The sequence below is a fragment of the Arcobacter sp. F155 genome, from assembly GCF_004116455.1.
Taxonomy (GTDB): Bacteria; Campylobacterota; Campylobacteria; order Campylobacterales; family Arcobacteraceae; genus Halarcobacter.
The window spans coordinates 1-186,221 of record NZ_PDJU01000004.1; the positions used below are offsets into that span (position 1 = coordinate 1).

Consider the following 186,221-nt stretch of genomic DNA (forward strand, 5'->3'; position numbering starts at 1 on the left):
TTTGGCTTTTTTTAAACTATTTCTTGGTTTACTATCTTATTAAGTACTTGTACTTAATATGTTGTATATCTACTATAAGATATAAGACTTTTAACATTATAATTTTTAATACTCATCAATGTGAGTACAGAGCATACTTATAAAGTATGTTTGATACTCATATTGCTGGTGGTTTTAGCGAAGTGGTAATACCCAGCTCCATTCCGAACCTGGAAGTCAAGCACTTCTGCGCTGATAATACTGCAGGGCCCCCCTGTGGAAACGTAGGTCGCTGCCAGCTCTTGAGTATATTTCTACTAAAGCTTACCTTTACCAACTTATCTTAGTTGCTAATGGTAAGCTTTTTTTTTAGCCTACATTTTCGGGCTTACTCGTTTAATTATCAAAAGAAGGGATTCCTCTCCTCCTTTATTTTTTATATTTTTTCTTTTAAATCAACTACATTCAAATAGTTTTTAAATGAACTTTGTTCTAGATTATTTTCAGTATATGATTCAATTAATCTTCCAATAAAGTTTGGTAACTCTTTTGCTGTAATTTTAACTCCAGTTTTATGTGCAAATTTACTTTCCTTAACTCCATGAAGTTGTCCACCTAGAATTACTTCATATCCTTCAACTCTATTTTTATCTTCATCTCTTACTTTTGTTCCTACAAAACCTATATCTGATATTTGTGGATGTGAACATGCATTTCCACAACCTGAAATAGCAATAGTTATATTTTCTTTAAAATTTGGATGATTTTTCTCTAATTGTGCTACAACACCTTTTGCAAACTCTTTAGTTTCTGTTATTCCAAATTTACAAAATTGTTTACCTGTACAAGCTTGTAATCTTGCTCTAAAAGGTGTTGGATTATATGGATAACCTAAGGCGTCAATTTCATCAGCTAATGCTTGTGCATTCTCATTCTTAACACCATATACTATAAAGTTTTGTGTTGCTGTAAGTGCAACACCCTTTGCTGAGTACTTATTACAAATTGTACTGATATCTTCAAGGTCTTCCCCCGCAATTCTTCCTGAATTTGTTGCAAAGCCAATAAATGATTCATTTTCTTGTTTTGCTTTATGAATACCAAAATGATTTCTATTTTCAGAAGATGTGATTTCTGGTTCATCAAATCCATTTTGAAGGTTGTATCCTAGTTTTGATTCTAATTCATCAATGAACTTTTTAAGACCCCATTCATTAAAGAGATGTCTTACTCTTGCTTTATTTCTATTTTGTCTATTTCCATTATCTCTAAAGATTTCAGCACAAGCAACTGCTACATCTCTAACTTGTTCTGGTTTTACATATTTATTGGCTCTAGTTGCAATTTGCTTTGATTTTGATAATCCACCAGCAATAGTTAAATCAAATAAGACTTCATTATTTTTATCTATAAAAGCAGTAAATCCCAAATCTTGTATTTCATGGGATGCAGTGTGTTTTGCACAACCAGAGATTGAAAGTTTATATTTTCTAGAAAAGTTACAAAACCTATCATCATTTTCATCAAAATATGCATCTACTTCTTTTACTAGATTTGTTGTGTCATAAATTTCATTGGGGTCAATTCCTGCAATTGGAGAAGTAACAATTGGTCTAGGACCATCACCTGACGCCATTCTTGATGTTAGTCCAACAGACTCAAGTAGTTTAAATATAGTTGGTAAATCTTTTATTTCAATATAGTGAAACTGTACATTTTGTCTTGTTGTAAAGTCAATTAAACCTTTTGCATACTCTTTACCTATTTGTGAAAGAACTTCCAATTGTGCTAAGTTTATTTTTGCATCAATAATTTTAATTCTTTTCATAAAGTATTTTTTATCTTCAGTTTTTTCTGAATTAATATGTGGGTACATTCCATACCACTTTAGTAAACCTATATATTCTTCACTTAAAGGGATTCCTTCTTCCGCTTCTTTATATATATCTTCAATAACATGAAGAGGATTTCTAGAGGCTTTAAGTTGCTCTAATAGAGACAAATCTTTAGTAGTCAATGTATTCCTTTTATTTTAAATAGTTATTTGTATATATATTTTATTTGTTTTTAGTGTCTAGTTAGTGGTATGAAGATTATTTGTGAAGTTTGTAAATGAGTATAATTGAATAAAATAAAAAAAAGCCCCGATAAAATCGAGGCTTTGGTATAGAAAACGAATTACTACAGTCTAGATTCGTATCTTCTAAGCATGTATAATCTCTTAAGCATTTTCTTTCTAGCGTTAATTTTTTGTTTTTTTCTGATCTCTGTCATTGGCTCAAAAAATCTTCTAGCTCTAGTTTCAGTTACAATAAGATTTCTATCACATTGCTTCTTAAACCTTCTATATGCTTCGTCAAAAGATTCGTTATCTTTAACTTTAATGCCTGGCACTAAAATCACCCACTTTCTTTTTAAATTTAGGGTTGCATTATATTTAAAGTTTACTTAATTTCTATTTAACTAATAAAAAGATATAATAAAGTCATTAAGTATAAAGGTTTTAAATTGGAATTAACACACCTAGATGAAAATGACAGACCTAAAATGGTTGATGTTTCATCAAAGAATGAAACAAAAAGAGTTGCCGTTGCTTCTGGTATGATAACTATGAGCCAAGATGCATATGATGTAATTATTAATAATACTGGTAAAAAAGGACCTGTTTTACAAACAGCAGTTATTGCTGCAATTATGGGGACAAAGAAAACTAGTGATTTAATACCAATGTGTCATCCTTTATTATTAACTGGAATAAATTGTGATATTGATGAACTTCCTGAACTTCCAGGATTTAAACTAACAGTTAGTGCAAAACTAAATGGACAAACTGGTGTAGAAATGGAAGCTTTAACAGGTGTTTCTATTGGTTTATTAACTATTTATGATATGGTTAAAGCTATAGATAAATCAATGGTAATATCAAATGTACAGTTAGAATCTAAAAGTGGTGGTAAAAGTGGAGATTTTACAAGATGATTGATTTAAGTAAAGAAAAACTTCAATTAGACTATCCTTGTTCATGGAAATACAAAATTGTAATTCATGAGAAGTCTAATGCAAATAAAATTACTGAAGAAATTTTTATAAAAAGAGAGTTTTCTCTTGAAAAATCTAAAGTAAGTAAAAAAGGTAAATTTAAAAGCTATTCATTGGAATTATTAGTTCATAATGAAGATGATAGAAAAGAGATTTACAAAATGTTAGGTGATCATAAAGATATTAAGATGGTACTTTAGGACATAAGATATGAGAAGAAGAGATTTTCTAAAATCAACAGCTTTAGCTTCATTATTTGGTACATCAAATCTATTTGCAAAAACAGAAACTTTTGATAATAATTTCGAGAGATTAATTAGTGATATCTTTGGAAATAATGATAGTGAAGTAGAAAAAATAAATAGAATTAAAGATGATTATGTATTGAGTGAAGAAGAGTATATTGGTGAAGTAAAAGACTCTTTAGAAATCAATGTTAAAGATAATGAGAACTCTTCTATTGCTAGAAAAGGTAAAACTATTATTGATGATGTTTTTATCGAAGAGAAGTTTTTAAAAGAGTTCCAAAGTGTTAGAAATAAAATTGACCTTGTACAAAGACATGTTGGTTATGGAAACTTTAATATCATAGACTTTGATTATATGCTAAAAGTTGCAAAATATTCTAATAAAATCTCTTCTTTTACTAAAAAAGAGTTAGAGTTCTTAGAGTCTATTTTTTATTATGATCCAACAGTTCATGGTTTTTATGGAAAAAGAATTTCCCAAAATATTACTGACTCAATAAATAAAAAAGAAGTTAGAAAAATACCATATACTGGACACTATTTATTTAAAGGTGAGCCAGAAAAAACATATTATCAAATGGTTGATGATATAGGTGAAAGTTTAACATTAACTTCTGGTGTGAGAAGTATTGTAAAACAAACGAAACTTTTTTTAGATAAGGTACATAGTGTAGATGGAAATCTTACAGATGCATCTAAGTCTTTAGCACCTCCTGCATATACTTATCATAGTATTGCAGATTTTGATGTTGGTAAAAAAGGTTTTGGAAAAGCAAACTTTTCATCTAGATTTGCATTGACAGATGAATTTTTAAAAATGAGAAAATTAAAATATATAGACATGAGATATACAGTTAACAATAAGGATGGGGTAAGGTATGAGCCTTGGCATATTAAGATTATTTAAATTACTATTTGTTTTTCTACTTTTACAAAATCTATATGCTGATGACCATAATTTTGATTTTGATTTTATCAAAAAAGGGAAAGAAGATAAAAATACTTTACTAATAATTGGTGGTATTCAAGGTGATGAGCCAGGTGGTTTTATGGCAGCATCATTAATTACTACTCATTATAAGATTAAAAAAGGTTCTGTTTGGATTGTTCCAAATCTAAATTTCTATTCAATTATTAAAAGAAATAGAGGTCCTTTTGGAGATATGAATAGGAAGTTTGCAAAAATTTCTTCTACTGATCCAGATTATGATTCTATTCAAAGAATAAAAGAGTATATCACTTCAGATGAAGTTAAGTTAGTACTTAATTTACATGATGGTAGTGGATTTTATAGAGAAAAACATATTGATAGACTACACTCTCCATTAAGATGGGGACAAAGTGCTATTGTAGACCAAGAATCAATTGATACAAAATATTATGGGAATTTAAGTGAAATTGCAGAGCAGGTTTGTGCTTCTATAAACAAGAATTTAATAACTTCACATCATCACTATAAAGTGAAAAACACAAATACAAGACTTGGTGATAAAGAAATGGAAAAGACATTAACTTACTTTTCTATCAACAATAAAAAAGCTGCATTTGCAAATGAAGCGAGTAAATCTTTACCACTACATGAAAGAACATATTATCATCTATTAGCAATTGAAAAATATATGGATATTATGGGAATTGAGTATGAAAGATATTTTCCTTTAGAGCCAATGGCTGTAAGAAATGTTATTGACAACGATATTTATATCTCTTTTTATGATGAAAAAATCCAATTGCCTTTAAGTGAAATTAGAAGTAATCTAAGATACTTTCCTATTAAAAAAGATGGAAGTTTAGAGTTTAGTCCTTCAAATCCTTTATTAACAGTAATTAAAAAAGGTGATGGATATGCAATTCACTATGGAAATAGGAGACTTGCTGTATTAACTCCTGATTATTTAGAGCATGAAAGTATTGATGAAAATATTGACGTAACAATTGATGGAAAAGATTTTACTGTGCCATTAGGTTCAATTATCAATGTGGATAAAAATTTCAAAATTAAGCCAATAAAAGATTTAAGAGTAAATGTAATTGGTTTTGTACATAATAAAAATGATGAAGCTGGGGTAACAGTTAATAAAAATAGATTACAAAAAAGATTTTCTATTGATAAAAGTGGAAAAATATTCCGTGTAGAGTTCTACAAAAAAGATAAGTTTGCTGGAATGGTTTTAGTAAACTTTGATAAAAACTCTAATACAACTGCTAGAGTTTCTTCATTTAATAAAAACTATAAGAGTTCTACAAATTCTTTGTAGAAACTCTCATTTTATAAATCAACTAACTCTTTTTTGATTTTTTCTTGATTTACTTTTTTACAAGCTGCTTTGTAAAGTTCATTAACTCTTTCTTCATCGTCTTTGATTAATTCCATTGTTTCTTGAATAGATTTTCCCTCTTCAATAGCAACAAAAACTTTCAGCTCTTTTTTTGTAAGTTTTCTTTTTAAAACCTCTTTTAAATCTTCTTCAGATTTTAAAGTTCCTACTAACTTATCTATATGTTTTGTTAAAGATTCTGTAAAATTCAAAACTTTATTCCTTTATCCATGTATTTAATTTGTTTATATCATCATAAGAAGTTAAGTCTAGCATTATAGGAGTAATTGATATATAGTTTGCTTTAACGGCTTCAAAATCACAATCTTTATTTTCACTTTCTTGCCAAATTAATGGATGAAGTCCTATCCAATAATACTCTTCACCTCTTGGATTATGGTGTCTATGAGTATCATTGCCATACTCTCTGTATCCTGCTTTAGTTATTTTTATTCCCTTGCAATCTTCTTTTTTTATTGGAGGAATATTTACATTTAAAAATCTTCTTTCTCCTAAAGGGAATTGATTATCTAATATTTTTTTAGCTAGTTTAGAAATTGTATCCTTTGCAAGTGCAAAATCCCAGCCGTTTTTAATATCTTGACATCTATCTTTACAAACTTGAGAAATAGCAATAGCAGGGACACCTTGAAGTACTGCTTCCATAGCTCCTGCAGCAGTTCCACTATAAGTTACATCTTCTCCCATATTTGCACCAATATTTATACCACTAATTACTAAATCAGGTTTGTAACCTTCTTTGAATAGATTATTTAAAGAGATAAAAATACAATCTGTTGGAGTACCATCATCTATTTTGTAAAAGTCATCATCTACATGTACCATTCTTAGTGGTTTATCTAGGGTTAGTGAGTGTCCACATGCTGATTTGTTTTTAGCTGGGGCTACAACTACAATTTTTGCAATAGGAGATAAAGCTTCAACTAAAGCTTTAAGTCCAATTGCATCAAAGCCATCATCATTTGTAATTAGAATTTGTTTCATCATGCAACTACATAAGCTCCATTAATTTGTTTAATAAGATTCTCTACTTGTGAGCTAACAGCAAATCCTGTTTCTAGTTCTACATCAGCAAGTTTTGATTTTACAACAACTTTTAATTGCCTTTTACCTTGATTATTTGCAATTATTTCAAAGAGTTTATACATAGTTTCATCTGTATGATTAAATGGAAGTGCAACAGTTAAAGGTGGCTCTTCTTTCTCTCTATGTTTTGTTTTTACTTTCTCTTTTTTTGCATCATCTAAAGACTCAATTTTTAGAATATTCATTCTTGTAAAGTCACCATCTTTTGTAACTTTTACTTTAAATGCAATAGGTTCATTTAAATCAAACTTCTCTTCTAGTTCTTTTAGTCTATTTTCAAAAAGCATAATCTCAATATTTCCGTGAAGGTCAAGGATATTTGCAATACCGAATTTATTACCTTTTTTAGAGATTTTTTCAGTGATTTCCTCAATCTTTCCTACAAGTAAGGCTTGACTTCCATCAGCTACTTCATCAAGTTCTGAACTAAGTGTATAGTTGATTTTATCAAGGTCCTCTCTATAGCTATCTAATGGGTGACCAGATACATAAAAACCTAATGAAGCTTTCTCAAACTCTAATATCTCTTTAGCATCATATTCAGGTAAGTGTTCAAGCTCAAGCTCAATTCTTGTAAGCTCTTCACTGTCTCCAAAAAGTGACCCTGTAGCCATTTTTTTTGCTTGCATAGCTTTTCCAACAGTATCACCTATAACTTCAATTTGTTCTAGTAAAGATTTTCTAGAATACATAAAGCAGTCAAAGGCTCCTGATTTAGTAAGAGATTCGATTACTCTTTTATTTACTTTACTACCATCGATTCTTGAGATAAAATCAGACATATCTTTAAAGTCACCATTTTCTCGTCTCTCTTTTAAAATAGAGTTAATAGCAACATCTCCGGCACCTTTAATAGCCCCCATACCAAACATTACTACTTCTTCTTCTCCATCAATTTTCTTTGCAGAGAATACAAGGTCAGATTTATTAATATCTGGTGGGAAAAGGTCAAGACCTAATCTTTTAACTTCATCCACATATTTTACAACTTTGTCTGTGTTATCTTTTTCTAGTGTAAGCAGTGCTGCCATAAATTCAGCAGGGTAGTAGCATTTTAAATATGAAGTATAGAATGTAACTAAACCATAAGCTGCAGAGTGAGATTTATTAAAACCATATCCTGCGAATTTTACAATCAGGTCGAATAGCTCTTCACAATGCTCTTTTTTATAGCCTTTTTTTACTCCACCTTCGGCAAACTCACCTTTAAGTCTGTCCATCTCTTCTTTAATCTTTTTACCCATTGCCCGTCTAACTAAGTCCGCACCACCAAGTGAGAAACCACCGATTGTCTGTACAATCTGCATAACTTGCTCTTGGTAAACAATAACCCCGTAAGTTGGTTCAAGAATAGGTTGTAATGGTTCAATAAATTCATCATAGAAGTAAGAGATTTCTGCACGACCATGTTTTCTATCAATGAAGTCATCAAGCATCCCTGACTCCATTGGACCTGGTCTATATAGTGCAAGCATCGCAATGATATCTTCAAAACCAGAAGGTTTAAGTCTTTTTGCAAGGTCTTGCATACCAGCTGATTCTATCTGGAATAATCCAATTGTATTACCTGTTTGGATTAAGTCATAAACACCTTTGTCATTTACGTCTGTTGTTAAGAAGTCAACTCTTTTTCCATGTCTTTTTTCAATAAGTTTATTTGCTTCTTCAATAACTGTTAGGGTCTTAAGACCAAGGAAGTCGAATTTAATTAAGTCAACATCTTCTACATATTTACCATTATACTGTGTCGCAATTGTATCTAGTCCAGAAGGCTTAAATAGTGGTGTTTTTTTCCATAATGGTTCATTGGAAATAACAACACCCGCTGCGTGAGTACCGGCATTTCTATTTAGACCTTCTAAGGCTAATGCAAACTCCCAAACTCTTTTTGATAAAGGATCTGAGTCACAAAGCTCTTTAATCTTTGGCTCTTTTTCATATGAGTCTGTAAGATTAATTCCAAGTTCATCTGGAATAAGTTTTGCCATTGCATCTGCTTTTGAGTAAGGCATATCAAGAACTCTGGCAACATCTCTAATAACCCCTTTTGCAAGAAGTTTACCAAAAGTGATAATCTGAGCAACGTTTGACCTACCATATTGTTGAACAACATAGTCAATAATTTCACCCCTTCTACTTTGACAGAAGTCCATATCGATATCGGGCATCGATATCCTTTCTGGGTTTAGGAATCTCTCAAAAAGTAAACCATATGGCATAGGGTCAATATCGGTAATAAATAGACAATAAGCAACAAGTGAACCTGCTGCTGAACCCCGTCCTGGACCAACTGGGATTTTCATTTGTTTTGCAACAATAACGAAATCCCATACAATAAGCATATATCCGGGGAACTTCATATTATTGATAATATCTATTTCTACTTGCAGTCTGTCTCTGTACTCTTGATGTTTTTCCTCTGGAACAATCTCAAGTCTTGTTTCTAAACCTTTCCAGCACTCATGTATAAATAAAGCTTTATCATTTTCTAAAGAGTACTCTTCTTCTGGCTCTGGAATTTGAAGGTCTTGTTCTGTTAGTTTTTGTCTTGTAAATTTAAAGTTTGGTGGAGTAGGGTCTCCTAGTTTTATCTCTAAATTACATTTATCTGCAATCTCTTGAGTTGCTTCTATTGCTTCTGGAATATCAGCATAAAGCATTGCAATTTGTTCTGGTGATTTTAAATAGAATTCGTGTACTGAGTGTCTTAATCTATTTGGGTCATCATAAAGTTTATTCATTGCAATACACATGAAGGCTTCGTGAGCATCAGCATCTTTTTGTTTTAGATAGTGGGTATCATTTGTAGCAACTACTTTGATACCTGTCTCTTTAGCAATTTTTAAAATTTGGTCATCTACAAAATGCTGGTCACCAATACCATGTCTCATAATCTCTAAATAAAAGTCATCTCCAAAGATATCTTTGTATTCTAAAGCAATTCTTTTTGCTTCATCATAACCTTTAGCACCATTTTTTACGTTTCTTTCGTTTTGTAAGTTTAAGTGCCAGTTTACTTCTCCTTGAAGACAAGCAGCACTACAAACTAGCCCTTCAGAGTTTTCTCTTAACATCTTTTTATTGATTCTTGGGTAGTAATAAAAACCATGCATGTATGCTTGTGATGAAAGATACATAAGGTTTTTATATCCAGTATCATTTTTAGCATATAAACATAGGTGGAACCTTTGTTTTGTAGATTTATCACCTATCTCTTCTGAGTTGTGAATATATGCTTCCATTCCAATGATTGGCTTAACACCTTGAGCTCTCATTGCATTATAAAAGTCAATAGCTCCAAACATATTACCATGGTCTGTCATGGCAACACTGTCCATTCCTAACTCTTTTATTTTTTTTGCAAGGGGCTTAATCTTGTTTGCACCATCAAGTAATGAATATTCTGTATGTAAATGTAAATGGGTAAACTTTGGTATTTCTGACATGAATCTTAACTTTTTATTTTGGATTTATTATAGTAATGATTATATCTAAAAATGTTTTTGTGCTTCTTTATATCCTAAGTTAAAACAATTCTTTAGCTCTTTAAAAGTAAACATTTTAAAGTGTCGTATTTCTGGGGAAGTTATATAGTGATTTGTATGTTCAATACTATATTTTGCATTTTCAATTAGTTGTTTAAAGATTTTTCTTTTTAATCTCTTAATTGGATTATAGCTTACCTTTTGATTAAAAATATTTTTACTAGGCATTACATCTACAGTATAGATTTCATGTTTTAAATCAAGCATAGGTTTAATAGGCATATTATCAAATAAACCTCCATCGATTAGTTCCATGTTTTTATACTTTATTGGTCTAAAAAGAGGTGTTAACGCACTTGATGCCATACAAAGTTCATGGCTATTTCCTTTATCAAAATAGTAAAGTTTTTTTGATTTTAAATCATAGGCATTTACAAATACTTTTTTTGGTAAGTTTTCTAATTGCTTTATAGGAAGAAGCTCATTTAGTATTTGATGTTTTGTATCAATTTTTAATAAACCTTTGTTGAGGTAATTGAATTTCAAAACTTGTTTTATGTCATTTGATGAGAAAATTTTTAGTTGTTCTTTTGCACTTATTCCACTTGCATGGGAAACAGAGATTATAGCTCCAATTGAACTACCTGAATAAGCATCAATTTGAATATTTTGTTCTTCTAAGAACTGTAGTACTCCAAGATGAAAAGCTCCCCTTGCTGCACCACCACTTAATACTAATCCTAGTTTCATTTCTCTAACCAATTTATGATTTTAAATTCTCCCTCAAAAGTTTCAACAACTGCTGTACAAGACTCAACCCAGTCCCCGCAGTTTAGGTACTCTATTGTATCTATATTTCGTATCTCTGCTTTATGGATATGTCCACATATTATGCCATCATATTGTTTATGTTTTGCATGATTTGCTAGGGTGTCTTCAAAGTCAGTTATAAAAGAGACAGAGGATTTAACATTGTCTTTGACATATTTTGATAGTGACCACCTTGATTTTATTCCAAGTTTGTTTCTAAAGTAGTTTAAAACTTGATTTACATTTAGTAGCAAGTCATATCCATAGTCACCTAAGATAGCAAGCCATTTTTTAGTCATTGTTATTGAATCAAAGAAATCACCGTGTGTTACGAGGTATTTTTTGCCTTTGAGTGATTTATATTCTAGCTCATTTTTTATATCCAATGAGTCTCCTAAAATCAAAGGAACAAAGGGTCTTAAAAATTCATCATGGTTACCAGTTATAAATGTAACCTTACAACCTTTTCTTGCTTTTTTAAGTATTTTTTGGATGACATCTGAATGGGTTTGAGGCCAGATAAACTTTCTTTTTATTGCCCAACCGTCAATAATATCTCCAACTAAAAAAAGGTTTTCACTATCATTGTGCTTAAAAAAGTCAAGCAACATCTTCGTATTTGAGTGTTTTGTTCCTAAGTGAACATCTGAGATAAAGATACTTTTATATTTCATAAAAAGAAGTTTATGCCATCTTGGTTACAAGTTAATAACATGTAATATCTTTGTAATTAATAGGTAATAAAATTTCAAAATGAATGATATAAAAATATGTTTAGTAAGTGATACAGTATATGATTTAAATGGTGTATCAAGATTTATTCAAGACTATTGTAAGGAAGCTAGAAAACACAAGAAAAGTTTTTATGTGATAAGTTCAACTTCAAAAAAACATTATGAAGAAATAGAGAATATTTTTAATATAAAACCTATTTTTAAAATCAAAATGCCTTTTTATAACTCTTTAGATTTGGTTATTCCTAATTTTTTTAAAATAAAAAATAAAATCAAAGAGCTAAATCCTGATTTACTACATATCTCTACTCCTGGAACTGTTGGATTATCTGCTTTGATTAGTGCAAAAATTTTAAATATACCAGTTGTAGGAATATATCATACAGATTTTCCTTCGTATATGTATAAAAATACAAAAAGTAAACTTGTAAAGAAAATCACACTTATGTACTTGAAGTTTTTTTATAAAAGCTTTACTGCTTTATTTTCTAGATCTTGTAAATATATAGATATCATAGAAAAGCAGTTAGCTTTTAAAGAAGAAGATTTATATATTTTAAAAGCTGGAATAAATATTGAAAACTTTGATAAATCCTATAAAAATGAGAATATATGGGAAAAGTATGATATTAAGAAAAATGATTTTAAAGTTTTGTATGTAGGTAGATTATCAGTAGAAAAGAATGTTGATTTGTTAATAGAGCATTGGAAAAAGTTAAAACTAGAAAATGCAAAACTTATTTTAGTAGGGGATTTAGAGTTTGAGTTAGAAAAGAAAGAAGAGCTTAAAAATATAGTTTTTCTAGGAAGAAAACAAGAAAGTGAGTTATCACAAATATATGCTTCAAGTGATTGTTTTATTTTCCCTTCTACAACTGATACTTTAGGTCAAGTTGTATTAGAAGCTTTATCTTCTGCACTTCCTGTAATAGTTACAAATAGTGGTGGTCCAAGTAGTTTTGTAAAGAATGAGTTTGGATATGTCGTTGATATAAATTCATTTGATGAGGTGAAAAACTCTTTAGAAGAGTTATCAAAAAAAGATGATACTTACTTCAAAAAATCATCAAATGCCTATGAATATATGAGAGATAAATCTATCTCTCATAGTTTTTTAGACTTTTGGGAAGTAAATCAAAAGATAGTAAAAAGCTTATGTAAGAAGTAAACCTTGTCTTAGTTCTTCATATATTTCATCACCCTTTAGAAGTTTTACTATTTCAAGGGCAAACTCCATAGCTGTTGCTGGTCCCCTTGATGTGATTACATTTCCATCTTTTACAACATTTTGATTATTGATATAATTTTCAGGAACTATTTTTTGCTCAAAACTTGGATAACAAGTATAATCCTTATTTAAAACTTCTGCTTTATGTAAAGCATATGGTGCTGCACAAATAGCTGCAATGTATTTGTCACTTACTTTAAACTCTTTTAAAAGTTTTTGAATATGTTCATTATCTGCTAGAGTAAAGGCATTTGGTAAGCCACCTGGAAGAACAATCAAATCAAAATCATTTTCTTTTACGTCTTCAATTTTACAATCAGCTGTTACTTTTATGTTGTGAGCTCCTATAGTTTCTAAAGCTTCAACTCCTGCAATAACAACTTCAATATTTGCTCGTCTGCAAATATCTATGATTGAAATTGCTTCAATCTCTTCAAAACCATTTGAAATTGGAATTATTATTTTTGACATATAATCTCCTCATAGATTTTTTATATTCTAAAATAAAACAGATTAAATTACTAAATGCTGAAATAAGGAGCTTTCAAGAATTTATAAGCTGTTTTTAAATAAAATTTATGCAATTATAAAAAGGGGATTTTATGCTTAAGACTTTTGCTAAAGCTTGTCTTGCTGTAGCAGCACTTAGTTTATTTTCTGGATGTGTTTCTCATTCGTCTGTAAATGGTGCCACAGGACAAAAAGTACAATCAGTTGATGCTGAAAATGAATATACTGTAATCAAAGAAAACAACAAGGTTCAAGTTACTAAGGAGCATATGAAAATAGCTCAAGACTTACAATACAACGTAATCAATCAAAGAACACTAGAAGGTTCAATCAATTCTTTAGCAACTCAAATGATGAGAAATAAAAAGATGAACACTAGTAAGCCAGTTCTTATTACTTCTTTTGTTAGATTAGATAACTTTAAAAAGACTACTGAGTTTGGAAGAATTGTAAGTGAGAGTATGATTAATGAAATGTCAAATAGAGGCTTCAATGTAATTGAATATAGAGGTCAAATGGCAGTTTCTATTAATGAAAAAGGTGAGTATTTTATTACAAGAAATCCTTATAAATTAAAAGACCAAATTCCAAATACTTATGTTGTAGTTGGTACTTATTCAAGACAGTTTGGTAAAGTAATTTTAAATGCAAGAGTAATTGACAATATTACTGGAAGAATCATTTCAAGTGCAAGAGCAACTTATGTACACAATAAAAGAAATGACTGTATTCTTTTCAAAGATTGTAAACCAGCAAGAACAATTAAAATCATTCAAGAAAAATAGAGATTTATGACAAAAGCTTTTTTACAAATAAGTAAACTAATAGTATTAGTTTCTATTCCTCTTTTTTTATTCACTTCTTGTTCTTTAAAAAAGATGACAGGAAGTGAAGACCTTCCCTCTTTTATGGAAAATATGGCTAAAAAAGCTCCAAGTAATCATAAAAAAATAACTGGTTCAAATGATTTTAGTTCTTTAATAAATAATCTAATTTTAAAAACTTCTACAAGACTGGATAGATATCTTTTAGATGATGATGTTGTTTTAGTTTCTGATTTTGTAAATATTGATAAGTTAGAGAACAGATCAAAACTAGGGTTTTTATTATCTGAGCATTTAAAAGATGCTTTATTAAATAAAAATATTATTGTAAGACAAGTTGAATTAAGTGAAAACTTCTCTTATGGGCAAAATGGATTAAATCTTTTAACAAGAAAACAAAGAGATATTAGTAATAAATCTGTAGATGGTAAGTTTGCAGTTGTAGGAACATATACAATTACAACAGAGACATTGATTGTATTTATGAAACTAATTGATGTAACAAATGGAAATATTTTAGCTTCTGCAAACTCTAGTACGAGTGTAGATGATGAAATATTAGAGTTAGAAGGAATAAAGAAAGAAAGAGAACTTTCTTTACCTCCAAGAGTTATTTTATAAAATATCTTGTATTAAAAACTGAGGGTTTATTTGCCCTCTAAACTCATTTTTATTTACTGATACAACTAAATCAATAGTTGGTTTATCAAATATTTCATCACAATAAAACTTAATAGCTTCAAACAAAAAACCATCACTATTTAGTGTTAGTTTTGTGTGGTTTTTATCTTTACCAAAAAGTTCAGCTTTTATGATTTGTGAGTTTGTTATTTTAAATATTGGTCTATGATTTTTTAGTCCATATGGTTCAAACTGTTCAATGATATTTAAAAACTCAATATCTACATTTGACACATCAAGTTCACCTAAAACATCATGATCTATGTGAAGCTCTTCTTTGTGCTCTTCTAAAGACTTATTTATTCTATTTTTAAACTCTTCTAAGTTTTTTGCTTCCATAGATAAACCAGCTGCATTTTTGTGACCACCAAAACCAAGAAGCAAGTCAGAAGCTTCTGTAATAATAGTATGCAAGTTTATATTTGCATTTGCCCTTGCACTTCCTTTTGCAATACCATTGTTTATAGAGAAGATAAAAGCAGGCTTTTTAAAGGCATTAGATAGCTTTGAAGCAACAATTCCTATAACACCTTCATGCCAGTCTTCACCCCATACTATAACAGCATTTTCTTCAGGGTTTGTTGCATTTGTAGCTTTTTGAGAAATCTCTTCTTGCAAGTTTTTTCTAAATACATTTAACTCTTCTAACATTTGTAAAGCATCGTTTGCCTCATATTCAGTTGAGGCTAGTAAGAAGCTTAATGCAATTGAGGCATCTTCCATTCTTCCTGCACTATTTATTTTAGGAGCAATTGTAAATCCTACATCATCTGATACAAAAATCTCTTTTGAAATCATTTCATTGATTTTTTTAAATGCAGGTCTTGAAGATGTTTTGATTTTTTTAAGTCCATGTTTAACCATAGTATAGTTTAGACTTGTCATAGGCATGATATCAGCAATAATAGCCACACAAAGTAAATCAAAAAACTCTTGTAGGTTTACATCTGCATTTATCTCTTTTTTTATTGCTGCACAAAGGTACCATGCAACTTGGGCACCACATATTTCTTTAAAAGGAAAAGTACAATCCTCTTGCTTGGGGTTTATTATTGCCAAAGCTTCTGGAATTTGTTCTCCAACTGTATGGTGGTCAGTAATAATTAAATCAATACCTTTTTGCTTTAAAAGTTCTGCTGCATTACAAGCTGAGATTCCATTATCAACGGTGATAACTAGACCTTCATCAATCATATCAACGATTTTTGGGCTTAATCCATATCCATGTTCAAATCTGTTTGGAATGATGTGATTTACTTTTCTTCCAATTTTTTGGAAAAAATCAACGATAATAGTTGTAGATACTACTCCATCAACATCGTAGTCACCAACAATAGTTATTGTTTCATTATTAAGAAGGGCTTGTTTAATTCTTTGTGAGGCTTTCTTTATATCTTTGAAGCTATCTGGTGCAGGAATACTAGCAAGACGAGAATAGGGATTATTCTCATGTCTTGCACTTAATAGTTCAAAAAGTCTTTGTTTTGTAACCTTAGACATTAAGCTTTTTTATTTGCTTGTTTTACGAACTCTAAGATAATAGGGTTTGGTGTCTCTAAGTGAGAAGTAAATTCAGGGTGGAACTGAACACCAACAAACCAAGGGTGATCTTTAATTTCAACTGCTTCAATTAGACCATTTGATTGTCCAGAAATAATCATTCCTGCTTCTTCTAATCTCTCTTTATAAGCTGGATTTGCTTCATATCTATGTCTATGTCTTTCATAGTAGATTTCTTCATTTCCATATGCTTTTTGTAAGTTAGTACCTTTTAATGGCTCAAATGGATATTCTCCAAGTCTCATAGTTCCACCCATTGGTGATTTATGAGTTCTTAGTTGTTTTTCACCACTTTGGTCAATAAACTCATCAATTAAGTAGATTACTGGATCTTCTGCATTTTCATCAAATTCAACAGAGTTTGCATTTTCAATACCTAATACATTTCTTGCATATTCGATAATAGATAGTTGCATACCAAGACAGATACCTAAATAAGGAACTTTATTCTCTCTTGCATATTTAATTGCTTCAAGTTTTCCTTTTGCACCTCTGTGTCCAAATCCACCAGCAACTAAGATAGCATCAGAGTTTCCAATAACTTCATATGCTCCTGTATCTTCAATTCTTTCTGAATCACACCAGTGAATATTTACTTTTGTGTTTAGGTGTGCTCCTGCATGGATTAATGATTCGATTAATGATTTATATGACTCTTTTAAATCTAAATATTTACCAACAAATGCAATAGTTACTTCATCTTGTGGTACAAGAATATTTTTAACTAAAGTATCCCATTTTTCCATGTTTGGTTTGATTTTGATATTAAAGTGCTCTGATAAAGGAGTTAAAATTCCTTCTTTGATAAAGTGTAATGGAACTTGGTAAATTGACTGTGCATCACCTGCTTCAATTACTGCATTTCTATCAATATCACAAGATAATGCAAGTTTTTCTTTTAAATTCTTTGGAAGCTCTTTTTCTGTTCTACAAACTAGCATATGTGGAGTAATACCAATTCTTCTTAACTCTTGTACTGAGTGTTGAGTTGGTTTTGTTTTTAATTCACCTGCAGCTTTAATGTATGGGATTAAACTCACATGGATATTCATAGTATTTGTTTTAGGTTGTTCATGTCTAATAGCTCTAATTGCTTCCATGAATGGTAAACCTTCAATATCACCTACTGTTCCACCAAGTTCGATGATTAAGAAGTCATGCTCATCTGCTGCAGCGTAGATTCTATCTTTAATCTCGTCTACAACATGAGGGATTACTTGAATAGTTTTACCTAAGTAACCACCTTCTCTTTCTCTTTTAATTACACTTTGGTAAACTTGACCTGTTGTAAAAGAGTTTTTACCTGTAAGTGTTTTATCAATAAATCTTTCGTAGTTTCCTAAATCAAGGTCTGTTTCCGCACCGTCTGCTGTTACGAAAACTTCTCCATGCTCTAGTGGACTCATTGTTCCTGGGTCTACGTTTAAGTATGGGTCAATCTTTAGCATACTTACTTTGAACCCTGATTGTTTTAAAATTGTTGCAATAGATGCAGAAGTAATACCTTTACCAAGTGAACTTAGCACTCCACCAGTAACAAATATGAATTTAGTCATTAATAGCTCCATGAATTAAATAAATAGTAAAATATTCGCGATTATATCTAAAATGAGGTTAATAAGTATTTAAGAATAAAGAGGCAAGATGCCTCTTTATGATTATTTTAGTTTGTCAGCTCTTGGGTAGATAAATACAGCATCTCTAATTACAGATACTCTATCAGGCTCATCTACTGCATAAGCTCTAAGTTTTACAGAAATAGGAGTGTCTTTTGTATTATCATTTACAAGAACTTTATCTGTTTCAAGTACTACAACTTTTTTTCTAAGTTTTCCAGCAGCTAATTTAAATGGTTTAAATCTTTTAATTACAATATCATCTCTACCTATAATCTCTAAATTATATGTATGTGTTTTTGAATCAGTATTTTGGAATAGTAATAAGAAGTTATTAGAAACTACATTGTTTTCTTTAACTTTATATAACTGAGTAGTTTTATTTACATTTAAAAGCATATACTCTTTTTTTCCACCCATTACAAATAATAGACCAATAACTACAACTAATGCAACTGTATACATGATAGTAGATTTTCTTAGGAATTTAGTTGGTTGATTTTTTTCAATATCCCTTGTACTTGTCCATTGAACTAGTGACTCTTTACCAAGTTTTCCCATAACAGTAGTACAAGCATCAACACACTCTAAACAGTTGATACACTCTAATTGTAAACCTTTTCTAATATCAATATGAGTAGGACATACAGTTACACATGATTCACATGTTGTACATTCATTTTTCTCTTCTGGTAAGTCTTTTTGTTTGAAGATAATCTTCTCTTTAGAGTCATTGTAAATATTACCACCTCTATTTGTAGAGTAGATAGCTTGGTATGTATCATCATCATAAAGTACTGATTGTACTCTTGAATATGGACATACATAAACACAGAAATCTTCTTTTAACCAAACAACATCATAAACTAAGAAACCAGCGATTGCTAATACAAAACCAATTAAAAACCAGTGTTCTGTTGGATTTTGAATATAAGCAAAAAAGTCTTCAGGTGGAACAAAATACCACATAAAGTCAGCAGCAGCAAGTAAAGAAAGCATAGTCCATAAAATAACAGCTACAACTTTTTTAGAAGCATTTTCTGGCTTTGACCAGTTTGGCTCTTTTTGTTTGTTTTTGATTCTTCTTAAACCTAAAAGTTTTGATTCAATTAAGTCTCTGTAGATAACTCTAAAGATAGTTTGAGGACAGGCCCAACCACACCAAGCTCTCCCACCAATAGCAGTTACTGCAAATATTCCTAAGAATAGAAGCATCAGTAAAAACGGCATTAAGTATAATTCTTGCATATCAAATGCAATACCCATTAGATGAAGTTGTTTTTTATCAAATGATAATAAAAATATATGGTTACCATTAATTTTAATAAACGGAATAACCAGTGCAACTACAGTTGCAATGATATACGCATAATATCTTTTGATTCTGTACGGTGTTTTCTTTAAAACAGCAGCATTTCCTTCCATAATATATCCTAAACATTTTTTTTAATTGTATATAAACATCGCTTATAATAAGCATAAATTATTATAAGTTCTAATTATAATACTTCCTTGTGATACTTATGTTTTAATTAATGTATATGTTTAAATTGTTATTTAAGAGTATGAAAATAGCATTTATTTAAATACTATTTTCATATAAGATAAGTAGAAATTAGCTTAGATGTTTTTTCCAATAAACTCTTTAGAAAGAGCATTTTCAACAATAACTTTAGCTGTTTTATCTGTTTCCAGAGCTATTTTATTTGTTTGGTTTGCTATTCTTGCATTTTGATTTGTATGTTTATCAAGTTTATTAATAACATCATTTATAAGCTGGATATTTTTTTCTTGCTCTTTAGAAGAATTAGAAATTTCTTGAATAGTTTCTGTAGTATGATTAATATTTACTAAAAGTTCATCATAACCATTTGTCATATTTAATCCTATCTCTTTTCCTTCATTCGCTTTATTTGTCGCTTGTTCAACTAAAGATTTTATCTCTTTTGCAGCTTCTGCAGACCTATTTGCTAAGTTTCTAACTTCTTGTGCAACTACTGCAAAACCTTTTCCAGCTTCACCTGCTGTTGCTGCTTCAACTGCTGCATTTAGTGAAAGAATATTTGTTTGAAATGCAATTTGGTCAATAACTGTGATTGCTTCATTAATCTCTTTAACTTGCTCATCGATTTGTTCCATTGCTAAAGAAGTAGATTTTGCTAACTTTTGACCTGTATTTGCAGAGTTTGTTAAACTTTTTGAGTATTCTGTGATTCTTCTTACATTGTTTGAATTGCTCATTACACTTGATGTTATATCTTCAAGAAAAACAGATGTCTCTTTTAGACTTTCTGTTGCACTATGAGTACTTTGATTTAAAACTTTTACATTATCAATTAATTGAGTAGAAGATAGTTCTAAAGTTTTTCCAATATCTAAAGATTGAGTTAATAATTCAGAGATAACATCTCCTAATTCATTTATTATAACTGCAACTTTTGCAGATGGTTCTGGGAATCTTATTCTAAAGTCTTCACTTTTAAATTTTTCAAGAACAAAAATCAATTTATTTAAATCACTTGCAATAGTGTCTTCTAAATACTCTTGTAGTGAATCAAGTAGCTTTTTTAGTTCAATTAGATTTGGGTTGCTAGATTTTTTTCAATTTTAGCTAGCATATTTCCTTTATTTAGCTCATTTATTACTCTTGCTACATCTTTTACAAACTCATCATCTTCTAAAATATTTTTCTCTGTTAATTGAATATTTTTGTTTAGCATTTTTGCCATTAGTCCAAACTCATCATTTGAGTTTAGTTTTATTGGTTCTGATGAAGTTGTTTCTTTATTTATAAAGCTAAAAAAGTTAGATAAACCTTTTTGTATACTTTTAGCAGAGCTAGAAAGTTGTTGTGAAATAAAGAAAGAAATAGCAACTCCAAGTATAATTGAGATTAAAAGTATTATTATCATAGTAGTAGAAAAACTACTTGCTATCTGCCTTGCTTGAGGAGTTAAAATTTGATTTTTTTGTTCTTCATAGTCTATAAATTCATTGATTGTTTTTAGCCATATAGTAAAGTTTTCCCTTGCTTCATAAACAAGTATTTCTTTTGCTTTTAGGTCATTTCCATTTAGTTTTAATGTTATTATATTTTCTACAATAGGTAGAGTTTTAGCTTCAATCTCTTTTATTCTTTTTAATATAGTTTTCTCTTTTTCATCTACATCTTTATTTCGTGAGAATATTTTATCCATTGGTTTAGCTGACTCTTTATAAAAGTCTTCTAATTTTTTTATATCATTTAAAGAGTTTTTGAAAAGTTCACTTTCAGGGTTTGATGAAAGTACAATATCTCTAATTGCAATAGCTCTATCATGGACACTTCCTCTAAAGTTAATAGCATATCTTTGTTTTAAAGAGTTTACTTCTACAACTTCTTCAAGAGTTTTATCAATTTTATTTACTCTATTTATTCCAATGATAGTTACAATAACCATTAGTAAAATCATCAACCCAAAACTTAGGTATAGTTTTTGAGAAATTTTAAGATTTTTAAACATTTAATTTCCTTGTTGGTATATAATCTATTCTCTACACTCTAAACAAACTCCTAAAAAATTCATAGTAGTGTGAGTTATGTGATAGTTGGTTCTCTTTTCTAAATTATTTTTTACATTAGCTACATCAAAAGAGAGTTCTTCAATCTTTCCACACTTTTTACAGATAGCATGAAAATGATTAGCTTTTGTGATTTCAAATTTGGATTTCATTCCAGTGATTTTTAATTCAGTAAGAAGACCATTCTCTACCATGGCATTTATATTTTTATAAAGAGTAGATAGGGATATAGTAGGGAATAATATTTTTATATTTTCAAAAAGAGTATCTATATCAATATGTTGATATTTTTCTATAAGTTCTAGAAGAGAAAGTCTTTGTGGAGTTACCCTTAATTTATACTGTTTTAATAAATCTTGATAATCCATCTTTCTCTCCTATATCTATAGCTTAGATATATTTGTTAAGTTTTTCTTCTAGTGCAGCTTTAGTAGTTGCACCAATTAGTTGGTCTACAATTTCACCATCTTTAAAGAATAGAATTGTAGGAATAGATCTAATTCCATATTTTACTGTTAAGTCTTGTTCTTCTTCTGTATTAACTTTACAAATTTTTGCTTTACCATCATACTCAACTGCTAGTTGGTCAATAGTTGGAGCAATCATTCTACAAGGACCACACCATGGTGCCCAAAAGTCTACTAATGAAACACCTTCTTTAACTGTTTCTTCCATATTATTTTCATTTATTTCTATACATTTTGACATTTTATTTCCTTTCAAAAGGTCCCTATTTTAGAAGGGACCTATGATTTCATATTTCTACTTTATTTTATAAGTTATCAGAATTTTTACCTAAGTATTCAGCAACACCTTCAGTTGAAGCTTTCATACCTTCATCACCTTTGTTCCATCCTGCAGGACAAACTTCACCATGCTCATTTGTAAAAATCATAGTATCTACCATTCTAATCATCTCATCAATGTTTCTTCCTAATGGTAAGTCATTGATTACTGCATGTCTTACTGTTCCATCTTTGTCAATTAAGAATGAACCTCTAAGTGCAACTGAATCACCAAATAATACATCATAATCTTTAGAGATTTGTTTACTTAAGTCTGCAACCATTGGGAACTTAACTCTTCCAATTCCACCATTTTCTACTGGAGTCTCTCTCCACGCAAAGTGTGCAAATTCTGAGTCAACAGAACAACCAATTACTTGAATACCTCTTGCTTCAAAATCTTCAACTCTCTTAGAGAATGCGATAATCTCAGATGGGCAAACGAATGTAAAATCTAAAGGCCAGAAAAATAATACTGCACCTTTCTCACCAATATTTTTATATAAATTAAAATCCTCTACAATTTGTCCATCAGCTAATACTGCTGTTGAAGTGAAATCTGGAGCTTTTTTTGTTACTAACATTTTATTTCCTTTGATAATTTTTTTCTTTTATGGGTGAAAGTATAATCAATGTTTTATTAAAGTTTACTTAATAATAGTTATCTTTGGAAAAAAATTATCCTTTATGGGTATGAAAGTGTTGAGTGATTTATTTTAAAAGTGATTGTTTGGGGGTAGGGAAGGGGTGTTTAGAGAATATTTTATTATGAAAAGTATAAGTTTCCTGCAATTGCAAAGATTGTTAATACTTTTACAATTAGAATTTGTGCAATTTTGTTCTTTTTTATTTTTTCAATCAATTTGTGTCCTTTTTATATAATTTAAAAAAATGTCATATGAAAAATAAATTGATAATAAAAGAAAAATCTCCTTACTTCCTAAAGTTCATGCATTCTTTCACTCAGCTTATCAATGACTTTTTAAAACGATATCAAATAAATACTGATAACAAGCTAATAAATACTGATAATACAAATAAGGGATAATATTTAATTATGTATAAATTAAAAAAAGGCAAATACTTTAATATAGGTTATCTATTTGGATTTTGTGCCATATTTATTTGGAGCTTTACTGCTTATATAGTAAAATCTTATGCAGAGCCTAAAGATGGCTTATCTGTAGCTTTTTTTTCTATTCTATTTAGTATTCTTTTTTCAATAGGCTACTTCTTTTTAAAAGAGAAACATCATCTAAAATCAAATATGGAAATATTAAAAAATAATCACAAGTTGAAATTGTATATTTTCATCTCTGCCGTCTTTATTTGTCTCCATTACTTAAGTATATATTATATTTTTTCTACACCATATGTAGTACAAGGAAATATTATAAACTATATGTGGCCACTTCTCTTTTTTATTCTTAGCAGTTTTATATCAGGAAAAGAAGCTTTAAAAAAGACTAAGGTTACAAGCTTAATCTTTATTTTTACATCATTTATAGGTGCTGTATTAATTGCATCAGGAGATGAATTAACTTTAAATTTTATGTCTGATTATAAATATCTTGGAATATCTTTAGTCTCTGCAATAAGTGCAGCAATATACTTTTTTACCTTGAGCAAATTAAAAACAAGTCTCTATGGCAATTTAAATCACTTTATATATACATCCTTCTTTTTTATAATTGTTTTATTCATTGTATTTCTTATACACCCACAAATAATTGATACTAAAGTAGAAGTAATTATCTTAAGTTTTTTTCTTGGTCTATTTAGTATTTTTTTAGGTAATGTTTTTTGGACATTATCTTTAAATAAGATAGAAAATAAAGACTTTAGTTCAGTAGCATATTTCGTTCCAGTAATTAGTACCTTTATTCTTTTATTTATGACTGACGAAGAGTTTAACAATTATATATTTGTAGGTTTAATTTTAATAGTAATTTCAAATATCTTAATTCATTTTAATAAAGAAATCCTTCATACGGTTAATATATGCTTCTCTATTATTGTAATGTATTCAGGGATATGTTATCTAATTCCACCACTACATTCTTCCACTAATAACTCAATGGTAAATATGACTGCAACTGTATTTACTTTCTATACTGCTTTTTTATTAAATAGGATATGGAATCAAAGAAAAGATGAAGAAGCTATATTATTAAATATATTAGAAGCTGTATGTAAAAGACTAGATAAAGCAGAGGTTAGTGAAAAAGAAAAAATTCAAGTTATAAATACCATAAAGGTTAAAATGATAAATAGAGATAAAAATTTTAATATGATAAGCTATTTGTCTGATGCTTTTTATCATTATGAAATACAAATAACTAAAAAAATATTTGTACTAAATAAAGAGTTATTTTTACTTAAATCTAAATCAGTAACTTTTCCAGAACTCCTTGTTATATTTATGTTAGGAATTATTAGTTTAATATATGTAATAACCTATAGAGAAAGTACTTTAATTGGAGATTTAATAGCAATTGCTTTTGCTTCTTCTGTAACATATATAATATATATAGTTCATGATTTTAATAAATATGGATTTATGAATACAGACAAAATACTTAGAGTTTTTAATTATTTAAAGATACAAAAAGATAACCATAGTTACTATTTAATCAAACAATATCTATTAATAGTTTTATTAGTATTGGCAATATTGGTTATTGCATTCCTATTCTTCAACAAATATTTTACGAATACTGTTTAATACTAAAGATATCATATTCTTCTAGAACTTTTACTTCTTCTTCATCTACAGAGTTATTATTAATCCATTCTTCAATTATCATATCATTGAAGCTCCATAAACAAGACATTTGTTTTGAGGAAATTCCTTTTAAATAAATTTCTTTTGGAATACTAACATGTTGTCCAAATGTAAAATGTTCAACATCATATTTTTTACTTAGATTGCAAAGACCTTCTCTTGCTTTATATTGAGTCTTCCATAACTCCTTCGCTTCATCAAATAAGGGGAAGCTCTTTAATGATTTTTCGGTTCTTTCAATAATATATATAGTACCATTTTCATTTAATATTTTAAAACATTTATCTAAAAAACTTTTACTCTCAATTTCTAGTAGATGATAAACACTTTTAATAAAGATTGTATCAAATTTCTTTTCTAATGCATCAATTTTAATAGCATTGAATATTTTATAGTCAACATTAATAGGAATAAATGAAGCATTTGCTTTGTCAATTAATGACTCATTACTATCTACTCCAAGAATATGTGAATCATTAAATATTTTTGCAAGTGCTCTAGTTGATAACCCTGTTCCGCAACCTAGATCTAAAATTGTATTAGGCTTTATATATCTCTTTTTTACTTCATTAAATAATGAAATATTATAATTGTAAAAACTACTATAGAAGTTTTCAAAAATTTCTGGTCTATAAATTAAATTACTCATAATTAAATATTATCCTTTGTTAAATCTATTCTAGCAAAACTTTAATCTTTAAATCATAAAATATCACGATACAATAATTCCATACTGTGGTAATATATTATTTACTATATCAAACTTATGTGATTTTAAAGCAACGTGAAAATTTATCCAGTTACTATTTATATATTTAAATATATTATAATAGTATATTTATTTAATATATATTGTTAGATTATGAGATGTTTAAAAAGAAAGTGTTTATTAGTTTTGTAGTTATTAATTATATATATTGAATTATAAATAATATGAGGTTTTTAATAGAGAGTTTTATGTAATCTATTAAAACCTCTGACTATATATATTATGTATTTTCACATTTGTTAAGTTAAAAATAACTTAATAGGTTTTAGAAGCTATTATTAATTTTATATTTTATTTGATTTAGTTCTTCTTGTTTATTTACAACATATATAATGATTAATTTAAATAAATAGAATATCTAATACATATTTTAATGTATTTTATCGAATATAATAATTATAAGTGATTATACAATAGTGAAATAAGAAATTAGAATGGACTAGTTAATCTTATAAATAAACAGTAAAAAAATTATTTTAAGCATACCATAATTAATAATATTATAATATACTTTTCTAATTTTATTAAAGGAGAAACAATTGAGAAAAATAATTTTAGGATTAGGATTAGGGGCAAGTCTTTTATTTGCAGTGCCTTCATCAGAAGTTGATTTATTATCATCTGTTACAAATGGTGAAGTAAATGGTGTAAATTTAGAGTTAAATAAATCAGATATGGAAAAAGCAAATGGAGGATATACATGGAGACAACCTCAGGTAGGTAAGGTCTTTCATAATAAAACGCTAAATACTGTAAATAATGCATTAACTAATAAAAGAAGAGGAACTACAACTAGTGGAAAATCTATGGTTGATAGACTATATAGTAATAATACCAGTTCTTATAAGGTAATAAGTACACGAGAGTTTAATAGCTTTAGAAGAAGATAGACTATTGATTTAAACCTTTAGATTATTAAATTAATAATCTAAAGGTTACACTCTTATAAAATAAAATAATTTAATAGGAAATAATATGGAAATTAGTTTATCAGGAACAGTATTTAAATCATATGAAGTAGATACAAAAAATAGAACAAGAGAAGAACTTTCAGAAGAGAGTCTTTCTTTCGATAAGACTTTAACAAAAACAAATGAATCAGAAAATATTACTTATCAAACAACTAATGAAAATGAAAATACTACAAATATAGTATTTACTGACCCTACTAATGGAAAGCATGTTCAAGTTGCTTTAGATAATTCAACAATTGATAGACTTAAAAGAAATTTTTCTGAAGATGATTTTTTTCAAAGAGAAAATGGTGATATAAGACTTAATTCAAAAGCAGAAGCTTTTGTATCTGGTTGGTTTGCAGATATTGCATATAAAAGAGAATTCTTATCATCTGATGTAAATAATGATGGAAAACTTACCGAAGAAGAATATCTTAATACTAAGAATAATTTTGGAATTGAGGGTATTGATACTTTTTCAAAAAAAGGTATTTCAACACATGAATCAGTATATAGTGCATATGTTCAATCAAAAGACATTGATTCATTTATGTATAGAACAGGAACAGAAGTAAACTCTTTAGATGATGAATTAAATTATACTTTAAATATTGACAAAGATTTCGATGGAAAAATTTCTTTAGAAGAATCATATAAAGGAGAGGGAACTATTGAGGAAAAAGTAAAAAACAATATAAAAGAATATTATTCAAATCCAGAAAATATGATTAAAGGTGAGTTGTCAAATTTTTTTAATGATGCAATTAACTTTTTAATTGACACTTTAGAAAAAGAAAAAAAATATGATAAAAACGGCAATATTGAGATAGATAAAAAACAGTGGGAAGAAATACAGAAAAGGCATAATATCTTAATTACAGAGAGTTTAAAACAAGATTTTGAGAGAAAGAGAGAAAAAATTGAAGATATTTATGCATAGAAATATAATAAAACTATTATTACTTATAGGAATATTGAATATACAGATTTTTGCATCTGATGCAATAACAGTGGATAGTCTTTTTAAAAAAAAAGATGATTTTAGATTAATTACAAGTATTGATACTATTAATTCAGATGGTACAAGAAGGTTTTCTTCTTATCCTAATTTACTTAGTTACGATGATGGGACTATTATAACTGAATCAAAAAAAGTCTTTTTTGGTCAAACTCTTTTATATAGTTACAGTTCATCTCTTGATTTATTTTTATCTTATAATTTAAGTTATGAAAATTTAGATTTAATTGAATCCAATAAAATTAAAAATGAAACAGACTTTGATTTTGATAGTTTATGGATTGGAGGAAGTTATAATTTTGATAAAAAAATAGCAGGCTTTAGACAATCTTTATCTTTTCAAACATCTTTAACTCAAAAAACCAAATATCAAAATGAAGAAGATAATTATAGCTTAAAAAGTTACAATATAAAGTATAGTTTAAAAAGCTTTTCTGACCCCTTAATTTCAACATTTTATTTAGGTACCACTCAAAACTTGGATAGAAATATAAATGATATTGAATTAGAACTTCCTAATTCATATTCTGTTGGATTAGATTTATTCTTAATATTAAACCCTGACGTATCATTAAACCTTAATTTTGAACAAAACTATCAAACTGAAATGAAAGAAGATGGGATGAAAGTTAATAGTTCTACTATCTTATCCACTATGGGCTTTGGAATAACATATAATATAAATGAAGCAAATGCAATTACAATTAATGCAGGCATTGGTACTAGTACTAATGCTCCAGATAGTAGATTATCACTTTCATTATGGCACAAATTTTAGTACTACTTTGTTTTTTTAACTTATATTTATATGCAGATTTTAATGTTGAATCATTAATAGAATTAAAATATAAAGATGTGACAAAACAAACATTTGAAGAAAGTTGTGGAGCAAGTTCTCTTTCAACTTTATTCAATCTTTATGGTATTCAATTAAGTGAAAAGATTTTATTAGAACAATTAAAGACTACTAATGTCGTAAATTTTCTTGATTTACAAAAAATTGCATATAAGAATAGTTTTCATGCAAAAGGGTATAAAATAAATAAAAATGTTTTTGAAAAAATAAAAGTGCCAGTTATTGCACGAATTATAAGAAAAATGGGATATCCTCATTTTGTGGTTGTTCAAAACTTTAGTAAAAAGAGTGTACTTGTTTTAGATCCTAATGCAGGTAAATTCATAGTTTCAAAAGAATATTTTTATTCATTATGGATTGAGAAGGATTCAAATTATATACTACTAGTTTTACCAAAAGATAAAAACATTAAATTAAAAAAAATAAATAGCTTTAAGGAAAAATATTTATAATAAAATTTTATATAAAGACTAACTAAATTAGTTACTTTACACATTCGAAGATATAGTTTTTATCATTATTACAATAATAGCAGGCGAGAACACAATTGTCTTTAGTATTAAAAACCTTGCTCATTTAATATTTTATAATTCTTACAACCACTGCTGTTCCCCAAATTACACCCCCTTCCAAAATATTCTTTTGCTAAGTATATATCAGGCTTAGAAGCATCCCCATTGTTATAATACATAAACCCAACATCAATGCAAGACTGTTGAGCAATAGCTTTATCAAATTTATTATTAGTCTTCATATTACACATAGTGTTAAAAATTTGTGTTGCTAGTAGTTTATTTTGTTTGACAATATTACCATCTCTATAAGCATATCCAATAAATTGACAACCTGTATAGTCATTATGATCACATGCTTGTTTAGAAAATTGCATAAACTTTTGGTTGTCTTGTCTAACACCCTCACCCTTATAATACATCCAAGCTAAAGTATCGCATTTTTTATTTGTTCTTTGACAAACTTTTGAATAAAGCTCAGCAGCTTTTCTTTTATTAATTTTTATACCTTCACCATTTCTATTCATATATGCTAACCTAGTGCAGGCATCATAATTATTTTTATTGCACGCTTGTTCATAAATTTTAGCTGCTTGTAAAAAATTACCTTTTTTTTGCTCCCTATATCCTTCATCAATTAAACTAGCATTTATATTAGTACAAAATATATATAATATGAATATTAGTTTTATTCTAATAAATTTATTCAGTTTCTTCTTCATATAAGTTTTCCTTGACTTTATAATTATAATATTTATTTTAAGTTTTATAAGCTTTATATTGAGTATTAAGTTAATGTATTTAGATTCTAAAAATCACCTTTATTTTTAAATTAAGAAAAGCTATGCACAAATAGTTAAAAAAGTAAATGATATAAAATACACTAACAATGTTTTATTCCAATATTTAGAATATTGTTCAGTTTGTGTAGAAATGTATTTATTGTTTTTCTCTTTAAAGTTATCATACATTAGAAGTTCATTTAAATCACTCTTATCTAGTAAACTGATATACTGATTTTTTAGTTGTTCATACTGTTCAAATATTCTATCTTTTTTGTGAGATAATTCAAAAAGGATATATTTTTTATATAAATACATTGCAAATAAAACTGAAATTAAAAAAACATATACCTCAAAAGTAAAAATTGGAATAGTTGAAGTACTCCCTTTTATTAGTCTTAATAAAATCAAACTTAGAAATATAGTAGCTAGTGTGTAAAAGCTTGATTTAAAAGACTTTGAAAAATCATCTACTAAATTATCAAAACTATTTGAAATTGTAAATAATTTATCAGTAATTTTATTTTTTAAGTCTATATATTTTTTAATATTTTCTTTTAAATAAATATTATAATTTGATTTAATAGAAGAGTATATATCACCTTTAATATTCGTAAAGTCTTGATTTATTGTATGTAGAGATATAACGTTTCTAGCTAATCCTATTTTATCAATAAAGTTAGAGTTATCAAAAAATAAGTCATTATAACTTTGATAATAATCATTTAAGGATTTAGTATTTAATGACATAAAGTTATATTCATGCTTAATTGTTTTGTACCCAAACATTTTATAAGTTAGTTTATTTGAATCAAATTCACTTACATCAGAAAATACTCTTAAAATAAGAGCAAGTGATAATCTTTCAAATAAATTTTTAAAATTCTGATTTGGAAAAGAATTATTAAAATAATGATAAAAATCTTCAGGAAGAAACTTGATTGAGGCAGCATTCCCAAAATGACAGTTCTCATTGATTTTTTTTAGTTTATCAGCATTCTTCTTTTCAAAAACTACTAGCGGATCAAAATTTTGTGCACTTGCAAAATAAAAACTATTAGTTTTAACGAGAAAATTTTGTTCCGAAAAAATTTTGAATTTATTATTATGTTTTTCAAAAAGTTCAAATATAAAACTAATATTACTGGTGTTATTTAAAAACTCAATAAAATTATCTAAAAAGTAGATAGTTGTGTATTCATTAGAAACCTTACTTATAATTATTTCTAAATTTCCTTCTTTATCCGATCTATCAAATTGATAGTTGAATTTAGAAACTTCTTCTAATGTGTTAAAGGATTCTAGTGTCTCTACATTATCATTAATATTAATTTTAATAGTATCAATATGATCTTTTAAGCTAAATACCGCTGAAAATAAATGCTTATATATATCAGAATTAATATTTATTAAAAACTGTTCTATTGAGAGCAGTCTAATCTTAATTTTACACTCATCAAAGTCTTCTGAAATATTTAATTCTTTAAATAAATCTTTTTCTTTACAAGAATCAAGATAGTTCTTAAGAATTTGACTATCTATTGAATTCATTGTATCCATCTTCAGAATAAATCTTAATATGCTTACCTTTTGCATCTATATCTGAAACAATTTTATTTCTCAAGTTTTCAACTTCATCATCGATACTTAAACTAATAGCATTATCAAGCTTTATAATTTTTTTCATTCTACTTTTGATAGTTTTTTTATCAATTGCAAAACTTCCATCAAAAATTATATTATCTTTAATTTTATTTAACTTTTTAATTTCATCATTGATTTTTTTGATCTCATCAGACTTTTCTGTATCAGTTTTAAACTTATCAAAGTAATCTAGTGTTGAGCCATCTCCAACTATAGTATCTATTGCAGAATTAAATGTAAAAGAAGGAGAACTTTTCATATATGAGATCAAGCTATTTCTGCAACTATAGTAATCTAATTTATTATCTTTATAAAATTTATCTTTTAAATATGCATCAATTTTATTAAAAGCACGATCAGTATTTTCTTTATCAGTATTTTTTGCATCAAGCTCTAAGAATTCTTTCCACCAAAATGTTGCAGCTAGAGACATTTTTGATTTTGTACTATCTGTTATAAATGCTTTATTCTCTATAGTTTGATTTGATATTTTATTATCAATAATAGGAACTATAACTGTTTTTAGCATGTGCTCTTTTTCAGGAGTTGCTTTTTCTTTTTTAAAATTAGTTTCCATTAAAACGTCTATAAAATGTACTTTTGTTATAACAAAAAAGCTCTTAGCATCTTTTGTTGTAAAATAAGTAATAATTAAACCACCTTTTTGTACTTCTACATCCAAATGTTTTACTTTTTGTTGTGCTTCATATTCTTTGTTTACAAGTCGTTTAGCAATTTTTTCACAGTAGTCAAGCTTTATACTATCCTCTTCTTCTGATAATAAATTATTTGCACATGTTATTATTTCAGTAGATTGACCTTTTTTTATAATATATTCTCTGAAATCATCATCAGAATTAATATTTACTAGATGTTCTTCTATATATCTTTTTATATTGTTTTTTAAATCTTTAGAACTAGGTCTATCTATTAACTTATTCTCTGTATCTATACTAAAATAAGTTGAGAAATGAATATTTAACATTGGTTACCTTTTGGAATTAGTTTAAAATTATATTATTTTATTCCTCTATGTAAGATAAAAGGTAATATTGGTAGAAAGTGCTTAAAAGGATGACTAATGTTTAGTATAAAGAAGAGGAGTAATGTCTCTACTCTTCTTTATGATGATAAATTAGCTAGTGTGACATGTTGGGCAACAGTAATAACATCCATTAATCCTATTACTAGGCCATTTGCTTTTAGCATTAGTAACTGCTTCTTTGCAATTGTTATGATATCCAAGATCAATTTGATTTTCAGGATTTGGCATGAAAGAACAGCCTGTTGTTACATTATGAATTTCATGGTCACCATTATTTTGTTGGTTTTTATTGATTACAAATTTTGGCATACTTAACCTTTGATACTTCTAGGGTCATTCCCATAAGAGTTTTTTTCTCGGATTTGACCATTTCTACCATGCAATGTAAATTCAGCATTATTCTTTTTTGCTAATTCAATTCCATACTCTCTACATTCTGCTTGCGTAGAGCACACTTTTGATGCTCTTTCATTGCCCGCAACTTTTGCTTGCCATCCCTTTTCATGCTTTGAAACGGATACTCTACTCATTTATAATCCTTTATCAATGAGATGTTACTAATAGAGACGAAAGAAATATATATAAAGAGAAATAGCTTTCAAATTAATTTTATAAACTATTAACATTGTATACTTCTGAATAACTATCTATTTAGCACATTAAAAATTAAACGATGTGTCAACAATCTTAAATTTTATATATCAAATGCCAATTCTTATATAAAATTTAAGTACTGAGTAATTAGCACTATAAACTAATAACTGCCAATTTTGATTATATAGTTTTAGTTGTTTTATGTCAAGCTTTTTAACAAAGTTATGTATAAAATATGTAAGGTTTGTTTTGAAGTTCTAAAGATATATATTAACTCAAGCATAACAAGTATTTCAGTAAATATATAATTTGAAACATTTATTCTACAATTAACTTCTATTAAATACACGGATACTAAGATTATTAACAAAAATATCAATTTTAAAGCTAAAATATACAAACATTTTTGTTTAATCCTATTTTATACTATAGGAGAATATATGATAGTTAGTTCATTAATAGAAGAGTTTATATTTCATTGTAAATTTGAAAGAAATCTTACTGCTAAAACAATAAAAGCTTATGAAAATGATTTTAAACAATTTAAAGAGTTTAAAGATATTTCTAGTTTAAATGTTATAGAAGTTGATAAAGTTTTATTAAAAGAGTACATTAGACATTTATATACTTTAGGTTTAAAACCAAAATCCATAAAAAGAAAAGTAGTTGTATTAAAAGGTTTATTTAACTATTTAGAGTTTGAAGAAATTATTGAGATAAATCCTTTTCGAAAAATGAGGATATCTATAAAGCAAGAGAAAACTCTTCCAAAAACAATAGAAATGAAAAATATTAGAAAGTTATTAAAATATGTGTATGAAATAAAACATAATATTAAAGATAAAAATAGCTTTAAATATAAATCAGTAGTTAGAGATATAGCAGTGTTAGAACTACTCTTCTCAACTGGTCTTAGAGTGTCGGAAGTGAGTAATTTAAAGTCTAGTTCAATCAATATAGTTTCTGGATATATTAAAGTAATGGGTAAAGGGAATAAAGAAAGAACTATACATGTGTGTGAACAAGAGTCTAAAAACATTTTAAAAGAATATTTCTCTCTATTTAAAGAAGATATTCAGAATAAAGAATATTTTTTTATTAATAGGTTAAAAAAAAGGTTTTCTGAGCAGTCTATTTCTTTAATGATTAAAAAGTATCAAAATAAAGCAAAAATAGAACAACATCTGACTCCTCATATGTTTAGACATTCTTTTGCAACTATGCTCCTTGAAGAAGGAGTAGATATTAGATATATTCAAGGAATGTTAGGCCATTCATCTATTTCAACAACTCAAATATATACACATATAGATAATAAAAAACAGAAGAAAATCTTAGCAACAAAACATCCAAGAAGAAATCTTATATTTTCTTCATAGTTATATACTCTCATAGTACTAAGGTCTTAGTAGAGGCTTTAGTCTAAAAGAAGTAGGTCCATGCTCTTTGTCTTAAAGTAGTATCCTAAAATAGGAGAGATAACCTATATTGTCTTTTCTTTGTACAAGATAATAATATACTAAAAGAATATTATTATAAAAAAGTAGATATATTCAAAAAGAAATTAATCCTTTAAAGAGCCGTTATAAATATACTCTTTTTTCCCTTTTCTGTAATATCCTGTTTTAACTTCTGTTAATTTAAAACCAAAATGAATAAAAATCTTATGGAATTCATGAAATCTCTCTTCTGGTACCGTAACAAAAGGTTTATCTGTACTTAGTTTATTTAATGCTCGTTTAAAAAGCTTAACTCCAATACCTCTATTTTGATATTCAGGAATAATTTTTATAGTACAAATTTTTTGTTCTTGTTTTTCTTTTTTAATAATTGCAATTCCTACAAGTGTATCTTCTCTGTACTCAGTAAGTATTTCCCTCGTATCATTAATGATTCCTGGAATAACTTTTGTAGAGTACCAAGTTTTAAAGTTTGGATAAAAAGATTCTATATCAACTAATAATCTCTCGTAGTTCTTGATTTGTGTGTGTGATTTTAGTGTCATTTATTTTTCCTCTCTTATCAAGTTGCAAAAAAGTTTTAATTTTGTTTTAAAAGAATACCATATTTTAACAAAAAAAGGTTTAGTTTTGGTGAACATAAATTTACATAAAGCATAAATTAATAAAACAATAATAGAGCCAATAAAAGCGATGATGGGTAAATCAACTAATGCAATAGATGCACTTATCTCCCATATAGATGAGATATAATTTGCTGTTAATTCAATAGTAAAACTTATTAACAAAAATATTAAAATATAATATACAATAGTATCTGTACTTGTATAGGAGAACTTAGCAAATGTTCCATAATGTTCAATATACTTTATCCTTCCCTTATCTTTATTAGGTGGTTTTGCTTTTTCACACCAATGGTAAGAGAGAATACGTTTAATATTTTCTAAATCACAATTAACATCTTTTATGTAGGTCTCCCAAATATTAGTCTCAACACTTCTACATCTTTTAAAACGGTCATGACTTAACTCTAAGTGGGCATCATTCTCTCTAACCAAAAAGAAATGTATCTCTTTTAACTGAATTTGATTTGGAGAACTTTTTAATGTTGATTGTAAATCTTTAGGTAAGTTCCTTGTCTCATTAATTCTAAACTCTACAAGCTCTTCTTTTCTATAGTTACTTCTTAGTAAAGAGTCACCATCATTAACATATTCACTAAAATTAGTATCTTTATTTAGCATAATTCTAAATCGGATGTACATATTATTTGTTTTTAGTAAATAAGTGGGTATTAATATACTTAAGTATGTACCATCATTGCATTTATTAATATTTACTAGAGAAGGGTCCCCAATATTTAATATTAAAAATTCTATGGTTTTATCTTCATTCTCTACTGTATAACATAGAGATGTTGGCTCTGACTGGCAGGTTAAAGGTTTATTGAAGATTGCATCTAGTAAGTTGTCATTCGTTAAAACTTTAGACAAGTCTTTAAAACATTCTTCCTCAAATTTAAAGGGGATAAAAATATTTAATTTAATATTTTTTTTATTTATATTGTTCTTTTCTAAGAGTATCCCTACATCAAGAAAGTCTTTTAAAGAAGTGGTAGAAAATCTTGTCTTTTTTTGTGGCAATTGCCATAAATTAAAATGGAGATATGCTGTTACCTTTTGATCTGTCCAGAATGCTAAACTACTTGCCATATTAACTCTTGTAATCAATAATTGACTGGTTAAAATAGAAAAATGACTGAGGTGCCTTAAAGTTTTTATAATATTCATATGGAGATAAATAATTATCTAATTCTCTAAACTCACTAATTTCTATTGCATAGCCAATATCTCTATTTTTATAATATGTATCAAATTCTTTTCTATCTATACCTGAAAAGTTTTTTGTATCTTCCCATAATTGCTCAGGATGATTCTGTAGTATATTCTTAATTTTAAAGTAACCAACAATTTGTTTTTGTGGTGATGAAGAATAAATATAAACTTTTTCTACATCCTTTTTAAATATCTGTTTTCTAAATTCGAACTTTTTCTCACCAGAAATTATTCGTGACACATATTTAGGCTTAATTGATATTAATGCTGTCAAGAAATTCCTTTTAGCTATTTTTATAACTATTATTGTAATATAAACAATATTATTATTTACTAAAGGTTTATTTATGATTGAAAAAGTTCCATTCTCTGCAATTGATCTAAGTGATATATTTTTTAATTCATTAAAAATCGATTATATTGGTTTTAATGAATGGTTTAACAAAAAAGCCTTAGCTGGAGAATCTGCATATATAATGCATGAGAATAATTTAATACAAGCTTTTATCTATTTGAAGGTAGAAGATAGTGAATTAGATGATGTGATACCATCTCTGCCTAAAAAGAGACGAATAAAGATAGGTACTATGAAAATCAATCCTCATGGCACACGATTGGGGGAGAAGTTCTTAAAACTTTCATTTCAAGAAGCAATAAATGAATCAGTTGACGAAGTATATGTTACAGTATTTGAAAAGCATAAGGGATTAGTGTCTTTATTAAAGGAATTTGGATTTGAAGAAGAAGCTAAGAAATCTACTACAGATGGTATAGAATTAGTTTTAATCAAAGATTTATCAAGTAAAAAACATCAAATCTTAAATGACTATCCTTTCGTAGATACTAGTTATAGAAAATTTCTTTTAGGGATTTATCCTCAATTTCATACAATTTTATTTCCAGACTCTATTTTAAATAATGAGAATGCGGATGATATTATCATGGATATCTCTCATACAAACAGTATACATAAAATATATATATGTAAAATGAATGATGTAAATATGATGAATAGAGGCGATAATTTAATTATCTATAGAACAAAAAACCCTGGTAGCGATGAGCGTGCATGGTTTAAATCTGTAGCAACTACTCTTTGTGTTGTGGAAGAAGTAAAAAGTAAAAATAATTTTGATTCAATTGAAGAGTATTTAGAATATTGTAAAGACTATAGTATTTTTACTGAAAGGGAATTGCGTTCTTTTTATCGATGGCAAAATTTATATATAATTAAATTTTTATATAATGTCTCTTTTGACAAGCGAGTTACAATGCAGAAACTAGTTGAAGATGCAGGTCTAGATAGAAGGCGTTATTGGGGATTTAGTGAATTATCTGATGAAGAATATTTTAAGATATTAGACTTGGGAAAAGTTGATATGAAATATATAAGGTAGATGAATGAAAAAAACAATTTTTATTACTGGAATTCATGGTGTTGGAAAAAGTTATTATAGTTCAAGAGTAACTGGCGAATATGAACATTATACAGCTAGTACATTGATTAAAGAGGCCTCTCTTAATAATATAACTAATGACTCAAAAAGAGTAAATGATCTTGATGAGAATCAGAGAGTATTAATTTCCTCATTCAGACATTTAAGAAAAAAAAGTAATAAAACTTTTCTATTTGATGGCCATCTTGTTCTCTTAGATAATAATAATAAGTTTCAGAAGATAAGTCTTGATGTATTCAAAGCATTTGAGTTTACTGTAATATTACTATTGATTGATAATGAACAAGAAATATATAATCGAATTGTTAATAGAGATCAAAAGAATCACTTTACTGTTAACCAATTATACAAAATGCAAGAACTTGAAATAGAGCATGCAAATTATGTCTCAAAAGAATTAGGTATCCCTCTTGAGATATTAGATTTACGGAAGAGTCAAGCTGAACAACTATTTATAGATAGATTATCAATGTACATATAGGATTGAGGTGCAGTAAAATTTTTGTTCGTCTCATAAGGTGAGATAAAATTATCAAAAATTTTGAGGTTTTCTATTTGGAGAGCATAAGCTTTTTCTTTATCTTGATAATATTCCATAAAATATTCTTTAGTAACTCCAGCTCCATCTTTACAACTCTCCCAAATCTCTTCAGGAAGACCTTCTAAGACAATATTTAAATCAAATGAACCAATAATCTTTTTCATTGGAGATGAAGAGTATATGTATACTTTTTCAATGTTATGTGGTTGACAAATTTTTTTTCTGAATTCAAAGGTTTTTGTCCCAGCAATAATCTCTTTAACAAACCTTGGTTTAATTGACATTAAGATATTACGTTTCATTAATATTTTTCCTCCCTTGAATTTCATAAATTTTTTTGGTATTATTATATCAAAAAACAATTTAGTTGTCAAGGATTATTTATCTATAGTAATATCGATTTCAAGCATAATAGACACGCTTTTTTTAATATAAAAATAAATTTAGTTGTAAGAACTTTTAATCATGAAAAAATTATTACTAAATCTATTGAAAAGCGATTACAAGAAGTAATTACAAAGAATTTTAAACAACAGGATATTCAGCTAAAGGACTTAAATATTTATGATAAAAACACATTACATGTAGTATTTTTTATTAGTCCTCATACAATTTCATTGTCAAGAGTAGTAAATAGTCTAAAAACATCGACTAGCAGGTTGATTAAAAAAGAATTTTCTTATCAGTTATCCTCATTTAATAATTTAGGTAAAAGTTTTTGGGAGCATGAATATAAACTTTTTACCTAATAATTTGCATGGAAGCATTTGTAGCATTCTTCCTCATTAATGATTAATCGATATTGTTCATCAGTTATTTGATTAATTGTTTGTAATTTATTACCTGTCATTGAAAGCTCTGTTAATTTTTTAAAAGAAACTTTATTATGTAAATAGAATATAGGCATAAATATAACTAATGTAGAGTTTTTCGATTTTATATATTCTTGTAATTCTTTACGACTAAAGACTGTTTTATACTTAGAAAGTTCGTAAAAAATTCCTTTGTACTCTGAGTTAAATATTTGAACAGCAATTGAAAGATTAGTTAATTGCATAATGTCTTGAGATCTGTAAAAAAGAAGGATATCTCCAATTTTAATATCTCTTGAAAACTTACCAATATAAGCTTTTAAAATACTATTACTTTCTGGTTGAATACTAGTAGGATTATCAAATAATGATGATTCTCTCTTTGGGTAATCATAAAATATCATATCATGATAATGGGGACGTATAGGGACGATATACTTGTTAACCTCGTTAAAATTGTCATTGAAAAAAGGATAATTGGAAATTAATTTTTTTTGGTAGATAAATAAAGGTAGTGATTTTATCTCATGTTTATCTAATGTTTTATATAGATATAGTTCTCCATCAAGTCTTTTAATCTCATAAAAGCCAAACTTATTTAGCAGTTGGATAAGGTATATATGTTTAGGATATGCTGTAACATATATACCTTTAATATAATTAGTTAGAGCTACCTTAATTATCTTTTGGATAAATAGTTCTCCTATCTTTCTCCCAAATCTATTTTTTTCAACTTTAAAGGTGGAGATCTTGATAACCTTATCAATGTGGTTACAAGAGGAATAGAGATTATGTCCTGAACTTATATCTTCAATCTTATAAATCATAATTGCAACAAGTTCTTTTGTATCCTCATCTTCGATACAAAAACATTTTCTCCTCTCCTTTGAGATGTTCTGGAACCATTTTTCAAAACCACTATAATCCTTCTCAATTGATTTAAATATGTTTTCTTTTAAAGAATAATTATCAATAGTTGAATGAATAATATTTTTAGATAATAATTTTGAGAGTGAGTTACATGGCATTTAAAATCTTTCATGTGTAGAAGTTAAAATATATTACAATATTATTAATTAAATATTAATGTACTAAGGAGTTGTCCTTAAATTATTGAATTTAATTAAAAGTATATTTGACATATAATAACTAAAATTAAATATGGGGAATAAGTATGAAAGAAAACCATATAAGTTTTAATCAACGAAAGATCAAGAAAAACTATCGTTCAATCACTGGACACTTCCCTAGTATTAAAAACAACAAGTCAATTGCTTTTGAATCAAAACTTGAAAACTCACTATTTCTTACATTAGAGTTTGATAACTCTGTATTTTCTTATCAAGAACAACCACAAATCGAAATAAATATAAATAGAAAAACAAAAATTTATAGTGCTGATTGTTATATAAAAAGAACTAAAGATTCTTCTAAACGAGATGCCTTAGTGGAAGTGAAATACACCTCAGAAATAGAGAAAAATAAAGAGCATTTCAAAGAAAAGTTTGATGCGATAAATACAGCAGCTAATGATATGAATTTAGATTTCATTATTTTTACTGAAAAAAATTACTCAGAAATAGAATTATTTAATTTAGATTTTTTATATAGATATAGATGCAGTCCTTTGAATGATAGATATGAAGAAACTATTTTAAACAAAATGAAAACTCTTAAAAATATAAAAGCTAAAGATTTAGTAACTTACTTAAATAGTTCAATTCAAGAATATGCATTGATTTCAAATACTATTTGGAGTTTAGTTGCACATGATAAATTAAAATCAGATATTAGTACTAGTAAATTATCAATGGATTCTTACATAAAGGTTTTAGAATGGGAATAATAAGTTTTGAAAAAGATTCAAAAATAGTATTTGATGAAAAAGAGTATTTTATAAAAGGATATCCTTCTCATACAAAAGTTTTGATAAAGCAAGTTGAAAAGCCATATACTGAAATAATTGTAAATGTTAGTGAGTTGATTAAAAATTCAAATAATGAAAAAGAAAATAATAGGTCTTTAGTTGATATCGAGCAAAAGGACTTTGATAAAGCGTTAGAACGATATAAAATTATTGAACCTCTTTTAGAACTTGAAAATAGAACAGCAAAAGATGTACAAAAGATTGCAAATAAGAATAAAAAAGGAATTGCAACCATATACAGATGGTTGTCCTTATATGAAGAATTAGGGACAATAAGTTCTTTATCTACAAAAAGAGAAAACTGTGGTGCAAAAGGAAAGAGTAGATTAGCCTCTTCTGTTGACACAGTAATTGATTCTGTTATTGAAGAGGTTTACTTAACAAGACAGCAGTACTCTTTATCAACAATTTATAGAGAGATCGTAAAAGGTTGTAATTATTTAGGAGAAACTCCTCCCACAAAAAATACAATAAGAAATAGAATTAATAGTGTAAACCCTAAACTTATTGCAAAAAGAAGAAGAGGTATTAAAGTAAATGAAACAAGAGGAATGCCAGGAAGTTTTCCAGAAGTTAAAATGCCTTTAGATGTAATTCAAATAGACCATACAAAAGTTGATGTTATGGTTGTTGACGAAGAAACTAGACAAAGTATAGGAAGACCAAATATTACTGTTGCAATTGATGTCTACAGTCGAATGATTTATGGATTCTATATCTCCTTAGATGCAATTAACTATTTTAGTGTAGGACAATGTTTACTCCATGCAATCATGCCTAAAGATGAAATTTTAAAAGAATATAGCATAAAAGGTGAATGGCCAGTATATGGATTACCTAGGCAAGTCTCGATGGATAATGCAAAAGAGTTCAGAAGCTTGAGTTTACAAAACTTTTGCCAAGAGTTTAGAATAACCGATGTTTATCGTCCAGTAAGTAGATCTCATTTTGGAGGAATTGTTGAGCGTCTAATAGGAACTTGTATGAAGAATACACATGAATTGCCAGGTACTACATTTTCAAATATTCTTGAAAAGGCCACATATAATTCAGAAAAAGAAGCTTGTATGACTATTAGTGAACTTGAAAAGTGGTATTTAGATTTTGTAGTTAATATTTATCATAAAACAGAACATATAACTTTAGGAATGACTCCTGAAGAAAAATTTTATCAAGGACTTTTAGGTGTAGGAAATGACAGTATCCCTTTCTTACCTACGGTTCCAGTTGATAATATTAAACTTAGAATGGCTTTATTACCTGCAATTGAGAGAAAAGTTCAGAAAAATGGGATTACAATTGATTATGTAACATACTTTTCAGAAACTCTGAGAAAATGGATAATTCCAGCACAATATAAAAAACTAAATCCTAAGTTGAATAATACTGTTTTATGTAGAAGAGATCCTAGAGATATTAGTAAAATATATATTTATGATGAAGATATAAAAGATTATATAGTTGTTCCTTATGCAGATATTAGAAAACCATCTATGAACTTAAAAGAATTAAGAGATTCAATTGCAGAGGCAAAAAAAGCTATTACAGGAAGAGAGTTAGAACCGCATGATATTTTTGAAGCATATGATAGGTTACATAGTTACGTAGAAACTTCAAAAAAAGAGATGAAGTCTGTACGAAGAAAACAGAGTTCTAAGAAACATCAAAAAAAGACTATTGAATTAGAAAAAAAGATTATTAAAGAGTCTATTGAAGAAAAAACTCAATCTTTAAATAAAGATATAGATGATGACGATGATGGTTATGAAATTTATCCAATTGATTAGGCAATGTAATGAATGATAGAAATTTGATAAAAGATGCTTTTGAGTGCTTAGATAAAAGTGATGAAGAGAGAATACTGTTCTGTAAGAAAGATCATTGGATAGGTTATAAAGCAGCAGTAAAATTAATAGAAATATTAGAAGATAAGTTTGAAGATCCTCCACAAATGAGACATGAAGGATTACTTATCTATGGTGATTCAAATAATGGTAAAACAGCAATATTAAAAAAGATGTATTCTTTGCATAAAGTTAAATTAGAACCTATTCAAAGAGAAGATGTAATAACTTATGAAATACCTATTATATATTTTCAAGCACCTACAATACCTGATGAGAGTAGACTTTATAGTCTTATATTAGATGAACTTTGTGTACCATATAAACATAATGATAAAATCCAAACAAAAGCTAAATTAGCAGAACACTACTTGCATAAATTAGGAACAAAAATGATTTTAATAGATGAAATACATAGTGCTTTAACAGGGAATCTAAATAAGCAAAGAACTTTTATAGATGACCTAAAACAATTAAGCAATAGACTTTCTCTTACTATAATACTAGCAGGTACTAGGGAAGCTCATTCAGCTTTATCAATAGGTAGTGAAACTGGTTCAAGATTTCCATCACTTGAACTTCCTAGATGGAATAATGATAGAAAGTTTAGATCTTTTATTGCAACGTATGAAAGATGTTTACCTTTAAAAGAGGCTTCAAATCTAGCAGAGAATCCAGATATAATAAACGCTTTATTTCATCAGTCAGAAGGACTAATAGGAAAAACAGTTAATCTACTAAAGAAAGCAGCTGTAAAAGCAATTAAATCAAAACGTGAATATATCATAGTAGATGATATAGAGTATTTACCAAAGTTATAAAATGGCTAAGAGAAAAAGAAATAGAGATTGGATTCAAGACTATTTCTTTTTATTTATACCTAGTCCTTTGCCAGATGAACTTTTAAGCTCGTGGCTTACAAGAATGGCATTTGAGCATAAAAGAACACTTCCTTTATTTTTCTCTTTATTTATAAGGCATGATGGAAGTTCTACAACCAGAACAGATTTAGACTTCTTATTTGATGAAAAGCTGTTTAAAACATTATCTCAAAAGAGTGAATTATCTATCAAAGAGATATATCAAATGTCTTTAAGAACTGAAGAAGGACAATTATTTACATGTAATGATAGTTTATATCCACCTTTACAAATTAGAAAACTAACAGATAAAAGAAATCACAATGGATTAATGTATTGCCCAAAATGTTTAAAAGAAGATAAGATACCTTACTTTAGGAAAAAGTGGAGATATGACTTTTATAATGCATGTCCAAAGCATGGAATATTACTGACAGATAGATGTTGGCGATGTTATTCAAAAATAGAATTATCCAAAATAAAACATCAAAAAGAACTTTGCATTTGCTATAACTGTGAAAAGGACCTAAGAGAAAATATTACAATTGCTATTTCTTCAAACTATTCATATGGGCTTAAAGCAGTAAAGTGGTTTGAAAAAGGGTTGTCCAGAGGTTATTTTTTAATAAATAAACAAAAAATAAAATCAGTATTTGTTTTTGATAGCTTTACATATTTCAGGTTTTTGTTAAAAAGAAAGGATATTCCAATATTAGATGGGTTCCCTTTGCTAGAAGAATATAAAGAGATTTGTAAAAAGTTAAAAAGATATAATTCAAAAAAAGCACTCTCTATAAAAAAAGAATTTATCTTAACTTCAATGGTATACTTTTTATTTCAAAACTACCCCAAAAACCTTAAATTGTTTTCTATAAACAATAATCTAACTCATAGAGAGTTTACTCATGGATTTAAAAATCTTTCTTTTTGGTATAAAGAGTTAATTAATGAAATAATACCAATGGAGAATAAGTTAGGTAGAGAAATAAGTGAAGAAGAAGTAAAAAATGCAATTAAATATTTAGAGAGTAACGGAGAAGTTGTAAATCAAAAAAACGTAGCAGCAGTTGTAGGTTGCCATTTTACAATTCATAAAGGGTATGTTAAAATATATCATTCATTACATGATAGGCATGTAAAAATAAAAGATGACTAGAATTCGAATAGGTTGGTATTGTAAGTAAAATGGAAATTGTATATTATGAAAAATTACAACAAAAATTGATTCCAAGTATATATGAATTAGCATGTATGATTGAAGAATCAATCCACGAACCTGTTAATATTACATTTGGAAAAATATATGAACTTCTGGTTAGAAAAAAAGGAATATTTTTTATTTGTTATGTAAATAAAGAAGAAATATCCTTTGGATTCCTATCAAATGGAGGGTATAATAAAAAACATAAGAGGCTAATGTTTTTTGCTGTTAAAAAGGATTATAGAAATCAATCTCTAGGTAAAAATATACTAAGAAAAGTGATTAAAGATAAAATTTACTTAGATTCAGGGTGTATGTTAGCTTGTAAAGCATATTTAGAGAAATTTTATGGAGAACTTGGTTTCAAAGTATATAATAAAGTGCATACATCAAAAGATGAAATTACGATGCTTCTCTCTTCAACAGATTGTAATATAGAAAAAGTAAATTTCGGGTTTTATAATGATGTTGAAGTTAGAGAAGATTATTCAAAAATATATGAAGGAACAACTGTTTATAATAATGTTCTATATAAGAATATTTTTCTTGGATTACTTTTTCTAATTCTTTTATTGTGGATTTATTAATAGTATCTAAGTGTTTGTTTTTGTTATATGAAATTAACTATATTTTTATCTTTCCAATTAAACCTGCCAACCATTTGGTAAGTTGTTCTTTTGAAAGTTCTTCATTTCTTTCATGATTTTTTGTAGTGAATTTAATAGGTGCCTTATATGTATATTTTAATGTATTTGTGGATAGATTTTCTTTCAAAAACAGTTCAATAAAATTATTAAATATTTGTTTGGTGATATATGTGTCTTTAGATACAATCACCCAACTTGCAGCAGCTGAAGATGGGTAGTTCTCAAGTTCTAATAATCCGACATATTTATTTTCATATTGGAATGTTACCGTAATATATTGTCTTTGCCTTTTTTTTATTTTACATCGTTTATTGATTTCATCAGTATCTCTTATCTTTGTTTCTGTTAAATATTGAACATTTGAAATAGAAAAGTTTTTGAAAGCAGATTGTTGTGATAGAAATGAACTATACTGTTTAAATACAGTAAAGTTATCAATTTCATTTAATGGGTTTCTCTCTTCAACCTCTTTTTCAAACTCACTTGAGATGACAATTTTACCAATATTCTTTTCACCTTTATTAGATGATTCTGTTAAGCTATGGTCAATTGACTCACCATTATTTTGTTCTTGATAGATTTTTAATATATTAACAAGAATATCTTTTGTTATTGTTTCATGCTCAATTTCAATGCCATGAAGACTTCCACAACTTTTTTTCTTATCTTTTCTATGATGGGTTTGAGTATACTTTTTAGTTGCAGGTTTTCCTTTTAATATTTCAGTTATATTTTCAGGAATCTCTTTATCAACCTTTGGAAGATTTTCAAACTCATCAACTGATGTAATTGTTTTATTCTGTTCAATAATCTTGGTGAATTTATCAAAGCCTATGTCTGAGTAGTCATTTAATATTTCATGTACAAAATAATATTTTTCGCCTTTTTCTTCATTTGTAAGAATACTACAGCGCGTTTCAATAGAGAACTGTTGTTTAACAGGAAAATTTGCTTTGATAGGGATATCTTCGATTTCTTTGTCTATATCAAGCTCTCTCATAAACTTTAAATAGTTGTTGATATATTTACCAATATTATCAAACTCTTTTTGTGCAATTTTATTACATGCATATCTATGAATAAAAGCAGCGTCTTCATCGTTTCGAGGTGTTGGTAAAACTATTTTTGCATCATCTCTATCTGGTGTACACATTACGTATAAATCTTCGAGATTACAATCCAAAGCAGCTTCTCTCATTTCTGAAAATCTAAAATAATAGTATATAGCTATTGCAAATTCCGGAATAATGAGCTTAATATCATTTTGCTCTAATAGATAACAATTAAGATATTTGGCTTCCTTTAAAAAAGTTCTTTTCCATCCAGCAATAGAAACAATACTTTTTTCATCAATTAGTTCATATAGTTTTTTAGAATGATTGTTGGTAAGTATTGAAGTATCAATTAAAAACTCTTGTTCAAAGATATTTTTGTTTTGATAGTAATTATTGAGTTCTCCATTACTAAAAGATTTTTCTAGAGGAAAATGGGTAAATAATAGTTCTGGGGATATGTCATAGGAGAAGACTTCATTTTGTGTCATATTTTTAATGACCACTTTAAAATGACTATTGCCATACTTATCTTCATCAAGATGAAGTTTAAGAGGTAAAAGCAACCTAAATGTATCATTTGGATTGTCTGCCATGAAATCAGGAATGATTCTTTTACCTCGCGACATGTTACTTTAAAACTCCATTATCAAGTTTTATTTTACATACTATCACTTTTTATTTCCTATTATCATTTTTTCTTGCTTCTTACAAAAAAAGAGAAATAGTAGTAAAACTACTATTTCCCCTCAGCTTTCTGTCGAAGATTTATGTACATATGAATAATATCAATAGCTGCTGGTGTAACTCCTGATATCTCACTTGCATTGAATAATGTAGGTGGATTAAACTTTTCTAGCTTTTCCGTAACCTCATTTGAAAGTCCAGGAATTGATTTAAAATCAAAGTTTTCTGGAATTTTCATTTCAAGCATTTTTTTCATTTTTTCTATTTGTTTCTTTTGTTTATCAACATATCTATAATATTTAGCTTCTACTATAATTTGTTCTTTTAGATACTCTTCTGTATCTTTTAATGAAGGAACTAATCTATCAAACTTTTCAGGAGTAATACTATTTCTTCCTACTAAGTCAATAAGTTTTGCTCTATCTTTGATTTTATCTTCTTCTATTTCTTCAAGTAATTGAAGATTTTCTTTTTTAGAAGTAAACCATTCATTAGCCATAAACTCTACAGCTTCATCAATAACTTTTCTTTTATGTTCTACTTTTTCATTTTGTTCATCATCAATAAGACCAAACTTATGACCATAAGCAGATAGTCTTAAATCAGAACTCTCTTCTCTAAGTAGAAGTCTATATTCAGCTCTTGAAGTAAACATTCTATATGGTTCATTTGTTCCTTTTGTAACTAAGTCATCAATTAAAACACCGATATAAGCTTCATCACGTCTAAGTACAAATGGTTCTTTACCATCAATAGCTAAAGCAGCATTGATTCCTGCCATTAACCCTTGTGCTCCTGCTTCTTCATAACCAGTAGTTGCATTGATTTGCCCTGCATTATAAAGGTTTTTGATTTTTTTAGTTTCAAGTGTATGTTTTAATTCTGTTGGGTCAACATAATCATACTCAATAGCATATCCATATCTAATGATTTTTGCATTTTCTAATCCAACAATAGAGTGAATCATCTGCTTTTGAACATCAATTGGTAAAGATGTAGATAGTCCATTGATGTAATATTCTGTTCTCATTGCCGTTTGTGGTTCTAAAAATAGTTGATGTCTATCTCTATCTGCAAATCTATTTACTTTATCTTCAATACTTGGACAATATCTTGGTCCTGTTCCTTCAATTTGTCCAGTAAACATAGGTGCTCTGTGGAAGTTTCCAGAGATAGTGCTATGTGTTCCTGTATTTGTGTATGTGATATAACAAGGGAATTGAGTAGGGTTGAACTCTTTTTTATTTGTTCTAAAAGAGAATGGCATTGGTTTTTCATCTCCACCATGCTCCTCCATTACAGAAAAATCAATACTTCCTGAGTCAATTCTTGCAGGAGTTCCAGTTTTTAGTCTTCCTACATTTAGCCCTAACTCTTTTAATTGAATAGATAGAGTTGAAGATGGTAGTTCCCATGCTCTTCCTGCATCATAAGTTTGCTCACCAATGTGAATAAGTCCTCTCATGAAAGTACCCGTTGTAAGGATTACTTTTTCTGATAGGAACTCTTCTCCAAGTTTAGTTTTTACACCATAAACTTCATTTTCATCTTTTACAAGTAAAGATTCTACTTCATCTTGGTAAATTTCTAAATTAGGAGTATTATGACAAACTTCTCTCATATACTCTCTATATTTATCCATATCAATTTGTGCTCTTGTTCCTTGAACTGCTGCACCTTTTGAAGCATTTAATACTCTAAATTGAATACCAGTAGCGTCAGTACAAAGACCCATTTCACCACCGATAGCATCAATTTCTCTAACTAAGTGACCTTTTGCAAGACCACCAATGGCAGGGTTACAACTAGCAGCTCCAATTTGTTCAACAAGCATAGTAACTAAAAGGGTTTTTTTACCCATTCTAGCACTTGCTAAAGAAGCTTCGATTCCAGCATGACCTCCACCTACGACTATTACATCATATTTCATTTTCTTCCTTAAAATAGTCCTTGTTTTAAAGGACTTGATTTAGTTTAGGAAATCTCTTAGATAAATGTTTTCTTCCACTTATCTAAAAGATTTACATTAATAAATTTTCGCTATTATAACAAATTGATATTATGGAATACTTTATATTAGAAATTAATATTTAACTAATCTTTATAAATACAAGGATATTTTTTGTTTACTGGTTTAATTCGAGAAATGGCAAAAGTTGTAAGCCTTCAAAATAGCTTCCTAACACTAAAAGCTAAATACTCTCCTAAGATTGGAGACTCAGTTGCTGTTAATGGTGCTTGTCTTACTGTTGTTAGATTTACAAACGATACTTTTACTGTGGAATTATCTCCTGAATCTCAAAAAATCCTAGCTATGGAAAACTATAGAGGTGAAGTTCATATTGAACCTGCAATGATGATGGGTGATAGATTTGAAGGTCATATTGTTCAAGGTCATGTTGATTGTTTAGGAACAATAAAAACTATAAAAAAAGATGGGAACTCAACTGATTATATAATTTCACTACCAAGTGAATATGCAAAATATATTATTCCAAAGGGAAGTATTACTGTTGATGGAGTTTCTTTAACTGTAAATGATGTTTTAGAAGATGCTTTTAGATTAACAATTATTCCTCATACTATTGAGAATACTCTGTTTAAAACTTACAAAGTAGGAAGTAAAGTAAATCTTGAAACAGATATGTTTGCTAGATATATTTATAATATGTTTGGTAAAGGTAAAAAAGACGGACTTACTTGGGATAAAGTAGATTCGATTATGGCTTCTTATTAGAAGCTTTCTCTTCTACTTTTTTATCTTCTTCTTGGCTTTGTATTTCTAGTTGTTTTTTCTTATAAACAAAGAAATATTTTTGAGTTAGAACTTTTGCATAAGGTTCTATTTGAACTTCTTGCATATCTTGCATTTTTTTGATACCAACAACTTTTCCTACTTTTAGTCCTTCAAAGAAAATATTATCCATACCAGAAGTTACAACTTCATCTCCAACTCTGATTTTATACCAAATAGGAATATATTTTGCTACAAGATTATGTCTATTTTTTGATTTATGAATAATCCCAGGAGCTTTTGTTTCTCCTACAAAAATAGAGTAGTTACATTTATCATTACCATTTAATAAAGCTTTAGACCTTCCATCTTGATTTACTACAATTCCAGCTGCATAGCCATTTGAGATAACACCTAAGATAGAGTCATCTTCTTTTTTATAGTCAATCCAAACCTTTGTAAAATCATCAAATTTTACATAAGATAAAACTTTAGTAAATTTAATATCATCTCTTGTATTTTTTGTTGTATCAATTGATTCTAATACTGAATGTAGTTCATTATTTGAAGCTAGGTACAACTCTTTGTAGTTTTTTAGTGTTGCATTTTCCTCTTGCAGTTTAGCTATTGTAGCTGCTTGATTAAAATATTTTTCAATATTGCTTTGTAGTTTTACAGCATTATTTACGTACACTTTTTTAAGTGTTGTAAGAGGATTAAAATTTCTAGCAATTAGCTGGTCTATCTCGAAGATATAACCTAAGCTAACTGCTATAAAAAGAAGAAAGAATAGAAATTTATTCATTAGTTATTAGTTTTAATAATGCAGCCTGATCTAATACATTGCTTGTACCATAAGCAACAGCTAATAATGGCTCTTCCGCAACTTTTACTGGAAGTTTAATAATATCAGCTAGATATTTATCTAAACCTCTAATTAGTGCTCCACCACCTGTTAAAATAACACCATTATCAACAACATCACCAGCTAAATCAGGAGGCATGTCCTCCAATACAGATCTTACAGCAGATACGATTTCTCTTAGAGGTTCTTTTATAGCAGTGCGTACACCTTCACTACCTAATTCAATAGTAGATAAAAGACCTGAGTTATCTCTACCTTTTACTTTGATTTTTAGTTCGCTATCAAGTTTAATAGCTGTACCAATCTCAATTTTGATATTTTCAGCAGTTCTTTCACCTATATAAAGGTTGTAGTTTTGTCTAACATAATCAATAATAGATTTATCAAACTTATCACCAGCTACTTTAATTGATTTAGAAAGTACTAATCCACCTAAAGATGTTACACCAATCTCAGTAGTACCACCACCGATATCAACAACTACATATCCAGATGGGTCAGAAACAGGAATACCAGCACCAATTGCAGCTGCCATTGGTTCTTCTACTAGGAATACTTCTCTAGCTCCTGCACTTAAAGCTGATTCTTTTACTGCTTTTCTCTCAACTTGTGTAATTCCATATGGAATACAAATAATGATTCTTGGTCTGATAAATGATTTTCTAGCGTGAGCTTTTTCAATGAAATATCTAATCATTCTTTCAGTCATCTCAAAATCAGCAATAACACCATCTTTCATCGGTCTAACCGCTTGAATATTTAATGGTGTTTTACCAATCATTTGTTTAGCTTCTTGACCAACTGCAAGAATCTTATCTTTTCCGAATCTATCATTTTGTACTGCAACAACTGAAGGCTCATTAATAATGATACCTTTTCCTTTTACAGAAACAATTGTATTGGCAGTACCAAGGTCAATTGCCATGTCACTTGAAAACAGACCTATTAGTTTATCTAATAACATACTCTTCCTTCTTTCTTAAGCTATTTTTGGTTCTTTTTTATTTGTTACTACATCTTTAGTTATAGTAACTGTTTTATTTTCGTACTCAGGTAAATCATACATGATATCAAGCATGATATCTTCTAAAATTGATCTAAGTCCTCTTGCTCCTGTTTTTCTTTCAATAGCAAGTTTAGCAACTTCTTTTAAAGCAGCTTTTTCAAACTCTAACTTAACATTGTCAAGTTCAAATAGTTTGATATATTGTTTGATAAGTGCATTTTTTGGCTCAGTTAAGATATGAACCATATCATCTTCAGAGATTTCATTTAAAGTTGCAATCATGTGAAGTCTTCCGATTAATTCTGGAATAAGACCATATTTTACTAAATCGTGAGCTTCTACATTTGAGATTAAATCTTTCTCTTCTTTATTTCCACTTTTCTTTTGGTTAAAGCCAAGTACATTTGCACCTTGTTTTTTCTTTACAATCTCTTCAAGACCATCAAAAGCTCCACCACAAATGAAAAGGATATTTGTAGTATCAACTTGAACTGCATCTTGACCAGGGTGTTTTCTTCCACCTTTTGGCGGAACATTTACAACTGAACCTTCTACGATTTTTAATAGTGCTTGTTGAACACCTTCACCAGATACATCTCTTGTGATTGATCTATTTTCACTCATTCTTGCTACTTTATCAACTTCATCAATAAAGATAATTCCAGTTTCAGCTTTTTTTACATCTCCATTTGCAGATTGTAAAAGTCTTGTGATTACATTTTCAACATCATCACCAACATAACCAGCTTCAGTAAGTGAAGTAGCATCAGCAATTGCTAAAGGTACGTCTAGATATTTTGCAATTGTTTGTGCAAGTAAAGTTTTACCAGAACCAGTAGGTCCTATTAATAAAACATTTGATTTGTTGATTTCTGTATCATCACCAATCTCATCTTTTCTAAAGATTCTTTTATAGTGGTTATAAACTGCAACAGATAAAACTTTTTTAGCTCTGTTTTGACCAATGATATAATCATCTAAAATCTCTTTTAGTTGAGCAGGAGTTCTTAGTTTGATTTCTTCTTCAACTGAAACTTCTTCAGTGTAGTTATCATTTTCATCATTTGCAGGAGCATTTCCAGTCATTATTTCGTGAGCTGCTGTTACACAAGCCTTACAAATAAATGCGTTGTCTCCAGCTATTACAGGATTTGTTTCGCTATCTTTTGAACCACAAAAGTCGCATATAATCTCTTTACTCATTAATTACTCTCCTGTCTTTCTATCAAAAGGAATTCCTCTTGTTGTATTTAAAACAAAGTCACACATAACTTTTGCATGTTCATTGTTTGACTCTTCTATAAACTCTCTTGCAGAGTCTTTTAACGCGTTTGAACTTCTAAATAAAGCTTTATATGCTTTTTTGATTTCGTTGATATCTTCTTTATTTTCAAATCTTCTTCTAAGACCTGTAAGGTTAAGACCTTTTAGTTTCGCTCTATTACCTTCAGCTAAACAATAAGGAGGAATATCTTGAGTTACAACAGAACCACCAGCAATCATAGAGCCTGTTCCTACTTTACAAAACTGGTGAATTGGAGTCATTCCACCAACTACAACAAAATCATCAATCTCAACGTGTCCAGCTAGAGTTGCGCAGTTAGCAAAAATACAATTACTTCCAATGATACAATCATGTGCAACGTGAACATAACCCATAAATAAGTTATTACTTCCAATTACAGTTTTTGAACCACCACCTTCAGTTCCTGGGTTAAATAGAGTGTATTCTCTAATTTTATTGTTATCCCCAATTATTAATTCTACATCTTCCCCGTCAAACTTTAAATCTTGAGGAATTGTTCCTATTGAAGCGTGAGAAAAGATATGATTATTTTTACCAATTGTCGTTTTACCTTCAATAAGTGTATGTGAATCAACAACTGTGCCATCCCCAATCTTTACGTCTTTACCAATAATTGTATATGCACCAATAGTTACATTTTCACCTAGTTGTGCACCTTCTTCAATTATTGCTGTTTTGTGAATATTATTCATTTAAATTCCCAACTATTTATCAACTACCATTGCTTTTAATTCTGCTTGAGCAACTAGCTTATCATCTACGTAAGCTTTTCCATCAAGTACAATTAAAGTACCTTTTAATTTAATAATATCAATTTTATAAACTAATTGATCACCTGGTTTAACAGGACTTCTAAATTTTGCTTTGTCAATACTCATAAAGTAGATTACTTTATTTTTTAATTCTTCATTTGAAAGGTCATTACTCTTAAGTGCAAGTACTCCACCTGCTTGAGCCATACCTTCTAAGATTAATACTCCTGGGTAGATTGGATGTCCAGGAAAGTGACCCATAAATGCAGGCTCACTAATAGAAATATTTTTAAACCCTTCTATGCTTTTACCTTTTTCCATGTCTGTAATTCTGTCTACAAGTAAAAAAGGATATCTGTGTGGTAATATTTCTTGTATTTCGTTTATATCTAGCATTCTTATTCCTATAATTCAAGTTTTTTAAAAATCATTCATTTTATCTAAAAAAATATTAGCTTTGAATTATGTCAGCTACATTTTTAGAACTTCCATGTTTCAAATATTCTCTTAGTACTTTAGAGGTCTCTAAAAAATCATTTTTATTTATATTTTTATATTCATTGTAAAGGTTTTCAAAAGTTACTTCATCTTGGAAAAACTCTTTATGAATAGCATCTTTTCCTGATTTGTATAAAAAGATATTTGCTAAACCTATAAATGGTAGTTTTACAAATAGTCTTCCTAAAAAGTAGTCAACTTTTTTTGCAACATAACTCATCACAAAAGGTGTTCCAATAAGTGCTGCTTCAAGTGTAGCTGTTCCACTACAAATAAAACCAAATTCTGCTTGTCTTAACTCTTTATGGGAGTCATTTGAAATAGTAAATAGTGAAATGTCTCCATAATATTTTTTGATAAACTCTTCATCAAACTTTTTTGGAATGATTAAGATGTGTTCTTTATCTTTTATTTTTGAAGCAAGTTGTCTATATACATTCATATGATTTACAATTTCTGTTTTTCTACTTCCTGGCATATAGATGATTTTATTTGTATTTGTTAGCTCTTCTTTAAACTCATGTATCTCATCAAGTAAAGGGTGACCTACATAAGTTATTTTTTCCTTTTCAGTGTACATTTGTGACTCAAAAGGAATGATAGAACAAAGTTTAGTACAAAATTTTTGTAATTTGAAAACTCTTTTTTTCTTCCAAGCCCAAGCTTGAGGTAAGATATAGTAAATAATCTCTTTGTTTGGATATCTTTCTTTTAGTTTTTTTGCCAATGGAAGATTAAATCCAGAGCTATCCATAAGTAAAACTTTGTCGCACTCACCTGCAAGCTCAACTAGCTCATCACGAAGGCGAAAAAAGAATCTAAGTTTTTTTATTGCATCTGTAAAACCCATAATAGCAAGTGATGTTAAATCATATAAAGGGTTTCCTAAAGAGTTGTCAAAAACTCCTTTTAATTCTACATTGTCATTTAGGTGTTTTTTTAACTCTTTTAAGTGAATATTTGATGAAGCTTCCATTGCGCAAACTAGAAGTTTCATATAAGTACTTCCTTCACATCCTCATAAATAACAGAATCAATTTCAATTTCATATTTTCCATCTATTACTTCATCTACAACAACAATAGTAGAAAGCCCATAAGGGTTTTGGGTAATAGCATTTCTAATATTTAGTTCTGATTCAAATGTTGGTGGATTGAACATAAGTTTTTGAACATTTCTATATGTACTATTCCCTATAGAGTTGAACATATCAATACTTAGAACTTTTACTTCATCTCTATTTAAATAAGCTATTTCATCTTTTTCGTAAGCAATTCGTCCATTCATTCTTTTTCTATTTAACGTTGAATAACATAAGAAGTAAGAAGGCACTACATTTTTATCAATTTTAACTTTTCCACTTAGAAGTCTGTAGTTTAAAAATCTTTGTTTGATGATTTGATATGGAATACCTTGTTCTTCCATTTCATCTCTTTTTTTATAAAGTTCAAGTCTACTTTCAATTGATTCTGGAAGGATTTGGTGAGAAAGAGGTGAGAACATTTCATCCATAATTTTCTTTTGTTGTTCTCTTTGTTGAGTTAATCCAAATAAACAACCACAATAGTTTTGTCTATATAAACTATTCTCTTTTACAACTTCACCTTGAATTTGTGTTCCATTTCCACTTCTATAGTCCTTAAAGATAAACTCACAACCAAGTTCTTCAGTAAGTTTAGCTCCAATTTTTTCTAGTTTATCTTGTGATTTTTTAGGAGAGATAAGTAGTGAAGTAGTAAATTTATCATGCCCTAACTCTAAAGCTTTTTTTGCACTAACCTCTAATCTGTCATCATAACAAACTGTGCATCTATCACCTTTTTCAGGTTCATTTTCTAAACCTTTTACTTTTTTTAGCCACTCTTCTAAGTTATAAGGACCTTCAAGAAGTTCAATACCTAGCTTTTTACATGAGTATTCAACATCAAGATATCGAAGTCTATATTCATTATATGGGTGAATATTTGGGTCATAAAAAAAGCCTACAAGTTTTTCCTCTGGAAAATCTTCTTGTAACCTTTCTAAAAAATAGTGTGAATCTACTGCGCAACAAATATGTACTAACAAGGATAACCTTTGATTAATTATAGTTTTTTTTGTATTATAGTGGAAACTTTTATAATAAAGGATTAGGAATTAAAAAGTTATCTTTTCTTATTTTCTTCATAATATTTTTTACAGGATGCTCTTTTAATCAGCCAAAAATTGTTTCAAGTGCCACTATACTTATAAAAACACCAAAACTAAAATTTTATGATAAAGGATTTATTTCTAAATTTCAAAACTTTACTAGAGTTGAGGTATTTTCAGCAGGTGTTACTGTTTTACGCTTAGATATTTATGATAACCAAATTTGTAAAGATACTTTCAAATGCCAAAAAAGCAAGAACTTCAATAATGAATTTTTGCATAGTTCTTATGAAAAAAGTTTTTTAAAAAATCTATTTGAAAAAGATGAAAAAAATATTATTCATAGAGATAAACAAAACTCAATCTTAATAAAAATCAAAAAAGATTAATAGTACAATCCCAAAAAAATGAGACACGTTAAAAGGAATCAAAATGAAATATGTTGGAGCACATGTTAGTGCTAGTGGAGGAGTTTATAATGCTCCAATCAACGCTAGAGAAATAGGTTGTAAAGCTTTTGCACTGTTTGTAAAAAATCAAAGACAATGGAGAGCAAAAGATTTTGAACCAAAGGTTTTAGATAAATGGTTTGAAGAGATGGAGAAAACAGGTATTGAAGCAAAGCATATCTTACCTCATGACTCATACTTAATCAATTTAGGGCACCCAGAAGAAGATAAAAGACAAAAATCTTTAGATGGATTTTTACATGAAATTGAAAGATGTGAAATACTAAAGCTTGATAGACTGAACTTTCACCCAGGAAGCCACTTAAGAAAAATAAGTGAAGAAGAGTGCTTAGATAGAATCGCACTATCACTTAATCAAGCAATTGATGCAACAAATGATGTAAAGCTTGTAATTGAAAACACAGCAGGACAAGGAAGTAACTTAGGGTATAAGTTTGAGCATTTAGCTTATTTAATTGATAAAGTTGAAGATAAATCAAGAATTGGTGTATGTATTGATACCTGTCATATGTTTACAGCTGGTTACGATATTAGAACGCGTGAAGCTTATGATAAAACTTGGAAAGAGTTTGATGAGGTAGTAGGACGAGAATATCTTATGGGTATGCACTTAAATGACTCAAAACCAGAACTTGGAAGTAGAGTAGATAGACACCATTCTTTAGGTATGGGACAAATTGGTTGGGATGCCTTTAAATTTATCATGAATGATGATAGAATGGATGATATCCCAATGGTTTTAGAAACTATTGATGAAACTATCTGGCCTGAAGAGATTCAAGCCTTATATGATTTAGTAGAGAAGTAAAATACTTCTTTGCTAATTTTTTAATAATAACTTTTCTATACATATATCTCCATTCTCAAAAACAGTGAAATTGATATCTTTTTCTTTTTCAAATATTTGATAAAGAGTAATCATCTCTTTTGTTTGAATTGAAGATGAGAACATCTTTTGGGAGTTTCTTATAAGTATGGAGTTCTTTTTTCTTTCATATGTCTTGTAGCATAAATATCTCGACATAAGTTTCTCATTCTCTAACCTAGAGATTATATTGTTCATAATAATAATGCCTTTTAGTACTAAAAACTTTTTGAATTATCCAAAATAAAACTATAAAATATTCCCTATAGGGAGTATTTTAATAATTCTATCTATTATAAACTTACAAAAAACTTCACTATAGGGAACATGTTGTTATTGCATTTAGATATTGATGAGCAAGAAATATTAGATTTTCACAAGATAATTGCAGGAAATGTAAAAAAAATAAGAAAAAAGAAAAAAGTATCTCAAACAGATTTAGCCTTAAGTATAGGGCATAAGTCAGTTAGTATAGTAAGTAAAATAGAAGCAGGGCTAGAAAGTAAACACTACAATATAGAACAGTTATATAAAATATCAAAGGTATTAGAAGTTGATATTAAAGAGTTTTTTAACTTTGAATAAATAATAGTAGGATTAAATTTATATATTTAGCTTTTCAATCTATTCAAAATCCTTAAAGAAATACTAATATTAAAGTTATAGAATTTCATAAAAATTGTAATATTAACTATGAAGGATTAAAATGTCAAAGATAGGAATTCTAGTTGCAAGTGCAAATAACAACCTAAAATTAGGTGAAAGATTAGTAGAACTTGCAGGTGAGTTAAATGTAGAAGCAGAACTTATCAACTTAGTAGATTTAAACTTACCACTATATAGTACAGTAGAAGAAGAAAAAAATGGTCTTCCTGAAACTGTAAAAGAATTAGCTAATAAAATTTTAGGATTAAAAGCATTTATTGTTGTAGCACCTGAATATAATGGAGTTATGCCTCCTGTATTAAACAACGCTATGGCTTGGACTTCAAGAAGTACAAAAGACTGGAGAGATGCATTTAACGAAAAAGTTGTAGGATTAGCAACTCACTCTGGTGGTGGAGGTCAAAAAGGTCTTCAAGCTATGAGAATTCAGTTCCAACACTTAGGAGCAAATATTTTAGCAAGAGAGATTTTAACAAGTTATGATAAACCTCTAAATGAAGATACTGCAAAAAATATGATTCAACAATTAGACAAACTTTCAAGGGTATAATAAACCCTTGAAAAAATAATATTTTCTAAACTTTTTGCATAAAAGCAAAAGAAGAGTATAATCTCTTATGCAAAATATTATTGAAGCCTTATTACCAATTTTTTTCCTTATTATTTTAGGATACTTTTTTAAAAGAATTAAATTCCCAAACGAAGAGTTTTGGGCAAGTTCAGATAAATTTACTTACTATGTACTTTTCCCCGCACTATTAATATACAAACTTTCAACTGCTTCTTTAGAAGGGATTGATGGATTTAATTTTATTCTTTCAGCCTTTTTAACAATGCTAATTTTAACTCTAGCTCTTATGCTTTTTAACCGTTTTGTTAAGAAGTTTAAAGGGGATGCTTTTACTTCTATTTATCAAGGTGCAATTAGATTTAATACTTATGTTTTTTTAGCCCTTGTTGATGCTATTTTTGGAGATAGTGGATTAGTATTAGCTGCACTTTTAATGACTTTTATGATTCCACTTATAAATATTTTTTGTATCTCTATTTTCTCTATTTATGCAGCAAGCAATAAAATAACTGTAAAGTCATTTATGCTTTCAATTGTAAAAAATCCACTTATTATGGGATGTGTTGTTGGTGGATTATTAAACTTCTTTGGAATAACTCTTTTTACTCCATTAGAGAAAACACTTGGTATTTTAAGTTCAGCAGCACTTCCTTTAGGACTTTTATCAGTTGGAGTTGGTCTTCATTTATCTCATATAAAAGAAGCAAAATTAGAGTTGATTTTAGCAATTATTGTCAAGCTTATTGTTTATCCTTTAGCTATATATTTTATAGGTCAAGCTTTAGGTATAACTGGTCTTGCACTTTTAGTCCTTGTAGTTTTTGGTTCTATGCCAACTGCTTCGTCAGCTTATATCTTAGCAAGGCAACTTGGGGGAGATTTAAAGCTAATGTCTGCAACAATTACTATGCAGACACTGCTTTCGATTTTATCTATATCAGTGATTTTGATGTTAATTCAAAACCATACCTAAAGAAGAAGCTTACTTCTTCTTAGGTTTTTCTATTTTATAAAACTCAGTTTTGGCTTTATCATGGTTTGATTTTAAGTACCAAGACTTAGCTTTTTTAAGGTCTTTTTTTATGTCACCTTTTCCATAATGATAGATAAGTCCTATATTATATGCTGCAACATCTTTTTGTGATTTATCTCTATAGTTTTGATATGCATCTTTATAATAACCTAATGCTTTTCTAACATCTTTTTTAGTTCCTAGTCCTTTTTCATAAAGTACTCCAAGTTCTACTTGAGCTGCTGCATCACCTTTATTTCTAGCATAGCCAAAATATTTAATTGCATTTTCATACTCTTTTTTATCTCTGTAGTATTTTGCAAGATGATTAGCTGCATACTTATCATATAAAGCTGCTTTTTCAAATAGTCTTATGGCTTTCTTCATATCTTTCTTTACACCAAGACCATCTTTATAGAAAACTCCTAATAGATTTATACTAGGATAATTAAAGTGTTTAGCTCCAAGTTCTAAATACTCTTTTGCTTTTTTATAGTCAATTCTAATGATATTTTTATCTTTATTGTCATCATTTCTATAATATAACCAAGCTAAGTTATAGTATGCAGATGTATATCCCTTTTGTGCTGCTTGAAGATAGTATTCTTCTGCTTTTTTAAGGTCTGCCTCAACTCCTTCTCCATAAGCATAAGCCCATCCCATAGATGCATAATCCCTTGGACTTTTTCTTAGCTCATAAAGTTTTTTCATATAATAAAAACCAGTTTTTTTATCTCTTTTAGGGTCTTTATTACAAGAGTAACACAAGTGATAAGTAACTAACTCTTGAATAGCTTTTAAATCATTCTTTTTAGCTAAGTCTTCATAAATAGCTAAAGCTTTTTTATCTTCAGGTTTTTTATTTAAAGAGTAAGGTGGATATAGATATAAATGAGCTAGTTTATATGCAGCTTTTTTATCACCTTTGTCTATTAGCGTTTGTAAAACTTCTACGGCTTTATCATATTTATTTACTTTTTTATTTGTATAAAGACTTACAAGTTCAAGAGAACTTTTGATATCTCCTGCATTTGAAGCTTTTTCATACATTTTAATTGCTAAGTCAATATTTGAGTATCTATTTTTATTGGCGTATTTTCTTAGTGTTAAGATATTATCAGATTCTAAAATATCTTGCTCAAGTTTTTTAATAACTTCCGGGAAGGCTTTTTTATAAGTATAGTTTTCTATCACTTCTTTGATAAATGCATCTTTTAACTTAGTATTAGTACTTGAAAGAATAAACTCTTGCCATTTTTTTGCACTTATATACTCTTCTGGATAGAAGTAGTATCTTGATGGAGTTTTTAAAGCAAGTTCTAAAATCGCTTCATGGTTCTCTTCTTCAGCAAGTTTTTCAAATAGTTCCCTTGCTTTTTCTTTATATCTTTTTTTATTGTAGTAGTTTGCTAAAACTAAAGTACCTTCATTTGAAGAGATAAGTCTGTTTTTTAACTCTAAATACTTATCTAAAGTATCTATACTTCTTCCATAGTTTTCAAGAAGTTTTATAGATGCCTCAATATGATTTAGTGAAGCTGCTTTTTGTAAGTACTCTTGAGATTTTTCTTTATCTTTATTTAGTTTTTGTCTATAATGACCTTTATTATAGATTATAGATAAACTATAGTAAACATCAGCATTTTTGTCATCTAACTTTATATACTCATTATATAATCTTAATGCTTCTTGATATCTATACTTCTTTTTAAATAGCTCTGCTAGTTCAAGAATCTTTTCACTATCTTTAGAAGCAATAGTTTTTTCTATAAACTTTTCAACTTTTTCTTTAGCACTTGTTCTATACATTGTAGATTTAATATCTTGTAGCTGTAGTTTATATGGAAGGTCTGCACCTCTTTCTGCTAAATATGAGGCAATTTTTTCAGCTTGGTCTCTTTTATATTTATTCATATAAATTGTATAAAGCTTTTGCAACTGTTCAACTGATAGCTTTTCAATAATTTCGCTTTCAATCTTTTGGGCTTCATATATTTTGTGATAACGTATATGATGTTTGATTAAAGATACTTTTGCATCAAGACTTCCTTTTTTTGAAGCTTCATTTAAAAGTGTTAAGGCTTTTGTTTCTCCATCTAAAAACATATCACTATAGTCATAATATATATCACCAATAAGTGCTAGTTCTTTAGGGTCTTTATTTTTGTCGATATTTTTATACCATTTATCAAAATATTTTAAACCTTCAATTGTTTGAGGAAAATCATAATATTTAGATAGTTCAAGCATGGCATTTATATCACCATTGTTTGCTTTATTGATTAAAGTTTCTTTTGAATATTTACTACCATTTGGAAGATTGTTTGTTGCACAACCTGTTAAAAAGAGAAATACTAAAAGAGCAGACAATATTTGTTTCATTTTTGCTCCTAGAATCATTTATAAATTATAATAAAGTTGCAATCTTATAAAAATAATCTTAATATAGATTTAATAACAAAAATTATGGTTCATAAGTGGTTAAGAGATTTTAATGTAATATGATTAATAAAACATATAATTGGAACAAAATGATTTTTATAATTTTCTTTGGAATTTTAGCCTTAATTTTCATTGGCTTAAACATTTATGACAATTCTAATTTACAAAAAATTGAAAATTATTACTTAAAGAAAAAATGCTTAAATGTCGTCTACTCAAAGGGGGAATACAAGGGATTTTGTCAAGATTCCATAGTAAAAATACCTAACAGTTTTAGTCCAGATTTGCAAAAAGACAAGGAAATTGTAAAATTTAGTGAAATAAATGAAGTAAAAAAAGAAAATTTAATGATAATTATAAATAAAAATTATAAAATACGGTTTCAAAACAAAGAGAACCTCGAAAAATTTTATAATGTAATAGAGGGAAGAAAAAAATAGATGAATGAGATAATAGAATTTATAAAGTCAAAAGATGTTGAGAAGTCAGCATTTTTTAAACAACTAAAATGCTCAAAAGAAGAAGCACAAATTTTACAATACATCACAAGACAATATATCCAAGGAAGAGATACTTCTATGGTAATAGATATTCTAAGTGAATTTTATGATGTAAAAACATACGAGCACTTAAATAAAATTCAATTAATCAAATCATTATTAGAGTTTGGATGGCTTGTTCAAAGTGGCTTTGACCAACTAAAACTTAGTGAGATGTCACAATTAGAACTTTTAAACTCGATGATTACTCTATCTCCTGCATTTTTAAAACTTTTAGAAAAAGGTTCATTAGAGTTTGTTTTACCAGAAGTTAAAAAATATGAAGATCATTTAGAATATTTACAAGACCAGTTTTTTAGAATAGATTTAGCACAACAGTTAAATCTTGTAAAAAACAATTTTGATGAAAACTCACCTAATATAAATAGATTAAGGTCAAAATTAACGCTTCTTGAAAATAGAATCAAAGAGAGAATAAAAGAGACTGATGGTTCTATTATGATGGAAGACTTCTTCAAGCAATATGCTTTAAATGAGCAAGAGCAACTATTGTTTTTAGCTCTTTTAAAAGAGGAGTATTCAGGTGGTGATGGAACTTTAAGAGATATGAACTCTTTAATCACGCTAATTTCAAGTGATGATTATGAGAAAATAAAATATAGGTCATTACTTGAAGAAGGTTCAAAACTTGTTTCAAGCTCATTAGTTGATTATGATGAGGTTTTAACTCCATTTGGGGGAATAAATAGAAATTTCTATATTCCTGATGATATTTTATATAAAATTTCTCATCCAACAAAAAAGACAAGTAGAAGTACAAAAATGAAGCTTGACTCTTTGATAAAAGAGCAAGAGACATTTGAACTTATTACTACAAATAAAACTTTAGATGATGTTGTTTTAAATGACAAAACAAGAGAAGTTTTAGATTCACTTTTAAAGCAAATGGATAAAAAAGTATTCAATAGACTTAAAGAGTGGGGAATAAAACATAAAAGAAATATTGAAGCAAGAATTATCTTTTATGGATTTGCAGGAACAGGTAAAACTTTAACAGCACTTGCTTTTGCAAAGACTTTAAAAAGACAGGTTCTAAGTTTTGATTGTTCAAAAATTCTTTCTATGTATGTTGGAGAGAGTGAAAAAAATGTTCGAGCAATATTTGACAAATATTATGAACTAAGGGATAAGAGTAAATCTGAGCCGATTTTATTATTAAATGAGGCAGACCAATTTTTAAGTTCAAGAACAACTTCTAGTGCTAGTGGAAGTGAGAAAATGCATAATCAAATGCAAAATATTTTTTTAGAGCAAATTGAAAGATTTGATGGAGTTTTAATAGCAACAACAAACCTTTTAGAGTCTTTAGATAAAGCATTTTCAAGAAGATTCAATTACAAAATAGAGTTTAAAAAACCAAACTATGAGCAAAGAGTAGAGTTATGGAAAAAGTTACTTCCAACAACTTTACCTTTAGATAAAGATTTTGATATTGAAGAGCTAGCTAAACATGAATTAACGGGTGGTCAAATAGAGATGGTTATAAAAAATACTGCGTTTAAAATAGCAGTTGATGAGGAACCATTATTTACTAATAAATCTTTTGAAGAACAAATCTCAAAAGAACTAAAAGGTAATTTTGACTCTGAAAATAAAGTCGGTTTTTTCTAAACTAGACTTTATAAATAAAAATTAACTATAATTAATAACTAAAGAAAAAGTATTACTCAATCTTATAGATTAGAGAAAATTGAGAACAAGTTATTATAAAAACTAATAATTTTAAGGATAAAACATGACACATATGGAGTTTGCACATCCGTATTTTGGCGTTTTTGTTATGTTTGTTTTGAGTTTTGGTGTTTTCCTTACAGTAGTTTATATTGCAAGGGTTATTGGTAGAAAAATTGCAAGATTGAATACTGAAAAACTAAAGACTACACTTTATGAGTGTGGACCAGAAGTTACAAAGCAACCAAGTAGTGTATCTGTACAGTTTTATTTAATGGCACTACTTTTTATTTTATTTGATATTGAAATTATCTTTATGTTTCCATGGGCTATAAACTTTCAAGTTTTAGGGTGGTTTGGATTTGTTGAAATGATTTTATTTATTTTATTACTTACAATCGGATTTATTTATGCATGGAGAAAAGGAGCTTTAGAATGGCACAGCATAAAGTAGACTATTTTAAAGATGGTGGAGCTCCAATTGCATTAACTACAGTTGATAAGTTAGTAAATTGGGGTAGGTCAAACTCACTTTGGCCTTTAACATATGGATTAGCATGTTGTGCTATTGAGATGATGGCAACTGGTGCTTCAAGATATGATTTTGATAGATTTGGAACAATTTTTAGAGCAAGTCCAAGACAAGCAGATGTTATTGTAATTGCGGGAACTCTTACAAAAAAACACGCAGAGTTTATGAGAAGACTGTATGACCAAATGCCAGAACCAAAATGGGTTATCTCTATGGGGTCTTGTGCAAATACAGGTGGAATGTTTAACACTTACGCAACTGTTCAAGGGGCAGATAGAATTGTACCAGTTGATATTTATCTTCCAGGTTGTGCTCCTAGACCTGAGACTTTACAGTATGCACTTATGATGCTTCAAAAGAAAATTAGAAAAGAGTCTATTTTTAGAAAAATCAAGAAAAAGAGGCTTGTATAATGAGAAAATATACACCTAAAAATGATGTACAAAAGAAATCATACTTTAGTGATAGATTCTATATTGCCCCTGAAACTTCAAAAAAAGAAGTAAGTAGTGATGAAATATATGCTTATGATATAGAGCTTTTAAGTAATAAGTTTGAGGTTTTAAATTCATATATTGAAATAGATGAGTTAGTGGTTTTTATAAAGGCTGAAGACAATGTAAATGTACTTACTTTTTTTAAAGAAGCTTTAGATTATGAGATGCTAATGGAACTTTCTGCAATTGATTATATTGCACAAAGAGGTGGCTTTGAGATTTTCTATGAAATGCTTTCATTAACAAAAAGAAAAAGAGTAAGAATTAAAACTTTCATCAAAGAAAAACAAGAACTAAACTCTGTTTATGAAGTATTTAAAATGGCAAACTGGTCTGAGAGGGAAATGTATGATATGTACGGTGTAAGAGTTGTAAACCATCCGAACTTAAAAAGAATCATTATGCCTGATGATTGGTATGACCATCCATTAAGAAAAACATATCCTTTACAAGGTGATGAAGCTGCATCTTGGTATGAAGTTGACAAAATCTTTGGTAAAGAAGCAAGGGAAGAGATAGGGGCTGAAATAAGAGACTCAGCAGCTATTGATAGATATGACACAAAAAGATTTTCAAGATTAGGGCATGAGGTTCCATATGGAGTTGATATCACAAATGGAAAAGAGCCAGAACACACACCTTTACAGTATCAAGAAGAGGGTGGAGTTCCTATTATCAAAAAATTTGATGAAAACAAAAGTGTTACACTTAAAAAAAGAAGATAAGAGAAGATAAATGCGACAAACAGCAAATAGATTAAAACCTTTCTTTGAAAATATTAACTTCGAGCGTGAAGATAATACTATGATGGTAAACTTTGGGCCTCAACACCCATCTGCCCATGGTCAAATGAGACTTATGCTTGAACTTCAAGGTGAAGAGGTAGTAAAAGCAACACCTGGAATTGGATACCTTCATAGAGGTATGGAAAAGATGGGTGAGAATATGATTTATAATGAATTCTTGCCTACAACAGACAGAATGGATTATATTGCCTCTACTTCAAATAACTATGGCTTTGCCCTTGCCGTTGAGAAGTTATTAGGAATTGAAGCCCCTAGACGTGCAGAAGTTATTAGAACTATGCTTTTAGAACTAAATAGAGTAATGTCTCACCTTTTTTGGCTTGCTACTCACGCACTTGACGTTGGAGCTATGTCAGTATTTTTATATGCCTTTAGAGAAAGAGAATACGCAATGGACCTTATAGAAGACTATTGTGGTGCAAGACTTACTCATAGTGCAGTTAGAATTGGTGGAGTTCCTTTAGATTTACCACAAAATTGGTGTGAAGACTTAGAAAAATTTATCACTAGCTTTGAAAAAGAGATTGATAGATATGAAGGATTACTTACAGAAAATAGAATCTGGAAAATGAGACTTGAAAATGTAGGTGTGATAAATGAAGAACTTGCAAAATCTTGGGGATGTACGGGAATTGTTTTAAGAGCATCTGGTGTGAAATGGGATTTAAGAAAAGAGATGCCTTATGGCCTTTATCCAGAATTAGATTTTAACGTACCAATTGCAAGTACTGGTGATGCTTATGGAAGATATAAATGTTATATCCAAGAGATGAGAGAATCAGCAAAGATTTTAAGACAATTAATTCCTATGTATAAAAGTAGTGAGAGTCAACTAATGGCCCATGCCCCTGAATATATCTCAGCACCTAAAGAAGATATTATGACTCAAAACTACTCTTTAATGCAACACTTTGTCCTTGTAACTCAAGGAATGAGGCCACCAAAGGGTGAAATTTATGTAGCAACTGAATCACCAAAGGGTGAATTAGGATATATGATAGTTAGTGATGGTAGCCCATATGCATATAAAATGAAATTAAGAGGACCATCTTTTTGGCATACAGGAGTTTTAGAGGACTTGTTACCTGGACATCAATTAGCAGATGTTGTAACTATAATTGGTAACTTAAATGTTGTATTTGGTGAAATAGACAGGTAAGGCAAAGGGTATGAAAAGATTTGATTTAAGACCATTAAAAGAGAACTTTTATGACAGAATGTTAGAGCTTATGGATAAAGATATTTCAAAAGGTGAAAATGCAATTTTTCTTTTTGAAATAGGTGACTTCTCATGTGTTCAAAAAAGTGCTGATGTTATTAAAGATGCTGGATATACACTTATGAATTCAATTAAATTCAATGAAGTTGATTGGACTATTGTTGTAAAAAATGAGAAGCCTTTAGTTGAAGAAAAAGTAGAAGAGAATAAAGAAGAAGATAAAGAGGACTAATGAATACTAAAATAGAAAAAATTTTAAATAGCGATTATATTATCTCATTTGGGTCGTTTTTAGCCCAAGATAATGAACAGGTTAAAGAAGCGATTATAGAAACTATTGCACAAAAAAATGCAGAGTTTATCTATATGCATCCTATTGATAATGTTGATTTAAAAGTTTATTATTCACAGTTAATTAAGTATGAAGTAGGAAGTGAAGAGGGGATTGCTTCAATGTTACTTGATACTTTTGTAAATGATGCAAGTGAAAAAATCAAAGATTATCTAAATGATTTAGATATGGGATATATCTCTGCTGAGAGTTCTGCTGGTGAAGAAGAGTTTGAAGAAGCATGTGAGAAAGCAGAAGATAAAACTTCAAAAGTTTTATTAGTGGGAAGAGATATTACAACTCATGAAAGAGTAGGGAATATTGTAAAAATCTTAAGTGCTATAAATAAATACTCTGACTTAGATGTAATTTGCCTAGATGAAAAAACACAAGAGCAAGTTGAGTCTTGCAATGATGAAGATATTGAAGAAGTAGAAGAGTTAGACTCATATAATGGAACAGTGGTTTATTCTATTTTCGATGAGCAAGATTGCCAAAAATTAGTAGGAAGCCAATCTTTTGCAAGAATTGCTAAGGTTCAAGATAAAGATGAGGTTTATTTAAATTACAATGGTCAAAAGGTGAAAAAGCAGTTTATTATAAATGATGACCTTTATGGGACAGTTGCATTATGTCCTATTTTAGATAGTAATATTAGCTTTTTAACTGAAAACTATAGATACAAACAAGTTAAGGTAGAGAAGGCTTAATAATGAGTGATACAATCAGCTTAACAATTAACGGAAAAGTTGTTGAAGCTAAAAGTGATGAGACTGTATTAAACACAGCAAGGGCAAATGATATTTTTATTCCTGCTTTATGTTATCTAACAAGATGTTCTCCTACACTAGCTTGTAGACTTTGTCTTGTAGAAGCAGATGGAAAACAAATCTATGCTTGTAATGCTAAAGTAAAAGAGGGGATGAATGTAACAACTTCAACTCCTAATATCGAAAAAGAAAGACGTGCAATAATGGAGGTTTACGATGTAAACCATCCCTTACAGTGTGGAGTTTGTGACCAAAGTGGAGAGTGTGAATTACAAAACTATACTCTTTATATGAAACTAGATTCTCAAAGTTATTCTATTAAAGATGTGCCAAGACCAACACAACACTGGGGAGTTATGAATTATGACCCAGGTCTTTGTATTGTTTGTGAAAAGTGTGTAACTGTTTGTAAAGATATGATTGGTTCAAATGCCTTAAGTACTGTAAAAAGAGGTTCTGAAGCAATTGATAAGACATTTAAAGATGAGATGCCAAAAGATGCATACTCTATGTGGAATAAACTAAATAAGTCACTTATTGGTTTTGAAGAAGATAATTGTACTGATTGTGGTGAGTGTATTTCTGTTTGCCCTGTTGGAGCCTTAGTTTCAAATGATTTCCAATATAAATCAAATGCTTGGGAACTTACAAGAGTTCCAGCTGCAAATCCTCACTCTAGTGATTGTGCATTTATGTATTATGAAACAAAACATACATCTGTAGATGATGCAAGTCCTAAAATCTACAGAGTTACAAATGAACATCACTATTCAACACTGAATGGTGCAGCAAGATTTGCCTATGATTTTGAAAATAAAACTCAAGGAAAAGATGAAAAAGCTTTTGATGAAGCAATAGAAGCTTTCAAAAAAGCTGACTCGATAAAGTTTAATTCATATATTACAAATGAAGAGGCTTTAATCTTACAAAAGCTTGCTTTAAAAACAGGAGCAAAACTAGTAAATAAAGATGCCTTTAGATTTAAAAGATTTATGCAAAACTATAGTTTAACTTCTGGAAAATCTCTTTACTCTTCAAGCTTAAAAGATGTGCATAACTCAAACTTTGTGGTATCTATTGGAGCATATTTAAAATCTGATTTACCAAGTGCTAGATATGCCTTTAATAACTCAGTTATTATGAATAAAGGTGCGGGGTTATATTTTCATCCTGTGCAAGACCCAGTTATGGAAAAAGTTGGGAAAAAAGGTAAAACAACAGAGTTTATCTATCATAAACCAAATGTTGAAAGCTCAATTTTATACCTTATCTTACATCTATTTGCAAATGACTTACCTCTTGAAGTTCAAGAATTTATTGACTCTAAAAAAGAGCAAAGAACTAAGACAGTTGTTGAGTCTAAAAAAGAGCAAGTTATAGAACTTGTAAAAGATGAAGAGACAGGTGAAGAAAAAGAGGTAAAAAAACTTGTTACTAAAAAAGAAGAAAAACAAGTAGAGTTTGAATATACAAAGTTTTTAGATGATATTCAAAAAGATGAAACATTCTTAGAACTAGTTGATTCAATGCTTGCAAAAAAAGATAAGTTTTCATTAATCATTGGTGAAGATTTAATTCATAATGAAAACTATGAAGAATTAGCAAAACTTTGTGGTCTGATTGAAAATTACACTTCTTTTGATGTAGTTGTAATTCCATCTCAAACAAACACTTTAGGGGTTAGTCTTATTTGTGATGAACTAGTGGAAGAAGAAACAGGTTTTGTCATCGGATACAATGAAAAAGCAGACTTTGAATTAAGTGCTTTAAACAATGATTTAAGTGAAGGTAAACTTGATATGCCAGCACTTAATCAACAAGAGGGAACTTTCACTAATATTGATAAGAAAATCATTCCTACAAATGTAGCAATTGATTATAAGGGTTATGTATTAAATGACCTTGCAAATGAGATTTTAGAGTGTGATGTTGATCATACAATAGAGTATACAAGTAAACTTCCTTTAACTAAAGGTTATTGCGGTTTAGAGTTTGATGACCTGCCTAATTACTTTGGAAACAATAGAGCTGAGTACAGAGGTTATGATTTAAAAGCCAATGATATTGAAGTAAGTGAAAAGCTTGGTTTAAAAGTTTTAACTCCTTTAGCTTTAGCAACAGAAGAAAATGAAATCATTATTTATAAAGCAAACCCTATAAACCAGTTTAATGAATTCACAGCAATTGCTCACGAGTTTAAAGATGAGCTTCAAAGTGGGGTTTTCTTCTCAAAAGCTTTATTTGAAAAACTTGAACTAGAAGAGAATCAAGAAGTTAATGTTCAAGTAGGTGAAGTGCAAAGAACTTTAAAAGCTTATTGTGAAAATCAAATTGATGGAGAAATTGCTTTAGTTTCTACTTTTGAAAAAGATTTAGATACTAAGGTGTTTTTTGAAGATTCAAGATATGCAGTAGCAAAAGTTATGAAGGTATAAAATGGAAACTTCAATTTTAATAGAAACAGTTGTTAAAGCCGTAGTTGTACTTTCTGTATTTGCAGCACTTGCAGGTTTTACAACATATATTGAAAGAAAGATACTAGCTTTTATGCAAAGAAGACTAGGTCCTACTAATGTGGGTCCTTATGGTCTTTTACAACTTGCAGCAGATGGAATAAAACTTTTTACAAAAGAAGACTTTATCCCTGCAAATGCAGCAAAGCCAGTGTTTATGATAGCTCCAATTATTACTGCTTCAACTGCTTTTATAGCAATGACAGCAGTTCCATTTTTCCCAGAGTTTGAACTATTTGGTTACACAGTAAGACCAATTATTGCAGATATAAATGTAGGTGTGTTATTTGTACTTGGAGTAGCTTCTGTAGGTCTTTATGGACCACTATTAGCAGGAATGAGTTCTTCAAATAAGTGGGCACTTTTAGGGGGAGCTAGAACAGCTATTCAACTTTTATCTTATGAAGTTGTTTCAGGACTAGCACTACTTGCACCTTTAATGTTAGTTGGAAGTTTATCTTTAATCGATATAAACAACTACCAAGCAGGTGGTTTTACTAATTGGATTATTTGGTCTCAACCTTTAGCTTTTATTTTGTTTGTAATTGCAGGTTTTGCTGAAACAAATAGAACACCTTTTGACCTTTTAGAGCATGAAGCTGAGATTGTAGCAGGATATGCAACTGAGTATTCAGGTCTTAGATGGGGAATGTTTTTTATAGGTGAGTATGCAAATCTATTTACGGTTTGTTTCTTAATCTCACTTATTTTCCTTGGTGGGTTTAATGATCTTTGGTTTATTCCAGGTGGTTTAGCAATTGTACTAAAAGTAATGATGTTAATTTTCTTCTTCCTTTGGACAAGAGCTTCATGGCCTCATATTAGACCAGACCAACTTATGTGGCTTTGCTGGAAAGTTTTAATGCCATTAGCAGTGATAAATATTTTAGTCACTGGTTTTGTATTGATGTTTTAGGATTAGATGATGAGTTTAGAGAAACTAAAAAACAGAGACGTTAGCGTTGATGATTATATAAATATATTTGAAGACAATTATCCAAAAACTTCATGGGGACAGTTTAAACAAGTAGTAAAAAGGTCACTAAAAGGTGAACTTTTCAAAGGACTTGGGATTGTTCTAAATATCATGAGACAAGCACTTTTCAAAGGTGAAATGCAAACAGTTCAATATCCAGCTGAAAAGCTTCCAATTGGACCTAGATATAGAGCAGTACATAAACTACTTGCTCTTTTAGAGTCAGGTGAAAATAGATGTATTGGTTGTGGCCTTTGTGAAAAGATTTGTATTGCTGATTGTATTAGAATGGATACTAGAATTGATGAAAATTCTAGAAAAGAAGTACTTGAATATACAATTAACATGGGTAGATGTATCTTTTGTGGTTATTGTGCAGAAGTTTGCCCAGAGCTTGCAATTGTTCATGGTGGAAGATATGAAAATGCAAGTGAGCAAAGAGCGCATTTTGCTTTAAAAGAGGATTTATTAACACCTCTTGATAAATTGTTAGAGCAAAAAGAGTACCCAGGTTTTGGTGCTGTATCTCCGGATGCAGATGAAAAAATTAAAAAAACACCACTTTCATATTAAGGAGTTTGAATGTTTGAAATCGTAGCTTTTTATCTTTTCGCATTTTTAACTGTAACGATGTTTTCAATTACAGTTTTTACAAATAACTCTTTATATGCATTAAGCTCACTAGCGGCTGGAATGATTTTTATTTCAGCTTTCTTTTTCCTTTTAGGAGCGGAGTTTTTAGGTGCTGTGCAAATTGTTGTTTATACAGGTGCTGTAATGGCTTTATATGCCTTTGGTATGATGTTCTTTGACTCTTTATCAACGGTAAAAGAGAAAATTAAAAACCCAAGATTGGTATTTTTATTAACAGGTATTTCTGCTTTAGTTGTAGTTTTAATTTTTACAGCTCCAATTGTAGCTACAAATATCGAAGCACACTATCCAATAAATAGTGAATGGGGAAATTCACAACAAGTTGGAATCGTACTTTTTACTAAATATTTAGTTCCCTTTGAAGTTGCAGCTGTAATGCTTTTAGTTGCTATGATTGGTGGAATTATTTTAGCTGGTAAAAAAATGGATGTATCATATACTGAACTTAGTGAAGAGCAAATTGATGAATTTGAGAAAGAGCAAAAAGAAAAGGAGACTAAGTAAATGACTTTAAATGCATACTTAATTTTATCAGCAGTACTTTTCTTTATAGGTATGATTGGAGTATTAAGAAGAAAAAATCTTCTTATGCTTTTTTTCTCAACGGAAATTATGTTAAATGCAGTAAATGTTGGACTTGCAGCTGTATCAAAGTTTCATGAAGATATCACAGGTCAGATGTTTGCCTTTTTTATTATTGCAATTGCAGCAAGTGAAGTTGCTATTGGACTTGGACTTCTTATTCTTTGGTACAAGAAAAAAGGTTCAATCAATCTTGATACTCTACAAAGTATGAAAGGCTAAGGGGAATGTTTATGGAAAACTATTTATATATTGCCCTTTTTGCTCCACTTGTAGGCTCACTAATAGCAACACTATTTGCAAACAGTCCAAAACAGAATTTTATCGGAGTATTAACAACACTTTTAATTGCTGTTTCAATGTTTGCATCTTTAAAACTTTTATATTTTGTGTATTCAACTGATGTAGTAGTTTCAGCAAAACTTTTCTCTTGGATAGAAATAGGTAATTTATCTATTCCTTTTGGTTTTGTAGTTGACCAAGTAAGTGTTGTGATGATGGTTGTTGTAACTGTTGTTTCAACTATGGTTCATATTCATTCTATTGGTTATATGGAGCATGATAAAAGTTTTAATAGATTTTTTGCATGGCTTAGTGCCTTTGTATTTTCAATGATGATACTTGTTATGAGTGATAACTTTGCAGGATTGTTTATTGGATGGGAAGGTGTTGGACTTTGTTCTTGGGGATTAATTGGCTTTTGGTATCACAAAAAAGACCAAGAATTATCAAATGATATTAAGAAATCACCGTTTTCAACCCTTTCACCATTTTCTTCTATTTCACCTGCCTTTGCAGCAAATGAAGCATTTATCACAAATAGAATTGCAGACTTAGCAATGCTTCTAGGAATGTTCTTGATTTTTTGGAACTTAGGAAGTTTACAATATGATGTGGTATTTGCAAATATAATTGCACTAGATAATAGTTTAATTGTAGCTATTGCAGTACTTCTATTTATAGGAGCAATGGGTAAATCAGCACAATTTCCTTTTAATCAATGGCTTGCAAATGCAATGGAAGGACCAACTCCTGTTTCAGCACTAATTCATGCTGCAACAATGGTAACAGCAGGAGTTTACTTAGTAATAAGAGCAAATGAGATTTTTGTAGCAGTTCCAAGTGTAGGAAATTTTATAGCTGCCCTTGGTGCTTTTGTAGCAATTGGGGCTGCACTTATGGCACTAGTAGCTACTAATATTAAAAAAATCATTGCCTTTTCTACTTTATCACAGCTTGGATATATGTTTGTAGCAGCTGGTCTTGGAGCTTATTGGGTGGCACTATTTCACCTTGCAACTCATGCTTTCTTTAAATCAGTTCTATTTTTAGGTGCTGGAAATGTAATGCATGCTCTTAATGATGAAATCAACATCAAAAATATGGGTGGTTTATATAAGCATATGAAAGGTACAGCAATTATTATGATAATTGCTTCTTTAGCTCTTGCTGGAATTTTCCCATTAGCAGGTTTCTTCTCAAAAGATTTAATTTTAGAAGTTGCCTTTGGAAGCCATAGTTTTATTATCTGGGTAGTGTTATTTATAACAGCAGGACTTACGGCATTTTATTCATTTAGACTTATTATGTATGTGTTTTTTGGAAAAGAGAACTTCAAAGAGTTTAATTACCATCCTCACGAAGCAAAGAGTTTTGTAATAGCTTCAATGTCTATTTTAGCTCTTCTTTCAATAGTTGCAGGGTGGTTTAAACCTTTATTTGTAGAGTTTGTAACTAAAAAACTTCCAGTTTTAAATGTGCACTTGGATTATTCAACTATTTATTTATTAATAGTTGCTACAAGTGCTATCGTTTTAATAGCAATTGCCTTTGCAGTGTTTAGATTTAGAAAAAAGCAAACTTATTTATCTTCTTCTTTAGAAGGTAAGTTTTTCTATAAACTGTTAGCAAATCAGTTTTATATTCCACATTTTATAGAGAGTATTGTGAATAAGTCATATCTAATTCTTTCAATAATTGCTTTTAAAGTTTTTGATATGAAGATAATAGATTTTATAGTTGATGGAATTGCAAAAGTGATTTATAAAAGTGGTGATAAAGCAAGAGTTTCTCAAAATGGAAATTTATCAAGTTCATTAAGACTAATGGTTTTAGGAATAGTTTTCCTTTTAGTCTTAGGTATTGTTTTAGCAGTAGCAAGCCAAGGGGTTTATTAAGATGGAATATATTTTATCAATATTAATATTTTTTCCAGCATTTGCAGCGATAGTAGGGTTTTTAGTAAAACAAGACTCTATTAAAGCTTATGGAATATGTGTTACTGCTATGCAGTTTGTTTTATCACTTGTTCTTTGGATGAACTTTGATGTAAATGAAGGGCAAATGCAGTTTACACATATCATTCCTATTATTAGTTCATATGGAATAAATTATCATGTGGGAGTTGATGGTATCTCACTATTTTTAGTGATTATGACAACTTTTATGACTATGATTTCTCTTATTGGACTTAGTGAAAAAAGAGATTTAAAGAATCTAGTTATTACTGTACTATTTTTAGAAATGACTATGGTAGGAGTATTTTTAGCCCTTGATGCAATTATTTTCTATGCTTTCTGGGAGTTATCATTAGTACCTATGCTTTATATTATTGGAGCATGGGGTGGGAAGTTAAGAATCTACGCTTCTATAAAGTTCTTCTTATATACTTTTTTAGGTTCTTTAATTATGCTTGTGGGAATGCTTTATTTAGCTTATGTTTATTATATAACAACAGGAACTTATAGCTTTAGTTTACAAGATTGGAATATGATGATACTTCCATTTGATATGCAATTTTGGTTATTTATTGCATTCTTTTGTGGTTTTGCTGTTAAAGTTCCAATGTTCCCATTCCATACTTGGCTTCCTTATGCACATGGACAGGCACCAACAATTGGTTCTGTAATCCTTGCAGCTGTTTTACTTAAAATGGGAACATATGGTTTTGTGAGATTCTCATTACCACTTTTCCCTGATGCAAGTGTTTACTTTACAATTCCAATGGCTATCTTAGCTTTAATTGCAATTGTTTATACAGCAATGGTAGCTTATGCTCAAGAAGATATGAAACAGGTTATTGCTTACTCTTCTGTTTCTCATATGGGTGTGATTATCTTAGGAATTTTTGCACTAAATGTTGAAGGAATTGGTGGAGCAATTTTTCTTATGATTTCCCATGGTATTGTTTCGGGAGCTCTGTTTATGTTAGTTGGGGTTGTTTATGACAGAACCCACACTAAGATGATAAAAGATTATGGTGGAATAGCAAGAGTTATGCCAAAGTATGCAACTATATTTGCAATTATGCTTATGGCATCAATTGGACTTCCTCTAACTATAGGATTTGTAGGTGAGTTTTTATCTCTTCTTGGATTTTTTAAAGTAAGTGCAACTTTAACTTTAATAGCTGGACTTACAATTATTTTTGGAGCAGTTTATATGTTAACAATGTATAAAAAAGTTTTCTTTGGTCCAATAAAAAATGAAAAAAACCATGAGTTAAAAGATTTAAATAAAAGAGAGTTAAGTGCTTTAATTCCATTAGTTGCTTTAGTTGTGATTTTAGGTGTTTATCCAAAACCTATTTTAAAGCCAGTGGAAACTTCTGTGAATCATGTAGTTGAGGTTATGAAAATAAAAGCTTTAGAAGATAAAACAAGAGTTGAAATATTAAATAGAAACTCAATTGAAGGAGCTAGATAATGAATAGTATCCCACCAATTGCAATTGAGTTTGCAAGTTTAAATTTCCCAACAATTGTTCCTATGATTATAGCTATTGTTGGGGCATTGGTTATTTTAATAATTGATTTAATAAATAAAAACCTTGATAAATCACTTTATGTGATGATTGCAGTTCTGTTTTTAATTATTGATTTAGGTGTAATTATTGGTTTTACTTCCGATGTAAGGGGTTTCTTTGACCTTTTATTAGTTGATGGAATTGCTATATTATCTCAAGGAATTATAGTACTTGCTTCGCTATTTTTTGTTCTTACAGCTATGGGGAAACTAAGATTCCAAGAGTATAGATACCCTGAATACTTTGCACTGTATTTATTTATGGTAGCAGGGTTCCAGTTTATGGTAAGTTCTGATTCTCTTATCTTAATCCTTGTAGGACTTGAAACAGCATCTATGGCTCTTTATACAATTATTGCAATGCATAATAGAACAAATGCTTTAGAAGCTGCAATAAAATACTTTACAATGGGTGCTTTATCAACTGCATTTTTTGCCTTTGGTTCATTGATTTTTTATGCTGTAACAGGAACTGTAGAGCTTGGAAAAGTATCTGAAGTTTTAGTTGCTTCAAACTATGAAAACTATCCATTAGTTCTTTTAGGTGTAATATTTATGCTTGGGGCTTTAGGATTTAAATTATCATTAGTTCCTTACCATACTTGGGTAGCTGATGTTTATGAAGGTTCAACGGCAGCTCTTGCAGGTTTCTTATCTATTGTTCCAAAGATGGCTGCTTTTGTAGTAGCTTTAAGATTTTTTGAAATATTTATAGCAAGTGGTGACCCATTTGTTGAGGTGATTTTATATGTAACGGTTGTATTAACAATCACTATTCCAAATATAATTGCCCTTTTACAAAATGACATAAGTAGAATGCTTGCATATTCGTCTATTTCAAATGCAGGTTTTGCAATGACAGCTATTTTAATTGGAAGTACACAAGCAACACAGGCTCTATTTTTATACTGGTTAATGTTCTTAATTACTAACCTTGGAGCATTTTCAATGTTATGGATAAATAGAAGTAAAGATAGTAGTAGTTTCTCTTCTGACCATGCTATGGAAAAATACTCAGGACTAATAAAAAAAGAGCCATTTTCTGCTCTTATGATGGGATTATTTTTATTCTCTCTTGCAGGAATACCTCCTTTTGCACTATTTTGGGGAAAACTATATTTAATTGGAAGTGCTGTAAATGGCGGATATTTAATCTTAGCCTTAATTATGGTTTTAAACTCTGCTATTGCAGGTTATTATTACTTAAAGCCAATTGTATATATGTTCTTAAAAGATGCAAATGAAGAAGTTGAAGTTAAGTTTTTAGCAAACTCAACACCTGTAATAAAAGCTGTTATAGGTTTTTGTGCGGTTTTAGTAGTATTTTCAATTCTTTTAATAGAACCATTATTAGAAATAATCTCTTATTATGTTCAAATCTCAGGATACTAGGAAAAATCCTAGTATCTAAAGCTTTTAAAAAGAGTAAGTTAACGTAAGGTTTACTTGGTCTTGGTCTGTTTCATCTAAATCATCACTATCTACATTTACATGAGTAAGCCCAAGGTTTGCATTTAATTCACTTGTCAATTTATATCCAAGCCATAAAGTAGTTTCATCTTGTTCATAAGACTCATCTGCTTTGTCATACTCAGTATTTCCATAAAGCAGTGTAGCACTTAAATCTCCAAAAGATTTACTAAGTCCTAAGTAGTAAGTTCTTGCATCTTTTAAATAGATTTGATCACCTTCTTCAAAAGGATTGATAATCTCTCCTGCAAGGTGAGTAAAACCTTGGTCTTTATCAATTTGGATATATCCTAGGTAAGGAGTAAATCCAGCAATAGACGTGCTAAGCATTAAGTCAATAATACTTGAATCCTCTTCATTAGAATCATCTGGTTTATTTACAGCATAGTGTGCTCTAAATGAAGTATCACCATATTTTAAATTTACTTTTCCACCAATAATATCTCTGTTATCAGGAGCAATAAAATCATAAGCTGTTGCAGAGATATTTTCATTGAATTTTTGAGTTAAAGCTATTTTATAAACCCCTTTATTTTCATTCATTTTAGTCATAGGTCTATAATCTCTTGAATAGATTCTACCGTGTCTTTGAGACCAAATAGCTTCAATAGAAGTATTATCAAAGTTTGCATCAATTCTTAGGGCATCTTGAGTTTTATTCATCCAATCTGTTGAGATAAACTGTCTACCAGCTTTAACTGAAATTGCTTCATAATTATATGCTAAGAATAACTCTTCTAAATCTACACTTCTTCTACTTCCATCTTTATACCAGAATCTTTCAGCTGCATCACCTTTTCCTTGGTAATGGAACTCATCTTCTCCACCTTCAAAGATTGTTTTATAAGCTCTTACTTTTGAAGTTAGACTTAGATTATTCCAAACTCCACTTTCATATTTTAATGCAAAAGAACCAACAGAGTAATCTGTATCATTATAGTAGTTACCCCATTTTGCTAGTTCTTTATCCATATCTCTTTGTTCATATGTAACTGCAAACTCACCACTTATTTTTCCACTTGTTAATGCTTCTTGTAAAGATGAAGCACTCGAAATAGAAGGAATACCAATTGCTAAGATAGCAATAAGACTTAATTTTGTAGCTTTCATTTTCTTGCCTTTATTTAATATTTTAAATAAAACTAAAAATTATAATCTAGTTTTATTTTTTATGTTTTGGAAGTATAAATAAAAAATGTAGATAAAAAATCGAATAAGCAAATTTGTAGAAAATTGTTAAGAAATCTTCTTCTCAAAGGAAGAAATTAAATTGTCAGCTAAGTTTTTAAGTCTACTACTATAACTTTTAATAAGGTTTTTTTGAGGAGTTATTACCTCACAATCTAAAACTTTTGCTCCTATTGATATTGAAGCATGTTCCATATATTTCTTTGCAGTATAGAAGCTATGATTTAAAAAGTATTTTGTTGTATTGTAGTTTATTAGTATAGATTTTTTAGGAAGAGTTATCTTCCTTGGAGTAGAGTTTGTTTGACCATAAGGCCAATAATAATAGGCAACAAGACGTTCAGAAAATTTTTCATGAATTTTGTTTTTTGAAAAAAGGTTGTTTCTATCTGCTAAGATGATATATGCATCTGCTTCTTCTATTTCATCTATAGTTGAATTCATATCATCTTTAATCACACACTTAACAGGAGACTCACCTTTTCTTTGAGTACAACATCTGCATTGTGTACATTTGACAATTTTCATGTCACTTAACTTTAGAGTATAGTTTTTAATATTTTTAGAACTAAGATAGTTTGATAAGAAGTCAATAATCTTATTCATATCTGAGTGATAGGTTTCAGTACAGTCTATAAATTTTACAACCATATGTTTACCTTTATTAATGATATAGTTAAATACTAACAAAAGAGTATAACTTTTAAGTGACAAAATCAAATTTTAATAGGAAAAACTCTAATTCGATTTTTTTTCGATTTTTTTTTCTTACAATTCTTTTATAAATCAAAAAAAGGATTGAAGATGAACAATTCAAGAAGAGACTTTCTTAAAGTAGGAGCAGCAACTTCAGCTGTATTAGCAGGAAGTGGAACATTAAGTGGTGCAGTTGCAAAAGAGTTTGCAAGTAGAACTAAGAAAATTCCAAGTGCATCTCACTTTGGTGCTTTTTATGCTCACGTAAGAGATGACAAAATTGTTGATATAACTTCACAATTAGATTCTGATGCTAATCCAACTGTTATGGTTAAAGCTTTAGCAGATAGAAACAGTTCTGACTCAAGGGTTAAATATCCAGTGGTTAGAAAAAGTTACCTTGAAGGAAAAGGAAGAGGTGATTTAAGAGGAAAAGAGGAGTTTGTTAGAGTTTCTTGGGATACAGCTATTGATTTAGTTGCAAAAGCTATTCAAAAAGCACAAGAAAAAGGTGGAAACGAAGCACTTTATAATGCATCTTATGGTGGTTGGGCTCATCCAGGAGCATTTAAACCAAATGCATTAGCTGGAAGATTCTTTAACCAAATTGGTGGAGCTGTTAGAACATCAGGTGAGTACTCAAATGGTGCAGCAGGACAAGTAAACCCATCAATTGTTGGAGATATGGAGGTTTATTCTATTCAAACTGCCCATGAGCAAATCATTGAAAATACAGAAGTGATGGTTTTATGGGGAGCAGATTTATATAAAACAAATAGAGCAGGATACTCTGTTCATAATCACAGATGTTTTGATGCTTATGAAGAGTATAAAAAAGCAGGAATCAAAGTAATCTCTATTGACCCAATTTATACAATGTCAGCTCAAGAGTTCAAAGCTGATTGGATTAAAATTAGACCAGGTTCTGATGTTGCTTTAATGTTAGGAATGATGAACTACTTATATAAAAGTGGTAAATATGACAAAGAGTTTATTGAAAAATATACTTACGGTTTTGATAAATTCTTACCATACCTTTTAGGAAAAGAAGATGGTGTTGAAAAAACACCTGAATGGGCAGAAAAATTAACAGAAATTCCAGCTAAAACAATTAGACAATTAGCTGATATTATGATTTCAAAAAGAACATTTATTGCTGGTAACTGGGCAATGCAAAGAGCTCATCATGGTGAGCAAGTTGACTGGTCTATTATTACTTTAGCTTCAATGCTAGGACAAGTTGGATTACCAGGTGGTGGTTTTGGATTCTCTATGCACTATGAAGGTGGAGGAGATGCAAACTCTGGTAAAAATACTGTTGGTGGAATGAGTCAAGGTGGAGGAGATAAAGTAAAAATTGCTATTCCTGCATCAAGAATGAGTGACTTAATCAATAAACCAGGTGAGACTGTAACTTACAAAGGTAAAGTTATTAAATATCCAAAAGTAGAGTTTATGTTAAGTGCAGGTGGTTCACCAATTGGTCACCAACCAGATGTAAATGAACTTATTGAAGCAATGAGAAAACTAGATACTGTAGTAGTTGTTGAGCCATGGTGGACACCAACTGCAAAAATGGCAGATATTGTTTTACCTGCAACAACAACTATGGAAAGAGATGATGTAGCAGGAGCTATGTCTTACTCAGCAGATAGAATCTATGCAATGAAAAAAATTGTTGAGCCACGATATGAATCAAAAGATGATTATGAAATCTTTACAATGCTTGCTGATAAGTTTGGAAAAGCAAGAAGATATTCAAGAGGAAGAACAGTTCAACAATGGTTAGAAAGACTTTATAAAAGATCTTCAGCTAAAAGAGAAATGGGAATTTCATTTGAAGAGTTCTGGAAAATGGGTGTTATTAAATACGATATTCCAAAAAGTGCAACAAAATTTGTTAGACATGAAGCCTTTAGAAAAGACCCTGTAAACAATGCACTTAAAACAGAAACTGGAAAAATTCAAATCTTCTCAGATAAGTTTGCATCTTATGGATATGAAGACTTTAAAGGTCACGTAATGTGGTTTGAACCAGCAGAGTGGTTAGGTAATGAAGAGTTAGTGAAAAAATATCCACTACACCTAGTGTCTCCTCACCCAACATATAGAATTCACTCACAGTTAGATAATACTTGGGTGCAAAATGTACATAAAGTACAAGGTAGAGAACCTATTAGAATTTCTCCAAATGATGCGAAGAAATTTGGAGTAAAAGATGGTGAGATTGTAGAAGTTTACAATGATAGAGGAAGTTTACTTGCTGGTGTTGTTGTGACAAACACAATTAGAGATGGTGTTGTAGCAATTGAAGAGGGTGCTTGGTACTCTCCTGAAGATGCCGAGGCTGGTGATTCTTTCTTCGGAAATGACCAAAGAAAAGTAAGATGTAATTCTGGTCAAGTGAATGTTTTAACATCATCAAGACCAACATCACAAATGGCGCAAGCAACTACAGCAAATACTGTACTTGTAAGTATTAAAAAAGCTGGAACTGTAAGTCCAAATGTAGCTTACAACCCACCAAAAATTATAGGAGCATAAGATGAAAACAATTATTAGAAATACAATAGTACTATTAGCTTTACTTGGAGCCTTCTTCCAAGTAAATGCAGAGCAAAACTTTATCTATCAAGATTCTGTTTTAAAAGGTGATAATGGAAAAACTGCAAAGATTTTTGTAGGTGTTCCTGTAACTATCAAAGAAGAGATGGGAAAAAATGTAAAAGTTTCAATTAAAGGTGTTATGTTTGGAGATGAGGTTTACTCTTCTAAAACAAAAGAGCTTTTAGTTGCAAAAGTAGAAAAAGGTTTTGAAGTAAATCAAAGAGATGGAAATGAAGTTGAGTTAGTTGGAACATTAGCTAAAGAGTTAACTTCAAATGACCCACTTGATGTATGGGGTGAACATGAAGAGTTCTATTTTGAAATGTGTACACAATGTCATGCAGGTCCAGAAGTAAATCACCACTCTATGATGGAATGGGAAGCAATCTTTGGAACAATGAAAGGTTTTGCAAAACTTGATGAAGAAGAAGCATCTTATCTTCTTAGATATTTAAAAGCTAATTCATCTGATGGATTTGTTAAAACAGAGCACTAAATTTGCTATAATGTAAATAAAAAGGAGTCTTCATGCAAAAGGAGTTTTTAGAGAAATTAAAGAGTTTAACGGTTCTTTATGCAGAAGACGAAGTGGGCATTAGAGAGAATATCGCTGATAGTCTAGGATATTATGTGAAAGAGGTTTTTCAAGCCTCTAATGGAGCTGAAGCATTAGAGGTTTATGAAGATAAGAATCCTGATATTATCCTAAGTGATATTCATATGCCAGTTTTAAATGGTATTGAGTTTGTAAAAAAAGTTCGCGAGACAAATAGAACAATTCCTATTGTTATGATTACAGCTCATACAGATAAAAAATATTTGCTTGAAGCAGTTGAGCTTCATATGGAAAAATATATCATAAAACCAGTGGAACTAGAGGCTTTGTTTGAGGTTTTAGAGAAATGTGTCTCTCTCCTTGAAATTAATAAAAAAGTTTTTCTAAAAGTGGATGAAGACTATAGTTTTGATTATGATAAAAAAGAGTTAAAATACAAAGATGAGGTTATATTTCTAAACAAAAAAGAGATGATGTTCTTTGAGGTTCTCATCTCTAACCAAAACAGAATAACTACATATGAAGAGCTTCAAGATAAGGTTTGGCAAGATGATGTTATGACCGATAGTGCCTTAAGGTCATTAGTTAGGAATTTAAGAAAGAAACTTCCTACGGACATCATTTATAACCTATCAGGAACAGGATATCGTTTTGTTTAAAGTCTTAGTACTAATAAGTTTGATTACTTGTTCTTTATTTTCTTCTTCACACCTTGTAAAAAAGTTAGAGTTTAGAGAAGATACAAGCTCTTTAAATAAAGCACAAAGATTAGACCCAAACTCTCATATAAATATATTTCTTCCTTCAATTCCTTATTCATATATTGCAAAAGCTACAAATGCAGGACTTATTCGTTCATATGATAATAAAAGAGGTTGGGTTTATGACCTTGCAAAATCCCATGAAAGAGTAGATGAGTATACATATATTTTTACTTTAAGGGATAAACTAAAATTTCAAGATGGAAAAGCTTTTACTATAGATGATGTGATTTATAATCTAGAGTATTTTAAAAGAAAGCCATTTTTATATACAAACATAGATAAAGTAGATTTTGACATTATAAAACTTGATAAAAAAAGAATCAAAATAGTTTTAAAACAAAAGTATGAGATGTTTTTAACTGACCTTGCAAGAATCTATTTTTATACAAAAGAGTATATACAAAAATATAATCCTGTAGGAAAAGAGACAGGAACAGCAAATAAAATAGCTGGTGCTTTTGCTATGGGACCATATATTTTGAAAGAAGGTTTTGCTTTAGGAAGTGAACAAACAGATAAGTTAGAACTTGTAGCTAATCCATATTATTGGAATAAAGAGTTTCCTAAAATAAAAAGAATAACTGTATATACACAACTTGATGTAAATGAAGCTATTGAAGATATCACTAAAAAAGAGGGTAAATTAGACTTAATGCCAATACCTTTTAATAAAAAGTTTGAAGTGATTTTATCAAAATACTCTAAGCTTATTATTTCTAAATCAACGGATAATTTTGTAATATTTTTTAATTTGATAAATGGAAATAAAAAGCTTTTAAGTGATGAAGTTAGAGTTGCTTTAAATCAAGCCCTTGACCAAGAAAGACTACTAAACTTTGTATATAAAAAAGAAGGTAAAGTTTCTCCTTTTACTGCCTCAATAAATTATGATATCGTTGAGCAAGTTGCAAAAGAGTTTAAAATTGTAGAAAAAAAGTACTCTAAAAAAGAGTTAACGACTTTATTAAATGGCTTGGAGTTAAATGTTTTCACCCAAGATAGATTTATGTTTTTATTTAAAGGAATAGAGTTCCAGCTAAAAAAATATGGAGTGAAACTAAACTATACAGTAACAAGTAGTGAAAAAGATATATATAAAGAGTTATTAACAACTAGTTCAAATAAAAATGAAAAAGAGTGGGACCTTTTAATTTGGGGTGATGATGACTGGTATTATCAAAACCCTTGGACGGTATTTTTCATTTATGAAATAGGAAGTGTTTGGTCAACTATTCCAAAAGATGAGCAGATGCAATCTTATATTGAACAGTATTTTCTTACAAATCCTTCTTCAATAGAGTATAAAAAGGTCGTTAAAAATATTTTACATAGAGCAAGACAAAAGGCATATACTTTAAGAGTTCCTTCTTTAAACAAGGTTATTGCAGTAAATAAAGAGGTGATATATAAACCCTATGAAGGTGGAATTATTCCTTTATGGGAAATAGAAATAAGTAAAAATCACTGGTCTGTTAGAGGAAATAAAGAGTATAAAAAAGAGCTAGAAGAAGCAATCAAGCCAAAAAGAATAAAGTAATACTATGAAACTAATAAAAAATATGAATATCAAATCAAAGTTAGGGATACTGTTTTTAATTCTTTGTATCTCTATTGCAGTTTTAGGTTATAAGTCAGTACAAGTTAGTGAAGATAATAAAGATACTTTAAAAATAGTACATAGTAAATCCCAAGCGGTATTAGCTTTACAAAATAAAATCATCACTCCTTTATATAGTTTAAGACAGTTAAATCAATCTTTAGTTATGGCTCCTAATAAAGAGATTAGAAGTGAGATAAATAAAGATTTAGTAGAGATTTTTAAGAGATTAGATAAAGATTTTCAAAATGTGAAAATATACAGTCCTGAGCTTTATGAAATGTGGGAGAGTTATAAAGAACATATTCTTCAAACAAAAGAGTATTTAAATGAAGGCTTTGAAGAGGGTGCATATATAAATGTAACTACTGTTAGTAAAAAGCAGTTTGATATTTTAGTTGAAAAACTGTTTTTTTTACAAAAAGAGTCTTTAAGTAATGCAACTATTGCATATAGTCAAGCTTCAAAAAAATCTACAGAAGTTAAAATTGAGGTTATAACAAGTATTGCTTTAACTCTATTTTTTGCAATAATTATTGGCTGGTTTATTACTAATAATATTTTAAAATCAATATATAAAGTACAAAATGGTTTAAATGATTTTTTCAAGTATTTAAATGATAAAAAAACAAAAGTGAATAGAATTGATATTGATGGTAAAGATGAGTTTAGACAAATGGCTAATATCATTAATAAAAATGTGTCATATATTAGAACTAATGTAGACCAAAATGAAGCCTTAATCAAAAATGCAACGAAGGTTTTAGAAAATATTGAAAGTGGGAACTTAGGAACAAGACTTACTCAAAATACAAATAATACTTCATTAAATGAACTTAAAAATATGATTAATAGTGTGATTGGAAACCTAGAAGATAAAATACAAAAAGAGATAAGACAAAGACTTCAGCAAGAGCAAATTCTTATTCAACAAAGTAAACTAGCAGCAATGGGTGAGATGATAGGAAATATTGCCCACCAATGGAGACAACCCTTAGCTCAAATCTCTGCAATACATATGAATATGAAAGTGACTTTTGATTTTGAAAAGTTTAATAAAGAGTATTTAAATTCAAAAATAAAAGAAGCCAATAAACTAACTTCATATATGTCTCAAACAATTGATGACTTTCAAAACTTCTTTAAACCCCAAGGGGAAAAAGAGTTGTTCTCTGTTGAAAAAGCTTGTAAAGATGCATATTTTATTGTTGAGTCTTCATTGAAATACCATGGCATAGAACTAAGTTTTGATGTAAAAGAAGATAGTGAAGTCTTAGGTTATAAAAATGAATTCTCACAGGTGATTTTAAATCTAATAAGTAATGCAAAAGATATTCTTCTTGAAAGAAAGGTAGAAGAACCACAAATTAATATAGAGATAAAAGGTGGTGAAAGTTACGCTGTTGTAAAAGTTGAAGATAATGCAGGTGGCGTAAGAGAAGAGATATTAGATAAAATTTTTGACCCATATTTTACTACTAGACATAAAACTCAAGGAACAGGAATAGGTCTATATATGGCAAAAAATATTATTGAAAGAAATATGCATGGATTTATAAATGTTAGAAACAATGACCACGGAGCTATTTTTACAGTGAAGGTTTTAAAAACTGTTTAGTGGAATTTTCTTTCAAACTTTATATTAAATGAAAAAGTAATCCATAACTTGCTACAATCCCCATAGAAAATGAAATAAAGAAGGAATAGTTTTGAAAGAAATAAGTGTTGCACACTCTCCTGATGCTGATGATATTTTTATGTATTATGCGATTAAATTTGGTTGGGTTACTCCAAAAGATGCAAAGTTTACGAATATTGCAGCTGATATTGAAACATTAAACCAAGCAACTTTAAAAGGTGAGTATGACATTTGTGCTATCTCTTTTGCTCTTTATCCTTTTGTTAAAGATGATTATGCACTTTTAAAAACAGCTGTATCTTTTGGTGAAGGTTATGGTCCAAAACTTGTAAAGAAAAAAGATGCAAAGTTAAAAAGAAACTTCAAAGTAGCTCTTAGTGGAGAGTTTACAACTAATGCATTACTTTTTAAAATAGCTTATCCAGAAGCTAGAATTACATATATGAACTTCTTAGACATTGAACAAGCAGTATTAGATGGAACTGTTGATGCTGGTGTTTTAATCCATGAATCAATTCTTACTTTTGATGATAATTTAGAAGTTGAACGTGAGATGTGGGATATTTGGGAAGAGTTAAGTGGTGGAGGTTTACCATTACCTCTTGGAGGAATGTGTTTAAGAAGATCACTTCCTTTAACTAATGCAATTGATTATGAGAACACTTTAATCAAAGCTGTTGATGTTGCAAATAAAAACAGAAATGTATTAGCTCCAATGTTACTTGAAAAAGGTCTTATTAGAGTTGATGCTGATACTTTAGATAACTATTTAGACCTTTATGCAAATGATAACTCAGTTCAATTAAGTGATATCCAATATGAAGCTTTAGACAAGCTATATGAACTAGGATATAAGCATGGTTTTTATAATAGTTTAGTAAAAGCAAAAGAGTTTTTAATTCCAAGTGAATATGAGGAACTAAGAGCTAATTAATGTCAAAAGATAAAGAAGAGTATAAAAACTATTTTAAAGAGATTGATTTCTCAAAATATTCATCAATACATATTGGACCAAAAGCTGAGGTTCTAGTTATAAATGAGATTGGTGATTATAGTAACTATGTTATTTTAGGAAGAGCAAATAATGTTCTTATTTCAAATACTCATCCAAACTTTGCAGTTTTAGGTGAAGCCTTTGATTATATAAGAAAAGAAGATAATCTTTTATATGTAGGCTGTGCTACAAAATCTGGAAAGCTACTTTCATATGCAAAAAAGAATGACTTAGCAAACTTAGAGTTCTTAGGAAAACTTCCAGGAAGTCTTGGTGGCTTAGTTAAAATGAATGCAGGGCTTAAACAATGGGAAATTTTTAATTATATTCACTCTATTAAAACAAAAGATGGGTATATTAAAAAAGAAGATATAGAGTACTCATATAGAGAAACTAAAATTGATACAATAGTTTATGAGGTTGTATTTAATATAGAGTATGGTTTCTCAAAAGAACAAGCAGAACTTTTTAAACAAATGCGAGATAATCAACCACAAATTCCAAGTGCAGGAAGCTGTTTTAAAAACCCAAAAGGTGATTTTGCAGGAAGATTGATAGAAGCAGTGGGATTAAAAGGTTTTAAAAAAGGTGAGATGGGCTTTAGTGAAAAGCATTCAAACTTTTTAGTTAACTATGGCAAAGGTAATTTTGAGGATGCACTCTCTTTAATAAACCTAGCAAAACAGAGAATAAATGATGAGTTTAACGTAGAAATAGAAGAAGAAATAATTATATATTAAGCTTAATAGAGTTTTCATTTTTTTATGTTAGAATTCAAAGCTTAAAATTAGTGTAAGGTATGATTTGGTGAAAAATTTAGTAATAGTAGAGTCTCCCGCAAAAGCAAAAACGATATCAAAGTTTTTAGGAAAAGATTTCAAAGTAATGGCTTCAATGGGGCATGTTAGAGATCTTCCAAAGTCAAAGTTAGGATTTGACCCCCAGAACAATTTTGAACCAAAATATTTGGTTTCAACTGATAAGAAAAAAGTTATTAGTGACTTAAAAAAAGAGATTACTAAAGATACAACAATCTACCTAGCAGCCGATGAAGATAGAGAGGGAGAAGCTATCGCATGGCACTTAATTCCTGCACTAAAAATTGAAAAAAACCCATTAAAAAGAATTGTTTTTCACGAAATTACAAAAGATGCAATTTTAGAAGCTATCAATAATCCAAGAGAAGTAAACCAACATCTTGTAGATGCTCAACAAGCAAGAAGAATCCTTGATAGAGCGGTTGGTTATGAATTATCTCCATTACTTTGGAAAAAAGTAAGATATGGTCTAAGTGCTGGTAGAGTTCAATCAGTTGCAGTAAGAATTATCGTTGATAGAGAGAATGAGATTAGAGCCTTCGAGCCAGAAGAGTTTTGGAAAATAAAGTCAAATTTTGCAAATCCAGAGTTAAAAGCTGAACTTGCAAAAGTTGATGGAAAAGCCAAAAAAATAAGAAATGAACAAGAAGCAAAAGAGATTGAAGCATCTGCATTAGCTTCTAACTTCAAATTAGCAGATATTGAAGAGAAAGAATCAAAAAGAAACCCAGCAGCTCCTTTTACTACTTCAACACTGCAACAAGAAGCAAGTAGAAAAATAGGACTTTCTGTTAAACAAACAATGGTTATTGCTCAGCAGTTATATGAAGGAAATGTTGGGAATATTCCAAATCATACAGGTGGTTTAATCACTTATATGAGAACAGACTCATTAAACCTTTCAAAAGTTGCTACAAGTGCAGCAAAAGAGGTAATTGAAGCTGAATATGGGAAAGAGTATTCATTAGCTAAACCAAGAGCTTATAAGTCAAAAGCTAAAGGAGCACAAGAGGCTCACGAAGCTATCAGACCTGTTAATATGGCTTTAAAACCAAGTGATATCAAAGCATATGTAGAACCAAGTCAATTTAGACTTTACTCTTTAATTTGGAAAAGAACTCTTGCAACACAAATGGCTCCGGCTGTTATTGCAAATACTACATATAAAATTGAAGCTGGAAAAGATAAAGAGTTAGAGTTCCAAGCAAAGGGACAAAGAATTGTATTTGCTGGGTTTATGAAAGCTTATACTGAAGGAAGTGATAATCCAGAAAGTGCTTTAGATAGCAGTGAGAAAATCTTACCTACAATCAAAAAAGACACGATTTTAGATTTAGAAAAATTAGATTTAGAGCAAAACTTTACTAAACCACCTGCAAGATATACAGAAGCCTCTTTAGTTAAAAAGTTAGAGAGTGAAGGAATTGGAAGACCATCTACTTATGCTCCAACAATTTCTACTATCCAACAAAGAGAGTATGTAGTTAAAACAGAAGATAAAAAATTAGCACCTACTCCAACTGGTGAAATTGTAAATAGCTTTTTAGTTGACCATTTCCCTGGAATTGTAGATTTAGGGTTTACAGCAAAGGTTGAGGAAGAGTTTGATGATATTGCTGATGGAAAAATTGCTTGGCAACAAGTAATGAATGAGTTCTATGGTGGCTTTAAAAAGACTATTGATGAAAAAGAAGAGAGTGTAAATAAAGAAGATTATCTACAAATTAGAGAAATAGGAACTGACCCAGAGTCTGGAAAACCCATTAGTGCAAGAGTTGGAAGATATGGTCCCTTTGTTCAAATTGGAACAAAAGATGATGAAGAGAAACCAAAGTTTGTTGCTATTCCTGATCACTTAAATATGGATACAATTACGCTTGAAGAAGCACTATTTTTATTTACTCTTCCAAGGGTTGTTGGACAAACAGACGAGGGTGAAGATATTAAAGCAAATATTGGAAGATTTGGTCCATATTTACAAGTTAAGTCGACATATTACTCACTAAAAGAAGATGACCCATATACTATTGAAGAAGCAAGAGCTAAAGAGGTTATAAAAGAGATTTCAGAAGCAAAAGCAAAAGCTTTAATCAAAGATTTCCCAGAAGAGAAAGTTCAAGTTTTAATTGGAAGATATGGTCCTTATATAAAACAAGGAAGAAAGAACTTTAAAATTCCAAAAGGTGTTGAAGCTGAAGATTTAACTTTAGAGCAAGTATTAGAGATAATAGAAAAAGACCCCAAATCTAAAACAGGTGCAAAAAAGACAACAGCTAAAAAAGCACCAGCAAAGAAAACAACAACTAGAAAAAAAAGTACAACTACAAAAACAACAGCTAAGAAAACTACGGCCGCTAAAAAAACAACTAAATAGATGAAAATAGGTATATTATCGGATAGTCACCATAAAAGTGACTATACCCAAGAAGTGATAGAGCACCTAAAAGAAAAAGGGTGTGAATATCTTGTTCATGCAGGAGACTTATGTATTGAAGAAAACTTGAAGCATCTTCAAGATTCAAACCTTAAATATATATCAGTTTTTGGAAATAATGATTCCTCTTTATTGTCATATGCTAATAAATATAATATAAAACAAGAGCCATATCTTTTTAAAATAAAAGATATAAAGTTCAAGCTGATGCATTTGCCTTTTTATTTAAATGCAGGTGATAGTGATGTGGTAATTTTTGGACATACACATATTTTTGAGTGCCAATATACAAATGGAACTCTTTTCCTAAATCCAGGGGAAGTCTGTGCTAGAGAGAAACCCTTGATAGAGTGTGTGATGTTAGAAATTAATGAAAATGAGTATATAATCAAGTATTACTCAAGAAATATAAATGAAAATAGTTTTTTAGAAAAAGAGATAAAATATGAGCGTAACTAATAAATCAAAAGAGATTTTTTTATGTGCCATTTGTAATATAGAAAGTGGTACATGTAATGAAGATTGTAAGTTTTGTACACAAAGTGTAAAGTATAAAGCTGATATTCAAAGATATAAGAAAAAAGCCATTGAACAAATTGTTGAAGAAGCAAAAAGAGCAAGAGCAAATGGAGCAAATGGTTTTTGTCTTGTAACAGCAGGAAAAGGTTTAAACGACAAAAGATTAGCTTTTGTTTGTGAGGCAGCACGTGCCGTTAAAAAAGAGGATTTAGGACTAATTTTAATTGCATGTAATGGTACAGCTTCAGTTGAGCAACTACAGACTTTAAAAGAAGCTGGTGTTGATGCATATAACCATAATCTTGAAACAGCAAGAGACTTTTACCCAGAGATTGTTACAACTCATACTTGGGATGAAAGATACCAAACATGTAAAAATGTAAAAGAAGTAGGTCTTAGACTTGTTTGTGGTGGTATTTTTGGTTTAGGTGAAACTCAAGAACAAAGAGTTTCTATGCTTGAATCTATTGCATCATTAGAGCCTATGAATGTACCTTTAAACTTCTTCCATCCAAATGAAGCTTTACCATTAGTAGAAAATACAGTTTCAAGAGAAGAGGCTTTTGAATTAATTGCATTAGCTAGAAAAATGGTTCCAGGTGCAATGAAAATAATGGTTGCTGGTGGAAGAGAGTTAATGTTTGGTGATGAACAGTATAAAATCTTTGAAAAAGGTGCAAATGCATTTGTTATTGGTGATTATTTAACAACTGCTGGAAGAACACCTGCTGATGATATTGCTGAGCTTGAAAAGCAAGGTATTAAAGTTATTAGAGAAAGAAACTAATTAGGTAAATTAATGGGTGAAGAAATTTTAATCATAATATCAATCTCTTTGATAATTTTTACTTCACCTTTAATCTCAAAGGTTGTAAAGCTTCCAACTATTACTGTTGAGATAATACTTGGAGCTTTAGCTGCATATTTTGCATTTATTGTTGAGCACTCTATTTTAGAGCTTGTTGCACAGTTGGGTTTTTTATACTTGATGTTCCTAGCTGGACTTGAAGTTGATTTAAAGAAGATTATAAACATCTCTGGAAACCTCTTAAGAAAATCAATTTTTTATAATGTCATTTTATTCTCCCTTGCTGCAATTGGAACAATCTACCTTGAAATAGGCTATATCTTTATTGTAATACTTCCTTTAATCTCTATTGGATTATTAGCTGCACTTAAAAAAGAGTATGGAGATGTAGAGTGGATTAGATTGGCTATTACTGTTGGTCTAATTGGAGAGATTATCTCTATCTTTGCACTTACAACTGTAACTGCAGCATTAGAGTTTGGAATAAACTTTGACTTTTATAGAACAATGACACTATTTGTTCTTTTCCTTATTTTTATGGTTGTTATTTATAAGTTCTTCCATAATCTTATTTGGTGGTATCCTGAAATTAAAGCAGTGCTTATGCCAGAAAATGACCATCAAGAACAAGATATTAGACTATCTATGGGGATATTCTTTCTTATGATTGCTGTTATGATGTTGTTAAATTTAAAAGTTGCCTTTGGGGCATTTATTGCGGGAACTTTTATTACTACATTCTTTGAAGAACACAATAAACAACTTCCTCATAAGTTAGAGCATTTTGGTTTTGGTTGGCTTGTTCCTATTTTCTTTATTTATGTAGGGTCATCTTTTGAGTTAGAGTCTTTATTTGAAGATGGTTTAGTAGAAAAAGCATTCTATATAGCACTATCAATGATTGCTATTAGATTTATTGCTTCAATGTTATTTGTTAATGAAATGGGATGGAATAGATTCTATATGGTAGGTCTTTCTCATTCAATGCCTATCACGCTTTTAATTGCGGTTGCTACAATTGCTTATAATAATCATTCAATTACACAGTTTTATTATTATGCGTTTATTTTAGCTGCTATTATGGAAGTATTAATTGTGATGGTTGCTATTAGGATTTTGTCTAACTTTATAAAGCCACCTGAGAAAGTGGCTAAATAAATTTTTTAGTTTTCGTATAATCTAACGATAGTAACTCTATTATCGCTATATGATACTTCGTAGTTTTCTGGTAATTGTGCTAGTTCAACAACAATTCTAAAGTAACCATCTTTTTTATGGTTTCCTACTGCTACTTTTAAGAAGTTAGTTGACTCTAACTTTTCTCTTACTGTATAGAAGTTTTTCTTAGCAGTATAGTCTAAGATAATTTTCTTTTTTCCTGGAAGTGTTAGTTTTTTAGAAACTTTATAGTCTGAGTGAATATCAATCTTATCATTGTCATATTCAACTTTAACAAAAGGAAGAATCTCTTTTTCATATGTAACATCAAGTCTAGGTTTTACATATACAACTTGCTCAATCTCTTTTGGCTTTTCATCAACAGCTTTTTTAACAATCTCTTTTGTTTTTTGTTCTGTCTCTTTTTTAGCTTTTTCGATTAACTTTTTAACTTCTTCTTTTGTTAAAGCTGGTTTCTTTGGTTCTTTTTTCTCTGCTTTCTTTTCTTCAGCAGGGTTGTTCATCTTTTCATATACTTCATTTATATAGTGTTGTTCTGCTTGAAATTCAACAGCATAGTTCTCATCCATCTCATTTAGTTCAATCATTCTTGCTTGTTCTTCTTCATAAGCAGTAGTTGGTTGAAAAGGATTTTCCCTAGCTATTATCGTTAGGGGTAAAAGTAGTAACAGTGTAAATAAAGTTTTCATTCTTCCGGCTCCAAATTTTTTAGTTCAAAATACTCTTTTTGTAAGTGAGCATTCTCAAGCTGTAATCTTTTAATTTCGCTTTGAAGATACTCTTTTTTATCTTTTAAAGAAGTATACACTTCTAAAGAGTTATCTCCAAAAAGAATATTAGCAACATGATAACTAAGAAGCATCGTAATAGCAATAGAACCTATTGCTATTAACGAAAACTTTTTTAGCTCATGAAGGTTTTCTCTCATGAATTACTTTTTCGAAAAAGGTTGCTTTCCTAAATATTCAGCATAACCAATTTCTGCACCAATCTCTAATAATCTATTATATTTAGCGATTCTATCAGATCTAGCTGTTGAACCAGTTTTGATTTGACCACAATTTAATGCAACTGCAAAATCAGCGATAAATGCATCTTCTGATTCACCAGATCTATGAGACATAACGCAGTTGTAGTTATTTCTTTGTGCTAATCTAATAGTTAACATAGTTTCAGATACAGAACCAATTTGGTTTGGCTTAATTAAAATTGCGTTACCAATTCCTTTTTGGATTCCTTCTGCTAAAATATTTGCATTTGTAACGAATAAATCATCACCTACTAATTGAACTTTGTCTCCAATTTTTTCAGTTAAGATTTTCCATCCATCCCAATCATCTTCAGATAAACCATCTTCAATAGATACGATTGGATATTTGTTACAAAGGTCTGCATAGTAGTTTACTAACTCTTCTGAAGTTAATTCTCTATTCTCACCTTTTAAAACATATTTACCAGCATCGTTGATAAGCTCAGAAGCTGCAACATCTAGTGCGATAGCAATTTGCTCACCAGCTTTATATCCAGCTTTTTCAATAGCTTCCATAATAACTGTAATAGGTTCTTCGTTTGATTTTAAGTTTGGTGCAAAACCACCTTCGTCACCAACTGCTGTTGATTCACCCATACCATCAATAACTTTTTTTAAGTGTTGGTAGATTTCAGCAACTGCTCTTAAACCTTCGTTAAAGTCATCAAATCCAACTGGCATAACCATATACTCTTGGAAATCAACAGAGTTGTTTGCATGCTCTCCACCATTGATGATATTGAACATTGGAACAGGCATAGTCATTGCATTTGCTCCACCTAAGTATCTGTATAAAGGAATATCTAAAGAAGCTGCTGCTGCTCTTGCAACTGCCATAGATACACCAAGTACTGCATTTGCACCTAGTTTTTCATAGTTGTGTGTACCATCAATATCTTTCATAGTAGCATCAACTTCTGCTTGGTTATATGGGCTTAATCCCATTAACTCATCAGCAATAACAGTGTTAACATTATCTACAGCTTTAAGAACGCCTTTTCCTAAAAATCTATCATCACCATCTCTTAATTCTAAGGCTTCTCTTTTACCTGTACTTGCTCCACTTGGAACGATAGCACTTTGCTTAGTACCATCACTTAATACAACTGTTGCTCTTACAGTTGGATTACCTCTTGAGTCTAAAACTTCATCTGCATAAACATTATCAATAAATACCATTTAGGTCTCCTAAATTCATTAAATCTAAATATTATACAAAAAAATTTATTTTGAGTTGCTTTGATAAATAAAAATGATAAAAAAATGTATTTTGTGAGAGATATTGTAGAGTAGGGAATGTACTTCAAAAAGTTTTGAAGTACATCTTTGATTAGTCTTCTTCAGACTCTGGTTCACCTTGAATGATTTCATCATTTACACCCATTGCCGTAAGAATCTTACCTTCGATTTCGTTTGCAATTTCTGGGTTATCTTTTAAGAATACTTTTGAGTTTTCTTTACCTTGGCCAATTTTTGTATTGTCATAAGAGAACCAAGCTCCTGCTTTATCAACAATATCAAGTTTTACACCATAGTCAATTAGTTCACCTGTTTTAGAGATACCTTCTCCAAACATAATATCAAACTCTGCTTGTTTAAATGGAGGTGCAACTTTATTTTTAACAACTTTAACTTTTACTCTATTTCCAATTGAGTTTTCTGCTTGTTTAAGTGTCGCAATTCTTCTAATATCTAGTCTTACTGAAGAGTAGAATTTAAGTGCATTTCCACCAGTAGTTGTTTCTGGGCTTCCGTAACCTGTCATACCAATTTTCATTCTGATTTGGTTAATAAAGATTACTGTACAGTGCATTTTATTTAGTAAACCAGTGATTTTTCTAAGAGCTTTTGACATAAGTCTTGCTTGAACACCAACTTGTTGGTCATCCATATCTCCATCAATTTCTACTTTTGGAGTAAGTGCAGCAACTGAGTCAACTACTACTAAATCAACAGCACCAGATCTAATAACTGTCTCTAAGATTTCTAAAGCTTGCTCACCATAATCAGGTTGAGAAACAAGTAGGTTATCAATATCAACCCCAAGATTTCTTGCATAAACAGTATCTAAAGCGTGTTCTGCATCAATAAAGGCACAAACTCCACCTGCTTTTTGGCATTCTGCAATTGCGTGAAGAGTAAGAGTTGTTTTACCTGAAGATTCAGGTCCATAAATTTCAATAACTCTACCCTTTGGAAGTCCTCCTACACCTAGTGCTAAGTCTAGTCCTAAAGAACCTGTAGAGATAGCTTCAGTTGGAACTACTTCTTTGTCCCCAAGTCTGATTAGTGTACCTTTACCAAATGTTTTGTCAATTTGTTTAATTGCTAAATCAAGTGATTTTTTTTGATTTTCATCCATTTTATTTCCTAAATTATTGGTGTCTTTTTTAATTATGTTGGAATTTTAGCACAATTTTTTTAAAGTACTAAATTTTATTGCATTTTGTAATGTTAGTTTTCTTTATCTTTTTTTTCTTCTGTGAATTTTTCTATTGTTTCAATAGTTTTGATATGGGAAGAAACCCTTTTTTTCATATTATGTTTTTTTATATGCTTTGCAAGTATTTTAGTATATTTTTTATAATTCCTGCTACCTTTTTCAAAAGTCGCTAGTTTTTTTTGAATTTTTAAAATATCTTCTGGAATTGAACTTTCTGCCATAAAAAAACCTGTATAATATATTTATACTAAATTATTACATATTAACTCTTAAAATTAAAGTTAAATATAATTTAGATAATATATAAAATAATTTAAATTAATCAAAGGCCATGAATTATGTTTAATAACAAAAACATTTTAATTACGGGTGGAACAGGTAGTTTTGGAAAGAAATATACCAAAACTATATTGAAAAATTATAAACCAAATAAGATAATAATTTATTCAAGAGATGAACTTAAACAGTATGAAATGGCACAAGAGTACTCTGATCCTTGCATGAGATACTTTATTGGTGATGTACGGGATGAAAAGAGATTAAAAAAAGCTATGAAAGGTGTTGACTATGTAATACATGCAGCAGCTTTAAAACACGTGCCAATTGCAGAATACAATCCAATGGAGTGTATAAAAACAAATATCAATGGAGCACAAAACGTTATTGATGCTGCAATCGAAAATAAAGTACATAAAATAATTGCACTTTCGACAGATAAAGCTGCAAACCCTGTAAATCTTTATGGAGCAACAAAGTTAGCTAGTGATAAGCTTTTTGTCGCTGCAAATAATCTTGTAGGTGAACAAGATACTTCTTTTTCAGTTGTAAGGTATGGAAATGTTATTGGAAGCCGTGGTTCTGTAGTTCCTTATTTTAAAAAACTAATAGAAGAGGGAGCTTCATCTTTACCTATTACAGATGAAAGAATGACTAGATTTATGATTACTTTACAAGAGGGAGTGAACTTTGTATTAAAAAACTTTGAAAGAATGCAAGGTGGGGAAATATTTATTCCTAAAATTCCATCAATGAAAATGACAGAACTAGCACTTGCTATGGCTCCTAAGTTACCCCATGAAATCATTGGTATAAGACCTGGTGAAAAACTTCATGAAATAATGTGCCCTAGTGATGACTCTCATTTAACATTTGAGTTTGAAGATCACTTTGTTATCGCTCCTACAATTAAGTTTTCTTCTATTAGAAGATTTGATGAAAATCTATTAGGTGAAAAAGGAAAACAAGTAGAGCAAGGATTTGAATATAACTCTGGTAATAATGATGTTTGGTTAAGTCATGAAGAGTTTTTAGATTTAGCAAAAGATAGTTAATGAATTTTATACCCTATGGAAAACAAACTATAGAGCAAAGTGATATAGACTCTGTAGTGGAAGTTTTAAAATCAGATTTTTTAACAACAGGACCAAAAGTAAAAGAGTTTGAAAATGCACTATCTTCTTATTGTGGAGCAAAGTATGTGATTGCAGTATCAAATGGTACAGCTGCTCTACATTTAGCATCATTAGTATTGTTAAATGAAGGAGATAAGGTTTTAACTACTCCTAACTCTTTTTTAGCAACTGCAAACTCTATTCTTTATGTAGGAGCAAAACCAGTTTTTGTAGATATAAAAGAAGATGGAAATATTGATTTAGATGTCTGTGAAGAAATGCTAAAAAAAGATAGTACTATAAAAGCAATATATGCTGTTGCTTTTTCTGGAAATATGATAAATCAATCAAAACTGAAATATTTAAAAGAGACATATGGAGTAACTATTTTAGAGGATTGTGCCCATGCGATTGGTGCAAAAGAAGGTGAAATAAAAGCTGGAAGCTGTACTAATAGTGATATTTCAATATTCTCTTTTCACCCAGTAAAGCATCTTACCACAGCAGAAGGTGGAGCGATTACAACTAACTCAAAAAAGCTTTATGAAAAGCTTCTTTCTTTAAGAACTCATGGTATGGTTAAAACATCTTCAATGAAACCATGGGAGTATGAAATGCATCAATTGGGATTTAACTATCGTATTACCGACCTTCAATGTGCATTAGGGATATCTCAACTTTCTAAGCTAGATAGTTTTATTCATAGACGATTTGAAATAGCAAAAAAATATGATGAGGCTTTTCTCAAAGAGAGTGCAAAGCGCAAGGAAAATTCAATAATAAAACCTTTATATATTTTTGATGGAACATCTTCTTATCATTTATATGTTGTTCTTGTAGATTTTACAAAACTAAATATTTCAAAAGAAGAACTATTTTTAAAAATGAAAGAAAAAAATGTAGGTTTACAACTTCATTATATACCAATAAATAAACAACCATATTATAGACAATTAGGTTATGAAAGTGAAAATACTCCTGTAATGAATAGATATTATGAGGAGTGTTTCTCTCTTCCAATATATCCTTTGTTAAGTAATGAAGAGCAAGAGTACGTAATTAATACATTATTTGAGGTATTGAAGTAAATGAAAAAAAATGCTATAGCAATAATTCCAGCAAGGGGTGGAAGTAAAAGAATTCCAAGGAAAAATATAAAAGATTTTCATGGAAAACCTTTGATTGCTTATAGTATAGAGGTTGCATTAAGATCAAAACTTTTTGATAAGGTAATTGTTTCTACTGATGATGAAGAAATAGCAAGTATTGCAAAAGAGTATGGGGCAGAAGTCCCGTTCTTAAGGCCTGAAGAGTTAAGTGATGATTTTACAGGCACAGCTGATGTTGTAAATCATGCCATAGGTTATCTTGAGTCTAAAGACGAATATTATGAGTATATATGTACTATTTATGCAACAGCACCTTTTTTACAGAAGAAGTATATAATAGAAGGATATGAGAGCTTAAAAAATAGTGATGCCATAAATAGCTTTAGTTCTACATCCATGCCTTTTCCTATTCAGAGAACTTTTAAACTCAATAAAGATGGAAGATGTGAAATGTTCATGCCAGAACATTATATGACAAGGTCTCAAGATTTAGAAGAGGCTTACCAGGATGCAGGACAATTTTATTGGACAAATAGAATACGACAAAAAAAGAGTATAAATACAATGATTTTTAGTGATATTAGTATTCCTCTTATCCTTCCAAGATATTTGGTACAAGATATAGATACTTTAGAAGACTGGACAAGAGCTGAGTATATGTATACTGCATTAAAACAAAATGGGGAACTTTAAAATGAATATACTTTTTAGGGCAGACTCTTCATCTCAAATTGGTACTGGGCATATAATGAGGGATTTGGTTTTAGCAAAAAAGTATGAGAAAAAAAAACATAACATAATATTTGCAAGTAGAGAATTAGAAGGAAATATTAATTCTAAAATTGATGAAGCTCAATATAAAAGGTTGGTTCTTAAGACGGAGAATATCAAAGAATTAAATAGAATTATAAAAGAACAAAATATTGATATGATAGTGATTGATCATTATGGTATTGATTTTAGTTTTGAAAAAAAGTTAAAAAAAGCTAATCCAAGTTTAAAAATATTTGTACTTGATGATACTTATGAAAGACATTACTGTGATACTCTTTTAAATCATAATATAAGTGCTGATAAAAAGAGATATAAAGGATTAGTTCCTAATAGTTGTAAGTTGAAATGTGGAAAGAAATATACTCTTTTAAGAGAAGAATTCATTAAAGAAAAAAAGAAAAAAAGAAAAAGAAATGATACAAAAATAAAAACTATTTTTATTGCAATGGGTGGAGCTGATCATAGTAATATAAATATTGATATTCTCAAAGTATTAAGCAAATTTAAAAATATAAAAGTAAATTTAGTAACAACAAGAGCAAATAAAAATTTAAAAGAGTTAGAAGCTTATTGTCAAAATAAAAAGTGGATTATTCTTCATATAAATTCAAATAAAATAGCAAAACTTATGGCAAAGAGTGATTTTGCAATTGTTACACCAAGTGTAACTATAAACGAAGTTTATTATCTAGGGTTACCAATGATAGCAGTAAAGACAGCTGATAATCAACTGGACATGTATAAATATCTTAAGAAGAAAAAAATTTCACTTCTAAAAAAGTTTGATAGAAATAAGTTAAGGACATATATAAATAAGATAGTATGAGAAAAATTTTATGAAAAAGATTAAACTAATAAATTTTACTAAATTATCATTAGATGAAAAAAAATTAATTCTTCAATGGAGAAATAATCCTCTTATAAAAAAGTGGATGTATACAGAGAAAGATATTAGTTTAGAAGATCATTTATCTTTTATTGATAATTTACTTTTATCTGAGGATAAGTTATACTTTTTAGTTAAAGAGAATATGGAATATATAGGTGTCATTGATTTTGTTAATATTTCACCTGATTCTTTAAATATGGGAATATATGCTAACCCTTTTTTAAAAAATAAAGGAATAATTTTATTAGAAGAAATAATCAAGTACTCCTTTGATATTCTAAAAGTTAAAAAAATAAAAGCAGAAGTTTTTAAAGAAAATGATAAAGCCTGTAATTTATATAAAAAATATAACTTTACTACAGTCAATGAAAAGAATATAAATAATAGAGAAGTAGCTTGTATGGAGTTAATAAATGAAAATAGGTAACTTTGATTTAAAAAAAGATGGAACTTATATAATATCAGAACTTAGTGCAAATCATGGTAGAGATATTAATATTGTTAAAAAAACTATAAAAGCAGCCAAAGAAATAGGAGCAAATGCAGTAAAACTTCAAACTTATACTGCAGATACTTTAACATTAAATTCAGATAAAGAGGACTTTATTATTAAAGGTGGAACTCTTTGGGATGATAAAAAACTTTATGAATTATATAAAGAAGCGTACCTTCCTTGGGAATGGCACAAGGAGTTATTTGAATATGCTAGAAGTATTGATATTGATATTTTCTCGAGTCCTTTTGATAAAAGTGCAGTTGATTTTCTAGAACAGTTTAACCCAAGTGCATATAAAATTGCTTCTTTTGAAATAACGGACTATGATCTTATCAAATATACCGCATCTAAAGGGAAGCCTATTATAATTAGTACTGGAATAGCTACAATAAGTGAGATACAAGATGCTGTTGATATATGTAGAAGTGTAGGGAATGAAAATATTATACTTTTAAAATGTACAAGTTCTTATCCTGCACCACTAGAAGATGCAAACTTAGCAACTATCCCAAATTTAGCACAAACATTTGGTGTAGTAAGTGGTTTTTCTGATCATACACTGGGAACTACAGCACCTGTTGTTGCAGTTACTCTTGGTGCAAAAGTTATCGAAAAACATTTTATTTTAGATAAATCAATAGGTGGTCCTGATGCAGATTTTTCTTTAGATAAACAAGAGTTTTCTGATATGATAAAGGCAGTAAGAGATACTGAAGGATTACTTGGTAAAGTTGATTATACTTTAACTGCTAAAAAGAAAAAGTCAAGACAGTTTGCAAGAAGTCTTTATGTTAGTAAAGATATAAAAAAAGGTGAACTCTTTACGGAAAAAAATATAAGAAGTGTAAGACCTGGATATGGGTTACATCCAAAGTATTTAAATGATATTTTAGGAAAAGAAGCTAAAAAGAGTTATACCATTGGAGATAGAGTAAGCTTTTAAAAGAAGTTTTATAAGGGAACAATTGGAAGATTTAAATAATATAGCAGAAGAGATATTTGACTCGTGTATTGAAAATATAGAAAATGAAAATATAGAAGATGAAGTAGTTATTGGACTATATTATATTTCTAAATATATTGAAGAGGGGCATACTCTCTCAGTAAATAGTCATAATCAGCTAAATAAAATAATATTATTATTAAATAAAAAAAGTCATGAAAACTTAAAATTAATAAATAATATTAGAACTTTTATTTTAAAATATATTTTAGATATTATTGAAAACAAAAAAAGCCTAAATAAAATTAAAGAAGAGTTCTTTAAAACTTATTATGATTTTAATGATTTTCAAAATATTATAGATAATAAAGACTTTATTTTATTGCTTTTTCCACAAGAAAAAATGAGTGAATATTTAGAATGTTTAAATGCAGAATTTAAAAAAGATAGAGAGTTTTGGGATAAAACATTTATTGAAAAACAACAGGTTATTTTTAAATTTCACTATATAACTATGTTAATTTATGAAAAGAAGAGAGAAAATTTTCAAAAGATGTTTGAATATTTATTTAAAATATTCAATATGGCTATAAGTAAAGAAGAAGATGAACTTATTTTTTATCTATATACTCCATTGTATTATTCTAATAATATTGTCTCAACAGACTTTGATGATTACCTACGGTTCAATAATTTAGTAGAGAAAAAATTTGAATACTATATAAAAACTAGTTTTATTAAGAGATATCAAATAATGCCTAATACTAATAAAGGGAAAAAGGGAAAAGTGAAGATTGCTTTTGTTCCAGAAAGATTAATAGAGTACTCTGTTTATAAGGTCTTATATACATTATTAAATTATCTAAAAAACCTTGAAGTAGAGATTATTACCTTTGATTTAAATTTTAAAGAGTTAGGGGGTTCCCTGACTGAAAAACAGAATGAATTGGTTCTTTTAGGACATAATCTGATAGATTGCAATAAAAAATTTGCTACAAATAATTCTGTATTTTATTCAACAGTAGAAAAGGCTTTAAAACTTCGTGAATATATAATATCTAATGAAATTGACATTTTAATAGGAATGAGTGGTAGACCTGAATATAACTTTTTATTTACAACAAGAACAGCACCTTTACAAGTTTATTGGAGTCATGGAAATAGTGAGTATCATATTGATGGTATAGATAAAAAAATATCTCATTTTGACCAAAGAACAAAAAACAATGAGTATCAAATATTTCACCTCCCTATAAATTTAAAAGACTATCAAGTAGAAATTGATTATAGTACGGTTCAAACAATAAGAGATATATATCCTAAAAATAGTTTTATCTTAGGTTATATAGGACGTTTATTAAAAATAGAAGATGATGATTACCTAGATTGTATTGCAAGTATAATGAAAGAAAATCCAAATACTATATTTCTAGCATGTGGAAGTGGTAATCAAGATACTATTAGAACAAAGGTAAATAATTTAGGAATAGGAGATAGATTTTTCTTTACGGGACACATTGACCCTAATATATATGCATATGTCATAGATTTATTTTTAGCTTCTTTTGTTAATGGTGGTGCAGCACTAGATGAGTATAGAAACAAAGGGAGACCATATGTTTCTTTGCATTCTAAAGACTGGTTTAAAAACTATAATAAAATAAATTTTATAAAAGTTTATAATGAAAATAATAAAGGGTATTTAAAAAAAGATTTATATAGTAAAGAAGATATATCTTCTATAAAAAAGAATAATTATTTGAATATAGCAAATAGACATTCATCTTTTTTTTATACTTTAGGACATGTAAAAAATATTCAAGACTATATAAAAGTATCAAAACTATTAATAAATGATAAAGAACTATGTCATAAAATAGTAGAAGAAAGGTTATTTATTTTAAACTATAGAAATCAAGAGTTTGATTTTTTAGAAACCTTAAATAATTAAGACTATTAATAATAAAGATTTTAAAAATAAGTTTATCAGGAATTGAATGAAAATAAACACTAAAAAAAGAATTTTTTAATATGAGCAAAGTTGCTATATTACAATCTAACTATATACCTTGGAAAGGTTATTTTGATTTAATAAATAGTGTTGATTATTTTGTAATATATGATAGTATGCAATATACAAGAAGAGACTGGAGAAATAGAAATAAAATACAAACAACTACTGGATTAAAGTGGTTAAGTATTCCTGTTGTTACTAAAAATAAATTTCATCAATCTATTTTTAATACAAAAGTTGAAAATAAAAACTGGGCACAAATTCATTGGGAAACAATAAAAAGAAATTATACTAAAGCTACTTATTTTAAAGAGTATAAAGAGTTATTTGAAGAACTTTATTTAAATTCAAATGAAGATTTTTTAAGTGATATAAATTATAAATTTTTAAAAGCTATAAATGATATTTTAGGAATAAAAACCAAAATACTTTTCTCCAATGAGTTTAAATTAGTTGAAGGGAAAAGTGAAAGATTATTAGGAATATGTAAGGAATTAAATGCTGCAACTTATTTTTCCGGACCAGCTGCTAAAGATTATTTAAATGAAAATCTTTTTAAAGAAGAAAAAATTGAAGTTAACTGGATGGATTACTCAAACTATAAACCCTATCCTCAAGTTTTTACTCCTTTTAATCACTTTGTTTCTATTTTAGATCTTATTTTTAATATGGGAGAAAATAGTAGCTTATATATGAAAAGTTTTAAGGCTAAAAATGAATAATATAAAATATGGTTTTCAAAAACATCTTTCAAAAGAGTATCCCTCTCAAATAATCATAGATTTAACGCAATTTTGTAATCTTGCTTGTATTCACTGTCCTCATCCTATATTTAAAAAATCAGAATATTTTACGGGCTCACATTTAGACCTAAATTTGCATAAAAAATTAATTGATGATATTGCAGAAAATAGTAATAATATTTGTCAGTATATAAGATATACGGCAAATGGAGAGACTTTATTACATCCTAATTTTGATGAAATAATCTTATATTCAGGGAAATATAGTAATACAAGAATAAATGTTACAACAAATGGAAACTTACTAACTAACTCAAAAATTAATGTTCTATTAGAAGCAAAAGTAGATGTAATTGATATAAGTATTGATGCTTATTTAGAAGAGACTTATTCAAAAATTAGAATAAATGGTAATTTAGAAATAGTAAAGCAAAATATTAAAAATTTAATAAAAAAAATAAAAGAGACTAATAGTCAAACAAAAATAGTTGTAAGTTTTGTTAATCAACCTAAAAATATTCAAGAAGCTGAAAGTTTTAAAAAATACTGGGAAGAGCAAGGAGCTAATTTTGTAGTAATTAGAAATTTACACTCTTCTGCTGGCTCTAAAAAAAATATTTCAAAAAAAATGAAAGATCTAACTCAAACAACTTTTAGAAAACCTTGCTTATATCCTTGGGAAAGACTTACTTTAACACCTGATGGAAAATTAGCTTTTTGTCCTGCTGATTGGGTACATGGTTCACATTTTATTGATTTTAAAACTACTTCAATAAAAGAAGTATGGCAAAGTAAATTTATGGAAGAGTTAAGAGAAGCTCATTTAAAAAATGATTTTAAAAATTTCTCTTTTTGCGAAAATTGTCCTGACTGGGTTAATACAAAATGGCCAGAAGAAGGAACTTCTTATATGAATGTGATGAAAGATCTAATTCCTAATGATTTATTGGATTAAAAATGAAACAAACAATACAAAATGAAAGCTCTTTTACAATTACTAGTAATTTTGATGCACCAACAAATATAAAAAATGAATTTTTATATTATGTAAAAAGAGTTTTTATTGATATTTTTATTGGGATACCTGTACTAATCTTAGCCTTTTTTCTATTATTATTTAAAAAACAAATAAAAAAAAGAAGTTCTAAAAAGATTATCTTAGGAACTGTTCCTATAATTATATTTAAAACTTATAATGATGTATTAAAAAAAGAATTTAATACAACACTTTTTGTTTTAAAAGATTGGTCAGAGGGTAATTTTCATAATGGAATAACATTAAATGATATTTCTACTTCTTTTATAGCAAAAAGACCTTTTACTCTTGGAACTTATTTTGCTTTTATTTGGAGCATTTTAAATTTTGAACTATTTTTATTGTATTTTAACAGTGGCTTTTTAGAAAGAACTATCTGGTGGAGATTAGAACCTATTATTTATCAGTTATTTGATAAAAAAGTAGTTTTATTTCCATATGGAAGTGATGTTTGGACAGTTGATAAAATGTCAAATTTAAAAAAGAAATATGCACTAACTCTTTTTGATAAAAAATATTTTGATATGGATTTTAAAAGAATTAAAAGAAATATATGGTGGAGTAAATATGTAAATGCAATATTTACTTTAGTTGATTTTATAAAATTTTTACCTAGATTTGATATTTTAACTCTTCATGGGCATATCTTATTAGATATTGAAGAGAAACCAACTTTTATTAAAAAAGATACAATAAAAATTGTACATTTTGCAAATGATGAATTTAGAAAAGGCACAAAAAATATTAGCTTGATTTTAGAAAATTTATCAAAAGAAAGAGATGATTTTGAGTATGAAATATTAGTTTCTATTTCAAGGGATACTCTTTTAAAAAAATGTAAAGAAGCTGATATTATAATAGATACTTTTATTGATGGATTTTTGCAATATACAACTTTAGAAGCAGCAATAAAAGGAAAAGTAGTTTTAGCAAATTTGGATAATGAATTGAATGACTTTTTTAAATATATAAATAATGAATATTATGAAAAACATTTTAAGCAAATGCCAATTATAAATTATAATATATATAATTTAGAAGAAAAACTTTTAGAACTACTAAATAATAAAGAAGAAATTGTTGAAATTAGTAAAAATACTTATGACTTTACACTTAATATTATAGAAGAAAATAAAAAATTTATTTTAAATTTTACAAATAAATTATTAGAGAAAAGGTACTAAAATGGGGAATACTTATCTTATTACTGGTGGAGCTGGTTTTATAGGTTCTAATTTTGCAACATATATTTACAATAAATATAGAGATTCAAAAATTATAGTTTTAGATTTATTAACATATGCAGGAAATATAGAAAACTTCCCTGTAAATATAAATAATATCAATGAAAGATTTGAGTTTTGGTATGGAGATGTAAAAAATAGTGCATTAGTTGAAGAACTAGTAGCTAAATCAGATTATGTTGTACATTTTGCTGCTGAAACTCATGTAACAAGGTCAATTTTTGATAATAGAAATTTTTTTGAAACGGATGTTATAGGTACTCAAACTATTGCAAATGCAGTATTACAAAATAAACATAAAATAAAAAAATTTATTCATATTTCTACTTCTGAGGTTTATGGTTCAGCACATCAATGTGAATATATGAATGAAGACCACCCTTTAAACCCAGCATCACCTTATGCTGCAGCAAAAGCTGGTGCAGATAGACTGGTATATTCTTATGTTAATACTTATGATATTCCAGCCGTGATTGTGAGACCTTTTAATAATTATGGCCCAAAACAGCATTTAGAAAAGGCGATTCCAAGATTTATTACAAATGCACTTATGGAAGAAAAACTTCATATTCATGGAGAAGGAATTGCTTCAAGAGATTGGGTTTATGTTGAAGATACGTGCAATGGCTTAGATATTATTTTAAATGCCCCTTTAAATAAAGTACAAGGAGAAGTTTTCAATCTTGGAACAGGAAAATCAATTTCTATAAAAGAAGTAGCATTAAAAGTGATTAAACAGTTAAATATTGATAGTTCATTTATTCAATATATTGAAGATAGACCAGGTCAAGTGGACTGCCACAGAGCAGATATAAATAAAATGAAAGAAGTATTAAACTGGACAGCTAAAGTTGAATTTGAAGAGGGCTTAGAAAAAACTATAAGTTGGTATAAAAATAATTCTCAAACTTGGGAAAAACAAATTTGGATGAGACAAATACCAATTATTTTAAAAGATGGGCAAAAAGTGATTCACTAATGAAAGTAGATTTTTTTAAACATAATATTAATAAAGAAGATATAAAAAGAGTTAATAAAGTATTAAAATCAATATTTTTAACAAATGCCAATGTTACTAAAGAGTTTGAAAATAACTTTTGTGAATACTTAGATTCTAAATATTGTATTGCTGTTAATTCTTGCACCGCAGCACTTCACTTATCTTTATTAGCATTAGATATAAAAGAAGGTGATGAAGTTATTACAACTCCTATGAGTTTTGTAGCAACCTCAAATGCTATTTTACATGTGGGAGCAAAACCTATTTTTGTAGATATAGAAAAAGAGACTGGAAATATAAATGCAGATTTAATTGAAAGTGCTATTACTGAGAAAACAAAAGCTATTATTCCTGTTCATTTATTTGGAAATATGTGTGATATGAAAAAGATTAAACAAATTGCAAATAAACATAAACTTTTTATCATAGAAGATGCTGCACATTGTATAGAAGGACAAAGAGATGGAGTAAAAGTTGGTCAATTATCTAATGCAGCTTGTTTTTCTTTTTATGCCACAAAAAATATTACAAGTGGAGAGGGTGGAGCAATAACAACAAATGATGAAGAACTTGCAAAAAAACTTTATAAATTAAGACTTCATGGAATTAATAAAGATGCCGCCTCAAGATATACAAATGGCTTTCAACATTGGGATATGGAACTTTTAGGCTGGAAATATAATATTAGTGATATACAAGCAGCTTTACTTATAGGGCAATTAGAAAAAATAGAAAAAAGGTTAGAAAAAAGAGAGAAACTTGCAAAGTATTATGAAAAAAGTCTTAAAAAAGCACAAATAAAATTTATTACTATCCCAGAAAAAACTAAAAGTGCAAGGCATCTTTTTATTATACTTACTAAAAATAGAGATAATATAATAAAAAAGTTACAAGAAAAAAATATTCAAGTAGCTGTAAATTATAGAGCTATTCATAATTTAACTTATTATAAACAAATATTTAATTATAAACCTGAAGATTTTCCAATTGCAAATGAGTTTGGAAATAATGTTATTTCTATTCCTTTATATCCTAAACTAAAAAATAAAGAGGCCAAATATATAGTTAATACAATTAAGAAGGTATTATTAAATAATGAAAGTTAAAAATATTCTTTGGCTTATCCCGGATGGAGTACGTACCGTAAAATATAATGACCCTTTTGGAAGATTTGAATTTTTTAAAACATTAAAGAGTGAGGGTTTTTGTGAATTTAAAAATATGTATACTGCTCATCCTAGTACATATATGTCTTTTTCTTCTTTTTTGAGAGGGACATATGCTACAAAAATTTCAAAAACTTATGGTAGTTTAAAATCATTACGTTATGAGCTAGAAACGGTAGATAAAAAACTATCTAAGTTGGGTATGAATATATACTTTTTAACTTTTTATCCAGATGACTTAAAAGATCAAATTAATAGTAAAATTATAGATTTAGTTGAAAATAAAGAAAAGGCATTATCTGCTTATTATCAATATAAAAATGGAACAATTTTTGATGAAGAGTATGTTGAAGAATATAATAATTATATTAAATATTTTTTAGAAAATGAAGAGTTAAAGGAACCTTTTTTTCTTTTGATACATGTAAATGTACCTTTATTTAAAGATCCAGTTAAATATTTTAACTATGATTATAATAAATATTTTGAAGAGATTTATACTTCAGCAATTTCTAAAATTGATGAAAATTCAACTGCAATAATTGTGAATTCAGACCATGGTTATCCCTTTTATAGAGAAGGTAAAGAATATAATTTTTCTCATGATGAATTAATGTCCCAAGAGAATATAAAGGCTTCTTTTTTTATAAAACATCCTGATATAAAGGTAAAAGAGGTAGAACATAATACCTCATTAGTAGATATCCTTCCTACAATATATGATATTTTTAGTCTAGAATATCCAAAGTACTTAGATGGAATTAGTCTTTTTAAAACCATAGAAGAAGGTTCTTTTAATAGAGTACTTAGAGTTGAGAATAAATTCCCATTACAGAAAAAAGCAAAAGTTGTTTTAATTAAAGATGACTATAAAATAGAATATGATAGAGATAGGAAAGACTTTAAATTATTTAAAATTCAAAAGAATAGTATAAACGAGACTTTTGTTACAGATAAAATAATGCTTACTAAATATATTTCTCTTTTTAATAAATATGAAAAAAGATTTGAAGAAGAAAGAGAAATGATTTTAAAAGAAAGTAGAAGAAATAAAGAAAAAAAAATAAAACTACTAATGAAGAAAAGAAGAAGTTTGATTATTAAGTCTAGTGATAATCCATATATAGAGGAATTTATTGAAAATTATACAAATTCAAAAAATATAATTATAGATTTAAAAAATATAAATGAATATATTAATAAAGAATTTGAACGAATTATTTTCTTAGTTAGTGAAGTATTACAAATTGATTCCTCTATTTTAGGGGAAGAATTACATTTATTAAGTTTATTTAATAATACACCTTTATATGTTATTGATTCATATCACAATATAGAGTATTGCAATGAAATGATTGATGAATTTCTTGAAAAAAAACATAAAATATTTACTTTGAGAAGTAAAAAAAAGAATCGTTCTGAAGCTGAAAGAAATAAGATAAGAGAAGCTTTTCAAATTATTTATAAAAAGAAAGTAGAAAAGTAATATGGTTATTTGGATAATTGGTTTACCTGGATCAGGCAAAACTACTTTGGCTAAAAAACTTCAAAAAGAAGATTCTTCTTTAAAAATACTTCATATTGATGGTGATGATATGCGAACGATTTGGGGAGAAGATATAGGATATACTCTTGAAGATAGAAAAAAGAATTCTTTAAGGATACAAAAATTATCAAAGATATTTGAACAACAGGGTTTTACAGTCGTTGTATCGATAATGTCGATTTTTGAAGAACATAGAATAGAGAATAGAAGTTATTATGATAAATATCTAGAAGTATTTTTAGATGTACCAATTAATATTCTAAAAACAAGAAGAACTATTTATCAAGATGCAATTGAAAAAAAGATTACAAATGTTGTTGGGATAGATATTCCTTATGATAAACCCAAAACATCTGATATAGTTTTTAAAAATAATACTTTAGAGGATATTGTTTTACAAATTAAAAAGGTAATAAATGTATAAATATACTCAAAATAACTTAATTAAAAACCCTATTAAATATCAGTATAGTGATGTATCTGATACTAATTTTATAGAAGATTATATTGTACAAAGAAAAACATTTTTAAAACAAATATTGAATAGGATAACTTCAAAATTTCATATTTTTTTATCTACTATTCAACCTTTAAAGCACTCTGAAGTTCTAGAACTTCAAAAAAAATTTGAAGTAAAAAAAGTTTTTTTTGAAAATGAAAAAGAGAATATTAGTTTTTTGACATTATTTGCGTTTTATTTAGTATTGGACTTAGAACAAGAATTTTGTTTTTCTTTATTTAGTACTTTATTAAAAGTCAATGATAGTCTAACTTCTATTGATATTAAAAACTTTAGTGTCTTTGAATTATCTGTACTTGAACGTTCTTTAAAAGCTGAAGAGTATTATTTTGAAAGGATTTATTATGTATGATATTTCCTTTGTAGGTACATCAAATTATAGAGCTTATTTTTATCTTAAGGCAATTAAAGAGGCTAAGATAAAACTAAATAGCGTAAAAATATATAATTATAAAAAGCTAGATATATCATCTTTTAAAAATAAAAAAATTGGATATATGAATTTTAGTATAACAATTGATGAGTCATTTGAAAATTTATTGAAATATTTTGAAACTGAATTTATAGAAAAAACTTCAATAAATGATTTTACAGATGAATTAGATGAAAGTAGTAACCATATATATATTTTTTGTGGGAATGGTGGTGAAATTGTTAATAAAAATATACTAAAAAAAACAAGATTACTTCATGTTCATCCAGGGAAACTTCCTGAGTATAGAGGAAGTACAACTATATACTATTCACTATTAAAAGAGTCTATTTGTTATGCTACAGCTTTTTTCTTAGATTCAAAAATTGATACTGGGGATATAATTAAGGAAATGAGTTTTGAAATATTAGATGTAGATTTTGATTATCTATATGATCCATTTATTAGAACATATTTATTAATTAATATTTTAACTTTAAAAAATTTTAATACAAGAAAACAAAAAAGAGATAATAAAAAAGAGTACTATATAATTCATCCAGTTTTAAAAAAATTGGCATTAAATAAAAAAGAGATAATAGTAAAAAATGAGAAAAGTCTATAGATATACAGATAATAGTAATTATTGGAATGAAAGATGGGAAAGTTCTGGTGTTGATATTACCGGATTTAAAAGTACAAATTTTTATCCTATAAAACAAGCAGAAGAGTTTTTAAAAGATTATACAGATACTCAAACTATATTAGAATTAGGTTGTGGAGCAGGAAGACTATATTTTCATTATAAAAATAAGAAATATAATATTAAAGGAATTGAATATAGTCAAGTGGCTGTAAATAATATTAAAAATGTTATAGATAATAAAGATGATATTATTCAAGGAAATGTATTAAATCTTCCTTATGATAAGTACTCTTTTGATTATATTATTGCTTTTGGATTATTCCATAATTTAGAAGATGTTAATGATGTACAAAAAGCTTTTGATGAAACAGCCAGAGTATTAAAGAAGAAAGGAACTTTACTCTTTTCCGTAAGATATGATTCTTTTGAAAATAATCTAATTGAAAAAATAATAAAAAGCAGAAATAAAGAAAAAAAATTCAATAAGTTTCATAGGTTGCATTTTGATTTAGAATCAACTATAGAAATACTTAGAAAAGCTGGATTTAAAATAAAAAATATTCAATATGAAAGAAATGTATCTTTTTTATTTAAATATGATTTTTTTAGAACAAAAAATATGAAAGATAAAATATTTGTAGAATCAAAAGCACGTTCTGAAGGTTTTAAGTTGAATAAACTTGGAGAGATTATAGATAATTTTTTACATAAATATTTTTCTAAACATTTTTCAAATCTACTAATAGTTACTGTGGAAAAAGAATGATGAGGCTCTCAAAAGCACAAGCTTTGCTATTTTTGAAAGATAAAGTACAAAAATCAAAAATTTTACCACCTTTAGTTTTTAAAGCTAGTAGTTTTATCCCTGAAGTAATTAACGATATAAAAGCTTTCTTTAAAAATAATGTTATAGTTAGGTCTTCTTCTTTTGATGAAGATACTGAATATTTTTCTAATGCTGGACATTATAAGTCAATCTTAGATGTAAATATTAATAATGATGATGAAATAAGTAATGCTATAAAAGAGGTGATATTATCTTATAATGGACAAAACTTAGACAAAAATGAGATTTTAATTCAATCAATGTTGAAAAATGTAGTTTATAGTGGTGTGGTTTTTACTAGTGATCTTGATTCTTTAAGCTCATATTATATAGTTAATTACGATACTAAAGGAAGTACTTCAAGTGTTACTGATGGAACAGGGAAGAATCTTAAAACATATATTGAATATAAAAATGCTTTTAATATTCAAAGAAAGAGTCCTTTTCTTGATCAATTAATAAAAGCTGTTAAAGAGTTGGAGTTGATATTAGATAACTCTTTTTTAGATATTGAGTTTGGTTATGATGGAAAAGATATTTATATTTTTCAAGTAAGACCAATTGTAAAAGAGAATAAACATGATTTATCTGAAATTGATTATGAAAAAGCCCTTTATAAGCTACATAAAAAAATAAAAAAACTTAATTGTCCACATCCAAATTTATTAGGAAATTATACTATGTATGGAGTTATGCCTGATTGGAATCCTGCAGAGATCATAGGCAAGAAACCTAAAAAACTATCTTTATCTTTATACAAGGAATTAATTACTGATTCTATTTGGGCAAATCAACGTAGCAATTATGGTTATAGAGATCTTCGCACTCATCCTTTATTAGTAAACTTTCTTGGAGTAGCATACATAGATATTCGTGTAAGTTTTAATTCTTTTATTCCTAACTCACTAAATAAAGAGACAGCAGAAAAGTTAGTTGAGTTTTATTTAGAGTATTTAAAGAATAATCCATCTAGACATGATAAAGTTGAATTTGACATAATCCTTTCTTGTTATGATTTTTCAACTAACAGTAAATTAGAAAATCTTTATGCTCATAATTTTTCAAAAGATGAGATTAATTCTATAAAAGTTAGTTTAATAGAGTTAACAAATAACGTGTTCTCTTTATATAAGGATGATTTGAATAAGATTGAAGTTTTAAAAGAAAAATATGAACTAATAATGAAATCTAATTTGTCTTTGATTGATAAAATTTATTGGCTTACAGAAGATTGTAAAAGATATGGAACTTTACCTTTTGCTGGACTAGCAAGATGTGCTTTTATTGCTGTATCCTTTTTAAAATCATTTATTGATAAGAATATAATTTCAAATAATGAATATGTAAGCTTTATGAATTCATTACAGACAGTATCAAAGAAGTTATCAAAAGAGTATAATGAATTAGAAATTGATTCTTTTCTAGAAAAATATGGACATTTAAGACCTGGTACATATGAGATAACTTCAAAACGTTATGATGAAAGTTTTCATTTGTACTTTTCTAAGACTAAAGTTAAAAGTGAAGAAAAAGAGCATTTTAGTTTTACTAATCACCAGTTATCCCAAATAGATAATTATTTAAAAAAGTCTAAACTTAAAATTACGGCTATAGAGTTAGTAGAGTTTATTAAAAAGTCAATAGAAGCAAGAGAATATGGAAAATTTATCTTTACTAAATCATTAAGTGAAATTTTAGTTTTAATAGAAGAACTAGCTAAAAGACATAATATAAAAAAAGAAGATATGGCATATTTAGATTTTAAAACTATTTTATCACTTTATTCTGATTTGAGTTTTGAAGATATAAAATCTTTATTTGAAAAACAAATAAAAACAAATAAGAAGCTTTATAAAATAACACAAGGCATTAACCTTCCTGATTTATTAAAAAATGAGTTTGAAATATATAGTTTTTATAATTTGGATAGTAGTGCAAACTTTGTTACATTAAGTAGTGTTGAAGCAGAAATAGTATCAGAAGAACAACTCTATATTGAAGACTTAAAAAATAAGATTATTTGTATTAGGTCTGCAGATCCGGGATATGATTTTTTATTTACTAAAAAAATAGCAGGATTAGTCACATGTTATGGAGGTGCAAACTCACATATGGCAATTCGTTGTGCAGAATTAAATATTCCAGCGGTGATTGGTGTAGGAGAAAAGTCTTATTCAGATATAATCAAATATAATTATATTGGTATAGATTGTAATATCCAAAAGATTAAGAGAATAGGATGAAGAAAATAATTGTTATAACTCAAAGAATTGAGTATATTGATAAATATTCAGAAATACGTGAATCATTGGATAGTAGTTATTTAATTTTATTAAGAGCCTGCGGGTATATACCTATTGTAATATCTTACACAAGTAACATTGCTGAGGTTATGAATAAATTTAAAGTAGATGGAGTTGTTCTAAGTGGTGGGAATGATTTGAATACTTGTAATAAAAATAAATCCTCTGCATTAAGAGATAATTTTGAAGATAAGCTTATTAGTTATTGTATAGATAATGGTATTCCAATATTAGGAATTTGTAGAGGATTACAGGTTATTGCTAATTATTTTGGTAGTACATTTACTTCTGTAAAAAATCAGGTTGCAATTAAACATCAATTATTAGTAAATCCAAAATCATATTATTATGAGAACTTAGTAAAATTGAAAAAAGTAAACTCTTACCATAATTATGGTGTAAAAGAGTTGTCTGTTGACTTATTTTCTAGTGCATATTCAGAGGAAGGTATTATTAAAGCAATTGAGCATAGAAAATATAAAATATTTGCTCAGATGTGGCACCCTGAGAGGGAAGTGCCTTTAAAAAAATCTCAAATAAATATAATAAAATCTTTTTTTGGATGATAGAATGAAATTAATTATACTTGCAGCAGGACAAGGTACAAGATTGCGACCTTTAACAAATAATATTCCTAAATGTATGGTAAAGTATCAAGATAAACCTTTAATTGATTATATTTTAGAAGTTACTAAAGATATTGAAAAACGATATATAGTTACAGGATATAAAAGTGAAGTTTTAAAAGAGTATCTAAAAGAACAAAACCTTACTTTTATTTATAATAAAAATTATAATAAAACTAATATGGTAACAAGTTTATTTTGTGCTAAAGAGTTTATGAATGATGATTTAATTATTTCATACTCTGATATTATATATAAAAAAGAAGTTATTGAAAAGCTAATTAAATCGAAGTATGATATTAGTGTGGTTGTAGATAAACAATGGAAAAAATTATGGCTTCAAAGAATGCAAAATCCTCTTGATGATGCTGAGACACTGAAAATTAAAGATAATAAAATTATTGAACTAGGTAAAAAAACAAAAGATTATAGTGAGATAGAGGGTCAATATATTGGACTTATAAAGATTTCAAAAAATACAATACAAAAAATTTTAGCTTTTTATAATAATCTATCTAAAGATAGATATTACGATAATAAAGACTTTGATAATATGTATCTGACTTCTTTTATTCAACTAATAATTGATAACTTGTATGATGTAAATCCTATTTTTATAAATGGGTCTTGGTTAGAAGTTGATTGTATTGAAGATTTAAATACAAAAATGATTTAAGGATAATAATGAATATAATGGATTTTATTTCTTTCAAACTTCTTCCTAAATTAACAGGTGAAAATAAAAAACCAAATGTGTATATAACACATTTAAATTATTTGAACTGGTTTCAACTTAAGAAATCTATAAAAAAAAGTACTCCTTATATAAAGGGAAAATGTATAGATATTGGTTCTGGGAATTCACCTTATAAAAAATATATTATTAATAATGTTGATGAGTATATTTGTGTAGATAAAAGTAATGTTCATCAGCATTTATTCTCTAACTCAAAAGAAAAATTCATTGATGCAGATATAAAAAACCTTCCTTTTGAGAATAATAGTTTTGATACAGTGATATTAACTCAAGTATTAGAACATATTGATGAACCATTTAAAGCCTTAAGTGAAATAAAAAGAGTTCTTAAAAAAGATGGGATATTAATTCTATCAGTACCTTTTATTTATCAAGCTCATGCAATACCATATGATTATTTTAGGTTTAGTGAATATGGATTGAAAAAAATATGTCAAGATTACAATTTTCACATACTTGAGTTTCATCGACAAGGGTATTTAGGTACAACTATTTTTTCTATTTTAAATGGAGCTATATGGAATTTAATAAGTAGGAAAAAGTATTTAAGAAATACAATAGCTTTACCTTTTTTATTATTGATTTTTAGTATAAATAATATATTAGGATTACTTCTAGATAAGATTGAACTAAAGGAATATTCTCCTAATTTTTGGCTTATTTTAAAAAGTAATTAATATGAAAAAAATTGTTTTTTTTACACAAAGCCTAGAGTGTGGAGGGGTTCAAAAGTCTGTATCAACTCTTGCAAACTCTTTGAAATATAGATTTAAAGTATCAATCATTCTTGCAGAAGATCATAAAGATTTTTTTTATAAAGTTGATAATATAGATGTTTTTAAAATCAAAACTTTAAAAATTAATACAAAAGAAAAAAATGTTGGATTAAAACTATTTGATTATAGAAAAAAAGAATTAGAGGCTCTGCTAGAAAAAATTTCACCAGAGATTGTGATTAGCTATGAAGATTATCATAATTTAATATTATTAAATACAAATTATAAATGTAAAAAAATTATTTCTATTAGAAACTCTATTTATAATTTATATAAAAAAGAAGAAAGAATACATTTACTTGATAGTAACTTTTATTTTGAAAATATAAAACTCTTCTATCCTAAAGCAGATAAAATTATAACTGTTAGTAATCATATCAATAATGAACTCAAAGAATTATGTGATTTAAGTAATATTGTAACTATTTATAATGGTATTTCAGAAAATAATTCTAATGAACTTTTTAATTATCATAAACCTTTTATTTTAAATGTAGCGAGATTAAATAAAAGGAAAGGGCAATGTGATCTTATAGAAGCATTCAACTTAATAAAAGATAATATTGAACATGATCTATTTATTATTGGAGATGGTGTAGAAAAAGAAAAATTGCAAACTTTGATAAAAAATTTAAATATTAGTGATAGAGTAAAATTGCTTGGAAGAAAAAGACCAAGTTCTTATATTAAATCATGTGATTTATTTGTTTTCCCTTCAAAATCAGAAGGCTTCTCTAATGTTATTCTTGAAGTAATATCTTGTAAAAAAAATATTTTGGCCTATAATTATAAAGGTAGCAATGAAATACTCCCCTCTCAGAACACTATAGAAATAGGAGAGATTAGATTGCTTGCAAATAAAATTTTGTATTTTCTTCAAAATGAAAAAATAAATGAACAATATGCAGATAATTTATTTAATATTTCAAAGAAGTTTACTTTAGAAAAAACTTTAGAAAATTATAAGAAGGAAATACTCTCGTTATGTGTGGAATAGTAGGTTGTAATTTTTATTCACAGAATTTTTATAAATCAATTGAACTACTTAGCCATAGAGGGCCTGATAATTTAGGATATTATGAATATCATAATAATTACTTTGGGCATACTCGTTTATCTATTATTGACCTAAATGACGAAGCAAATCAACCAATGGTGTTTGATGATATTATTATTACTTTTAATGGAGAAATATATAATTATAAGAAGTTAATAAAAGAAGAAAGTTTAAGTTGTATTACAAAATCAGATACAGAAGTTATTATTAGACTCTATCAAAAATATGATATAAGCTTTTTAAATTTATTGGAAGGTATGTTTTCTTTTTGTATTTATGATAAAAGAAAAAAAAGATATTTTGCGGCAAGGGATAAATTTGGTGAAAAACCATTTTACTATTATTTTAAAAATAATAAATTTATCTATGCAAGTGAAATAAAATCAATTTTAAAATTACTTGACTATAAGCCTGAAGTAAATAAAGAAGCATTGTATGAATATATGTCATATAATACACCTATAAATGGAAACACTTTTTATAAAGATATTTTTAAATTAGATAGTAGCTCATATTTATTGTTAGAAGAAGATTTGAAAATTCAACAATATTTTTCTTTAGAGAATATTGAAACTTATTTTTATGATGAAAAAACAATTTTAAATGATTTAGAAAATCTACTTTTTAGTAGTATTGAGAAAAGACTAGTTTCGGATGTAAATGTAGGGACTTTTTTATCTGGAGGTATAGACTCTTCTTTTATTTCTTCAATATATACTCGGATCACAAATAATAAAATCAATACTTTTAGTCTAGGTTTTAAAGAATTCAATGAATATAATGAATTACCATATGCAAAACAAGTCTCAAACTATATTAATTCAAATCACAATGAAATACTAGTAAGTAGAAATGACTTTATCGAAAACATAGATAATATGCTACTTTATACAGATGAACCTTTTGCTGATACTGCTTCTATACCTACTTTTATACTGTCAAACTTTGTTCGAAAGCAAGGAATAAAAGCAGTTTTATCCGGAGAAGGAGGAGATGAGTGTTTTTTAGGATATGGACTTTATAAAAAAGCCTTGCAATATCCTACAATATCAGAACTAGGAGATTGGAATTTAACAAAGGAATGGGAATATAATAATAGAGCTTTAAATCATCAAAGAGTTTATCAGTCATATGGAGAATGCTTTACAGAATATCAGAAAAAAGAGTTATTTAAAACATACAAAATAAAAAATAGATTGAAAGAGTATGAAAATAGTTATGAAGATATTAAATGGATGTCCTATATAGACTTTAGAATTTGGATAAGTGATGTGCTTATGACAAAAGTTGATAGAATGTCTATGGCTAACTCCTTAGAAGTAAGAGCCCCTTTTTTAGATTCAAATCTTGTTGAATACCTTTTTAAAGTTGATTCAAAAATTAAAAAAGGAGAATATTCAAAATATTTATTAAAACAGATATCTCAAAAGTATTTACCTAAAGATATAGTTTTTAGAGAAAAAAAAGGATTTAGTTCTCCTTTTATTGAGTGGGTATTAGATTTCTATAAAAATAAATGTTTAGATATTATTCTTGAAACTAATGCAAGTTTAAATTTGTTTAATGAAGATTTTATAAAATTTTTATTTAATGAAGCGAAAAACAAAAGATTTAAGCAACATTTTTGGAACCTCTTTATTTTTGCAAAATGGTTTAAAGAAAACTATTAAGAGCTTTAATTCTTTATTTATTTTTTACTATAAAGATAGGTTCTTCTTCATTAATTGCATAGTCTTCTATTGTGAATTCTTTATGCTCTGTCCATTTGAACTCTTCAGCAATAAAGCCAATATTCTCTAGTCGTTTTAAATAATCGATACCATAAATACGTACATGATCATTTTGTCCAAAATGTATTTCTCTTTCTTTTTCTGATAAAATAGTTTTATTCTCGTAAGTTTTTTCTAATAGTCTTGAAAATGGTACTTGTAAAATAGCTATACCTTCTGGTTTTAGAATTCTTTTTAATTCTTTCATCGCTTTTTTGTCCTCAACTATATGTTCAAGAACATGGTTACAAATTATAATATCAAAACTATTATTTTCTAAAGGGATATTACATAAGTCAAAATTTATATCTACAAAGTTCTTATATAAATCAGCTGTTGTATAATTGATATTCTTATTTAGTTCAATTTTTTCCCTAAGTCTTTTTTCTGGAGCAATATGTAATACATCTAATGAATCTGTAAATATCTTTGTAAATTGATTAAGATACAAATAAATCAAGCGCTCTCTATCTATACTAAAACATTTTGGACATTTTGCATTTTCTCTTTTTCCACCACCAATTACATTAAGTTTTTTTAAAATAGGAAAGTCAAAACCAAATGATTCAAAATTTTTATTGTAAGTTTCACAAAAAGGGCATTTCTTAAGCATATCTCTCCGCTATCTAGGTATTACTTTTTATTTGTTTTTAGCTATTATATATGTTTAAATTAAAATAAAACTTTAATAGATAGTGTATAGTAGTTTTTTAGAAAATATTAGAATTAATATAAAAACTATAAATTAAGAAAAAGAAGGAATACTTTGGGATTTGAAGTATCAGACTACAAAAAATTTGACGAGATAGAGCAAATTCGAGAAAATTCAAAAAAAAATACATATAATATTAAACTATTTGATTATGGAGCAGGAGCCCCAAATAACTCTAGAACGCTTGAAGAATCTTATCTAGGTATTCAACGTGAAACTACCATTAAAGATATTTGTTCTGTTGGATTAAAAGGGAAGTGGGCTGAATTAATATATTCTTTAGTAAAAGAATCAAAACCTTTAAATATATTAGAATTAGGTACTTGTTGTGGTTTTTCAAGTATATATATGGCAAAAGCTTCACCTTTGTCAATTATTCATACTATTGAAGGAGATAATACTTTAGCTTCAATAGCTGAAAAACATATCAAAAAAGCCAACTGTTCAAATATAAGACAATATATAGGAAAATTTCAAGATATTTTAGATGAAGTATTAGAAGAGATAGCTCTTATTGATTTTGCTTTTATTGATGGGCATCATGATAAAGATGCAACAATTAAATATTTTAATCAGATTAAACCTTTTTTAACAGAAAATGCAATTGTAGTTTTTGATGATATTTCATGGTCTGAAGGTATGAAAGAAGCATGGAAGATAGTAAAGAGTGATAAAGTTATATCAAGTGTAGAAGATTTGGAAAAACTTGGAATTTGTTATATTAAAAAAGGTTAATGATGATTTGGTTTGATTTAGTTACTCCAAAGTCAGTTTTATTTTTTATTCCTATTGTTAAAGCAATTGAAAAAAGAGGTAAAAAAGTTTTAATAACAGCAAGAGAAGGTAAAGACTATTCTGAGGTAGTAAAACTATTAAATCTTTATAATATGGATTTTATTAATAGAGGAGAGTTTGGTGGGGCTTGCCTTAAAGATAAACTACATGCTTCAATTGAGAGACAAAAAGCACTTATGGAGTATGTAACTATTTATGATATTGATAAATTAGTTTGTTTATGCTCTGTTGATGCAAATAGGGTTGCTTTTGGTTTAGGAATACCAGTAATTAATTTCTATGATATTCCTTTATCTGATTATAATACAAACTTTAAAAAAGCATTACCTCAAGCAAGATTAACTCTTCCATTATCTAATAAAGTATTTAAACCTTTTGTTGTACCTGATGAGATATTTCTACGATTCTCTTTAGATGATGAACAAATTTTTGATTATAGTTTTATAGATCCTGTAATTTGGTTAAAAAATTTCGAACCAGATTTTGAATATGTTAAAAATGTTCTTAAATCATATAATCTTGATTTATCAAAAAAGATGATTATTATTAGAGAAGAAGAGTATAAATCTTCTTATGTTGATAAGAAGTATCCTATTTTATATGAAGCATTAGAAGAGATTTATAATACAACAAACTCAAATATTATTATTATTCCAAGATATGAAAGCTCTTATTTAAAAAAAGAGTTTCCTTTTGCTATTGTTTTAGAAGAAAAGGTGATAATTCAACATCTTTTAGCTTATGCTGATTTATTTATAGGTGGAGGTGGAACTTTAAATACAGAAGCATGTTTTTTTAATACTCCAACTATTTCTACAAGAAGTTTTATATGTCATTACGATAAATACCAAATAGATAATGATTTGATGTATTGGGTTAATACAAAAGAAGATTTACTAAATAAAGTTTTTTCTTTGTTAGAAAAAAATAAAAATGATAAAGATAATATTTTTTCCAAAATGGAAGTAAATATAGAAGCAATTGTAGAAGAGATATTAAATTAACTTATTAAAAGGCCTATTATGACAGAAACAGAAATTCAATTACAAACTGCATTAACAAATACATTTTTAGCGAACCTTGCATTTTTAAGTGATTATGATAAAGAATTATATTTGAGAGTTGATGGTTTATCGCAAGCAATAAATAGTGGAGATTATAAAGAAAGATATTTTTTAGAGTTTATACATGAAGAGGGTGAATTTGATATTTATGATGAGAAGGAAGAAAAATATGTTTATGAAAGAAGACCTACAAAATTAATAAATAAAGCAAAGAATTTAGATTTTTCTTCAAAAGGTAGTTTTTCAAATTTAAAAAAGAGTACTTGTCAAGGAGCAATATATAATTTAGATGTCTCTGATGAACCTGTTTCTTTAAAAGATTCTATGAAAATGATTATTAATGATACTACTGAATATGTTAATGTTTTCAATGATAAGGTAGATACTTATGGTACAAAAAAATATAAAGAGTTTAATAAGTTTGTGATTATAGGAACTTTATTAGGAAGACATATTTTAAGTATTCATAAAAAGATTAAGCCTGAGCTATATTTTATTTGTGAACAAAACCTAGAAATTTTTAGACTCTCTTTATTTGTATTTGACTATTCACAGATTTTAAGAGATGGCAGTGGGATAATTTTCTCAGTAATGGATGATGATAATGTATTTGATAACAAGGTTTCATCTTTTTTACGGTATAAAGCATATACTAATTATTGTGTAAAGTTTTTTACTAGTGATTATAATGTATCTAATTTATTTGATAAAGTAGCAACTGCTTTATCTTCGAGTAATCCTTTTGCATATAATTATATTTCTTCTTTATATAATTTAGCAAATAATGATAGTAAAATAATAGGTAATTATAATAGAGTAAATATAAAAAATGTTAAAAATAATTTGACTGATAAACCTATTATCTTTGTAGGTGCTGGACCTTCACTAGCAGAAGAGATTGAATGGTTACAAAACAATAAGGATAAGTTTATAGTTGTGGCTATGGCTGCAACATTAAATAAGTTAATCGAATATGATATTATTCCAGATATTATTTCTACTGCAGATAGTGGGGAAACAATAGTTTTAAAACAATTTAATTTAGAAAATAATTTAGAACTTATAAAAGATAAAATAATCTTAGCTTCTTCAATGACCTCTCATAATATTCTTAAAAATTTTAAGAAAGAAAATGTATTCACTTTTGATGTAATGACAAGTTTTTTTACAAATACTTTATTTTATAGTGCATATAGTGTAAGTGAAATGACTATTAGCTGGTTGTTATCATTAAATTGTAAAAATTTATACTTTTTAGGAGTTGACTTAGCTTTAAATCAAGATACAGGAGAAAGTCATATTCAAGGATATCACTCTACAAAAAAACTTGAGTTAGAAAATAAAGAGTTTTTCGTAGAAAAAGGAGCGTTCCTTAATGATGATACTCTTCAAGTAGAAGGGAACTTTTTAGAAACAGTACATACAACAAGACTTTTCCTTTTATCTTTAAAAGCAATGAATAATATAATTAACTCTCTTTATACTGATGATATACAATTGTTCAATATATCAAAGCATGGTGCTAAAATAAGTAATACGACACCAATATTATCTAAAGATATAAAGCTAGAAAAAATTGATAAAAATATGGATGAGATAAAAGAAAAATTAAATACTAATGTGATTAAAGAGCTTTCTAAAGAAAATATCAAAAAACTAGAAGAAGAGAAACTATTTTTAAAAGAGATTTTAACTTCACTTAAAAATGAAAAAGAAAAAATACATACACATGATGACTTTACATCTTTTATAAATAACTTTTATAGTAGGTTTAATAAAAACTATTTAAAACTAGTCGCATCAAATCGTTTTTTATCAATATATCTAGATACAATATTATTATATGTAACATATTGCTTAAATGATAAAAAGTTGAAAAAAGAAAAAAATAAAATAGAAAAAACAATGCTTATATTAGAAAGTCAATTAAAAAAGATGATAGAAGATTATATAAGTTATAGTGAAAGAGTTAGAAAACAAATGCAGTAACTTAAAGTTACTGCATTTAAATGTTTAAGAAGAATTACTATTGTAATAATCTTAAAACGTTTTGCTGTGTTGCATTTGCTTGTGACATAGCATAAGAACCAGCTTGAGAAATAATATTTTGTTTATTAAAGTTAGCAGACTCTTTAGCGTAGTCAACATCTCTAATAATAGACTCGGCAGCTTTAACATTAGTAGCTTGAGTCATTAAGTTTCTAACCGCAGATTCAACTTGGTTTTGAGTAGAACCGATGTCTCCTCTATATCCATTTAGTTTAGAAATTGCGTCATTAATATCATCTTGGAAATCTTCAATATCTCCACCACTGAATCCAGCAGTAGCAAGATCACCACCTGTAGAACCAGCACTTAAAGCACCAGCTGCAGATACAGCATCTTGTAAGTCAGTTAATGATAAACCAGTAGTATTAGATGTAATAGCACCTAATTCAATAGTACCACCATTTGTATAACTTTCACCAACTTGGAAAGATAATGAAGTTGAACCAGCAGTACCAGTTGTAGAACCAATAAGTTGAGTACCATTATAGTTAGTAGACTGAGAAATATTGTCTAATTGCTCTAATAGTTTATCAACATCTTTTGCAATTGAAACTCTACCTGCAGCAGAAGTTGTATCTGTATTTGCTTGGATAAGTTTAGCTTTAATAGTATCTAAGATATTAGATTGCTCTGCCATTGATTTATCAGCAATTTGTAATAAAGTAACTGCAGAGTTACCATTATCAATACCTTGATTGATTGAAGTAGCTTGAGTTCTTAATTTATCAGCAATTGCTAAACCAGAAGCATCATCTGAAGCTTTATTAATTTTAAGACCAGAAGATAATTTTTCTAACGAATTTTTTAAGTTTTTGTTAGTGTTTACCGCTGATTCTTGTGCATTTAACGAAGATATATTTGTATTAATTCTCATAATAAATCCTTTCAATATTATGATACAAAGTAAACTTTTTGTTTACAACTTAAGACCTTCTTGTTTTACCAAGCATAGGGTTAAAACCCTTCGGAATCAATTGATCCCTAAATGCTATACTGAAATTATGACACACCAATTCTTAAAATTAGATTAAATATATAGAAATAGAAAAACTTTGTTTTTATACTTTTATTAATGTAAAAAGATTTGTTGATTACTTTTGTTTATGTTATTAGATTTGGAGAAAGGAGGATAATGTAGCAGTATTACTGCTACATTAATAGTTATTGTAATAATCTAAGAACGTTTTGTTGCACGTTATTTGCTTGAGACATAGCATAAGAACCAGCTTGAGAAATAATATTTTGTTTATTAAAGTTAGCAGACTCTTTAGCGTAGTCAACATCTCTAATAATAGACTCGGCAGCTTTAACATTAGTAGCTTGAGTCATTAAGTTTCTAACCGCAGATTCAATTTGGTTTTGAGTAGAACCGATGTCCCCTCTATATCCATTTAGTTTTGTGATTGCATCACCTATTGCATCTTGGAAACCTTCAATATCTCCACCACTAAATCCAGCAGTAGCAAGATCACCACCTGTAGAACCAGCACTTAACGCACCAGCTGCAGATACTGCATCTGATAATCCAGTAAGGGCAAGTCCTGTACTATTTGAAGTAATAGCACCTAATTCAATAGTACCACCATTTGTATAACTTTCTCCAACTTGGAAAGATAATGAAGTTGAGCTTCCTGTTCCTGTTGTAGAACCAATAAGTTGAGTGCCATTATAGTTAGTAGACTGAGAAATATTGTCTAATTGTTCTAATAGTTTATCAATATCTTTTGCAATTGAAATTCTACCTGCAGCAGAAGTTGTATCTGTGTTTGCTTGAATAAGTTTAGCTTTAATAGTATCTAAGATATTAGATTGCTCTGCCATCGATTTATCAGCAATTTGTAATAAAGTAACTGCAGAGTTACCATTATCAATACCTTGATTAATTGCAGTGGCTTGAGTTCTTAATTTATCTGCAATTGCTAAACCAGAAGCATCATCTGAAGCTTTATTAATTTTAAGACCAGAAGATAACTTCTCTAACGAACTCTTTAAGTTCTTGTTAGTGTTTACCGCTGATTCTTGAGCTGTAAGAGATGAGACGTTTGTGTTAATTCTCATTGTTAAACCTTTACAATTTGTATATTAATAAATAATATCTAAGCAAAAATTAAACTTTGTTTAAAATAACCCCACTTTCAATGTGTTCTGTGTATGAAAATTGGTCAAAAAGTGCGAAATTAATTATTTTATGTGTTTTTGTTAACTCTTCTAAGTCACGATGCAGTGTTTCAGGATTACATGAAATATAGATAATAGTATCAAACTCTTTACTTAAAGCTCTTGTCGTATCGTCTAATCCTGCTCTTGGAGGGTCTACAAATATTGTTTCAAAGTTATATGATTTTAAATCAATATCTTTAAGTCTATTAAACTCTCTTTTCTCTTCTAAAGCTTCAACAAACTCTTCAGCACTCATTCTGATAAAATCAATATTTGAGATACTGTTTAAAGAACAGTTTATAAGTGCAGATTTTATAGAGGTTTTTGAAATCTCTGTTGCTAAGACTTTATTAAACTTTTGACTTAAAGGAATTGTGAAGTTTCCTCCGCCACAGTATAATTCACAAAGGTCTTTATCATTTTTTTCAATTTGCCCTAAAACCCACTCAATCATTTTAATATTTACTTTTGTGTTTGGTTGCGTAAAGCCACCTTCTTTATATTGGAAATGAAACTTTTTTTCTTCTATTTCTAAAGTCTCTTCTATAAAGTCTTTACTTAAAATCTCTTTTTGTTTTCTACTTCTTCCAATAATTTTAATTCCAAACTCTTTTTCTAGTGCTTTAGCTTTTTCTATCCAGTTCTCTTCTAATTTTCTATGATAGATTAAAGTTACAAGCATATCATTTGTAGTAGAGTTTAAAAACTCACAGGCAAAAAGTTTGAATTTTAGTTCTTCATCATTTTGGATTTTTTCTAAAAGTTTAGGCATTAAACAGGCAATATCTTTTGACACAATTTGACAAGATTCTATTTCTAAAGCATTTTTATCAAAGTCATTCATTGCATATGAAATAGTTGGATTATTTTCATTATCAAAGTTTTTCCAGATTCTAAACTCTGCTCTTGTACGGAAGTTTTGTTCTTCACTTTTTATAATATCTATATTTGGAATATCAAATTGTGAAAACCTTTGTTTTTCTCTTTGAACTTTATACTCTAGTTGTTCTTCATAATTTTTATCATAAAGGGTACAGCTTCCACATTTTCCAAAATATTCACAATTCATTTGTTGTTCTACCTATTTTTAAATTTAATTTATACTATTTTATTTTTTTAATCTGATATTATATTCTATTTACTATAATACGCCCATGAAAGAAACTTTCCAACAACAATTACAAACACTTTTAAAGTGTGATTTAAAACAACTTTTTCCCCTTGCAAGATCTATGAATAGAAAACTAAAGTTTTTTGTAGGACCAACAAATTCAGGGAAAACATATAATGCAATGAAAGAGTTAAAAGAGGCTAACTCTGGTCTTTATTTAGCTCCTTTAAGATTACTTGCCCTAGAAGGCCATGAAGAGCTAAAAGAAGCAGGAATTGAAAACTCACTTATTACAGGTGAAGAACAACAAATAAATGAAGATGCAGCTCATGTTTGTTCAACTATTGAGATGCTTGATTTTAATCTTGATGTCGATGTAGCAATTATCGATGAAGTTCAGATGTTAGATGACATAGATAGAGGTTGGGCTTGGGTAAATGCAATCATTGGCTGTCCAGCAAAAACTGTTATTATGACTGGCTCTGTAAATGCTTTAGATGCTGTTAAAAAAATAGCTTCTTATTTAGGTGAAGAGCTTGAAATAGTAAAACACAAAAGAAAAACTCCACTACAAGTTATGGAAAGGCACACTTCTTTAGATAACCTAGAACCTGCAACTGCTCTTATTGCATTTTCTAGAATGGATGTTTTAAAACTAAAACAAAAATTACAAAAGAAATACAGGGTTTCTGTTATCTATGGAAATTTATCACCAGAAGTTAGACGGGATGAAGCAAGAAGATTTAGAGAAAGAAAAAGTGATATTTTAATTGCAACAGATGCAATTGCGATGGGTTTAAATCTTCCAATTAAAAATATACTTTTTACTACTGATACAAAATTTGATGGAGTAAGTAGAAGAAAAATATCTGTAAATGAGATAGTTCAAATAGCAGGTCGTGCAGGAAGATATAAACTTTTTGATGCAGGTTTTTTAGGTGCTACTAGAAGAGATGTTTTATCTTATATCAAAGAAGAGTTTGAGCAACCAGTTGCAACAATTAAACCTCCTTATAAAGTTAAAATTTCAACGGAACAATTACTAGAATTAAGTAATCATATAAAAACAAAATCATTAGTTAAAATTCTAAAGTTTTTTAAAACAAATATGAAATTCGATGGTCCTTTTATAGCTTCAAATATTTCATCTTTGATTGAGGCTTCAACTATTGTAGATAAAAGAGAAAAATTAGATTTAGAAGAAAAGTATTTATTAGCACAAGCTCCTATTACAACTAAGTCAAATATTATTTTACAGGCTTATGAAGCTTATATTGCAGCAGTTATTAAAAACAAAATTTGTAGGTACAAACCTTCTATTACATTACCTAAAAAAGCAATAACTCAAAAAGATTTACTACTTGTAGAAGATGAAGTAAAAAAAATATCTTTATACCTTTGGCTTTCTTATAAATTTCCAGATATTTTTGTTGACTATGAAAAAGCTTTAATTTTAAGAAACTCTTTTAATTCATTTATTGAAAAATCATTAAAAAGTAACCTAAAAGTAGAAAAAAGAGATGAGAAGAAAAAGTTCTTCAATCCACGAAGAAATAATCAAAAAAACCCACGTAGAAATTCACGAAGAGAAAGAAGAAGATAATTAATAAATTTTTTGGTAAAATAAATCCTTTAGGCAAAAGGCAAAACTTGAGGAAACTTATATGTTAGGTATGTTCAAAGGTGACAATACAGAAGCACTCCATAAGGAGCTTCTTAAGAACTATATTGATGAAAAGAAAATACAATCTTTAATAAATAGTGGCGTAGATATCAATAAAAAAGATGCAAAAGGTAGAACTTTATTATTTGAATTAGCTGCAAAAAGAAGAATTGAATCAATAAAAATATTAATTAAAAATGGTATAGATATTAATGCTGAAGATAATTATGGGAAAACAGTATTAAGTGAAGCTGCCGATAAGATGGATGGAATGATGATTAGGTTCCTTCTTGATAATGGCTCTTCTGTAAACCATATAAATTCATCAGGAAGAACTGTATTACAAGATGCTGCCTTAGAAGAGAATGACAAAGTATTTAAAATTTTAATGGCTCATGAGCCTGACCTTTCAATAACTGACCACTATGGAAGAACTGTTCTTTTTGATGCAGTTGAAGGTGGAAATTTAGAGATTATAAAAGAAGTTGTAAATAATGTAGATGATATAAATATTACAGATAACAACGGTCAAACAGTACTTTTTCATTCTGTATTAAAAGATGATGATAAAATCACAAAATACTTAATTTCAAATGAAATAGATGTAAATGTTTTAGATAAAAAAAGACAAAATGCTTTATTTAATGCAATAGTTTTAGGTTCACAAGCTATTTCTACAATTGAAGCCTTACTTGAAGCTGGAGTAAAACTTAATATTAAAGACCATGCTGATAAAACTCTTTTAGATGAAATTTTAAAAATACTTGCAATCTCAAAACTTGATGATATCAAAGTTGAAGGTAAATATAGATTTGTATCTGCAGATAGAAACTATTTAAAACTAACAGGATTTTTAATTGATAATGGACTTGCAATCAATAGAACAGATTCTCAGGGTAAAACTGTTTTATACAAAGAGGTTGAAAGAGAAAATTATGACACAATAGATTTCCTTTTAGCTTCAGGTGCTGATATTAATGCTCAGGATAATGAAGGAAGAACTGTACTTTTTGATGCAGTTTTAAAAGGTCCTTCAAATATGAATATGATTGATCACTTGATTGAAAATGGAGTAGATGTTGATCATAGAGATTATTCTGAGAGAACTATTATTGATGATTTATGTGAAGCAGTATTAATCACTCAAAGTAATAAAAAGCCTACTTTAAAAAGATTTTTAGAGTTAAAGGAAACAGAAGACTATTTTGTTTTATTAAAGAAAATGCTTTTATTTAAACCAAAAATAAATCAACCAAAAGCAAATGGAAGAACTCTTATTTTTGAATTAGTAAATGAAAATAACTTAGAACTTATTAAGATGATAGTTAATGCAGGAGCTGATCTAAATGTTGAGGATTATGATGGAGCTACACCTTTATCATATATGATTGACAATGGTTTAAAAATAACAAGACAAAGAGAAAAAGAGCTATTTTTAGAAAGACTTGTTTTTTTACTTAAATTTAGAGTAGAAATAAATACTGTTGATAAAGATGGAAGAACTATTTTCCATAAAGCAGTAATGGCTGATGATATTGAAGTAGTAGAAAAACTATTAAGTAAAAAAACAAATCTTGATATTAGAGATAAGCAAGGAAGAACAGCACTTCATCATACTCAATGGAAAGGTAATTATAAAATTGCAAGACTATTAATTTCTGCGGGAGCTGATATAAATGCAGCAGATTATGCAGGTTTTACAATTCTTAATTATGCTGCAATTTTAGGACATACAAGATTAGTTGTAGTATTAATTGCCTCTGGTATTTTAATGTATAACCATAGAAAAAAGAGTAAATCAGTAGCCAAATTCTTTAAAGAAAGAGAAGCAAATTTAGATAAATTAATCAATGCAAATTTAACTGATGAAAAGATGAAAAGAGCTTTACAAGAAGTTGTAGATAATCTAAAAAAAGAAATTAACGACGCATTAGAGGGATAATAATAAATGTCAAATAAATCAATTATAATTTTAGCAGCTGGAGCTGGAACTAGAATGAAATCAACAACACCAAAGGTTTTACATAAAATCTCTGGTAAACCTATGTTATATTATTCGATAAAAGAAGCTTTAACAATTAGTGATGATGTGACAGTTGTACTTTACCACCAAGCACAAAGAGTACAAGAAGAGATGGAAAAGTATTTTACAAATATTAATTTTGTAATTCAAGACCACGAAAATTATCCAGGTACTGGTGGGGCAGTTATGAATATAACTCCTAAGTACGAACAAACATTAGTTTTAAATGGAGATATGCCTTTAATTCAAGCAGTCGAGTTAGAAAAATTTGATATTCTCTACTCTTCGAGTAATCGTTCTGAAGCTGATGCAATTATTGTTATGTCAGTACTTGAACTAGAAGATGCAAATGGATATGGTAGAGTTGTAATTGAAAATAGTAATGTTAAAAAAATAGTTGAACAAAAAGATGCAAATGAAGCTGAACTTAAAATTACAACAGCAAATGCTGGAATTTACCAATTTGATACGAAATTTTTATTAGAAAACTTACCAAAACTTTCAAACGATAATGCTCAAAAAGAGTACTATATTACTGATTTAATAGAAATGGCAATCTCTCAAGGAAAAGTTTTAAAACCAATTGTAGTAAGTGAAGAGAACTTTAAAGGGGTTAACTCTAAAGTTGAACTAGCTGATGCCGAAGTAATTCACCAAAATAGAATCAAAAAAGCTTTTATGGCTGAGGGTGTGATTATGAGACTACCTGATACTATTTATATAGAAGAGGGTGTTCAAATTGAAGGTGAGTCTATCTTAGAAAATGGAGTTACTCTTTTAGGAAACTCTAAAATAGTTAATTCTCATATTAAAACAAATACAGTAATTGAAGACTCTATTTTAGTAGATTCTGATGCTGGACCTATGGCAAGAATTAGACCAGGATCTGAACTTGATTCAACTCACATTGGAAACTTTGTAGAGACAAAAAAAGCAAAATTAAATGGTGTAAAAGCAGGACACTTAGCATATCTTGGTGATTGTGAAATTGATGAGGGTACAAATATAGGTTGTGGAACAATTACTTGTAATTATGATGGAATCAATAAGTATAAAACAATTATTGGTAAAAATGTATTTGTAGGAAGTGATACACAATTTGTAGCTCCAATAATAGTAGAAGATGATGTTCTTATTGGTGCTGGAAGTACTGTAACAAGTGATTTAAAAAAAGGACAACTTTATACAACTAGAGCTAAAAAAAGAGTTGTAGAAGGTTATTTTTATAAACATTTTAATCAAGAAAAGACAGAAAAGTAGAGCCATGCTTTTAAAAAACAGAAACATTTTACTTTGTATTACGGGTTCTATTGCTGTATATAAAGCTTTAGAGTTAGTAAGGCTTTATATAAAAAGTGGTGCAAATGTAAAAGTTCTTATGACTGAAGCTTCTCAAAGATTTGTAACAAAACTATCTTTTGAAGCAATCTCTCAAAACAAAGTTTTAGATGAGTCTTCTGAGTCATGGGAGAAAAATCAAGATTATAATCATATTGATATTGGAAAGTGGGCTGATATTTTAGTGGTAGCTCCTTGTAGTGCAAATACAATAAATAAATTAGCAAATGGAATTGCAGATAATCTATTAACACAAACTGTTCTAGCATATAAGGGCAAAAAAGTAATAGCACCAGCAGCAAATACAAATATGATTGAAAATCAAATTACAATTAAAAGTTTAAAAAAGCTAAAAAAACTTGGCTTTGAGCTTATAAATTCACAAGTAAAAGAGTTAGCTTGTAAAGATGTGGGAAATGGAGCTTTAGCAGAGCCTGAGACTATTTTTTATAAAACAGCAAGAGAACTTTTAAAAGAAAAGTATTGGCTTGATAGAAGTGTTATTTTAAGTGGTGGTGGAACTGTTGAAAAGATTGATGATGTAAGATATATTTCAAACTATTCATCTGGAAAAATGGCTTCTTCTTTAGCACTTGCTTTATATTTAAAAGGCGCAGATGTAAATCTAGTTAGTACAAGAGGCCATGAACATCTAGAAAGCTCTCTTTCAGAGATTAAAACTTTTAACATTCAAAGCTCATATGCTATGTATGAAGATTTAGAAATCTTAATAAAAAAAGCAAAAAAAGATAATGAAAAAGCAAAAAAACCATATCTTTTTATGGTTGCAGCAGTAAGTGATTATGTGCCAAGTGAAGACTTTGAGGGTAAACTAAAAAAAGAGATGGTAGGACAAGCTTGGAATTTGAAGCTAAAACAAAATATTGATATCTTAAACTCTTTAGATAAAAAAGCTTTAATTTCAATTGGCTTTAAAGCAGAAATGGATGAAGTTGTAGCAAATGAAAATGCAACAAAAATGCTTGAAAAGAAAAACCTTGATGCTGTTTGCCTAAATATTTTAAAAGATAAAAACTCTTTTGGAACAAGTGATAATGCAATAGAGCTTATATTTGAGAATGAAAGCTTCTCTTATGAAGGTCAAAAAGATGAAATCTCATTTGATATAATAGAGAAGTTAGCCCAAAAGTTTGCCAATGAGTAAAGAAAAAAAACAAAATCCTATACATATTGCTATGATAATGGATGGTAATGGTAGATGGGCAGAAGAGAAAGGCTTAAAAAGAACAGCTGGACATGAAGAAGGTGCAAAAACAGTTAGAAGAATAACTAAGCATTGTTCAGAACTTGGAGTAAAATATTTAACTCTTTATGCTTTTTCCACTGAGAATTGGGCCAGACCAAAACTTGAAGTTGAATTTTTAATGAAGCTTTTAGAAAAGTATTTAAAAAGTGAACTTCAAGTTTATTTAGAAAATTCTATTAGATTTAAAGCAATTGGAGACTTATCAAAGTTTTCAAAATCTTTACAAAAGATTATTAGACAAACAGAAGAAAAAACGGCAAATGGGAAAAATCTTACTCAAGTTTTAGCTTTAAATTATGGTTCTCAAGATGAAATCTTAAGAGCAATAAAGAAGTTAAATGAAAAGCAATTAGAAGTTACAAAAGAGAATTTTGAATCTTGCCTTGATACAGCTAATATTCCAGATGTGGATATGTTAATTCGTACAAGTGGTGAAATTAGATTATCTAACTATCTTCTTTGGCAAAATGCCTATGCTGAACTATTTTTTACAAATACATATTGGCCAGAGTTTTCAACGTCAGAATTAGATGATATGGTAAGTGATTTTGTAAATAGAGAACGAAGATTTGGAGCTATTTAGTTTTATAATTGGAGCTATATTTGGCTCTTTTTTAAATGTTCTTATATTAAGGTTACCACAAGGACAATCCTTACTTACAAGAAGTAGTTGCCCAAACTGTAATGAAAAAGTTGCTTGGTATAATAATATTCCTATAATATCTTTTTTAATTTTGAAAGCGAAAAGTTCATGTTGTAATAAAAAAATATCTTTTCAGTATTTTACGGTAGAAGTTTTAGCTGCATTAGTGACTTTTGCTCTTTTTATAAAATTTGATTTTACTTTGGAACTATTTTTCTCTGCTATCTTTTTTTATACATTAATTGTTTTATCTTTTATAGATTTTAAATACAAAGCAGTTCCTGATTACTTATTAATTATCTTATTTGTTTTTTCTTTTTTTATAAAAGAGGGTAGTTTCATTGATGCTTTAAAAGCTGCATGTATTTTAAGTGGAGCTTTTGTTTTATTAAATTTTTTAGTGACTTTTTATATTCAAAATATAAAAGCAAGACTTTTTAAAGATGATTCACTAAAAACACAAGAGGCATTAGGAGAAGGAGATATTCCTGTGATTGCTAGTTTTGCAATCATTCTTGGAACTTTAGGTTCCTTTGTTGCTATATTTTTTGCTTCAATTTTTGCTATAATAGCAAGTTTATATTATAGGTACAAAAATAAAGAGTTAGAAATACCATTTATACCATTTTTATCATTAGGCTTTTTATTTGAATACTTTTTTGAGATTACAAAGGTTATTTTTTGAAATTAAAACACTATTTACTTAATCAATTTGCACATACTTTTTTACCTATTTTTTTAGGTCTTTATTTTATTACATCAATTATTTTCTTAGTAAAAATTGCTGCTTTAACATCAGTAATTACAATGAATGTCTTTGAGCTACTTAGATTATACATGTATGTTATTCCAACGATTATTTTTTATACTCTTCCAATATCATTTTTTGTTTCTTTAGTTATTACACTAGGAAAACTATCAAGTGAGTATGAACTTATTGTTATTACTTCCTTTGGATTAAATCCATTAAGAATTTTAAGAATATTTTTACCAATTACTCTAATATTGTCTATCTCTTTGATATTTGTTTCAGTAGGTCTTATTCCTAAAGCAAAGTTTTTAAATGAAAGATTTCTAGACCAAAAACAAAAAGAAGCAAACTTTAATATCAAAGCTTCAGAGTTTGGGCAGAAATTTGGTAAATGGTTAATCTATATTGATGAAAAAAATGATAAAACATATAAAGAAGTAAAACTATTTAAAACAGAAAATGCTAAAGACCAATTTATTATTTCAAAAAGTGCGAAGCTTGTAAATGAAGAGGGTGAACTTAGTTTTAAACTTTATAATGGAAAATCATTTTTAATTGATCAAGAAGAGTTAAATCAAATTGATTATAAAAGGCTTGATATTAATGATTCAGTTTCAAAAAACAATCAAAGTTTTTTTACTGATAGTTATAGTTTCTGGGTTAAAGAACTTAATGCAAATGAGCAAGAAGATAAGTTCTCTTTTTATATTTTAACTTCTCTTTTCCCTTTAATGTCACTATTTCTAGTTGTTGCCTTTGGATATTTCAATCCAAGGTATGATAAGAATAAAGCTGTATCTTATGCAATGGTTTCTGTTGTAGTTTTTTATATTCTTTTAGAACTTTTAACAGATAAATTTTTATTAAATTCACTATTTATATTACCAGTAATTTGGATTATAGGTACGTATTTAGTATATACAAGAACAGTAAAACAACAATATTAAAATGAATGCGAAATTTGTAATATCCTATGATGGAACAAAGTTTCAAGGAAGTCAAACTCAACCAAATGGCTTAAGTGTAGAAGATGCACTACTAAAAGCTTTTAAGCAAATAAATATAGAAACAAAAATTGTTCTTAGTGGTAGAACGGATAAAGATGTTCATGCTACAGGACAAGTTTTTAATTGTATTATTCCTTCTTTTTGGTTTGATTTAAAAAAGCTAAAAAAAGTACTTAATCATCAGCTTCCTTCTTCTATTTCTATAAAATCTATTCATCAAATAAGTGAAGAGTTTCACTCAAGATTTCATGCTAAAAAAAGAGTTTATAGATATTTAGTAACAACAAAAAAGCCTACAGTTTTTAGTGCGGATTATATCTCTTACCATAAAAATATAGATGAAGAAAAAATAAAAGAGGCTATCAAACTTTTTGAAGGAGTTCATGACTTTGAGTATTTCCATAAAAAGGGAAGTGATAAAGATAATACAGTAAGAGAAGTCTTTTCTACAAAGTTTTATAAGTATAAAGATATTTATGTTTTTAATTTTTGTGCAAACTCTTATTTAAGGTCTCAAATTAGACTTATGGTTGGCATACTTCTTAAAATATCTGATGGGAAACTCACCCTTGAAGATTTAAAAAAACAACTTGAAAAAAAACAACACAAGTTTAAAACTCCTGCAAGCCCTTGTGGTCTTTATCTTGCAAAGGTATACTACTAATGCTTACTAAAAGGAAGTTCTATACTCTTAGTGATATAAAAAAACACCTTGTATATACTCCTTTAATCTTTGTATTTGTTACAGCTATTATCTCTATGGTAGTTATTGTTTCTGTTTTAGAAGTAAAACAAAAAAATGAAGAGAAACTACTAACTCAAAAAGAACAATTTGAAAAAAGAAATATTTTAAATCAGTATATAAATGACATAAAATTTAAAGCAAACTCCTCTTTTGATGGAGAAGAAGTTGCTCTAAATGATGCGGTTACTTCTTTAAGTGGGTTTCTAAAGTATTCAAAAAATCAAGCTGGATTAAATGATATTAAAAGTTTTATTCAAGACCTTGAAAAAAACAGTAACTTTGAGTTTGTAATTTTTGATAAAAAGAAATTAAATATTATCTATGGAGAAGATGTAATTAACTATCTGCAAGTTATTACTGATTCTAAGATTGAGATAAAAAGATTTCAAAAACATATGTTAGAAAATATTATTTATATTGGAGATGATAATTTAATCTATTGGATTGATAAAACAAACCATAAAATTAGACTTAGTTATTTTAAAGATATAGAAAATAAAAACTGGTATCTTGGGGCTTTTTCTAAAATAGATGATATGGAAGACTCTATTAGAAAAGTTATTATTAACTCAATAGTTCAAAAAAGTAAATACTATTCTGATAGCTACTTTTGGTTTTATGATTATAATCAAGGCTATGTATATAACTACTATAATAAGGGACAAAAATTAAATGCTAAGTATATTTTAGAGCAAGATAGATTTGATAGTTCAAGTCAGATTTTAAGAAAATATATAACTGACAATGAAGTAAACAAAAGTCATAAAACATATAATTTCACAAAATACAATTTTTTAGTTTCTATTAAAAGTTATACTCTTCCAAGTAAATTATCAAACTTAGATTATAAATACAATTCTAAACTATCTGTCTCAATTGCCATTGTTATTTTAATATCACTTTTTTTAATTTTAGCATCAACTGTATTTACAAAGTTTATTAACTCTATTTTCCACAGATACAATAAAAGATTAGAGACTAGAAATAAGATGTATAAAAAATGGAAAGATAGATATGAGCTTGCTATTATTGCATCAAATGATGGTCTTTGGGATATTGATTTAGAGACTGATAATATCTTTTTCTCTAAAAAATGGCTTGAGATGTTTGGCTATAAAAAAGGTGAAATAAAAAGTTTACAAGAGTGGCTAAATATAATTCATCAAGAAGATAGACCAATTGTTGAAAATAGATTAAAAACTCATTTAGAGGGTAAAACGGAGCATTTTATTAGTGAATATAGAATCAAAAACAAGTGGAATGAATATAAATGGGTACTAGTTAGAGGTAAAGCCTTTAGAGATAAAGAAAAAAATCCAAAACGTATGCTTATGATGTCAATGGATATTGAAAGAAGAAAAAGACTTTCAAAAGAGCTTCAATATGTAGATTTATTAGTTGAGTATGGAAGAATTGTAATCTTTAAATGGAAAAATGATGATTTCTTAACTCCTGAATATGTATCTAAATCAATTAGTTCCTTTGGATATTCAACAAAAGGTTTTGAAAATAAAAAAGATAGTTTCTTAAACTTTGTTCATAAAGATGATGCAAAAGAGTTAAAAGTAGAGTTAAAAGAGGCTATAAAAAAAGATTCAAAATCTTTTACAAAAGTCTTTAGGGTGATTGAGAAAGATGGAACTATAAGATGGGTATTTAATAGAACAATCTTCTTAAAAGATGATTTTGGAAACGTAACTCACCTTTATGGATATATCACTGATATTACACAAATGAAGTTAACAGAAGAAGAGTTAAAATCTAAAGTTGAAGAAGAGTTAGCAAAAAATATAGAAAAGGATAGGTTATTAGTTCATCAAAGTAAATTAGCTGCTATGGGTGAGATGCTTGGAAATATTGCTCATCAATGGAGACAGCCTTTAAATAATATTAATTTATTAACTCACTTTATTAGAGACAATTTTGAGAATCTAAAAAAAGAGGATATAGAAGATATTACATCAGATACAAAATTACAAATTGATTATATGTCTCAAACAATTGATGACTTTAGAAACTTCTATCAACCAACAAAAGATAAGGCTAGTTTTAATCTAAAAGAGTCAATAAATTCTTGTGTAAAGATAGTTGAAACTCAACTAGAAAAAACAGATATGAAAGTTGAAGTTTTAGGTGAAAGTATAGATATTATAAGTTATAAAAATGAGTTCCAACAAGTTATTTTAAATATTTTAAATAACGCAAATGATGCAGCAGAGATAAAAAATAGTGAAGAAAAATTCTTAGCAAAAACAAAGATTGAGATAATAAAAGAAAAAAATAATGTAAGGATCTTATTAGAAAATAACTGCGGTGAAGTTCAAGAAGAGATTATGGAAAGAATGTTTGAACCATATTTTACTACTAAGTTTGAAGACCAAGGGACGGGGATAGGTCTATATATGGCAAAGACAATTATTGAAAAGAATATGAATGGTAGCATTAGTGCTAAAAATATTGAAGGTGGAGTAGTATTTACTATTATTTTACCACTTTAAGGATATAATAAAATAATTAATTGCGGTGGGAAGAGTAATGAAAGATTATAAAACAAGAGTGTTATTAGTAGAAGATGAAGATGTAGCAAGAAAAACCTTATCTTTTTATCTTAATACTATTTTTGATGAGGTTGTTGTTGCCTGTGATGGACAAGAAGCAAGTAAAGTTTTCAAAAAAGACTTTGATGAAGATAGAACTTTTGATTTAGTTTTAACTGATTTAAAAATGCCTAATAAAGATGGAATCTCTATGATTGATGATATTAGAGAGTTAGTTCCAAACCAAAGATTTATTATAGTAAGTGCACACAAAAATGAAGATGACTTATTAAAGTTAATTAACCTAAGAGTTCTTGGATATTTCGTAAAACCATTAAATATTGATAATATGATGGAAATGCTAAAAAAAGCTAAAGAAGAAGTTTTAGCAGATAATGCAGTTACTGATGTTCAAGAAACATTAATCACTTTAAATAGAAGATATACATACGATATAAAAACGGACAAACTATATAATCAAGAGTCAATAGTAAAACTATCTAAAAAAGAGTTAGATATCTTAAAAGTTTTAATTGACAACCTAGGTGAAGTAGTTCCTGTTGAGAAGTTCAAGCAAGATGTTTGGAATGATATAAATACAAATGACTCTGCTTTTAGAACAGTAATGAAAAGATTAAAAGATAAAGTTAAAGAAGATGACTTTATTATCTCTCATAAAGGTTATGGATACATAATCGAAAAACAACTAAAAAAATAGAAGAATAACTTATTTAATAAAGTTATTCTCTTTATAGTACTTAACTGCTCCGTCATGTAATGGAGCACTTAGGCCTTCAAGTAAAGACTCTTTTGTTATATACTTATATACAGGATGAAGATTTTTAAATTTTTCAAAGTTTTCTAGTATTGCTTTAACTAAAGTATAAACAGCTTTATTACTTACATCAGAGCTTGTTATTAAAACTGCCTTTGAACCAAAAGTAGGAGTTGCTGAAGGAACTCCACTATATATTGCAGCTGGGATTTCACCTTTTACATAAAAAGGATTCTTCTCTATAAACTTGTCAATCTCTTTTCCAGATATTGGAACAAGCTTTATATTTGAAGAACTTGAAGCATCTTTGATATTTGCAGTTGGATGACCTACCATATAAAAGTAGCCATCAATTTTATCCTCTCTTAGAGCATCAGGAGCTTCTCCTACTTTTAACTTCCCAACATATCCTAAGTCAGATTTTTTGATATTTAAATGGTTTAGTAAATAAGAAACAGTAGTCTCATTTCCGCTCCCTAAATTTCCTATATTAATTCTTTTATCTTTTATATCATATATAGAGTCTATATTTGAATCAGTTTTTACAACTAAAGATAGAAGCTCAGGATAAATAGACATCACTGATCTTAGTTTTTTCATAGGATTCTTTTTAAAACTCTTTTTACCATTGATTGCATGATAAACAGCATCTGATTGAGCAATACCAAAATCTAAATCACCCATACTGATTGCATTGATATTATAAACTGAACCACCAGTTGATTCAACAGAACATCTAATTCTTGTCTCTTTTTTATATTTATTCACTAATCTACAAATTGCACCACCAGTTGGATAATATGTTCCTGTTACACTTCCTGTTCCAATAGTTACAAATTCTGCAGCAGCAAATAGTGATACTTTCACTGATAAAAGGGCAAAGATAGCAATTAATTTCTTCATTCAAACTCTTTAAATATATTTTATTTATTATAGTTACTTTATCATTATACCAAACTAAAGCACTAAAAAAAGGGCTTTGCAGAAAAATTAGCACTTTTATGAATCTTTTGCTAAAAAGAACTTGACATTTACTCACTCATATAGTATAATATTTTTAGCAGTTTGAGAATTCAAGTGCTAAAAGTGAGTAAATTATGATTGATAAAAAAGAGTATTTATTACATTCCATAATCAAAGCATATATTGAACACTTAGAACCTATTGGTTCTACACAACTAAAATCAATGTATGATATTGCTTACTCTCCTGCAACTATTAGAGGGTACTTTAAGAAGTTAGGAGAAGAAGGTTTTTTAGCTCAAGAGCATGTGAGTTCAGGTAGAACTCCTACAACTGAAGCTTTAAAACAGTATTGGAGTAATAAATTAAATTTTAAACTTGATTTTGTAGACGAAAAAGCTATAGAGTATTTTTCTAAAGAGCTTGGAGTTGCAGTATTTGTTCAAGAGCAAAAGTCAGATACTCTAAATGACATTTTAAATGTTGAAAATAGATATATGATTTTAGAGTTTAGCTCTTTTGCAATTACAGTTAAATATTCTGATGCACTTTATAGATTTTTGAATGATATGCAAGGTTTAGAGTTGGTTCACATTGTGAATATCTCAAAACAAGTTGGTGCTTATGAAATCTATGAAAAAGTAAGTCAGCATTTACAAAACAAAAATTTTCATATTTATAATACTAAAGAGTTTTTTTCTTTAGCATTGAAGTACAACTATGATGAAAAAAGCATTAATGGGTTTTTAAAAGGAAGAATTCTTGATTCATTAGAAGAGGGAATCTATTTTGAAAACATTATTCCAGAAGGTTATATAGCTATTTGTCATAATTGTAAAATTGAAAATAAAAATATAAAAATGCTAGTAGTTGGTGAATTATCAAAGGACTACGAATATTTCTATAATAAAATAAATATGAGTTAGGAGATATATTTTGAGTGAAAATAAAGAAGAATTAAACCAAGAACAAATAAATCAAGAAGAAGTTGAACAAACTGTTGAAGAACAAGCTTGTGAAAATAATGAAGAGTCTTGTGAAGCAAAAGAGTTAACAGCAGAAGAAAAAATTGCTGAACTAGAAGCAAAATTAAAAGAATCAGAAGATAAATATTTTAGAGTTCACGCAGATTTTGAAAATATTAAGAAAAGATTAGAAAAAGAGAAATATCAAGCAATTGATTATGCATCTGAAAAGTTTGCAAAAGATTTATTAATGCCAATTGATACTTTAGAAATGGCATTAGCAGCAGAAGAAGCAGCAAATGAACTTCCTGCAGAGGAATTACTTGCAAAATTAAAAGAGGGTGTAGAATTAACAATTAAAAACTTCTATACAGCATTCGAAAAGCATGATATTTCAATAATTGAAACAGATGGTGAGTTTGATCCAAACTTCCATGATGCAGTAATGCAAGTAGATAGTGAAAACCATAAAACAGGTGAAATTGTTCAAGTGATGCAAAAAGGTTATAAGTTTAAAGATAGACTTCTAAGAGCATCAATGGTTAGTATCGCAAATTAGTCATATTTTGACTATTTTGTTGTTCGACTACGAAATTTCAAAGAGTCACTTACAAAAGTAAGCTCCTCCTTAAAATTTCTTGTCTGCCTATAACTAGTCTAAAATCAGACTAATTTAGGTAATGACCGTAATGTCAGTAAACTATTGAAATAAAAATAAAAATTAATAAAAAAAGCTGGGAATTACACAAGCTTCTGCTTGTGCTTTAGATTGCTTCTTAGCTTGAATTCATTTCAAGCGCTAAAGAAGATTATAATGAAAGGTTCCCTTGATTTTATAACATAAAATAAAGGAAAAAATATGAGTAAAGTAATTGGTATTGACTTAGGTACAACAAACTCTTGTATGGCAGTTTATGAAGGTGGTGAAGCGAAAGTTATTCCTAATAAAGAAGGAAAAAACACAACTCCATCAATTGTTGCGTTCACTGATAAAGGTGAAGTATTAGTTGGTGATCCAGCAAAAAGACAAGCTATTACAAACCCAGAAAAGACTATTTATTCGGTAAAAAGAATTATGGGTCTTATGATGGATGAAGAAAATGCTAAAGAAGCACAAGAAAAAGTAGGATATAAAATCGTTAATAGAAACGGTGCAGCAGCAGTTGAAATTGCTGATAAAGTATATACTCCTCAAGAAATTTCTGCAAAAATTTTAGGAAAATTAAAAGCAGACGCTGAAGAGTATTTAGGTGCTCCTGTAACTGACGCAGTTATTACAGTTCCTGCATACTTCAATGATGCACAAAGAAAAGCAACTCAAGAAGCTGGAACTATTGCTGGTCTTAACGTATTAAGAATTATCAATGAGCCAACAGCTGCTTCATTAGCATATGGTTTAGATAAAAAAGGTGAAGAGAAAGTATTAGTATACGATTTAGGTGGTGGTACATTTGACGTTACTGTTCTTGAAATTGGTGATGGAACATTTGAAGTACTTTCAACAGATGGTAATGCATTCTTAGGTGGAGATGACTTCGATAACGCTATTATTGACTGGATGGCAAAAGAGTTCGAAGCTGAAAATGGTTTTGATATTAAAAATGACAAAATGGCATTACAAAGATTAAAAGATGCTGCTGAAAATGCTAAGAAAGAGTTATCTTCTGCTGAATCAACAGAAATTAACTTACCATTTATCTCTATGGGTAATGCAGGACCAGTTCACTTAGTTAAATCATTAACAAGAGCTAAATTTGAGTCTATGACTGAGCATTTAATCTCTGAAACTTTAGAGCATATCAAAGTTGCTATGAGAGATGCTGGATTAGATAAAGATGAAATTGAAGAAGTAATCATGGTTGGTGGTTCAACAAGATTACCAAAAGCAAATGCAGTAGTTAAAGATTACTTTGGAAAAGATTTAAATAAAGGTGTTAACCCTGATGAAGTAGTTGCTGCAGGTGCTGCTGTACAAGCTGGTGTATTAAGAGGTGATGTTAAAGATGTATTATTACTAGACGTTACTCCATTATCACTTGGAATTGAAACTCTTGGTGGAGTTATGACTAAGCTGATTGAAAAAGGAACTACAATTCCTGTTAAAAAATCACAAGTATTCTCTACAGCAGAAGACAATCAACCAGCTGTATCAATTCACGTTGGTCAAGGTGAAAGAGAATTCGCTAAAGATAACAAATCTTTAGGTATGTTTGAATTATCTGACATCCCTGCAGCTCCAAGAGGTGTTCCTCAAATTGAAGTAACATTTGACATTGATGCAAATGGTGTTTTAAATGTATCTGCTAAAGATAAAGGTACTGGAAAAGAGAATAAGATTACTATTTCTGGTTCGTCTGGATTATCTGATGAAGAAATTGAAAAAATGGTAAATGAAGCAGAAGCAAATAAAGAAGCTGATGAAAAAAGAAAAGAAGTAATTGAAGTTAGAAACCAAGCAGATGCTTTATTACACTCAACTAAGAAAACATTAGAAGAGAATGAAGATGCAGTTTCTGAAGAGGAAAAGCAAAAAATCATTGATGCAGCAGCAGCTTTAGAGGAAACTCTAAAAGATGAAAATGCTACTAAAGAGCAAATTGAAGAAAAAGTAAAAGCTTTAACTGAAGTTTCTCACAAGTTAGCAGAAGCTATGTATAAAAAAGAAGGTGGTGACCAAGCAGGTGCTGGTGCACAACCAAATCAAAAAGCTAAAAAAGACGATGACGATGTTATCGATGCTGAAGTAGAGTAATCTCTACTTCATGCAAACTCTAATCTTCTTACTATTAACTTTTTTAATAGTAATCTTTTCTATTCTACTTTATGTTAAAAATAAACACTCACGAGTTGACAAACTAAATAAAGGCATTTGTCCTTCATGTGGAGACAAAGCTAAAACTTTTTATGATGATAGAACACGAAGTACGTTTAAAGTAGATGTTATTTCTGCAAGAGTATTAAAAAATCATGGTTGTTCTGGACTAAATGATATTGAGTACACTTGTAAAACTTGTGGTTTAAAAGAGGTCTATTCCCAAAGCGGTTCATCTAATTGTTCTGTGTAATCTTTTATTAACTTTTAGATGTTAGAATTCCAAAAACCAAGAAGGACTTCTACGCATGAAAACTGTACTACTTTCTATTACTTTCCTAATTCTTTTCTTTACTGGATGTTCTCAAAAAGAGCCTTTACAACTTGAAAAATTAAATAAAATATCTAAAGCTAAGGTTTTAAAAGTAAACCTAAATACTATTGAAGGTTTTTATGAAGATGATTTAAATTATGCCTTGAATGTATTTAAAAAAGATTGTAAAAGAGCAAAAAGATATGAGCTATTTAAAGAGGCTTGTTCTAAAGCAAATGATTATGATAATGGCTCAAAATTCTTTACTGAAAACTTTGTTGCTTATGAATTATATAATAACAATAAAACAAATACAGGTGTGATTACAGGTTATTATGAACCTTTACTAAGAGGTAGTCTAACAAAAAGTGAAAAATACAAGTATCCAATATATAAAACACCAAAAGATATGTATATCGTTGACTTATCATCTGTTTACCCAGAACTTAAAAAATATAGACTAAGAGGTAAACTAAAAGGTAATAAAATCATTCCTTATGATGATAGAGAAGCTATTAATGAAAGAGATGACTTAGAAGCAATCTGTTATGTTGATGATAGATTTGATTTATTCTTCTTACATATTCAAGGTTCTGGAAAAGTTCAATTAGAGACTGGTGAAGTTTTAAATGTAGGTTATGCAAATCAAAATGGGCATAAATACAAAGGAATAGGTGGTATGTTACTACAAGAGGGTGTATTACAAGGTTATGGAGCTTCAATGCAAGGTATTAAAGCTTACTTACAAGATAACCCTGAAAGAGTAGATGAAATATTACATGCAAATGAAAGCTATATTTTCTTCTCAAAAAGAAGCCAAGGTGCAACAGGTGCTTTAGGAACAGAATTAACTGCTGGAAGAAACTTAGCAGTAGATAGAAGATATATTCCTCTAGGAATGCCAGTATTTATCAATACAAAAAATTCAGTAACACAAGAAAAAATAAATAGACTTATGGTTGCCGCTGATGTTGGTGGAGCAATTAAAGGTGAAATAAGAGCAGACTTCTTCTATGGAAATGGAAAAGATGCTGAATTATATGCAGGTGGAATGAAAGAACAAGGAAAGCTTACAATCCTTGTTCCTAAAGAGTTTGTGCCAAGTAGTAATAAAAACTAATTACAGCTCTTGGCCTAGCTACAGCATCCTGTTCCACAACATGAAGATGGAGCTTCTTGTCTGAAATCAATAACAAAATTGTTTCCATGCTCTACTAAATCAAATTCATGTTTTTTACAGAATTCTAAGTTCATTTGATTTTTCATTTGAATTGCTTTACTTAAAGCATCATCTTTTGAGTTAAATTCTAGGTTATTTTGTAAATCACTTCTTCTAAAACAACCGCACTCTGTTTCTACTATAACTTTATGCATTAAAAGTTCTCCTATAATAATTTTTTTCGAAGATTATCAAAAAAAAATTTAAATAGACTTATAATAATAATTTATGAAATTGCTTTAAAAAAATCAAGTAAAATTTAGATAAAATATCTATATTACACTAAACAAGGGCAAAAATGCATATTACAAATATTATCTCTCAATACTTTGGAAAGTTCGCTAAAACTGAGTTTCCATCATTTATTCAAAAGATTATAAATAAAGTATATGTAAAAAGTATGAAGTTAGACATGAGTGAATTTAGAAACGAAAAGTTTTATAAATCATTAAATGATCTTTTTACAAGAGAATTAGCAATTGCAAGACAAATCAATGAAGACGAGAAGGTATTTATTTCTCCAACAGATAGTTTAATTACACAAGCAGGAGATGTAAAGGGTGATTTAGCTTTACAAATCAAAGGGATGGAATACTCTTTTGAAGAGTTATTAACTTACAATTGTGCAAATAACTTTGAAAAGTTAGTAGATGGTAAATATATGAACTTTTACCTTTCTCCAAGGGATTATCATAGATATCACTCTCCTTGTGATTTTGAAGTAAAAAGATTACTACATGTTCCAGGGAAACTTTATCCAGTAAATTTAAAATATCTAAATAAACAAATTGATTTATTTGCTGAAAATGAAAGAGTTATTTTAGAGTGTGTTCATGAAGATAAACTATTTTATATGGTATTTGTTGGAGCATTAAATGTTGGTCAAATGGTATTTGAGTTTGAGCCAAAAGTTGAAACAAATACAGATGTTAGAGATATTCAAATTTATGAATATGAAGATAAAAAAGTTAAAAAAGGTGACTGTTTAGGTTACTTTAAAATGGGTTCTACTGTTGTAATGTTCTGGGAAAAAGGATTTGTTGAACTTGAAGAGTTAACAGGTCAATCAGTGAAATATGGACAAAGTATTTGCCAAAAAAGTTAAGCATAAATACAATAGTCTTTAAAAACAGGTTTAATAAATATGAAAAATAAAATCTTTTTAAAGATAGGAGCAATTTTTGTTTTTATTGTTTCTGCATATTTGTTTTTCATAATATTTATTATTTCTCCAAAGATTACTAAATATTTTATTGATTTTGAAACAAACCAAGTAAAACTACAACTTGAAAAGATATCTCATATAGTTGACTCAAAAAAAGAGCAAATAAATGAGTTTGAAACCTTCAAAGAAAAAGAGTATAGACAAAAGATAAGAGAGACCTCTTATCTTGCATATAATATTCTTCAAAGCTACTATAAAGAGTATGAAAAAGGAAATTACTCTAAAGATGAAGCTGTAAAAAAAGCTTTAGTGATTATTTCAAATATTACATATAATGACAAAGGCTATTTGTATCTTATAGATACAAAAGGAAATACTTTATACCACCCTACAAAAACTAATATTGGAAGAAATATCTATGATTTAAAAGATGCAAAGGGTAAAGTCTTTGCTCCAACAGTTATTAAAGATGTGATAGAACAAAAAGAGACTTATAGTTCATACTTTTGGAAAAAGTTAAACTCAAATACTGTATCAAAAAAGCTTGTTCATAGTATTTATTTTGAGCCTTTTGATATTATTGTTTCTTCTACAACTTATGAGTCAAATATTCAAGTAGAAATTGATGCCCAAAAAGAAAAAGCTATCCAAAAACTAATGCCTTTGATTGATACTCTTTTTTCAAAGGAACATGGGCATATTTTTATTTTAGATGAAGAGTTTAGAATTATTGCTCACCCTTCAAAATCTCTTATGGGGGAATCTTTAGCCATAGGAAAATATAGTAAATACGTTGATGTGCTTTCTTTATCAAAAGAGCTTATAGACTCTTCTTCAAATCAAAAAATGTTAAAGTATACTTGGAATACAAAAGAAGACTCTGAAAACTTTACATATGAAAAATTTGCTTGGGTTGAATATAATGACTTCTTTGGCTGGTATATAATCTCATCTATTTATAAAAAAGATTTAGAAAAGAAAGTAGAAGAGATTGATTCTATGTTGATAAATCTTTCTATCATTCTTCTTTTAGTTTTAATGTTTATAGCTATTTTATTTGTTCAAAAACTTTTAAAACCTATTCAAGACTTATCTGAAAATGCAAGATTGGTTGAAGCAGGAAACTTAGAAGTAAGAACAATAGTTGAAAGCAGTGATGAATTAGGTGTTCTAGCAAATCATTTTAATAAAATGCTAGATGCAATTCAAGAAAACACAAAGAACTTAGAAGAAAAAATACAAGAAAGAACTTTAGAGATAAGAAAGAAACTTTATTATGATGAGTTAACAGGCTTAGAAAATAGAGAATCTCTAATTGAAAGTATCAAAGAAGAAGAGTTTGTTGCAGTAAACTTTATTGATATAAATAACTTCGATGATATCAATGAACTTTATGGTTTCCAAATAGGAAATGAACTATTAATCAAAATAACTAAAAGACTGCAAGAGTTTTCAGATGAGCATGACTTAAAGCTTTATAGAGTAAATGGAGACATCTTTGCTTTAAAAGATACAAATATTGTTAGATTTTTGGCCTATGAAAAAATGATAGATAAAATCCATGAGCTTTTTGTAAAAGAGTTTAAAATAGAAGGTCTAGGAGTTGATTTATACCTATCTGTTACTGTTGGCTCATCAATCTCTCAAAACCAACCTGTAAAGTGTGCAAACACTGCTTTAAATAAAGCAAAACAAACTTCTCAAAGAACAGTTGTTTATAATAAAAATATTGATGTAAAAGAGAACATCAAAAAAATGATGCATTGGAAAGATAAGATTAAAAATGCAATAGAAAATGATAATGTAGTTCCATTTTTCCAACCAATTTTTGATAAAGATGAGAAGCTTATTAAATATGAAACTCTAATGAGAATAAGAGATAATGTAGATGGAAAAGAACACTTCTTATCTCCTGGAAATTTCTTTGATGTTGCAATTAAAACAAAACAGTATTTTAAACTAAATCAAATAGTTATAAAAAAAGCTTTTGACAATATTGATAAAATAGGAAAAATGGTATCAGTGAATATCAGTTTTTCAGATATTTTGAACTTAGACTTTATGGAGTTTATAGAAAAAGAAGTAAAACTTCTAAGTAAAGAACAAAGAGAAAAAGTTGTTTTTGAAATCCTTGAGAGTGATTTTATTTCTGACCACAAAGTATTAGATGACTTTATCTTAACATACAGAGAAAAAGGCATTAAGTTTGCAATTGATGATTTTGGAACAGGTTATTCAAACTTTACTCACGTTTTAAATATAAAACCAGAATATATAAAAATTGATGGTTCATTAATTAAAGATATAGATAAAGACCAAACAGCATTTGAGATGGTGAAATCTATTATTGATTTTTCTAAATCATTAAAAATAATTGTTGTTGTAGAGTTTATTCATAATGAAACAGTATATAAAATACTTCAAGATTTAGGTGCTGATGAGTATCAAGGCTTTTATTTAGGTGAGCCTGCACCTCTTTTTTAACTAAATAAAAGTTATTTTTAGTAAAATTTATACAAACTAAAAAAAGGATTACACATGGCAACTACAGAATTAGGAACACTTCCTTTAAACGGAACAAAAAAAGGTATTATCTCTGTTTCAAATGTTTCAGAACCATATGGTAAAGGAACGCCAGATGTTGTAAGTATTGGAATTTCATTAAACGGAAAAGATATTGAGTGGAAGTCACACATTCCATATGCAAATTTAGATGATGTAATTGCAATTTTACAAGAAGCAAGTGCGAAGAAAAAAGAAGAGCAAGAATAAGCTCTTCTTTCAGCAAACTCTAGTTAAAAACGGTTTCTCTACCTTCATCTAGCCAGTTTGCTATACCACCTTCAAGATGTGCTATATTAGTATATCCATGGTTTTGAATTAAGAAGTCTGCAATAGTTCTTGTTCTATTTGCATGGGCACAAATTAAAACAACAAGTTGGTCTTTTGACTTTACAAGTTTTTCAAACTTCGACAACCATGTTGGTACATCACAGTTTCCAAACATATCAAAGAAAGTCATCTTATGAGAATTTTTGATGATTCCTGTGTGTTTAAATTCATCTTCTCTTCGAACATCAATCATTACAACATCATCATTTATTAATTTTTCAACTTCACTTGGTGATAAATCGACAACTCTACTCATTAGTTACCCTTATAATTAATTATATGAAATAATAACTAAAATTTATCAAATTTTTTATAACTATTAATTATAATTCTGAAATCTAAGAAATTTATAATTCTTATATAAACAAAGACTTCACATAAATTGATTATAATGTCAATAATATTTTAAATAAGGTAATACTATAGATGAAAAAAATACTATTATTAATGCTAATGGTTGTATATGCTTTTTCTATTCAAAGGTCATTTTTAGAACCACATGAAGCATTTCAAGCAAAGCTAGAACAACAAGAAGATAAGATTGTTGCAAGTATTAAACTTGGTAAAGATATCTATCTTTATGATGAACAACTTAAAATTTTAATTACAAAACCAGAGAAAAAAGAGATTACTTCAAAACTTTTAATGCCAAAACCAGAACAATATGATGAATTTATTGTTCACTTTAATGAAGTTTCAATAGATATTCCATTCTCTTTATTAAAAGAAGAAGTAAACTCAGATAGCTACGAAGTTCAACTACTTTTCCAAGGGTGTTCAAAAGCAGGACTTTGTTATGCACCTATGAATGAGACAATCTCTGTAAATTTAGCTTCAAAGTTAGAAGCTTCAAAAACTACTGAAACTAAAAAAGAAGTAGTTACAAATGAAATAGTAGCTAGTGAAAATATTTCAGAGAGTGATTCAATTGTAAATACACTTAAAGATAAAAGTGCAATCTTAGTATTAGCAACTTTCTTTGGCTTTGGACTTTTATTATCTTTAACTCCATGTGTTTTCCCTATGATTCCTATTCTTTCTTCTATTATTGTAAAAGCAGGAGACAATGAAAAGCTAACAGCTTCAAAAGGTTTCTTTTTATCTTTAGTTTATGTTTTAGCAATGGCTTTAGCATATACAATTGCAGGAGTTATAGCAGGACTATTTGGAGCTAATTTACAAGTAGCTTTACAAAATCCATATGTATTAGTGACCTTTGCATTTATCTTTGTAGTATTGGCTTTCTCTATGTTTGGATATTTCAAATTAGAGTTACCACAAAGTTTACAAACAAAACTAAACAAAACAACAGAAGGAAAAGAGAAACAAGGTGTATTTGGAGTTGCTGTAATGGGATTCTTATCAGCACTTGTTGTTGGTCCTTGTGTTGCACCACCACTTGCAGGAGCTTTAGTTTATATTGGACAAACAGGTGATGCAGTATTAGGTGGAGCTGCTTTATTTGTTATGAGTTTAGGTATGGGTGTTCCTTTACTTCTTATTGGACTTGGGGCTGGTAAATTTATGCCAAAACCTGGTGGTTGGATGGAGCAAGTTACAAAAGTATTTGGTATTGTGATGCTTGCAATTGCAGTTTGGATGTTAGATAGAGTATTAGACCCAACTTTAATCATGTATTTATGGGCTTTATTATTCTTAGGAGCTGGACTGTTTATCAAAACTTTTGAGCATGTTTTAGTAAAACTACTTGCAACAGTTCTTTTAATCTATGGAACAGCAACCTTTATAGGTGCTATAAGTGGTGCTACAAATGTATTAAAACCACTTGAAAAGTTTACTTCTTCAAAAGTTGTAGCAACAAGTTCTAGTGATGTGAAGTTTGTAAAGGTTAAAAATCTTGAAGAGTTAGACCAAGCAATAAAAGCTTCAAGTAAACCAGTTATGCTTGATTTTTGGGCTGAGTGGTGTGTATCTTGTAAAGAGTTAGATAATATTACTTTCCAAGATGAGGAAGTAAAAAAAGTACTTGAAAAGTTCACTTTAATCAAAGCTGATGTTACAAAAAATACAGATGATGACAAAGCTTTAATGAAAAAATTCCAAGTATTTGGACCACCAGCTTTAATCTTCTTTGATGAAAATAATCAAGAAATGAAAGCAGCTAAAATAATCGGATATAAAAATCCACAAGAGTTTTTAGAAGTTATAAACAAAAACTTTAAATAATTCTAAAATAAATAAAACTATATTTTGTTATACTTCCTTAATAATTTTTAGGAAGTATAATGGAATTATTCTTTTCGACATTTTTAAAAATGTTCTTCATCATGACACCCTTTTTCGTGTTATCAGTTTTTTTAACAGTTACAAGTGATGCTACACCAGCTCAAAAAAGAGCATTGGCTATAAAAGTAACTACTTCAGTGATTATAATTAGTTTGATATTACTATATTTTGGAAAGCATATTTTTGCAGTATTTGGTATAACTTTAGATGCCTTTAGAATAGGAGCAGGGGCTTTACTATTTCTTTCAGCAGTTGAGTTAATCAAAGGAAATAAAGATACTCAAAAAGTAGAGCAAAAAGATATTTCAGAACTTGCTGTTGTACCTCTTTCTATTCCAATTACAATAGGCCCTGGTACTATTGGGGTTTTACTTGTAATGGGTGCAGGTTTTGATACAAATGGTTCTATGGTTTTAGGAAGTTTAGCTCTTGTATGCGCAATTGTAGTGATTGGTATTATGCTTTATTCTTCTTCTATTATAGAAAGATTAGTAGGAAAACAAGGACTACTTGTAATCTCAAAAATCACGGGACTTTTTTTAGCAGCTTTATCTGCTCAAATTGTATTTACGGGAATAAAAAACTTTTTAGGTCTGTAGATGTTTGATTTTAGAAGTGAGGTTAACTTTTTAAAGCCAGATATACAAATTGATTTTAATGAAGTATGTGATGAAAGTACTTGTTATCAATCTCTTTTATCACAGCTTGAACAACGATACAAAATCAAACAAACAAATATCGAGCTTTTTAATGGTTTCTCTTCTTCTATTTATTCACTTCTAAAATATTTAAACTCTAAATTTTGTTATATCTATTCTCCATGTAATTTAGAGTATAAACAAGCTTCAAATAACTTAGGTTATGAAACAAGACTAATCAATAGATTTGAAAATATATTTTTGCCAATCAAAGATGATAGTGTTGTGGTTTTTATGAACCCTTCTTTTTTAGATGGTACTTTTTATGAGCTTGATAAACTTTTTGAGTATTGGGCTAGTAAAAATGCAAAAGTTATTATAGATGAAACACTAATTGATTTTTGTGGAAAAACTTCATGTATAAAATATCTAGCAGAGTATGAAAATCTATTTATAGTAAAAGATTTAAGTAAATTCTATGCAAGAAAAAATCTAAATATCGCAACAGTTTTTGCAAGTGAGAAGAGTATAAAGAGTTTACGAAAATATGAACCCCAAAACAAGATATCAAGTTTTGAGATAAAGTATTTAGAAGAGGCTTTAAAAGACAAAAGGTTTTCAACTATAACAAACTCAATATATATCAAAAACAGAATAGAACTAGAAAAAATACTTCAAGAACACAAGTTTGTAGATTCTATGTTTCAAAGTAATTCTAACTCACTTTTAATTCGGCTTAAAAATATTGACTCAAATGAGTTTAAAAAGAAGCTTTTAAAAAATGGTGTTATTATAAACACTTGTTTAGAGTATGATTTCATAGATGAATATTTTGTGAGTTTCTATGTAGGTTCATTAAACAATATAAAGGGGCTAAAAAAGGCTTTAAATGCTTTTTGACAGCAAGATAGTAAATAGAATTGCACTTACTGTTACAGTAGTGTTTTTTGCTATTTTAGTAACCTTTTTATTTAAATCATTTTTCATCGTTAAAAATCAGTTTATAAATATAGATGGCGCAACTTATGTAAATCAAGTAAGGCAAGACTACTATACACAAAGACTTTCAAACTTTCTTACAAAAAATTGTTTAGGAAATGAGCTTTGTGAAGTACAATCAATGCTTGATTTTGTAACAAAAATCCCATATAAAGTAAATAAAAGTGTTGCAAGAAGTCCAAAGCACGTAGTAGAGCAAAACTTTGGTGACTGTGATGATAAGTCAAACTTGCTTATCTCACTACTTAAAACAAAAGGTTATGAAGCATATTTTGTGTTTGTACCCAAACATGTTTTTGTGATAGTAAAATTAAATGAAAAGTTAGCAAATAAAAAAGCTCTTTATGTAAATGGAGAATCTTATTATAAATTAGAAAGTACAGCCAAGAACTCTAGGATAGGTTTTCCTTTGAAGTATAAGTTAGAAGAGATAGAAGCGATAATAGATCCATTTAAAAATAAAAAGTTAGTAATAGAAAATTTGGAGTATAAATGATAGCAGTTATTCAAAGAGTAAAATCTTCATCTGTAAAAGTAGATAGTAAGATAGTAGGACAAATAGGACAAGGTCTAAACATCTTACTTGGTGTTAAAAAAGGTGATACAAAAGAAGATATTCAAAAGCTAGTAAATAAAATAGTAAATCTTAGAATTTTTCAAGATGAAAATGACAAGATGAATCTATCTCTTATAGATGTAGGAGGGGAGGCTTTGATTATCTCTCAGTTTACCCTTGCTGGAAATATCAAAAAGGGAAGACGTCCTAGTTTTGATGCAAGTGAAAACCCTCAAATAGCAAATGAGTATTATGAAGAGTTTAAAGCTTTTGTAGCAAGTCATGATATTCATGTACAAAGTGGAGTATTTGGAGCACATATGGAAGTAGATATTCAAAATGATGGTCCAGTTACTTTTATAGTAGATAGTAAAGAATTAAATTAAAAAGAAGAAAAATGTCGTATGTAAAATGGTATGAAGCCCAAGGAAAAAAACACGCAAAGATAATGGAAAAACTAAAAGACAAAAGTGTTGCTGAGGTTATAGAGTATTTTAGATTTGATAATATGGTAGAAAAAGAACCTGACTTTTGTCCTTTATATGAAGAGAATAAAAAGTGCCATGATTATGAAGAGTTAAATTGCTATTTCTGTGCCTGTCCAAACTTTAGGTTTGATGATGATGGTGTAAAAAAACAAGATGATAAGACTCTTTACTCTTATTGTAGTATTGACTCTAAAGATGGAGCACAATTTGAAGGGGAAGATTATATTCACCAAAACTGTGCAGGATGTTTAGTCCCACACAAAGAGAGATATATTAAAAAGCACTTTAATAGAAACTGGTTTGAGGCAATGAAAAACGTTAATCTATCAAAATAGAGAAGATGTTTTTACCTTTATTATGATTATAAACTAGTTTAAATCCATGAAGGTTTGCAATAGTTTTTACAATATATAAACCTAAACCAAAACCATCACTTCTTTTCTCTTCTTGAGAGAAAGGTTCTGTGTAGTATTCAAGATTTTCTTTTAGTGGTTCACCTTCTGAGATAATATCTATTCTATGTTTGTTTGCATTTAAAATCGCATGTGAGTTTGGAGAAAACTTTATTGCATTATCTATTAGGTTTTTAAGTGCCACAGAAAGCATTGCTGTGTCTGCATTTAGATTAAAGTCTTTTATCTTTGAACTTATTTTATCTGGACTTAAAAGAGCTATATCTAAAGTTTTAGTATAGATTTTAAAAAATGAAGTTAGTTCTTTATAGACAAAAGTGTTGCTTGATGTTAGCTTCTCAACCATTGCAAGCTCTTTGATAATATCATCCATACGATGGAAAGCTTTTTGAAGCATATCTCTTTTTTTCTCATCTTCTAAAGTCTCTGCAATAAACATCGCTTTTGTAATAGGTGTTTTTAGTTCATGCATCATATTACGCATGAATAAATCTTTTGATTTTCTTTGATTATTTATATGAGTTAAAGCTTCATCAAAAGTCTTTGCAATAGTTCCTATTTCATCGGTACTATTTGATTTGATTTTTACGTTAAAGTCACCTTCTGAGAACTTTTTAATCTCTTTGTTTAGTTGTCTAAGAGGTTTTAGTTTTCTTTTTAAAATATAGTATAAAGAGAAAAGTACCCCAAGGGAAATAGCAATAGCAAGGGAGATAATCATAAGATTGTGAGTATAACTTTGAGTATCTTTTAACATCAGGTTATAACCATCTCTTTGAACATAGATATATAAAATATCATCTAGGATGATAATTCTATATACACCATCAAGAGTATCTCTTAAAATTAGTGGTTTACCATTGCTTATGATTTGTAGTTTTTGCTCTTGTTTATCAACTTGAATCATTTTAAACTGCTCAACTATAAACTTTACCCCTGCGTTATTAGGTTTACTTTCAAGTGATTTAAGTATGTTTTCGGCTACAAGTTCATACTTTTTTTGCATAGTGATATTGTATCTTTGCTTATCAAGCTTTATAAAAATTGCGAAGGTAATAGAAACAGCAATTAAAGCTAAAATAAAAATGGTATTAATAAAAGCAGAGATAGAAATATTACGAATCATACTAGTTGATAACCAATCCCACGTACTGATTTTATATATGTTTTTTCATTGTCTATTTTAGATATTTTTGTTCTTATTCTTGAAATCATTACATCGATATTTTTTAAACTACTATCATCCTCAATATGGTCACTTGCGTAGATAAAGTCTTCTCTAGCTATAACTGCACCATTTCTTTGAATAAGTAGTTTTAAAATATCATATTCAGCTAGAGTTAGGTTAAGTGTTTCACCTTTAAAGATGATTTGCATATCATCTTCTTTTAGAATGAAGTCACTCTTTTTCTCTTCCTCTTTTTTCTTTTCACTTCCACCAGTTCTTTTTAAGATAGCTTTGATTCTAGCTTGAAGTTCTCTTGGGTTGTATGGTTTAGGAAGATAGTCATCAGCACCTCTTTCAAGTCCCATAACTTTGTCAAGGATATCATCTCTAGCACTTGAAATAATAATAGGGATATCTGATTTTTCTCTGATTTTAGGAATAACTTCAAGACCATCTATCTCAGGTAGAGTAAGGTCTAGAATCACCAATTCATATTTTTTTAGGTTTAACATTGATAGCCCATTGTATGGGCTATCTGTGTTTGTTACTTCAATATCTTGTGAGGCTAAATACTCTGTGATGATTTGAGCTAATTCTAAATCATCTTCTATCATTAATACTTGTATTATAGGAGATCCTTTATTTTATAGCTAGAATGATTGTTTGACCATATCTATTTATATAAATTCTTTTTAGTTTATTATTATACTTTCTAATTGCTTGTTGCATATCAGGGAAGCTTTTTACTTCAATATCTTCTATTTGAATAATAACATCTCCTGGTTCAAATCCAACTTTTTCTGCATCAGAGTTTGGCTCAACATTTACTACTAATACACCTTTTGTATTTGAGCTTAGTCTAAATCTTTTGATAACTTTTGAGTTAAGTTCTGATAATAAAAGTCCACCTAAGAACTTTCCATTATTTGCATCAGAAGTTACAAGCCCAGCTCTATTCCCTAGAGTTACATTGATTTTTACATCTTTTTTATTTCTTTCAAGTTTTACAGAAATCGTTTGATTTGGTTTAAATGATGCAATAACATTTTGTAAATCTTTTCTATCTTTGATTGGAATATTATTGATAGAGTAGATTAAGTCACCTCTTGTTAATCCTGCTTTTGAAGCTGGTGTATCACTTGCTACATCTAAAATAAGTGCACCACTTGATCTTTTATATAGTTTAGAAACTCTTTGGTCAAGCTCTCCAATAACAACTCCAAGATATCCTCTTGTAACTTTTCCATCTTCAATAAGTTTTTTAACCACATCTTTTACCATAGAAACAGGAATTGCAAAACCAATACCATTGTTACCACCAGATTTAGAGATAATAGCACTATTAATACCAATTAAAGCACCTCTACTATCAACTAAAGCACCACCAGAGTTTCCTGGGTTGATTGAAGCATCTGTTTGGATAAAGTTTTCATATCTATTGATACCTACATGGTCTTTATTTAGTGCTGAGATAATACCTTGAGTTACTGTTGTACCTATACCAAATGGGTTACCAATAGCAAAGATTAAATCACCAACTTGTAGGTTTTCAGAGTATCCAAATTTAACTGCATTGAAGTTGTTACCTTCAATTTTAATAACTGCTAAATCACTATCTGAATCTTTTCCTATAACTCTTGCATTGTACTCTTTTGGATTGTCTGCAATAGTAATGATAATCTCATCTGCATTTTCAATAACATGATTGTTTGTTACGATATATCCATCTTTTGAGATGATTACACCAGAACCAAGTGATCTTTGAATTCTATTTTGACCAAATTGTTCATTAAATTGGTCACCAAAGAATCTTCTTAAAAATGGGTCATTAAACATTTGAAATGGAATATTTCCTGCATTTGAAGATACTCTTCTTTTCGCTGCAATATTTACGACCGATTTCATTGGGTCTTTGATGCTCTCATTAAATGATAAAATTTGATTTGGGTTACTTGGAGCTACTCTCTTTATATCTTTGTCTGCCATTTGAAAGTCAACTGACTGAGCAAATGAACATGTAGCTATAAATATTACTGTGAAAAATAGTTTCTTTAACATTTTCATTTATCCTTTTAATATTATTTATTAAAGAATTATAATAGCTAAATGTAAACTATTTTTGAATAAATTGTAAATAAAAGATTAATACAAAGTGTAGAAATTGTGAAAATAAAGTATGAGAATTCTCATACTTTATTAAGTGGTCTAAAGGTCAGTTTTAAGAACTGCACCAGAACTTGCATTTGTTACAAGTGCTCTATATTGTCCTAACCAAGAAGAGTTAAGAGGTTTTTTAAGAGGTGTAAACTCTGCTTTTCTTTTAGCGATTTCTTCATCTGTTAAGTTTACAGATAAGATATATTGGTCAACATCAATGTGAATTTCATCACCATCTTTTAATAAACCAATCATTCCTCCTTCTGCTGCTTCAGGTGATACGTGACCGATACTTGCTCCTCTAGTAGCTCCTGAGAATCTACCATCAGTGATTAAAGCAACTTTATCTCCAAGTCCCATTCCCATGATAAGTGAAGTAGGTGCTAACATCTCTTGCATACCTGGACCACCTTTTGGACCTTCATATCTAATAACAACTACGTTACCAGCTTGAACTTTACCTTCTACAATACCTTTGATTGCTTCTGGTTGTCCATCAAAACATACAGCTTTTCCTGTGAAAACTCTATCTCCTGTGATACCAGCAGTTTTGATAACAGCACCTTGTTCTGCTAAGTTACCATAAAGAATCGCTAATCCACCAACTTCTGAATATGGATTATCAATAGTGTGAATAATATTTGTATCTTTGATTTGGGCATCTTTGATTTTTTCTAATGTAGAAATTCCACCAATAGTTGGGTTATCAATTAGAATATCATCACCTCTTTTTGACATCTCTTTCATAACTGCATTTACACCACCAGCTTTATTGATATCTTCCATGTGAACAGTAGATAAAGATGGAGAAATTTTAGCAATATGAGAAACTCTTTTAGAAATAGAGTTAATATCTTCTAAGTTGAAGTTAACACCAGCTTCTTTTGCAATTGCTAGCATATGTAATACTGTATTTGAAGAACCACCCATTGCCATATCAACAGCAAAAGCGTTTCTTACAGCATTTTCATTTAAGATATTTCTTAATTTGTAATCTTCTCTTGCTTTTTCATCTTTTGCAATTTCACAAATTCTTCTTGCTGCTTTTCTATATAACTCTTCTCTTTCAGGAGTAAGTGCTAAGATTGTTCCATTTCCAGGAAGAGCAATTCCCATAGCTTCCATTAAAGTATTCATTGAGTTAGCTGTAAACATACCAGAGCATGAACCACCACTTGGACAGGCATTACACTCGATATCTTTTAACTCTTCTTCATTCATGTCACCTTTTTCAAACTTACCAACAGCTTCAAATGCAGTTGCTAAATCAATAGGGTCACCGTCTTTAGTATGACCTTTTTGCATTGGTCCACCAGAAACAAATACAGTTGGAACATCAACTCTTAATGCACCCATAATCATACCTGGAACGATTTTATCACAGTTTGGAATAGCAATCATTGCATCTAGTTTATGTGCATTCATTACTGTTTCAATAGAGTTTGCAATTAACTCCCTTGATGGAAGTGAGAATAACATCCCATCATGTCCCATTGCAATACCATCATCAACACCAATTGTATTAAACTCAAAAGGAACACATCCATTTGCTTTAATCTCTTCTTTTATGATTGCTGAAACTTTATCTAAAAAGAAATGTCCTGGAATTAGTTCAATGAAAGAGTTTGCTACTCCAATAAATGGTTTATCAAAATCTTCGTCTTTTAGTCCCGTAGCTCTTAATAGTGACCTATGAGGCGTTCTATCGTACCCTTTTTTTATCTCATTACTTCTCAATTAATATCCTTTAATAGCGCTATTATTATATGTCGGATATTATACTTTTTTTGCTGTTCAAAAATGATTAAATAATTAAATTTTAAAATTTTTTGAATTTTTTTAAAAAAACTCTTGACAAATAAAAAAAAAGCTATTATAATTCCAGTCCAATTTAAGAAACAACATGTTTTTTAAATCTACCAATAAGTGCGAGTGTGGCGGAATAGGTAGACGCGTGGGACTTAAAATCCCATTCCGGTTTCGGAGTGTGAGTTCGATTCTCACCATTCGCACCACTTATTAATGTTGTAGTGAGTTGACTGAGTTGGTCGAAAGTACCGGTTTTGAAAACCGGCGAGGTTCACGCCTCCGAGGGTTCGAATCCCTCACTCACTGCCACTTTTCTTTTATAATCAATCAAATTTAACTTTACCAATTATTTAAAATCACAAAAAACCTTTATTTTCGAACTAATTTTACTGTTTAAGTTTTCAAAATAACTTTCTTTTTTATTACAGAATCAATAATTATTATTAAAATCTTAAATTCAAAAAAAATATTCTCTATCTACCATAAAACAGTAGCTGTTTATATACAGTAAAAAAATTATTACCGTAATATTGGACTTCTTTTAAGAGCTTAATAATATTTATATGGTAGTTATTATTCTTCTCTTTAATTCTTCCTATGCTTGAATATATAGTAAACAGTTGCTAAGTATTTATACAAGAATAACTTTCAGTTATATTTAAATTTACTTTGTAACTAAAAAGTAATATAATTTAAATAGAAGAGAAGAAGGAGTCTTAATGAAAAATTTAAGTTTAAAAATAAAACTGTTGGTAATTGTAATTAGCTCGATTGTAGTAGTTGCTATTGCTTTAACAATAGAGTCAATTATTTCTTTACAATCAGCATCTAAGAGTTCAATTGAAAAGTTTAGAACTAGTGCTTACACTTCAAAGAAAGATGAATTAAGTAACTATGTTTCTCTTGTATTGAAATCAGTAGAAAATAACTATGCTAGAACTTCAAAAGAGAATGTTAAAAAAGAAGTTGAATCTTATTTATTTGAACAAACTAACTTAATCCACAATGCTGTAACAGGTATTTATAATAAATATAAAGGGAAACTTTCAGAAGCTGAGTTAAAAGCTATTATCAAAGAGTTTATTAAGTCATCACGTTTTGGAAAAACTGGTTACTTTTGGATAAATGATACAGATGCTAAGATTGTTATGCATCCAATTAAACCACAACTTGATAATAAAGATATGTCAGCATACAAAGATAAAGGTGGAAAAAGAATTTTCCATGAGTTTGCAAAAGTTGCAAAAAACAACTCTGAGGGGTATGTTGATTATGTATGGCCTAAACCAGGTTTTGAAAAACCTCAGGGAAAAGTATCTTATGTAAAACTATTTAAGCCATATAATTGGGTTATTGGTACAGGTGAATATGTTGATAATGTATCAGCTCTTGTGAAAAAAGAGACTTTAGCGCAAATAGCAAAGATGCGATATGGTGTTGATGGGTATTATTGGATAAATGATTCTAATCATACTGTAGTAATGCATGGAGCAAATGCTTCTTTAGCTGGAAAAAATTTAAAAGACTTACAAGACCCAAATGGAAAATATGTTTATAGAGAGATTGTAAAAGTTGCAAATGCAGATAAAAAGGGTGGTTTTGTTGACTATTACTGGGAAAAACCAGGAGAAAAAGAGCCTCAACCAAAACTATCATTTGTTCAAAGGTTTGATAAATGGGATTGGATAGTTGGAACTGGTGTTTATGTTGATGATATTGAAAAACAAATATCTATAATGCAAGATGAGACAAATGAGCAAATAAATGGAATAATCATTCAAGGGCTGGTTATTGTTTTAGTATTAACTATTCTTGTTAGTTTAGTTATGGCATTTGTGACTAATAAGCTTATTGTAAATCCTATTAAAAGATTTGAAGAAGGTATTTTAAACTTCTTTAGTTACTTAAATAAAGAAACATCAGAAGTAAACCATTTAGAAGCTAGTTCAGATGATGAAATTGGAAAAATGTCAAAAGTAGTTAATCGAAATATTGATAAAACGAAATCATTAATAGAACAAGATGAACAACTAATAAATGATGTTACAAGAGTAGTTTCAGAAATTAGAAATGGACACTTAGATGTAAAAGTAGAGAAAAATACAGATAATGAAAATCTACAAAAACTACAAATTCAGATAAATGAGATGTTAGAAAATCTTCAAAGTAGTATCGGAAAAGATATAAATATTATGCTTGAAGTTTTATCTCAATACAGCAAGTTAGATTTTAGAGATAGTATTCAAAATGCTGATGGTAAAATTGAGTTAGCGATAAATGATTTATCTAGAATCATTAATGAAATGCTAAGAGACAATAAAGAGAATGGCCTTACTTTAGATAAAAGCTCAGATACTTTACTTGAAAATGTTGATGTTTTAAATAGAAACTCAACTGAGACAGCAGCCGCTCTAGAAGAGACAGCAGCAGCCTTAGAAGAGATTACAAGTACGATTGTTTCAAATACAGAAAATATTACAAAAATGTCTTCTCATGCAAATGATGTATCAAAATCAGTAGAAGTTGGTAAAGGATTAGCCGCAACAACAGTTAAATCTATGGACGATATTAATGAGCAAACTCAAGCTATCGCAGATGCAATTACTGTTATTGACCAGATTGCATTCCAAACAAATATTTTATCACTAAATGCAGCAGTTGAAGCAGCAACAGCAGGTGAAGCTGGAAAAGGTTTTGCAGTAGTTGCACAAGAAGTTAGAAACTTAGCTACAAGAAGTGCAGAGGCTGCAAAAGAGATAAAAGACTTAGTAGAAAATGCAACAGAGAAAACAAGAATTGGTAAAGCTGGTGCAGATAAGATGATAAATGGTTACGAAGAGTTAAATGAAAGTATTGTAAAAACAACGCAAGTAATTAAATCTATATCTGAAGCTGCCCAAGAACAAAGATCTGGAATCGAACAAATAAACGATGCTGTAAATCAATTAGATAAACAAACACAAGAGAATGTAAGCATCTCAAATATTACACACACTATTGCAGAACAGACTGACTCTATTGCTAAACTAGTTGTTAGTTCAGCAGATGAAAAAGAGTTTATAGGAAAAAATGAAGTAAAAGCAAAAGAGTTTGAAACACCAACTACAAAAGGTTTTGAGATAAAAAGAAAAGAAAACTCAAAATTAGGTAAGCAAACGGTATCAAGTTCTAAAGCAGATGAAGCATGGGAAAGTTTTTAAACTTTCCTGCTTCTATTTATATAATATTCTCATTAATAAAATATGTTTCATTTATAAACTTCAAAATCTAATATTAACTTTTCTCTATTACAATAAGAACTTTTTTCATAAATAAATATTATAGTTAAAATAAATACTTTAATAAGGAATAGTTATGAAAAATAGATTTAAAATCATAGCCTTACTATTGACTTTTTTCTGTGCAGTTAGTTTTGTAAATGCAAAAGAGATAAATGATAGTGTTGCTCTAAATGGAGTAAAAGAGACAAAAAGTGTATTTTTAATAGACTTTACAAACGTAAATAAGACAGCTTTTTATTTACAAATAATTGAAGGTACACATAAAGGACTAGTTTCTCAAGGTGTAAAACCAAATATGGTTTTGGTATTTATTGGTGAAACAGTGAAGTTTCTAAGTACAAAACAAGATGAAGCTTTTGAGATGGAAAATGAAGAGAAACTTCAAGAGATTCAAGATTCAATTAAAAGATTAGCAAAACTTGGTGTTAGAATGGAAGTATGTGCTGTTGCTACAAAGGTTTTTAAAGTAGATAACAGTAGTATTCCAAAAGAAATGCATATCATTGCTGATGGTTTTATATCACTTATTGGATGGCAAACACAAGGACATAAGTTAGTTCCAATATTTTAATAGGAGAATATTATTTTAAATAGTGCTAGAAAGGATACTCAAAAAGGAATGATTTTAATGCTTCTTGCAGTATTGATTATTCCTTTTTCAGATGCAATAGGTAAGTGGCTTTCTAGTACCTATTCTCCAATGCAAATTACTTTTTTCAGATTTTTATTACAAGCAGTTTTGATATATTTTGTGGCAAGAGTTTTACGAAAAAAAATTGGAGCCTTTAAAACTATATATTTGTATTTGGCTTTTTTTATCTCTTCTTGTATGTTTTTACTCTTTTGGGGCTTGATGTATTTGCCTTTAGCAAATAATATAGCACTATTTTTTATAGAACCTTTGGTTTTAACTGTTTTATCAATAGTTTTTTTAAAAGAGAAAGTTACGAGAGCTTTAGTTATTGTATTGTTTGTTGGGCTCCTTGGGACAATGATTATTATAAGACCTAATTGGTCAGCTTATGGAACAGCTGCAATACTACCTATTCTTGCAGCAATATTTTATGCTCTTTATCTTATGACAATACGAGTATCAAAAGATATAAAAGATGTTTTAACAATGCAGTTTTGGATAGGAATTATAGCTTCAGTTTTTACTTCTGTACTCTTTTTACTGGCTCAGCCTTTTGATTTAGAGGTTTTATCTTTTAATAAAATAGACCACTCTTTATGGTGGTTGGTTTTTCTTTTAGCTGTAGTTACTATAGTAAGTCAGTTGTTGATTTCAAATGCTTTGTATTATGCAAATGCAAGTTTATTAGCCTCTTTTCAGTATTTAGAGATAATAAGTGCAACTTTATTAGGATGGATTATTTTTAATGACATCCCTGATAGATTGACCATGTTAGGGGCTATTATAGTGATTTTTTCTGGTGTTTATTTAATAAAGGTAGAAAGAAACTCCAAGGATTAAAAAAAAATTAAGGTAGTTTTGATATAATTTCGTTCCAATTTGTGGAGGTATAGCAAAGTTGGTAATGCCCGGGATTGCAAATCCTGTATGCGCTGGTTCGAGTCCGGCTACCTCCTCCATTTTTTAACATGTGCGAGTGTGGCGGAATAGGTAGACGCGTGGGACTTAAAATCCCATTCCGGTTTCGGAGTGTGAGTTCGATTCTCACCATTCGCACCACTGTTACTTTTAACTCTTATTTACAATCAATCTAGTTAAAGTTTTCAAATTTAAATATTTTTATTCAAATATCCAATTTTATTTCTAATGAAGTTTATCTAATAAATTCAATCTCAAATCTAGCCCCACAATCTACATTTTCTACTGAAAGTTTTCCATTGTTTGATTCTTCGATAATAGCTTTTGCTAAATGAAGTCCAATCCCAAGACCTTCATCAGCTTTTTTAGTTGTGAAGTATGGAAGGAATACATTATCTAGATTGTCTTTTTTTATTCCGCCTGCATTATCTGTGATAGCTATTTTATTTGTATCTATTTCAATAGTAACTTGTGGATTAGTTATTTCATTCTCTTTTAGTGCATCTACAGCGTTGTTAAGGATTACGATTAATACTTGAATAATCTCGCCTTCAATACAAGAGACTATAGATTTGTTTTTTTCTATTATTTCGTAGTTAATGTTGTTTTTTGAGAATTTTGTATGAATAATTGTAAGGGTTTTTCTAACGATCTCTCTTAAATCATTATTACCTTTATGTTTGTTTGGATTTAAAAAATTGCTAAAGTCTTCAATAGTTTTAGACATATATTGAGTTTGAATTTCTATCTCTTCTAGTTTTTGATTTATCTCTTCATTTTCAATGTGATTTTTCATCATACAAGTATCAATACCCATAACAGCTGAGTTAATAGAGTTTAGAGGCTGTCTCCATTGATGGGCAATACTGTTTGTCATCTCACCAATACTTACAAGTTTTGATTGATGAAACATGATTTTTTCTTTTAGTCTATTTTTTTCAATCTCTTCTTTTACTTTTTCTTCTAGGTTGTTTTTGTAGTCCTTTAAAAGAATATGAGTTTTTACCCTTGATAGGATTTCAACTTTTCTAAAAGGTTTCGTAACATAATCCACAGCTCCAAGGTTAAAACCTCTTTCTATATCATCATCATTACTACTAGCAGTTACAAAAATAATAGGAATATCATACATATCATGTTTTTCATAGACTTTTTCACAAACCTCAAACCCATCCATATCAGGCATGAAAATATCCAGTAATACAAGGTCAATCTCTTCTTCATCGATTATTTCAAGGGCAGATTCACCAGTCATTGATACAACAACTTCATAGTCCTTTGAAAGGAATTCAACAAGAATTTTTATATTTGCTTGGTTATCATCTACGATAAGAATTAAAGGTTTAGGCATAATTTTCCTATTTTGAAAGAATATTTACTATGTTCCTAAAATTATATACTTTAATTTCTTTATCTAGCTTTGAGATTAGAAGTTTTTCATCTTCTGTAAGGTTTTGATTTTGTTTTAATTTTTCTAAAGGCTCTTCTACTTTTTTTGGACGATTCTTTATAGCACCATTTAAGATTTGTTCAAAAAGTTCTTCTTTTGTGTGGTGTTCACATGTAGTATCTGTAGTGTTGTTTATATCTGTTAGTGAAACTTCATTTATTTCACTTAATACATTTTCTAAAGTTTCTTGAAGTTGTGTTTCACTTTTTCTGGTCTTATTTTTATTCATATCTTCTGCAAGTTTAAAAAGTTCACTTGCTCCAATATTTTTACTAATAGCTTTTAATTGGTGAACTTCTTTGAAAAATGAGGTATCTTCAAGCTTTAAAAAGTTGAGACTATTGTACTGCTCTTTAAAGCCATCAAGGATGTTTTTATATAGCTTTATATCATAGTCTAAATATTTTAGTGCTAACTCTTTGTTGATGTATTTCATGTTCATGAAGATATTATACCAAAATTACATTTCAAATTAATCAAATAGAGGGTTATAATATATAATTATTGTTACAATACAAATAATAAAAATTTTGTTTACAGTTTTTACTATAAGTAAAACTTATGAAAAATTAAGGATATCTTTAGAAAAAAGGGAGTATTCTTACAAAGATTAATTTCATGCATATCTAAAAAGGAAACCTTGGTATTATAATAATACCTTATAGGGTTTCCTTTTTTTTATTCTAAATTATTTATATAAGTAGTGTAAAAACTTATATATGGACACTTTTCTTCTATCTGAGTTGAGATGTTTTCTGCCTTTGAAACAATATTATTACAGCTTGTTAAGTTCTCTTTTGTAGGGTTTGTAGTTAGTAAACCATTACATAAAGCATAAATATCTTGAAGCTTTTTCGCCTCTTCATTTAAAACTAGATAAGTAATAAGTTCTTGTTCCATCTTATAATAAAGAAATTTCAAGGTACCATAACTAAAAATAGCACCTAAAATAGCAGCAACTAAAGTTGTTTTAAAAAGTTTTTTCATAAATATCTAACCATTTTTAGGAATTTTGATTTTAAAACAAGCTCCTTTGTATTGAGTTTCTTGATAGTTAAAATCTTCATTTGTAACTTCTATTTTACCTAAAAAATGCTTTTCAATAATTTCCTTAGTCATATATAGTCCAATCCCAGTACCTTGACTTTGATGTTTTGTAGTGAAGTATGGATCAAAAATTCTTTGTATGATTTTTGAATCTATACCTAAAGCACTATCTTTTATCTTAATTATATAGTTGTTTGTAGACTCTTTTACGGTTATAAATATGTATCTTCTGTTTTCTACTTTTTCTAGGGCATCTATTGCATTGCTAAAGATATTTATCAATGCTTGAATAAGCTCATTTTCATAGACACAAAGTTCATTTATTTGAATCTCTTTAACCACTTCAATCTCTCTATGATTGATTTTTGATTTTAAGAACTGTAGTGACTTTTCTATTAGATTATCTGTATTTACAACTGTTACTTCTTTATCTGATTTGAAAAAGTTTCTAAAGTCTTCAATTGTTTGTGATAAGTACATACTACTTTTCATAATTTGATCCATGAATTCAAATAGTTGTTCTTGGCTAAGGTCAGAAAGCTCACTTTTAATCTTAACTCCACTTGCTGAAGTAGTTATAATAGAAAGAGGTTGTCTCCATTGGTGGGCAATATTCTCTAGCATCTCACCCATAGCAGCTTGTCTTGATTGTTGAACTATAAACTCATTTTGGTTTTTTAGTTCAAGTTCAAGTTTTTTATTCTCTGTTATGTCTTGATGAATTCCAGCCATTATCTCTGGATTGCCTTTTTTATCTTTTTTAACAATACTTCCATTTGATAAAATCCACTTTATTGAGCCGTCTTTTGCTCTCATTCTAAAGCAAGCCTCATAAGACTTTTGTCCATTAATATGAGCTTGAATTGCTTTATCAACTAAAGGTTTGTCCTCTTCAAGTATAAAAGATAAATGATTTTTATTTTTTAACTCAGCTTTTGTGTAGCCGATTATTTCAGCCCATCTTTCATTTATTATGTTTTTATCTGCATTCATATACCAAGTCCAAGTACCTAGTTTTGCACCTTGAATAACACGACTTAAATGACTTTCAACTCTTTTTCTTTTTTGAACTTCATTTGATAATTTTCTATTTACAAATAAAATGATTGTTAAAATTACAAAAAAGATTAAAACTATTTCAAATAGATATTTATAGCTTATCTTTTCATATTTAATTGATAACCATTTATTTAAAATAGTTTGGTGTTCTTCATATCTAATATCATCAATAGCTTTATTTAAAATTGATACTAAAATAGGGTAATCTTTTCTTACTCCTATTCCTAAGTTCCACTTTTGGTCAAATTTACCAACTATTTTTAGATTTCCAACATACTCTTTTTGAATATGATAACCAACAGTTGACAAAGTGCCAACAAAACCAAATAATTCATTTTGGTCTACTTTTTTTAGCCCTTCATCAATATTTTTTACATAAACTAGATTTAAATCAGGATATTTGTTTTTTAAGATTTCTGCATAAGCATAACCTTTTACTATACCCATGGATTTATTTACTTTTGTAATATCATCAATAAAGATTTCATTATCTTTTGTTGCAAGAACAAGGGGAATTTCAAGATAAGATTTTGTAAAGTTTAAAAATTCTCTTCTCTCTTTAGTTGGCATAACTAAAGAAAAGATATCACACTTTTTTTCTTTTCCAAGAGTAAGGGACTCTACCCATGTTTTTGTAGGAACCATTGTAAACTTAATATCTAAAGTTTTTTCTAAAAGTTTTAAATAATCAGCTGTCATACCTATATGTTTGCCATTTTGATTCATTTCTAAAGGCATCCAGTTAGGGTCAATACAAACTTTTATTTCTTTATGATTTACTAAAAAAGAGGTCTCTTCTTTAGTAAGTTTGGTATTTGCTAAAAGAAGTTGAGTAAGTAGAGGAAGAAGTAAATATAATAATTTTTTCAAAATCTAACTCCTCTTGTATTTATATAGTATTTTAACCAATAAATTATAAATATTATGACTTTTTAAATTATCACTTGGTCAAAATTGTAAAAAAAATATTAAATATTAATAAGATAAAATATTAGTAAAGTTATATATAATAGATAATATTTTTATTATCGAAAGAGAAATAATGAAACAAACGAAAGCTGTCTTACTTACTGTCTTTGTTGTAACCCTTGGATTTCTATTACAAATTTACTATATAAATTTTTCTATTTCTAATCAAATTAAAATCTTTGAGAACAATATCTTAAAAGAAGCAAGAATGAGTTTTAGCAGTTTTCTTACTATGAAGATGTGGAACACTACAAATAATGGGGTTTATGTAAAAGAGTATGAAAGTTATACAAGAATTAGTCCTATTGATATGACAAAACAGATTTTTGACCTTTCTAATAGAAGTAATATCCAAAGCTATAAAATCACAAGTTTAAATCCTAACAATGAAGATAATAAACCTAACTATTTTGAAAGAAGAGTTTTAAAAGAGTTTGAGAAAAAAAATATTTCAGAAGTTTTTGAGTTTAATAAAAATAGAAACAAACTAAACTATATGGCGGCATTAACTGTAACGAGAGCTTGTATGGAGTGCCATACTTCACAAAGCTATGAAATAGGAGATATAAGAGGTGGAATTAGAGTTACTTTAGATACAAGTGATTATAAAGAGTTTTATGTAAATGCAAATAAAAAAAGAGACTACTACATGCTATTTAGTTTTTGTATCTCTCTTGGAGTATTTTTAGTATTAATTTATTTTGTAAATAATATTTATAAAAAACATAGAACTATAATGAAAATTTCAAATAAGAATAGAGTTTTATCTCAAAGATATGAGTATGCAATAAATGGTTCAAATGACGGTTTATGGGATTGGAATTTGCGTACAAATGAAGTTTATTTTTCAAAAATATGGAAAGGTATGCTTGGTTATAAAGATGAAGAGCTTCCTAGTTCTTTAGAGTCATGGGAGAAATTGGTTCATCCTGAAGATTTTGAAAAAGCTACAAATGATATAAAAGCAAATCATAGAGGAGAAACAACCCACTATGAAAATGTACATAGACTAAGACACAAAGATGGACATTGGGTTTGGATTTTAGATAGAGGGAAAACTATCTTTGATGAAAAGGGTAAAGCTATTAGAATGGTTGGTTTCCATACTGATGTAACAAAACAAAAGGAACTTGAAGTTAACCTATTGAGAAGTGAAAAAAATCTTTTAAAAGCAGAAAAGATGTCAAATCTTGGACACTTTAGGTATGACTTTAAAGAGAATGTTTTAACTTTATCAAATAATATAAAAGCAGTATTTGGCTTAGATGATGAAACAAAAATCACTTTAGAAGATTTAATAAAAAACTTTACCCATGAAGAAGATAGAGAAAGTGTTGTAAAAAGGTTTTTTCTAGGGAAACATAAAGGTAGAGGTTATAGAACTGAATATAGAATAATAAGACAGTCTGATAAAGAGATAAGACATGTAAACTGCAATATTGAGTTTAAAAAAAATAAAAATAAAGAAGTAGATTTAGTTATTGGAACTATTCAAGATGTTACTGAGTTTGCATTAATTCAAAATGAACTTTCTATCTTAAGGCAAGCAGTAGAACAAGCACCTATTTCTTTTGTGATTACAAATACAAAAGGTGAGGTTGAATATGTTAATTCTCACTTTACAAAAGTAAGTGGATATAGCTTTTCTGAAATTACAGGGAAAAATATAGATGTTTTACAAGCTGATACTATGAGTGAAGAAGAGTACAATAATCTTTGGGAAACAATCTCTTCAGGTAAAACTTGGAGCGGAATTTTTAAGAATATCAGTAAAAATAAAAAAGAGTTTTGGGAAAGAGCTATCATTTTCCCTATTTTTTCTAAAAAAGATAAAAAAATTATAAACTATATGGCAATCAAGCAAGAGATAACAAAAGAGGTAAGACTACAAGAAGAGTTGAAAGATAAAGAAGAGTTAATGATTGCTCAATCAAGACATGCTGCAATGGGAGAGATGATAAGTATGATTGCTCACCAATGGAGGCAACCTATTTCAGTAGTAGCAATGAGTGCTAATAATATCTTAATGGATGTTGACCTTGATATGCTAGATAAAGAAGCACTAAAAGAAAATGCTCAAGACATAATATCTCAAACACAATATTTATCTCAAACAATTGAAGACTTTAGAAACTTCTTTAAACCTAATAAACAAAAAGAGAGTTTTTATATAAAAGATGTATTTAAAGATGCCTTTTCTGTTATGGGAAAAACTTTAGAGAATAATAATATTGAAGTGAATCAAGAGTTTACTTCAAATAGAAAAGTTAATAGTTTTGAAAAAGAGTTTTTACAAGTAGTTATAAATATTTTAAAAAATGCAAAAGAAGTTTTAGTTCAAAGAGAAATAGAACACAAAAAAATAGATGTTTATGAATATTTAGATGGTGAGAACATTATTATTCAAGTTTTGGATAATGCAGGTGGTATTTCTGAAGAGATTAAAGATAAAATTTTTGAGCCATATTTTACTACTAAAGATGAATTAGAAGGAACTGGCTTAGGTCTTTATATGTCAAAGACAATTGTAGAAAAACATTTAGAAGGTAAAATCAAAGCATACAACAAAGATGATGGTGCTTGTTTTGAAATAGTACTAAGGGGTGAAAGTGTCTGAATTAATAAAGTTAAAAAATAAAGCTAGTGAATATAGTGTTTTAGTTGTTGAAGATAGTAAACATATTCAAAAGCAGATGAAAAACTTTGTGGGTAAACTTTTTAAAGAGGTTTATATCGCTGATAATGGGCTAATTGGTTTAGAGGTTTTTAAAAAGAATTTACCTGATTTAGTTTTGACTGATTTAACAATGCCTCAAATGGATGGACATGAGTTTATTGAAAAACTATTGGAATTTAGTCCAAAGACAAAGATAATAATTATCTCTGCCCATGCATATGAAGAAAATATTATGAAGTTTAAAAAGCTTGGAATAAATGAGTTTATTCAAAAGCCTGTGAACTATGATACTTTGATTTCATCACTGTTAACTTCAATTGAAAAAATTGAGAGTAGTGAAGAAGAGAGTGAAGATGATTTATATAAAGATTTATATGAGTTAAAGTTAAATAATAATCAACTTGAGTTGATAAACCATTACAGGGGAGTTCCTTTTATTCATAATGCTTCTATTGTAAATATCGAAAAAGATAAAATACGAGTAAAAGCTGAAAAGATACAAGTAAAAGCAATCAAATATGAAAAAAAGACAACTATTCATTTTGAAGATAAAATTGTAAATGCAAAGTTTGATAGCTATGATGAGGTTAGTAATACTCTTTGTTTAAAAGATTTACATGAAGTAGATACAAGTGCTAAAGATAGAAAAACAGTTAGGGTTGACCCTGATGAACTTTTTACAGCTTCTATTTTTGCAAATAGTGAAAGATATAACTACAAAGTAGAATCTCTTGCTTCAAACGCAATCTCTTTTAGGGCAAAAAATATAACAAATAAGTTGCGTTCAGGTGATAAGGTAGATATTGTAATAGGTTTTAAAACAGAACATGAAGCTTCTTTTGATAATAAAATAGTCCATAAAGAAAGAATTGCCATAAAAGCTTTAGTTTATAAGGTAGAAAAACTTGATAATGACTACAGTAAAATAATCTTTATTTATGAGTTGTCATTTGGAGATAGGAAAATTCTAGAGCATTATATTTCTCAAAGACAATTAGAGTTAGTCAAAGAGTTTAAAGAGTTAAGGTTTTAAGATAACTCTATTTTAAAACCAACACCTGAAATATTTTTGATTGATTCTTTTCCTACTTTTTTTCTTAATTTATTTATTAAGTTTTTAAGTGCCGAGTCTGTAATTTCATATGCATCAATCCATAACTTATTTTTTATTTCATCATGTGAAAGTACTCTATTACTGTTTGAAATAAGATACTCAAGTAGTTCTATCTCTTTTGCTGTTAATGTTAACTCTTTATTGCTATCTTTAGATAATAACTTCTTATGAAGAACATTATAAGAGGTATTATTCTCAAAATCAACAATATAATTTCCATAGTCAATTAGCTCTTGGGCCGCATTTTCTATCGCATTATTTAGTATTTTAAAATCAATAGGTTTTACTAAATAATCTACAAGTTTTAATTTTGTTGCTTCCAATAAATAATTTTTTTCTGTGTAGGCAGATAGTAAAATTATTGGAATAGTTACATAATTTTTCCTTATATTTTTTATGAACTCAAGTGCATTTTCATCTTTTAAATTAATATCAGAGATTATTATGTCGATTCGTTTATTATTTAAAATATGTTTTGCTTGTTCAGTATTTTCACAATCATAAACACTCGATACTATAAGCTCTAGAGCTTCCTTTAGCTTGATCCTTATATTTTTTTCATCTTCAATATATAGAATATTTAGATGTTCTTTTATAATTTTAAAACTTTTTTTATTATTTGTGTAATTTTCCATGTTTTTTTAATCTTTTTATGATAGAATGTAAAAATAATTATATAATAAAATAATCAGTTTTGCAAGAAATGATTATTTAAGGGAACATAATGAAATCTAATAATAACATAAAAGTAATTCTTTTGAGTTTGTTTTTATATCAATCTGTGACATCACTTTTTGCTACTAGTTTAAAAGATAGTGTTGAGAAAGTATTAAGTACAAATCCAAATGTAATGGCAGAAAGAAAAAATCAAGAAGCCTATAGAATGTATGTAGATGAGAGAAGAGGAAGTTATTTACCTACATTAGATATAGAGTCTTACTATCAAAGTGGAAGAGAAAGAGAAAAAAGAGATGAGGATCCAATCCCTGATACTGATGGAGAGTGGACTAAACAAAATGGATACAATGCTGCAATTGTTTTAAGACAGCTTATTTATGATGGTGGATTAACTCCTTCTCAGGTTGCACAAACAAAATACCAAGATTTAGCAAATAAACATAGAAGTTTTTATGCTATAGAAAATACAATTTTAGAAACAGTAAAATCTTACACTGGCCTTGTTCAATCAGATGAAGTATTGAAATTAACTGAGTCTATGATAAAAATTAATGAAGAGAACTTAGCTATTGCAAAAGAACAAGAGAGTATTAGTGGAGAGGTTTTAGAAACATATCAAGTTTCATCAAAACTGCACTTTATAAGAGATAGATATATTGATGAAGAAGATAAAAGAGATACAACATTAGCTACATATTTCAAATTAGTAGGTGAAAATCCTAAAGGTAAAACATGTAGACCTACAATTGATGAAACAAAAATCCCTAGTAATTTAGATGATGCTATAAAAAAAGCAGTTATTAGTAACTATAAAATATTAGAACAAATAGAAAAAATAAAAATGCAAAGAGAAAAAATTGCTCAAGCAAACTCAGCATTTTTGCCAAAAATAGATTTAGAACTAAAAGCTTCAATTGATGAAGATTTAGAATTACCAGAAAATGGTCAAACAGATGAAAGGTATGTTAGATTAAATTTAAACTGGAACTTATTTAATGGAAATAAAGACAGTATCACTTCTGCTCAAGAAAAAGTTTTTTTATCAGAGCAAAAGAAAACATTAGATGATATTACTCAAGAGATTGTAGCTGAAATAAAATCTTTATTTGGGAAACATGATAAATATAAAAGAAGAGTAACTGAGTTAAAACAATATGTAAAAGCAAATGTAAATATTGTAGATGTTTATAGAAGTGAGTTTCAAGCAGGAACAAGAACTTTTGTTGATATCTTAGATGCAGAAAGAGAACTTTATGAGTCAACTAAAACATTAATTGAAGTAGAGTATGCTTTAATAAATAACTATTATGATTTAATGTTTAATTTATCAAACCTTACTGACTCTGTTGTGAATTCTAAAAATCAGGATTGTGCAAACATCGCTCCAAGAATTATTGATTTTAAACCTAAAAAGAGAGATAACAACATCGAGGCTGAACTTGAAGGTTTAATTAGCGATACAGATAGTGAGTTAATTAGAAAAGAGTTAAATCTTGATTTAAAAAAAGAGCTAGAACTAGATGGAAAAACTAATGATATTCTAAATAAAAATGAGGATTCTTCAAGTAAAAAGACTCTATCTTCTTTTGAATTGTTAAATAAGCAATATAGTGATAATATTAGTTAACTCAAATTAATATCATCAAGGTTACAAATTGCAAGAAAAGCCTAAGTTAGACGAAAGTCTTAATACTCTAAAAGATAGAAGAACTGTCGATTCTCTTTTAGAGTGTTTAATATTCCTATCAAAATATCATAAAAGAGAAGCTTCTGCAGAGTCTTTAAAATTCAACTTACCAGTACATAATAAATCTTTAGATTTAGATATGTTTATCGATGCTGCAAAAAGAATTGGTCTTACAAGTAAGGTTGTTGAACGAGAGATTACAAAGCTTACTAAACTTGCTTTACCTGCTGTTCTTTTACTTGAAAAAAATAGATCATGTATTTTACTTGATTATGATGAAAAAAAAGGAGTAGCTAAAGTTATTCTTCCTGGACTTAGTTCTGGTGAAACAGAGATGACTTTAGAAAAATTAAACTCTGAATACCTTGGTGAATTAGTTATTTTAAAACCAGAGTTTAACTTCAATAATAGAATAGAAAAAGAGATAGAAGTAGAAAGTCCTAAACAATGGTTTTGGGGAACTCTATTTAGAAATAAAAGTATTTATAAACAAGTTATTTTAGTCTCTTTATTTATTAACTTATTTATTCTAGCAACCCCTTTATTTACGATGAATGTCTATGATAGGGTTTTACCAAATAATGCAATTGAGACTATGTGGGCATTATTTATTGGTATTAGTATTGTAATGCTTTTTGATTTTGTTTTAAAAGTCTTGCGTTCTTATTTTTTGGGTGTTGCAAGTAAAAGAACAGATACTATCATTTCAAATAAAATTTTTAATCATGTTCTAAATATAAAGATAAACTCAAAACCAGCTTCTACAGGTCAATTTGTAAGTAGATTACAATCCTTTGAAAGTGTTAGAGAGTTCTTTACTAGTGCAACAATTGCAGCTTTTGTTGACTTTCCTTTTGTTATTATATTTGTAATAGTTGTTTTTTATATCGCTGGACCTTTAGCATATATCACTATTGCTACAGTGATTATCTCTATTCTTGTTTCTTGGTATATGCAAAGACCTCTAAAAGAGATAATTGAAAAATCTGTAAAAGAAGAGCAAATAAAACAAACTACAATGATTGAAACAGTTACTGGTTTAGAAATCATTAAAAGTGTAAGAGCTCAAAATAGAATGAGAACAAATTGGGATCATTCAGTAAATAAAACGGTTCATTATGCGGATAAAGGGCATTTTTTATCTCAAAGTATTACTTATTTTACTGCTTTTATTTCACAGTTTTCAAATATTGCAATTGTTGCAGGAGGAGTTTATCTTGCAAGTGAGGGTGATATAACAATGGGTGCAATTATTGCAGCTATGATTCTAAATGGAAGAGTAATTGCTCCTGTTTCTCAATTAGTAGGGCTTATTATTAAGTTTGATAAAACAATGCTTTCATTAAGTAACTTAGATGAAGTTATGAAAATGCCAGTGGAAAAAGAGAATAAAACTTATATTAGTAGACCTATATTAAAAGGTAAAATTGAATTAAAAGATGTAAATTTTGCATACAAAGAGCAAAATCACCAAACTCTTAAAAATATAAACTTAAGTATAAAAGCCGGAGAAAAGGTTGCAATTTTAGGAAAAATTGGTTCTGGAAAGTCAACACTTCTTAAACTTATTATGAACCTTTATGAACCAACTACAGGTTCTGTTTTAGTTGATGATTTAGATACAAGGCAAATTGACCCTGTTGATTTAAGAAGAGCTATTGGGTGTGTACCTCAAGAACCTTTCTTATTTATGGGAACTATAAAAGATAATATAACAATTGGAGAACAATACGTATCTGATGAAGAACTTTTAAAAGTTTCAAAAGTTGCAGGGCTTAATGAGTTTTTAGGAAAACATGAAGCAGGATTTGATTTAATGGTTGGAGAAAGAGGTGAAGGCTTAAGTGGAGGTGAACGACAATCTGTTACTTTAGCAAGAGCCCTTATTTCAAATCCAAATATTATAATGCTTGATGAACCAACAAACTCAATGGATAAACAGACAGAGCAAGCATTTATTAGAAAAATAGAAAAAATTATTCAAGATAAAACAGTAGTAATAGTTACTCATAAGACATCATTACTTCATTTAGTGGATAGAGTTATTATTGTAGAAAATGGGCAAATTGCCTTTGATGGTCCTAAAGAGGAAGTTTTTAATAAACCAAGAGGTACAAAAAAATGATAAAAAAGTGGTTTAATAAACTTTATGGACTTGATAAAAATCCTGATGAAGATTTAGAGTTTGTATATTCAAGTTATTCAAATGCAAATGAAACACCTAGCAAAGTAGCAAACTTAACTTTTATATTTATTATTTCTTTTTTTACATTAGCAATTCTTTGGGCAGCCTTTGCAGAAGTAGATGAACTAGCAAGGGGAAATGGAAAAGTTATTCCTTCTGATAAAATTCAAAGAGTACAATCCCTTGATGGTGGTATAATCTCTGAGATTTTGGTAAAAGATGGTGAGTCTGTAAAAAAAGGCACTCCTTTAATGAAGATTGATACAACAAGATTTCAAGCAACACTAGAAGAGAGTAAGCAAGAGTATATAAGTTTATTAGCTGTTAGACAAAGACTTGAAGCTGAGGCTTCTTTGGATTTAACAAAACCAGTTCCTACTTTAGAGTTTCCAAAGGAAGTATTAGAGGATAAATCAGGATATGATAAACTAGAACAAACACTTTTATCTAATAGATATGAAGAATTAAAATCTTCTATTGATGTTTTAGAAACTCAACGTGGACAAAAAAGACAAGAATTAAGAGAAATAAAAAATACTATTAAGAACTTGAAGAAAAGTTTTGCTCTTATAAAAGAACAAAGAGAAACTATTCAAAAACTTGTAAGAAGAGGTGTTAAGTCTAGGTATGACCTTTTAAATATAGAAAAAGAGTACACTGATGTAAGTTCTGAATTAGAAACAGCTTTATTATCTGTAACAAGGTCAGAACTAGCTATTCAAGAGGCAAAAAGTAGAGTAGATGAAAAGTTAAATAATTTTAGAGCAGAAGCTTCAAATACCTTACAAGAAACAGTGGGAATGATTAGTAGATTTGAAGCAAGATTAGTAGGAGATAAGGATAAGGTTGCCAAAACGACTATCTCTTCTCCTGTAGATGGAATAGTAAAGCAGTTATATTTTAATACAATAGGTGGAGTAGTTCAGCCTGGTGTTGATTTAGTTGAAATAGTTCCTCAAAGTGATATTTTATTAGTAGAAGCAAAGATTGACCCAAAAGATATTGCTTTTATTAACCCTAGCCAAAAGGCAATTGTAAAAATCACTGCTTATGATTTTTCTATTTATGGTGGATTAGATGCAAAAATTGTAGAGATCTCAGCGGATAGTATTGTAGATAAAGAATCAAAAGAAGGTAAAAGTTATTATAGAGTAATTGTTAAAACAGAAAAAAATTATTTGGAACGTAATGGTGAGAAATTGCCTATTATTCCAGGAATGGTTGCTTCTGTTGATATTATTACAGGAAAAAAGACAATACTTGACTTTATATTAAAACCAATATTAAAAGTAAAGCAAAATGCTTTACATGAAAGATAAGGAAATTGATGAATAAATATTTTTTTAGTTTAGTTTTTATACTAGTAGTTTTTTCAGGATGTGCAACTAAAAATACAGCTTCACTTGTTGAAAAAGATTTACACTATGCTGTTAGAGTAAATGATATGATGCTGTTAAATGAGTTAATTAGTGAAGAAAATATAGATAAAAAAGATGAGTATGGTTATACACCTTTACATATTGCAGCGAGATTTAACCACTTTGATATGGCAAAGGTTCTTGTATCAAAGGGTGCACAAATAAATACTCAAGATAACTATTTTGATACACCTTTAATTGACTCAGTTAAAAAAGGGCATACATTTATATCTGAACTTTTAATTTGTAATGGTGCAAAAGTAAATGCAAAAGATGAAAAAGGTGTTTCTGTTTATGAGTACGCAAGACAATTAAATGATAATAGAACAGCAAAACTACTTAGCTCTAAAAATATTCAGCAAAGATGTATTGGTAAAGTAATTACTCCTAAAAAGCCTAAAGCAACTCAGTTTTACAATCAGATTTCAATTGATGAATATGGTGTTTTAACTGACAATACTCCAAATATTTGTGGAGACGTACATGATGAAGATGTAAGAAGAATTCAAATTTCTTTTGATTCAGGAGAGAGTGTAGTTGAAGCAAATATTCTAGGTAAAAGATGGTGTGCACAAGTAGAAGAAAAGCTATTAAATGGTTATTATAGAGTAGATGCAATTTCTGTAAATTCAATAAATGAAAAGGGTCTTACTTCAGAAGAATTAGAGATAAAAGCAATTAATACTTTACCTGCACTTCTTAAAAAAGAGTTTGAAAAAGATTTAACAAAATGGAATGCTTCATTTGATGAAAATACTTTAGTATTTAGATTTAATAACCCTTCATTAATGTTTGAAAGAGGAAGTAACACTTTAAAGCAAGAGTATAAAAGTATCTTATCTGATTTCTTCCCTAGATATGTAGATGCCTTAGCTCAGTATAAAAACTCAATAAAGAAAGTTTATGTAGAAGGACATACTTCATCGTCATACAGTAGTGTTAAATCTGTAGAAGAGAAGTTTAAAAAGAATATGGTTTTATCTCAAGAAAGAGCAGATGCTGTTTTAGAATATTTAAAAGCTATATTAGATTCAACAGTAATTGAAAATGAAAGCTTTATAAATAACAGTTTTGAATCAAGAGGAAAATCATCAAGTGAATTAATAGTAAATAGTGATGGTTCTGAAAATGAAGAGTTATCAAGAAGAGTTGAGTTTAAAATAGAAATTAGATAAGGGTTAGAAAAATGAAGCAAACTAGTTTAGAAGATTTTATGGAGTTAGAAGAACAAAATAAAGAGTTAGAAAAACTAGTTGCTATCGAAGTTGAAAAAAATAGACAAAAAGATGAAATAATATTTCAACAAAATAAATTAGCAGCCATGGGTGAGATGTTAGAAAATATTGCTCACCAGTGGAGACAACCATTAATGGAACTATCTGCTTTATTTATTCCTATTGAAGCTAAAATCAATTTCAATAAAAATATAAATAATGATGAGTTGTTAGACTCAATAAATAAACTAAATCATATAACTAAGTATATGTCAAATACAATAGATGATTTTAAAAACTTTTTTGCTACAAATAAAGAAAAAACTGAGTTTAAACTCTCTGACCAGATAAATTCTTCTTTAGGAATTATTATTACAGGACTTCGTAAAAATGGGATATTTGTTGATATTGTCATCAAGAAAAACCCTACTGTTTTTGGCTATAAAAATGAGTATACGCAAGTTTTAATAAACATACTAAATAATGCAAAAGATGCATTAATTGATAGAAAAATAAAAGAGCCAAAAATTATAATAACTTTAGACTCAAATAACAAAAATTCTATTCTTAGTGTTGAAGATAATGCAGGTGGAATTCAAGTAAAACCAATTGATAATATCTTTAAGCCTTTTTTTACATATGGTAAGAAAGAAGGTACAGGAATAGGGCTTTTTATGTCAAAATTAATCATCGAAAAAAATATGAATGGTAAACTTCTTGTATCAAATGAAAAAGCTGGAGCAAGCTTTAAAATAATCTCACCACTAAAATAATAATAAAACTAGCAATAAAAATATTTATAAATACTATAAAAGTGTCTCATAAGAGACTTTTTTTATATATAATTAACAGTATAAAATTCTAATAATGAGGATACTGCTATGATTAAAGTGATTATAAAAAATGTAGATGGTTCAAAAGAAGTTAAAGAATTAACTGAAGGAATGCTTATTAAGCCAGAACCTGGACAACAATTTTACTTTGATAACCTTGATTCAAAAAAACATGTAATGAATTTAACAGATGGTGAAGCATCTATTGAATTAACATTTGATGCTGATGGTCAAAAATATGTTTTTAATTTTCAAGGAATGGCTGACTTAATTAGAGAATCAAATCTAACTTCTAAAAATAAATCTGTACTTGGAATCATAAATGACCAAGAAGGGATGGATGAACTTAATCAAACAGTATTAAACCCTGAGTTTAAAAGCGATAATATTATTAGAGAATTAAAAGACTTACTTTCAAAAGGAACAGCGGGAGAAGAGATCCAAAATGGTATTATCATTGACGATTTTGGAGCTTTAGCTGAGCAATTAGATGCAGCAGCAGCTGGAGGAGCAACATCAAATGGTTCTTCTACGTTCTATGCAGCAGATGCACTAAGTGGAAATACTTATGGAGCTGACGCAAGAGGAACAGGACTAGAGTTTAATGATCCAGATGGGAACCTAATTGGTGTTGAAGGAGCAAATAATACTGATAATACTTTAAACTTAGGTGATACAGTAGATTTCCAACCAGAAGTTTTAAGTGTAACAAGTGATGAGCAAACAGAAGGAACTGATTTAGTTCACACTGTAACATTAAGTGGAGAAGCAGATTCAGCAAAAGAGTATGACTTTACATTTAACACTGGAACAGTAGAAGCAGAAGAT

General features: G+C 28.5%; 176 protein-coding genes, 4 tRNA genes and 1 rRNA gene. 120 read left to right on the top strand and 61 right to left on the bottom strand.

The window, feature by feature from the left end:
• Window positions 1-164 precede the first annotated feature (164 nt).
• Window positions 165-280 (top strand): 5S ribosomal RNA (gene rrf, locus CRV03_RS05665).
• Window positions 281-415: 135 nt separating this feature from the next.
• Here the strand turns inward: rrf and CRV03_RS05670 are convergent.
• Together CRV03_RS05670 and rpsU are read right to left on the bottom strand one after the other, a co-directional pair.
• Window positions 416-1,996 carry a nitrite/sulfite reductase gene (locus CRV03_RS05670; RefSeq protein WP_129084186.1) on the bottom strand — a complete coding sequence of 527 codons (1,581 nt, stop codon included), beginning with the start codon at window positions 1,994-1,996 and terminating at the stop codon, window positions 416-418.
• Between the two features lie 164 nt (window positions 1,997-2,160).
• Window positions 2,161-2,373 carry a 30S ribosomal protein S21 gene (gene rpsU / locus CRV03_RS05675; protein WP_129062599.1) on the bottom strand — a complete coding sequence of 71 codons (213 nt, stop codon included), beginning with the start codon at window positions 2,371-2,373 and terminating at the stop codon, window positions 2,161-2,163.
• 114 nt (window positions 2,374-2,487) lie between these two features.
• Here rpsU and moaC point away from each other — a divergent pair, with 114 nt between their 5' ends.
• The 4 genes from moaC to CRV03_RS05695 are packed head-to-tail and all read left to right on the top strand — an operon-like array spanning window position 2,488 to window position 5,524.
• Window positions 2,488-2,958, top strand: a complete 471-nt coding sequence (gene moaC / locus CRV03_RS05680) for a cyclic pyranopterin monophosphate synthase MoaC (RefSeq protein ID WP_129084187.1) — start codon at window positions 2,488-2,490, stop codon at window positions 2,956-2,958.
• On the top strand, window positions 2,955-3,218 hold the full coding sequence (locus CRV03_RS05685) for a YbeD family protein (protein ID WP_129084188.1): 264 nt from the start codon (window positions 2,955-2,957) through the stop codon (window positions 3,216-3,218). Before moaC ends, CRV03_RS05685 begins: the two co-directional genes overlap by 4 nt.
• Before the next feature lie 10 nt (window positions 3,219-3,228).
• On the top strand, window positions 3,229-4,173 hold the full coding sequence (locus CRV03_RS05690) for a M15 family metallopeptidase (protein ID WP_129084189.1): 945 nt from the start codon (window positions 3,229-3,231) through the stop codon (window positions 4,171-4,173).
• Window positions 4,145-5,524: a M14 family metallopeptidase gene (locus CRV03_RS05695; RefSeq protein ID WP_129084190.1), complete on the top strand. Its 1,380-nt coding sequence runs from the start codon at window positions 4,145-4,147 to the stop codon at window positions 5,522-5,524. Before CRV03_RS05690 ends, CRV03_RS05695 begins: the two co-directional genes overlap by 29 nt.
• Before the next feature lie 11 nt (window positions 5,525-5,535).
• Here CRV03_RS05695 and CRV03_RS05700 read toward each other — a convergent pair whose 3' ends face one another.
• From CRV03_RS05700 to CRV03_RS05720, 5 genes are read right to left on the bottom strand one after another with little or no spacing between them, the layout of a single operon-like run.
• Window positions 5,536-5,796 (bottom strand): hypothetical protein, encoded by a 261-nt coding sequence (locus CRV03_RS05700; RefSeq protein WP_129084191.1) that lies wholly within the window; start codon window positions 5,794-5,796, stop codon window positions 5,536-5,538.
• A 4-nt stretch (window positions 5,797-5,800) separates the two neighbouring features.
• Window positions 5,801-6,589 carry a 5'/3'-nucleotidase SurE gene (surE, locus tag CRV03_RS05705; RefSeq protein WP_129084192.1) on the bottom strand — a complete coding sequence of 263 codons (789 nt, stop codon included), beginning with the start codon at window positions 6,587-6,589 and terminating at the stop codon, window positions 5,801-5,803.
• Window positions 6,589-10,137 (bottom strand): DNA polymerase III subunit alpha, encoded by a 3,549-nt coding sequence (gene dnaE, locus CRV03_RS05710; protein WP_129084193.1) that lies wholly within the window; start codon window positions 10,135-10,137, stop codon window positions 6,589-6,591. The genes surE and dnaE overlap by 1 nt, the downstream gene beginning before the upstream one ends.
• Window positions 10,138-10,182: 45 nt before the next feature.
• Window positions 10,183-10,926, bottom strand: a complete 744-nt coding sequence (locus CRV03_RS05715) for a patatin-like phospholipase family protein (protein ID WP_129084194.1) — start codon at window positions 10,924-10,926, stop codon at window positions 10,183-10,185.
• Window positions 10,923-11,660 carry a UDP-2,3-diacylglucosamine diphosphatase gene (locus CRV03_RS05720; RefSeq protein ID WP_129084195.1) on the bottom strand — a complete coding sequence of 246 codons (738 nt, stop codon included), beginning with the start codon at window positions 11,658-11,660 and terminating at the stop codon, window positions 10,923-10,925. The genes CRV03_RS05715 and CRV03_RS05720 overlap by 4 nt, the downstream gene beginning before the upstream one ends.
• Before the next feature lie 79 nt (window positions 11,661-11,739).
• Between CRV03_RS05720 and CRV03_RS05725 the strand changes: the two genes are divergently transcribed.
• Window positions 11,740-12,888 carry a glycosyltransferase gene (locus CRV03_RS05725; RefSeq protein WP_129084196.1) on the top strand — a complete coding sequence of 383 codons (1,149 nt, stop codon included), beginning with the start codon at window positions 11,740-11,742 and terminating at the stop codon, window positions 12,886-12,888.
• Here CRV03_RS05725 and CRV03_RS05730 read toward each other — a convergent pair.
• Window positions 12,874-13,419 (bottom strand): DJ-1 family glyoxalase III, encoded by a 546-nt coding sequence (locus tag CRV03_RS05730; RefSeq protein WP_129084197.1) that lies wholly within the window; start codon window positions 13,417-13,419, stop codon window positions 12,874-12,876. The genes CRV03_RS05725 and CRV03_RS05730 overlap by 15 nt on opposite strands.
• A gap of 131 nt (window positions 13,420-13,550) precedes the next feature.
• Between CRV03_RS05730 and CRV03_RS05735 the strand changes: the two genes are divergently transcribed.
• Together CRV03_RS05735 and CRV03_RS05740 are read left to right on the top strand one after the other, a co-directional pair.
• Window positions 13,551-14,243 (top strand): FlgO family outer membrane protein, encoded by a 693-nt coding sequence (locus CRV03_RS05735; protein ID WP_129084198.1) that lies wholly within the window; start codon window positions 13,551-13,553, stop codon window positions 14,241-14,243.
• A 6-nt stretch (window positions 14,244-14,249) separates the two neighbouring features.
• Window positions 14,250-14,903 (top strand): FlgO family outer membrane protein, encoded by a 654-nt coding sequence (locus tag CRV03_RS05740; RefSeq protein WP_258239019.1) that lies wholly within the window; start codon window positions 14,250-14,252, stop codon window positions 14,901-14,903.
• Here the strand turns inward: CRV03_RS05740 and recJ are convergent.
• From recJ to CRV03_RS05775, 8 genes are all read right to left on the bottom strand, one after another.
• Window positions 14,898-16,463, bottom strand: coding sequence for a single-stranded-DNA-specific exonuclease RecJ (recJ, locus tag CRV03_RS05745; RefSeq protein ID WP_129084199.1), 1,566 nt, complete (start codon window positions 16,461-16,463; stop codon window positions 14,898-14,900). The genes CRV03_RS05740 and recJ overlap by 6 nt on opposite strands.
• On the bottom strand, window positions 16,463-18,079 hold the full coding sequence (locus CRV03_RS05750; RefSeq protein WP_129084200.1) for a CTP synthase: 1,617 nt from the start codon (window positions 18,077-18,079) through the stop codon (window positions 16,463-16,465). The genes recJ and CRV03_RS05750 overlap by 1 nt, the downstream gene beginning before the upstream one ends.
• A 102-nt stretch (window positions 18,080-18,181) precedes the next feature.
• A complete protein-coding gene (ccoG, locus tag CRV03_RS05755; RefSeq protein ID WP_129084201.1) occupies window positions 18,182-19,564 on the bottom strand; it encodes a cytochrome c oxidase accessory protein CcoG in 1,383 nt (460 codons plus the stop codon).
• Between the two features lie 195 nt (window positions 19,565-19,759).
• A complete protein-coding gene (locus CRV03_RS14225; protein WP_258239020.1) occupies window positions 19,760-20,644 on the bottom strand; it encodes a methyl-accepting chemotaxis protein in 885 nt (294 codons plus the stop codon).
• Between the two features lie 71 nt (window positions 20,645-20,715).
• Window positions 20,716-21,642, bottom strand: a complete 927-nt coding sequence (locus tag CRV03_RS14230; protein ID WP_258239021.1) for an MCP four helix bundle domain-containing protein — start codon at window positions 21,640-21,642, stop codon at window positions 20,716-20,718.
• A 24-nt stretch (window positions 21,643-21,666) separates the two neighbouring features.
• The gene (locus tag CRV03_RS05765; protein ID WP_129084202.1) at window positions 21,667-22,068 is read right to left on the bottom strand and encodes a Fur family transcriptional regulator; all 402 of its coding nucleotides are present in this window, start codon (window positions 22,066-22,068) and stop codon (window positions 21,667-21,669) included.
• Window positions 22,069-22,090: 22 nt separating this feature from the next.
• A complete protein-coding gene (trxA, locus tag CRV03_RS05770) occupies window positions 22,091-22,408 on the bottom strand; it encodes a thioredoxin (protein ID WP_129084203.1) in 318 nt (105 codons plus the stop codon).
• 64 nt (window positions 22,409-22,472) lie between these two features.
• Window positions 22,473-23,069, bottom strand: coding sequence for a peroxiredoxin (locus tag CRV03_RS05775; protein WP_129084204.1), 597 nt, complete (start codon window positions 23,067-23,069; stop codon window positions 22,473-22,475).
• 473 nt (window positions 23,070-23,542) lie between these two features.
• On the opposite strand from CRV03_RS05775, the gene CRV03_RS05780 reads away from it, so the two are divergent.
• Entirely contained in the window at window positions 23,543-25,210 is a 1,668-nt protein-coding gene (locus CRV03_RS05780) for a DMT family transporter (RefSeq protein ID WP_129084205.1), read from the top strand.
• Here the strand turns inward: CRV03_RS05780 and CRV03_RS05785 are convergent.
• On the bottom strand, window positions 25,194-25,919 hold the full coding sequence (locus CRV03_RS05785; protein WP_129084206.1) for a class I SAM-dependent methyltransferase: 726 nt from the start codon (window positions 25,917-25,919) through the stop codon (window positions 25,194-25,196). The two genes, CRV03_RS05780 and CRV03_RS05785, sit on opposite strands and share 17 nt — an antisense overlap.
• A 659-nt stretch (window positions 25,920-26,578) precedes the next feature.
• Between CRV03_RS05785 and CRV03_RS05790 the strand changes: the two genes are divergently transcribed.
• From CRV03_RS05790 to CRV03_RS05805, 4 genes are all read left to right on the top strand, one after another.
• Window positions 26,579-26,929, top strand: a complete 351-nt coding sequence (locus CRV03_RS05790; RefSeq protein WP_129084207.1) for a hypothetical protein — start codon at window positions 26,579-26,581, stop codon at window positions 26,927-26,929.
• An 85-nt stretch (window positions 26,930-27,014) separates the two neighbouring features.
• A complete protein-coding gene (locus tag CRV03_RS05795) occupies window positions 27,015-27,935 on the top strand; it encodes a hypothetical protein (protein ID WP_129084208.1) in 921 nt (306 codons plus the stop codon).
• Between the two features lie 34 nt (window positions 27,936-27,969).
• Window positions 27,970-28,791: a hypothetical protein gene (locus CRV03_RS05800; protein WP_129084209.1), complete on the top strand. Its 822-nt coding sequence runs from the start codon at window positions 27,970-27,972 to the stop codon at window positions 28,789-28,791.
• On the top strand, window positions 28,776-29,321 hold the full coding sequence (locus tag CRV03_RS05805; protein WP_129084210.1) for a C39 family peptidase: 546 nt from the start codon (window positions 28,776-28,778) through the stop codon (window positions 29,319-29,321). Before CRV03_RS05800 ends, CRV03_RS05805 begins: the two co-directional genes overlap by 16 nt.
• A 107-nt stretch (window positions 29,322-29,428) precedes the next feature.
• Here the strand turns inward: CRV03_RS05805 and CRV03_RS05810 are convergent, their stop codons facing one another.
• The 5 genes from CRV03_RS05810 to CRV03_RS05830 all read right to left on the bottom strand — a co-directional run bounded on the left by CRV03_RS05810 (window position 29,429) and on the right by CRV03_RS05830 (window position 33,382).
• Window positions 29,429-30,103, bottom strand: coding sequence for a tetratricopeptide repeat protein (locus CRV03_RS05810; protein WP_129084211.1), 675 nt, complete (start codon window positions 30,101-30,103; stop codon window positions 29,429-29,431).
• A 120-nt stretch (window positions 30,104-30,223) separates the two neighbouring features.
• A complete protein-coding gene (locus CRV03_RS05815; RefSeq protein ID WP_129084212.1) occupies window positions 30,224-31,714 on the bottom strand; it encodes a hypothetical protein in 1,491 nt (496 codons plus the stop codon).
• The gene (locus tag CRV03_RS05820; protein ID WP_129084213.1) at window positions 31,698-32,792 is read right to left on the bottom strand and encodes a nucleoid-associated protein; all 1,095 of its coding nucleotides are present in this window, start codon (window positions 32,790-32,792) and stop codon (window positions 31,698-31,700) included. Before CRV03_RS05820 ends, CRV03_RS05815 begins: the two co-directional genes overlap by 17 nt.
• 150 nt (window positions 32,793-32,942) lie before the next feature.
• Window positions 32,943-33,161, bottom strand: coding sequence for a hypothetical protein (locus CRV03_RS05825; protein ID WP_129084214.1), 219 nt, complete (start codon window positions 33,159-33,161; stop codon window positions 32,943-32,945).
• A gap of 2 nt (window positions 33,162-33,163) precedes the next feature.
• On the bottom strand, window positions 33,164-33,382 hold the full coding sequence (locus tag CRV03_RS05830) for a DUF2188 domain-containing protein (protein WP_129084215.1): 219 nt from the start codon (window positions 33,380-33,382) through the stop codon (window positions 33,164-33,166).
• A gap of 504 nt (window positions 33,383-33,886) precedes the next feature.
• Between CRV03_RS05830 and CRV03_RS05835 the strand changes: the two genes are divergently transcribed.
• Window positions 33,887-34,825: a tyrosine-type recombinase/integrase gene (locus CRV03_RS05835; protein ID WP_129084216.1), complete on the top strand. Its 939-nt coding sequence runs from the start codon at window positions 33,887-33,889 to the stop codon at window positions 34,823-34,825.
• 185 nt (window positions 34,826-35,010) lie between these two features.
• On the opposite strand, the gene CRV03_RS05840 is transcribed toward CRV03_RS05835, so the two are convergent.
• The 3 genes from CRV03_RS05840 to CRV03_RS05850 are packed head-to-tail and all read right to left on the bottom strand — an operon-like array spanning window position 35,011 to window position 37,015.
• Window positions 35,011-35,451: a GNAT family N-acetyltransferase gene (locus CRV03_RS05840; protein ID WP_129084217.1), complete on the bottom strand. Its 441-nt coding sequence runs from the start codon at window positions 35,449-35,451 to the stop codon at window positions 35,011-35,013.
• Entirely contained in the window at window positions 35,452-36,618 is a 1,167-nt protein-coding gene (locus CRV03_RS05845; protein ID WP_129084218.1) for a hypothetical protein, read from the bottom strand.
• Between the two features lies 1 nt (window position 36,619).
• Complete coding sequence (locus tag CRV03_RS05850) at window positions 36,620-37,015, bottom strand: ASCH domain-containing protein (RefSeq protein WP_129084219.1); 396 nt, start codon at window positions 37,013-37,015, stop codon at window positions 36,620-36,622.
• Between the two features lie 73 nt (window positions 37,016-37,088).
• Between CRV03_RS05850 and CRV03_RS05855 the strand changes: the two genes are divergently transcribed.
• Window positions 37,089-38,138, top strand: coding sequence for an N-acetyltransferase (locus CRV03_RS05855; RefSeq protein ID WP_129084220.1), 1,050 nt, complete (start codon window positions 37,089-37,091; stop codon window positions 38,136-38,138).
• 4 nt (window positions 38,139-38,142) lie between these two features.
• Window positions 38,143-38,679: an ATP-binding protein gene (locus CRV03_RS05860; protein WP_129084221.1), complete on the top strand. Its 537-nt coding sequence runs from the start codon at window positions 38,143-38,145 to the stop codon at window positions 38,677-38,679.
• On the opposite strand, the gene CRV03_RS05865 is transcribed toward CRV03_RS05860, so the two are convergent.
• Window positions 38,634-39,041, bottom strand: a complete 408-nt coding sequence (locus tag CRV03_RS05865; RefSeq protein ID WP_129084222.1) for a hypothetical protein — start codon at window positions 39,039-39,041, stop codon at window positions 38,634-38,636. The two genes, CRV03_RS05860 and CRV03_RS05865, sit on opposite strands and share 46 nt — an antisense overlap.
• A gap of 129 nt (window positions 39,042-39,170) precedes the next feature.
• On the opposite strand from CRV03_RS05865, the gene CRV03_RS14360 reads away from it, so the two are divergent.
• Window positions 39,171-39,488 carry a transposase gene (locus CRV03_RS14360; RefSeq protein WP_375153734.1) on the top strand — a complete coding sequence of 106 codons (318 nt, stop codon included), beginning with the start codon at window positions 39,171-39,173 and terminating at the stop codon, window positions 39,486-39,488.
• On the opposite strand, the gene CRV03_RS05875 is transcribed toward CRV03_RS14360, so the two are convergent.
• Window positions 39,485-40,579, bottom strand: a complete 1,095-nt coding sequence (locus tag CRV03_RS05875; protein ID WP_129084223.1) for a hypothetical protein — start codon at window positions 40,577-40,579, stop codon at window positions 39,485-39,487. The two genes, CRV03_RS14360 and CRV03_RS05875, sit on opposite strands and share 4 nt — an antisense overlap.
• Window positions 40,580-40,725: 146 nt before the next feature.
• Here CRV03_RS05875 and CRV03_RS05880 point away from each other — a divergent pair, with 146 nt between their 5' ends.
• Genes CRV03_RS05880 through CRV03_RS05900 form a run of 5 tightly spaced genes read left to right on the top strand, consistent with a single transcriptional unit; the run spans window position 40,726 to window position 45,970 of the window.
• Window positions 40,726-41,397, top strand: coding sequence for a TnsA endonuclease N-terminal domain-containing protein (locus CRV03_RS05880; RefSeq protein WP_129084224.1), 672 nt, complete (start codon window positions 40,726-40,728; stop codon window positions 41,395-41,397).
• Entirely contained in the window at window positions 41,388-43,265 is a 1,878-nt protein-coding gene (locus tag CRV03_RS05885; RefSeq protein WP_129084225.1) for a Mu transposase C-terminal domain-containing protein, read from the top strand. Before CRV03_RS05880 ends, CRV03_RS05885 begins: the two co-directional genes overlap by 10 nt.
• Window positions 43,266-43,273: 8 nt before the next feature.
• Window positions 43,274-44,143, top strand: a complete 870-nt coding sequence (locus CRV03_RS05890; RefSeq protein WP_129084226.1) for a TniB family NTP-binding protein — start codon at window positions 43,274-43,276, stop codon at window positions 44,141-44,143.
• Between the two features lies 1 nt (window position 44,144).
• Window positions 44,145-45,338 (top strand): TniQ family protein, encoded by a 1,194-nt coding sequence (locus CRV03_RS05895; protein WP_129084227.1) that lies wholly within the window; start codon window positions 44,145-44,147, stop codon window positions 45,336-45,338.
• A gap of 29 nt (window positions 45,339-45,367) precedes the next feature.
• The gene (locus tag CRV03_RS05900) at window positions 45,368-45,970 is read left to right on the top strand and encodes a GNAT family N-acetyltransferase (RefSeq protein WP_129084228.1); all 603 of its coding nucleotides are present in this window, start codon (window positions 45,368-45,370) and stop codon (window positions 45,968-45,970) included.
• A 37-nt stretch (window positions 45,971-46,007) separates the two neighbouring features.
• Here the strand turns inward: CRV03_RS05900 and CRV03_RS05905 are convergent, their stop codons facing one another.
• Both CRV03_RS05905 and mnmG read right to left on the bottom strand, forming a co-directional pair.
• Window positions 46,008-47,711, bottom strand: a complete 1,704-nt coding sequence (locus CRV03_RS05905) for a hypothetical protein (RefSeq protein ID WP_129084229.1) — start codon at window positions 47,709-47,711, stop codon at window positions 46,008-46,010.
• A 110-nt stretch (window positions 47,712-47,821) separates the two neighbouring features.
• Entirely contained in the window at window positions 47,822-49,699 is a 1,878-nt protein-coding gene (gene mnmG / locus CRV03_RS05910) for a tRNA uridine-5-carboxymethylaminomethyl(34) synthesis enzyme MnmG (protein WP_129084230.1), read from the bottom strand.
• A gap of 192 nt (window positions 49,700-49,891) precedes the next feature.
• On the opposite strand from mnmG, the gene ribE reads away from it, so the two are divergent.
• Window positions 49,892-50,506, top strand: coding sequence for a riboflavin synthase (gene ribE / locus CRV03_RS05915; RefSeq protein WP_129084231.1), 615 nt, complete (start codon window positions 49,892-49,894; stop codon window positions 50,504-50,506).
• Here the strand turns inward: ribE and mreC are convergent.
• From mreC to CRV03_RS05950, 7 genes are read right to left on the bottom strand one after another with little or no spacing between them, the layout of a single operon-like run.
• The gene (gene mreC, locus CRV03_RS05920) at window positions 50,490-51,308 is read right to left on the bottom strand and encodes a rod shape-determining protein MreC (protein ID WP_129084232.1); all 819 of its coding nucleotides are present in this window, start codon (window positions 51,306-51,308) and stop codon (window positions 50,490-50,492) included. The genes ribE and mreC overlap by 17 nt on opposite strands.
• The gene (locus CRV03_RS05925) at window positions 51,301-52,332 is read right to left on the bottom strand and encodes a rod shape-determining protein (protein WP_114840292.1); all 1,032 of its coding nucleotides are present in this window, start codon (window positions 52,330-52,332) and stop codon (window positions 51,301-51,303) included. Before CRV03_RS05925 ends, mreC begins: the two co-directional genes overlap by 8 nt.
• 15 nt (window positions 52,333-52,347) lie before the next feature.
• A complete protein-coding gene (gene clpX / locus CRV03_RS05930) occupies window positions 52,348-53,577 on the bottom strand; it encodes an ATP-dependent Clp protease ATP-binding subunit ClpX (protein WP_129084233.1) in 1,230 nt (409 codons plus the stop codon).
• A 3-nt stretch (window positions 53,578-53,580) separates the two neighbouring features.
• A complete protein-coding gene (gene lpxA, locus CRV03_RS05935) occupies window positions 53,581-54,372 on the bottom strand; it encodes an acyl-ACP--UDP-N-acetylglucosamine O-acyltransferase (RefSeq protein WP_129084234.1) in 792 nt (263 codons plus the stop codon).
• Between the two features lie 12 nt (window positions 54,373-54,384).
• Window positions 54,385-54,828, bottom strand: coding sequence for a 3-hydroxyacyl-ACP dehydratase FabZ (gene fabZ, locus CRV03_RS05940; protein WP_129084235.1), 444 nt, complete (start codon window positions 54,826-54,828; stop codon window positions 54,385-54,387).
• 55 nt (window positions 54,829-54,883) lie between these two features.
• Window positions 54,884-55,927, bottom strand: a complete 1,044-nt coding sequence (lpxB, locus tag CRV03_RS05945) for a lipid-A-disaccharide synthase (protein ID WP_129084236.1) — start codon at window positions 55,925-55,927, stop codon at window positions 54,884-54,886.
• Window positions 55,924-56,997: an epoxyqueuosine reductase QueH gene (locus CRV03_RS05950; protein WP_129084237.1), complete on the bottom strand. Its 1,074-nt coding sequence runs from the start codon at window positions 56,995-56,997 to the stop codon at window positions 55,924-55,926. The genes lpxB and CRV03_RS05950 overlap by 4 nt, the downstream gene beginning before the upstream one ends.
• Window positions 56,998-57,026: 29 nt before the next feature.
• On the opposite strand from CRV03_RS05950, the gene CRV03_RS05955 reads away from it, so the two are divergent.
• Window positions 57,027-57,449 (top strand): hypothetical protein, encoded by a 423-nt coding sequence (locus tag CRV03_RS05955; protein WP_258239022.1) that lies wholly within the window; start codon window positions 57,027-57,029, stop codon window positions 57,447-57,449.
• A gap of 43 nt (window positions 57,450-57,492) precedes the next feature.
• A complete protein-coding gene (nfo, locus tag CRV03_RS05960; protein WP_129084238.1) occupies window positions 57,493-58,338 on the top strand; it encodes a deoxyribonuclease IV in 846 nt (281 codons plus the stop codon).
• Window positions 58,339-58,350: 12 nt separating this feature from the next.
• On the opposite strand, the gene CRV03_RS05965 is transcribed toward nfo, so the two are convergent.
• Complete coding sequence (locus CRV03_RS05965; RefSeq protein WP_129084239.1) at window positions 58,351-58,593, bottom strand: hypothetical protein; 243 nt, start codon at window positions 58,591-58,593, stop codon at window positions 58,351-58,353.
• Window positions 58,594-58,722: 129 nt separating this feature from the next.
• Between CRV03_RS05965 and CRV03_RS05970 the strand changes: the two genes are divergently transcribed.
• From CRV03_RS05970 to CRV03_RS05980, 3 genes are all read left to right on the top strand, one after another.
• On the top strand, window positions 58,723-58,980 hold the full coding sequence (locus CRV03_RS05970; protein ID WP_129084240.1) for a helix-turn-helix domain-containing protein: 258 nt from the start codon (window positions 58,723-58,725) through the stop codon (window positions 58,978-58,980).
• A 121-nt stretch (window positions 58,981-59,101) separates the two neighbouring features.
• Window positions 59,102-59,611, top strand: coding sequence for an NADPH-dependent FMN reductase (locus CRV03_RS05975; RefSeq protein ID WP_129084241.1), 510 nt, complete (start codon window positions 59,102-59,104; stop codon window positions 59,609-59,611).
• 67 nt (window positions 59,612-59,678) lie between these two features.
• Complete coding sequence (locus CRV03_RS05980) at window positions 59,679-60,605, top strand: AEC family transporter (protein WP_129084242.1); 927 nt, start codon at window positions 59,679-59,681, stop codon at window positions 60,603-60,605.
• Window positions 60,606-60,614: 9 nt separating this feature from the next.
• Here the strand turns inward: CRV03_RS05980 and CRV03_RS05985 are convergent, their stop codons facing one another.
• Window positions 60,615-63,026, bottom strand: coding sequence for a tetratricopeptide repeat protein (locus tag CRV03_RS05985; protein WP_164968619.1), 2,412 nt, complete (start codon window positions 63,024-63,026; stop codon window positions 60,615-60,617).
• A 149-nt stretch (window positions 63,027-63,175) separates the two neighbouring features.
• Here CRV03_RS05985 and CRV03_RS05990 point away from each other — a divergent pair, with 149 nt between their 5' ends.
• The 16 genes from CRV03_RS05990 (at window position 63,176) to nuoN (ending at window position 79,392) form a co-directional block, all read left to right on the top strand.
• Entirely contained in the window at window positions 63,176-63,526 is a 351-nt protein-coding gene (locus CRV03_RS05990; protein WP_129084244.1) for a hypothetical protein, read from the top strand.
• Entirely contained in the window at window positions 63,527-65,257 is a 1,731-nt protein-coding gene (locus CRV03_RS05995) for an ATP-binding protein (RefSeq protein ID WP_129084245.1), read from the top strand.
• Between the two features lie 124 nt (window positions 65,258-65,381).
• On the top strand, window positions 65,382-65,771 hold the full coding sequence (locus CRV03_RS06000; protein WP_129084246.1) for an NAD(P)H-quinone oxidoreductase subunit 3: 390 nt from the start codon (window positions 65,382-65,384) through the stop codon (window positions 65,769-65,771).
• Window positions 65,753-66,262, top strand: a complete 510-nt coding sequence (locus CRV03_RS06005; RefSeq protein WP_129007803.1) for an NADH-quinone oxidoreductase subunit B family protein — start codon at window positions 65,753-65,755, stop codon at window positions 66,260-66,262. Before CRV03_RS06000 ends, CRV03_RS06005 begins: the two co-directional genes overlap by 19 nt.
• Complete coding sequence (locus CRV03_RS06010; RefSeq protein WP_129084247.1) at window positions 66,262-67,071, top strand: NADH-quinone oxidoreductase subunit C; 810 nt, start codon at window positions 66,262-66,264, stop codon at window positions 67,069-67,071. The genes CRV03_RS06005 and CRV03_RS06010 overlap by 1 nt, the downstream gene beginning before the upstream one ends.
• Window positions 67,072-67,081: 10 nt before the next feature.
• The gene (gene nuoD, locus CRV03_RS06015; RefSeq protein ID WP_129084248.1) at window positions 67,082-68,311 is read left to right on the top strand and encodes an NADH dehydrogenase (quinone) subunit D; all 1,230 of its coding nucleotides are present in this window, start codon (window positions 67,082-67,084) and stop codon (window positions 68,309-68,311) included.
• A gap of 10 nt (window positions 68,312-68,321) precedes the next feature.
• The gene (locus CRV03_RS06020) at window positions 68,322-68,603 is read left to right on the top strand and encodes an NADH-ubiquinone oxidoreductase subunit E family protein (protein ID WP_129084249.1); all 282 of its coding nucleotides are present in this window, start codon (window positions 68,322-68,324) and stop codon (window positions 68,601-68,603) included.
• On the top strand, window positions 68,603-69,412 hold the full coding sequence (locus tag CRV03_RS06025) for a hypothetical protein (RefSeq protein ID WP_129084250.1): 810 nt from the start codon (window positions 68,603-68,605) through the stop codon (window positions 69,410-69,412). The genes CRV03_RS06020 and CRV03_RS06025 overlap by 1 nt, the downstream gene beginning before the upstream one ends.
• A gap of 2 nt (window positions 69,413-69,414) precedes the next feature.
• A complete protein-coding gene (locus tag CRV03_RS06030) occupies window positions 69,415-71,907 on the top strand; it encodes an NADH-quinone oxidoreductase subunit G (RefSeq protein ID WP_129084251.1) in 2,493 nt (830 codons plus the stop codon).
• A gap of 1 nt (window position 71,908) precedes the next feature.
• Window positions 71,909-72,901, top strand: a complete 993-nt coding sequence (gene nuoH, locus CRV03_RS06035) for an NADH-quinone oxidoreductase subunit NuoH (RefSeq protein ID WP_129084252.1) — start codon at window positions 71,909-71,911, stop codon at window positions 72,899-72,901.
• A 9-nt stretch (window positions 72,902-72,910) separates the two neighbouring features.
• Complete coding sequence (nuoI, locus tag CRV03_RS06040) at window positions 72,911-73,534, top strand: NADH-quinone oxidoreductase subunit NuoI (RefSeq protein WP_129084253.1); 624 nt, start codon at window positions 72,911-72,913, stop codon at window positions 73,532-73,534.
• A gap of 9 nt (window positions 73,535-73,543) precedes the next feature.
• Window positions 73,544-74,119: an NADH-quinone oxidoreductase subunit J gene (locus CRV03_RS06045; protein ID WP_129084254.1), complete on the top strand. Its 576-nt coding sequence runs from the start codon at window positions 73,544-73,546 to the stop codon at window positions 74,117-74,119.
• A complete protein-coding gene (nuoK, locus tag CRV03_RS06050; RefSeq protein WP_129084255.1) occupies window positions 74,120-74,419 on the top strand; it encodes an NADH-quinone oxidoreductase subunit NuoK in 300 nt (99 codons plus the stop codon).
• 11 nt (window positions 74,420-74,430) lie between these two features.
• Window positions 74,431-76,374 carry an NADH-quinone oxidoreductase subunit L gene (gene nuoL / locus CRV03_RS06055; protein ID WP_129084256.1) on the top strand — a complete coding sequence of 648 codons (1,944 nt, stop codon included), beginning with the start codon at window positions 74,431-74,433 and terminating at the stop codon, window positions 76,372-76,374.
• 1 nt (window position 76,375) lies between these two features.
• Window positions 76,376-77,902, top strand: a complete 1,527-nt coding sequence (locus tag CRV03_RS06060; RefSeq protein ID WP_129084257.1) for an NADH-quinone oxidoreductase subunit M — start codon at window positions 76,376-76,378, stop codon at window positions 77,900-77,902.
• On the top strand, window positions 77,902-79,392 hold the full coding sequence (nuoN, locus tag CRV03_RS06065; protein ID WP_129084258.1) for an NADH-quinone oxidoreductase subunit NuoN: 1,491 nt from the start codon (window positions 77,902-77,904) through the stop codon (window positions 79,390-79,392). The genes CRV03_RS06060 and nuoN overlap by 1 nt, the downstream gene beginning before the upstream one ends.
• Window positions 79,393-79,416: 24 nt before the next feature.
• Here the strand turns inward: nuoN and CRV03_RS06070 are convergent, their stop codons facing one another.
• Entirely contained in the window at window positions 79,417-80,580 is a 1,164-nt protein-coding gene (locus tag CRV03_RS06070) for an Opr family porin (protein ID WP_129084259.1), read from the bottom strand.
• Between the two features lie 126 nt (window positions 80,581-80,706).
• Window positions 80,707-81,309, bottom strand: a complete 603-nt coding sequence (locus CRV03_RS06075; RefSeq protein ID WP_129084260.1) for a flavodoxin family protein — start codon at window positions 81,307-81,309, stop codon at window positions 80,707-80,709.
• A 153-nt stretch (window positions 81,310-81,462) separates the two neighbouring features.
• On the opposite strand from CRV03_RS06075, the gene CRV03_RS06080 reads away from it, so the two are divergent.
• The 11 genes from CRV03_RS06080 to CRV03_RS06130 all read left to right on the top strand — a co-directional run bounded on the left by CRV03_RS06080 (window position 81,463) and on the right by CRV03_RS06130 (window position 95,248).
• Window positions 81,463-83,898 carry a molybdopterin-dependent oxidoreductase gene (locus CRV03_RS06080; protein ID WP_129084261.1) on the top strand — a complete coding sequence of 812 codons (2,436 nt, stop codon included), beginning with the start codon at window positions 81,463-81,465 and terminating at the stop codon, window positions 83,896-83,898.
• Between the two features lies 1 nt (window position 83,899).
• A complete protein-coding gene (locus tag CRV03_RS06085; protein ID WP_129084262.1) occupies window positions 83,900-84,457 on the top strand; it encodes a hypothetical protein in 558 nt (185 codons plus the stop codon).
• Between the two features lie 32 nt (window positions 84,458-84,489).
• A complete protein-coding gene (locus CRV03_RS06090; RefSeq protein ID WP_129084263.1) occupies window positions 84,490-85,176 on the top strand; it encodes a response regulator transcription factor in 687 nt (228 codons plus the stop codon).
• Window positions 85,169-86,818, top strand: a complete 1,650-nt coding sequence (locus tag CRV03_RS06095; protein WP_164968620.1) for an ABC transporter substrate-binding protein — start codon at window positions 85,169-85,171, stop codon at window positions 86,816-86,818. Before CRV03_RS06090 ends, CRV03_RS06095 begins: the two co-directional genes overlap by 8 nt.
• Before the next feature lie 4 nt (window positions 86,819-86,822).
• Window positions 86,823-88,496 carry an ATP-binding protein gene (locus CRV03_RS06100; RefSeq protein ID WP_129084265.1) on the top strand — a complete coding sequence of 558 codons (1,674 nt, stop codon included), beginning with the start codon at window positions 86,823-86,825 and terminating at the stop codon, window positions 88,494-88,496.
• Between the two features lie 91 nt (window positions 88,497-88,587).
• On the top strand, window positions 88,588-89,451 hold the full coding sequence (locus tag CRV03_RS06105; protein ID WP_129084266.1) for a menaquinone biosynthesis family protein: 864 nt from the start codon (window positions 88,588-88,590) through the stop codon (window positions 89,449-89,451).
• The gene (locus CRV03_RS06110) at window positions 89,451-90,251 is read left to right on the top strand and encodes a UDP-N-acetylmuramate dehydrogenase (protein WP_129084267.1); all 801 of its coding nucleotides are present in this window, start codon (window positions 89,451-89,453) and stop codon (window positions 90,249-90,251) included. Before CRV03_RS06105 ends, CRV03_RS06110 begins: the two co-directional genes overlap by 1 nt.
• Window positions 90,252-90,318: 67 nt before the next feature.
• Window positions 90,319-92,703 (top strand): type I DNA topoisomerase, encoded by a 2,385-nt coding sequence (gene topA, locus CRV03_RS06115; protein ID WP_129084268.1) that lies wholly within the window; start codon window positions 90,319-90,321, stop codon window positions 92,701-92,703.
• Window positions 92,704-93,222, top strand: coding sequence for a metallophosphoesterase (locus CRV03_RS06120; RefSeq protein ID WP_129084269.1), 519 nt, complete (start codon window positions 92,704-92,706; stop codon window positions 93,220-93,222).
• Window positions 93,209-94,069, top strand: coding sequence for a biotin synthase (locus tag CRV03_RS06125; protein WP_129084270.1), 861 nt, complete (start codon window positions 93,209-93,211; stop codon window positions 94,067-94,069). The genes CRV03_RS06120 and CRV03_RS06125 overlap by 14 nt, the downstream gene beginning before the upstream one ends.
• Before the next feature lie 12 nt (window positions 94,070-94,081).
• Entirely contained in the window at window positions 94,082-95,248 is a 1,167-nt protein-coding gene (locus CRV03_RS06130; protein WP_129084271.1) for a cation:proton antiporter, read from the top strand.
• Window positions 95,249-95,253: 5 nt separating this feature from the next.
• Here CRV03_RS06130 and CRV03_RS06135 read toward each other — a convergent pair whose 3' ends face one another.
• The 5 genes from CRV03_RS06135 to CRV03_RS06155 all read right to left on the bottom strand — a co-directional run bounded on the left by CRV03_RS06135 (window position 95,254) and on the right by CRV03_RS06155 (window position 98,963).
• Window positions 95,254-95,958, bottom strand: coding sequence for an AMIN domain-containing protein (locus tag CRV03_RS06135; RefSeq protein ID WP_129084272.1), 705 nt, complete (start codon window positions 95,956-95,958; stop codon window positions 95,254-95,256).
• Window positions 95,955-96,197, bottom strand: coding sequence for a septum formation initiator (locus CRV03_RS06140; RefSeq protein ID WP_129084273.1), 243 nt, complete (start codon window positions 96,195-96,197; stop codon window positions 95,955-95,957). Before CRV03_RS06140 ends, CRV03_RS06135 begins: the two co-directional genes overlap by 4 nt.
• A gap of 3 nt (window positions 96,198-96,200) precedes the next feature.
• Window positions 96,201-97,478: a phosphopyruvate hydratase gene (eno, locus tag CRV03_RS06145; RefSeq protein WP_129084274.1), complete on the bottom strand. Its 1,278-nt coding sequence runs from the start codon at window positions 97,476-97,478 to the stop codon at window positions 96,201-96,203.
• A gap of 151 nt (window positions 97,479-97,629) precedes the next feature.
• The gene (gene recA / locus CRV03_RS06150) at window positions 97,630-98,661 is read right to left on the bottom strand and encodes a recombinase RecA (protein WP_129084275.1); all 1,032 of its coding nucleotides are present in this window, start codon (window positions 98,659-98,661) and stop codon (window positions 97,630-97,632) included.
• 92 nt (window positions 98,662-98,753) lie between these two features.
• Window positions 98,754-98,963 (bottom strand): hypothetical protein, encoded by a 210-nt coding sequence (locus tag CRV03_RS06155; RefSeq protein ID WP_129084276.1) that lies wholly within the window; start codon window positions 98,961-98,963, stop codon window positions 98,754-98,756.
• Window positions 98,964-99,080: 117 nt separating this feature from the next.
• On the opposite strand from CRV03_RS06155, the gene pseB reads away from it, so the two are divergent.
• From pseB to asnB, 23 genes are all read left to right on the top strand, one after another.
• Window positions 99,081-100,073, top strand: coding sequence for a UDP-N-acetylglucosamine 4,6-dehydratase (inverting) (pseB, locus tag CRV03_RS06160; protein ID WP_129084277.1), 993 nt, complete (start codon window positions 99,081-99,083; stop codon window positions 100,071-100,073).
• Window positions 100,073-101,221 (top strand): UDP-4-amino-4,6-dideoxy-N-acetyl-beta-L-altrosamine transaminase, encoded by a 1,149-nt coding sequence (gene pseC, locus CRV03_RS06165; RefSeq protein WP_129084278.1) that lies wholly within the window; start codon window positions 100,073-100,075, stop codon window positions 101,219-101,221. The genes pseB and pseC overlap by 1 nt, the downstream gene beginning before the upstream one ends.
• Window positions 101,222-101,935: a pseudaminic acid cytidylyltransferase gene (gene pseF / locus CRV03_RS06170; protein ID WP_129084279.1), complete on the top strand. Its 714-nt coding sequence runs from the start codon at window positions 101,222-101,224 to the stop codon at window positions 101,933-101,935.
• A gap of 1 nt (window position 101,936) precedes the next feature.
• On the top strand, window positions 101,937-102,842 hold the full coding sequence (gene pseG, locus CRV03_RS06175) for a UDP-2,4-diacetamido-2,4,6-trideoxy-beta-L-altropyranose hydrolase (protein ID WP_129084280.1): 906 nt from the start codon (window positions 101,937-101,939) through the stop codon (window positions 102,840-102,842).
• A 10-nt stretch (window positions 102,843-102,852) separates the two neighbouring features.
• Entirely contained in the window at window positions 102,853-103,332 is a 480-nt protein-coding gene (pseH, locus tag CRV03_RS06180; RefSeq protein WP_129084281.1) for a UDP-4-amino-4,6-dideoxy-N-acetyl-beta-L-altrosamine N-acetyltransferase, read from the top strand.
• Entirely contained in the window at window positions 103,319-104,344 is a 1,026-nt protein-coding gene (gene pseI, locus CRV03_RS06185) for a pseudaminic acid synthase (RefSeq protein ID WP_129084282.1), read from the top strand. The genes pseH and pseI overlap by 14 nt, the downstream gene beginning before the upstream one ends.
• Before the next feature lie 22 nt (window positions 104,345-104,366).
• Window positions 104,367-106,295 carry a hypothetical protein gene (locus tag CRV03_RS06190; RefSeq protein ID WP_129084283.1) on the top strand — a complete coding sequence of 643 codons (1,929 nt, stop codon included), beginning with the start codon at window positions 104,367-104,369 and terminating at the stop codon, window positions 106,293-106,295.
• A gap of 80 nt (window positions 106,296-106,375) precedes the next feature.
• On the top strand, window positions 106,376-107,080 hold the full coding sequence (locus CRV03_RS06195; RefSeq protein ID WP_129084284.1) for a WbqC family protein: 705 nt from the start codon (window positions 106,376-106,378) through the stop codon (window positions 107,078-107,080).
• Window positions 107,073-108,056 (top strand): radical SAM/SPASM domain-containing protein, encoded by a 984-nt coding sequence (locus CRV03_RS06200; protein WP_164968621.1) that lies wholly within the window; start codon window positions 107,073-107,075, stop codon window positions 108,054-108,056. Before CRV03_RS06195 ends, CRV03_RS06200 begins: the two co-directional genes overlap by 8 nt.
• Window positions 108,057-108,058: 2 nt before the next feature.
• Complete coding sequence (locus CRV03_RS06205; protein WP_129084285.1) at window positions 108,059-109,321, top strand: hypothetical protein; 1,263 nt, start codon at window positions 108,059-108,061, stop codon at window positions 109,319-109,321.
• A gap of 1 nt (window position 109,322) precedes the next feature.
• Window positions 109,323-110,360, top strand: a complete 1,038-nt coding sequence (locus CRV03_RS06210) for a dTDP-glucose 4,6-dehydratase (RefSeq protein WP_129084286.1) — start codon at window positions 109,323-109,325, stop codon at window positions 110,358-110,360.
• Window positions 110,360-111,487 (top strand): DegT/DnrJ/EryC1/StrS aminotransferase family protein, encoded by a 1,128-nt coding sequence (locus tag CRV03_RS06215; protein ID WP_129084287.1) that lies wholly within the window; start codon window positions 110,360-110,362, stop codon window positions 111,485-111,487. The genes CRV03_RS06210 and CRV03_RS06215 overlap by 1 nt, the downstream gene beginning before the upstream one ends.
• The gene (locus tag CRV03_RS06220) at window positions 111,477-113,033 is read left to right on the top strand and encodes a sulfatase-like hydrolase/transferase (protein ID WP_129084288.1); all 1,557 of its coding nucleotides are present in this window, start codon (window positions 111,477-111,479) and stop codon (window positions 113,031-113,033) included. The genes CRV03_RS06215 and CRV03_RS06220 overlap by 11 nt, the downstream gene beginning before the upstream one ends.
• A 1-nt stretch (window position 113,034) precedes the next feature.
• The gene (locus CRV03_RS06225) at window positions 113,035-113,517 is read left to right on the top strand and encodes an adenylyl-sulfate kinase (protein WP_129084289.1); all 483 of its coding nucleotides are present in this window, start codon (window positions 113,035-113,037) and stop codon (window positions 113,515-113,517) included.
• The gene (locus tag CRV03_RS06230; protein ID WP_129084290.1) at window positions 113,510-113,965 is read left to right on the top strand and encodes a hypothetical protein; all 456 of its coding nucleotides are present in this window, start codon (window positions 113,510-113,512) and stop codon (window positions 113,963-113,965) included. Before CRV03_RS06225 ends, CRV03_RS06230 begins: the two co-directional genes overlap by 8 nt.
• On the top strand, window positions 113,958-114,650 hold the full coding sequence (locus tag CRV03_RS06235) for a formyltransferase family protein (RefSeq protein WP_129084291.1): 693 nt from the start codon (window positions 113,958-113,960) through the stop codon (window positions 114,648-114,650). Before CRV03_RS06230 ends, CRV03_RS06235 begins: the two co-directional genes overlap by 8 nt.
• Entirely contained in the window at window positions 114,634-115,437 is an 804-nt protein-coding gene (locus CRV03_RS06240; RefSeq protein ID WP_129084292.1) for a class I SAM-dependent methyltransferase, read from the top strand. Before CRV03_RS06235 ends, CRV03_RS06240 begins: the two co-directional genes overlap by 17 nt.
• Window positions 115,434-117,740: a PEP/pyruvate-binding domain-containing protein gene (locus CRV03_RS06245; protein WP_129084293.1), complete on the top strand. Its 2,307-nt coding sequence runs from the start codon at window positions 115,434-115,436 to the stop codon at window positions 117,738-117,740. Before CRV03_RS06240 ends, CRV03_RS06245 begins: the two co-directional genes overlap by 4 nt.
• Complete coding sequence (locus CRV03_RS06250; RefSeq protein ID WP_129084294.1) at window positions 117,737-118,366, top strand: gamma-glutamyl-gamma-aminobutyrate hydrolase family protein; 630 nt, start codon at window positions 117,737-117,739, stop codon at window positions 118,364-118,366. Before CRV03_RS06245 ends, CRV03_RS06250 begins: the two co-directional genes overlap by 4 nt.
• A 4-nt stretch (window positions 118,367-118,370) precedes the next feature.
• Window positions 118,371-119,102, top strand: coding sequence for a sugar phosphate nucleotidyltransferase (locus tag CRV03_RS06255; protein ID WP_129084295.1), 732 nt, complete (start codon window positions 118,371-118,373; stop codon window positions 119,100-119,102).
• Between the two features lie 8 nt (window positions 119,103-119,110).
• Window positions 119,111-119,860, top strand: coding sequence for a class I SAM-dependent methyltransferase (locus tag CRV03_RS06260; protein ID WP_129084296.1), 750 nt, complete (start codon window positions 119,111-119,113; stop codon window positions 119,858-119,860).
• Window position 119,861: 1 nt separating this feature from the next.
• The gene (locus CRV03_RS06265; protein WP_129084297.1) at window positions 119,862-120,956 is read left to right on the top strand and encodes a glycosyltransferase; all 1,095 of its coding nucleotides are present in this window, start codon (window positions 119,862-119,864) and stop codon (window positions 120,954-120,956) included.
• A complete protein-coding gene (gene asnB, locus CRV03_RS06270; protein WP_129084298.1) occupies window positions 120,944-122,686 on the top strand; it encodes an asparagine synthase (glutamine-hydrolyzing) in 1,743 nt (580 codons plus the stop codon). The genes CRV03_RS06265 and asnB overlap by 13 nt, the downstream gene beginning before the upstream one ends.
• A gap of 13 nt (window positions 122,687-122,699) precedes the next feature.
• Here the strand turns inward: asnB and CRV03_RS06275 are convergent, their stop codons facing one another.
• Window positions 122,700-123,398 (bottom strand): class I SAM-dependent methyltransferase, encoded by a 699-nt coding sequence (locus CRV03_RS06275; RefSeq protein ID WP_129084299.1) that lies wholly within the window; start codon window positions 123,396-123,398, stop codon window positions 122,700-122,702.
• A gap of 153 nt (window positions 123,399-123,551) precedes the next feature.
• Here CRV03_RS06275 and CRV03_RS06280 point away from each other — a divergent pair, with 153 nt between their 5' ends.
• Genes CRV03_RS06280 through CRV03_RS06290 form a run of 3 tightly spaced genes read left to right on the top strand, consistent with a single transcriptional unit; the run spans window position 123,552 to window position 127,345 of the window.
• Window positions 123,552-124,232, top strand: a complete 681-nt coding sequence (locus tag CRV03_RS06280; protein ID WP_129084300.1) for an O-methyltransferase — start codon at window positions 123,552-123,554, stop codon at window positions 124,230-124,232.
• 2 nt (window positions 124,233-124,234) lie between these two features.
• Window positions 124,235-125,296, top strand: a complete 1,062-nt coding sequence (locus CRV03_RS06285; RefSeq protein ID WP_129084301.1) for a DUF354 domain-containing protein — start codon at window positions 124,235-124,237, stop codon at window positions 125,294-125,296.
• Between the two features lie 18 nt (window positions 125,297-125,314).
• Window positions 125,315-127,345, top strand: coding sequence for a 6-hydroxymethylpterin diphosphokinase MptE-like protein (locus CRV03_RS06290; RefSeq protein ID WP_129084302.1), 2,031 nt, complete (start codon window positions 125,315-125,317; stop codon window positions 127,343-127,345).
• Window positions 127,346-127,382: 37 nt separating this feature from the next.
• Here CRV03_RS06290 and CRV03_RS06295 read toward each other — a convergent pair whose 3' ends face one another.
• From CRV03_RS06295 to trmA, 3 genes are all read right to left on the bottom strand, one after another.
• Complete coding sequence (locus tag CRV03_RS06295; protein ID WP_129084303.1) at window positions 127,383-128,279, bottom strand: flagellin; 897 nt, start codon at window positions 128,277-128,279, stop codon at window positions 127,383-127,385.
• Window positions 128,280-128,566: 287 nt separating this feature from the next.
• A complete protein-coding gene (locus CRV03_RS06300) occupies window positions 128,567-129,463 on the bottom strand; it encodes a flagellin (protein ID WP_129084304.1) in 897 nt (298 codons plus the stop codon).
• 49 nt (window positions 129,464-129,512) lie between these two features.
• Window positions 129,513-130,634, bottom strand: coding sequence for a tRNA (uridine(54)-C5)-methyltransferase TrmA (gene trmA, locus CRV03_RS06305; RefSeq protein WP_129084305.1), 1,122 nt, complete (start codon window positions 130,632-130,634; stop codon window positions 129,513-129,515).
• An 85-nt stretch (window positions 130,635-130,719) separates the two neighbouring features.
• On the opposite strand from trmA, the gene CRV03_RS06310 reads away from it, so the two are divergent.
• The 10 genes from CRV03_RS06310 (at window position 130,720) to CRV03_RS06355 (ending at window position 143,368) form a co-directional block, all read left to right on the top strand.
• Window positions 130,720-132,279, top strand: a complete 1,560-nt coding sequence (locus tag CRV03_RS06310) for a helicase-related protein (protein WP_129084306.1) — start codon at window positions 130,720-130,722, stop codon at window positions 132,277-132,279.
• A gap of 61 nt (window positions 132,280-132,340) precedes the next feature.
• On the top strand, window positions 132,341-134,281 hold the full coding sequence (locus CRV03_RS06315) for an ankyrin repeat domain-containing protein (protein WP_258239023.1): 1,941 nt from the start codon (window positions 132,341-132,343) through the stop codon (window positions 134,279-134,281).
• A 6-nt stretch (window positions 134,282-134,287) separates the two neighbouring features.
• Window positions 134,288-135,622: a bifunctional UDP-N-acetylglucosamine diphosphorylase/glucosamine-1-phosphate N-acetyltransferase GlmU gene (glmU, locus tag CRV03_RS06320; protein ID WP_129084307.1), complete on the top strand. Its 1,335-nt coding sequence runs from the start codon at window positions 134,288-134,290 to the stop codon at window positions 135,620-135,622.
• Window positions 135,623-135,626: 4 nt separating this feature from the next.
• Entirely contained in the window at window positions 135,627-136,865 is a 1,239-nt protein-coding gene (coaBC, locus tag CRV03_RS06325; RefSeq protein WP_129084308.1) for a bifunctional phosphopantothenoylcysteine decarboxylase/phosphopantothenate--cysteine ligase CoaBC, read from the top strand.
• Entirely contained in the window at window positions 136,858-137,550 is a 693-nt protein-coding gene (locus CRV03_RS06330; RefSeq protein ID WP_129084309.1) for a di-trans,poly-cis-decaprenylcistransferase, read from the top strand. The genes coaBC and CRV03_RS06330 overlap by 8 nt, the downstream gene beginning before the upstream one ends.
• Window positions 137,537-138,295 carry an A24 family peptidase gene (locus CRV03_RS06335; protein ID WP_129084310.1) on the top strand — a complete coding sequence of 253 codons (759 nt, stop codon included), beginning with the start codon at window positions 137,537-137,539 and terminating at the stop codon, window positions 138,293-138,295. Before CRV03_RS06330 ends, CRV03_RS06335 begins: the two co-directional genes overlap by 14 nt.
• The gene (locus tag CRV03_RS06340; protein ID WP_129084311.1) at window positions 138,292-139,308 is read left to right on the top strand and encodes an LptF/LptG family permease; all 1,017 of its coding nucleotides are present in this window, start codon (window positions 138,292-138,294) and stop codon (window positions 139,306-139,308) included. The genes CRV03_RS06335 and CRV03_RS06340 overlap by 4 nt, the downstream gene beginning before the upstream one ends.
• A 1-nt stretch (window position 139,309) precedes the next feature.
• Window positions 139,310-140,032: a tRNA pseudouridine(38-40) synthase TruA gene (gene truA, locus CRV03_RS06345; protein ID WP_129084312.1), complete on the top strand. Its 723-nt coding sequence runs from the start codon at window positions 139,310-139,312 to the stop codon at window positions 140,030-140,032.
• Window positions 140,032-142,611, top strand: a complete 2,580-nt coding sequence (locus CRV03_RS06350; protein ID WP_129084313.1) for a PAS domain-containing sensor histidine kinase — start codon at window positions 140,032-140,034, stop codon at window positions 142,609-142,611. The genes truA and CRV03_RS06350 overlap by 1 nt, the downstream gene beginning before the upstream one ends.
• A gap of 37 nt (window positions 142,612-142,648) precedes the next feature.
• The gene (locus CRV03_RS06355; protein ID WP_129084314.1) at window positions 142,649-143,368 is read left to right on the top strand and encodes a response regulator transcription factor; all 720 of its coding nucleotides are present in this window, start codon (window positions 142,649-142,651) and stop codon (window positions 143,366-143,368) included.
• A 9-nt stretch (window positions 143,369-143,377) separates the two neighbouring features.
• On the opposite strand, the gene CRV03_RS06360 is transcribed toward CRV03_RS06355, so the two are convergent.
• On the bottom strand, window positions 143,378-144,328 hold the full coding sequence (locus CRV03_RS06360; protein ID WP_129084315.1) for a TAXI family TRAP transporter solute-binding subunit: 951 nt from the start codon (window positions 144,326-144,328) through the stop codon (window positions 143,378-143,380).
• A gap of 194 nt (window positions 144,329-144,522) precedes the next feature.
• Here CRV03_RS06360 and CRV03_RS06365 point away from each other — a divergent pair, with 194 nt between their 5' ends.
• The 5 genes from CRV03_RS06365 to CRV03_RS06385 all read left to right on the top strand — a co-directional run bounded on the left by CRV03_RS06365 (window position 144,523) and on the right by CRV03_RS06385 (window position 149,598).
• A complete protein-coding gene (locus tag CRV03_RS06365; protein WP_129084316.1) occupies window positions 144,523-145,314 on the top strand; it encodes a heat-shock protein in 792 nt (263 codons plus the stop codon).
• 7 nt (window positions 145,315-145,321) lie between these two features.
• The gene (gene grpE, locus CRV03_RS06370; RefSeq protein ID WP_375153735.1) at window positions 145,322-145,912 is read left to right on the top strand and encodes a nucleotide exchange factor GrpE; all 591 of its coding nucleotides are present in this window, start codon (window positions 145,322-145,324) and stop codon (window positions 145,910-145,912) included.
• 300 nt (window positions 145,913-146,212) lie between these two features.
• The gene (gene dnaK, locus CRV03_RS06375; RefSeq protein WP_129084318.1) at window positions 146,213-148,105 is read left to right on the top strand and encodes a molecular chaperone DnaK; all 1,893 of its coding nucleotides are present in this window, start codon (window positions 146,213-146,215) and stop codon (window positions 148,103-148,105) included.
• A gap of 10 nt (window positions 148,106-148,115) precedes the next feature.
• Window positions 148,116-148,418 (top strand): hypothetical protein, encoded by a 303-nt coding sequence (locus CRV03_RS06380; RefSeq protein ID WP_129084319.1) that lies wholly within the window; start codon window positions 148,116-148,118, stop codon window positions 148,416-148,418.
• Between the two features lie 55 nt (window positions 148,419-148,473).
• Complete coding sequence (locus tag CRV03_RS06385) at window positions 148,474-149,598, top strand: murein transglycosylase A (protein WP_129084320.1); 1,125 nt, start codon at window positions 148,474-148,476, stop codon at window positions 149,596-149,598.
• Between the two features lie 14 nt (window positions 149,599-149,612).
• Here CRV03_RS06385 and CRV03_RS06390 read toward each other — a convergent pair whose 3' ends face one another.
• Window positions 149,613-149,852: a hypothetical protein gene (locus CRV03_RS06390; protein WP_129084321.1), complete on the bottom strand. Its 240-nt coding sequence runs from the start codon at window positions 149,850-149,852 to the stop codon at window positions 149,613-149,615.
• A gap of 143 nt (window positions 149,853-149,995) precedes the next feature.
• Here CRV03_RS06390 and CRV03_RS06395 point away from each other — a divergent pair, with 143 nt between their 5' ends.
• Genes CRV03_RS06395 through CRV03_RS06405 form a run of 3 tightly spaced genes read left to right on the top strand, consistent with a single transcriptional unit; the run spans window position 149,996 to window position 153,634 of the window.
• On the top strand, window positions 149,996-150,802 hold the full coding sequence (locus CRV03_RS06395; protein ID WP_129084322.1) for a phosphatidylserine decarboxylase: 807 nt from the start codon (window positions 149,996-149,998) through the stop codon (window positions 150,800-150,802).
• Between the two features lie 39 nt (window positions 150,803-150,841).
• Window positions 150,842-153,346: an EAL domain-containing protein gene (locus CRV03_RS06400; protein WP_129084323.1), complete on the top strand. Its 2,505-nt coding sequence runs from the start codon at window positions 150,842-150,844 to the stop codon at window positions 153,344-153,346.
• Window positions 153,347-153,400: 54 nt separating this feature from the next.
• Window positions 153,401-153,634: a hypothetical protein gene (locus CRV03_RS06405; RefSeq protein WP_129084324.1), complete on the top strand. Its 234-nt coding sequence runs from the start codon at window positions 153,401-153,403 to the stop codon at window positions 153,632-153,634.
• A 19-nt stretch (window positions 153,635-153,653) separates the two neighbouring features.
• Here CRV03_RS06405 and CRV03_RS06410 read toward each other — a convergent pair whose 3' ends face one another.
• Complete coding sequence (locus CRV03_RS06410) at window positions 153,654-154,010, bottom strand: rhodanese-like domain-containing protein (protein WP_129084325.1); 357 nt, start codon at window positions 154,008-154,010, stop codon at window positions 153,654-153,656.
• A 170-nt stretch (window positions 154,011-154,180) separates the two neighbouring features.
• Here CRV03_RS06410 and dsbD point away from each other — a divergent pair, with 170 nt between their 5' ends.
• The 6 genes from dsbD to CRV03_RS06440 are packed head-to-tail and all read left to right on the top strand — an operon-like array spanning window position 154,181 to window position 159,017.
• Entirely contained in the window at window positions 154,181-155,941 is a 1,761-nt protein-coding gene (dsbD, locus tag CRV03_RS06415; RefSeq protein WP_129084326.1) for a protein-disulfide reductase DsbD, read from the top strand.
• A 59-nt stretch (window positions 155,942-156,000) separates the two neighbouring features.
• The gene (locus tag CRV03_RS06420) at window positions 156,001-156,600 is read left to right on the top strand and encodes a MarC family protein (protein ID WP_129084327.1); all 600 of its coding nucleotides are present in this window, start codon (window positions 156,001-156,003) and stop codon (window positions 156,598-156,600) included.
• Window positions 156,601-157,539 (top strand): aminotransferase class I/II-fold pyridoxal phosphate-dependent enzyme, encoded by a 939-nt coding sequence (locus CRV03_RS06425; protein ID WP_129084328.1) that lies wholly within the window; start codon window positions 156,601-156,603, stop codon window positions 157,537-157,539. It begins immediately after the preceding gene.
• Window positions 157,529-158,134, top strand: coding sequence for a hypothetical protein (locus tag CRV03_RS06430; RefSeq protein WP_129084329.1), 606 nt, complete (start codon window positions 157,529-157,531; stop codon window positions 158,132-158,134). The genes CRV03_RS06425 and CRV03_RS06430 overlap by 11 nt, the downstream gene beginning before the upstream one ends.
• Window positions 158,131-158,580 (top strand): D-aminoacyl-tRNA deacylase, encoded by a 450-nt coding sequence (gene dtd, locus CRV03_RS06435; RefSeq protein ID WP_129084330.1) that lies wholly within the window; start codon window positions 158,131-158,133, stop codon window positions 158,578-158,580. The genes CRV03_RS06430 and dtd overlap by 4 nt, the downstream gene beginning before the upstream one ends.
• Window positions 158,581-158,591: 11 nt before the next feature.
• Window positions 158,592-159,017: a hypothetical protein gene (locus CRV03_RS06440; RefSeq protein ID WP_129084331.1), complete on the top strand. Its 426-nt coding sequence runs from the start codon at window positions 158,592-158,594 to the stop codon at window positions 159,015-159,017.
• Here CRV03_RS06440 and CRV03_RS06445 read toward each other — a convergent pair.
• From CRV03_RS06445 to ilvD, 4 genes are all read right to left on the bottom strand, one after another.
• A complete protein-coding gene (locus CRV03_RS06445; RefSeq protein WP_129084332.1) occupies window positions 159,001-160,221 on the bottom strand; it encodes an ArsS family sensor histidine kinase in 1,221 nt (406 codons plus the stop codon). The genes CRV03_RS06440 and CRV03_RS06445 overlap by 17 nt on opposite strands.
• Window positions 160,218-160,892, bottom strand: coding sequence for a response regulator transcription factor (locus CRV03_RS06450; RefSeq protein ID WP_258239024.1), 675 nt, complete (start codon window positions 160,890-160,892; stop codon window positions 160,218-160,220). Before CRV03_RS06450 ends, CRV03_RS06445 begins: the two co-directional genes overlap by 4 nt.
• A gap of 10 nt (window positions 160,893-160,902) precedes the next feature.
• The gene (locus tag CRV03_RS06455) at window positions 160,903-162,321 is read right to left on the bottom strand and encodes a Do family serine endopeptidase (protein ID WP_129084334.1); all 1,419 of its coding nucleotides are present in this window, start codon (window positions 162,319-162,321) and stop codon (window positions 160,903-160,905) included.
• A 147-nt stretch (window positions 162,322-162,468) separates the two neighbouring features.
• Window positions 162,469-164,157 (bottom strand): dihydroxy-acid dehydratase, encoded by a 1,689-nt coding sequence (gene ilvD / locus CRV03_RS06460; RefSeq protein ID WP_129084335.1) that lies wholly within the window; start codon window positions 164,155-164,157, stop codon window positions 162,469-162,471.
• A gap of 191 nt (window positions 164,158-164,348) precedes the next feature.
• Between ilvD and CRV03_RS06465 the strand changes: the two genes are divergently transcribed.
• The 7 genes from CRV03_RS06465 (at window position 164,349) to CRV03_RS06495 (ending at window position 169,203) form a co-directional block, all read left to right on the top strand.
• Window positions 164,349-164,435 (top strand) — tRNA-Leu (locus CRV03_RS06465).
• A 14-nt stretch (window positions 164,436-164,449) separates the two neighbouring features.
• Window positions 164,450-164,538 (top strand) — tRNA-Ser (locus CRV03_RS06470).
• A gap of 410 nt (window positions 164,539-164,948) precedes the next feature.
• A complete protein-coding gene (locus CRV03_RS06475; protein ID WP_129084336.1) occupies window positions 164,949-167,429 on the top strand; it encodes a methyl-accepting chemotaxis protein in 2,481 nt (826 codons plus the stop codon).
• Between the two features lie 154 nt (window positions 167,430-167,583).
• On the top strand, window positions 167,584-168,081 hold the full coding sequence (locus CRV03_RS06480) for a DsrE family protein (RefSeq protein ID WP_129084337.1): 498 nt from the start codon (window positions 167,584-167,586) through the stop codon (window positions 168,079-168,081).
• 48 nt (window positions 168,082-168,129) lie between these two features.
• Window positions 168,130-168,984, top strand: a complete 855-nt coding sequence (locus CRV03_RS06485; RefSeq protein ID WP_129084338.1) for a DMT family transporter — start codon at window positions 168,130-168,132, stop codon at window positions 168,982-168,984.
• A 43-nt stretch (window positions 168,985-169,027) separates the two neighbouring features.
• Window positions 169,028-169,103, top strand: a tRNA-Cys gene (locus CRV03_RS06490).
• Window positions 169,104-169,116: 13 nt separating this feature from the next.
• Window positions 169,117-169,203 (top strand) — tRNA-Leu (locus tag CRV03_RS06495).
• Between the two features lie 94 nt (window positions 169,204-169,297).
• Here the strand turns inward: CRV03_RS06495 and CRV03_RS06500 are convergent.
• The 4 genes from CRV03_RS06500 to CRV03_RS06515 form a co-directional block, all read right to left on the bottom strand.
• The gene (locus CRV03_RS06500; RefSeq protein ID WP_129084339.1) at window positions 169,298-170,413 is read right to left on the bottom strand and encodes a hybrid sensor histidine kinase/response regulator; all 1,116 of its coding nucleotides are present in this window, start codon (window positions 170,411-170,413) and stop codon (window positions 169,298-169,300) included.
• Between the two features lie 7 nt (window positions 170,414-170,420).
• Window positions 170,421-170,954, bottom strand: coding sequence for a hypothetical protein (locus tag CRV03_RS06505; protein ID WP_164968623.1), 534 nt, complete (start codon window positions 170,952-170,954; stop codon window positions 170,421-170,423).
• A gap of 236 nt (window positions 170,955-171,190) precedes the next feature.
• Complete coding sequence (locus CRV03_RS06510) at window positions 171,191-171,499, bottom strand: hypothetical protein (RefSeq protein WP_129084341.1); 309 nt, start codon at window positions 171,497-171,499, stop codon at window positions 171,191-171,193.
• Between the two features lie 6 nt (window positions 171,500-171,505).
• Window positions 171,506-173,488, bottom strand: a complete 1,983-nt coding sequence (locus CRV03_RS06515) for a PAS domain-containing protein (protein ID WP_129084342.1) — start codon at window positions 173,486-173,488, stop codon at window positions 171,506-171,508.
• Window positions 173,489-173,660: 172 nt separating this feature from the next.
• Here CRV03_RS06515 and CRV03_RS06520 point away from each other — a divergent pair, with 172 nt between their 5' ends.
• A complete protein-coding gene (locus tag CRV03_RS06520; RefSeq protein WP_129084343.1) occupies window positions 173,661-176,204 on the top strand; it encodes a PAS domain-containing protein in 2,544 nt (847 codons plus the stop codon).
• A complete protein-coding gene (locus CRV03_RS06525) occupies window positions 176,197-177,297 on the top strand; it encodes a response regulator (RefSeq protein WP_129084344.1) in 1,101 nt (366 codons plus the stop codon). The genes CRV03_RS06520 and CRV03_RS06525 overlap by 8 nt, the downstream gene beginning before the upstream one ends.
• Here the strand turns inward: CRV03_RS06525 and CRV03_RS06530 are convergent.
• The gene (locus CRV03_RS06530; protein ID WP_129084345.1) at window positions 177,294-178,013 is read right to left on the bottom strand and encodes a response regulator transcription factor; all 720 of its coding nucleotides are present in this window, start codon (window positions 178,011-178,013) and stop codon (window positions 177,294-177,296) included. The genes CRV03_RS06525 and CRV03_RS06530 overlap by 4 nt on opposite strands.
• A gap of 89 nt (window positions 178,014-178,102) precedes the next feature.
• Here CRV03_RS06530 and CRV03_RS06535 point away from each other — a divergent pair, with 89 nt between their 5' ends.
• From CRV03_RS06535 to CRV03_RS06560, 6 genes are all read left to right on the top strand, one after another.
• Complete coding sequence (locus CRV03_RS06535) at window positions 178,103-179,683, top strand: TolC family protein (RefSeq protein ID WP_129084346.1); 1,581 nt, start codon at window positions 178,103-178,105, stop codon at window positions 179,681-179,683.
• Between the two features lie 28 nt (window positions 179,684-179,711).
• The gene (locus CRV03_RS06540) at window positions 179,712-181,868 is read left to right on the top strand and encodes a type I secretion system permease/ATPase (RefSeq protein ID WP_129084347.1); all 2,157 of its coding nucleotides are present in this window, start codon (window positions 179,712-179,714) and stop codon (window positions 181,866-181,868) included.
• A complete protein-coding gene (locus CRV03_RS06545; protein ID WP_129084348.1) occupies window positions 181,865-183,247 on the top strand; it encodes an HlyD family type I secretion periplasmic adaptor subunit in 1,383 nt (460 codons plus the stop codon). Before CRV03_RS06540 ends, CRV03_RS06545 begins: the two co-directional genes overlap by 4 nt.
• Before the next feature lie 8 nt (window positions 183,248-183,255).
• Window positions 183,256-184,521, top strand: a complete 1,266-nt coding sequence (locus CRV03_RS06550) for an ankyrin repeat domain-containing protein (RefSeq protein ID WP_129084349.1) — start codon at window positions 183,256-183,258, stop codon at window positions 184,519-184,521.
• Between the two features lie 11 nt (window positions 184,522-184,532).
• The gene (locus tag CRV03_RS06555; protein ID WP_129084350.1) at window positions 184,533-185,333 is read left to right on the top strand and encodes a sensor histidine kinase; all 801 of its coding nucleotides are present in this window, start codon (window positions 184,533-184,535) and stop codon (window positions 185,331-185,333) included.
• Window positions 185,334-185,441: 108 nt separating this feature from the next.
• Window positions 185,442-186,221: hypothetical protein (locus tag CRV03_RS06560; protein ID WP_164968624.1), on the top strand; the 780-nt coding region annotated here is incomplete at its 3' end.

Bases quoted from the DNA above. Each gene is read 5' to 3' on its own strand.
- nuoN (WP_129084258.1), top strand. From the start codon at position 77,902: ATGAATAGTATCCCACCAATTGCAATTGAGTTTGCAAGTTTAAATTTC.
- CRV03_RS06300 (WP_129084304.1), bottom strand. From the start codon at position 129,463: ATGAGAATTAACACAAACGTCTCATCTCTTACAGCTCAAGAATCAGCG.
- CRV03_RS05975 (WP_129084241.1), top strand. From the start codon at position 59,102: ATGTCAAAGATAGGAATTCTAGTTGCAAGTGCAAATAACAACCTAAAA.
- CRV03_RS05845 (WP_129084218.1), bottom strand. From the start codon at position 36,618: ATGGCAAGTAGTTTAGCATTCTGGACAGATCAAAAGGTAACAGCATAT.
- mnmG (WP_129084230.1), bottom strand. From the start codon at position 49,699: ATGAAATATGATGTAATAGTCGTAGGTGGAGGTCATGCTGGAATCGAA.
- CRV03_RS06330 (WP_129084309.1), top strand. From the start codon at position 136,858: ATGAGTAAAGAAAAAAAACAAAATCCTATACATATTGCTATGATAATG.
- CRV03_RS06075 (WP_129084260.1), bottom strand. From the start codon at position 81,309: ATGGTTGTAAAATTTATAGACTGTACTGAAACCTATCACTCAGATATG.
- CRV03_RS06125 (WP_129084270.1), top strand. From the start codon at position 93,209: ATGAGCGTAACTAATAAATCAAAAGAGATTTTTTTATGTGCCATTTGT.
- CRV03_RS05980 (WP_129084242.1), top strand. From the start codon at position 59,679: ATGCAAAATATTATTGAAGCCTTATTACCAATTTTTTTCCTTATTATT.
- CRV03_RS06480 (WP_129084337.1), top strand. From the start codon at position 167,584: ATGAAAAATAGATTTAAAATCATAGCCTTACTATTGACTTTTTTCTGT.
- CRV03_RS05750 (WP_129084200.1), bottom strand. From the start codon at position 18,079: ATGACTAAATTCATATTTGTTACTGGTGGAGTGCTAAGTTCACTTGGT.
- CRV03_RS06120 (WP_129084269.1), top strand. From the start codon at position 92,704: ATGAAAATAGGTATATTATCGGATAGTCACCATAAAAGTGACTATACC.
- recJ (WP_129084199.1), bottom strand. From the start codon at position 16,463: ATGTCTAAGGTTACAAAACAAAGACTTTTTGAACTATTAAGTGCAAGA.
- CRV03_RS05985 (WP_164968619.1), bottom strand. From the start codon at position 63,026: ATGAAACAAATATTGTCTGCTCTTTTAGTATTTCTCTTTTTAACAGGT.
- CRV03_RS06505 (WP_164968623.1), bottom strand. From the start codon at position 170,954: ATGAACATGAAATACATCAACAAAGAGTTAGCACTAAAATATTTAGAC.
- CRV03_RS05815 (WP_129084212.1), bottom strand. From the start codon at position 31,714: ATGAATTCAATAGATAGTCAAATTCTTAAGAACTATCTTGATTCTTGT.
- fabZ (WP_129084235.1), bottom strand. From the start codon at position 54,828: ATGCTAGATATAAACGAAATACAAGAAATATTACCACACAGATATCCT.
- CRV03_RS05830 (WP_129084215.1), bottom strand. From the start codon at position 33,382: ATGAGTAGAGTATCCGTTTCAAAGCATGAAAAGGGATGGCAAGCAAAA.
- CRV03_RS06410 (WP_129084325.1), bottom strand. From the start codon at position 154,010: ATGAGTAGAGTTGTCGATTTATCACCAAGTGAAGTTGAAAAATTAATA.
- CRV03_RS06000 (WP_129084246.1), top strand. From the start codon at position 65,382: ATGACACATATGGAGTTTGCACATCCGTATTTTGGCGTTTTTGTTATG.
- CRV03_RS05820 (WP_129084213.1), bottom strand. From the start codon at position 32,792: ATGTTAAATATTCATTTCTCAACTTATTTTAGTATAGATACAGAGAAT.
- CRV03_RS05715 (WP_129084194.1), bottom strand. From the start codon at position 10,926: ATGAAACTAGGATTAGTATTAAGTGGTGGTGCAGCAAGGGGAGCTTTT.
- CRV03_RS06530 (WP_129084345.1), bottom strand. From the start codon at position 178,013: ATGGAAAATTACACAAATAATAAAAAAAGTTTTAAAATTATAAAAGAA.
- CRV03_RS06030 (WP_129084251.1), top strand. From the start codon at position 69,415: ATGAGTGATACAATCAGCTTAACAATTAACGGAAAAGTTGTTGAAGCT.
- CRV03_RS06440 (WP_129084331.1), top strand. From the start codon at position 158,592: ATGTCGTATGTAAAATGGTATGAAGCCCAAGGAAAAAAACACGCAAAG.
- CRV03_RS06350 (WP_129084313.1), top strand. From the start codon at position 140,032: ATGCTTACTAAAAGGAAGTTCTATACTCTTAGTGATATAAAAAAACAC.
- CRV03_RS06090 (WP_129084263.1), top strand. From the start codon at position 84,490: ATGCAAAAGGAGTTTTTAGAGAAATTAAAGAGTTTAACGGTTCTTTAT.
- CRV03_RS06290 (WP_129084302.1), top strand. From the start codon at position 125,315: ATGACAGAAACAGAAATTCAATTACAAACTGCATTAACAAATACATTT.
- CRV03_RS06085 (WP_129084262.1), top strand. From the start codon at position 83,900: ATGAAAACAATTATTAGAAATACAATAGTACTATTAGCTTTACTTGGA.
- CRV03_RS06550 (WP_129084349.1), top strand. From the start codon at position 183,256: ATGAATAAATATTTTTTTAGTTTAGTTTTTATACTAGTAGTTTTTTCA.
- CRV03_RS14230 (WP_258239021.1), bottom strand. From the start codon at position 21,642: ATGTTTAAAAATCTTAAAATTTCTCAAAAACTATACCTAAGTTTTGGG.
- CRV03_RS06445 (WP_129084332.1), bottom strand. From the start codon at position 160,221: ATGATTCGTAATATTTCTATCTCTGCTTTTATTAATACCATTTTTATT.
- CRV03_RS05965 (WP_129084239.1), bottom strand. From the start codon at position 58,593: ATGAACAATATAATCTCTAGGTTAGAGAATGAGAAACTTATGTCGAGA.
- CRV03_RS05810 (WP_129084211.1), bottom strand. From the start codon at position 30,103: ATGAAGAAGAAACTGAATAAATTTATTAGAATAAAACTAATATTCATA.
- CRV03_RS06500 (WP_129084339.1), bottom strand. From the start codon at position 170,413: ATGCCTAAACCTTTAATTCTTATCGTAGATGATAACCAAGCAAATATA.
- CRV03_RS06130 (WP_129084271.1), top strand. From the start codon at position 94,082: ATGGGTGAAGAAATTTTAATCATAATATCAATCTCTTTGATAATTTTT.
- CRV03_RS06355 (WP_129084314.1), top strand. From the start codon at position 142,649: ATGAAAGATTATAAAACAAGAGTGTTATTAGTAGAAGATGAAGATGTA.
- CRV03_RS05835 (WP_129084216.1), top strand. From the start codon at position 33,887: ATGATAGTTAGTTCATTAATAGAAGAGTTTATATTTCATTGTAAATTT.
- CRV03_RS06215 (WP_129084287.1), top strand. From the start codon at position 110,360: ATGAAAGTAGATTTTTTTAAACATAATATTAATAAAGAAGATATAAAA.
- nuoL (WP_129084256.1), top strand. From the start codon at position 74,431: ATGGAAAACTATTTATATATTGCCCTTTTTGCTCCACTTGTAGGCTCA.
- CRV03_RS06020 (WP_129084249.1), top strand. From the start codon at position 68,322: ATGAAAAGATTTGATTTAAGACCATTAAAAGAGAACTTTTATGACAGA.
- CRV03_RS06425 (WP_129084328.1), top strand. From the start codon at position 156,601: ATGTTTGATTTTAGAAGTGAGGTTAACTTTTTAAAGCCAGATATACAA.
- glmU (WP_129084307.1), top strand. From the start codon at position 134,288: ATGTCAAATAAATCAATTATAATTTTAGCAGCTGGAGCTGGAACTAGA.
- CRV03_RS06195 (WP_129084284.1), top strand. From the start codon at position 106,376: ATGAGCAAAGTTGCTATATTACAATCTAACTATATACCTTGGAAAGGT.
- pseI (WP_129084282.1), top strand. From the start codon at position 103,319: ATGAAAATAGGTAACTTTGATTTAAAAAAAGATGGAACTTATATAATA.
- CRV03_RS05865 (WP_129084222.1), bottom strand. From the start codon at position 39,041: ATGAAACGTAATATCTTAATGTCAATTAAACCAAGGTTTGTTAAAGAG.
- CRV03_RS06250 (WP_129084294.1), top strand. From the start codon at position 117,737: ATGAAGAAAATAATTGTTATAACTCAAAGAATTGAGTATATTGATAAA.
- CRV03_RS06100 (WP_129084265.1), top strand. From the start codon at position 86,823: ATGAAACTAATAAAAAATATGAATATCAAATCAAAGTTAGGGATACTG.
- CRV03_RS06430 (WP_129084329.1), top strand. From the start codon at position 157,529: ATGCTTTTTGACAGCAAGATAGTAAATAGAATTGCACTTACTGTTACA.
- CRV03_RS05825 (WP_129084214.1), bottom strand. From the start codon at position 33,161: ATGCCAAAATTTGTAATCAATAAAAACCAACAAAATAATGGTGACCAT.
- CRV03_RS05805 (WP_129084210.1), top strand. From the start codon at position 28,776: ATGGCACAAATTTTAGTACTACTTTGTTTTTTTAACTTATATTTATAT.
- eno (WP_129084274.1), bottom strand. From the start codon at position 97,478: ATGGTATTTATTGATAATGTTTATGCAGATGAAGTTTTAGACTCAAGA.
- CRV03_RS06230 (WP_129084290.1), top strand. From the start codon at position 113,510: ATGTATAAATATACTCAAAATAACTTAATTAAAAACCCTATTAAATAT.
- CRV03_RS06395 (WP_129084322.1), top strand. From the start codon at position 149,996: ATGCATATTACAAATATTATCTCTCAATACTTTGGAAAGTTCGCTAAA.
- CRV03_RS05925 (WP_114840292.1), bottom strand. From the start codon at position 52,332: ATGTTATTAGATAAACTAATAGGTCTGTTTTCAAGTGACATGGCAATT.
- CRV03_RS06110 (WP_129084267.1), top strand. From the start codon at position 89,451: ATGTCAAAAGATAAAGAAGAGTATAAAAACTATTTTAAAGAGATTGAT.
- CRV03_RS06360 (WP_129084315.1), bottom strand. From the start codon at position 144,328: ATGAAGAAATTAATTGCTATCTTTGCCCTTTTATCAGTGAAAGTATCA.
- CRV03_RS06260 (WP_129084296.1), top strand. From the start codon at position 119,111: ATGAATATAATGGATTTTATTTCTTTCAAACTTCTTCCTAAATTAACA.
- CRV03_RS06255 (WP_129084295.1), top strand. From the start codon at position 118,371: ATGAAATTAATTATACTTGCAGCAGGACAAGGTACAAGATTGCGACCT.
- CRV03_RS06485 (WP_129084338.1), top strand. From the start codon at position 168,130: ATGATTTTAATGCTTCTTGCAGTATTGATTATTCCTTTTTCAGATGCA.
- CRV03_RS06555 (WP_129084350.1), top strand. From the start codon at position 184,533: ATGAAGCAAACTAGTTTAGAAGATTTTATGGAGTTAGAAGAACAAAAT.
- CRV03_RS06155 (WP_129084276.1), bottom strand. From the start codon at position 98,963: ATGGCAGAAAGTTCAATTCCAGAAGATATTTTAAAAATTCAAAAAAAA.
- trxA (WP_129084203.1), bottom strand. From the start codon at position 22,408: ATGTCAAAATGTATAGAAATAAATGAAAATAATATGGAAGAAACAGTT.
- CRV03_RS05895 (WP_129084227.1), top strand. From the start codon at position 44,145: ATGGCTAAGAGAAAAAGAAATAGAGATTGGATTCAAGACTATTTCTTT.
- CRV03_RS06220 (WP_129084288.1), top strand. From the start codon at position 111,477: ATGAAAGTTAAAAATATTCTTTGGCTTATCCCGGATGGAGTACGTACC.
- CRV03_RS06285 (WP_129084301.1), top strand. From the start codon at position 124,235: ATGATTTGGTTTGATTTAGTTACTCCAAAGTCAGTTTTATTTTTTATT.
- nfo (WP_129084238.1), top strand. From the start codon at position 57,493: ATGAAATATGTTGGAGCACATGTTAGTGCTAGTGGAGGAGTTTATAAT.
- dsbD (WP_129084326.1), top strand. From the start codon at position 154,181: ATGAAAAAAATACTATTATTAATGCTAATGGTTGTATATGCTTTTTCT.
- CRV03_RS05735 (WP_129084198.1), top strand. From the start codon at position 13,551: ATGCTTAAGACTTTTGCTAAAGCTTGTCTTGCTGTAGCAGCACTTAGT.
- trmA (WP_129084305.1), bottom strand. From the start codon at position 130,634: ATGAATTGTGAATATTTTGGAAAATGTGGAAGCTGTACCCTTTATGAT.
- CRV03_RS06405 (WP_129084324.1), top strand. From the start codon at position 153,401: ATGGCAACTACAGAATTAGGAACACTTCCTTTAAACGGAACAAAAAAA.
- CRV03_RS05740 (WP_258239019.1), top strand. From the start codon at position 14,250: ATGACAAAAGCTTTTTTACAAATAAGTAAACTAATAGTATTAGTTTCT.
- CRV03_RS06225 (WP_129084289.1), top strand. From the start codon at position 113,035: ATGGTTATTTGGATAATTGGTTTACCTGGATCAGGCAAAACTACTTTG.
- nuoK (WP_129084255.1), top strand. From the start codon at position 74,120: ATGACTTTAAATGCATACTTAATTTTATCAGCAGTACTTTTCTTTATA.
- CRV03_RS06310 (WP_129084306.1), top strand. From the start codon at position 130,720: ATGAAAGAAACTTTCCAACAACAATTACAAACACTTTTAAAGTGTGAT.
- CRV03_RS05860 (WP_129084221.1), top strand. From the start codon at position 38,143: ATGAAAAAAACAATTTTTATTACTGGAATTCATGGTGTTGGAAAAAGT.
- pseC (WP_129084278.1), top strand. From the start codon at position 100,073: ATGAATTTTATACCCTATGGAAAACAAACTATAGAGCAAAGTGATATA.
- pseG (WP_129084280.1), top strand. From the start codon at position 101,937: ATGAATATACTTTTTAGGGCAGACTCTTCATCTCAAATTGGTACTGGG.
- CRV03_RS05685 (WP_129084188.1), top strand. From the start codon at position 2,955: ATGATTGATTTAAGTAAAGAAAAACTTCAATTAGACTATCCTTGTTCA.
- truA (WP_129084312.1), top strand. From the start codon at position 139,310: ATGAATGCGAAATTTGTAATATCCTATGATGGAACAAAGTTTCAAGGA.
- CRV03_RS05695 (WP_129084190.1), top strand. From the start codon at position 4,145: ATGAGCCTTGGCATATTAAGATTATTTAAATTACTATTTGTTTTTCTA.
- CRV03_RS06060 (WP_129084257.1), top strand. From the start codon at position 76,376: ATGGAATATATTTTATCAATATTAATATTTTTTCCAGCATTTGCAGCG.
- CRV03_RS06545 (WP_129084348.1), top strand. From the start codon at position 181,865: ATGATAAAAAAGTGGTTTAATAAACTTTATGGACTTGATAAAAATCCT.
- CRV03_RS05875 (WP_129084223.1), bottom strand. From the start codon at position 40,579: ATGCCATGTAACTCACTCTCAAAATTATTATCTAAAAATATTATTCAT.
- CRV03_RS05765 (WP_129084202.1), bottom strand. From the start codon at position 22,068: ATGGATTATCAAGATTTATTAAAACAGTATAAATTAAGGGTAACTCCA.
- CRV03_RS05855 (WP_129084220.1), top strand. From the start codon at position 37,089: ATGATTGAAAAAGTTCCATTCTCTGCAATTGATCTAAGTGATATATTT.
- CRV03_RS06200 (WP_164968621.1), top strand. From the start codon at position 107,073: ATGAATAATATAAAATATGGTTTTCAAAAACATCTTTCAAAAGAGTAT.
- CRV03_RS06380 (WP_129084319.1), top strand. From the start codon at position 148,116: ATGCAAACTCTAATCTTCTTACTATTAACTTTTTTAATAGTAATCTTT.
- CRV03_RS05880 (WP_129084224.1), top strand. From the start codon at position 40,726: ATGAAAGAAAACCATATAAGTTTTAATCAACGAAAGATCAAGAAAAAC.
- CRV03_RS06010 (WP_129084247.1), top strand. From the start codon at position 66,262: ATGAGAAAATATACACCTAAAAATGATGTACAAAAGAAATCATACTTT.
- CRV03_RS06275 (WP_129084299.1), bottom strand. From the start codon at position 123,398: ATGCTTAAGAAATGCCCTTTTTGTGAAACTTACAATAAAAATTTTGAA.
- CRV03_RS05995 (WP_129084245.1), top strand. From the start codon at position 63,527: ATGAATGAGATAATAGAATTTATAAAGTCAAAAGATGTTGAGAAGTCA.
- coaBC (WP_129084308.1), top strand. From the start codon at position 135,627: ATGCTTTTAAAAAACAGAAACATTTTACTTTGTATTACGGGTTCTATT.
- CRV03_RS06475 (WP_129084336.1), top strand. From the start codon at position 164,949: ATGAAAAATTTAAGTTTAAAAATAAAACTGTTGGTAATTGTAATTAGC.
- CRV03_RS06240 (WP_129084292.1), top strand. From the start codon at position 114,634: ATGAGAAAAGTCTATAGATATACAGATAATAGTAATTATTGGAATGAA.
- nuoD (WP_129084248.1), top strand. From the start codon at position 67,082: ATGCGACAAACAGCAAATAGATTAAAACCTTTCTTTGAAAATATTAAC.
- CRV03_RS06385 (WP_129084320.1), top strand. From the start codon at position 148,474: ATGAAAACTGTACTACTTTCTATTACTTTCCTAATTCTTTTCTTTACT.
- CRV03_RS06080 (WP_129084261.1), top strand. From the start codon at position 81,463: ATGAACAATTCAAGAAGAGACTTTCTTAAAGTAGGAGCAGCAACTTCA.
- lpxB (WP_129084236.1), bottom strand. From the start codon at position 55,927: ATGAAACTTCTAGTTTGCGCAATGGAAGCTTCATCAAATATTCACTTA.
- CRV03_RS06295 (WP_129084303.1), bottom strand. From the start codon at position 128,279: ATGAGAATTAATACAAATATATCTTCGTTAAATGCACAAGAATCAGCG.
- CRV03_RS05780 (WP_129084205.1), top strand. From the start codon at position 23,543: ATGTATAAATTAAAAAAAGGCAAATACTTTAATATAGGTTATCTATTT.
- CRV03_RS06400 (WP_129084323.1), top strand. From the start codon at position 150,842: ATGAAAAATAAAATCTTTTTAAAGATAGGAGCAATTTTTGTTTTTATT.
- CRV03_RS05905 (WP_129084229.1), bottom strand. From the start codon at position 47,711: ATGTCGCGAGGTAAAAGAATCATTCCTGATTTCATGGCAGACAATCCA.
- pseF (WP_129084279.1), top strand. From the start codon at position 101,222: ATGAAAAAAAATGCTATAGCAATAATTCCAGCAAGGGGTGGAAGTAAA.
- CRV03_RS05900 (WP_129084228.1), top strand. From the start codon at position 45,368: ATGGAAATTGTATATTATGAAAAATTACAACAAAAATTGATTCCAAGT.
- pseH (WP_129084281.1), top strand. From the start codon at position 102,853: ATGAAAAAGATTAAACTAATAAATTTTACTAAATTATCATTAGATGAA.
- CRV03_RS05730 (WP_129084197.1), bottom strand. From the start codon at position 13,419: ATGTCAAAAATAATAATTCCAATTTCAAATGGTTTTGAAGAGATTGAA.
- CRV03_RS05840 (WP_129084217.1), bottom strand. From the start codon at position 35,451: ATGACACTAAAATCACACACACAAATCAAGAACTACGAGAGATTATTA.
- CRV03_RS05785 (WP_129084206.1), bottom strand. From the start codon at position 25,919: ATGAGTAATTTAATTTATAGACCAGAAATTTTTGAAAACTTCTATAGT.
- CRV03_RS06420 (WP_129084327.1), top strand. From the start codon at position 156,001: ATGGAATTATTCTTTTCGACATTTTTAAAAATGTTCTTCATCATGACA.
- nuoH (WP_129084252.1), top strand. From the start codon at position 71,909: ATGGAAACTTCAATTTTAATAGAAACAGTTGTTAAAGCCGTAGTTGTA.
- CRV03_RS06210 (WP_129084286.1), top strand. From the start codon at position 109,323: ATGGGGAATACTTATCTTATTACTGGTGGAGCTGGTTTTATAGGTTCT.
- CRV03_RS05725 (WP_129084196.1), top strand. From the start codon at position 11,740: ATGAATGATATAAAAATATGTTTAGTAAGTGATACAGTATATGATTTA.
- CRV03_RS05690 (WP_129084189.1), top strand. From the start codon at position 3,229: ATGAGAAGAAGAGATTTTCTAAAATCAACAGCTTTAGCTTCATTATTT.
- dtd (WP_129084330.1), top strand. From the start codon at position 158,131: ATGATAGCAGTTATTCAAAGAGTAAAATCTTCATCTGTAAAAGTAGAT.
- CRV03_RS05795 (WP_129084208.1), top strand. From the start codon at position 27,015: ATGGAAATTAGTTTATCAGGAACAGTATTTAAATCATATGAAGTAGAT.
- mreC (WP_129084232.1), bottom strand. From the start codon at position 51,308: ATGAATAAATTTCTATTCTTTCTTCTTTTTATAGCAGTTAGCTTAGGT.
- CRV03_RS06315 (WP_258239023.1), top strand. From the start codon at position 132,341: ATGTTAGGTATGTTCAAAGGTGACAATACAGAAGCACTCCATAAGGAG.
- CRV03_RS06455 (WP_129084334.1), bottom strand. From the start codon at position 162,321: ATGTTAAAGAAACTATTTTTCACAGTAATATTTATAGCTACATGTTCA.
- recA (WP_129084275.1), bottom strand. From the start codon at position 98,661: ATGGATGAAAATCAAAAAAAATCACTTGATTTAGCAATTAAACAAATT.
- CRV03_RS06025 (WP_129084250.1), top strand. From the start codon at position 68,603: ATGAATACTAAAATAGAAAAAATTTTAAATAGCGATTATATTATCTCA.
- CRV03_RS06535 (WP_129084346.1), top strand. From the start codon at position 178,103: ATGAAATCTAATAATAACATAAAAGTAATTCTTTTGAGTTTGTTTTTA.
- clpX (WP_129084233.1), bottom strand. From the start codon at position 53,577: ATGAGTAAAGAGATTATATGCGACTTTTGTGGTTCAAAAGATAGCGAA.
- CRV03_RS06390 (WP_129084321.1), bottom strand. From the start codon at position 149,852: ATGCATAAAGTTATAGTAGAAACAGAGTGCGGTTGTTTTAGAAGAAGT.
- asnB (WP_129084298.1), top strand. From the start codon at position 120,944: ATGTGTGGAATAGTAGGTTGTAATTTTTATTCACAGAATTTTTATAAA.
- CRV03_RS06140 (WP_129084273.1), bottom strand. From the start codon at position 96,197: ATGAGAGAAAACCTTCATGAGCTAAAAAAGTTTTCGTTAATAGCAATA.
- CRV03_RS06510 (WP_129084341.1), bottom strand. From the start codon at position 171,499: ATGAAAAAACTTTTTAAAACAACTTTAGTTGCTGCTATTTTAGGTGCT.
- CRV03_RS06005 (WP_129007803.1), top strand. From the start codon at position 65,753: ATGGCACAGCATAAAGTAGACTATTTTAAAGATGGTGGAGCTCCAATT.
- CRV03_RS06235 (WP_129084291.1), top strand. From the start codon at position 113,958: ATGTATGATATTTCCTTTGTAGGTACATCAAATTATAGAGCTTATTTT.
- dnaE (WP_129084193.1), bottom strand. From the start codon at position 10,137: ATGTCAGAAATACCAAAGTTTACCCATTTACATTTACATACAGAATAT.
- CRV03_RS05890 (WP_129084226.1), top strand. From the start codon at position 43,274: ATGAATGATAGAAATTTGATAAAAGATGCTTTTGAGTGCTTAGATAAA.
- nuoI (WP_129084253.1), top strand. From the start codon at position 72,911: ATGAGTTTAGAGAAACTAAAAAACAGAGACGTTAGCGTTGATGATTAT.
- lpxA (WP_129084234.1), bottom strand. From the start codon at position 54,372: ATGAATAATATTCACAAAACAGCAATAATTGAAGAAGGTGCACAACTA.
- CRV03_RS06520 (WP_129084343.1), top strand. From the start codon at position 173,661: ATGAAACAAACGAAAGCTGTCTTACTTACTGTCTTTGTTGTAACCCTT.
- surE (WP_129084192.1), bottom strand. From the start codon at position 6,589: ATGAAACAAATTCTAATTACAAATGATGATGGCTTTGATGCAATTGGA.
- CRV03_RS06265 (WP_129084297.1), top strand. From the start codon at position 119,862: ATGAAAAAAATTGTTTTTTTTACACAAAGCCTAGAGTGTGGAGGGGTT.
- CRV03_RS06135 (WP_129084272.1), bottom strand. From the start codon at position 95,958: ATGAAAACTTTATTTACACTGTTACTACTTTTACCCCTAACGATAATA.
- CRV03_RS05970 (WP_129084240.1), top strand. From the start codon at position 58,723: ATGTTGTTATTGCATTTAGATATTGATGAGCAAGAAATATTAGATTTT.
- CRV03_RS05720 (WP_129084195.1), bottom strand. From the start codon at position 11,660: ATGAAATATAAAAGTATCTTTATCTCAGATGTTCACTTAGGAACAAAA.
- CRV03_RS06365 (WP_129084316.1), top strand. From the start codon at position 144,523: ATGATTGATAAAAAAGAGTATTTATTACATTCCATAATCAAAGCATAT.
- CRV03_RS05990 (WP_129084244.1), top strand. From the start codon at position 63,176: ATGATTTTTATAATTTTCTTTGGAATTTTAGCCTTAATTTTCATTGGC.
- CRV03_RS05775 (WP_129084204.1), bottom strand. From the start codon at position 23,069: ATGTTAGTAACAAAAAAAGCTCCAGATTTCACTTCAACAGCAGTATTA.
- dnaK (WP_129084318.1), top strand. From the start codon at position 146,213: ATGAGTAAAGTAATTGGTATTGACTTAGGTACAACAAACTCTTGTATG.
- pseB (WP_129084277.1), top strand. From the start codon at position 99,081: ATGTTTAATAACAAAAACATTTTAATTACGGGTGGAACAGGTAGTTTT.
- CRV03_RS06245 (WP_129084293.1), top strand. From the start codon at position 115,434: ATGATGAGGCTCTCAAAAGCACAAGCTTTGCTATTTTTGAAAGATAAA.
- CRV03_RS06045 (WP_129084254.1), top strand. From the start codon at position 73,544: ATGTTTGAAATCGTAGCTTTTTATCTTTTCGCATTTTTAACTGTAACG.
- ccoG (WP_129084201.1), bottom strand. From the start codon at position 19,564: ATGGAAGGAAATGCTGCTGTTTTAAAGAAAACACCGTACAGAATCAAA.
- CRV03_RS05885 (WP_129084225.1), top strand. From the start codon at position 41,388: ATGGGAATAATAAGTTTTGAAAAAGATTCAAAAATAGTATTTGATGAA.
- CRV03_RS06205 (WP_129084285.1), top strand. From the start codon at position 108,059: ATGAAACAAACAATACAAAATGAAAGCTCTTTTACAATTACTAGTAAT.
- CRV03_RS06070 (WP_129084259.1), bottom strand. From the start codon at position 80,580: ATGAAAGCTACAAAATTAAGTCTTATTGCTATCTTAGCAATTGGTATT.